We start from the raw sequence: 230,686 nt of genomic DNA, 5'->3' as shown, positions 1-230,686 counted from the left end.
TGACTCACTTCGTGCGCCATCTGACACCCGGCATGATCTACGCCACCGACGGCGGCGCCTGCGCTGCGGCGCTGGCGGCGGCGGTGCCGGACGACGTCGAGATCGTGGTCGACCACGGCGATGCCGGCCGCGCCAGCACGCCGCTGGCGCAGTTGCTGGCGGCCGCGCCGCGCACGGTGGATGCGGCCAACGCCGCCACCGGTCCGCACACCATCGCCAAATTCCTGTTCACGTCAGGATCGACCAAGCTGCCGAAGGCGGTGATCACCACCCAGCGCATGTTGTGCGCCAACCAGCAGATGCTGCTGCAAAGCTTCCCGGCCTTCGGCGACAAGCCGCCGGTACTGCTGGACTGGCTGCCGTGGAGCCACACCTTCGGCGGCAGCCATAACGTCGGCATCGCGCTGTACAACGGCGGCAGCTACTACATCGACGACGGCAAGCCCACCGCACGCGACTTCGCGATCACAGTGCGCAACCTGAAGGAGATCGCGCCGACGGTGTTCTTCAATGTGCCCAAGGGCTGGGAGCTGCTCACCGCCGCGCTGGACGAGGACCCGGAACTGTGCCGTCACTTCTTTTCGCAGATGGAGCTGTTCTTCTTTGCCGGCGCGGGCCTGTCGCAGGCAGCGTGGGATGCGCTGGAGCGCGTCAGCGAGAACCGCTGCGGCCAGCGGATCCGCATCATGGCCGGCCTGGGCATGACCGAGACGGCGCCCTCCTGCACCTTCACCACCGGCCCGGTGATGATGGCCGGCTATGTCGGCCTGCCGGCGCCGGCCTGCGAGGTCAAGCTGGTGCAGGTGGACGGCAAGTACGAGGCGCGCTTCCGCGGCCCGCATGTCATGCCGGGCTACTGGCGCGCGCCGCAGGCCACCGCCGAGGCCTTCGACGAGGAAGGCTACTACTGCAGCGGCGACGCGGTACGCTTCGTCGATCCTGCGCGTCCGGAGCTGGGTTTGATGTTCGACGGCCGCATCGCCGAGGACTTTAAACTCAGCAGCGGTACCTTCGTCAGCGTCGGGCCGTTGCGGGCGCGTGTCATCAGCGCCGGCGCGCCCTACATCCAGGACGTGGTGGTGGCCGGCATCGATCGCGACAGCATCGGCCTGCTGGTGTTCCCGCGCCTGGACCAGTGTCAGTTGCTGTCCGGGCTGGGCGCCGATGCGGATACCGCCGCCATCCTGTCCAGCGCTCCGGTGCGCAGCCACTTCCAGCAGCTGCTGGGGCAGTTGAACGCGGTGGCCACCGGATCGGCGTCGCGCGTCGAACGCATGCTGCTGCTGGAGGAAGCGCCTTCGGTGACGGCCGGCGAGCAGACCGACAAGGGCTCGATCAACCAGCGCCTGGTGCTGCAGCGGCGCGCTGCGCTGGTCGAGGCGATGTATGCGGGCGCGGATCCGGCGGTGTTGGTCGCCACGTAGTTTCCCCCATCGCGGGACGTCTCAACCTGCCGCTTTTCGGTAAGTGGTGATGTCCCGCAGCGGCGGCGCGCCGAACAGGCGGTTGTATTCGCGGTTGAACTGGGACGGGCTTTCATAGCCAACTTCAAACGCGGCGGTGGCCGCCTCCATCCGCTCCTCCAGCATCAGGCGGCGCGCCTCCTGCAGCCGCAGCTGCTTCTGGAACTGCAGCGGGCTGACCGCCGTCATCGAACGGAAATGGTGGTAGAACGTCGAGGAGCTCATACACACGCGCGCCGCCAGTTCGTCGATGGAGACGGCCGACCTGAAATGCTCCGACAGCCATGCGATCGCCTGCGCGATCTGATGGGTCCTGGTTCCGGCGGAGACCATTTGCCGCAGGCGGTCGCCCTGCTCTCCGATCAGCAGGCGGTAGAGGATCTCGCGCTGGATCAGCGGCGCCACGATGGGGATATCGCGCTCCTCGCCGGCCAGGTCGATCAGCCGCTGGAACGCCGCCAGCAGCGGCACATTGGTCTGGCCGGTGGCCATCCCCCGCCGTGGCGCCTGCGCGGGCGCCGGCGGCAGTCGGCTATCGAGCACCAGTTGCGCGATCTCGCGCTGGTCCAGTTTCAGCGCCAGCCCGAGATATGGTTCCTGCGGACTGGCTTCGAGGATGTGCACGACGCCCGGCATGTGCAGCGAAGAGACCAGGTAGTTGTTGGCGTCATAGACGTACGAATCCTCGCCGAGGAAGACGCGCTTGCGTCCCTGCGCCACCAGGCAAATACTGGGCTCGTACATGTAGCTCTGCGGCTCGGTCGGGGCATCTTGCCGAAACAGCATCAAGCCGGGAACGGCACCGGCTGCCTGCTCGCCCCTGGCCAGAACGCGGGAAATGCTGCGCGCCAGCGCCTTGAGCGCCTGCCGGCCTTCTCCAGTCTCCTCCATCCCCACCACTTGCTCCCCGCTGTATGTTCACAGCGGCCAGCATAGCGCGAAATGGCGGGGCCGTGCGGCCGGCCGGAGGATCAGGCAAGAATTGGCGACAGTCGGGCTATCGGCTGTCGCGCGGGAGGGGCTAAGCTGTGCCCACCCTGCATTCATCATTCAAGGACCAACCATGCCAGTCAACGTACTTTCCTACGCAGCCGTTTCCGCGACCGAACCACTGCGCCCATATCGCCTCGACCGCCGCGATCCACGCCGCGACGACGTCGTCATCGACATCCTGTATTGCGGCGTGTGCCACTCCGACCTGCACGCCGCCCGCAACGACTGGGGCTGGACCAGCTACCCCATCGTGCCGGGCCACGAGATCATCGGCCGCGTCACCGCCGTCGGCGCCCAGGTGAGCCGCTTCAAGGTGGGCGACGTGGTCGGCGTCGGCTGCATGGTCGATTCCTGCGGCGTGTGTGCCGCTTGCGGCCAGGGCCACCAGCAGCATTGCCTGGAAGGCCCGACCTTCACCTACGGCGGCGCCGACCGCATCGACGGCAGTCCCACCCAGGGCGGCTACTCGGAAAAGATCACCGTCAAGCAGGGGTATGTGCTGCGCATTCCCGACGGCCTCGATCTGAAGGGCGCGGCACCGCTGCTGTGCGCCGGCATCACCACCTGGTCGCCACTGAAGAACTATCACGCCGGTCCCGGCGCCAGGGTTGCCGTGATGGGTCTCGGCGGGCTGGGACATATGGCGATCAAGCTGGCCAAGGCGCTGGGCGCCGAAGTCACCTTGCTGACGCGTTCACCGGGCAAGGAAGCCGACGCGCGCCGCCTCGGCGCCGACCATGTGGTGCTGTCGTCCGACCCGGCGCAGCTGGCGGAGGTGGCCGGCCGGTTCAACCTGATCATCGACACCGTGCCGTATGTGCATGACCTGAATCCCTACATCCCTACGCTGGCGTTCAAGGGCACGCTGGTGCTGGTCGGGTATCTCGGACCGCTGGAGCCGGCGCTCAATTCGGCGGCGATGGTCATGGGCAGCAAGGTGGTGGCCGGATCGCTGATCGGCGGCATTCCGGCAACCCAGGAAATGCTGGATTTCTGCGGCCGGCACGGGATCGCCTCGGACGTCGAAGTCATCTCCATGCGGGACATCAACGACGCCTATGAGCGCCTGCTCAAAAGCGACGTCAAATACCGTTTCGTGATCGACATGGCCTCGCTACGGGCGCCGGCAGTTCCTGCCTAACGACTCCCCAGTTCATGCATCGGCACGCGGAAGGTCTCGCGTGCTGTCGCCACAGAGATCGCCGAAATCAAACTGGTCACCGTCACGAACGCCGCCACCGGTATCCAGCCGCCCGGCCCCGGCTGCAGCACCGCCGCGCTGATGGTCGGTGCGAAGCCGCCCAGCGCAAAGCCGATCTGGGTGCCGATCGCCATCCCGGACAGGCGCACGCGTGTGCTGAACATCTCTCCGTACAGCGAAGGCCAGACACCGTTGGCGGCGCTGTACACCACGCCCGACAGCAGCAGGCCGAAGGTGAACACCAGCGGCAGGTTGACGACGCTGATGCTCCACATGTAAGGCCAGATCAGCGCCGCCGATCCCAACGCGCCGAAGATGAACACCGGCTTGCGGCCAACGCGGTCCGACAGCGCCGCGAACAGCGGGATCGCAGCCAGCGCCACCACGTTGGCCAGCACCAGCACCGTCAACATGGTGGTGCGTGGAATGTGCATGGTGTTGACGGCGTAGGACAGCGTGAACACGCTGAAGATCGTGCTCACCACCGAGACCAGCGCGGCGAAGATCACCCGCAGCAGATTGGCCTTGTGGTCCTGGAACAGCAGCGCCACCGGCATGCGGCTAGGCTTGTGGTCGGACTCCTCGGCGAAGGCCGGCGTCTCGGGCAAGGTGCGGCGCACCCATATGCCCACCGCCACCACGATCGCGCTCAGGAAGAAGGGAATGCGCCAGCCCCACGACAGCAGCTGCTCTTCCGGCAGCGCCGACAGCGGCAGGAACACCAGCGTCGCCAGGATCAGCCCTGCCTGCGTGCCGCTCAGCGTGAAGCTGGTGAAGAAGGCGCGCCGGTGCGCCGGCGCATGCTCCAGTGTCATGGAGTTGGCGCCGGCCTGTTCGCCGGCGGCCGATATCCCCTGCAGCATGCGCAGCACCACCAGCATGATGGGCGCGGCGATGCCGACCTGGCCGTAAGTCGGCAGCAGGCCGACCATGAAAGTGGAAATCCCCATCAGCAGCAGGGTGAAGGTCAGCACCCGCTTGCGGCCGTAGCGGTCGCCCACGTGGCCCAGCAGCACCGCGCCTATCGGCCGCGTGACGTAGCCGACGCCGAAAGTGGCGAAAGCCGCCACCGTGGCCGCCGCCGGATCAAAGGCGGGGAAGAAGATTTTTCCGAACACCAGTGCTGCCGCCGTGCCGTAGATGAAGAAGTCGTAGTATTCGACCGCGCTGCCGATCCAGCTGGCAAAGGCTGCCTTGCGCGGCGAGCGTGGCGGCGGCGCTGCCGCGGGCTCCTTGCCCGCCTTGTCTCTCATCGCTGCTATTGTCATGTCGTCCTCCAGTTAGCTATTGTAGTTGGGTTAAAACTTGTGCAGGATGCCGGCCTGCAGGCCGGTCAAATGTTTGCCGTTGATGTCGGCGCCTGCCAGGTTGGCCGAAGGTCCGGCCGAGCCGCTGAAGCGGAAGCCGGCGTTGGCCTGGTTCTGCATCACGCTGGCGAAGCCGTACAGCGTGGTGCGTTTGGACAGCTCGTAATAGGCGCCTGCATTGGCGCCGCGCGCACCGCCCTCGCCGCCGGAGGTGTCCTTGATCACGCCATACAGCGCGCCCACGCGCAGCCGGCTGCTGATGCCGTAGTCGGCCGACACCTGGTAGAAATTGTAGTAGCGGGCCGCATTGCGGTCGGTGCCGGCGAAGAAGTTGTTCGGGTTGCTGACGTTATTGAGTATCACGCCGGCATTCAGGCCATTGGCGTTGGCCGTGGAGTTGTTGCTGCGCGCCGCCGCCAGATATATCGTGCCGCTGCCGTACTGATAGTCGGCGTAGACGTTGTGGTACACCACCTTGTCCCGCACCGTCGCGGTGACCGTGTTGGGGCTGGCCTGCAATCCCGCATAACCGACGCGATAAGGCCCGTTGCGATAGTCCAGCGCCAGCTGGTAGATCGGGCTGTTGCCACGCGTGGCGGCGCCGTTTTCCGGCAACGCGTAGTGCAGCACCAGCTGCGCCCCGGCCAGACGCGGCGTGCGGTAGGACAGGTCGTTGTCGTAGCGCGAAGGGATCCCGAAGGTGTTGAACAGCGAGCCGAAGGTGGTACGGTCGGTATAGTCGATGGCGCCGCCGATCAGGAAGATCTCCGTGTTCTGGCGGCCGATGCGGTATTCGCCGCTGGGTGCCTCGATGCCGACCCATGCCTGGCGGTCGAACAGGCGGGTGGTATCGGCGCCGGTGCCGGTATCGGCGTTGATGCCCTGCTCCAGCGTGAACTTCACCTTGTAGCCGCCGCCGATGTCCTCCGTGCCGCGAAAACCGAGGCGGCTGCGCAGGATGGCGCCGTCGTTCAGGCCCGTGATATGGGCGCCGCTGCTGCTGCGGATGTAGCCCACGTATTCGTCGAAATTGCCGTAGATTTCCACGTTGGACTGCGCCTGGGCGGCGGCCTGCCATGCTGCCATGCAGGCCAGCGCGATTGCTTGCTTCTTCATTGTGTCTCCGTTTTATTCACATCGTATGGTTGCTGCGGATTCCCCTCGGTACTGCTGCGAAGCGAGGGAGCTTCGTTCTTTAAACCTGTGCCAGCGCGGCGATCGCCAGCGCATAGCCCTGCACGCCGAAGCCGGCCATCACGCCATGCGCCACCGGCGACAGCCACGAGTGATGACGGAACGGCTCGCGCGCATGGACGTTGGAGATGTGCAGCTCGATCACCCGCACCGACGCGCCCTTGATGGCGTCATGCAGCGCCACCGAGGTGTGGGTGTAGGCGCCGGCGTTGAACACCACACCGGCCAGCGTGCCCTGCGCCTGCGCCGCGCCGGCGGCGTGGATGGCGTCGATCAGCACACCCTCGTGGTTGGACTGGCGGAAATCGAGCGAGTAGCCGTGCCGCTCGCAGGCTGCGGCGCACAGGCGCTCGACGTCGGCCAGCGTGGCGGCGCCGTACACGGCCGGCTCGCGCTGGCCGAGCAAATTCAGATTGGGACCGTTCAATACCATCACGGTCTGGCTTGCGTTCTGCATGGTCTGGTCTCCGTTTCAGGCCATCGTCGGGTGGGCCGCGGTGGGCCGCCGCACCTCAAGGCTGCGCCGCAGCACCTGGTCGGTGACCCACTTGGCGGCGCGGTGAGCGCGCTGGCCGACGATCTCCGGCGCCAGTTGCAGGTAGTCGTCGTTGAAGACCTCGAAGCTGTAGTCGCCGCGATAGCCGCCGCGATCCAGCCGGCGCAGCAAATCCGTGAGCTCCGCCGAGTGCGCGCCCTCGCCGGGGAACACGCGCAGATGGCGTGCCGTCTCCAGCCGCTCCTCGGCGCTTCGGATGTCGCGCCACATGTAGTCGGACAGCTGCACCATCGCGATCTTGTGGCTGGGGATGTCCTCCAGCCCTTCCAGGCCGGCCTGGTTGGCCAGCATGTGGAAGGAATCGATCACCACGCCCAGATTGGCATGGTCGGCCAGTTCCACCGCTTCCCACGATTGCTCGTACTGGTTGACGTGGCGGCCCCAGGACAGCGCCTCGTACCCCACCCGCACGCCCAGCGGCACCGCCAGCGTCGCCAGCTTGGCCAGGTGGCGCGCGATCAGCCGCATGTCGCCGCTGGCGTGGCTGGAAGTGCTGGAGCAGACCATCAGCAGCGGCGAGCCAACCGCCTGGCACACCCGCAGCATCTGGCGGGCGATATCGAGCTTGTATTCATGCAGTGCGCCATCCAGGCCCTCGTAGTCGCGCATCACCTGGATGCCGGTCACGCGCACGCCGCTGGCGCGCACCAGCCGCACCGCTTCATCAAGGCCGCCGGGGTGGCCGGCCAAGTCGCGCGCCCACAGCATGATCTGGCTGAAACCTGCCGCGCGCGTGGCGCGCAGCTTCGCTTCCAATGGACCGGCCAGGGTGATGCTGTCCATGCCGAAGTTGGAGAGGTTCACAGGGCCTCCAATGCGCGGAAGGCATCCGACGACACGCCGGGCCAGCCAAACAGCTCCAGATACAGGGGCGCCTGCTCGATCAGCATCTCCTTGCCCTTCTGAATGCGGCAGCCCAGTTCCTGCGCCTGGCGCAGCAGACGGCTCATCTCGATCTTCATGCCGCAATCGGCCACGATGCAGCGCGGCGACACGCCACGCAGGTCGATCGGCAGCGCATCGTCGGGATGCATGCCGAGCGGAGTCGAATTGATCACCAGGTCGAAGCCGGCGGCAAGCGGCGGTGCGATCTCGATCCGCGTGGCGGGGAACGCCAGCCGCAGGCGCTGCTGCAAGGCCTGCGCCTGGTCGGCACGGGTATCGTAGATGGCCACCTCGCCGATGCCGCGTTCGGCCAGCGCATAGGCCACCGCGCAACCGACGCCGCCGCTGCCAACCACTAGCGCGCGCGACGCCGGCCAGTCCAGCGGTGCGTCGCCGCAGGTGCGGTCGAAGGCGCGGATGAAGCCTTCGCCGTCGATCAGGTCACCCAGTATGCGGCCCTGCCCGTCCTTGTAGATGGCGTTGCAGGCGCCGGCCAGCCTGGCGCGTGGGCTGGGCACGTCCACCGCGTCCACGCTCATCGGCTTGTGCGGAATGGAGACGAAGATGCCGCCCACGTTGGGGAAGGACATCAGCAGCCGCACGGCGGCCGTGTAGGACTCGGGCGGCACCTTCAGCGGCACCACGCGCGCATCGATGCCGTGGCGTTGGAAATAGGCGTTGAACAGCGCCGGCGCCTTGACCTGTTCGACCGGCCAGCCGATCACGGGGAAAATGCGGGTAGTGCCGGAAATCTCAATCATGGTTCTTCTCCAGGTGGCTGACGACCAGCTCGAAACTGACGCCACCCTTGTACAGTTGTGTCAATGCGCCGCGTTCGTTGGACTGCGCCGGTGCGCGGTCGATGAATACGATGCCCCTTTGCTGCAGCGCGCGCACCGCCTCCAGCACGTCCGGCGCGCCGAAGCCGACCCGTATCAGCTGCTCGCCCCATTGCAGGCCGCCCGCACCTTCGGGCGGTTCGACCAGTTGCAGGTAGAAGCTGTGGCACGGGCTTTCGAGCAGTGTCCCTTTCGGCACCACTCCGAAGTAGCGGCCTTCGGGCAGGACGCGGAAGTCCATCAGCTGCTGGTAGAAATCGATCCACTCCGGCGCGCGGCTGGCGCCGATGGCCTGCACCACGCCGAAGAAATGCATGCCCGCCAGCGCCGGCGGATTGACCGGCGCGTTGGGGATGGGCTTGAAGTCGACGTCGTAGATCGAGAAGTCGCGGAAGCGGTCGACGAAGTACAGGATCGAATCGCCGGCGCCGTGCACGCCGGGGATGTTCAGCTCCATCACGCCGGCGCGGGTCTGGATCGCCCAGGCGCCCATGTCGAGCGCGTGGCGGTAGGCGGCGTCGGCGTCGCGCACCCGCAGCGCGATGGCGCTGATGACGGTCGACTGCGGATCGGCGCCCGATTGCGGCAGTGCGCGCGGGTCGGCGTTGACGATCACGTTCATGCCGCCCTGGCGGTACAGCGTGACCTCACGCGAGCGGTGGCGGGCGGTGGCCACGAAGCCCAGCTGCTCCAGCAGCGCGCCGAACGCCAGCGGCTGCGCGCTCGCATATTCGACGAACTCGATGCCGTCGATGCCCAGCGGATTGTGCGGTTCCGGGTTGTGTTCCTGTGCCGTCATGGTGGTCCTCGTTTGCTTGAATGAGGCCAGTGTAGAAAAGCCGGGGACCGAAAAACAGCCCGAAAAACGGTTGAAATTGCACTAATCGCGCGAAGTGCGCGATAATCGCGCAAAACAAGGAGCTGGCGATGAAGAAAAGCGCGTTGCAGGATGTGGTGGTCGACAAGCGCGACCAGATCGAGGGCCTGATCAAGGGACTGGAGGTGATACGCGCCTTCGACCATGAGTCGGTGCGGCTGACGCCAACGGAGCTGGGGGAGAAAGTGGGCCTGAGCCGCACGGCCGCGCGGCGTTATCTGCTGACGCTGGTCCATGTCGGCATGGCGGCCACCGACGGCCGCACCTTCTGGCTGCGCCCCAGCGTGCTCAGCATCGGCCATGCGTATGTGGATTCGGCGCGCCTGCCGCGCGCGGTGGTGCCGTATCTGCAAAGGCTGACCAACCAGCTGCAGGAATCGACCAATTATTCGGTGCTCGACGGCGACGACGTGGTCTATGTCAGCCGCGTCAACGCGCCGCGCATCCTGCTTGCGGGCTTTGATCCCGGCATGCGGCTGCCGGCCTACACCTCGACCGCTGGCCGGGTGCTGTTGTCCTCACTCAGCGATGATGCCCTAAGGGCCTATCTGGAGCGCATCACGCCGATCGCCTACACCCACCTGACGGTGACCGACAAGGAGCAGCTGTTCGGCGAGATCGTCGCCATACGGGAAGATGGTTTCGGCTCGACCGAAAACCAGTATGAAATGGGCTTGCGCGGCATCTCGGTGCCGGTCAAGAATCGCGTGGGCCAGATGGTGGGCGCGCTGTCGACCTCGATGCCGGCCACCCACGGCAGCCGCAAGGAGGCGATCGCGCGCTGCGTGCCGGCCATGCAGGCGGTGGCCAACACGCTGATGCTGTGGGTCTGACGACGCCAGGCCCCGCTTACTTGCCTTTGTAGATGCCGGCTTCGAGGATGATGTCGCCCTGCTTGACGAAGTAGGTCGACTTCTTCTCGATCTCGCCGGTGGCCGGATTGTTGTAGCGGTAGTCGACCCAGCCCTTGCCCTTGCTCTTGGCCGTGTCGATGATCTCCTTGCGGAACAGCTTGCCATCCGCATCGGGCAGCACCACCATGTTCTTGCCGACCAGCTTGGGGTTGGTCGGGTGCGCCAGCTGGGTGCCATCCAGCGCCCGCACGGTCAGGTAGGTGTGCTCATTGACGAACTCGGGATTCTTGCTGTTGACTTCCTTGATCAGGGCGTCCTTGCCATTTTTTTGCAGGTAGCTCGCGCCCTTGTCCACCATCTCAACGGCGGCGGCGGCCGCGTCCGCAGCCAGCGCAGGCACGGACGATAACGCGCTCGTAGCCAACAACACGGATAGGATAGTATTTTTCATGGTGTCTCCGAAATTAGTCTGTCGTCGCTGCAATGGCGACAAGCCACTATATCAGTTCTACACAGGAGGCCGGCCCCTCCTCCGCTACGTAATTTCCCTTATAGGCAAAGGATCAACGTAGTCGTTCCAGCATCAGGAAGTACCACATGCCCAGTGCCAGCATCTGCCGTCCCAGCCAGTCGCCGACCGGCGCCCGCACATGGCTGAAGCGCTGGAACACGTCGAACCGGTCCATCGTTCCCGCGATGGCACTGGCCATGACCTCGCCGACGATGTGCGAGGTGGCCAGCCCGTGCCCCGAATAGCCCTGCGCATACCAGACATTGTGCGCCAACTTGCCCAACTGCGGAATCCGGTTGAAAACGATGCCCATGTCGCAACTCCACTGGTAGTCGATCTCCACCCCGCGCAACTGCGGAAAGGTACGCTCTATGCATGGCCGCAGTTCGGCCGCGATGTCGCGCGAGGCCTTGCCGGAATAGTTGGCGCCGCCGCCGAACAACAGCCGTCCGTCGGCCGTGGTGCGATAGTAGTCCAACACGAAGCGGCTGTCGTACACCGCCACGTCCTGCGGATTGAGCTGGCGCGCCAGCTCCCCCAGCGGCGCGGTGGCGACGATGCCGCCAGCGGCCGGAAAGATCATGCCGCCCAGCCGGCGCCGCTCCAGCTTGTGGCTGACGTCACCCGCCAGCAGGATCTGGTCGGCGACGATGCGTCCACGCTCCAGGCGCAGCGCCGGCGTGGCGCCGTGGATGATCTCCAGCACCGGCGACTGCTCGAAGATCAAGCCGCCCAGGCTGGCCAGCGCCCGCGCCTCGCCCAGGCACAGGTTCAGCGGATGCAGGTGCAGGTTGTTGCGGTTGTAGATGCCGCCGTGGTACAGCGGCGTGGCGAGGAAGCGCTCCAGCTCGTGCGCCTCGACCAGCTCCACCATGTCGCCCTTGCCGCGCCGGACTATCGCCTCATAAGTAGCGCGCATGGCGTGCATATCACCCGGCTTGTAGGCGGCGTGCAGGTGGCCGGACTTGAGGTCGCAATCGATGCCGTAGCGGGCGATGCGCTCGCGGATGATGTCCTGTCCGCGCCAGCGCAGGTGCCAGATAAATTCCTCAGCCACCCCGCGCCCGGCCTGGCGCGTCAGTTGCCGCAGGATGGCGCCGTCGCCCGACAGGCTGCCCGTCACCTGCCCGCCGTTGCGGCCGGACTGGCCCCAGCCGATGCGATGGGCCTCGACCAGCGCCACCCGCTTGCCCTGCTCGGCCAGCTCCAGCGCCGTGGCCAGGCCAGTGAAGCCGCCGCCGATGACGGCGACATCGACCCGCAGCTCGCCCTCCAGCCTGGGGTAGCGCGCCGTGCTGTTGGCGGTGGCGTTGTAGTACGAATGGATGCGTTCGCTACTCATGCCAGCTCCAGGTAACGTTGCAGTTCCCAGTCCGTCACGCTCTGGTTGAACTGGGCCACTTCCCACTGCCGGGTCTGGACGAAATGGCGCACGAATTCCTCGCCCATCAGCTCACGCGCCAGCGGCGAGCGTTCCATCGCGGCGGTGGCCTCGGCCAGCGTGCGCGGCAATCGCTCGACCTGCTCGGCGCCGCGATTGGCGCCGGCCACCGGCGGCAGCTCCAGCGCCAGCTTGTGCTCGATGCCGTACAGGCCGGACGCCAGCGCGGCGGCAATCGCCAGGTAGGGATTGGCGTCAGCGCCGGCGGTGCGGGTCTCCAGCCGCATGCTGTGGCTGCCGCCGGGGATCACGCGCAGCGCGGCGTTGCGGTTGTCCACCGCCCAGGTCGGCTTGACCGGCGCCAGGTTGTGATCCACCAGCCGTTTGTAGCTGTTGATGAACGGCGCCAGCATCGGCAGCAGATGCGGCAGGCAATGCAGCTGGCCGGCGATGAAATGGCGCATGGTGTCGCTCATGCGGTGCTCGCCGCGCTCGTCGTGGAAGCAGTTGCGGCCGTCCCGCCACAAGCTCTGGTGCAGGTGCTGGCCGCAGCCCGCGTAGTCGGTCGAGTACTTGGCCATGAAGGTGTTCAGGAGGCCGTGGCGGCGGCCGATCTCGCGCACCGATTCCTTGAACAGCACCGCGCGGTCGGCGGTCTTGAGGGCGTCGCCGTAGCGGATCGCCGCTTCGAAGTTGCCGGGGCCGGCCTCGGTGTGCAGGGCTTCCAGCGGCACGTCGATGGCGTTCAGACCTGTGAACAGTTCGCGCACAAACGCTTGCCGGGCGCCGAGGCGGAACGGCGAGTAGTTGGTCAGGCCGTGGGTGGCGGTCTGCAGGTCGCGGTAGCCTTTGGCGCGTACCGACACCTCGGTCTCGTCCAGGACGAACCATTCGAACTCGGCGCCCACCTGGGCGGAATAGCCGAGCGCGTCTGCCTTGGCCAGCACCCGCTTCAGCACCTGGCGCGGGCAGATCGGCAATGGCGTGCCGTCGGCGCGGGTGTGCTCGCCGAGGATCAGCCAGCAGTTGTCGTCCCACGGCAGCTGGCGCGCGGTGGCGGGATCCAGCACCAGGCCGATGTCGGGAAAGCCGGTGTGGAAACCGGTGAAGCTGACCTGCTGGTACAGCTGGTCCTGGATATCCCAGCCGAACACGGCGCTGGCGATGGTGCCGCCGCCGTCCAGCATGCTGGCGATCTTTTCGCCGGACAGGTGCTTGCCACGGCTGACGCCGTCGATATCGGTGACGAGGAAGCGGGCATAGGGCTGGCCTGCCAGCAGGTCTTTGGAAAATGTAGTGTTCATGATGTACTCTCGATGCGGTTGGTCCTGCGGACGCGCAGGCGCACGCCACCGGCGCGAACGCCGGTGGACGGATGGGACTGGAGTGGGAGCCGGTAGAACTTAGGGAAACCTCGAAATACCGTCGTTCCCGCGCAGGCGGGAACCCATAGGCCGCGTACTCAGAGGCTCAGTATGGATTCCCGCATGCGCGGGAATGACGAATTGGAAGTTTTTCGAGGTGCCCTTAGGTGACGTCGGGCGGCGCTTCAGGGCGCGGCTTGGCCAGGCGCCCCTGTTCGTTCAGCAGCATCATGTGGCTGGCCAGCGCGTGATGGCAGATCAGGCGGTGGCTCTCGAACAGCGCTGCATGCGCCGGATCGCGCATGATCGACTCGATCAGCAGATGGTGGTCCAGGATGGTCATGGTGCGCGCCATGACGCCGCAGTGCTCCTTGTCGACATACGGCACCAGGAACTGGATGGCGTCGGTCAGCAAGACTTTCACTTGCAGGTCGATCTCATGCTCCAGCGCCTTCAGCGCCGGCACCGAGGACAGCAGCGTGATCAGCTCGCTCACTCCCGGCACCTGCTGGTACAGCGGCTTGACGGCCGCGTACACCATGCCGAGGTAACGGATCAGATCGTTGCAACCGGTCTTGGACGGATGAATGGCGGCCACCGCCTCCTTGACCTGTTGCAGCCACTGGCTGGCCAGCGCGTGGACCACCGCCTCCTTGTTGGGGAAGTATTCGTACAGGCCGCCCACCGACAGGCCCGCCGCCTCGGCGATGCGCTTGGTGGTGAGTTTGCCGAGGCCGCCGCGCGCGATTTCCTGTCCGGCCGCCTTGAGGATGACCTCGATCGTCTTATGGCCGCGCTCCTGCTGCGGCACGCGCCGCTTGGCGGCCGGCTTGACGGCGGCCTTGGCGCTGGCCGGCGCCACCTGGGCGAGGGATTCTTTTTTTTGCATACGTTTCAGTGACTATTCGAAGGGCGGCGCACAGCGCCGATTATGCCACAGCAGTTCAAGCTGCCGGGCCCACGGTGGGAAAGCGTTCGCTGAACAGCGGCGACGTGCCGGCCCGCGCATGGTTGGCACCGATCCGGAACACGGTCTCGTCGTCGTAGGCATTGGCGACGATCTGCATGCCGGTCGGCACGCCGAGATCGGACAGGCCGGTCGGCGCCGCCAGCACCGGATAGCGGTTGAGCAGGTTGAACGGTGGCGTCAGACACCAGCCCAGGTAGGCGTCGACCTGGTGGCCGTTGATGTCGAGCAGCGGCTCGGCCACCGGGTCCTGGTCGGCGGCCAGGTCGGTGGTCAGCATCGAGGCGCAGATGAAGGCCGTGTAGCCCTGGCCCCAGACCTTGTCCTGCATCTCGCGCTGCAGACGCTGGCCCAGCGCGGCGCTCGGCATGACCGAGGCGCGCGGACCGCCGGCCTTTTCGTGCAGCTCGGCGGTGTAGCTGTTCAGCTTGTGCAGGTCGGCGTGCGGAATCTCTCGCATGAACTCGTCCACGAACAGCGCGCGCAAGCCTTCCAGCAGCACCCGGTTGATCTCCTCCAGGTCCCAGTTCAGCGCCACCTCCTCGACCACGGCGCCGCGCTTGCGCAAGCCGTCCAGCGCCGTCATCAAGTTGCGGCGGATGTCGTCCTCCAGCGCCGGATGGCCGAACGCCGGGCTGTAGGCGATGCGCATGCCGTGCAGGTCGCCGTATTCGGTCGGCAGCGGCGTGTACGGCAGCGTGGTGTAGGAGCTGGGATGCGGACCGGCCAGCACGTTCTGCATCAGCACCAGGTCGTCGAAGGTGCGCGTCATCGGCCCCTCCACCGCCTGCGTCATGTATTCGTCGCCTGGCGCGCAGGCCAGGCGGCCGAAGGGCGGCTTGTAGCCGTACACGCCGCACAGCGAGGCCGGCAGGCGGATCGAGCCGGCCATGTCGCTGCCGGTGGCCAATGGCGCCACGCCGGCCGCCAGCGCCGCGCCGGAGCCGCCGCTGGAACCGCCGCAGGAATACGCCGGCGCCCAGGGATTGCCGGTCACGCCATACAACTTGCTCCACGTGTGGCCCAGCACGCAGAACTCGGGATTGGTGGCCTGGAAGTACGGGATCGCGCCCGCCTCCAGCAGCTTGTCGACGATGGGATGGTTCTCGGTGGCGATCTTGTCGCGGTAGACCAGCGAGGCCAGCGGCCGCGGCCAACCCTTGACGCTGGTCTCTTCCTTGATGATCACCGGCACGCCCTCCAGCGGGCGGGCGGTGCCGTCCGCATAGCGGCGGCGCGCCTCCAGCGCCATCGCGCGCGCGGCGTCCAGGTGCAGGCTGGCGGCGCAGTTCACCGTGGCTTGCTGGCGATGGGCCGCTTCGATCAACGTTTCCAGGTAATCGGCCGGGTCCAGCGTTCCGGTGCGGAATTGCGCCAGCAGTTCGGTGGCGGGCAGGTAGTTTGCGTGTTGCATGAAATATCCAGTCATTATGCTTCGGTTACGGCCGCTTGGGCCGGGTAAAACGCCGCGTCCGGGCGCGGCAGCCACCAGTCGTGGATGCGCGGCTGGTGATCGAGGATGACCATCTTGCTGCGGCGGAAGGCGTCCAGTCCCTGCCGGCCCAGCTCGCAGCCCAGGCCGGACATCTTGCTGCCGCTGAAAGGCAGTGCATCGTTGTCGATCAGCGGGTTGTTGATCCAGACCATGCCGGACTCCAGCTTGTCGGCCGCCTCCATGGCCTCGGCCAGGTCGGTGGTGAAGACCGAGGCGCCGAGGCCGAATTCGGAATCGTTGGCCAGCCGCAGCGCCTCGTCGAAATCGGCCACGCGGCAAATCGCCGCCACCGGGCCGAAGCATTCCTCGCGCATGATGGCCATCTGCGGCGTGACGCCGGTAAGGATGGTCGGCTCGTAGAACCAGCCGGGCGGACAGTCCGGCGGTATGCGACCGCCGCAGACGATGCGTGCGCCCTGCTCCACCGCCTGCTGCACCAGCCGCGCCACCTTGTCGCGCGCGGCCTGGCTGACCAGCGGGCCGATCTCGGCCATGCCCATGCCGTCGCCGACGCGCAGCTGCGTCGTGCGGCGCGCGAACTCGGCCACGAATTCATCATGGATCTGGTCGACCACGAAGAAGCGTTCGGACGAGGTGCACACCTGCCCGCTCAGCAGGAAGGCCGAGTTGACGCAGCCGGCCGCCGCCACTTCCAGCGGAGCGTGGCGCGAGATGATCATCGGATCGCTGCCGCCGGCCTCCAGCACGCACGGTTTCATGCGCTCGGCGCAGGCCACACCGACCGCGCGCGCCGCCGCCACGCTGCCGGTGAAGGCCACCGCGTGGGTGCCCGGCGATTGGATCAGCAGCTGCGCCGTGTGGGCGTCGCCCGGCAGGCAGGCCACCAGGCCGGCCGGCAAGGCGGCGAAGTATTCCATGAAGCGCAGCGTGCACAGCGCGGTCGCCTCGGCCGGCTTGATGATGCAGGCGTTGCCGGCGGCCAGCGAGGCGGCCACGGTCCAGCACAGCAGCAGGATGGGATAGTTGAACGGCAGGATGTGCACGCTGACGCCGTAGGGTTCGTAGCGCATGTGCTGGAAGGAGCCGGCCTGGTTGGTGCCGGCCACCTTGCCGCCGTCGTCGCGCGCCATTTCGGCGTAGTAGCGGAACACCGAGGCACAGATCGACAGTTCGCCATACGCGTCCGGATAGGGCTTGCCCATCTCGCCGCAGATCAGCTTGGCGACCTCGCCGCGGATGGGCGCCTGCTCCAGCGCGTGGGCGATGGCGTGCAGCAGCGCGGCGCGGCTGGCGGTGTCGGTCTGCTTCCACAACTTTTGCGCGCGGTTGGCCGAGGCCACCGCCCGCTCGACATCGGCTTCCGCGCACACGGCGTAGCGCCCCACCGTGGTCAGCGTAGCCGGATTGATGGCTTGCTTGGCCTGCCCGGTCAGCGGTTCGACATAGCCACCGTCCAGGTAGACTTGTGCGCGCAGCGGGGTGAAACAGGAAAAATTCACATGCATCTTAATTCCAATTATTTAAGTTAAGTCGCCCCGTCGTTCCCGCGAAGGCGGGAACCCATGGAACCGCTCTGGAGCAAGCTCAGCATGGATTCCCGCTTTCGCGGGAATGACGCGATATCAATGCAGCGCGCGGGCGATGGCCTTGGCGCAGCGCTGGCCGGTTTCCACCGCGCCGTTCAGGAAGCCCGAATGCTGCACCGATGCGTGTTCGCCGGCGAAATGGCAGTTTCCCTGCCGCACGCCGGCGTAGCCGTACCATGTGGTGTAGCTGCCCTTCGGATGCGCCGTGTACGCGCCCTTGGTCCATTGGTAGCCGGGCCAGTAGTTCAGCACCACGCGGCCATTCCACAACGGCTTGATGCCGGGGAAGGTCAGGTTCAGGCCATCGAGCATATCAACCGCCTTGAGGTTGGCCGGCTTGTCGTTCATCGCCAGCGCCACCGCATCGCCCGTGAAACAGGTCAGGATGCCGGCCGTGCCGGGCTGGGCGCGTGTGACTTCCCAGCTGATCTGGTAGCCGGTGTCGCTATCGCTCAAGCCGGTATAGCCCTGTTCGCGCCAGATGCGGCGTTCAAACTGCATCTGGAATTTCGCATGCATGCCCATGCGGAAGGTGCGGATGGTGTCGACCTTGCGCGCATCGAAGCCGGCGCCGCTGTAATCCACGGCGCTTTGCAGGATGGAGAACGGCAAGGCCAGCACCACGTGATCGGCCTGCACCAGGACCGTGTTGGCGCCGTTCTTGAAGGTCAGGCTGTAGCTGTCGTCGGCGTTCTTGACGATGCGGGTCAGCGCATGGTTCTTGACGATTTGACCGCTATCCAGCGTGGCCGCCATGCGGCTGACCAGTTGGTCGTTGCCGCCACGGATGTGGAAGCGCTCGTCCGACGCCTTGGGCGCGAAGAAGCCCACCAGGTCCAGCGCGCTGGTCTCGGTGGCGGCGATGCCGGCCGAGGCGTCCATCAGCAGCTTCAACAGCTTGCCCAGACGCGAATCGAGGCCACCCGGCACGTAGGCGCTGATGTAGTCGGTGCACGACATATTGTCCAGCTCCGCGCCGCGCGCGGTGTGGTTGTCGTAGGTCTGCGGCCACGGCGCTGCCTTGTTGTCGGCGTCGAACTGCGCGACGACGGCATCGAAGTCGGCAACTTGCTCGTCCCAGGTGTAGCGCGCACCGTCGATCCAGAAGGTGAGCTCGCCGCCCTGCTGTTGATCGTAGGCGTTCAGGTCATCCAGCGTCAGGCCCAGTTCGGCGGCCAGCAAGCGCAACTCAAGGTGATCGGTATCGATCAGCTCGCCACCGTTTTCCGCCACCTGGCCGGGGAAGCTGGTGGTGTTGGAGGAGCAACGTCCGCCCAGGTGGTCCGACGCCTCGTACACGGTGGCGCAGATGCCTGCCTTCTTCAACTCGTAGGCGCAGGCCAGGCCGCCCAGACCGGCGCCGACGACCACCACGCGCGCGTCGACGCCGGCACGATGGATGCGGCTTGCCGCCATCAGCGGGCCGCTGGCCAGCATAGTGGCCGAACCGACGGCCGACAGCTTGAGCAGCGCGCGCCGCTCGCGCAGCAACGCCAGCGCCGCTTCGCTCGTCAAGCCGCGCCGCTTGCGCAGGCGGGCCACCTCCATGACGGAGGCCAGGATACGCTTCAAAGGAGAATGTGCCATGTTGTCTCTTTCTAATGGTTATGAGTTGGTCTGCTGGAAAACGTCGCGGGGGATGCCCTGGCTGCGTCGCGAAAACAGCCAATAACCCAAACCGGCCACGAACCAGCAGCCGCCCACGGTCAGCGCCGTGGCGTTCAGGTGGATGAGGATGGTCAGCACGGCGAACATGCCACACAGCGGCACGATCACATGCGCCCACCAGCGCCGCCCTGCGTGCCGGCCAAAGTGCGCCAGCACCGACAGGTGCACGAACAGGAAGCCGACCAGCGCGCCGACGCTGATGAAGATCGCCAGGTCGCTGATGTTGTTGCGCATCAGCAGGGCGATGCCCAGCGAGATGGCGGTCGACACCATCATGGCGACGTAGGGATTGCCGTGCCGGCGATGCACCTTGGCCAGCACCGACGGCAGGCTGCGGTCGCGGCCCATCGCGAACAGCACCCGCGCCACGCCGACCTGCATCGGCAGCACGTTCGGCACGCCCACCACCAGGATCAGGAACCACGCCAGCGCGAGCGAGGCTTTGTGGCCGGCGATGGCGGCCAGCAGTTCGTAGATCACGGTGGCCGGGTCCTGCACCGGGAAGCCCGGCAGCAGGTTGCCCACCACCCACGAGCACAACACGAAGATGCCGCTGGTGATCGCCAGGTTGGTCAGGATGGCCTTGCCGACCACGCGGGTGTTGCCGTCCTTGACTTCCTCGGCCAGGGTCGAGACGGCGTCGAAGCCCAGATACGACATCACGCAGATCGAAGTGGCGGCCAGCACGCTGGTGCCATGGAACTTGCCGGCGTCGAACAACGGCGCCAGCGTCAGCGCCCCGCTGCCGTGGCCGCCGAAGAGCGCAACCAGGAGCAGCCCCACGATGACCAGCACTGCCAGCAGCTGCAGCACCACCGACAGGAAGCTGACGCGCGAGGTGACGCTGATGCCGAACCAGTTCACCGCGAACGTGGCCGCCACCGTCGCCACGATCCAGGTGGCGCGGTCGCCGTGCGGCATCAGTTCCTCCAGGCTCACCGCGCACAGGGCGTAGGTGAAGGCCGGCACCAGCAGGTAGTCCAGCAGTATCATCCAGCCGGCGATGAAGCCGGCGAAGCGGCCCATGGTCTGGCTGGCGAAGCCGTACACCGAGCCGGCGCTGGGCATGGCCGAGGTCATCACCGCGTAGCTGCTGGCCGTGAAGTACACGCACAGCGCGCCCAGCAGGTAGGCCAGCATCGGCAGGCCGCCGGACACGGTCCAGACGAAACCGGCCATCGTCAGCGGCGCTACCGGCGCGGTGTAGGCCAGGCCGTAGAACACCAGGTCGCCGTAGCTGAGCGCGCGCTGGAGCTTGCCGTTTGCATCATCGGCGGCCATCTCAGCGCGCTCCCTGCGGATGACGGGCCAACATGGCCGGATCGGGACGCTTGCCCTGCCACACGCCCGCCTCCACCGCCGCGCCAATGCGGAACACAGTGGTCTCGTCGAAGGTGCGGCCGACCACCTGCACGCCGGTGGGGATGCCGTTGCTGGCGATACCCGACGGCACGCTCAGCACCGGGTGCCGGCTCAGCAGGTTGAACGGGAAGGTCAGCGCGTCGTTGCGCAGCACCGCCATGCTGTCCCGCTCGCCCTCGGCCGCTGCGCCGATGGCGCCCATGGTCGGGCAGATCAGGGCGTCGTAGCGGGTCATCACCTCGGCCAGCGAGTCGTACATGCGGCCGGTGGTGACGTCGGCCGCCAGGTACTGCTCGCCTGTCATGCACAGGCCGGCAGCGGCGAAGTGGCGGATGTAGTCGCTGGTCTCCTGCTCCTGCTCCAGGATGCGGACGGCAAACACGCGGCCGGTCTCGTAGCCCAGCCGGTGTTCCAGCGCATCGGCGGCGCTGCTGTCCCAGCCCAGCGTCACCTGCTCGACGATGGCGCCCTGCGCGCGCAGCGTCTGCACCACCTGGTCCATCGAGCGGCGCACGTCGGCGTGCACCTTGCAGAAGTCCAGGTCGTAGGACAGCGCAATGCGCAAGCCCTTCACCGGCAGAAAGTCCAGCGGCACTTCCAGCTTGGGGCTGATGGTGGCCGGGTCGCGCACGTGCGGGCCGTTCATGATGTTGAACATCAGCGCGCAATCGGCGACGGTGCGCGCCATCGGCCCGATGTGGTTCATCGGATGCAGCGCGTAGCCGATCGGCGTGACCGGCACCCGGCCGTAGCTGGGCTTGAGGCCGACCACGCCGCAATAGCTGGCCGGGATGCGGATCGAACCGCCGATGTCCGAGCCGGACGCCAGCGCTGTCAGGCCGGCCGCCAGTGCGGCGCCGCTGCCGCCGCTGGAGCCGCCGGGTGTCATGGCAGGATGCCACGGATTGCGCGTCACGCCGTGGCGTACCGAGCGGGTGAAGCCGGCCATGTAGAACTCCGGCACATTGGTCTGGGCGTGGATCACCGCGCCGGCGTCGAGCAGGCGCTGGCTGACCGGGGCGTTGACCGTGTCCGGCGTGTTCCCTTGCAGCCAGGAGCCTTTGGTGGTGACCCAGCCGACCAGCGTGTGTTCGTTCTTCAGCGACACCGGGATGCCTTCCAGCGGACGCGGCACAGCGCCACGGCCGGCGTAGGTTTGTTCGGCCTCGCGGGCGGCAGCCCTGGCTTCCTCGCGGCGCTGGGCGCTGAAGGTGTTCAGCACCGGTTCGAGCCGGTCGGCGCGGTCCAGGCAGGCGTCGAGCAGCTCCACCGGCGACAGGTCGCGCGCGCGGAACAGCTGCAAGGCCTCTGTCGCGGGCAGGTAGCAAAGTTCATCGGATTTGTGCAGCATGGTCATGTTCGTGTGTCCTTGTGAATACGGTCTAATAAGTTCCATCCAACCCCGTCATTTCCCCCATTGGGGAAAATGACTTCCCGCGCAGGCGGGAATCCATGCCGAGCGTCCTGCCCGGCGAAGTATGGATTCCCGCCTGCGCGGGAATGACGAGTTAACGGTTATTCCAGATGCCATGATCAGTACCAGCTAACGGCGGTCCGCCGGGGCCGGGCCGCGGGAGGACATCATGGGTGGGGTGTCGCCGGCCAGCGGCAAGGCGGCTGACAGCGGCAGGCGATCGGCGCGGTAGCTGGCCTGCACGCTGACACCGTTGTCGGCGCTGCGCAGCATCAGCCCGTTCTGGCCCACCGCCAGCATCTGGCGTGCATTGCCGGTGCGTACCACGCTGGTGATCGAGGCGGTGCTGCCGGTGGCGACGCGGGTCCAACTCTGGCCGGCGTCGCCGCTGCGGTACAGTGCGCCGCGCAGGCCGCCCACCAGCAGCGCGCCGTCCTGCAGCGCAGTGCCGGCCCAGAACGAGCCCTTGTAGCCGGTGGCCAGGTAGTTCCAGCTGAGGCCCTGGTCAGCCGAGTGCAGCACATAGCCTTTTTCTGCGGCGGCGTACAGCGCCCCGCCCTGGCCCGCAAACAGGCCCAGCAGGTTCAGGTCGGCGCGGCGGGCGCCGGGTGGCGCTTCAAGTTCGCGGGTGCTCCAGTGGCGGCCGCCATCCACGGTGGTCAACACCAGCGACCACAGGCCGACCGCCACGCCGTGCTGCGCATCGAAGAAATGCACGGCGAACAAGGGACGGTCCTGCTCCGGCTGGCTGCGCTGCACGGCCCACTCCTCGCCACCGTCGCTGGTATGCAAAACCACACCGGCGTGGCCGACAGCCCAGCCTTCCTTGGCGTTGGCGAAGGACACTGACGTCAGCGTGACATCCAGCGGCACCTTGCCGGCCTGGCGCCAATGCTTGCCCTGGTCGTCCGACAGCAGCACCACGCCGTGCGCGCCGACCGCGATGATGCGCGTGCCGGCCCAGGCGGTGGCCAGCATGTTGGCCTGGCCGGCGTGAGCCACCTTGGCGGCCGCATGCAAGCCCACCGGCCAGGCCGACGGTTCGGCGCCGCACGCCAACGGCAGCAGCGCGGCCGCGCCCAGCAATCCGGCCAATATGTGTTTCAAGTTACGGTTCATGGTTTCCCCGTCGGTTCAATGCTGGAGCAGACCCGGCGCGCGGGCCGGCGTCTTGCGTGGGAAAAGTCGTTCCAGCCACACGGCGAAGGCCGGCAGTGCCGTCATGGCCATGATCATGTTGACCATGAACATAAAGGCCAGCAGCTTGCCCATGTCGGCCTGGAACTTCAGGGCCGAGAACGACCAGGTCGCCACACCCACCGCCAGCGTGACGGCGGTAAAGATGGTTGCCGTGCCCACCTCCAGGATGGCCTGCTCTACCGCCTTGACGATGGGCAGCCCGTTCGCCAGGTGCATCTGCAAGCGGTTGTAGATGTAGAACGCGTAGTCAACGCCGATGCCGACCGCCAGCACCATCACCGGCAGCGTGGCCACCGTCAGGCCGATGTTGAGCTCTTTCATGAACCAGTAGCCGATGAAAGTGCCCACCGTCAGCGGCAGGCAGCAGGCCAGCACGGCCCGCAGGTCGCGGTACGTGACCAGCACCAGCAACACGATGGCGGCGTACACCCACAACATCATCGGCAGCTCGCTGCGCTCCAGCGTCTGGTTCACGGCCGCCAGCACGCCGGCGTTGCCGGAAGCGAGACGGATCGCGATGCCTGGCGCCGACTGGCTGGCGGCAAACGCCTCGACAGTGTCGATCACGCGGTTGATGGTGACGGCCTTGTGGTCGGTCAGGTACAGATGCACCGCCGTCATGCTGCAATCCTTGCGCATGGTGCCGCGAGTGCGGGCGATTTCGGTGGCCAGCGCCGCGAAGTTGGCCGAGTCCAGTGGGATCGCCTCCATCTTCGGGTTGCCTTCGTTATAGCCACGGTTGTATTGCTTCATCTGCTCGGAGAACGAGGCGATCGACAGCACGCCCGGCACCGGCTGCATGGCCCAGGTAAAGCGGTCCTGGAACAGGCCGATATTGGAATTGCCGCAGAAGCCGACGCCCTGCCCGTCCGTCGGCGCCGAGGCCGAGGCACCGCCCGCACCGGCAATGGCCTTCGCTTCAAAGATCACGGTCAGCCAATCAAGCCCCGTGTCGTAGTTGCTGGCGATAGAGACGGCGTCGCGGTTAAACCGTGCATCCGGCCGCAGTTCCGGCGCACCCGGTTCGACCGTGCCCACCACCCGGCCCTGGCTCTGCCACACCGCCAGGCTGAAGATGGCACCCACCACGGCCAGGCAGATCGCTGCGTCGCGCGGCCGGGCCACGCGGGCCAGCACGCGCAGCCAGCCGGCCCGCTTTTCGCGCAGCACCATCGCGGCGTCGGCATAGGACTGGTCGATGCGGCAGTACGAGGCCGCCACCGGCAGCATCACGAGATTGGTGACAATCTTGAAGCCCACGCCCAGTGAAGCGGCAATCGCCAGTTCGCGCACCATCGGAATCGGGATCATCAACAGCGTGACGAAGGAGACGAAGGCCGTGGCCAGCGCCAGCGTGCCCGGTATCAGCAAGCCGGAGAAGCTGGCGCGGCAAGCGTCCATGCAGCTCTTGCCGAGCGAGACTTCGCGCACGATGTAGTTGATCTGCTGAACGCCGTGCGAGACGCCGATGGCAAACACCAGGAACGGCACCAGCACCGCCAGCGGATCGAGCCCGAAGCCCAGCAGATGCAGGGCGCCGAACTGCCACACCAGCGAACTGAGCGAGCAAACGATGGGCAGCAGCGTGAACCGCACCGAGCGGCAATACCAGTACACCGCGCCGGCCGTCAGCAGCAGGGCCAGCCCGAAGAAGCGCAGCACCGACTTGGCCGAATCGGCGATCTCGCCCACCTGCTTGGCGAAGCCGATGATCTCGATGCTGAAGTTCTGGTCTTCGTAGCGCTGGCGCAGCTGCTCCAGGATGGCGTTGTAGGCGACGTAGTCCAGCTTGTGGCCGTCCTTGTCGGTCTCCAGCAGCTCGGCGCTGATCATGGCGCTGTCCTGGCCGCGCGACACCAGCGTGCCGACGAAGCCGCCCTGCACCGCCGCCGCCTGGATGCCGGCGATGGCGGCCGCGTCCAGCCGGTCCGGGGTGATGCTGCCGTCGATCAGCGGATCGGCGCGAAAGCCCTCCTCCGTGATTTCGTTGACGAAGGTGTTCGGCGTCCACAGCGACTGCACGCCGAGCCGCTCCACGTTCGGCAGGAAGGTGACAGCCTGGGTGACCTCGTACAGCCGCTTGAGGCCGGCCGCGCTCCAGATGGTGCCGGTGCGCGCCCGCACCACGATGTTGAGGCGGTTGGCGCCCATCACATCGTCACGGTAGGTATGGAAGGTCTCGACATACGGATGGTTGGTCGGCATCTGTTTCTCGAAGCCGGCCTCCATCCGCAGGCGCCAACCCAGGCAGCCCATGAGCACGGTCAGTCCCAGCAACGCAAGCATCAGCCAGTTGCGCCGCGTGAAGCAGACCGTTTCAAAGCGCGCCAATAAACGGGCGGGGGAAGAAGTCATTGTTACGGTCCGGTCAGAAGTTGCGGGAAAGGTTAAGGCCGACGAAGCTGCGGTCGCGGTAAGGCTGGTCGAACACCGAGTTGCCGCCCATGAAGCGCCCGTAGTTGATGGCCGCCTGCCAGTTGGCCGGGTTCTGGATGAAGCTGACCGTGAAGTTGACCGACTGCGCCCCCTTCATGAATGTCGCCGCGCTGTTGGGCGTGCGGCCGCTGAGTGCGCGGAAGTAGAACACCTCCGGCACCACTTGCCAGCCGGGGATCAGCGTGCCGTCATAGACCCAGCTGAAATCGAAGTTCACGCCCGACGAATTGCGCGTGCCGACCGCGCGCGGCATACCTGCGGGCGAATACTCCTGGCCCCAGCCCCAGCCGCCGGCCGACACCAGGTCGTCGCCATATTGGCTCTGCATGTCCGGGAAACGGATCGCCACCGCCTCGGCCATCAGGTTGCCGGAATCCGCGTGCAGCAAGCGCAGCAGGGTTGGCGCGGTGTCCGGCGTCAGGCTGAACATGCCGGTGACGGCCGTCTGCATGCGGGTGGTGTCGACCCAGCACTTGCCGCCCTGCGAGGCGCAGCCGGTGGTGGCGGCGTTGATCGTCACGGCGTCTTTCGGACGGTAGGAGAACTCGGCGCCGACCGCCCAGTCGCCGACCGGGAAGTTGGCCGATACGCCGTACAGCTTGCGGTCCTCGCCGTACACCCAGCCCATCGCGCCGTTCGGGTTGTTGAAGGTGAACGACGGCGACTTGTCGTGGTAGTTGAGGGCGTAGACGCCCAGGTTCAGCTGCGTGCCGGGCGGCTGGTAGCGCAGCGACAAGCCCCACTGGCCGCCGTTCCTGGCCTTGGTCTCTTGCAGGAAGTAGTCGTCGTGGCCGGCGCCGATGCCGTTGTAGGTCGACCAGAAGCTGCCGGTCGGCGGCATGTAGTTGGCGTTCCAGCCCAGTTGCACATAGGCTTCGGCGTTGAAGCCGTTGCCCAGCCCTGCGGCCGCGCTGACGATGGGCGCCGGCAGGATGGCTTCCTTGAGCTGCGTGCCCGGCTGCGACAGGCGCATCAGGTCGACCGCGTTGGTGACGTTGATGCCGCCGGGGATGAACAGGCTCTCGCCCCAGCTGATCACCTGGTTGCCGGCGCGGATGCGCAGCATGTGGCCGTCGATGTCGAAGCGCTTGCTGATCCACAGGTCCAGTACGCGGGCCTTGAAGCGCAGGTCCTTGCGGGCATCGTCGGACAGGTTGTCGCTCAGGCCGGGCGGCGTGCCGGCGCTGGTCCAGCCGGTGGTGTGGGTGGCCGAGAAGTCGCGCAGCCAGCTGACCCGGCCCATCGCCGTCACGCCCTCCGGAAAGCTGAGCAGCAGCTCATGCGAGCCCTTCAGGTAGGTGGTGAAGGCATCGCCCTTGCCGTAGTTCAGGTCGCCCTGGTCGCCAAGGCCGCTGGTGGGCGACAGCTGGCCTTCCGGCCCGCCGCTGTTGCCGGCGCTGATCAGGGTCGTATTCGGGCCGCGTGTGCGGATGCCGGTGCCGATGCTGATGGTCGAATCGAAACTGCCCTTGACGTATTCATTGCTAAAGGTTTCGGCGCGCGCGCCCAGGCTGGCGACGGACGTGCCGATCGCGCAGGCCATGATAAATGGCTTGTTCATTGAAGACTCCGGTATGTGGTCGACGGATCAGCGGTCGCTGATGGCGCGCAGGTTTTCTGACGTGTAGAAGGACGCCTTGGTCCGCTCTCCCCTGCTTTCCGTCAACCACTTGACGTCGACGCCAGCACCGACGGTGGTGAAGTCGAACACATAGCGACCTTCGGGCAGGTTGTACTGGCTGAATGCCAGCACATCGCAGGTTCCCGTCTCGTAGACCGGTACCAGGTAGCCTTCACGGACCTTCCACAGCGCGCCCTGGACGTCGTAGTCCTCGGCCAATACCGCGTTCCAGCTGTCTTCATCGAGGTAGTAGGTGCGCTTGGGCGAGACGTGGCGGGCGCCCTGCTTCACCGTCGCCTCGACCACCCACACGCGGTGCAGCTCGTAGCGGCGGGCACTGGCAGCCAGCGCGTTGCGGCCCACCACATCGGCGATCTTGGCCTTGAAGTCGTACGCGCCGAACACGTTGTACGGCACCAGCACCTCTTTTTTGCCGACGATCTTCCAGTCGAAGCGGTCCAGCGTGCCGGTGAACATGGCGGTCTCGTCGAGCAGGTACTGGTTCTCGAAGCCGATCTGCGGCGCATCGTAGGCATAAGCCGGCAGGCGGCGCACGCGGCGCTGGCCGGGGAAATAGTAGAAGGTTTCGCTGCTCGGATTGTCGAGGTAGATGTTGGCGGCCAGCGCCTGGCCGGCCAGCGCCGCCGGCGACTTGTAGGTGAAGTAGGTGTAGTACTCGATGTTGCTGCCGTCGCTCAGATTAAACGAGCCCTTCTTCCCGTTCGGGAAAAAGTAGTTCTGCTCGTAGCCGGCCATGATCCAGTCCTCGCTGCCGCGCCGTGGCGATACCATGGTGTAGCCGTTCTGGTATTCGACGCCGACGCCGCGATAGCGCATCTTCATGTTCATCATCGCCTGCGCGCCGGTGGTCGGCAGCGGGAATGGCGTGCCCGGTACGACGGCGGCCTTCAGGCTCCAGCCGTCGGCCCCCATCTTGGCGGTGGCCACGTTCTTGCGGGTGTTGTCGGCGACGAAATCCGGTACGCCGCAGCTGCGGCGGGTCGGGTAGACGTCCATCTGGAATCCGGGGTTCTGTTTCAGCAGCGCCATCTGGCCCGGCGTCAGTACGTCGGCGTGCTGGGCCATGTTGGCGGCGTTGATGGTGTATTGGGCGGCGTCGTTCTTGTATTTCCAGAACTCCTTGCGCGGCTTGCCCCAGGCCCAGCCGTCGATGGACTGGACTTCGTTTTTCCACGCCGGGATGCGGCCGTCTTTGCTGCCCGCCATTTCCGCGCCCAGCGGGGTCAGCGTGGTGCCGAGCTGGGTCGCGTCGGCTGCCATTGCGGCGCCGCTGGCGCCTGCCAGCCACAGGCCGCTGAGTATCAAGCGGCGCATGACGCCGTAAGGTGTTTGCTTAACCATCTTCTTGTCTCCGATTTGATTATTTTTATGTGCAGACTATATCCGAATAAATATTCAGTTTTCCACACGTTTTTTATACAGCGTTGTTAATTGGACTATTTGCCTTCCACCGCCGCCGGCTGGTACCAGTTCCAGTCGGCGCCGGAGTCGAAGCGGGTGATCTGCTTCACCTCCAGGTAGGCCTCGTAGCCGTGCCGCCCCAGTTCGCGGCCGATACCGGAGGCCTTGTAGCCGCCCCATGGCAATTGGGTAAAGGTCGGCTGCGAACAGTTGATCCACACCACGCCTGCACGCAGTGCCTTCGCCACCCGCTCGCAGCGTTCCAGGTCGGCCGACATCACCGCCCCGGCCAGGCCGAAGCGGCTGTCGTTGGCGACGGCAATCGCTTCGGCCTCGGTGTCGAACGGCCGCACGCACAGCACCGGCCCGAACACTTCTTCGCGCCAGATCCAGCTGTCGAGCGGGACGTCGGCGAAGATGGTCGGCTGCACGAAATAGCCGCGTACCAGATGCGGCGGACAGCAACCGCCGCTGACCAGCCGCCCGCCCTCGTCCAGGCCGCGCCCGATGCCTTCCAGCACCCGGTGCAGCTGCCCTTTCGAAACGATGGGCCCCATCTGCACGCCATCCCGGTCGCCCGGACCGATCTGGATGCGCTCGGCCGCCGCGACCAAGCGCGCCAGCAGTGCCTCGTAGATCGGCCGTTCGACCAGCAGGCGCGAGGTGGCGGAACAAATCTGCCCCTGGTTCCAGAACACGCCGAACTGTATCCACTCGACTGCCTTGTCCAGATCGCAGTCGGCGAACACGATGAAGGGCGACTTGCCGCCCAGCTCCAGGCTGACGTTGCGGATGCCGGGCGCGGCCGCCTGCATCACCCGCGTGCCGGTCGCCTGCGAGCCGGTGAAGGCCAGCTTGTCGACTCCGGCATGCATGCTCAACGGGACGCCGGCATCCGGCCCGGTCCCCGTCAGCAGGTTGAAAGCGCCAGCGGGCAAGCCGGCTTCATGCAGGTAGTGCGCCAACGCGCCGCAAGTCAGCGGGCACAGCTCGGACGGTTTGAGCACCACGCAGCAACCGGCCGCCAGTGCCGGCGCCACCTTCCACGCCGCCATCAGCAGCGGGAAATTCCACGGCGTGATGGCGCCCACCACGCCCAGCGGCTCCTTGCGCACCCGGCAGTGGAAGCGGTCGTCGCCGACATCGTGTCTTGCTTCGCCTTCGGCCTCGGCCTGTTCGGCCATGTCGGCGTAGTAGTCGAAGCAGTAGGCGGCGTCGGCGATGTCGCCGCGCGCTTCCTTCAGCGGCTTGCCGTTGTCGCGCATTTCCAGCGCCGCCAGTTCCTCCAGGTCGTTGCGGATGGCGCCGGCGACACGGCGCAGCACGACGGCGCGCTCGCTTGCCGGCATGCGCGGCCACGGGCCATGGTCGAAGGCGCGGCGGGCGGCGGCCACGGCGGCATCGACATCGGCTTCGGTCGCGGCGGCGGCCAGCGCGAAGCAGTCGCCGGTGGCCGGGTCGATCACCTCCAGGAAGCCGCCACGGGCCGGTTCGACCAGGGCGCCGTCGATATAGAGCAGGTTGCGCATGGTTTCTGTCCTTCCGCTCAGCCGATGTCGCGCGTCATGGTGATGTCGAACTCGCGCTTCTCGGCTTCGCGGAAATAGCTGACCGCGTTGAAGTACGCTTCCGGCGCATACACACCGGGACGGCGCGGCTCGCTCAGCATCAGCTGCACCGCGATCGACGCGTTCATCGACGTGGCCGCATCCACATAGCCTTCGTACATGGCGTTGGGACGGACGATGACCTGGCAGCGCGCCGTCGCGCTCTTGCCGCCGACGCGGCCACGGCCGACGGCGAAATGGATCTCGTGGCTTTTTTGCTGAGGGATGCGTTCCTGGTTCTCGGCGATGTTGCGCTGGATGACGGCGTTGAGCACGTCGAGCGGACGCACCGCGACGCCGTTGATATCCACCGTGCGATCGAAGTCGCCGAAGCCGGCCTTGACCAGCCCAACCCACGCCTCATGCTCGCGATTTGGCAGGTGCAGCTTCCAGGTGAATTCCTTGATGCCTTTTTCGCGGATGCCATCGGCCAGCGGCACGGTCAACTGCTCGGAATGGATCGAGTACATGAACTCGCAACGGCCCCACGGCGCCGGCAGGTCGATGGTTTCGATGCCGGTCTGCGGCGCGCATTCGACGTGACGGCCACCAAGGAATTGCAGGCACGGATGAGCGTACTCGGCCAGCACTGTCGACACGCTGTACGGCGGCACCAGCACCGGATTCTCGTCGCCGGTCAGGGTCGCGGCCCAGTACAGGTTGATGCTATCGATCTCGTCCAGCTCGTCCGCCACGGCGCGGCAGATCACATTCGACATGCCGGGATCGGCGCCCACGCCCAGCACCGCCACCACGCCGACGTCACGGAAACGCTGCTGCCATTGCAGCTGCTTGACGGTGTAGGTGCCCAGGCCGCCCAGGTCCACGTAATCGACGCGGGCGCCCAGCGCGGCTTCGAAGATCGCCATCTGGTGTCCGGCCAGCGTCGGCACGGAGTTGACGCAAATGTCGGAACCGGCCAACGCGCGGGCCAGTGCCGTCGGATCGGCCACGTCCAGGTCGTGCAGTGTGAGGCGGGCGTCGCCCAGTTGATCGCGCAGTGCCGTCATGCGGCTGCGGTCGCTGTCGAATACCCGTACTTCGCCGATCTCGATGATGCTGCGGTCAGACAGCAGATCGCGGATGATGCCCTGCCCCATCATGCCGCCGCCGCCCAGGACGGAGATGATTGCCTTCTTTGCCATTGGTAGTGCTCCTTATCGTTTGCGTCATAAACCGAACAATTCGTCGGCTTTTGAAAAATAGTACCCGAAAAGCGGATCAAGTCCGCAAATACTTTTGTAAAAACTGATCTTTTATTCGCTTTTTTACGACAGCTGCGGCTGCCCTGCGAACAGGCGTGCGGAAGCACGACCATCGCTGGCCGTGCTTCCTTTTGGAGGGGCTAACTTACTGGTTCGACGGGAAGCTGAACACCGTGGCTTCGCGCACGCCGGCGGACGGCCAGCGCTGGGTGATCGTCTTGCGGCGGGTGTAGAAGCGCACGCCGTCCGGACCATACGCGCCGAGGTCGCCGAACAGCGATCGCTTCCAGCCGCCGAAGGAGTGATAGGCCACCGGCACCGGCAGCGGCACGTTCACACCGACCATGCCGACCTGGATGCCGTCGCTGAAGTAGCGCGCCGCCTCGCCGTCGCGGGTGAAGATGCAGGTGCCGTTGCCGTACTCGTGCGCGTCGATCATGTCCATCGCCGCTTGCAGCGAGGCCACCCGCACCACGCCCAGCACCGGCCCGAAGATCTCTTCCTGGTAGATGCGCATGCGCGGCGTGACGTGGTCGAACAGACACGGGCCGAGGTAGTAGCCATCCTCGTAACCCTTGGGCAATTCGATCTCGCGGCCGTCGACCAGCAGCGTCGCGCCTTCGGCCACGCCTTGCGCCACGTAGCCGCGCACCTTGTCGTAGTGCTGGCGCGTGACCAGCGGGCCCATGTCGCTGCGCGCGTCGTTGCCCGGGCCGACGCGCATCTTGCCGATCTCGGTGCGCAGGCCGGCGATCAGGGCGTCAGCTGTCGCATCGCCGACCGCCACCAGCAGCGGGATCGCCATGCAGCGCTCGCCGCACGAACCGTAGGCCGCGCCCATCAGCGCGCTGACTGCCTGCGGGATGTCGGCGTCCGGCATGACGACGGCGTGATTCTTGGCGCCGCCGAGCGCCTGGATGCGCTTGCCCTGCTCGGTGCCGGTGGCGTAGATGTACTCGGCGATCGGCGTCGAGCCGACAAAGCTGACCGCCTGCACGCGTGCATCCATCAGCAGCGTGTCGACCGCTTCCTTGTCGCCGTTGACGACGTTGAGCACGCCCGGCGGCAGGCCCGCCTCCAGCGCCAGCCGGGCGATCAGCAGTGTGGACGAGGGATCGCGCTCGGACGGCTTGAGCACAAAGGTATTGCCGCAGGCGATGGCCAGCGGCCACATCCACAACGGCACCATCGCCGGGAAGTTGAACGGCGTGATACCGGCCACCACACCCAGCGGCTGCATCTCGCTCCAGGAGTCGATGGACGGGCCGGCGTTCTTGCTGTGCTCGCCCTTCAGCAGCTCCGGCGCGTAGCTGGCGTATTCGATGTTCTCGATGCCGCGCTGCAGCTCTCCCATGGCGTCGCTGAGCACCTTGCCGTGCTCGGCGGTGATCAGCTGGCAGATTTCTTCGGCGTGTTGTTCCAGCAGCTGCTTCAGGTTGCTCATGATACGCGCGCGCTTCAGCGGCGGCGTGTTGCGCCAGGCCGGAAACGCGGCCTGGGCCGAGGCGATTGCGGCTTCGACGGTGAGACGGTCCGCCAGCAGCACGCGCTTTTCCGCCGCGCCGGTGGCCGGGTTGTAGACGTATTGCGAACGGCCAGTGCCGTAGACGTCCTGGCCGTCGATCAGATGGCCGATGAGGGTGTTCGATTCCATATGCGGTGTCCTGTGTTGTGTGCGTCAAGCGGTTTCGTGGATGGCGTCGCCCAGTGCGGAGACCAGGCTGTCGATCTCGGCGGGGGTGGAAATGAATGGCGGCGCCAGTTGGATGGTGTCGCCGCCGTAGCGTACGTAGAAGCCTTTGCGCCAGCACTTCATGGCAATCTCGTAGGGCCGGCGCGCCGGTTCGCCCGGCAGCGCCGCGATGGTCAGGCCGGCGGCCAGGCCGATGTTGCGGATGTCGGTGACGTGCTTGCTTCCCTTGAGGCCGTGCACGGCGTCTTCGAAATGCGGCGCCAGTCCCTGCACCCGCTCGATCATCTGCTCGCTGACCAGCACATCCAGCGCCGCCAGGCCCGCCGCGCAGGCGACCGGATGCGCCGAGTAGGTGTAGCCATGCGCGAACTCGACCATGTAGTCGGGGCCGCCGTTGGCCATGAAGGTGTCGTAGATGTCCTTCGACGCCAGCACGGCGCCGAGCGGCTGGGCGCCGTTGGTCACCTGCTTGGCAAGGTTCATGATGTCGGGCGTGACGCCGAAAGCCTGCGCGGCGGTGTAAGCGCCAACCCGGCCGAAACCGGTGATGACTTCATCGAAGATCAGCAGGATGTTGTGGGCAGTGCAGATCTCACGCAGGCGCTGCAGATAGCCTTTGGGCGGGATCACCACACCGGCCGAACCGGAGAACGGCTCGACGATGACGGCGGCGATATTCGACGCGTCGTGCAGCGCGATCAGGTCCAGCAGGTCGTCGGCCAGTTCGATGCCATGCTCCGGCGTGCCGCGCGAGAAAGCGTTCTGCTTCAGCTGCGTATGCGGCAGGTGGTCGGCTTGTATGCCCTGGCCGAACATCTTGCGGTTGCCGGCAATGCCGCCGACGGAAATGCCGCCGAAATTGACGCCGTGATAGCCCTTCTCGCGGCCGATCAGCAGGGTCTTGCTGGCCTGGCCTTTGGCGCGCCAGTAGGCGCGCGCCATCTTCAGCGAGGTGTCCGCCGCTTCCGAGCCGGAGCCGGTGAAGAACACGTAATCGAGTCCGTCCGGCGTCAGTTCCTTCAGGCGGTTGGCCAGCGCGAACGACTGTGGATGGCCGAACTGGAAGGCCGGCGCGTAATCCAGCGTCGCCATCTGCTGGCTGACGGCTTCGGTGATCTTCGGGTGGCCATGACCGAGGCCGCTGCACCACAAGCCCGACAGGCCGTCGAAGATGCGCCGGCCGTCGACATCGGTGTAATAGCTGCCCTGTGCACCGACGATGATGCGCGGATCGGCCTTGAAATTCCGGTTGCCGGAAAACGGCATCCAGTGCGCCTCCAGCCAAGCGGCGTCGGTGCGGGTGTCGCCTTGCTTCATATTCGTCTCCTGTTAAAAAGCGTTGATGGCATCGATTTTAGGGTAAGATTTAACTTCCATATTTATCAAGCTATCAATGCTTAGTTAGCGTTTTATGCAAGTAAAGACCAAGGCGGTACTGGGACAGTTGAGCGACATGGATTTTCGCTTGCTGCAGGTGTTTAAAAGCGTGGCCGATTGCGGCGGCATGGCGGCTGCCGGGTTGGAACTCAACATCGGCATCTCCACGGTCAGCCGGCATGTGAAGGATCTGGAAGAGCGGCTGAAACTGCGCCTGTGCAGCCGTGGGCGGGCCGGCTTTGCGTTGACCGCCGAGGGTGAACGCATCTACGAGGAGACCCAGCGCCTGCTGGCCTCCGCCGACATCTTCCGCGCCAGCGTGGACGATATCCACCGCCGCATGGGCGGCCAGCTGCATGTGGCGGTGTTCGACAAGACGGCCAGCAACCCGGCCTGCAAAATCAGCGAGGCGATTGCTTTGTTTGCCGAGTTGGCGCCGGATGTGGCGTTGAACTTCCACGTCGCGACGATCAACATGATCGAGCGTGGCGTCATCGACGGCCAGTTCCAGGTGGGGATTATCCCAGCCCACCGCAGTTCGGAAAGCCTGAGCTACGACACGCTGTTTGGCGAGACGATGCTGCTGCACTGCGGCGCGCAGCACCCGCTGTTTGCGCGGGATGACAAGGGATTGGATTGGCACGGCATCCGCAACTATCAATTTGCGGGATTGGGCTATCACTCGCCCAATATGGAAATCAGCCAGCAGGTGCGGCTGCCGCGCAAGGCGACTGGCTTCGACCAGGAATCCATCGCTACGTTGATCTTGTCCGGCAAGTACCTTGGGTTCTTGCCGGACCATTATGCGCGGGGCTTTGTTGCGGATGGCAAGATGCGCGCCGTGCATCCGGAGCTGTTCCGCTACGAGTGCGATTTCGTCTCGATACTGCGCGGCTCGCCCCGTCCGTCACGGGTGGCGCTCGCATTCCAGCAATGCCTGCTGGATGCGCATGCCCGTTAGATGCCGCCCAGGCAGACGTATTTCATCACGAGATAGTCGTCGATGCCATGGCGCGATCCCTCGCGTCCCAGCCCCGATTGTTTGACGCCGCCGAAGGGTGCGATTTCATTCGAGATCAGGCCGGTGTTGACGCCGACCATACCGCTCTCCAGTCCCTCGGCCACGCGCCAGATGCGGCCGATGTCGCGCGAATAGAAGTAGCTGGCCAGGCCAAACTCGGTGTCGTTGGCCAGCGCGACGACTTCGTCGTCGGTGTGGAAGCGGAACAGCGGCGCCAGCGGGCCGAAGGTCTCCTCGGTGGCGACAATCATGTCGCTGGTGATGTCGGCGATCACGGTCGGCTGGAAGAAGCTGTGACCCAGTGCGTGGCGCTTGCCGCCGGCCAGCAGTCGGCCGCCCTTGTCCAGCGCGTCGGCCACGTGCTGCTCGACCTTCTGCACTGCCTTTTCGTCGATCAGCGGGCCTTGCGTCACGCCTTCTTCCGCGCCGTTGCCGACTTTGAGTTTGGCCACGGCGGCCACCAGTTTTTCAGCAAACTGCTCGTACACGCCGTCCTGCACGTAGATGCGGTTGGCGCAGACGCAGGTCTGGCCGGCGTTGCGGTACTTGGAGGCCAGCGCGCCCTCCACCGCCGCATCGAGGTCGGCGTCATCGAATACGATGAACGGCGCGTTGCCGCCCAGTTCCAGCGACAGCTTCTTGATGGTCTTGGCGCTCTGCTCCATCAGCAGGCGGCCGATCGCCGTCGAGCCGGTGAAGGTCAACTTGCGTACCGTGGGGTTGGAGGTCATTTCGCCGCCGATGTCTTTCGGCGCGCCAGTCACCACGCTGAACACGCCGGCCGGTACGCCTGCGCGTTCGGCCAGCAGGGCCAGTGCCAGCGCGGAGAATGGCGTCGCTTCGGCCGGCTTGAGCACCATCGTGCAGCCGGCAGCCAGCGCCGGGCCGACTTTGCGGGTGATCATCGCGATCGGGAAATTCCACGGCGTGATGGCGGCGCAGACGCCGATTGGTTCCTTGGTCACCAGCAGGCGGCGGTCGGTCCATGGCGAGGCCAGGGTCTCGCCGGCCACGCGCTTGGCCTCTTCGCCGAACCATTCGATGAAGGAGGCGCCATATGCCACCTCGCCGCGCGACTCGGCCAGCGGCTTGCCCTGCTCGGCCGTCATCAGCTGCGCCAGGTCTTCGCTGTTTTCCAGGATCAGGTCATTCCACTTGCGCAGGATGGCGGCGCGTTCCTTGGCGGTTTTTTTGCGCCAGGCCGGCCAGGCCGCGTTGGCGGCCGCGATTGCGCGGCGTGTTTCAGTGGCGCCCATCAGCGGCACGGTGCCGAGCTGCTCGCCGGTGGCGGGATTGGTGACGGCCAGCGTTGCGCCGCCGTCGGCATCGCTCCACTCCCCGTTGACGTAGGCACGCTGGCGCAGCAGGGTTGGATCTTTTAGCTTCAGTGTCATTAGTCTCTCCTTAGGATACGCTGATCCGTCATTCCCTCGAAGGCGGGAATGACGGGTTCTTATGCGCGCAGGGCTGCGTCGAGGATATCGAGCGCTTCATCCAGCACCGCGTCGCCTATCGTCAATGGGCACAGGAAGCGTATCACCTGGCCGTAGCCGCCGCAGGTCAACAGCAGCAAGCCGTTGCTCATCGCGTGTGCCTGAACCTTCTTGGTGAAAGTCGGATTCGGCGCGCCGCTCTGCGGGTCGCGGAACTCCACCGCCAGCATGGCGCCGATGCCGCGCACCTCGGCGATCTCCGGAACATCGGCACGTGCCGCCTCCAGCCTGTCGCGCAAGCGCTGCGCCACCGTCACCGCGCGTTCGCACAGCCGCTCCTCTTCGATCACATCCAGCACCGCGTGCGCCGCCGCCACCGCCAGCGGATTGCCGCCGTAGGTGCCGCCCAAGCCGCCCGGTCCCGGCGCGTCCATGATCTCGGCGCGGCCGCACACCGCCGACAGCGGCAAGCCGCCGGCCAGGCTCTTGGCCATCGTCATCAGGTCCGGCACCACGTCGTAATGGTCCATCGCGAACATCTTGCCGGTACGGGCGAAGCCAGTCTGGATCTCGTCGGCGATCAGCAGGATGCCGTGGCTGTCGCACAGCGCGCGCAAGGCCAGCATGAATTCGGGCGGCGCGACGTAGAAACCGCCCTCGCCCTGCACCGGCTCGATGATGATGGCGGCCACCCGCTTCGGTTCGATATCGGCCTTGAACAGCGTGTTCAGCGCGGCCAGCGACTGCTCCACCGTGACGCCATGCAGCGCATTGGGGAACGGCGCATGGAACACCTCGGCCGGGAACGGACCGAAGCCGGTTTTATAGGGTTCGACCTTGCCGGTCAGCGCCATGCCCATCATGGTGCGGCCGTGGAAGCCGCCGCTGAAGGCGATCACGCCCGCGCGGCCAGTGGCGGAACGGGCGATCTTGATCGCATTCTCCACCGCCTCGGCGCCGGTGCTGAAGAAGGCCGTCTTCTTGGCGTGCGTGCCCGGCGTGATCTGATTGATCTTCTCGGCCAACGCAACATAGGAGGCGTAAGGCACGATCTGATAGGCGGTGTGGCTGAAGCGCTGCAGCTGCTCGCTGACGGCGGCCAGTATGCGCGGGTGGCTATGGCCGGTGTTGAGCACTGCGATGCCGGCGCCGAAGTCGATATAGCGGCGGCCTTCGATGTCCCACAACTCCGCATTCAACGCGCGCTCCGCGTAGAAATCGCACATCACACCCACGCCGCGCGGGGTGCTCTGGTTTTTGCGCTGCTGCCAATCGCGATTGGTATCCATTCTGCTTCCTGCCATGACGAGTTAAGAGGCCTCCATGGTCGCGTTCTTTGGCACCAGTTGATAGTGCCAATTTCGATTTTTAGATGGTACCAAGATTCGCGCTATACTGAACCATGCGCACCTTCACCGTATCCGACTACCTGCTGCTGCATCTCGACCGATCTCCCGGCCAGCCCCGCAATCAGCGCATCTACCAGCTGCTGCGCCAGCTCATCCTCGACCGCGTGCTGCCGGCCGACACGCGCCTGCCGTCGAGCCGCGACCTGGCGCTCCAGCTGGGACTCTCGCGCAACACCGTCCTGTATGGCTACGAGCAGCTGCTGGCCGAAGGCTATCTGGAGACGCGCGGCAGCGGCGGCACCTACGTGACCGACACCGTGCCTTTACTCGACGGCGCGCCGCCGGCCAGCGCACGCCGCAAGCCGGCGACGGCCACTGCACACAACGCGCTGTCGCGGCGCGGCCGCAAGCTGGTGGCCCACGCCGGCGCCTCGCAGCAGCAATGGGGCGCTTTCGTCCCCGGCGTGCCGGATGTGACGCAGTTCCCGCACAAGACCTGGAACGCGCTGCAATCGCGCATCTGGCGCAATCCGCCGGTCGCCAGCCTGACCTACGGCGCCGGCGGCGGCCACCAGCCGCTGCGCGAGGCGCTGGCCAACTATCTGAAGGTATCGCGCTCGGTGGACTGCACGCCGGAGCAGATCGTCATCACCGGCGGCATCCACCAGTCGATCGACCTGTGCATGCGCCTGCTCAGCGATCCGGGCGACGCGGCATGGGTGGAAGATCCCTGCTACTGGGGCGCGCGCAATATGCTGGCGGCGGCGGACGTGGAGATCCGGCCGGTCGGCCTGGATCAGGAAGGTCTCTGTCCCAAGCCGGGCCAGCTGGCGCGGCCGCCGCGCTTCATTTTCGTGACGCCGTCGCACCAGTATCCGCTGGGGACGGTGATGAGCCTGTCGCGCCGCCGCATGCTGCTGGAGTATGCGCAGCGCCACGGCTGCTGGATCATCGAGGACGACTACGACAGCGAGTTCCGCTACGGCGGCCGGCCGCTCGCTTCACTGCAAGGCATGGACCGCGGGGAACGTGTGCTGTACATGGGTACCTTCAGCAAGACCATGTTCCCCGGCCTGCGGCTGGGATACCTGGTACTGCCGGAAGCGCTGGCGCCGGCCTTCGTCACCGGCATGGAAGAGGTGTACCGGTCCGGCCACGCGCCGTTGCAGGCGACCATGGCGGCGTTCATCGAGCGTGGACATTTCAACGCCCACATCCGCCGCATGCGGCTGTTGTATGGCAGCCGGCTGGAGATTCTGCAGCGCGCCATCGCCGCCGAGTTCACGCCGGATCAGGTGCATGCGGCCGGCGCCGATGCGGGCCTGCACCTGACGCTGTACCTGCCGCCGGGCTGCGATGACCGCGCGGTCGCGCAAACGGCGCAGGAGTTGGGCATCGCCGTGCGGCCGTTATCGGGCTACTACCATCAGCAGGCGCGCAGCCAGTCCGGGCTGGTGCTGGGCTATGCCTGCGTGGAATCGGCCCATATCGCGCCGGCGTTCGCGCAACTGGCGCGGGCGATACGCGCCCACCTTTGAGAGACTTCAATAGGGTTCAAACGGGATACCCGCTTTTCGTAGCTGGGACACCAGCAAGCGCTTCCAAGGCCCCTCCGGCGACCACACCCGCGCGACCGATTCATAGGCGAGCTCTGGCTTCTCGTGAAGGACGATGGTGCGATACAGGAAGGTCATGCTGGAGGCGCGCATATTGATCTGGCAATGGACCAGGACTTTGCGATCACGTAGCCGCTCCATGGCCGCCACGAACGACTGGAAGTCGGCCTCGGTCGGATTTCCGAACTGGATGGGAATATTAACGAACTCAAGGCCCTGCCGGCGAACGATCTCCGCTTCGCCAGCAACGGCGTCCGACACGGTAGGCGGCGCCAGGTAGATAACGGCGCCAAAGCCCTGCGCAGCCAAGCCAGCCAGAGCCTCAGCGCCGGGCTGGCCCGATGTGACGAGCCGTGGCGAGATCGCGACCACATTAGGTGCTTCGATCACCGAATCCGCCGCCGATGCCGTGCCACACGCCAGCAGCCCGCCAAGCAGCGTGACCACCGCCAGGGCCCTGAACTGGAAGTGCCGTAAGGTTTCAGCCACGATATGGCCCCTTGACTTCGCCCCAGCCCCACTTGGGCCGCCCAGTACCTCGGCAAGAAAGGCCGCAACGTGCGCTGGATGATCGTCGCCCATGTGGGCAAACACTGGGGCCAGCAAGTTGTCGTGCTTGACGTGCTCGTAGAAGCGCGCGGTCAGACGACGCAGGGCATCGATACCGCCCAGCCATTCGTACAGCGTAGGAATGTTTTCGGACATGCTTAACCTTTCAAATGCGGTCTAAAGTACGATGGGGTTCCCTCTGTTTTTCGTCTTCCATCTGGCGACTCTTACGCGGCCTATTGTTTTACGTAACTGTAAAAAGTGGCACCCGCCACAAACAGAATCCGATCACCGATCACGAAGAAGTCGCCCATTGGATCTTCGCAGTCCGTCGGCGTGGATTTCAGCCTATAGACATCATTGGTTCCCGACAGCGACAGCTTAAAGTGTTTCAGGAGGAAGTTGTCGACCTGCTTCGCCGAAATGCCTTGTTTGGTGAGCGGCTGAAATAGTCGGGGGAAGGCATAGTCTTTGAGGCTAAGCTTGGCCACGCAGGCTTCGGACAATCTGACTTCATCGCCACGAAAAGTGATGGTGGTGAACGGCGGCGCCTCGTTAGCCGGCATCCGTCCAAAATAGTCAGCCGACCGATCGAATTTCCAAGCTCCCTCAGGAACCGCCGCCCACGCGTTTGTGGCTGCAAAAGACGTGCAGATCGACAGCCACATACTAAACATCCATCGCCATTGCATCAATTAGCTTTCCTAAACTTGCCGTCATCGGTCAGTTTGGCCACGGGGCGGCCCTCTTCCATGCAGACATAGTCGCTGCTCATATCGCAGCCCTGAATCTGATCGACCACCCTGCCGTCCACGATGGAAAGATAGACGCCCGACATGATCTCGCGCTGCTCGTTGCGGACCAGTTCAAAATCGTCGACGCGAACCAGGATCACCTGCTTCATCGGCGCAAACACCAGGAACATCGCCGGAACCTTCTGCTTGAATGGCGGCGAAAATCCTTGGGCATATTCCTGTCCACCTTTTACATAGTCGTGATTGCCGACCAGCTTCATGATCGGATCCGCGCTTTTCGGATCGGCGACATAAGGGAAGTAATCCGGCGCGCATTTGTCGGTGGCCTGCGGCTTGCCTTTGGCGTTCAGGATTTTCGGCGTGCAGAAAGAGTTGTAGCGCTCGAAATTCATCGGCAGCTTGCTCAGTTTATATCCGGCTACCATGGCAGCCGCAGGACCGCCAGCGGCCGCTGGCGCAGCCTCAGCCGGGACCTTGACGTAAGTGTAGAAGGTGACGCCGACGGGAACCAGAATCCGGTCACCGACTACGAAGAACTCCGTCACCGGTCGCGAGCAATTGCCTGGCGTATCTGCCAAGTTAAAGACTTCCTTGGTTTTGGACAGCGACAGGTTCAAGTTCTTCAAGAGGAATGCATCGACTTGCTTTTCCGTGACGCCCTGTTTGATCAGCGGCTGGAAGACATCGGAGAACAGGTACTCTTCCGGCGCGAACTTGGCCACGCAGGCGTCGGACAAGCGGACCTCGTTGTTATGAATAACGAGGGTCGGGAAACGCGGCGCCTGGTTGACCGGCGTCCGGCCTAAATAGTCGACCGAACGCTCAAACTTCCAAGTACCTTCAAGAGTCACCGCGCTGACATATGTACTCATCAGTGCGGCGCAGATAGACAGCCCCGTCCTTAAAAATTGGATAACCATTTCGTTAACACAGAGCGCCATGAGATTAATCCAGTTTCAGAAACTTCCCGCTCTCGGTCAGCTTGCCCACTGCTTGATCTTTCGCCATACAGACATAGTCGCGGTTAAACCGACAGCCCGAAATCTGATCAACGATCTTGCCGTCTACGATGGAAAGGTAGGCAGGACTCATCACATCGCGTTCTTCATTACGGACTCTAACGAGGTCGTCGACGCGAACCAGAGTTATCCCTTTGATCGGAGCAAACACCAGGAACGTCGCGGGAATCTTTTGTTTGAATGGTGGCGAGAAATCAAAAGTGTAGCGCTGCCCCCACTTCCCGTAGTTATGATTACCGATCAACTTCATAAGCGGATCGGCACTCTTGGGATCTGCAACGTAAGGGAAGAAATCAGGAGCACATTTGTCGGTTGTATGTGGCTGACCATTGGCATCGAGGATTTTCGGCCTGCATGAAGAAGTGTATAGGTCCGTATCCATTGGGAAGCGAGTCAACTTATACCCGGCGACCAAGTCCGCCTTCGGTGACACGACTCCCGTGGGCACCGCGTCCGGCGGGTTTTCAGACTGGACTTTAACGTACGTGTAAAAGGTCACGCCAGCGGCAAATAGAATCCTATCGCCCACCAAGAAAAACTTCCTCATTGGCCCTGCACAGCGCTCTGGCGCAGATTTCAACACATAGATTTCTTTGACTGCAGAAAGCGACAAGTGAAAGTGCTTCAAGAGAAAATAGTCGACCTGCTTAGCTGAAATACCTTGCTTTGTAAGCGGTTGAAAGGTTTGCGGAAAATAATACGGAATTGGACTGAGCTGAGCAACACAAGCTTCGGACAATCTGACTTCGTTGTCATGAAAAACAATAGTGGTAAACTCTGGTGCCTCGTCGTCCGGCGTACTGCCAAAATAATCTGCCGAAGCCGCAAATTTCCAACTACCTTCAGGAACTGCCGCCCAAGCGGACGCACTTAAAAAAAAGCCACATGTCAACAACCACATCTTAAAAAAACGCATAATCATTCCTTAGTGCCTAGCATCATAAACATTGTTTCTAAACAACTTTATCTCGGACTTTCGCCGGTTGGCTAAACTCTGATCCCCGCCGTTGGTGATGTCCGCAAACTCATCGCAACACCCGCTGTAATTTCCCGTATTTAGCTTGGCTAAGAGCTTTTTAAACTTGGTCAGCCCGCCGGTATTAAAGGCCAAGCACATCAATGCATCAAATTCATGTTGATGCAACGGTACATGGATAACTGATATCGTACTGTCGATCACCTGTTGCACGTCTTCCGCGAATAGCGCGCGCTCCGCAGCCTCGTCTGCAAGGCCTTTCTCATATATTTTATACTGCACGCTTCCCGCTTTCTTAAGCTCTGCACATGATCTTTTCCCATCAACGAGATGTCCGACACCAATAGTACAGAAACCCTTATTATCCTCGTAGAGTTTAAGGTGCTGCTTATTCAAATCACCGCTCTCCCATGTGCGGATGAAATCCAAACCCAATGCTGAGACTTGGAGCGTCCTTGCGTTTTTTCGTTCAGCGGAGGCTGGACCTGCTGTAGCGCCGCTCGAATTTCCGGAAGGCGCAGGCGGCGTAGGATTGGCCTTCGACGCAGGTGGCTTGGTTTTAGCCGGCGCAGCACTAGGCGCTGGTCCCGTCACAGGCATATCGACAGGCTGGAGAGATTTGGCCGCGATGCCACCACAGTTAATCAGACCAAACCTCCCTTCACGCTTGGCCATGGTAACCAAGGAGTCGCCATCGGCCGCTTCCCTAGTCTTTGCATAAAATCGGTCTAGCGTATAGCGTTCGCCAAACTGGCGAACATCCATGTGCACCCACTTGTCGGTATCCGATTGCGGTTCGAGCGAAATTCTGTTAACTACGCTCCAATCAGGGTTAGCCCCCATTCTACCCACGAATACCTTGTTCTTCAGAGATTCCAGCGCATTACCTTCCACATGAGAGCCGTTGCTGGCGCGCTTGAAATGAACGTCCATGGCATTGCCAAGATGATTGATCGTGAAAATTTCCATCTGCTTAGCCCGCTTCCAGCAGCGGTAGCCAGATGAGACATTTGAGAACCTAAATCCTAGCTGGCTTTCTTTTTCGTGCAGATAGAAGATCGCCGCACGCAAACTCCAAAACAAACCACGGTGAATGCCGGGTCTCTCAATGCCGGGCTTGCTATGGCCATTTTTCAGATGACCAACGGAGCCCGACTCTGTCCGTCCCAAACCAAAACCGGGGCATCCCTGATTGCCTGGGTTGTTGGCGTTACATTGGCACGCCAGATTGGTGTAAGGCAGCGGATACTTCACCAGGAAATCATCGATCGCCGCAAGCACCTTTCCACACGCCTTTCCAGTCTCCGCCACACCCATATAGTCGCGCTGAAACTGCTTGACCGCGTTTTGCGTCGCGGCTGTGAACTCGTCGAGCGGCGCCGGGGAGTGCACTGTGTTACCGAAGCCCATCAAGCGCAGATTGACCTCCTCGACCAGCTGACCTTTATCACCGAGCTTGATGCAGCCACTCTGGTCGCACACCGGGCTGAGGCTGGTTTTCGGCGTACCGTTCTCGCCGCGATCTTCTTCCTTTACGATCGGCACTGGCGTGGTGACAGGCTGCTCCTTGGCAGGGCCAGGCTCGGCATCGGTGCCGGCATCGCTCGGCGCGGCTTCTTGCTGCTGCTTGAGATCGGCCGGTGGTGCGGCTGGCGCCTCCGGAGCCGGCTCAGGTTCAGTCGTCGGCGCTGCGGCCGGTGCTGCCGGAGCAGCCGCTGGTTCAGCTGGTTCAGCCGGTTCAGCAGGCGCGGCAATCGGCGCCGCAGGCTTGCCGTCCGGCCCGTTCGGCACCTTGAGTACCTGGTCGATATGCAGGATGCTGGTCAGCGACAGGCCGTTCAACCTGGCCAGTTCAGCTGCCGTGGTACCGAACCGTGGCGCGATCTTGCCCAGCGTATCGCCGTCCTTGACCAGGTAGGTCTTGCGCTTGTAGTTGCCCGGATCGCCCTCGTCCTTCTGCGGCACCAGCTTGTCCTTGCGCTTGCCGCTGGCGAGCTTCATGGTGAAGTCCTCGGACCATGGAATAACCTTCCTCACCAACTTCATCTCTTTGGTGTCGAACTTCTCGACGAACACCCCCAGGATTGTGCCGATGGCGGACACAAACGGCGCCAATTTTCCTTCGGCGTCGGTGACGCCCTTGGCGATGATCTTCTCCAGCTCCCGGACCTGGTACTTGAGGCCGACGATATTCTTGCCGGTAGCGTCCACCAGGCGTAAGCCCACCTTGCTTTGGATAGTGTCTGCTGCTGTTTTTGGAGCGGTCATGATGTACTCTGAAGCTAATTAGGACTGTTAAGGTTTTCGGGTTCAGCCGACGATGTCATCGCTTTCGTTCGGATCGATCTCGGCGATCAGATCCCATTCTTCCAGCGACTGGCCGTAGAGGATTTCAATCTCCTCGCCTTCCGGCGCGTAGATCTGCGGCGAGCGGCCGTGCTGATCGAGCGATCCGGTCAAAAGGCGCTTATCCGGCATCAGCGCCTTGTAGACGATGCCGGAGAATTCATGCTGGACAAACAGGTCGTGCACATCGAGCCGGTTGCTGAACGGGCCGACCATATTGGCCGCCGGCAGCAACGGCATCTCGCGCTCCAGACGCTGCGCTCCGCCGAAGCTCTTGGTGCCGGCGTGGATCGTCACCTTGCCCGGGCATTGCACCGTGATGTTGCCGCCCTCGATGGTGATGTTGGCGCCCCCGGCGGTCGACAGCGAAATGCGCTTGGCGGCAGCCCACTCCACGTGCGCGTTGGCGCTGACCACGTTCACTTCATCGCGCGCCTGCACGTTGAGCACGTCCGACAGCGCCTGCACGTCGACCGCATCCTTGGCCGCGATCATCTGCAGCCCGACGCCGCCATCGCCCGCCTTGACCGCACCGGCCAGCACGCCGATGGCCTGGCCGCTGTGCATGCGCATCTGGCCGCCAGCGGCGAACTGCGTGTCCTGCCCGCTCATCAGCGTCACGGTTTCGCCGTTCGCCAGCTGCACGCTCTGTCCGGCAATCACGCCAAGCCCGCTCTTGGCGGCGATCGCGATGATGGGGCTGGCGACATGGGGCAGCTCGCCGTCCGCGCTCTGCACCGTGCCGGAGACCGCCGCCAGCATCGCCTTGAGCGGCGCCGACTGTGCAGCAAGCACGCTGTGATTGGCCTTGGCCGCGCCCTGATGTGCCGCCAGCGCCACGGTCTGATGGGTCGTCGCGGCCTGGCTGAAGGTCTCGCCCAGGGTCACGGTTTGCTTCAACATGGCGATCACGGCCGAATTGTCGCCCATGGGTTCGCGACTGCCCGCCTGGTGCGAGATGCCATAGCTGGAAACCAGCAGGCCCGCGCCGGCCCGTACCGTGCCATAGGCGTCGGTGCGCAGCTCGGCGCCAAGCCCGCGGAAGCTGCCGCGATAATTGTCCGCGCCGTGGATCAGATGGCCCAGACTGAGCTCGCTCGCCGCATGGCTGCTTTTCAGCTGCACGCGCCCCTGCGCGTCGGTGTCGTCGAACAGCAGCTGGCTGTAGCCGGCACCGCCGAATTCCTTGCTGCGCAAGCCCCACTGGGCCGCGCCATTGCCGTGGCCGGCCGTATCGGACGATGCGCCATGCCACAGCGGACTGTTGCCGCCGGCGAGGTTGCCCTGCGCTGAAGGGACATGGTCACGCGCCGGTTCAAACAACGACGCCGCGCTGTCCGCATCCGCCTGCCCGCCCGGCGTCGGCGCGACACCACCCTCGCCCCGGCCGTTGTACAGGGCGCCGACGATGATGGGCCGGTCGATATCGTTTTCCAGGAACTGCACCAGCACCTCCTGCCCGATGCGCGGCAGGAACTGGCTGCCCATGCCGCCGCCGGCCGAACGCTGGGCCACCCGCACCCAGCAGGTTGCCCGACCATCGTCCTGCCAGTGAAAGCGGATGCGCACGCGGCCGAGCCGGTCGCAATGCAGCTCATCGGCGCCGCCGGCCTGGTCGTTGCCGTCGACACCGACCACGATGGCGGTCTGCGCGCCCGGCGCGGTCGGACGCGGATGGCTGCGGCCATCGCTGCCCGGCAGTTGCGGACGCCAGGGAACATCGGCGGCGACCGCTTCAAAGCAATTCGCGTAGCCGCTCTTGCTGGCCTGCGCCAGCGCCAGCGCGAAGTCTTCGGGCTCGTGGTCGTGCACGATTTCCTGCAGCAGTTCCGGGATCGGGCCGAACAGCTCGGCCAAGGCCTGCTGCGCCGGCGACGGCAAGTTGTTGACGCCCACGCTGGTCACGCGCGTCAGCGTGAAACCGGCGCTCTCGCCGAGCTGTTGCAAGGGGGCGTCGAGGATCGTGAAGCGGGTGCCGGCGCGCAGCGTGCGCACCGTGGAGCGGCCGCGCCACAGCTGGCTGCGCGCTTCGCGCCCTTCCATTTGCAGTTCCGCGTAACGCCGCGCCTGTTCGGCGTTGGCGTAGGCGTATTGCCCGGGCGCGTCGAACGACTCCAGCGGCGGCAGCTTGCTGCTGCTCTGTTGACGCGACGGGGCGTTGGCCGCCACCGCCTGTCTGGCTTTGTAGTCGTAGCTCAGCACAGTCGACATCGACGCGGTGATCATGCGTTGCGGCTTCAGCGATTGCACCGTATCCTGGCGCTCGCCGGCGCGCGCGTTGTGGTAGCGGATGCCGCCGTCGGCTTCGCTGCTGGGGTCCTCCGGCGTGGCAGTCTGCTGCGTGCTGTCGGCGTAGATCACCGCCGCAGGGCCGTCCGCGCCCTGTTCGAAGCGCCACGTCAAGCCTTCCTCAGTCAGCAGCCGTTGCACGAAATCCAGGTCGGACTCGCGGTACTGGCAGCAATAACTGCGCGGCAAGGCGCCGTCCATGAACGGCGCGGTCTCGTCGCTCCAGCGCCACTGCGCCAGCGGCAAATACCCCTCGAACACGGATTCGACGATCTCCATCACCGTTTTATCCTGCCACACGCGGCTGTTGCGCACCTGCCCCAGCCGCCACATCCATGGCGACAGCCGCAGGCGGTAGCGCGCCAGGCCGCCTTCGCTGCCCAGCATGGCCAACTGGCTGATGTCGCCGGCAAAGGTGGTGCGGGTGCCATCGGCCAGGCTGATTTCCAGGCTGGCCGGCTGCCCCAGCAGCGGAGCGAGTTCGATATGGGCGTCGGTCGATACCGCGATGATGTCGCGCGCGCCTATGCCCTGCACCATATCGTCGGCGGCAAAGGCCTCGACCATCAAGCCGCTCGGGTTCGACTCGCCGCCGCCATCGCCAACGGTCAGGGCGTAGAGCCGGGACTCGGCGGAAAACTGGGCCAAGGTCGCGTATAGCTGTTCAATCAGGGGAATGCTCATTCGATTTCGCTGGGACGGGTTACCGGCTGGACAAGCTTCCAGCTCAACAATATTTATTGTATAACAATATCCAAAAATGCAACTTCCCCGATTTCAATCGGAACAGCCCCAGCCAAACCTATACGAACAGGAACTCAGTCAATGCGCGGTTGAAGTCCTCCTCGGCTTCGATGTTCGATATGTGGGACGCACTCAGCGTCACCAAAGTGGCACACGGGATCTGCTCCTGCATGGCAGCGGCATCGGCGACCGTGGTCACGGGATCGTGGGTGCCGGCGATCAGCAGCGTCGGCGCCGCAATCGCGGCTAGCCGTTCGCGCAGGTCGGCGGCGGCCAGTGCGTCGCAGCATGCCGCATAGCCTTCGACGCTGGCGCCGCGCAAGGCGGCAACCAGCGCCGCCACCCGTTGCGGCTCGCGCTGGATAAAGCCTGGCGTGAACCAGCGTCCCGCCGCGCCGTCGGCGACGCCGTCCAATCCCGCCGCCCTGACCTGCGCCGCGCGGTCCTGCCAGCCCTGCGGTGTGCCGATGCGCGGAGCGGAATTGGCGATCACCAGTTTGTGCAGACGCTCCGGCGCATGGACGCCCAGCCACTGCGCGATCACGCCGCCCATCGACAGTCCGCAAAAATGGGCGCGCTGAATATCGAGCGCATCCAGCAATGCCAGCACATCCCGGCCCAGCTGCTCCAGGCCGGCCGGCCCCGGCACCGTGCCGGAACCTCCATGACCGCGCGTGTCATAGCGGAGGATGCGGAAATCCCGCCGCAGGAATTCCACCTGCGCGTCCCACATGCGCAGGTCGGTGCCCAGCGAATTGGAGAACATCAGCCAGGGCCTGCCCGGCTCACCGTCCACCCGATAAGAAATGTCGTTACCGTTAAGCCGCATCACGGACATCATGATCTATCCCTGATCGCCGCCGCCCACCGGCAGCACAGTGCCGGTGATATACGACGATTCGCTGGAAGCCAAAAACAGAATCGCGTTGACCTGCTCGTCGATGCTGCCGTAGCGGTGCATCAGGCTACTGGCGACGGTCTGGTCGATGATGCCCTGATACCACTGCTGCTCCTGCGCGTTGAGCGGCTGCGCGTTGCGCGGAATGCGGCGGGGCGGCGCCTCGGTGCCGCCGGTGGCAACCGCGTTGACCCGTATGCCGTCCTGTGCATGCTCCATCGCCAGGCTTGCGGTCATGGCGTTGACGCCGCCCTTGGCCGCCGAATACGGAATGCGGTAGATCCCGCGCGTGGCGACCGACGACACGTTGACGATCACCCCCTGCTTACGGGCCACCATCTGCGGCAGCACCGCGCGGCAGCACCACAGGGTCGGGAACAGCGAACGGCGGATTTCGGCTTCCACCTGCTCCGGCGTGTACTCCTGGTAGGGCTGCACCCAGATTGTGCCGCCGACGTTATTGACCAGCACATCGACCCGGCCATAAGCCGCCATCGCGATCTCGTTCAACTGCGCGGCGCCGGCCCAGGTCTCCAAATCGCTGCGCGCTATCACCGCCATGGCGCCCAGGGCCTGCACTTCGGCCGCCACCTCCTCCACCAGCGCGGCGCGGTCGGCCAGCACCAGCTGCGCGCCTTCACGCGCCAGCGCCAGGGCCACACCGCGTCCTATACCTTGCGCGGCACCGGTGACGATCACCGCCTGGCCTTCAAAACGACGCGCGCTCATGCTGCCTCCTGTGCGGTCGCATCGGTGCTGGCCGAGAATTTCTCGAAGTAGAAGTTGGCCGGCGTGATCGCGCAATCGACCAGCCAGCGCCGCACCGCATCGACCATCGGCACCGGTCCGCACAGATAGACGTCGACATCGCCGCCGTTGAGCCATTCCTGCTCCACATGCTGCGTCACATAGCCCTTGCGCGGATGCGCGCTGTCGGCCGAGACCACGCAGGTGCGGAAGCTGAACTCCGGATGCGCGGCCGCGATGCGCTGCAGTTGGTCGATGGCGACCAGGTCGACGTCATTCGTCACGCCGAACACCATGCGCACCGGCTGGTGGAATCCTGCCGCCGCCATCACCTGCAGCATCGACAGGAACGGTGCGATGCCGGTGCCGCCGGCCAGCAGCAGCAAGGGCCGTTGCACGTCGCGCAGGTAGAAGCTGCCGTAGGGGCCGGAGAACGAAATCGGCTGCCCCACCTTGGCATCGCGCGCCAGGAAGGTGCTCATGCGCCCCTGCGGCACGTTGCGCACCACGAAATCGTAGCGCAACGCGCCAGGCGCGGAGCTGAAGGAATACGAGCGCGTCAGGCCAGTGCCGGGAATCTCCACGTTGACGTACTGGCCCGACAGGAAGCCAACATCGGCGCCCGCCGCCAGCTCGATCGAGAAGCCCAGCGTGGTGTCGGACAGCTGCTGCACCTGCGCCAGGCGGCCGTCATAGCGCGCCACGCCGGTCTTGCAGGCAGCCGAGGTGGCCGGGATGCGCACCACACAATCCGAGGTCGGCTTCATCTGGCAGGCCAGCACCTGGCGCTGCGCCGCTTCTTCCCGCGTCAGCGCATCGTCGATGTAGCTCGATGCGGGCATGTCGTAACTGCCCGATTCGCACAGGCCACGGCAGGTGCCGCATGCGCCGTCGCGGCAATCGAGCGGTATGTTGACCTTCTGCCGGTAGGCGGCGTCGGCCAGCTTTTCGTCCTGGTTGCATGAAATGAAGCGGGTCACCCCGTCCTCGAACTGCAATGCGATGTGGTAGCTCATCGTCGGTCTCCTTGTTGCGTGCTACAGGTGATAGATATCGATCACCTGATGGATGTAATCGTTCTTCAGCACGATGTACTTGTTGGTGATCAGCGGCTGCGCGCCGGAGAAGTCGATCTCGTAACGCATCATCCCGAAGTGGCTGAAATCGGTCTTGTAGCGGTGGCTCAGCGTGTGCCAGTTGAAGCGCACCGTCACCCGCGCGCCTTCCTGCTTCTCGATCTCCACGTTGGAGATATTGTGGCTGGTGCGCGTATCCGGCATGGTGGCGCTGGAGCGCTCGGTCTTGATGCGGAACACGCGGTCCTCCAGGCCCTGGCGGGTCGGGTAGAAGATCAGCGAAATTTCGCGCTGCGGATCACCGATCAACTGGTCGTCATCGTCCCACGACGGCATCCAGTACTGGGCCTCCGGGTGATAGCATTCCAGCCATTCGTCCCATTGCTGGTCATCCAGCAGGCGGCTTTCGCGGTACAGGAAGGCGCGGATATCGTCCAAGGCCGGGGCGTTCATGCGGCACCGCCTTCCTGCTTGACCGCGCGCTGCATCACTTCCAGCCAGTAGCGGTGCTGGATGGTGTACAGTCCCTCGTCCTCGGTCTTCACGCCGCTCATCACCGGCTGCAGGCCGATCTCGCGCGCAGCCGCGTCGGGGCCGGCGATCCAGTGGCTGGCGCCGCGGCACATGTCGTTCCATTCCAGCGCGCTGCCCATGTAGCCCTGCTGGCAGGCGCGGAACTCTTCCAGATCGTCCGGCGTGGCCATGCCGCTGACGTTGAAGAAGTCTTCGTACTGGCGGATGCGGCGCGCGCGCGCCTCGTCCGGCTCACCCTTGGGCGCGATGCAGTAGATCGTCACTTCGGTCTTGTCGACCGAGATCGGGCGCAGCAGACGGATCTGCGATCCGAATTGGTCCATCAGGTAGACGTTCGGATACAGGCACAGGTTGCGCGAGCGGCCTATCATCCAGTCCGCCGTGGCGCCGCCGAACTGCTGCGCATATTCCTCGCGGCGCGGGAAGTTGGGGCGGTCCTGCGGATTGGCCCACTGGGTCCACAGCAGCAGGTGGCCATGCTCGAAGGCGTAGAAGCCGCCACCCTGCTTGCCCCACTTGCCGGCGTCCATGGCGCGGATCTTGTCCTCGCGGACCTCGCCCTGCTCCTTGCGGCGGTTGGTGGTGGCCGCATAGTTCCAGTGCACCGCCGAGACGTGATAACCGTCAGCGCCATTCTCGGCCTGCAGCTTCCAGTTGCCGTCGAAGGTATAGGTCGACGTACCGCGCAGCACTTCCAATCCATCCGGCGACTGGTTGACGATCATGTCGATGATCTTGCCCGCCTCGCCGAGGAATTCGGCCAGCGGCGCCACGTCCGGATTCAGGCTGCCGAACAGGAAGCCCTTGTAGCTTTCGAAGCGAGCCACCTTCTTCAGGTCGTGCGAGCCTTCCTTGTTGAAGCAGTCGGGATAACCTGCGTCTTCGGGGTCCTTCACCTTCAGCAGCTTGCCGCTGTTGTTGAAGGTCCAGCCGTGGAACGGACAGGTGTAGGTGGCCTTGTTGCCGCGCTTGTGGCGGCACAGCTGCGCGCCACGGTGGGTGCAGGCGTTGATGAAGGCGTTCAATTCCCCCTGCCGGTTGCGGGCGATGAACACCGGCTGACGGCCGATGTGGGTGCTGTAGTAGTCGTTGTTGTTGGGGACCTGGCTTTCGTGCGCCAGGTAGATCCAGTTGCCTTCGAAGATGTGCTTCATCTCCAGCTCGAACAGGGCCGGGTCGGTGAAGGCGCTGCGATGCAAGCGGTAGTCGCCGCGCTCGTGATCCTCCACCAGGAAGCCATCCAGGCTGGCCAGCTTGGGGGCCGGTGCGGGAATAATCGGAATCATGATGCGATCCCTCCTCAGGCTGCGGCACGCACGCGGTCAACCACTGCGGCCGGCGCCACCGGCGTCTCGGCATGCAGCTGGAAGTCGAAGTCGATTTCGGCGTACGGCGCCTGCAGGCCCTTGGCGGCGATCTGCTGCGGCGACGTCACGTGGCGCACCGGTGGCACCAGGCCCTCGCGGCTGGCGAAGGCGAAATCGTCCCACAGGTACTTGTCGCCGTCGATGTTGATCTGCGTGGTCAGCTTGCGCTGGCCGGCGGCGCTGACGAAGAAATGGATGTGCGCCGGACGGTGGCCGTGACGGCCCAACTGGTCCAGCAGGCGCTGGGTGGTGCCGTCCGGCGGGCAGGAATAGCCGACCGGCAGGATGCTGCGCAACTGGTAGCGGCCCTCGCCGTCGGCGATGATGGTGCGGCGCAGGTTGAAGTGCGACTGCGATTTGTCGAAGAACGAGTAGTTCCCCAGCAGGTTGCAGTGCCAGACTTCGACCTTGGCGCCGGCCAGCGGCTTGCCGTGCTGGTCGCGTACGGTGCCCTGCATGAACAGCACTTCGGCGTTGTCGCTTTCGGTGCCGTCGTCCAGCCGCGCATAGCCCTGGCTTTCCGGCGCGCCGGCCACGTACAGCGGTCCCTCGATGGTGCGCGGCGTGCCGCCGGTCAGGCCGGCCTGGGCTTCCGCCTCGTCGGCGCGGATGTCGAGGAAGCGTTCCAGACCCAGGCCAGGTGCCAGCAGGCCCAGTTCATTGCGGGCGCCCGCCTCGCTCATGTACTCCAGGCCTTTCCAGAATTCGCTGGGCTGGATGTCGAGGTCTTCGATCGCCTTGCACAAGTCGCCGACCAGGCGTGCCACTACTTGCTGCACTCGTGCGTTGACCGGGCCTTCGGCCTTGTCGATGATCCAGCCTTTTACCAGGGTGTCGATTTCGTTGTGTGTCATGTCAGTCTCCTTCGTTTTGGGTTTGGTGGAATGAAGCGGATCACGGATCAAGCATCGCCGTCGCGCACCGATGATGGGTGGCGGCACAGCGGCATTACCTGGATTTGCATATACGGGAACAGCGGCAGGGACGTCAGCAGCGCGTGCAGCTCCTCGACGTCGGCGACGTCGAACACGCTGACGTTGGCGTACTGGCCGGCGATGCGCCACAGGTGGCGCCATTTGCCGCTGCGTTGCAGACCTTGCGCCAGTTCGCGCTCGGTTTTTTTCAGTTCATCGGCTTGTGCGACCGGCATTTGCGGCGGCAGCTGCACATCCATACGTACGTGAAACAACATGAGGATCTCCTTTGAAATTAACGGCGGCGCAGGTCGCGCAGTTTGTCCATGTCCGGTTCGACGCCCAGGCCCGGGCCATCGGGCACCTGCAGCATGAAGTCGCGGTAGACCAGCGGCTCGCGCAGCACTTCGCGCGTCAGCAGCAAGGGGCCGAACAACTCGGTGCCGAATTCCAGCTCGCCGAAGGTCGAGAACAGCTGGGCCGACGCCGCGGTGCCGATGCCGCCTTCGAGCATGGTGCCGCCATACAGGGCGATGCCCGACAGCTGCGCCACCGCCACCACCTGTGCCGCCGGCAGCAAGCCGCCCGATTGCGCGATCTTCACCGCGAACACGTCGGCGCCGTCGGCCTGGGCGACGGCCAGCGCGTCCTGCGGCCCTTGCAGGGCTTCGTCGGCCATCAGCGCCACGGCGAAGCGTTGCGCCAGCCGCGCCATGCCGCCGTGCCGCGTGGCCCTGGTGGGCTGTTCGATCAGGTCGATGCCGCCCGCCTCCAGCGCCGCGATGCCGCGCATCGCTTCGAGCTCGCTCCAGGCCTGGTTGACGTCGACCCGCACACTGACCGCATCGCCCAGCGCCTTCTTAATCGCCAGCACGTGGGCCACGTCTTCAGCCACCGGACGGGCGCCGATCTTCAGCTTGAAGATACGGTGGCGGCGCAGTTCCAGCATCTGCTCCGCTTCGGCGATGTCGCGCGCGGTGTCGCCGCTGGCCAGGGTCCACGCCACCGGCAGCGCGTCGCGCACCCGGCCGCCCAGCAGTTCGCTCAACGGCACGCCCAGGCGGCGCGCCTGCGCATCCAGCAAGGCGGTCTCGATGGCGCACTTGGCGAAGCGGTTGCCCTGGATGACCTTGCGCACCTTGGCCATCGCCTTGGCCACCTGGCGCGCTTCCATGCCGACCAGCAGCGGCACGATGTGGGTATCGATATTGACCTTGATGCTCTCCGGGCTCTCCTCACCGTAATTCAGGCCGCCGATGGTGGTGGCTTCGCCCCAGCCAACCACGCCGTCCGCGCAAACGACGCGCACCAGCACCAGGGTCTGCGACTGCATGGTGGCCACCGAGAGCTTGTGCGGCCGGATGGTCGGCACGTCGGCCAGGATGACTTCTATATTCTGGATCATATTTAATTTGCATAATGGGTTCGATAGATACACAATATTCCACGCGGATCGTCAGGTCCAACACCGAGTTAGTATGTTTTTCATACCCGAAAGGTATGCAATGGAATTGCGCCACTTGCGTTACTTCGTCGCCGTAGCCGACGAGAAGAACTTCACCAGGGCCGCCGAGCGGCTGCACATCGCACAGCCGCCGCTGAGCCGCCAGATCCAGCAGCTGGAGGAAGAATTAGGCGTGGAGCTGATCGAGAAAGGCACGCGGCCGGTCAAGCTGACCGAGGCCGGCGCGTTCTTTCACGCGCATGCGCAGGAGCTGCTGGCCAAGGCGGCCGAACTGAAAACCATGACCCAGCGCGTGGGCAAGATCGAACGCACGCTGTCGATCGGCTTCGTGGCGTCGACGCTGTATGGCCTGCTGCCGCGCATCGTGCGGCGCTACCGCGCGCAGCATCCCAATGTGGACGTCACCTTCCACGAGCTGACCACGATGCAGCAGATCCAGGCGTTGAAGGATGGCGTGATCGACGTCGGCTTCGGCCGCGTCAAGAGCGAAGACCCGAACATCCGCCGCATCGTGCTGCGCGAGGAGCGGTTGATCGTCGCCCTGCCCGCCGGCCATCCGCGCGCGGCGTCAACCGACCCGATACAACTGGTCGACCTGCAAACGGAGTGCCTGCTGGTCTATCCCAAGACGCCGCGTCCCAGCTTTGCCGACCAGGTGCTGTCGGTGCTGTCGGAGCGCGCCATCACGCCACAGAAGATCGTCGAAGTCAGGGAGCTGCAGATCGCTATCGGCCTGGTGGCGGCCGGCCAGGGCGTGGCCATCGTGCCGGACAGCGTGCAAGGCATGCGGCGCGATGACGTGGTGTTCCGCGCCATCGTCGACCGCCATGCGGTGTCGCCGGTGATGTTCAGCGTGCGCAAGCTGGATCGCTCGGAAGAGCTGCAGCAGATGCTGGCCGTGATCTATGACGTCTACGATGCGGCCGGCATCAGCTACGTGCGCGAGGCGCTGTAACCTCAGGCGGTTGCCGGCAGGCGGCCCGTGACGGCGGCCGCCGATGCCGAGCGGCCGTGACGGATCAGCGACACCGCCACCATCGCGATCACCGCTGGAATCGAGATGGCCATGAAGTTCTGCTGCAGCGGCAGCGCCATGCCCACCAAGGTGCCGATCACGATGGGCGCCAGGATGGCGCCGCTGCGGCCCACGCCGGAGGCCCAGCCGATGCCGGTCGAGCGCACGGCGGTCGGATAGAACTGGCCGGCGTAGGCATAGGTGACGATCTGGGTGCCGATGGTGGAGGCGCCCGCCAGGCCAACCAGCAGGTACAGCACTTCTGTCGGCACCTTGTAGCCCAGCAGCGTGATCGACACGGCCGCCAGCGCGTACATCCCGACCAGCACATGCTTGATGTGGAAGCGGTCCGCCAGCCAGCCGCCACCCACCGCGCCGATCACCGCGCCGAAGTTCAGCACCAGCACGAAGGTCAGCGCGGAACCGAGGCTATAGCCGGCGCCGGCCATCAGCTTGGCCAGCCAGGAGCTGAGCGCGTAGACCATGAACAAGCACATGAAGAAAGCGATCCAGAACATGACGGTGCTGAAGCCGCGGCCTTCCACGAACAGCTTGCGGATCGGCGCGCCCTCGGCCCGCTCGGTGGCCGGCACGGCGAAGTGATCGTCGGCGCCGGCGCGGTAGCCCGGCTCCATGCGCGCCAGGGTGGACTTCAGCTCGGCCAGGCGGCCTTGCCGTATCAGGAACGGCATCGATTCAGGCAGCGACTTCAGGATGAACGGAATCAGCACCACCGGCGCCCCGGCGGCCAGGAACACCGACTGCCAGCCATGGGCTTCGATCATGCCCTTGCCCAGCAAGGCTGCCAGCATGCCGCCCACCGCATAGCCGCTGAACATCAGTGTCACCATGGTCGAACGGATTTTGCGGGGCGAGTATTCGGTCATCTGCGCCACCACGTTCGGCATCACGCCGCCGATGCCAAGGCCGGCCAAGAAGCGCATCGCGCTGAACGCGTATGGGTCGCTGGTCAACCCGGCAGCCGCGGTGAATACGCTGAACAGCGCCAGGCAGATGGCGATGGCGCGGCGGCGGCCGATGCGGTCCGCCACGGTGCCGAGGAAGATCGCGCCGAACATCATGCCGAACAGCGCCGAGCTGACCATGAAGCCGGCATTCTGCGCCGTCACGCCCATGCCCTTCATGATCGACGGCAGCGCGATGCCCGCCACGGCAAGGTCGTAGCCGTCGCAGATGATGATGATCGCGCACCAGGCCAGGACGCCGGCGTGGAAGCGGTTGAAACGGGCGTTGTCCGCCAGTTGGTGGATGTCGATGTGCTGCATGGTGCTGGTCTCCCTGTTGTAGTTGTGTGGGTGCTGCGGGGTGGTGTTATTCAAACGGCGGCCGGGCGCAGCGTGCGGTGTGCCAGCATGCCGATCAAGATGCCCCAGAACGCCGAGCCGAGACCGAGGAAGGTCATGCCGGAGGCGGTGGCGAGAAAGGTCAGCACGGCGGCCTCGCGGTCCGGCGCGGTGGCGACGTGCGCCAGATTGACGGTGATGGGACCGAGCAGCGCCAAGCCGGCCAGCGTGACGATCAACTCCTTGGGCAAGGCCGCAAACAGCATCACGACCGAGCCGCCGCACAAGCCGGCCAGCAGATAGAAGGCGCCGTTGGCGATGCCGGCGACATAGCGCTTGCGCGGATCCTCGTGGGCGTCGCGGCCGGTGCACAAGGCTGCCGTGATGGCGGCGATCGCGATGGTGATGCCGCCGGCGAAGGCGGTCACCAGCGAGGCCAGGCTGTTGACCACGACGATCCTGCGCACCGGGACGTCGTAGCCGGCGCTCTTGAGTATCGCCATGCCGGGCAGGTACTGGCCGCTCAGCGTGGTGAGCACCAGCGGCAGCGCCAGGCTGAAGGTGCTGGACCAGCTCCAGGCGGGCGTGATGAACTGCGGCGTGACCAGTTGCAGGTGGACTCCGCTGAGATGGGTCTGTCCGGTCAGCACGGCGATGATGATGCCGGCCGCCAGCAGCAGCACCACGCTGTAGCGCGGACACAGGCGCTTGAACAGCAGGTAGGCGCCCAACATGCCGCACACCAGCAGCGGCAGCGTGCCCATGCCCTTGAACGCGTTCAGGCCGAACGGCAGTAAAATGCCCGCCATCATGCCGCTGGCAACGCCCTTGGGCACGTAGGACATCAAGCGGTCAAAACCGCCGGACAGGCCGATCGCCAGCAACAGCAACGCGGCCGTCAGATAGGCGCCGACCGCCTCGTGGATGGACAGCGCGGGAAACAAGGGGATCAGCAGCGCCGTACCCGGCGCCGACCAGGCGGTGATGACGGGGGCTTTCAGGGTCCAGCTGAGGAAGATGCCGGCCACCGCCGCGCCCAGCGAGATGCCCCAGACCCAGGACGCGAACATCTCGTTGGACATCTGCCCCGCCTGCGCGGCCTGGTAGAAAATCGCCAGCGGCCCGGCCAGCGACACCAGCACCGCCAAGAAGCCGGCGGCGATGGCCGACAGCGAACTATCGCCCCAGCGCGACGCGACGGCGCCGATGGACGGAGGCCGGACGCGCTGTCCGGACGAAGGTGATTGCATGGGTGTCTCCCGCTGTCATGGTCTTGTTTCGTGTGCCCTGATGCTGCATGGGCAGAGTAGACAAGATCGGACAGCGGGTCCAACACCGATTGAGTATGCTTTTGATACCCGGCGAGTATGCGCGCGGTGCCGGCAAGGCAGAAGGATCGACCTTACTCTTTTGCCTTAGCCGCTTTCGGTTTAGCCGGCGTGTCCTCAGGCGTCACAAACCCAATGGGCCGTTTGACTGCAGGCACCGGCGGCGCCATTAGTTCGCGGATGGCGTCGAAGATCTGCTTCAACTGCTCACGGGTGTTACGCTCGAAGGTATCGGTTTTCAGCGACATCAATTCCGCCTTATTCTCCAGATCGTCCAGTCGCAGCGCCAATTCCTTGTTCGATACAACCAGCTCACGCAACTGCACGAAGGCGCGCACCGCGTACACCGACACATCGACCGCGCGCGCCGACTTCAGCACGGACGCGGCCATAATGGCGCCATGCTCGGTGAAGGCCAACGGCAGATTGCGGCGACCGCCCCAACTTGATGTCGCAAAATGCGACTTCAAGTTGGCGAACTCGTCGTCGGTGAGCTCGAAGATGAAATCTTCCGGAGAACGTTACGGGTTGCGCCGCACCTGCTCGACGAGGTCATTTAACGGCAGTTCGACACCAATGTGTTCGGCGTCTGCAATGTCACGCGCGCCGCGCTGCCGACGCTGCGCCAACACGGCGGCGTCATCGTCAATGTGGCCTCCGTCGGCGGCCTGACCACGCTCCCGTTCAACTCGCTCTATCATGCGGCCAAGTATGCGGTGGTCGGCTTTACCGAGGCACTCAAGCTGGTACAACAAACCTTCGGCCTGGCTAACCCGCCGGCGAATTAAAGACCTGTACCGGCCGCCACGTGCTTGTTCAGGAACTGCGCATGGTCCGGCATGCCGTCCACCGCGCGCGCCATCGCATCGCGCAGATTCCAGAAGTGCACCTGCACCTGGCGCAGGTCCAGCAGCTCCGTCATCGGGTCATGGAGCCGGGGGCGCACACCAAGCCCCGTCAGGATCGCCAGGTGGGACGCCTCGCGGAAGCCCTGCAGATCGTAGATCATGACGTGGCCCGTCTCACGGAACAATTCAATCTGATGCTGCAGCGTGTCGGGAATCGGCATGTCGGCGCAGTAGCGCCAGAACTCCGAATCGTTGCGGTCGGTGATCTTGTAGTGCAGGATGATGAAGTCGCGCACATACTCGTAGCGCTCCGATACCAGGCGGTTGAATTCGTTCGCCAGTTCCGGGCGGCACTCGCGGCCAGGGAAGTACTGCAACAGCCAGCCCACCGCGTTTTCGATTATATTGATGCTGGTCGATTCGAGCGGCTCCAGGAAGCCGCTGGACAAACCGATGGCGACGCAGTTCTTGATCCACGACTTGCGGCGGCGGCCGGCGGTAAAACGCAACTGGCGCGGTTCACCCAGCGCCTCGCCGTCCAGGTTGTCGAGCAACAGGCGCCCCGCTTCCGCATCGGACATAAAACCGTCGCAGTACACATGGCCGTTGCCGGTGCGGTGCTGGAGCGGGATACGCCAGGTCCAGCCGGCCGGGCGCGCGGTCGAGATGGTGTACGGGGTGATCTGCTCGCCCTTGGCGCAAGGCACGGCCTGCGCGCTGTTACAGGGCAGCATAGCACTCCAGTCGTCATAGCCGGCCTGGTACACGCCCTCGATCAGCAGGCCGCGGAAGCCCGAACAGTCGATGAACAAATCGCCTTCGATACGTTGACCGTGGCGCAGTTTGATGGCAGTGATGAAGCCCGTTTCGGGATGCTGCTCCACGTTGGTGACCATGCCCTCCACGCGATGCACGCCAAGCTTCACCGCATAGTCACGCAGATAGGCCGCGTACAGCCCGGCGTCGAAGTGGTAGCCGTAGGAATAGGCAGGCCCCGCTCCCGGCACCAGCTCGAACGGCGGCGCGAAGCGCTGCTTGCGCGCCATCATGGCCGTCATCGACCATTCCTCAAATGGCGGCATGTCCTTGAATTCGCGCGCCAGCCGCATCCAGTGCAGATACGGCGAACGGCCCTGGACCAGCGGACCGTAGTCGCTGAAGCCGTGGAAGAAGCGCTTGCCGACCTGGCCCCAGTCCTTGAACTCGATGCCGAGCTTGAACGTCGCCTGCGTCTTGCGGATGAAGTCCGTTTCGTCGATGCCGAGCGAACGGTTGAAATAAGGCAGCGTGGGCAAGGTCGCCTCCCCCACCCCGACCGTACCGATTTCCGGCGACTCCACCAGCACGATCTGGCACGCTTTACCCAGCAACTTCACCAGGCCCGCGGCACTCATCCAGCCGGCAGTGCCACCGCCGACGATAACAATTTTTCGGATAGATTGGTCCGTCATCTCTGCTACTCCTTATGCGTGGCAACATTATGCCATCGCCGCCGCACAACCACGCCGTGGCTGCGCGGCCGCCACCTCCTGCGGGGGCCGCAGGAGGCGGGTGCTACATCAACTTAGAACGAGTAATGTGCCTTCAGGTAGAAGCTGCGGCCAGTGAAGTTGGCAAAGTGCTCCTTCAGGCCGATCTGCTGCTGCATGTACTGCTTGTACATGGAGTTGGTCAGGTTGCCGACGTCGAACGAGACGGTGAAGTTCTCGCTCACCTTGTACTGCACGCCAACGTCCACCTGGCCATAAGCCCCGCCCCACAGCGGCAGCGCGTAGTTCGCCGAGCTGGCCTGGCCCTTGTTCGGGCTGTTCGGGTTCAGGTCGACGCCGTCGCTGCCGTTGGTGCCGAACAGATTGATCCCCTGCAGGTAGTCCGAACGCCAGCTGTACGCCATACGCGCCGACCACGGCCCTTGGTCGTACAGCAGGGCAAAGTTGGCGGCGTTCTTCGACATGCCCAGCATCGGTTCGCTGCCCAGCACGTGGCCGTCGGTGTCGCAGCCGGCCAGGTTAAGCAGCGTGGCCGAGTCCAGCGTACCCTTCGGCGTGCACCACAGCGAAGTCGGCGCGTGCATATCCTGCTTGCTGCGGATATAGGTGTAGTTGCCCTGCACCCCGATGCCCTTCAGCCAGTTCGGCACATTGTCGAAATAATGCTGGAAGCCCAGTTCGGTACCGTAAGCGCGGCCATCGGCGCCGTTGGCCGGCCCGTTGGTCAGGAAGTCATGCTTCCCGCCGGCGGAGTCGGTCAGCGTATTGATCACCGTGCGCTGGATGATGATGTCCTTGATGTGCTTGTTGAACACCGACATCGTCACCGAACTGCCTTTGCTGGAGTACCACTCCGCCGTCAGATCCAGGTTGTTCGACGTGACCGGCTTGAGCATTGGATTGCCGGCGTTCTCGCCCTTGAAGTCGATCCCGTCGAGCACGGACAGATTGGTCACCGGATCGGTGTGCGTGGTCGTCTTGACCTCCAACGAGGTGTACTGCTGCATCTGATAGAAGTCCGGCCGCGTCATGCCTTTCGAGGCGGCCAAGCGGAACTGCAGCTCTTCGCTGGCCTTCATGCGCAGGTTCAGGCTCGGCAAGACGTTGTTGTAGGTATGCTCGATGTTGCGCATCTCGTTCACGGGCGCAAGCGTAGGCACGCCCGGCGGCTGGACGCCGGTCGGCGGGCTGAAGACAAACATGCCGACCGCCTTCTCGTTGGTCTGCACGACACGGACGCCGACATTGCCGTCGATCGGATAACGCAGGTTATCGAAGCCGAAGCGCAACTGGGTGTAGGCGGCCTTGGTGCGTTCTTTCTGCTGGTTGGTGTCGGTCGGACCGCCAAATACCGAAGGCTTCCAGTTGGTGCAGTCGCCGTTGGCGGGTGGGTTGGCGCAGTAATAGTTGGCGTAGTTGTGCAAGTCCTGGTACGCCGTCGGCACCATGTTAAACGAGCTGGTCACCGTCGACTGGGCCGGAACGATGATGGTCGGCGCCGCCGGCAGCGTGCCGTTGAAGAAGTTGCCGAAGCTGTGCGCGGTGTAGTTCGTCTGGCTCAGGCGCGGATCGGTCAGGACCGCGAAGTGGTTGTACGGCTGCCAGCTATTGCCAACCGACCAGGACTGGGTGATGTTCTGCCACTCGTTACCGCCGTTGCCGCCGTGGGTACGGTTGGTGATCGAATCGCGGTCGGTCATGCGCACGCCGAAGCGCAGGTCGCGCAGCACCGGATCATCGAACACGAACTTGGCGTCGATCCGCGCCGCATCCAGGGTGGCCACCGCCGCGTCGCGGTGCTCCTGGGCGAAGCTCCAGTAGTAGTTATGGGGATCGGCCAGCCAGGCGCGGTCGGCGGCATCGAAGGTGTAGGTCGGCACCGAGGTGCGCAGGTCCACCGTCTCCTTGGGCATGAAACCGCCCAGGCCAACCGTGTTGTCATAGGCCTGGGTGGTGGCGCGCGTATGCTGCAAGTCCACCTTGAACGTCCACTGGTCGTTGGCGCGCCACTCGGCGTTCCAGGACAGATCGGAGGTATCGGCCTTGCGGCTGGACTGGCGCGCGTCGGTACCGAAGCCGATGCCATTGCTCAGGCCGTAACCGCCATCGGTAGGGTTGTGCAGGACACCCGTCAGCAGCGCCCCTTTGGCATCGTAGGTCGCGCCCGGATCGACGGTCAGGGTGGACGGCGTGGTGGCCATGAAGAAGCCGCTCTCCTCGGTGTACATCTTGTACTTCGATTTGAAGTAGGTCATGGAGGAAGACAAGTTGTCTTTCTTCCATTGCAGGGCGCCATACAGGCCGTCACGGGTACGGTCGAAAACGTTCGAGCTCCAGCTCGCGCCCGGGCTGATCCAGCGCGTCTGGCCAGGCGTGATGTCGGTGCGCGGAATGTAGGGGCTGACGCCCATGCTGTCGCTGGCGGTGGAAATCTCCGAATGCGCCAGGTCGAGCAGCGCGCCGAACTGGCCCAGCGGGGTGGTCCAGCGGTTCGAGATCAGTCCGGACAGGCCAGGCTTGGTTTTCGCGCTGCGGGTGGCACGCGACTCTTCCACCGACAGCGCCGCCTTGAAACCTTTGTAGTCGAACGGCAACGCAGTGCGCAGGTTGACCAGGCCGCCGATCGAGCCCTCGGTCTGCTCGGCGGACGGATTCTTGTAGACGTCCACGCCGGACATCAGCTCGGGCGGCACGTCTTCAAAGCTCAGCGCGCGGCCGCCGTTGGCGGAGAACGAGTCACGCCCGTTCAGTTCCGAGCGCACATAGTTCATGCCGCGCACCGACACGCCGGTACCCTCGGCGGCGAAGCGCTGCTGACCGTCGCCCGTGCTCTGCAGCGGATCGGCGCGCATCTGGGTGCGGTCGATGGAGACGCCAGGAATGCGCTGCAGCACTTCGGTCACCGAGCGGTCCGGCAGTTTACCGATGTCGGCGGCCACGATCGAATCGACGATCTCGTCCGAATTCTTTTTGATGTTGGCGGCCGATTGCAGTGCGGCGCGCTGGCCAACCACGACCACTGTGCCGGGTTGGGTTTCCTTGTCCGTGGGGGCGCTGCCGGTCTGCGCATACACGACACCGCTGGTCAAAAGCATCACCTGTGCAACCGCTGCAGCGATCGCTGTTTTTTTAAATTCGCTCAATTTTGTCTCCGTCTTTTTCCTGGCCAATCGGCACATTTGTATCGCCTGATGCCACGCTACTACTATGTGGCAAGCAAATTTTGCTTGCAGCGCCCAGCACACTCCATCATAAAAACCCTCAACCCAAAGAATGAAATTCCGCATCGAGGGCGCGGTACCCGTATAGGCCGTCTTCGAGCTCGTGGCACCGAAGCGCTATTTGTGGTGTGCCAGCAACACCCGGTCGCGCGCCAGGCAACGCCGGGGGCTCGGGCAGCGTCATGCCGGGGGTGCCGAATTTAACGGCCCCGGCGCATCAGGAAGGTACCACCAGTTAGAAAAGACTGTCCAGGACGGACGGCTGCTTGCCAGCGCACTTGATGCCGCCGTGTTCGAGATCGAGATCGAGCATCCTCTGGAACCGCGCGTCATCCAGTGGCCGCGCCATCTCGTCGATCCAGTCGGCAATACGCGTCAGGATGGCGAGGGCATGGCATTCCCCAGATGCAAATGTGTGTCGCCGTCGGAAAATGCGCATACGAGGCGCTCGGCGGCCGCCCCCATCATCGGGGCGGCGCCCAAGAAGTGCCGCAAAGTGCGGCCGGGGCAAAGATCCGGCGCCTCCCCGCCGCCATACACGGGCGCCTTGGGCGCCAGGCCGACATCAGGGCCTATTTGGTCGACAGCACCAATACTGTCACAGAATACGGCGCGAAGCTATAGCTGAACTCCTTGCCGAGCCCGCTCGCCTTGCTCGTCACCGGCACCACCTTGGTCGGTTCGGCGATGGTGTTGCTGTCCTCTTTCTTCGCCGAGGCCAGCACGATGGCCTTGCCATCCGACGCCACCTTGCCGGCGCCGGCGAGCTCGACCTGCACCGCCTGCGCCGTGCCGATGGCGTTGACGACCTTCAGGTAGATCTCGCCGCGCTGCTCCGACCTGGTCGCCGAGAAGAACATGGTCGGCACTTCTCTCGCCGGCGGCAGCTGCTGCGGCGTCTCCTGCGAGGCTGCCTCCTGCCAGGTCTGCGTGCTGACTTTTTGCGCGGTCACCGGCAGCGACACGTTGCCCAGATAATTGCTGAACACTTTCTGCACGTGGTAGGACGGCGAGCCGTAGCTGGCCTGCGCGTCGTAGCCGATCATGTTGAATCGCCACTGCACGCCGCCCGGGTTCACGTTCACCAGCAGCGGCGCGTAGCAGGACATCTCGACGACGTCGGCATTGCGCTCCATGCCGGTCATGAAGGCGGCGTCGGCCAGCGCGGAGTGCAGGTTGGTGGTCGGATCGCCCTCCTGCGCGGCCCACTCGCCGATGAACACCTTCGGTCCCTTGCGCTCGTAGCTGTCGTAGCGCGCGGCGTCGTTCATCATCTGCATCGGGTTGTAGTAGTAATGCTCGTCGACCAGGTCGGGCTCCCGGCTGGTCACCTTCTGTTGCTGGCCCAGCCAATCCTTGCCATTGACGGTGGAGATCAGCTTGAGCTGCGGATACTTCGCCCTGATGGCGTCGTGGAACTGGGTGTAGCGGCCATCGTAGTTCTTCTGCTTGTCGAAGCCGTCCTCGTTGCCGATCTCGACGTAGCGCAGCTTGAAAGGCGCCGGATGGCCGTCCTTGGCGCGCTGCGCACCCCACTTGGTACCGACGTCGCCGGTGACGTATTCGATCTCGTCGAGCGCTTCCTGCACAAAGGGTTGCAGCCCCGGGCCGGCGGGAACGTTCTCGCCGTTGAGCGCGTAACCGGCGAACACCGCCAGCACCGGCTCGGCCTTCATGTCCTCGCACCACTCCAGGAATTCAAGCAGGCCCATGCCATCGGACGAGCGGTATCCCCAGGTGCCGGGATGGCCGGGCCGCTGCTCGATCGGGCCCAGGGTTTCCTTCCACTTGTAGCGGGTATCCACGCTACCGCCCTCGACGTAGTTCCCGCCCGGGAAGCGCAGGAAGCGCGGCTTCATGTCGACCAGCTTTTGCATCAGGTCGATCCGGTTGCCGTTCGGCCGGTCCTTGTAGGTCGGCGGGAACAGCGAGACCTGGTTGAACCAGACGGTGCCCGGGCTTTCGGTGGAGATCACCAGGCGCGCGTCGGCGGTCGGCTTGACCTTGGCGCCGGTTCTCAGGGTGACGGTGTAGCGTTTCCACTCGCCGTCGACGCGGCCGCCCACGGCCTGCGCGTAAACGGTCTTGCCGTCCGTGCCTTCGATGCTGACGGTCAGCGGCACGCCGCCGGTGCCGGAGGTCCTGGCGTAGAAGCTGGCGCGGTAGCGGGTGTCCGGCTTGACCGGAATGCCCCAGTAGCCGTCGTTGGCGACACCGACCCGGTGGCCCGGCGCGGCGCGCGCGGCGTCCAGGCGCAGGCTGGTGGTCAGCGCGGTGGCGGGGACCGGGTAGCGCTCGTCGAGCTCAATCGCGGCGCCGCCGTCGGCGTCCTGCACCACCGACCAGTGCACGGCCGTCTTGCTGTCGTCCTTGAAGGCGCGGTTGCGCACCAGCTCGGCGTACAAGCCACCATCGTAGGAGTAGTTGATTTCCTCGGTCATCAGGCCATACAAGGTCGGGCTGACCGGAATGCCGGGCTTGGCGAGGTCGATCTTGAGTGTGGTCTGCGCCATCGCCAGCGGCGCGACGAGGGCGGCGAGCGACAGCAGGCGGGAGGCGCGCATGCGCGGTAAGGCGTTCGAATTCATGTTCAGGATCTGTCGTGGAATGAAGCTGCGCTTACGGGGCGCATTCGAAGTTCGTTGTAAAAAGAGTAGCGCGCAAATTATTGTGGCCGCCGCCCTGCCATCGCCAATCATATTTTGACGGCGACCGATACCCGAATCGACATCATTCGCACGATCGCCACGGCGCAGGCCAATCACTAAAAAAATGCTGCCCTCGCCTACAAAAAAAGACTACGCGTTTTGGCGGTTTTGAAAACTGCGGCGCACACGATGACGGATCTGCCGGTCGCCACGGCTAGTGTTCGCTTAGCGCCCAGATTCTTGAACGGTCGCCAACTCGATCTTCAGGGCGGACGAGTGCGCCGTGGGCAGGCTTGCCGGCAGCACGACCACCAGTGCGTCGTCGCGCTGCGTCCATGCCAACTCCGCGCTGTTGCCCAGCAAACGCACGCTGCGGATGGCACCACCGGCGTAGCTTGCCTGTTTGCCCAGCGACGCGATGTTCACCTGTTTCGCCGGCACGCCGAGCGTGATGGCGTAGACCAGATTGCCCTTGGCGGTGAAGCGGATATCCTGCGGCGTGTAGGCCGCGCCTTCCGAGAAGTGGCCGCCGGCCGGCTGTGTCGGGCCCTCGCCAAATACTTTCCATGGCCGGGTGCCATAGATCGCCTCGCCATTCACGCCCATCCAGACTGCCATCTCCTCCAGAAACTTGCGCGGCTCGGGCGGCAGGCTGCCGTCGGCGTACTGCACCACATTGAGCAGCAGGTTGCCGTTCTTGCTGACGACGTCGGCCAGCGTATGGATGATGTCCGTGGTCGACTTGTAGCCGGAGTTTTCGTTGTAGAACCAGTCGCCGATGGAGGTGTCGGTTTGCCATGGCAGAGGACTGATGCCTTGCAAGGCGCCGCGCTCCACATCCTGCACGCCCGCCTCGGCGATGAATTCGCCGGATTTGTCCAGGTTCTTGTGGGTATAGACCGCTGTCAGCTTGCCCCCGTGCGCGGCCATGTTGCCGTTGTAGAAGTTGGCCACCAGCGTGCGCCCCACCACGCCGAACGGTATGCCGCCATCGGAATACAGCAAGTCGGGATGATAGTTGTCGATCAAGTCGCTGATGCGCTTGAACCATCGCTCATGCCAGCCGGGATTGGTCGCGTACAAGTTCGGCGTCGTGTACATGGCCTCGTTGTGTTTGGGATGGTAGAGCTCCTCGTACGCGGGATCGTTGCCGTCGTAGGGCACGCCAGCCATCGGCCCGGTCTTGTCGGCGCCGTGGCTCAAAGCAAACCAGCCGTAGCTGTAGCCAAGATGCTCGGAGACGCCGAACGGCAAGCCGGCCTTTTTCGCCGCCTGCTGCCACGCCCCGACGATGTCGCGCCGAGGGCCCATGTTGACCGCGTTCCAGCTGTGGTAGCGGGAATTCCATAAATCGAAATTATCGTGGTGGACGCCCATGCTGACGAAATACTTTGCGCCGGCTTTTACGTACAGCGCCATCAGCGCATCGGGATCGAAGCGTTCGGCCTTCCACAACGGAATAATGTCCTTGTAACCGGATTTGGATGGATGGCCGTATTGACTCAGGTGATGCCGATATTGCGACGTCTGTTCGTCATACATGTTGCGCGCATACCAGTCGCCCTGGCGCGGCACGGCTTGCGGCCCCCAGTGGGACCAGATGCCGAATTTGGCGTCACGGAACCAGTCCGGTGTACGGAAACGTTGCAGCGACGCGCCATCGGCGTTGAACGGGCCTGGCTGCTGCGGGGGCACATATGCCTCGCTGCCGATGGCCGGCAGACAGCATGTCAAGAGGAAGGAGAAAATTCCGCCTTGAGTGATTTTGATCGTCATAGTAATGTCTTCAGGATGCTGTCGGGGGGGGGGGGGCGCGGCCCGGGGGGCCGCCCCCTCCCCCGTGTCGATCAGTTGGAATACAGCAGGCCGCGGCCCGTGCCGTTGACGTAGATCCGGCCATAGGTGTTCCAGTCGGCCGCCATCGCGCCGATGCCGCCGAACTGGTGGGCATCGTCGTTAAAGCGGGTCCAGCTGCTGCCTGCGTTGTCGGACACCCACACGCCCCACTGGCCGTTGATCACGCCCACCACGTAGATCGCGGCCGAGTACGACGCGCCAGCGGCTGCCTTGCCCAGCGCCACAACGCTGGCACCCTGCACGTCGGGCCAGCCATTGCCGTTGCTGAAGATCGACGCGAAGTTGTTGAGCTTGGTCCAGCTGGCACCCGAGTCGACCGAGTGGTACACGGTATCGCCGTCGGTCAGCCAGACGTCGCCCTCGACGTTCGGATTGACGGCGAGCGAGGTGGCGTGCCACGGATTGGCGCGCAGCCCCGCCGACACCGAGCCCTGGCTCAGCGTGAAGGTATGGCCGCCATCGGTCGAGACATAGACCCTGCCTGGCGTTCCCGACCACCAGACACCGCCCGAATCGTAGGCATAGACCTTGTTCGGATTCTTGCGGTCCGCCGCGAGCCGGTAGGCGCGCGTCCAGCCGCCGAACGCCGTCAGCGCGGGCAGATTCGTCGCCGTCCAGCTGGCGCCGTTGTCGGTGGTGTAGGACGGCACCGCATTGGACGGGGCCCAGATCGCCTTGTTGCGGGCCGTGACAACGATGTTGGACGCTTCACGCCCGTCGGCCGCGGCGCCGGCTGGCAAGGTGGCGAAATTCGCCCAGGTGACGCCGCCGTCGCCCGACCAGTACCCGTATCCCGCGCCGCCGGCCCCGTTCTTGGCGGCGACAGCGGCGATGTATTGCGGATCGGACCAGCTCATGTCGGCCGAATTGCCATTGATCCAGTCCGTGGTGGGGCCTCGGGTCGGCATCGTCGCGAGGTCCGTCTGGACCCAGGTGCCGATGTCGCCGCCGCTGTTGATGAGCTTGTACGTCGCGCCGGCTGGCGGAGTGACGACGGCCAGGGTGGCAGTCTCCTCGATGTTGTTCACCTTCACGGTCCAGCTCGGTGTCGCCGACGAGGCGTTATACGTCTCCCAGATGCCGGGGCCGTCAAGGTGCATGATGTGGTCGCGGTTGTTCGGATCGATCTCGACGTCATCATTCCAGCCCCAGTACCCGGAGGCGGTCTGCGTGTGCGGCATCTGGGACTCGATCTCGCGCCAGGTGCTGCCGGCGTTGTCGGACAGCTGGGTGATCTTCTGGCCGGCGAAATCGCCCCAGGTATTGGTTACCGCCAGCGCGATGCGGGTGGTCGCGCCGCTGCCATGGACGGACACGCCGCCGTAGCCGCCCGCGGTGGTGGAGCTCAACAAGGTCCAGACGCCGCCATTGATGCCGGTGTACCTGTAGAGATAGCCGGGGCCGTCGCCGCCCGGGCCCGCGTTCTTGTTGAAGACCACGTAGTAATTGCCGTCCGCGGCGCGCGCGTAGTGCGGAATGTGATACCCGACGACTGCGGCCGGCACCGCGACCGGCGTCCAGGAATAGCCGCCGTTGCTGGAGCGGTAGAAGGTCGAGGTCAGGCCCGCCGCGTTGGCATAGTCGGGCGCGACCGCGACCCACATATTCCAGGTCGTCTGGCCGCCGCCCACGTTCCCGTTGTCGAAGATGATCTGCTCGACGCCAATCGCGCTGGAGCTCAGCGTGGTGGAAGACAGGCCGGTGACCTGCGCCCAGGTGTGGCCCGAGTCCGAGCTCTTCCACAAGCCGGCCGTGCGCGAACCGTAGAACATCGTCGACGGATTGGTCGGATCGAGCCGCAGGCGCTCGCCGATCGCCCGGCCGGCCTCGTTGCCGTGCACCATGAATGGCAGGCCGATCCACGTCCAGCTGGCGCCCTGATTGCTGGAAGTATACAACCGACCGTTGCCGCCCAGGCCCGCGACCAGATAGACGAGCTGGTCGTTCGTTGGATCGAGCGCGATGCTTTCGACGCCGTGGTAGTTAGCCTCGGCCTGGCCAAAACCCAGGCCGTCGGTGATCGGCACCCATGCCGACGTCGCCTGGTTCCAGCGGTAGGCGCCGCCGATGTCCGTCCGCGCGTACAACAGGTTCGGCGAGGTAGGATGATAGATCAGGCCGCTGACATAGCCGCCGCCGCCCCACTTGACGCTGCCCCAGGTCGATGCCGGAGCCGCCAGCGCAACGCCGGCGTTGCTCCTGGCACCCATGAGGACCGTGCCAGGTTTGCTGTCAGACCCGCCGCTGCCACCGCAAGCTGCCAGGAACGCCGTGGCGCCCATGGCTAGCAAGGCAATTCTGTTACCGAATGCGCTCATGCTAGTTTCCTCCAAGAAGAACATCTGATTAGAGTCATTGTGACAATCCGCCTTGCGGTCGTCGTCGGCGGCATCCTTTGACCCCGCTGCGTTGGCATCTGCGTGCCGTCGGTCATTGTGGGCATTTCGCCGCGCTTTTTTCAATTGCCCATTCCGCCAAAACGCCGAACCATTTTTCAGCGAGAACCTCGCCTACCGAAAAAGGTTCCATGCATTGGTGAATTTTGGAATTGCGACGCACACCAGGACTGCGCAGAATGGCCGCTTCGATCATCAATAGCGATATGTAGATGCGTACACTGACACAACCTCCGGCGATCAGGACCCGAGCATTTCGTTCGGTCGGGCTTCTGGCCGCGGTTCTGGTGGCCAGTTGCGGTGGCGGTGGAAACAGCAGCGGCTCGTCTGGCAATCCGGGCGGGTCGGGTCCAGTTGTGCCGGCTCCCATGCCGACGCCTACCCCGACGCCGACGCCTCCGGTGATCGCCACCTGGAGCAGCGCGAAGTTCGGCGGCGGCGGCTACGTCAGTGGTCTCGTCTTCCATCCGGCTTCCGCCAACGTCCTGTACGCCAGAACCGATGTCGGCGGCGCCTATCGCTGGAGCCAGGCCACGTCGTCGTGGACGCCCATCGCCGACGGGGTGGGTTTCGGCGCGGCCGACAGCAGGTATCACGGTGTGGAGAGCATCGCCCTCGATCCGAACAACGACCAGCTCGTCTACATGGCCGCCGGCATGTACACCTCCGAAGGCAACGGCCGCCTGTACATCTCCAGCGACCGGGGCGACCACTGGAGCTACGTCGCCCTGCCCTTCCCGCTGGGAGGCAACAACCCCGGCCGGGCCATCGGCGAACGCCTGACGGTCGACCCCAACCAGCCTTCGACGCTGTTCTATGCCACACGCACGGCCGGCCTGTGGAAGAGTACCGACTCGGGCCTCAGCTGGACCCAGGTGACGTCGCTGTCGAGCGCCAGGTTGCCCCAGGATCAGGTCAACGCCCTGGGCATGGGCAGCGCGATGGGCGTCGAGACGGTAATCTACGATACCGGCACCAAGGGCAGCGGCACGGCCACCCAGACGATCTACGCGGCCATCGCCCCGGACTACGTCCAGACAGCGGGGCTGGGTTCGAACCTGTACAAGTCGACCAACGGCGGCACGTCGTGGGCCGCGGTGCCGACCCCGATCTCCGGCTATCACATCCCGCACATGGTGCGCGCCGCGGACGGCATGTTCTATGTTGCCTTCACCAAGGAGACCGGCCCCGGCGCCGCCGGGCCCGCTCGTTTCTACAAGTTCGACGGCACGACGTGGACCCTACTCAGCAGCAACGACTCCGCCGGCTACGGCGGCGTCTCCGTCTCCGGCACCGGCCCGACCACGCGGATTGCGCTGGGAGTGACCAACACCTGGGGCAACTCCAGCGGCCAGCAAATCATCCGCCTGTCAGACGACGCCGGCCGGAACTGGCGCGAGATCGCCGCCACCATGCCGCATACGCCGGCCGACGCGCCTTTCTGGGGATGGCCCGACGACGTCGAGATCGATCCTGCCAACCGGGATCACATCCTGTACGGCCATGGCGGCGGAGTCTGGGAAACCCGTAACGCTTCCTCATCCACGCCGAGCTGGAACGAGCTGAACGACGGCATCGAGGAGACTGCCGTCCTGAGCCTCGCCACGCCGCCGGCCGGCGCCACGTACACCGTGATCAACAGTTCGGGCGACGTCGGCACCTGGGTGCACACCAACCTCGCGACCAAGCCCACCTTGACGCCGGGCACCAGCTGGAGCAACGGCTTCGCGGCCGACATGGCGTGGTCCGACCCGCAATACATCGCCACCATCGGCGTCGTCCTGGGCACCAGTACCGGCTACGGCGTCTGGTCCGGCGACGGCGGCAAGAGCTGGGCGAAGTTCGCCACCTACCCGCCCGGCGTCGCGACCAACACGGGCCAGGAAGCGAGCATCGCGGTCACCGCGCGCAACAAGGCGGTCTGGGCGCCTGGCTACTCGGTGCCGTCCTACACCACGGACAACGGCGCAAGCTGGGTGCCGACCAATCTGCCGGCGATCAACAGCATCTTCCCGCGCGCCTACCACCTGGCCGCGGATCGCAAGAACCCGAACAAGGTCTATGCCTACGATTCCGGTGCCCATTGGTGGGGCACGCCGGGCAAGGTCTACGTCTCGACGGATGGCGGCCACACATTCACGTTGAGCCAGGGCTCGGTAAGCGCGGGGCTGACCCCCAACTACTTCTCGAACACCTCGCTGGCGGTCAACCCCAACGTCGAAGGCGAGCTCTGGCTGGCAGACGGCAACACCGTGTACCGCTCGAGCGATTCGGGTGCGACCTGGACCAAGCTCAGCAACTTCGCCTCTATCTTCAGCGGCAACCCATGGGCCCAGGTGCAGGGAGCCAGCGCCATCGCGCTGGGCAAAGCGAAAGCCGGCGCCCCGTATTCGGCCGCGGTCTACGTCGTGGGCGTGATCAACGGCGTGTGGGGTGTGTACCGTTCCGACGATGGCGGCGCCACCTGGGACCGCTACAACGACGATGCGCACCAGTTCGGCGGCATCGGCGCGATAGCGGCCGACTGGAACACCTACGGACGCATCTACATCAGCGGCACCGGCCGCGGGCTGTTGTTCCACAACTAAAAAACTTTAATCAATTGACTTTGTATTTGGAAGCATATGCGTTCAACACCGGAATCCAGTTCTCCCCCGCCTGCAACTGAAGGGCAGCCGTCGTTCCAGCGCGAAAGCCGGCGCTACGCGCTGGGCATCGTGCTGCTCCTCCATCTGGTCTTGCTGGCCGCCATACTGCTATCGCACGCGCGCCGTTCCCCGCCGCCACCACCGCGCGTCGTAGAATTGGCCATGTACCAGGAGAAGGTACCGGAAAAAAGATACCCGAACCTCCGCCCCCGACCATCGATGCGCCGCCCCCGCTCGCCCCACCTCCTCTCGCCCCGCCGCCGCTGCCCGTGCTCGACTTCGTGCCCGACGCCGTCCGGGCGCCAGCGCAGGCACCGGCCGCGGCGCCGGCCCCCGCCGCAGCCCCGGGCGCGGCCCCGGCCTCGCCCCCGGCCGCGCCCGCGCGCGCGAAGGAAGCCGTGGTCAGTACGCCTCCCAAGCTGTTCGAAGAATGTGCCGAATCGTCGGATCGGAATATGATCGTCGACGTATATCGCCTCAGCAGGGACACCCAATCGGTGTCAGAAATGCGCCGGCGCAAGCCGATCAAGCGCGTTTGCCTCGCCCAACTCGATATCACGCCACGCTCCTTCCGCGAAGGCTTTCCCGGCTTGGGCTCGATGGTCGAATGGTTCGGGCTGGATATTCGCTTCACCGTCAATATTCAGGAGACCGCCACGTGGGAACTGATGCTGTTGGCGGACGACGGCGCCATTCTCACCATCGACGATGAAAACGTGATCGACAACGACGGCATCCACCCGCCGACACCCGTGGCGACCAGGCAAAAGCTGGAAAAAGGCTTGCACAATTTCCGCGTGCGCTACTTCCAGGGTCCAGGACCCGATCTCGCATTGATGCTTGCGTGGAAAAAGCCCGGCGCGGCCGATTACAGCTACGTGCCGCGCAGCCTGCTCGGCCGGCCGCCGGCCGCCATGCTGGCGCCGATCCAGTCCAAGGAATGAACGCCAGCTCGGGCTCCTGCGCTTAAATTTCAACTGGGACATTTTGTCTCAATGTATGGAAATTGTTTTTAAGTACTATGCTTCACAACGTCCAGCAGCACCGTCCTTGCATGGCAGTCGCTGACGTTTTCTCCTGGATAGTGTCAAGTAATAGACTGGAAATACTCAAAATGGAATGGATCCCTGTAGTGTTCGTTGCGTTCAAGGCTCTCGTGCTCGGCACGGGCATGTTCTTCGCCATCAAGTGGCATTACGATCAAGGCAAGAAGGGCAATGTGAAGGAGAGGCGCGCGGTGTTACGGGCAAGCGGCCAGGTGGCCGCAGTCTTCGTGCTATCGCTCCTTGGCGTGGGGGGCTGCGCCTTCTTCCTTAGCAGAATGCTCGGTTTGGACATGACCTTGCCATGATGGCGAAGAATAGCCGGCCTCCTGAATTTTTGGGGTGATTCAATTTCCAAACCACCTGGATAAGCAAGAGGCGGCGTCGCTTTCGGCGCCAGCGGAGCCACAAGCCCAGGCAACGATCCCGTCAGGCCGTATCAGCAAGGCACGCAAGCCCAGGCAATCAGCCGCTTCGCTCGCGAGATAATCCACCCGGTCATCCCAACGGCAAGCGAGCGACTTCAAGGCATGGCATTCCGCGAAGTCGAGCAATAAACCGCGTCCAGTGCGGAGCCGCAGATGCAGGCGCATCCCGTCAGCCAGCTCGAAGTCGGGCACGCTACGGCCGACCAGCGGATGTGCCTCCCCCAGATCATAACGAAGTTCGAGCCCCCAAACGCGCCTGGCGAAATAGGTCGCGCCGTCGCAAGTCTGGATCAGGTCGCGCACGATTGCTTCCAGGGCGCGCGAACTCTCGCTTGGACGCATTAATGCGACCTGCGCACGGGACCAGTCAAGGACGCGCAAACCTTCCGGCCGCCGCTCGCATGCGTAGGTATCCAGCAAATCGGCAGGGGCGCGTCCCCGTATCGTTGCGGCCAGCTTCCAGCCCAGGTTCATCGCGTCGCCAATGCCAAGGTTCAGCCCCTGGCCGCCCAGCGGCGAATGGATGTGGGCAGCATCCCCAGCCAGCAGAACGCGGCCTTTCCTGTATTCCGTTGCCTGGTAAGCGCGGTCCGTCCAGGTGGTGGCGAGTTCAAGGTCCGTTACCCGCACGTCAGCGCCGGACAACTTGCGTAACACGGCCTCGATATGCTCGCGCGTGATCGGATCGCCGCGGTGAAAAGCGCCGCCGTCAAAATCGACCATCCCGATCGTGCCTGGCGCTGCGAAGGTGTACATGCCTGTCGCGGTATAGTGACGACCGGCTTTGAGCACGCCCGGGCCGGCCAGCTTGACCTGGGCTGAATATCCGGTGAACTCCGGATCTGTCCCCGTGAAGCCGATGCCAGCGGCCTTGCGTACGGTGCTTCGCCCGCCGTCGCAGCCCACAAGCCATTGTCCCCGGAATGCTCTTGCGCCTGAAAAGACTGTCACCCCATTCTCTGAACGCTCGACATTCTCAACACCGCAACCACGGAGAATCTCGACACCCATGCTTGCTGCACGGGCGGACAAGACGGCCTCGATACTCGCCATGTCCGCAGCGAAGTTGCTGACCGGGCCAGGCAGCTGGTACTGCCACTGCTCGGTGTCGATCTGATCGTGGAAAAACTGAATACCGGCGAAATGACCAGCCGGACGACGGCTTTGCTGCATCCAGTGAGCGGAACCGGGCACATCACGGCTGGCCACGAGCGCCTCGAGCGGACGAAGCAAGTCGCGGCGTCGAAGGCTTTCAATCGTCGGCACGGAAAGGCCGCGAAGCCCGAACGGCAGCTCCTTCAGCGGGCTGTTCGGTGTTTGCGCCTGCTCCAGCACAAGCACAGTGCAGCCTGCAAGCCGCAACTCGCAGGCGAGAAACAGGCCTACAGGGCCGGCGCCTGCGATCAGGACATCATGGGGATGGGTGGGGTACATGTCTGGCTCCTTCAGTCGATGTTCGACCGGAGCGTTCCCCAATTCAGGATGCACACGGACGAACTATTGGCCGCGATGCGGCATCAAGAATTCGTCGTGGGGATCTGATGCAAGGGCCAAAGACCAGAGCTTTCGTTACCGAAAGGACTTGGGCTTACCAAACCAAGTCTGCCTTTTCCGACAGCGGGACTATATCACCATTGACAATATTCAACCACTCAGTTTGCCGCGCACCAGCACTCCATTTCATCGATTCATGCAATTGTAATTTTCAATAGCGGCAGTTTATCTCCTCAATTGATGGGAATAAAGTACGCCTTGCTTTGCAACCATCTCAATTCAGGAGATCGCCATGTTTTCGCTCAAGAAGATTGCTCGTTTCGCCATTCCCCAAACACTCGCCCTGTCCCTGTCCCTGGCGCTCGGCGGCACGACGCTGCCCGCCGCCCAGGCCGCCGAGGCGCAACCAGCCGCGCCTGCCAAGTCCCACGTGCACAACCCAGCTGCCGCCAACAAGGCACTGGTGCTCAAGGCCTACCAGGCGCTGTTCGGCGACCACGACCTCGGCGCCGTCGACCGCTACTGGGCGAAAGACTACATTCAGCACAACCCGTACATGGCCGATGGTACCGAGGCGGTCAAGCAGTTCGTCGAGAAAATCGGACTGCTCAAGGGACCGAAGTTCAAGGTCGAGTTCCTGCGCGTTGCGGCCGAGGGAGACCTGGTCTTCGTGCAGACCCGCCAGCCGAAGATGGGCGACAATCCCGAGATGGTCATCGTGGACATTTTCCGCGTCGCCAACGGCAAGATCGCTGAACACTGGGACGTGATGCAGGCGGTGCCGGCCGACGCGGTAAACCAGCGCCCGATGTTCTAAGGAGAGCCCCAATGAGCACCACTACGCTGCACTACATTTACGATCCGCTTTGCGGCTGGTGCTACGGCGCCGCGCCGCTAGTGAAGGCTGCCCGCGAGGTCTTGCCCGTGCAGGCTCACGGCGGCGGCATGATGGCGGGCGACCGCCGCCAGCCGGTCACGCCGCAGTTGCGTGACTACGTGATGCCGCACGACCGGCGTATCGCGGCTCTCACCGGCCAGCCTTTTGGCGATGCTTATTTCGAAGGCCTGTTGCGCGATACCTCGGCGGTATTCGATTCCGCCCCGCCGACCGCTGCGGTGTTGGCGGCGGAAAGACTCGCCAGCCGCGGCCTGGACATGCTGTCCCGCCTGCAATCCGCGCACTATGTCGAAGGCCGGCGCATCGCCGACCGCGAGGTGCTCGTCGAAATGGCGGGCATGCTCGGGCTGGACGCAACTGCCTTCGCGCTGGCTTTGGACCAAGCTCAACGCGAGGAGCTTCCCTCGCACATCGCCGGGACGCGCCGGTTGATGGACCGTGTGGGCGCACGGGGCTTCCCCAGCTTCGCGCTCGAACGTGACGGCAGGTTCACCATGCTCGACGCAGGCGCTTTCCTCGGCCGTCCGCAGGAGCTGCAGGAGTGGCTGAAGGCTCAACTGCCTGATGAGGTGGCCTCGCCTGGAAGCACGGCGGCGGAGTTCGGCTGCGGACCGGACAGCTGTTCAATCTGAAGACAGGAAGCATAACCATGCGAAGCAACTTGCAGATCGTTTCCGAGCACTACGCCGCATCCGACCGGGGCGACATCGCCGGCATGATGGCCGATGTCGCGCCGGACGCGCGCTGGACGGAGATGGCGGGTTTCCCTTGTGCGGGCACGTGGATCGGCCCCGCGCAAATTGTCGAACACGTGTTCAAGGTCCTGGGCGGCGAGTGGAATGGCTACCGCATGACGCTGGAGTCCCTGGTCGACGGAGGCGACTGCATCGTCGGTATTGGCAGCTATTCCGGCACGTACAAGCGCACCGGACGAGCCATGCAAGCGCGTGTGACCCATGTGTGGCGGCTGGCCGGCGGCAAGATCGTGGGCTTCGAGCAGTTCACCGATACCCTGCTGGTGGCCAGGGCCATGGCGATGTAACGCCATGACACGCCGCCAGTACTACTTGAACCGATCAAAAAACGCCTTGGACTCCTGCGCCGAAAAGTTGGGGTACCAGTGACCGCCCGCCTCAGTGCCGCACCAGATTACGGGCTTGCCGCTGTCGCAGCCTTGGTACTCTACGCAGCCGTTGCTACCCAGGGGCACTGTGGCGGCACTACAGCTGTTGCGCTTAAGGAAAAGGTCGCGTGCCTCCATCCCTGCTGTGTAAGGCACGACATTATCGTCTTTGGCGTGAATGAACAGGGCCGCCACCTTGTTGGGGGAACTGGCACAACCGCTCCAGAGCGAACCGGCCATGGGCACGATTGCTCGCACCACGTCACCCATCTGGCATCCGATGGTGTTGGACATCATGCCACCAAAGCTGAAGCCGGTAGCAAAGACACGCTGCGTGTCGGTGCACGCGCCCTGCTGTACCTCGCTGATCATGGCGCGCAAGAAGCGAACATCGCGGTCGCCAGTGTTGGCCCAACCCTTATCCAGGCCCTGCGGGGCAACGAAGATGGCATTGTCGCCGTACAAATTCTTCAGCCCGAAAAAGCCGCTCCAACCGTAGACATCGGCGGCGCTGCCATCACGCCAGTGCAGCCCGATAATCACCGGATAGGCCTTGTTGCGGTCATAGGTGGCCGGCATCTCGATCCAGTAGTCGCGCTGGGTAGCGTCGCTAGTGAGCGAATGTAAGCCAGTAGTCAACCTGGAACCGCCGCCGCAGCCCGCCGTGCTCGTAGACGGCGGAGTGACGGGAGTTGATGATGTTGGTCCCGGTACGGGTGCCGGTGTTGTAGCGCCGGTGGCGCCTGTTCCCCCTCCGCAAGCGACGAGCGCGATGAAAAGTAACGCGGCCAATACATGTCTCATATCTTCCCCTTGTTTGCATCGGGCCTTCTATGCGAGGTAAGTTTAATGGTCTCGATCGTGTCCGTCTTTTACGATTTTCGCCATTGGACGACATGTTTTTTGAATTTCAGCCGGGGCCGAGATCGGACGACAAACCACCGCCGCCGAAATCGACCCTGATGCTATGAGCGGAAATGGGCGCAAGCCCAAGGATCGCTAGAAGTAGTAGCCAGCCTGCAGATTGACCCGATGGGTGACACCGTCATACTTGGTCGAGGTCGAACCGAGGCCGCCAAAATCCGGTCCCATATACGGCTGGTGCTTGCCCGCCATGAAGTCGGCGTAGAAGTACCATTTTCCGGACGCGAAGCTCAACCCGGTCACATTCTGCTGCGAGTCCTTGTAGTTGCCGACACGCTTGGTGAGCATGCTGTAGTCGTTGTAAATCTTAAACCCGGTGAACGGACCGATGGACCCTGGGATGTCATAGCTGATGTTGGCAACAAAGATGTCACCCTTGGCCGCCACCGGGTATGGATAACCAAATGCGCCCAGCATCACGAAACTGTTCGGGTCCAGGCCGCCGTAGGTCTGGGTCGCCGTATGCCGGGTATGGTAGTCGTAACGCAGCGCTTCCAACATCACGCCGACCGGGCCAAAAGCGCCTTTATAGTGGACCGCGAACGCATTGCGGCGGGACGTCTGGCCTGCGCCGTTGTGGATTTCGCCGGTCAGTCCGGACAGGCCGACTTCCTGCTTTTCGCCAGGACCGACGTGCCAGGCGACGCGTCCGACCAGGGTATTGTGCTCGCTGTCCTTTTGGCCGGTGGCGTAGCCCTGCGCATTATCGTCCGACACAATATTGAACGAATAGCGGTTCGAGGCCCCGGCCGTGTTGGAACTGCCGCCATACGATCCGCCATCGCGCGGATAGAAACCGACCTGCCATTCCAGCGCGCCGGGCTTGCTGGCGTAGGTCACGCCCAGGTCGTACATGTCCTCGAAGCCGGTATAGAACGCAATCGATTCGTAGAAGTTATTGGAGGCAAACGGCTGCAGGCCAAACGGGATCTTGTCCAGTCCCACATGCACGGTGCTCTTGTCGTCAAAACGCATGCCGACCCAGCCGTGATGCAGGAAGTGCTCGGTGTAGTCGCCCTGCCCCAGCGGAAAATCATTGTACCGATATTGACCGGAACCAATCCACCGGCCATCGTCGTAGTTGACGTCAAGGCGCGCCGTGTCCAGGCCAAAGAAGCCATGCGGATGGTCTTTCTGCCAATTCTTGTAGACGTAATTAAAACGGATCGCCCCGCCGATGCTTAATGGCGACTGGGCCGCATCTTCGGCATATACCGTGCCGCTCACCAGCGCGGCCGCCGCGCACAGCGCGCCACCACAAAAACCTTTGATCAAATTTACGTGCATGATTTTCCCTCGCATGGGCGCATTGCGCCTTGTGTTATTTGGACGTTTTATATTTTTTACCCGGCACTACCGACCACTACCTGGCCCCCTCTTCCAGGCGTTTCAGGTAGCCCGCCTCCAGTTTGGCGACGTCGACTTTTTTCAGCTCGGCGTCAAACGCCTCTTGCAGTGCCTTGCCTGCCGGAGAACGGCGGAAGCAGACGTGCAGCGTATTTTGAGTCAGCAACTGGTGGCCGAACATCACGCTGTCCTTGGCCGCGCTGTGCATCGTCAGGTAACGCAGCACCAATTTGTCGACGACAATCCCGGGGATCTTTTTGCTCACCAGCTTACGTACGTTGTTCGTATCGCTGCTGACCACCTCCACCGGCTGCTTGCCCTGCTTCACGGCGGCGTCGAACTCGGCGCTGTTGGCATAACCTTCCACCACGCCGATCTTGAACGCAGCCAGATCGCTGGTGGTTTTCCATGGCACAGGAGAGTCCTTCAGGTAACCGATCCCCGTTTCACTCTTTCCTATCGGCTGCGACAGGTAGCATTTGCTCTCCGCCCTTTCAACCGTGTAATACACCGGGAAATATCCGGCATATTCGGAATCGGTCTCGCCTTTGGCAACCGCTTCCTTCCATTCGAAATACCTGACCTTGACACTGTTGCCCAGCCGCTTTTCCACTTCCGCGACAACCGTACCGGACAGGCCATCGCCAGGCAGGGTCGCGCCGGTAAATGGCATCCACTCAAGGCTGGCCAGCTGCAGGTTTTTTGCGGGCTCCGCCGCGACCGCGTGCAGTGAGGCCGTGATAGCTGTCAACGCAATGATTTTTTTCATTATTCCTCCGACTACGTTAATGGACATCTGCCAGGGAACGCCCGGCAGGCGGCCTTATTTTTTTTCCGCAGCGCGCGCCGCCGTCAGCCAGCCGTCATAAGTGCGCTGCTTGGCCTTGATCCATGCGGCTACGTGACGGTCGATGTCCGCCGAACTGTTCTCGCCTTCATGCATGCGGAAATTCTGCGCGTTGATATCGTTCACATCGATATTGACCAGCTCAAAGAACTTCGCGGCGGCAGGATTGGCCTGCACAAATGCCTTATTGGCCAGCACGTGCTGCGTGTTTGCCACAAAGCCGTAGTCTTTTCCATTCGGCAGTTTCGTGCTGGCCGCCGTATTGCCGGGCTGTGCGGAGAACGGTACTTCCAGCCATACCACGTCCTTGCCCGGCACCAGCACCGAGCTCACGTAGTACGGGGTCCAGGTGTAATACAGGATGGGTTTGCCTTCCTTGTAGCGGGTGAAGACATCGGCCATCAACGCGGCATAGGAGCCCTGCTTGTGAGTCACCGTGGCACGCAATTTGTAGGCGTCGAGTTGATGTTCGATGACTTTTTCGCAGCCCCATCCCGGTGTGCAGCCAGCCAGGTCGGCCTTGCCGTCACCGTCCGCGTCAAACAGCTTGGCAATCGCCGGGTCCCGCAGCTGTGCGATATTGGTGATCTTGTATTTGTCGGCGGTCTTCTTGTCGATCAGGTAGCCCTGCAATGCATTCGACGAGATGACGCCTTTGCGCACCAGCTTTTCATCCCCGCCGGCGCTCTGGAAGAACGATTCGTGCAACGGTTGCCAGTGCGCCGCCATGAAGGTGCCGTCACCGTTCGCCACTGCCACGTGGGCGGTGGCGTACTCGACTTCCGAGGTGCGCTTGACGTCGTAGCCCAGGTCTCTCAGTCCCTGCATGACGATCCGCGTTTGAAACGCTTCCTCCTGCTGCGCCGACTGCACGGGCACCACCACCACCCCTTTGCCGGGCGTGAGAGACTGGGCGCCGGCGCCCGCCGTGATCAGCGCCAGCGCTGCCGATGCGAAGCCCAGTTGCATGAAGCTGCGCGCAATGATTCCTTGTTTCATTAATTCACCCCCCTTGGTTAAAATTGGCTTGTATTGAATGATGGTTCAGGTGCCTTTGCGTGCCTGGCCCATCGATTGCGTCATGCGGTCGAGTACAATCGCCATCAGCACGATGCCGACGCCCCCCACCGTCGCCAGCCCCATGTCGAGCCGGCCGATTCCTCTCAGTACCATCTGCCCCAGGCCGCCCACCGCGATCATCGATGCGATCACCACCATCGACAGCGACAGCATCAGCGCCTGGTTCACCCCCGCCATGATGGTGGGCATCGCCAGCGGCAGCTGCACCTTGACCAGCAATTGCCATGGCGAGGCGCCAAACGAGCGCGATGCCTCGATCAGGTCCGGGCGCACCTGGCGTATGCCCAGATTGGTCAGGCGTATCAGGGGCGCCAGGGCAAAGATGATCGTGACCACGACGCCGGGCACGTTACCGATACCGAACAACATCACCACCGGCACCAGGTAGACAAAGGCCGGCGTGGTCTGCATCGCATCCAGTCCGGGCCGCATCACTTCCTGCAGCCGGTCGCTGCGCGCCACCGCGATCCCCAGCGGCAGCCCGATCAGGATGCAGAAGATGAGCGATGTCAGCACCAGCGACAGCGTCACCATGGCTTCCGACCAGGCGCCGATCAGGCCGATGAGGACAAACGCCAGCACGCTGCCGATGGCCAGCTTGCGCCCGTTCACCCGCCACGCGATCACGAAGATAATCAACAACATCAACAGCTGCGGCACCGATTGCAGGCCGAGCTCCACGCTGCTCAGGATGTAGTCGATCGGCACGCGTATCGCCTGGAACGCCGGGCGGAAGTGCGCCACCACCCAGGCCAGCGCCGAACCCACCCAATCGCTCAAGGGGATCACTGCATCATTGAAGGGATGCCACCAGTCGATGCCGGTCGTCGCCGCGCTGTGGGCTCCGCCCAGAAAATCGCTGCCGCCGCTGGCCGCCGCTGCCGGCGCCGCGCCCCACTGGTCGACCGGGATGGACGCCGCCGCGCTGGCGGCATCGGAGGCGGCATCGGAGGCCGCCGCGCTGGCGGCCTGTGCAACGGGCTGCGCTATGGAAGTGCTCATGAATAGTTTCTCCTTATTGTTGAACTTAGGCCGTGACCAGAACCACATTCGACGGCTCGCGAACCGGCGCCGCCGATCGACGCCCCAGGAACTCCAGCACGCGCGACTTGCTGACCGCGCCCATGTAACGACCGCCGGCATCGCAGATCGGCACATCGTGCGGGCAGTTGGCCAACGGTTCGTACAGATCCGAGATCGGCGTATCCGCCGCCAGGCTGGCCGTGTTGGGCATGAACGCGTTGCGCAGCCGCGGCTGGCTGTTGCCGCGCAACTCCAGTTCGAGCGCGTCGACCGACACCACACCCTGGAACTTGCGGTCGCGGTCCACCACATAACCGTACTGGCAACCATTGGACGACAACTGCGCCAGCACATCGCGCAAATCCTGCGTGTCCAGTTCGACGATGGCTTCGGCCCGCATGTCGGAGACGTCCACCGCCGTGAACAGATTGGTGACATTGACGTTCTTGAAGAAGGAGCGCACATAATCGTTGGCGGGATTCTTGATGATCTCCTCCGCCGTCCCGACCTGCACCACGACCCCGCCTTCCATGATGGCGATGCGGTCGCCGATCCGGAACGCTTCTTCAATGTCGTGCGAAATGAAGATGATGGTGCGTTTGTCGTTGCGCTGCAGCTTGATCAGTTCGCCTTGCATCTCGTAGCGGATCAGCGGATCCAGGGCCGAGAACGCCTCGTCCATCAACAGCACCGAGGGATCGTTGGCCAGCGCGCGGGCCAGGCCCACGCGCTGCTGCATCCCGCCCGACAGTTCATGCGGGTAGCTGTTGGCGCGCGTGCCCAGGCCAACCTGGTCAAGCGCCCGCTGCGCTTTTTCATCCCGCTCCGCGCGCGGCACGCCGGCCAGTTCAAGCCCGAAGCCGGCGTTCTGCAACACCGTCAGGTGGGGCATCAGCGCGAACGACTGGAATACCATGCTGATGTGCCGCCGGCGCAGTTCGCGCAGCTGCTTTTCCGACATGCTGGCGATATCGACACCGTCGAATATGACCTGGCCCGCCGTCGGATCGGTCAGCCGGTTAAGCAGCCGCACCAGGGTGGACTTTCCCGAACCGGACAGCCCCATGACGACGAAGATCTCCCCCTCATAGACCGTAAACGACGCATCATTCACACCCAGGGTCTGCCCGGTCCGGGCAAAGATCTCTGCCTTGTCCACGCCGCTCCGCACCAGGCTCATGGCCTCGTCCGGTCGATCGCCGAAGACTTTGTACAGGTTCTTAACGATAAGTCGCTCTTTCATTTCTGCCATCTCCATTGATTGCCGGCTGCACGAACTTGCGCTGCGCGCCACGGCGTCTGATTGCTCTACAACTTTCATGTCTGAACCATAAGATACACTGCCCCGCCGCCACAAATTGCCCGATTCCGACATCCTGTTGACCGCGCACGTCAGGTTTGTTCCGGGCCGTGCGCGCCCCCTTCCAGAAGGTCCAGTGGGCATAACACTTGCTAACAACAACGGTGCGGACCCCGGCCACGCACCACGAAGTGGCGTCGGTTGCGCTGGCGTGCGCGGGTTACGCGCGCCATCATCCGCACAAGCGAAGGAGACTGACTTTGTTGAACACGCGACACGCCGGCAAAAGCAAGCTGTCCGTCGGCTTTATCCTGGCCCCCAACTTCACGCTGCTGGCGTTTTCCGCCTTCATTGACACGCTGCGCCTGGCGGCCGACGACGGCGACCGCAGCCGGCCCATTCATTGCGAATGGGCGCTGCTCAGCCACGACATGCGGCCCATCAGATCGAGTTGCGGGGTGGAGATCACGCCCACGGTGCAACTGGGCGCGCCAGCCCAGTTCGACTACATCGTGGTGGTGGGCGGCCTGCTGCACGCGCTCAAATTGCCGGCGCCGGTGAACGACTACCTGCGCGCGGCCGCCGCCGCTAACGTGGCCCTGGTGGGCATCTGCACCGGCAGTTTCGCGTTGGCGCGCCTGGGGCTGATGCAGGGACGACGCAGCTGCGTGAGCTGGTATGTGCACGACAATTTCCAGAACGAGTTCCCCGACCTGGAAGTCAGCTCGGAAGAATTGTTTATCGACGACGTCGACCGCCTAACCTGCGCCGGCGGCACCAGCGTGGTGCACCTGGCCGCCTTCCTGATCGAACGCCACTGCGACAAGGCGCGTGCCGCCAAAGCGCTGCGCATCATGATCGAGCACGCGCCGCTGCCGGCCGGGACGCCGCAGCCGCAGCCGCTGTTCACCAGGAACACCAGCGACTTCCGCGTGCGCAAAGCGATGCTGCTGATCGAACGCCATCTGGCCGATCCCTTGCCCACCGAGTTCATTGCGCAGCACGTCAACGTCAGCGTGCGCCACCTGGAGCGACTGTTCCAGAGCGAACTAGGGATGAGCCCGCTGGCCTTCGCCTTCGAACTGCGCCTCAACAACGCCTACCATCTGCTGCTCAACACCAGAAATCCTATCCTTGATATCGCGCTGCAGTGCGGCTTCCAGTCCAACTCCCACTTCTCGCGCAGCTTCCGCAACGCGCACGGCAAGACGCCATCACAGGTGCGGGAATCGGTGCGCCAGGCGGTGCCGGCGCTGTTGTGAAGCTGGGCAGGCCCGCTTATGCAGCGTGGCCATGCGCGCCGGCCGGCGCAAACGACACGGCGTGCTCGGCACGCGTCAATGCCATCCGCAAGCCCACGCCAAGCGCCTGCGGGCAAGCCTGGGGTTTGGACAGCGCCACGTCCAGCCACACGATACGGGGATCGCAAGCGAAGACGAAATCCATCAGCTCACGCAGCCGCGTTTCAAGCAGCGGCGTGTGCGGCGCGTCCGCCCACTCCCCCTTAATCCAGCGCACGATGGGCTGGTGATCGATGCAGCCGCCGCCAGCCGACATGATCAGGTTGACCCGGACCGGCTGGAACTCGCGCTCATGCTGCCAGATGCCGACCCGCGAGCGGGTCTCCAGGTTGGTGATGGCGATGACCGCACCCTTCGGCCAGTCGGTAAATTCCATCATGGCACCCGCATGACGCGCGGCACATGGCCTGTATGCTCGAGGAACGACGCCAGCGCGGCATGGGTGACCGCCATCGTGGCGGTATTGCGCAGCGGGTGGCCCTGTACTTTTTCCGCGGCCCATATGGCTTCGTCCACCACCAGCTCGACCGCATGCTGCTTGTCGTTGACAAGGGCAAAGATGCTGACGCCGCCCGGCGTCACGCCGAGGCAGCGCTGCAAGCGGTCGGGCGAGGCCATGCTCAGCCGGCTGGCCGGCAATTGCCGTCCCAGTTCAGCCGTGTCGACGCGCCGGTCGTGCGGCACGATCACCAGGATGTGACGCTGCCCCTTGCCATCGCGGATGAAGACATTCTTGGTCTTGATCCCCTCCAGGCGCGGCACCGCGGCCAGCGCTTCTTCGATGGTAAACACCGGCGCGTGTTCCACCGCTTCGAACGGCCATCCCTGCTGCGAAAACAATTCGTACAAGCCATCGTTTGCCACGCTCAGCGCCACATTGTCTTCCAATATTTCCACGTTCCCTCCGATTCATTTTCAGGTTGCACCCGCATCCAATTGTAGTGGTGCGGGTTGCGCGGCCATGACTGGAAACGACATCCGCTGGCACGCTTGCGCCAAGCGCACCGGCCTGCCACCGTGTCGCGATCGTGCCGCGATCGTGTCGCAATCGTGCCGCTGTCTGGCGTTCCGGTGACGTTGCCGGCGCCGCGGTTGCGGTGTAATGCACGCAGAACATCACACCCAACCACCGTCACCGGAAACATCATGACCTTGCCTCAAACAGAATCGACCTACATCCTGACCGTGTCCTGCACCAGCTCGGCGGGCCAGGTGGCTGCCGTCACCGCTTTTCTCGAACAGCACCAGTGCTACGTCGACGACATCGCCGCCTACGACGACAAGCGCGAACAGCGCTTCTTCGCGCGCTTCGTGTTCCACCGGGCTAGCGGCGCCCCGCTCACGCTGGAGGAAATGCGCGCCGGCTTTACCCCGATCGGCGCGCGCTTCGACATGGACTGGTCCATCAGTGACGCGGCGCGACGTCCACGCGTGCTGATCATGGTGTCGAAACTGGACCATTGCCTGCACGACTTGCTCTACCGCTGGCGGCTCAATGAACTCCGGATCGACATCGTCGCGGTGGTGTCCAACCATCCGGACCTGCTGCCGCTGGCGCAAGCGCACGACCTGCCCTTCCACCACTTGCCGCTCACCCCCGACACCCGCGGCGCGCAGGAGGAAGCGCTGCTGGACCTGATCGACAGCAGCGGCGCCGAACTGGTGGTGCTGGCGCGCTACATGCAGATCCTGTCGACGGCGCTGAGCGCGCGCCTGGCCGGCCGCGCCATCAACATCCACCATTCCTTCCTGCCCGGTTTCAAAGGCGCGCGGCCCTATCACCAGGCGCACAGCCGGGGCGTCAAGCTGATCGGCGCCACCGCGCATTACGTCACGTCGGACCTGGATGAAGGGCCGATCATCGAGCAGGTGGTGGAGCGGGTCGACCACAGCTACGATCCGGACCAGTTGCTCGCCATGGGCCGCGACATGGAATGCCTGGCGCTGTCGCGCGCGATCAAGCTGCAGGTCGAAAAGCGGGTCTTCCTGAACGGCCACCGCACCGTCGTGTTGCGCTAGCGGCCGCACCAGCGGCGGGGCAACGCAAGGGTTGCGGCCCCGCCGGTGGATGGAGCAAGGTCAGGCGGCTTTCGCCAGCAGGCGGTGCGGATCGATCACATATTTCTTCGGCGCGCCCGCGTCGAAGGCCGCATAGCCGGCCGGCGCCTCGTCGAGCGTGATCAGCTGCACGCCGACGATTTCCGCGATATTGATGCGGTCCCACAGGATCGCCTGCATCAGCTGGCGGTTGTACTTCATCACCGGCGTCTGGCCGGTGTGGAAGCTGTGCGACTTGGCCCAGCCCAGGCCGAGGCGGATCGACAGGCTGCCCTGCTTGGCCGCCGCATCGACGGCGCCCGGATCGTCGGTCACGTACAGGCCCGGAATACCGATCTTGCCGGCCGCGCGCGTGATTTCCATCAGCGAGTTCAGGACCGTGGCCGGCGCTTCATGCTGGGCGCCCGCGTGGCCATGGCCGCGCGCTTCGAAGCCCACGCAATCGACCGCGCAATCGACTTCCGGCGTGCCGAGGATTTGCTCGATCTGTTCGCCCAGGGTGGCGTCCTGCGACAAATCGACCGTTTCAAAGCCGACCTTGCGCGCATGCTCCAGGCGCGCCGGGTTGATGTCGCCAACGATCACCACGGCCGCGCCCAGCAGGCGCGCCGACGCCGCCGCGGCCAGCCCGACCGGACCGGCGCCGGCCACGTACACCGTCGTGCCGGGGCCGACACCGGCCGTCACCGCGCCATGGAAGCCGGTCGGCAGGATATCGGACAGGCAAGTCAGGTCGCGGATCTTGCCCATGGCCTGGGCCTTGTCCGGGAAGCGCAGCAGGTTGAAGTCGGCGTACGGCACCATCACGTATTCGGCCTGGCCGCCGATCCAGCCGCCCATGTCGACGTAGCCGTAGGCGCCGCCGGCGCGCGCCGGGTTGACCGTCAGGCACACGCCGGTGTGCTGTTCCTTGCAGGTCTGGCAGCGGCCGCACGCCACGTTGAACGGCACCGACACCAGGTCGCCGACGCTGAGGGTTTCCACGTCGGCACCCACTTCGATGACTTCGCCGGTGATCTCATGGCCCAGTACCAGGCCGGCGGGCGCGGTGGTGCGGCCGCGCACCATGTGCTGGTCCGAGCCGCAGATATTGGTCGACACCACGCGCAGGATCACGCCATGGCCGATCTTGCGTCCTTTCGGCGTCTGCAATTTCGGGAAGGGAATCGACTGCACTTCGACCTTGCCCTGCTCAATGTATACGACACCACGGTTTTCTGACATTGCTGTTATCTCCTCGTTTTTAATTTTGCTGGATTAACGGTCCAGCACCACGTCGGCCAGCGGCTTGCTACAGCACGGCAAAATCCAGCCCTGGTCGATTTCGCGCTGGCGGATGCCGCCGGCGTGCTTCATGTCGACCTGTCCGGCCGTCATTCTGGTCTTGCAGGTGCCGCACATGCCCTGGGTGCACGAAATCGGCAGCCGCAGGCCGGCCGCGCGCGCCGCCGCCAGGATGGTCTGGCCGGGCGAGCACGTGAGCTCGTCGCCGCTGCGGCTGAAGCTGACCTTGAAGCCGGCCCCGCCATCCTCCCCGGCCGGGGCCGGCGGCGCTTCCGGCTCGCTGTCCGCCAGCGCCAGGGCTTCGAATGAAAAACTCTCTTCGTGGTAGCCCGCCATATCGAAGCCGGCGCCCTCGAGCATGGCGCGCACCGCCGCCATGTAGGGCGCGGGGCCGCAGGTGTAGACCTTGCGTTCGCGGAAATCCGGCGCCACGTTTTGCAGCACCGCCAGGCTCAGGAAGCCGTTGAAGCCGGCCCATGCCGCCTGCGCGCCGCGCCGTTCGCACACGGCGCCCAGCCGGAACAGGCCGTCCCGGTTATGCGCCATCAATTCCAGTTCCCGCGCGAAGATGATGTCGTTCGGCGTGCGGGCGCTGTGCACGAAGGCGATGTCGGCGTCGAGCACCAGGTCGTGCATGGCGCGCGCCATCGACATCAGCGGCGTAATCCCGCTGCCGGCCGACAGGAACAGGTATTTTTCGCCCGCCGGCATCGCTTGCAGGAAGCAGGAAAAGCCGCCCGACGGACCGCGCACCTTGATGTGCGCGCCGGGCGCCAGGTTGTCGTGCAGCCAGTTCGAAACCTGGCCGCCCGGCACCCGCTTGACCGTGATCGAGACCGTATCGGGCCGCGACGGCGTGGACGACAGCGTGTAGCAGCGCTGGACCGGCTGGCCGCCGATCTCGAGCTCCAGCGTGATGAACTGGCCGGGCGCGTAACGGAACAGGCGCGGCGCCGGGGCGGAAAACACAAACGTCTTGACGTCATGCGTTTCCTGCCGCACGGCGCGGCACACCAGCGTATCGTCGCGGTCGCCGTCCCAGGAAGTGGCCATATTGGTGAGCGTTGCGTTCGACATGGCTTATCCGAGCTCCGCCGACAGGCGGGCGGTGTACCAGTTGCAGAATTTGTCGACCAGGCCTTCGGTGAAGGGTGAATACGGCCCCGGTTCATAGGCCGGGCTGGCGATGCCGCGCTGCGACTGTTCGCACAGTTGGCGGTCCTGGGCATTGGTGGCGTTCCACACGGCGGTCAGGTTGTCGACGTTGTAGTCCACGCCCTCGACCGCGTCCTTGTGCACCAGCCAGGTGGTGCGCACCAGGGTCTTGTCCACCGCGATCGGCAACACCGTAAACGTCACGATGTGGTCGGCCATGAAATGGTGCCAGGAATTGGGCTGGGTCCAGAACGACAGCGCGCCCAGGTCGGATTGCTGGAATTGCCCCAGCCGCTTGCTGCTGGCGGCCTTGCCGTTCATGGTCTGGGCTTCGCCCCCGCGGTCCAGCGGCAGGCGCTCGGTGCGGAAGCCGGTGACCCGGTCGTCCAGGTGGTCGATCTCACGGCATGGCAAGCCCAGCGCCTCCCACTGCGCATGGCGCTCGGCCAGGAGGCGGTTGTATTCGTTGATGCCCTCACAGGTCTCCGGCGTGGGCGCGTAGCCGAAACCGTACTCGAACAGGGAGCGGGTCAGTTCCGGATGGCTGCCGCGGCAGTGGTAGCACTCGCGGTTGTTTTCCATCGTCAGCTTCCAGTTGCAGTTTTCCACCATGTCGATCTGCACCGCCACCTTGCAGTCGGCCACGCGGTGCTGCTCGATGTAGGGCGTCATCTCCGCCGCCAGCTGTTCGATATCTTCCGGCGGATGGTCGGCCAGGCAGATGAACAACAGGCCGGCGACGTTGCGCAGGTGGACCGGCTTGAGGTTGTGGGTATCGCGCTCGAAGCCCTCGCCCATGTGTTCCGCGAACATCAGTTTGCCCGTCAGGTCGTACGTCCACTGGTGGTACGGACACACCAGGTTGCCGACCGCGCCCTTGTGCTCGTTGCACAGCCGCGAACCGCGGTGGCGGCACACGTTGTGGAAGGCGTTCACGTTGCCGTCGCCGTCGCGCACCAGCAGCACCGAGGTGGACCCGATGTCGACGGTGAAGAAGTCGCCGTCTTCCGGCACGCAGGCTTCCGGCCCGGCATAGATCCAGTGCTGGCCGAAGATCAGCTTCAAGTCCTGTTCGAACAGCACGGGGTCGAGGTAAAACGGCGCTTCCAGGCTGTAGCCGGGCTTGCGGCGTTCCAGCAGGGTGCGAAGATTCGGGGTAATGTTCATTGCTGTCACTTTCTTGCTAGAGATGTCACACGGAATAACGTTATGTTCAGCCAAGGCCGCCAGCGCGGCTTGTCTTTTTACGACGACTTTGGCGCTCTTTACGACCTCGCCTCCGCCGCCACGGCCTTCATGAAGCCGGCCATCAGCACCAGGATCAGCGCCAGGAACGGCGGCCCCATGGCAATGGCGCCCGCCTCTATCCCTTTCAGCGCGGATTCATCGCCGACCACGAACAGGATCACCGTCACCAGCGCGATCATGACCAGCCAGATCACTTGCTGGATGGCCGGCGTGTCGGGATTGCCGCCGGCCGCCAGGTTGCCGACCACGATGGCGGCCGAATTGACCGACGTGACCATGAAGATCACCAGCAGCATGACCACGGCCACCGCGGTGAAGCCGAACATGGGCAGGGTTTCCAGGAAGCGGAAGATGGCGGTATCGACACTGCCCAGGCCATGGCCGAAGGCGGACGAGCCGGAGGCGATGGAGTCGATCGCGCTGCGGCCAAACGCGGTGAACCACAGCAGCGAGACGACAGTGGGCGCCACCAGCACCACCCCCACCATCTGGCGCAGGGTGCGGCCCTTGGAGATGCGCGCGACGAACACCCCGACCAGCGGCCCCCAGGTGCACCACCAGGCCCAGTAAAACACGGTCCAGCCCTGCATCCACGCCTGGTCCGGGCGGTTCATCCAGTTGCTCAGGGGTACGAAGTAGCGGGCATAGTCGATGGCGCTGCCGGCCGCGTTGGCAAAGAAGGTCCAGCCGCCCACGGCCGCCACGACAGTCAGGAACAGCGACAGCGCAATCAGCATGTTGATGTTGCTGAGCACCCTGATGCCGTTATTCAAGCCGCGCAACAGGGTGAAGGCGGCGACAACGACGACCAGCGCGATGAACAGCATTTGATAGGCGAAGCTGTTCGGCACGCCAAGCACGTAGGTAATGCCGGCGGTCGCTTGCATGGCGGCCAGGCCGACCGACGTCGCATGGCCGAACACCGTCAGGATCACGGTGAACACATCCACGATGTGCCCGAGGGTGCCCTGGTGCGCCTTGCCGACGAAGGGCTGCAGGCCGGAGCTGAGGGAAAACGGCAAGCCCTTGTTGTAGCCGAAGTAGCCCACCACGACCGCCGTGGACAAGTACACCGCCCACGGATGCAGGCTCCAGTGGAATATCGTCGCCCCCATGGCGGCGTGCGCGGCCTCGGGCGTGTCTTTGGCGATATTGAGCGGCGTCTTGAACCAGGCGGTGTAATGCGCGACGGGCTCGGCCACGCCCCAGTACAGCAGGCCGACGCCCATGCCGGCCGCAAACATCATGCAAAACCACGACAGCGTGCTGAATTCCGGCTTGGCATGCTTGCCGCCCAGCCGGATGCTGCCATAGGGCGTGACGGCCAGCGCCACGCAAAACACCACCATGATGTTACCGGCGAACATGGTGAACGAGCCGAAGTACTTCAGGCTGGCCTGCTTGACTTGTTCCAGGAAGTGGGCGGCGGCTGGCGGATCGACCAGTGCGGCCGCCACCAGGACCAGCATGAAGAGGAGGGATACCGGAAAAATAAACCGGTGGAAATTCAATCCGAGGACACTGATATTGGCTTCGGGCCGAAACCCGCTCCCACCTGCTGCGTGATTCATTATTGCTCCTATCTTCGGAATGCAGCTTCTGCGCTGACTCCGGCCGCCTCTCTGCGGCCAGGATCAAACATACACGGCGCGCGGCGCGGCAATTGTCGGAATTACGACAATTTGTTGACTGTCTCCGCCAGCGCTCGACTGGGGCGGCTCAATAGCGCCGCCCGGCTCCCGGGATGGTGGTCCGGCAGCGCGGGGCGGGAAAAACGATGGGCAAGGCTGGGGGCAAGCGGGCGGCACCATGCGGCCTCCTGGGTTGGCACCGCGCGCGGACGCGTGCATAGCGCGATGCTAGCCGCGCACAGCCGTGGTGTCAAACCGCGCCGCGCCCGCCGTCAGGCGCGGGCGGCCAGCCTGAGCTCCGCCCGTTCCTGGGCCTGCGACAGCCGCCAGGTGGTATCGGCTATCGTCAGCGCCACGTCGACATCGCCGATCCGCCCATCCTGGCCGAGGATGAAGCCGGCCAGCGCGCGCACGGCCTGCTCGGGGCGGGCGCCGGACGCCGCGTCCGACCAGCTGCCCAGGATGTGTTCGCAGATCGGCTGGTAATCGATGCAATCTTCGATGGTTTGCGGGAATGCCGGCGCCAGCGCCCGCACGGTGACATCGACACTGGCGGCCAGCCGAGGGCCGGCGCGCAATTCGGTGGCCAGGGCGCGGACTTCGACCGTCCATGGGATAGCGTAGTTGGCCATGGCTCAGAAGTCGATCAGCCGGTGTTCACGCAGGTAGTCCAGCAGGATCTGCGCTTTTTGTTCGGCGCTGCCCTGTTTGACCACCTGTCCTCCGCGCGCGCCGGCGTCGCCGCCGATCGCGCCCATCATCCGGCTGTGGCCACTTTGCACCACCTTGGCCTTGAGCGGGCGCGGGCGCCGCGTGACCGGCTCCAGCAGCCATGCCGGCGCGGCCGCCGGACTGACGCCCACCACGCCCGCCACCCCCGCCACATAATTGACGCGCCCCGCCATGGCGCGCGCATAGGCGTACTGGCGGGTTTGCGCAGCGCGCGCATGCACGGCCAGCACGGCCGGCAGGCTGACTTCGAGCCGCCGGCGCATGCCCTTGGGCAGGAACTGGCGCACGGTCAGGGTCCGGCCGCCGGCGCTCGCTTCCAGCACGTCGCCCACCAGCGGCACCCGCAAGCCCTCTGCCAGCAGGTAAGGCAGCATGCCGGAAGCCGACTGGCCGTCCGAACGCATGCCGCACAACACCAGGTCGAAATTCTTCAGGCGCGCCAGCAGCGCCGGCAGCACGTCGGCGCTGTCCGCCACGGTCAGCACTTCGATGGTTTGAGCGCCCAGCCCGAGGTAATCGTCCAGGCTTTCCTTGCTGGCCATGCCGGCCGACAGCACCGTGAGGCGTTCGGGTGGCGCCAGGCGGTAGCCGAGTTCCAGCGCGGCCGCGTCGCTGACGCTGCGCACCGGCCGGCCGCTGACCGGGTGGCGGGCCGGCGATACCAGCACCGCGATCCTGAGCGTAGTTGTCATATTGTGCCTCTCATAGTCGTTATGCCCCGGCGGCGGCGCGTGCCGCCTGCACTTTCGGCAACAGCGCGCGCATCAGCGCCTGCGCATCTTCCACCAGGGTCAGGTTGGCGCGCTTGGCGATCGGCGCACTGTCGTCGAGGTTGACCGCGATCACATGGCGGCAATCCTTGATCCCCTGTAAATGCTGGACCGCGCCTGAAATACCGAACGCGATGTAGGCGCTGGCCTGCACGGTCTTGCCGGTGGCGCCGATCTGCTTGGCGCGCGGGAAGCGGCCGTCGTCCACCGCCACCCGCGACGCCCCGGTGGCCGCGCCCAGCGCCGTGGCCAGCGCGCCGAAGGTCTCCATGTCGCGCATGCCGTTGCCGCCCGAGAGGATGAAATCCGCCTCTTCCAGCCCGATCTGGTCGGGCGCGCTGGTTTCCAGGCCCAGGTCGCGCACGCCCTGCTGCGCAGCCTGCTCCGGCGCCAGGCCCTGCTCCACCACGCCGTGCCCCAGAAACGGCAGGCTGGCGTCGGCGGCATTGCGCGCCAGCAGGACGATGCGCGGCAAGGCGCAACGGGCGTAGCGTCCGCCCGGCACCACGCGGCAGGCCCCGGCGGCGTTGAGCTCGACCACGTCGGTGGCGATGCCGCAACCGATGCGCGCGGCCAGGCGCCGTCCCAGGTCGCCGTCGGCGCCGCGGTCGGGCAGGAAAATGTGGAGCGGCTGGTAGCGCGCGATCAATTGCTGCGCCATGGCCAGCACGCGCTCGGGACCGAAGACCGCCGCGTCCAGCTGCGGCAAGTCGATCACGGCGTCGGCGCCACTGGCGCCCAGGTCGCCCGACGCGCCGCCCAGCACCGCCACCGCGACCCCGGTGGCGCTATCGGCCAGCAGCGCGGCCGCGGCGATTGCCTGGTTCGCGTGTTCGTCCAGCATGCCGCGGTCGGCATGCACCAGCACCAGCATGTGGCGCTCGAACGGCAGCGTGCCGCGCAACTGCTTGCGCGCCGCGGCGTGCTGCGACTGCAGCACATCGCGCAGGCCGTCCTGGGCGCCCAGGACGATGCGCTTGCGCCCTTCCGGCGTGACCACGTAAGGGCGGCGCGGGTTGACCCGGCGCACCACGGTTTGATGACGTTCCATTTATTCCCCCAATCGCTGGGCAACCAGCTCGGCAAGTTCCATCACTTCGGGACGCGGCCCCACCACGCCTTCCAGCATGGCGGTGCAGTTCGGGCACGCCACGGCCACCACTTCGGCGCCGATGGTGCGCGCGTCGACGATGCGGATGTCCGGGATACGCGTGGTGCCCGGGATGTCGGTGAACGGCGCCCCGCCGCCACCGCCGCAGCAGCGCCCGCGCTCGCGCGAGCGCTCCATTTCGCGCACCGCGATGCCGAGCGCGGCCAGCACATCGCGCGGCGCGTCGAGTTCGCCGTTGTAGCGGCCCAGGTAGCACGGGTCGTGGTAGGTCAGCGGCGCTTGCAGCGCTTCGCCTTTCAGGCGGATGCGCTTCTCCCGGAACAGCGCGGCGATCAGGCCGCTGTGGTGCAGCACGTCGTAGCGCCCGCCCATGGCCGGGTATTCATTCTTCATGCAATGGAACACGTGCGGATCCGGCGTGACGATGTGCTTGAACTGGCGCTTGGCCAGCATGGCGATGTTGGCGCGCGCCAGTTGCTGGAAGCCCGCTTCGTCGCCCAGGCGGCGCGCCAGGTCGCCGCTGTCGATTTCCGCCTCGCCCAGCACCGCGAATTCGACGCCGGCGTGTTTCAGCACTTTCACCAGCGCCCGCAAGGCGCGCTGATAGCGCATGTCGAACGCGCCTTCGCCGGCGATCAGCAGGTAATCGGTGCGCCCGCCCTCTTCCAGCACCGGCACGTCCATGTCGACCGCCCAGTGGTAGCGCACGGCGCGCGGGAAACCGCCCACGGTTTGCGTGTGGCGCAGGTTTTCCAGCGCCTGGGCGCCCTTGCCGGGCACCGCGCCTTCCACCATGGTCAAGGCGCGGCGCATGTCGACCACGGCGTCCACGTGCTCGATCAGCATCGGGCACTCCTGCACGCAGGCGCGGCAAGTGGTGCACGACCAGATCGTGTCGGCGTCGACCAGGCCCGGAAAGATCGGCAATTGCGGCGCGCCGCCATGCTCGCCCACCGGCTTGCCGGGATAGGGCGTGCCGGCATAGGCCGCGTCGGTCTTGCCGGACAGGCCAACCACCATGTCCTGGATCAGCTTTTTCGGGTTGAGCGGCTGCCCGGCGGCCAGCGCCGGGCAAGCCGCCTCGCACTTGCCGCACTGGACGCAGGCATCGAACTGCAGCAGGCGGTTCCATTCGAAATCGGCCGGCTTGGCCACGCCGAAGTCGCCGTCCCCCAGCTTCAGCGGACGCAGATCGGTGGAGCGCTTGCCTTCAAAACGCTGCTGGCGCGGATGGAAAGCCAGGTTCAGCAGACCGGCCACCGCATGCTTCATGGGCCCGCCCATGCCGATACCCAGCGCCAGTTCGGCGGCGCCGGCGGTCAGCAGGGCGATCGCCAGCAGCGCGGGCGCCTGCGCGCCCTGCGGCGCATACCAGGCGGCCAGGCCGGAGCCCAGCGCGAAGGCGGCCAGCGTGAACGGCAGGCGCATCCACGGTCCGCGCGACAGCCGGGCTGGCGGCGCGCGGCGGCGCCAGGCCACCATGGCGGTGCCGGCCAGCATCAGGCACGAGGCCGCCAGCAAGACCCGGTCCAGCACCGGCGAATACAGCGCCAGCCCATAATTGACGCCAATCACCAGCAGCGCCAGCACGGCGCCGCCGGCCACCGCCACGTGGGTGCGTGCGATGAACGGTTCGCGCGCCACCACGTGGTGCAGGTCGACGAAATAGCGTTTCGGGATCGCCAACAGCGCGCCCAGCGCCACCGCCTGGCTGCGGCCCTTGCTCCACAGGCGGGCCCGCTGGCCCAGGCCCACCAGCATCAGCGCCATGCTGGCCCAGAATGAAATGGTCAGGAAATTTGCCAGCATGTCAGAAGTCCTTGCACAGGCGCAGAGAATCGTAAATGGCCGCGTGGATGTTGTGCATCGAGACGCAGTCGCCTACCCGGAACAGCAGGAAGTCGCCGGGACCGATGTCCTGCTCCAGCCGCGGCTGCGGCTCGGCGGCAAACAGCCGGTGCACGTCGGTCTCGCCGCGGTTCAGCGAGCGCTCCTTCAACTCCCAGTACAGGCCATCGTTGGGCGTGATGCCGTTTTCAATCACCACCTGGTCGACTTCGCGCTCTTCCTGCTCTTCGGTGTATTCGTTGCGGATGGTCGCGACCAGCCGGTCGCCGTCGCGCGCCACCGCGTCGAGCCAATAGTTCGGCGTCATCACCACACCCTGCGCATACATCCGACGGTAAAAGATCGGGAACGTGGTGCCGCCGACGTCGTCGCTGACCTTGACGTCCGGCGTCACGATTTCCACCAGGCTGCCGCGGCTGGCGATGAAGTCGGCCACGCCGGCGCCGGCGTGGGCGCTGATGCCGTCATACACCAGCACGTTCTTGCCCGGCGCAACCTTGCCGGACAGGATATCCCAGCTGCTCACGGCCAGGCCCTCGGCCACGTTCCAGTTCGGATTCTCGGCGGTATGGCTGCGCCCGCCCGTGGCCAGCACCACGATGTCCGGCTTTTCCGCCATGATGGCGCTGACGGTGGCCTCGGCGCCCATGCGGCGGTCCACGCCCAGGCGTTTGGTTTCCATGTCGAACCAGCGCACGATGCCGGCCATCTGTTCGCGCTGCGGCGCCTTGGCCGCCAGCATCACCTGCCCGCCGACGTAATCGTTCTTTTCAAACAGCACCACATCGTGGCCGCGCTCGCGCGATACCCGCGCCGCTTCCAGGCCGGCCGGACCGGCGCCCACCACTACCACCTTGCGCTTCTTGCCGCGCGTTTTTTCTATCACGTGCGGCATGGTTTCTTCGCGGCTGGTGGCCGCGTTCTGGATGCACAGCACGTCCAGGCCGTTGTACTGGCGGTCGATGCAATAGTTGGCGCCGACGCATTGCTTGATCTGGTCTTCCTTGCCGTCGCGGATCTTGATGACCAAGTAGGGATCGGCCATGTGGGCGCGCGTCATGCCGACCAGGTCGCACATGCCGTTGGCCAGGATGCGCTCGGCCTGGACCGGGTCGCGGATGCTTTGCGCATGCATCACCGGCAGGGTCAGGACCGACTTGATGCCGGCCGCCAGGTGCACGAACGGCTCGGGCGGCAGCGCCATCGGCGGCATGCAATTGACCAGCGTGTTGTGGGTGTCGGCGCCGGAACCGACGATGCTGATGTAGTCGATCAGGCCGGTCTTTTCCATGGCCAGCGCGATTTCCTTGAGCACTTCATGGCTCAGGCCATCCTCGTGGAATTCGTCGCCGCACATGCGCAGGCCGACGCAAAAGTCCGGGCCCACCGCCTCGCGCACGGCGGCCAGCACTTCGACGCCGAAGCGCATGCGGTTGACCAGCGAACCGCCATATTCATCGGTGCGCTTGTTGGTGCGCTGGCTCCAGAACTGGTCGATCAAATGCTGGTGTGCGGCCGAGATCTCGATGCCATCCATGCCGGCCGCCTTGACCCGCTTCGCCGCCGCGGCGAAATCCTGCACGATGCGCTGGATTTCATGCAGCTCGATGGTCTTGGCGTTGCCGCGGTGGACCGGCTCCCGCACGCCCGAAGGCGTCAGCAGGTGCGGCCAGTGTTCGCCGTGGTAATTCGAGCGGCGGCCCATGTGGGTGGCCTGGATCATGATCTTGGCGCCGTGCTTGTGCATGGTGGCGGCCAGGCGCGCCAGCGGCTCGATCACACGGTCGTTGGACAGGTCGACCGACTTCCACCAGCCTTGCGGGCTGTCGATCGACACCGGGCTCGATCCGCCGCAGATGCACAGGCCGACGCCGCCCTTGGCCTTTTCCTCGTAATAGCGGATGTAGCGCTCGCCGGGCACCCCGTTTTCGGCGTACACCTCGGCGTGGGCGGTGCTAATGATGCGGTTGCGGATCGTGAGCTTGTTGAGGGTGATCGGCGCGAACAGGTTAGGGTAACGCATAGCTGCCTCTTATTTCGGTTCGACAGTGAAGACGCAATAATCGAAGCCCTCCGCCGCGCACTGCGCTTCGCGGCTGGTCGTGAGGTAATCGCGGCCGGTATCCTTGCCCACCCAGTCCATGGCGCCAGAGAACCAGCCGGCGAACATGTAGCACAGCTTGTCGTGCGCTTCGGGCTGGGCCAGCACGAACGAGGAATTGAGCAGGCGGATGCGGGCATGGCCGGTCTCGGCGTCGGCCGATTCGAAGGCGAACAAACCCCAGCCGCGCTGCGACAGGCGGCGCAGGTAGTGCTCATACACCGCCAGGCCGGACAGTCCATGCGTCACGGCCTCCTTGGCGCACCAGAAATAAGCCGACTTGTAGCCTGCGTCGTACAACTGTTGCGCGTAGCGCTCGCGGCCCAGGGCCGCCTCGATGGCGATGTGGTTGTTGGTGAAGAAGTGGCGCGGCACGTACAGCATCGGCAAGCCGTCGGTGGTCCAGACGCCGGTTGCTTCGTCGACTTCAATCGGGAGTTGAGGCTTCATCAGTAATACCTTTCAATAGATTTCAGTGGCATCCAGGGACAGGGACGGACGGCGCGTCAGGCGCCCCACACTTCCCTGAACGTGTTGACCCAGTTGGCACCCATCACCTTGCGGATGCGGCTTTCCGTCCAGCCGGCCTTTTCCATTGCGGCGGTCAGGTTGGGGAACTCGCCGATGGTGCGGATGCCCAGCGGATTGACGATGGGGCCGAATTTGGTCAGCTGGCGGTGGCGGCCCTTGTCGTGGGTGATCCAGTCGAAGAAGCCCTTGTCGTAGCCCTGCGTGAAGTCGGTGCCGACGCCGACACAATCCTCGCCGGCCAGGTTGATCACGTATTCCAGCGCCTCGATGTAATCGTCGACGGTGGCTTCGATGCCGCGCTTGAGGAACGGCGGGAACATGGTCACGCCGATGAAGCCGCCGCGGTCGGCGATGAAGCGCAATTGCTCGTCGCTCTTGTTGCGCGGGTGTTCCTTCAGGCCGGACGGCAGGCAGTGCGAGTAGCACACCGGTTTGCTGGACGCCAGGATCGCTTCTTCCGAAGTGGAGCCGCCCACGTGCGACAGGTCGACCATGATGCCGACCCGGTTCATCTCGGCGATGACTTCGCGGCCGAAGCCGGACAGGCCGCCGTCGCGCTCATAGCAGCCGGTGCCGACCAGGTTCTGGGTGTTGTAGCACAGCTGGACCACGCGCACGCCCATGTCGGCGAACGCTTCGATGTAACCCAGGTTGTCCTCGAACGCGTGGGCATTCTGGAAGCCCAGGATGATGCCGGTCTTGTTGTTTTTCTTGGCGTCGAGGATGTCTTCGGTGCTGCGTACCAGCGACACCATCTCGCTGTTTTCGCGGATCAGCTTTTTCATGTCCGCGATATTGGCCACCGTGTCGCCGAAGCCCTCCCACACCGAGACGGTGCAGTTGGCCGCCGTCAGGCCGCCGCGCCGCATGTCTTCAAAAATCTCCTTGTCCCACTTGGCGATGATCAGGCCATCGATGACGATCGATTGTTCGTGCAATGTACTCATGGTTCTCCTCCGCTCGATGGGGTCAGTAAATCGGGAATTCCTTGCACAGCGCCGACACTTCGGCGCGCACGCGCTGTTCGACGGCGGCGTCGCCTTGCGGGTGGTCGCGCAGGCCCTGCAGCACTTCCAGGATCAGGGCGCCGATGCGGCGGAACTCGGTCTCGCCAAAGCCGCGCGTGGTGCCGGCCGAGGTGCCCAGGCGTACGCCCGAGGTGACGGTGGGTTTTTCATCGTCGAACGGAATGCCGTTCTTGTTGCATGTGAAGCCGGCGCGTTCGAGCGCCTGTTCGGTGGTGTTGCCCTTCAGGCCCATGGGGCGCAGGTCGACCAGCAGCAGGTGGTTATCGGTGCCGCCGGTGACCAGGTCCACGCCGCCCGCCGCCAGCACTTCGCCCAGCGCCTTGGCGTTGCCGACCACGCGCTCGATATAGGTCTTGAACGATGGCTGCAGCGCCTCGCCGAAGGCTACCGCCTTGGCCGCGATCACGTGCATCAACGGGCCGCCCTGCAAGCCGGGGAACACCGCCGAATTGATCTTTTTCGCGATCTCTTCGTCGTTGGTCATGATGATGCCGCCGCGCGGACCGCGCAGGGTCTTGTGGGTGGTCGAGGTGGTGACGTGGGCGTGCGGCACCGGGCTGGCATGCACGCCGGCCGCCACCAGGCCGGCAATGTGCGCCATGTCGACCATCAGGTAAGCGCCCACCGCGTCGGCGATGGCGCGGAAGCGCGCCCAGTCCAGCGCGCGCGGGTAGGCGGAAAAGCCGGCGATGATCAGCTTGGGCTTGTGCTCCTGCGCCAGCCGTTCCACCTCGTCATAATCGACGCGGCTGTCTTCGCGGCGCACGCCGTACTGGACGGCGTTGAACCATTTGCCCGACAGCGCGGGTTTGGCGCCGTGGGTCAGGTGGCCGCCGGCCGACAGCGCCATGCCCAGCACGGTATCGCCCGGCTGCAGCAGCGCCAGCATCACGGCGCCATTGGCCTGCGCACCCGAGTGCGGCTGCACGTTGACGTGGGCCGCGCCGAACAGCGCCTTGGCGCGGTCGATCGCCAGGGTTTCGATGACGTCGACTTCTTCGCAGCCGCCGTAGTAGCGCTTGCCTGGATAGCCTTCGGCGTATTTATTGGTCAGCACCGAACCCTGGGCTTCCAGCACGGCTTTCGAGACGATGTTTTCCGACGCGATCATTTCGATCTGGTCGCGCTGGCGGTGCAGCTCGCCGGCGATGCCCGCCGAGACGGCCGAATCCGATTCAGCCAGGGTGTTGCGGAAAAATGCGGTATGCGACATGGGATCTCCAGTGTGATGCTCAGCAGCTGACGACGTTGACCGCCAGCCCGCCAAGCGAGGTTTCTTTGTAATTGCTTTGCATATCGACGCCGGTCTGGCGCATGGTTTCGATCACCTGGTCGAGCGAGACGATGTGGCTGCCGTCGCTCATCAGGGCCATACGGGCGGCATTGACGGCCTTGATCGCCCCCATGCTATTGCGCTCGATGCAGGGCACCTGCACCAGGCCGTTGAGGGGATCGCAGGTCATGCCGAGGAAATGCTCCATCGCGATCTCCGCCGCGTTTTCAACCTGTTCCGGGGTGCCGCCCAGGACCGCCGCCAGCCCGGCCGCGGCCATCGAGGCCGACACGCCGATCTCGCCCTGGCATCCCATTTCCGCCGCAGAAATCGACGCGTTGCGCTTGTACAGCATGCCGATGCCGGCCGCCGTCAGCAGGAAGGTCAGGACGGCGTCGTCGCCGGCCTGCGGGTGGGCGCCGGTGTAATAAGTCAGCACGGCCGGGATCACGCCGGCCGAGCCGTTGGTGGGCGCCGTCACCACCCTGCCCCCGGCCGCGTTTTCTTCGTTGACCGCGATCGCGTAGGCGGAAAGGATGTCCATCATCGCGAAGTCGGCCGACAACCTGCCGGCGGCGCCATCGCGCGCCTGCCGGTACAGGCTGGAGGCGCGCCGCTTCAGCTTCAAGCCGCCCGGCAGCACGCCCTCGGCATGCAGGCCGCGCTCGACGCAGTCGCGCATCACGTGCCAGATTTCCAGCACCCGGGCGCGGGCCTCGGCCGCGCCGTGGTAGCTCGCTTCATTGCACAGTACCGCCTCGGCGATGCCGCAGCCCTGGCGCTTGCACCACGCCAGCAGCTCGGCGGCGCTGGCGAACGGGCACGGCCCCTCGTGCGCGCCGGGCCCATCCTGGCCGCCCCGGCCCGTCCGCGGCGCGATTTCATCTTCATCCTTGACCGCCCCGCCGCCGATGGAAAAATACTCGCGCGCCAGCAGCAGCGCGCCGTCCGCATCGAAAGCGCTAAGGCGCATGCCGTTCGGATGCTGCGGCAGACTCTCGCGCTTGTGAAACAGCAGGTCGGCCGCTTCGTTGAACGGCACCTCGTGCACGCCGGCCAGCGGCAGGCGGCCCTCGGCGCGCACGCGCGCGACCCGCTGCTGCGCCAGCGCCGGGTCGACCAGGTGCGGTTCCTCGCCCAGCAGGCCAAGCAGCACCGCGCTGTCGGTGCAATGCCCGACGCCGGTCAGCGCCAGCGAACCGTACAGGTCGACCTGGACCCGCGCCACCTGCGCCAGTTGCGGGCGCAGCACCTGCAGGTAGCGGTTCACCGCCAGCATCGGCCCGACGGTGTGCGAGCTCGATGGCCCGATGCCGATGCGGAACACGTCAAAAATACTGAATGGCATGCCGTCCTCCTTACACCAGGCGCAAGACCGGGTGCGATGCGTTGGCCTGGATGGTGGCGATGCCCAGGCCATACGGCCGCGCCGACTTGGACAGCAGGCGCCACACGTAATCGGCAAAGCTGCGGCGGAAGATCACGAAGATGCCCTGCTGGTCGTGGCGGAACACCGTCAGCGTGGCCTTGCCGCACACCGTGCTGGCCAGGCGGCCGGGGGCCAGCGCCTCGAAGTCATACACGCCGATGTGGCGCAGCAGGGTGACCTGGTGGGCGCCGCTCAGGTAGACCATGGTCAGGCCGCCCGAGTTATCCACCACCTGGGCATGCACGCCTTGCAGCGCCGCCTCCAGGCCGTCGATGCAGGACTGGCAGGCGCTGCGGGCGCATACCAGCAGCCATTCGTCCGGCGCCTGCCACAGCGCGACGCCGTGCGCAAACGGCACCACCGTACCGGGTTCGCGCGGCAAGGCGATGCCCAGCACTTGTTGGCAGGCGCCCGCGAAGGCCGCGTCCCGGGCGTCGCCGCGCACGATCACGTAGCCGAGCAAGGCCAATTCATTCATCCACACGCCGCAGCGGTCGTCCTGGCGGCGCGCCTTCGCGCCCAGGCCGAAGCCATGCAGCGGGCTTTGCGCATACGGTGCGAAGGCGACCTCCGCGCGCGCTTTCGGCTGGACGACTTCGGCAAGTTTGAGGTTAGTCTTAGGCATGTTGACGCTTCCCTTCCGGATCAATGAACACTGGCGATACGATCTTTGCGGCCGTGGTGGCGCCGCCATCCCAGGCGTGGAACACTTCGCCATCCTTGGCCAGGCCGCCTTCGATCAGCGCCAGCGCGATCGAACGTCCCAGGAAGGCGCTGTGGTAACTCGAGGTGACGCGGCCCACGCTGCGCTGTCCCGCCCCCGGCTTGACGACGATTTGCGCGCCTTCGGCCAGCACCACCTTGGGGTCTTCCGTCATCAGGCCGACCAGTTGCTTGCGGTCGCCGCGGGCCGTGTCGGCGCGCGCCAGCGAGCGCTTGCCGAGGAAGCTGAACGGCTTTTTCATGCTGACCGCCCATCCCATGCCGAGGTCGATCGGCGAGACCGAACCGTCCGTATCCTGGCCGACGATGATGAAACCCTTTTCCGCGCGCAGCACGTGCATGGTCTCGGTGCCGTAGGGCGTGATGTTGAATTCCGCGCCGGCCGCCATCAGCGATTCCCACATGTAGTGGCCGTAGCCGGCGTCGACGTTGACTTCATACGCCACCTCGCCCGAGAAGCTGATGCGGAACACGCGGGCCGGCACGCCGGCCACCGTGCCGACGCGGCAATCCATGTACTTGAAGGCGTCCGGCGACAGGTCGATGTCGGTACACAGCTTGGCCAGCACGGCGCGGCTGTTGGGGCCGACCACCGCGCTGGTGGACCAGTGGTCGGTGACCGAGGTCAGGTACACCTTCAATTCCGGCCATTCGGTCTGCAGCCATTTTTCCAGCCAGGTCAGCACCCGCGCCGCGCCGCCGGTGGTGGTGGTCATCATAAAATGCTGGTCGCTCAGGCAGGCGGTCACGCCGTCGTCCATCACCATGCCGTTTTCGTCCAGCATCAGGCCATAGCGGCACTTGCCCGGCGCCAGCTGGCTCCATGCGTTCGAATACACGCGGTTGAGGAATTCGCGCGCGTCCGGGCCGCGGATATCGATCTTGCCCAGGGTGGACGCGTCCATCATGGCCACGCTCTGGCGCGCAGCCAGCGCTTCGCGGTTCACGGCGGCGTGCATGTCTTCGCCTGGTTTCGGGAAATACCACGGGCGCATCCACTGCCCCACCGTCTCGAACAGCGCGCCCCGCTGCACGTGCGACTGCTGCGCCGGCGCATAGCGGCGCGGCTCGAACGTGTCGCCCACCATGGCGCCGGCCAGCGCGCCGAAGGCGACCGGCGTATAGGCCGGACGGTAGGTGGTGGTGCCGACTTCGCCGATCGGCTTGCCGAGCGCGTTGGCGGCGATCGCGAAGCCGTTCACGTTCGACAGCTTGCCCTGGTCGGTGCCGAAGCCCAGGCCGGTGTAGCGCTTGACGTGCTCGATCGAACGGTAATTCTCGCGCACCGCCAGCTCGATGTCGGATGCCGCGACGTCGTTCTGGAAGTCGACAAAGGCCTTGGCGCCGTGGCCTTCGCGCTTGCCGTCCGGCACGCGGAAGATGCGCCGCGCCGGCGCGCCCTCGACCGGCATCCTGCCGCCGCCCACCTTGGGCGTGGCGGCCGACGATGTGCGCCCCAGCTCGGCGCACATGGCGTTCACGGCGCCGGTGGTCTGCGACATCGCGCCCTGCAGGTCGAATTCGCCGACCACCGAGCCGACGCAGGCGATGCCCGGACGGCCCTGCGACGGGGCGACGAAGGCCAGCTTGCCTTCATCCCACGCGGGGCGGCTGCCGTTGTGGCAAAACAGGTGCACGTTCGGCGACAAGCCGCCCGACGACAGCAGCAGGTCGCAATCGACGCGCGGTCCGGCACCGGTCACGGCGTCCTTGCGCGGATCGAGCTTGACCAGGCGCGCGCCGCTGACGCTGCGTCCGCCGGTGGCCTGGGCGATGCCGTAACCGTTGAGGATTTCCACGCCGGCCTTGCCGGCCACCACGCTGCGCGCCGCCAGGGCGCCGATGGCGCGGGTGTCGCACAGGGTCACCTTGGCGCCGGCCGACGCCAGGTCGGTGGCCGCGCCATAGGCCCAGTCGTTGCTGGTCAAGACCAACACGCGCTGGCCGGCGCGCACCGCGTAGCGGTTCAGGTAAGTCTGCCCGGCGGCGGCGGTCATCACACCCGGCAAGTCGTTATTGCCGAACACCAGCGGACGCTCGATGGCGCCGGTGGCCAGCACCACGTGGCGCGCCCGGATCTTGTGCAGGCGCTGGCGCGGCTGGTCCGGATCGCGCACGGCCGGCGGCAGATGGTCCTGCAGCAGTTCCACCGCCTGCACCAGGTTGGCGTCATGCATGGCGAACGCCGTGGTGCGCGCCAGGCGGGTCACGTTGGACAAGGTGTCCAGTTCGGCGAGGCAGCGGCGCAGCCAGGTGGTGGCGGGATATTGGTCCAGTACCGCGTCCGGGTCGGACAGCAGCCAGCCGCCCATCTCGGCCTGTTCGTCGACCAGCAGCACGCGCAGCCCGGCGCGGCCGGCCAGCAGCGCCGCCCAGATGCCGCAGGCGCCGCCGCCGATCACCAGCACGTCCGGATGGTGGTGCAGGTGGTCGTAGTGTTCCGGGTCCGGGTCGACTGGCGCGCGGCCATAGCCGGCCGCGCGCCGGATCACGTCCTCGTACAGCGGCCACATCTTCGCCGGCGCCATGAAGGTCTTGTAGTAAAAGCCGGCCGGCATGAAGCGCGCGGCGCGGCCCATGATGCTTTTCACGTCGAAATCAAGCGAGGGCCAGCCGGTGGTGGAAAAAGCCTGCATGCCGTTGTACAGCTCGACCTGGGTCGACTTCAGGTTGGGCACCGTGACGGGGCCGCGCTCCAGCTGGATCAGCGCATTGGGCTCCTCGGCGCCATGGCCGACGATGCCGCGCGGACGGCCATACTTGAAGCTGCGGCCGATCATGCGCACGCCATTGGCCAGCAGCGCCGAGGCCAGCGTGTCACCGGCGCAGCCGCTGTAAGACTTGCCGTCGAACGAGAAATTGACGGGCTTGTCGCGGTCGATGCGCGCGTCGGGACGATTGATGCGGTGGGAGTTCACGCTTGCTCCTTGAGGTAGATCTGTTTGCCTTCGGCCAGCGTCCAGCAGCCGCCGATCTCGTGGGTAAAGGTATGGCGCTTGACCGCGACGACTTTGCGGCAGGCCGCCGAATGCAGCCATTGCTCCCAGTGCCAGCCCTTGCTGTTCTTGCGCATGAACACGTAGTCGCCCCAGTCGGCGTCGCTGCTGGTGTCCGGCGCCGGCGGGCGCACGATGTAGGCTTCGCCGGCGTAGCTGAATTCTTCTTCTTCGCGCACTTCGTTGCAGTGCGGGCAGTGAAACTTCAACATGATCAATTCCTCTGTCAGTGGGCGACGCCGGCGGCGCCGTGTTCGTCGATCAGGTGGCCGCTGTGGAAGCGGTCCAGCGCGAACGCCTCGTTGAGCGGGTGCGGCTGGTCGCGCGCAATGGTGTGGGCAAACACGTTGCCCGAACCGGGCGTGGCCTTGAAGCCGCCGGTCCCCCAGCCGCAATTGAAATACAGGCCTTTGATGGGGGTCTTGCCGATGATCGGGCAGGCGTCCGGCGACACGTCGACGATGCCGCCCCACTGGCGGTTCAGGCGCACGCGGGAAAACATCGGGAACAGTTCGATGATGGCGGCGGCCGTGTGTTCGATCACGTGCGGGCTGCCGCGCTGCGCATAGCTGAGGTAACTGTCGATGCCGGCGCCGATCACCAGTTCGCCCTTGTCGGACTGGCTCAGGTAGCCGTGCACGGCGTTCGACATCACCACGGTATCGAGCACCGGCTTGAGCGACTCGGACACGAATGCCTGCAGCGGATGGCTCTCGAGCGGCAGGCGGATGCCGGCCATCTTGGCCAGCGTGCTGGAGTGGCCCGCCGCCACGCAGCCGATGCGCTCGGCTCGGATGACGCCGCGCGACGTTTGCAGCCCGCGGATGCGGCCGCCCTCAATGTCCATGCCGGTCACTTCGCACTGCTCGATGATGTCAACGCCAAGATTGCTGGCGGCGCGGGCAAAGCCCCAGGCCACCGCATCGTGGCGCGCCACGCCGCCGCGCGGCTGGAAGCTGGCGCCCATGATCGGATAGCGCGCGCTGCTGCTGGCGTCGATCAGCGGGATGCGCTGCTTGACTTCGGCAGCCGTCAGGACCTGGGCATCGATATCGTTGAGCAGATTGGCGTTGACCCGGCGCTCGATATCGCGCATGTCCTGCAGGGTGTGTCCGAGGTTGAACACGCCGCGCTGGCTGAACATGACGTTGAAATTGATCTCCTGCGACAAGCCCTCCCACAGCTTGAGCGAATGCTCGTACAGCATCGCCGCTTCATCCCACAGATAATTCGAGCGCACAATGGTCGTGTTGCGCGCGGTGTTGCCGCCACCCAGGTATCCTTTTTCCAATACAGCAATATTCTTGATGCCGTGTTCCTTGGCCAGGTAATAGGCGGTGGCCAGGCCGTGCCCGCCGGCACCGACAATGATCACGTCGTAGGACGGTTTCGGTTCCGGGCTGCGCCAAGCCTGGTCCCAGCCTTCCTGGCGCTTGAAGCCCTGCTGAAGCAGGCTCCAAAATGAGTAGTTCTTCTGTGCCATATCGTGCTTTCCACGTTGAGGATCGTGGGGTCCATTATTGGGATCGTTGCGAATTGCAAATTGATCGAATCAGACGGCGGCTTGCCTGATTCCGACAAACTGCGCTTTGCGCGTGCCGTTGGGGCCTCAATGCAACAAGGCTTGATTGGGGTGGACAAGGATTGTCCTGATTCCGACATGCCGGCGTCCCATCCATTGTTCGACGCGGCATCGGAGCGTATATTTTGAGCACGATAAGGCGCGCCGGTCCGAGTGCGCCAAGGGAGACAGCCAAATGAACGCCATCCACTTGAAAAAACCCCGGCTCACGGTCGGATTCGTGCTCGCGCCCAGCTTCACCCTGCTGGCGTTTGCCGCCTTCATCGACACCTTGCGGCTGGCCGCCGACGACGGCGACCGCAGCCGCCCCATCCACTGCGCATGGGACGTGCTGAGCCACGATATGCGCTCGGTGAAAGCCAGTTGTGGGGTTGAAATCACGCCGACCGCCGGGCTGGAGGATCCCGCCAGATACGACTACATCGTCGTGGTCGGCGGCCTGCTCGGCGCGCTCAAGCTGGCGCCGGCCGTGAACGATTACCTGAAGCGGGCGGCCGCCGCGGTGCCGCTGGTGGGCATTTGCACCGGCAGTTTCGCCCTCGCCCGGCTCGGCCTGATGCAGGGACGGCGCAGCTGCGTCAGCTGGTATGTGTATGGCGACTTCACCAGTGAATTCCCCGACCTCGATGTCAGCTCGGACGAGCTGTTCATCGACGATGGCGACCGCCTTACCTGCGCCGGCGGTACCAGCGTGGTGCATCTGGCGGCCTACCTGGTGGAGCGCCACTGCGACAAGGCGCGCGCCAACAAGGCCACCCGCATCATGATCGAGCACGCGCCGCTGCCGGCCAAGACGCCGCAGCCGCAGCCGCTGTGCACGCGCAGCTCCGACGACATCCGGGTGCGCAAGGCCATGCTGCTGATCGAGCGCCACCTGGCCGACCCGTTGCCGGCCGAATTCATCGCGCAGCATGTGAATGTCAGCATGCGCCACCTGGAGCGCCTGTTCCAGGCTGAACTGGGCATGAGTCCGTTGGCGTTCGCGTTTGAATTACGCCTGAACAATGCGCTGCAATTGCTGGTGTCGACCAACAATTCCATCATCGATATCGCGCTGCAGTGCGGCTTCCTCAGCAATTCGCACTTTTCCCGCTGTTTCCGCATCCAGTTCGGCAAGACGCCGTCGAAAGTGCGCGAAGAAGCCGGCGGCAGGGCTGCCGCCGCAAGCATGGCGGCGGCGACGGCGGCGCCGGTGCTGTGGTAGCGGGACCCGGCAGACTTAGCGCAACGCCTCCGCCAGGGTGGCGATGCGGCCCGCCTCGGCGCCATCGTAGCCCGGATGTTCCAGCAAGCTGGTGCGGAACGCCGGCCCCTGCAAATACGCCGGGATGGCGGCGAAGCGCGGGTCGGCCAGGATGGCCTCGTTGCATACGAGGAAATATCGCTCAACCAATACCGGCACGAAATCAAGGTCGAACTGGCGCGCGGCGGCTTCCACGCCCAGTCCGGCATCGGCCTTGCCGGACGCGATGTAGGCCGCGATGGCCGCATGGGTCAGCTCCACCGTTTCCATGCCATCGATGTCGGCGCCCAGCAAGCCGGCCCGCTCCAGGAGCAACTCCAGGATCATGCGGGTGCCCGAGCCAGGTTGCCGGTTCACGAAACGCACGCCCGGACGGGCCAGGTCGTGGATGGTCCACACCTGGCTTGGGTTGCCTTTTCTTACCATGAGGCCGAGGCGCCGGGCCGTCACCGTGATGCAGCGGTAACCGTCTTTCAACAGCGCCTGCATGCGCGCCACCACCACCGGCTGCAACTCGCCGACAGGAATCGGGAAGCCGGCCACGTCGCAACCGCCCCGCGCCAGGGCGTGCAGTGCTTCGACGCTGCCGCGATAGCTGAGCTCGACAGGCGCCTGCACCCGCTGCAAATGCGCGTTGAGCGCGGCAATCGCATAGCCGTGGCTGGCGTAAATGCGCAGGTAACTCTGCCCGCGCGCCAACGCCAGCTGGACCTGGCCGTCGATTTCCGCCGCCATGGAATCGAGCAGCGGATCGAAGCGCGCGTGCACCAGCTTCAAGGCCCACACCAGGCGCTGGCCCAGTTCCGTCAGCGACGAGCCGCGGCCGCGCTGCATGTCCAGCACCGGCCCGCCGACCCGCTGCTCCAGCGCGCGCACCATATCCCAGGCGCTGCGGTAGGACATGCCGAGGCGCTCACACGCCATGCGCAGGTTGCCATGCCGCTCGACCTCGGCCAGCAGGCGCAACGGCCGGTCGATCGGATCATCGCCGTCGGCGCCGGTGATGGAAAAGCTGGGTTGCAGGCGAATACGCATGATGGAGGGCGAATTTAGTTGGTAAGAACATGCATATTAATGCATATTTAAATCAACAAGCAATGCCGGTGTTTCGCACATTTTCCAACATATTGCGCTATCTGCCGTTCTACGTCTACCATCGCACTTGCCTTGCCGGTCCCGCGAAATAGGCAAGCCCCTGCATCTTCACCCTTGACGGCTAGGAACAATATGCAAACGTCACTTGCTGCAACCGAGGCTGTCGAGGCAGCCATCCAGGCCCACCAGGGCATGCCTGGCGCCCTGCTGCCCATCCTGCACGCCATCCAGGACCGGCTCGGCCACGTGCCGGCCGATGCCGTGCCGGCCATCGCCGACGCGCTGAACCTGTCGCGCGCCGAGGTCCACGGCGTACTCACGTATTACCACCACTTCCGCCAGCAGCCGGCCGCGCGCCATGTGGTTGAACTGTGCCGCGCCGAAGCCTGCCAGGCGCGCGGCGCCGAAGCGCTGGCCAGCCACGTGCAGCAGGTGCTGGGCTGCGGCTTCCATGGCGCCAGCGCGGACGGCCAGGTCACCCTGGAACCCGTGTATTGCCTGGGCCACTGCGCGGTGGGCCCGAACATCGCCATCGACGGGCGGCCGTACGCGCGCGTCGGCGCGGCGCGTTTCGACGCGCTGCTGCGCTCCTGCGGAGATGGGCAATGAGCTGCACCATTTACGTTCCGCGCGATTCCACCGCCCTCGCGCTGGGTGCCGACGAAGTCGCCGAGGCCATCCGCGCGGAAGCGCAACGCCGCGCCATCGACGTGCGCATCGTGCGCAACGGGTCGCGCGGCATGTTCTGGCTGGAACCGCTGGTGGAAGTGGCGACGCCGCGCGGCCGCGTCGCTTACGGCCCGGTGGCGCCGGAGGACGTGGCCGGCCTGTTCGACGCCGGCCTGGTCGATGGCGGCGCCCACCCGCTCGCGCTGGGGCTGACCGACGAGCTGGCGTTCCTGAAACGGCAGGAGCGGATCACGTTCGCGCGCGTCGGCATCACGGACCCCGTCTCGCTGGACGATTACCTGGCGCACGGCGGCTACGCCGGCCTGCGCCGCGCGCTGGCGCTGGAGCCGGCCGCCATCGTGCAGGAGGTGCTGGATTCCGGCCTGCGCGGACGCGGCGGCGCGGCCTTCCCCACCGGCGTCAAATGGAAGACCGTGCTGGACGCGCAAGCGGCGCAAAAATACATCGTCTGCAACGCCGACGAAGGCGATTCCGGCACGTTCTCGGACCGCATGGTGATGGAAGACGACCCCTTCATGCTGATCGAGGGCATGACGATCGCCGGCCTGGCCGTGGGTGCCACGCAAGGCTACATCTACGTGCGCTCCGAATACCCGCATGCGATCGCGGCACTCGAGGAAGCCATCGCCCGTGCCTTGGCGGCCGGCTATGTCGGCCACGGCCTGCTCGGCAGCGCCAGGACCTTCCATCTGGAAGTGCGCAAGGGCGCCGGTTCCTATGTGTGCGGCGAAGAGACCGCGCTGCTGGAAAGCCTGGAGGGCAAGCGCGGCATTGTGCGCGCCAAGCCGCCGCTGCCGGCCCTGTCCGGCCTGTTCGGCCGGCCGACCGTCATCAACAACGTCATCTCGCTGGCGGCGGTGCCGCTCATCCTCGACAAGGGCGCCGCGTTTTACCGCGACCTCGGCCAGGGGCGCTCGCGCGGCACGCTGCCGTTCCAGCTGGCGGGCAACCTCCAATACGGCGGCCTGGTGGAAAAAGCCTTTGGCGTGACCTTGCGCGAATTGCTGTACGACTTCGGTGGCGGCAGCGCCAGCGGCCGGCCGCTGCGCGCGGTCCAGGTGGGCGGCCCGCTCGGCGCCTACCTGCCCGACTCGCGCTTCGACGTCCCGCTCGATTATGAAGCCTACGCCGCCATCGGCGCCGCCGTGGGCCACGGCGGTATCGTCGCCTTCGACGACAGCGTCGACATGGCGCGGCAGGCGCGCTACGCGATGGAGTTCTGCGCCGCCGAATCGTGCGGCAAGTGCACGCCCTGCCGCATCGGCTCGACGCGCGGCGTCGAAGTCATGGACAAGATCATCGCCGGACAGCAGCGTCCCCAGCAGATCCACCTGCTGCGCGACCTGTGCGACCTGATGCTGGCCGGCTCCCTGTGCGCGATGGGCGGCATGACGCCTTATCCTGTGCTGTCGGCATTGAATCACTTTCCGGAAGACTTCGGCGCCAGCGCCGGCGATGCGTCCCAATAAGGAAAACCTAGATGAATATTACCGAGTTCAAGCGGCCCGACATGGGTACGCCGCCGAAGGAATCCGAGGTCCTTGTGACACTGGAAATCGATGGCGTGGAAGTCACCGTCCCGGCAGGAACGTCCGTCATGCGCGCGGCCGCCATGGCCGGCACCAGCATACCGAAACTGTGCGCCACCGAGAGCCTGGAGGCCTTCGGTTCCTGCCGGGTATGTCTGGTCGAAATCGAAGGCAGGCGCGGCTATCCGGCCTCCTGCACCACGCCGTGCGAGCCTGGCATGAAGGTGCGCACCCAGACGCCGAAGCTGCAGGACTTGCGCAAGGGTATGCTGGAGCTCTACATCTCCGACCACCCGCTGGACTGCCTGACTTGCGCCGCCAACGGCGACTGCGAGCTGCAGGACATGGCGGGCGTGACCGGATTGCGCGAGGTGCGCTATGGCTACGAAGGCAGCAACCACCTGCGCATGGAGAAGGATGAGTCCAACCCCTATTTCAGCTACGACCCGTCGAAATGCATCGTGTGCAACCGCTGCGTGCGCGCCTGCGAGGAAACCCAGGGGACGTTTGCGTTGACCATCGATGGGCGCGGATTCGACTCGCGCGTCGCGGCCGGCCAGAATGACAGCTTCCTGGCGTCGGACTGCGTGTCCTGCGGTGCCTGTGTCAGTGCCTGTCCAACGGCGACCCTGACCGAGAAGACCGTCATCATGCTGGGCCAGGGGGAACACAGCAAAGTGACCACCTGCGCCTATTGCGGCGTAGGCTGCTCGTTCCGGGCCGAGATGAAGGGCAATGAAGTGGTGCGCATGGTCCCCAACCCGGACGGCAAGGCCAACCACGGCCACGCCTGCGTCAAGGGCCGTTTCGCGTGGGGCTATGCGAGCCACAAGGACCGCATGCTCAAGCCGATGATACGTCAGCGCATCACCGATCCCTGGCGCGAAGTGTCCTGGCAGGAAGCGGTCGACTACGCCGCATCCGAGTTCCGCCGCATCCAGGCCAAGCACGGACGCGCGTCGATCGGCGGCATCACATCGTCGCGCTGCACCAACGAAGAGACCTATCTGGTGCAGAAACTGGTCAGGGCTGCGTTCGGCAATAACAATGTCGATACCTGCGCACGGGTATGCCACTCCCCCACCGGGTATGGCTTGAAGCAAACCCTGGGCGAGTCCGCCGGCACCCAGACCTTCGATTCCGTCATGAAGGCCGATGTGGTGATGATCATCGGCGCCAACCCCGCTTCCGCCCATCCCGTATTTGCCTCCCAGATGAAGCGCCGCTTGCGCCAGGGCGCAAAACTGATTGTCATCGATCCGCGCACCACGGAAATGGTCAAGTCGCCGCATATCCAGGCCGACTATCACCTGAAACTGCGGCCGGGCACCAATGTCGCCATCGTCAACGCGCTGGCCCATGTGATCGTCACGGAGAACTTGTGCCAGGACGCGTACGTGGCCGAGCGCTGCGACATGGCATCCTTCACCGAGTGGAAAGAATTCGTTTCACTGCCGGAGAACGCGCCGGAAAACGTCGAGGCCGCCACCGGCGTGCCGGCCGAACACATCCGTGGCGCGGCGCGCCTGTATGCCACTGGCGGCAATGCGGCAATCTACTACGGCCTCGGAGTCACCGAACACGCCCAGGGTTCGACCATGGTGATCGGCATCGCCAACCTGGCGATGGCCACCGGGAACGTCGGTCGCGATGGCGTCGGCGTCAATCCCTTGCGGGGCCAGAACAATGTGCAGGGTTCGTGCGACATGGGATCGTTCCCCCACGAACTGCCAGGGTACCGCCATGTATCGGACAGCACGGTCCGCGCCGAGTTCGAAGCGGCGTGGAACTGCACGCTCGATCCCGAACCCGGCCTGCGCATCCCCAATATGTTTGACGCGGCGCTCGATGGCAGCTTCATGGGGCTGTACTGCGAAGGCGAGGACATCGTCCAGTCCGATCCCAACACCCAGCACGTCACCGCCGCCTTGTCGGCCATGGAATGCATCGTGGTGCAGGATCTGTTCTTGAATGAAACGGCAAAATACGCCCACGTATTCCTGCCCGGCTCGTCGTTCCTCGAAAAGGACGGCACTTTCACCAACGCGGAGCGCCGCATCTCCCGCGTGCGCAAGGTCATGCCACCGAAAGCCGGCAAATCGGATTGGGAAGTGACCATGCTGCTGGCGAACGCCCTGGGCTACCCGATGCACTATCGCCATCCGCGCGAGATCATGGAAGAGATTGCCAGCCTGACGCCCACCTTCCGCGGCGTGAGCTACCGCCGCATCGATGAATTGGGCGGCAGCATCCAGTGGCCGTGCAACGAGGCCGCGCCGGAAGGCACGCCGATCATGCATATCGGCGCCTTTGTACGCGGCAAGGGCCGCTTCATACCGACCAAGTTCTTCGGCAGCAGCGAAAAAGTCACACGTCGCTACCCGCTGATCCTGACGACCGGACGCATACTGTCGCAATACAACGTCGGTGCGCAGACCCGGCGCACCGCCAACAATGCCTGGCACAGCGAAGACCGGCTGGAGATTCATCCACACGATGCGCAGGAGCGCGGCATTGCGCAGGATGACTGGGTTGGCATCGAATCGCGCGCCGGACAAACGGCGCTGCGTGCCACCGTCACTGAACGCATCCAGCCCGGGGTGGTCTACACGACCTTCCATTTCCCGGAGTCCGGTGCCAATGTCATCACGACCGACGCATCCGACTGGGCAACGAACTGTCCGGAATACAAGGTCACCGCGGTGCAGGTCATGCCCGTTACCCAACCATCTTCATGGCAAAAGGAATACGCGCGCTTCAACGCGACGCAGATTGCATTGGCGGATGGGGAGCGCATTCCGCTGCAGACAGAGACCGCGACGGGTCCAAAGCGGGGATAAGCCATGGAACAGCCCCTACAACAATGCGTCGAAAAGGAAACGGGATGAATGCGAACGTGGATGTACTGATTACGATGGCTAATCAGATAGGCGATTTTTTCGGCACCTTAAAGAACCGCGCGCAATCGTTGGAAGAAATTGCCAACCACCTGCGCCGCTTTTGGGAGCCACGCATGCGTCTCGCCCTGCTCGCGCATGTCGACCAGAAAGCCGGGGCGGGATTGAGCGACATCGTGCTCGAGAGCCTGCACACCTACCGGAACATCGTTGCCTTGCCAGCCATCCGATAACGGAATACACCAACCGCCTTTCTCACTTTATCGGGGTAACACTATATGAAAACCAAAGCCGCCATCGCATGGCAAGCCGGCGCACCGTTGACGATAGCAACCGTTGACCTGCAAGGGCCCAGAGCCGGCGAAGTCCTGGTGGAACTGAAAGCTAGCGGCATCTGCCATACGGACTACTACACCTTGTCCGGCGCCGACCCGGAAGGTATTTTCCCGGCCATCCTGGGCCATGAAGGGGCGGGCGTGGTGGTCGATGTCGGCCCCGGTGTCACCACGCTGAAAAAAGACGACCATGTGATCCCGCTGTACACGCCGGAATGCCGCCAGTGCAAATTCTGCCTGTCGCGCAAGACCAACCTGTGCCAGGCGATCCGCTCCACGCAAGGCCGCGGCCTGATGCCGGACGAGACCAGCCGCTTTTCCCTGGACGGCCAGCCGCTGTTCCATTACATGGGTACCTCGACCTTCTCGAATTACATCGTGGTGCCGGAAATCGCCCTGGCGAAAATCCGCGAAGATGCGCCATTCGACAAAGTGTGCTACATCGGCTGCGGCGTCACCACGGGCGTGGGCGCGGTGCTGTTCTCCGCCAAGGTGGAGGCCGGCGCCAACGTGGTGGTATTCGGACTGGGCGGTATCGGCCTGAATGTGATCCAGGCGGCACGCATGGTGGGCGCCGACAAGGTCATTGGCGTCGACATCAACCCGGCCCGCCAGGAGATGGCGCGCAAGTTCGGCATGACCCACTTCGTCAACCCGAAGGAAGTGGAGAACGTGGTGGACGCCATCGTACAAATCACCGATGGCGGCGCCGACTATTCGTTTGAGTGCGTCGGCAACACCACCACCATGCGCCAGGCACTGGAGTGCACGCACAAGGGCTGGGGCAAGTCCTTCATTATCGGCGTGGCCGCGGCCGGCCAGGAAATCTCCACCCGACCGTTTCAGCTGGTCACCGGGCGCGAGTGGCGCGGTTCCGCGTTTGGCGGCGCGCGCGGCCGTACCGATGTGCCGAAGATTGTCGACTGGTACATGGAAGGCAAGCTGAACATCGACGACCTCATCACGCACCGTCTGCCACTGGAGCGCGTCAACGAAGGCTTCGACCTGATGAAGGCCGGCGAGTCGATCCGCTCGGTCATCCTGTACTAAAGGAACGCGCATCCCCGCCTACGTTCAAATTCCGCGTAGCCGCTCGCCACTTCCGGACCAAGCAGGAACCCTATGGCTTCGCAGGGCCGCTCAGGAGTAGCATCAGCACGCTGTGCGGCGCCAGTCGCGCGTCCAGTTTGGTGCTGGTGTCGCCTGTCTTCTTGCTCCACAGGTCGGACCACCGGTAGACGGTCTGCTTGAAGTCGACCGACCGCTTGCTCAGGTCATCGATCAGAATTTGCTTCTTCCAGTCATGGTGAACGTCGGCAGGCTGGTTGGAGCGATTCAGGAACATCAGTGCCCATTGGCCGCCGTCAAGCGGCTTGGCATAGACCTCCAGCGGACCATCGGCCAGGACGCGCAGCGCCTGCACACCCAGCTTGTCCTGGTTCACCGCGATCACGCCGGGGTTGGTCAGGATCCGGCGGGTCGACTCGGACATGGAACGCAGGTCGTTGCCCAGGATGAGGGGCGAGGCCATCATGGCCCAGATCGACAGATGGGCGCGGTCTTCATCCTCGCTCATGCCATTGCCCACTTCGAGCATGTCCATATCGTTCCAGTGGCCGGGCCCCGCGAACTTGCGCAGGTTTGCCTGCTTGTCGAGGACGCGCAGCACGCCCAGGCCAGTCGAGAGGCCGGGACTGAATTCGCAGTCGAAGCAATTATAGATATCGGGCGTGGTGCGCCACGAATGGGCGACCTTGCCGGCCCACTCCCACGGCTTGCTCATGCCCCACTCGCACACGCTGAACACCATCGGGCGGCCCGACTTGGCGATCGCGTCGCTCATTGTGGTGTAGGCCGGTTCGGCGTTCATGCCCGGGGTGTCGCACCAGTCGTACTTGACGTAATCGATGCCCCAGCGCGCATAGGTGCGCGCATCCTGATACTCGTGGCCGCGGCTGCCGGGACGGCCGTCGCAGGTGGTCGCGCCGGCGTCCGAGTAAATGCCCAGCTTGAGTCCCTTGCCATGCACATAGTCCGCCAGCGCTTTTATGCCGGATGGGAAGTGCTTGGCGTCGGGCTGGATGTTGCCGTCGGCGTCGCGCTGGCCTTGCCAGCAATCGTCAATGTTCACGTACTGGAAGCCGGCGTCCTTCAAGCCGGACTTGACCATGGCATCAGCGGTCTCGCGGATCATGCGCTCGTCGATTTCGCAGGCAAATTTGTTCCAGCTGTTCCAGCCCATTTGCGGGGTGCTGGCCACGCCTTCAGCCTTTTGAGCCCAGCAATTGCCTGCCGCGCCTACGAATAGGGTCAATGCCGCAGCAGCCGCTCTCATTGTCGTGCTCGTCAACAGCGGCTTGTGTGTTATGTGCTTTGTTTTCATATCTAAATCATTCGCAAAAAAAGGGGATATCGTACAAATCCATGATTCAAAAAAAATCACTATACTGTTCAGGGCGCAGGCGGCACGATAGTGACAACGACGCGCCCGTAGCGCGTCAGCGCCGGACGGCCCATATCGGTCACCTGAACGATGAAGTGCGCGGTCTCCGGCTTGCTCACCACTGGCGCCAGCCCCGAAACGGTATGATAATTTTCCGCATACCCCAGCTTGATCGTCTCCTTGTAGCTGCCGGCTTCGGGATACTGAAACCACAGGTAGCTCAAGTGATCCCCATCGGGGTCTGAGCTGCCGGCGGCGCTCAGCGTGAAGACTTCGCCAGATTTGATGGTCAGCCGATCGCCAGGGCTGAGCTTGACGACTGGCGGATGATTGGCCCCCTTGTACGGCTTGGTGCTCCAGTCCATGCGCGCGGCGAAATCGTTCTGGAACTCTTTACGCCAGCGCCAGATCGTCGTCCTGTACCCAGTGGAGACCTTATCGTGGGCGCGCACGGTGCGGCCGTAGTCGTTGTGAACAGTCGGCCTGTAACTGTCCACGGCGTTCGTCCAGATGGCATGCGGCTCTTGCAATACAGGTACGTTGCCGGTGAAGCCTTCCGGGTTGGTCGTCTCCAACGCTGGCGTGTAAAACTCGTAGCGCCCACCCCAGCCGCCCCAGTCCGGATGCTCGGGTGCGTTCAGGCCGTTAGGTATCAAGGACATGAAGGATGGCGAATCGCCCTCCATGCCAAAGGAGACATCCGGATACATCGCCCCCAGCGGTCCATGCCCCTGCTGAATATTCGCTGCGATCCAGTTGTTGCTCACCTCCGTGCTGTCGAAGCCCGGCTCGGCCGTGTGGATGCCAGTCCAGGTGCCGTTGCCATACCCGCCGGGGCTGACGATATAAAACAGATCGGGAAACTTGGTGCGTATCCAGATACCGGAATCGTCCTGATCGGAGATCGTGTAGACGCGCAACTTGCTGATCAGGCGAGCGGCCTGCTCCGGCGTCCGGTCGTGGCCAATCCGATACAGCGCTTGAGCAAGGGTATTGACACCTCCCCAGACTGAAACCCAAAGCGGTCGCGCATCGTTTTTCTCCAGGGCCTGGATGATGGCGTCCGATCCCGGCGAGTCCTTGTCGTCGCCGACACCTTGCATGCCGTAGAGTTTCGAGCCGGAGCGCACCACCGCCTTCAGTGCCTGCGCTTTCGGAAAACCCGGTTCGTGCTTCAGCAGATTGGGTTGTACTTGGCCGTAGGCGTCGATGATCGCGTGCATGGATTCCGGTGCGATACGCCACTTCTGATGCGTGGAGGTGGTGGCGACGATGCCTTCGATATCGATCTGGTTCGCGTACAGAAGCAAGCGCACGAGCGACTGGCTGTCATCGGGATCGGCCTCGATATCACTGAGAACAATCAGGCGTTGTTTGGGTTCGGCAAAGCCAGGGGTCGGCACGCAAGCCAGTAACGCCGCCAACATCACCGTGATTGGAAGTAGTTGCATTATCTCTGTGTTGAATTGAGCTGCAAGGAAACGGATACCCATGTTCTTCCTGTCTGCATATTATGTGGTTATGGGGCCGGCCGCTTACGGGGTTGCGCCCTTGACCAGCGCATTGAGGAGGTCCGGGTCGAGGACTGTATTATTGCTCCGGTCGATCAGGCCGCCCACGTCCCAATAGAACGGTAATAAACCATGAGTCACTGCCGACTTGGTGGCGTAGTTTATATAATAGACGCGTGACTTCTTATGCAGGGCCAGTGCGTCGCCCGTCAGATTGGTACGCAGCATCGCGGCGTACTCGCCGAGTACGACCGGAATGCCCTTGTCGATAAACTTCTGCTTCATCAACAAAAACTGCTGGTCGACATAAGCCTCCTCCATCTGGGTGGGGTTGTGGGCGGTGTCCGTGGCCGAATGGTTATCCTTGCCCCAATAGTAGAATGCATTGCCATATGATTCATCTTTTTCCATCAAGGTAAATTGCCAGGGGTAAAAGTGCACCTCCGCCATCAACTTATTGCTGACGGTGTCGGTCGGCATGCCCGTCCACATCGCCATTGTTTTATCGATGTCCGTTTGCGGTCCCTGGATCACCAGGACGCGGTAGGCGTTCTTGCCACCGGTGGCGCGCACCGCGCTGACGAAGGTCTGGTGGTAGGAATTGAGCACCGGAATTTGGGTGGCCGTGTCGATACTTGGCTCGTTGGCGCTGGCAAACAACAAATGCTCGTCAAAGTCGCGTAATTGCGTGGCGATCTGAGTCCAGAACGCCCTTTGCTTCTCATTGACTGCCACTTGCTTGTCGGGCACAACGTTTCTTTCGAGCCAGCCGCCGTCCCAATGGATGTTCACGATCACATACATCTGGTTGTCGACGCAGTATTTGACAACGAGCTTGACGCGGTCCAGCCAGGCTTGGTCGATCTTGGCGGTCTGCTGGTTGGCGTACTGGTCCCAGGCCAGCGGCAACCGGATGGCGTTAAATCCGTCCGCCTTGGCCGCTTTGATCAGCGCCTCGGTGATCAGGGGATTGCCCCAGCCAGTTTCTCCGCCGATCGCCTCCATTGTGTTGCCAATATTCAAACCCAGACGAATCTTGCTGGCGAGCTGGACAGCGGTGCTGCCCATGCCGGTGGTATCGGGCGCGACCGGGTTCTTGTTGTAGTCTGGATAGAGATCCGCAGCCGGCGCCGGCGTCGACGGCGCTGGCGTTGTGGGGGCTGGCGTTGTGGGGGCTGGCGTTGTGGGGGCTGGCGTTGTGGGGGCTGGCGTTGTGGGGGCTGGCGTTGTGGGGGCTGGCGTTGTTGGGGCTGGCGTCGTTGGGGCTGGCGTGGTGGCCGCTGGCATCGGTGCCGCGATGCTGTCCGAGCCGCCGCCACAGCCGACGCTTAATAACAGAATTACAATTGATATAAATGTACTGGCGAGCTTCATCATAACCTCGAAATATTCATGCTGACAAATTGTCATGCGGCCTAGAAAGTTTTCTAAGGCCAAGTGTCAGCATAGGGAGGATGGCGCAGTCGTCGGTAGCGATATTCCTGAAAATGCTTGCAGTGTGCGGATAGTTGATAAACTTGGGGATTTACATCTACTGATTGCCGAGTTCTGAAGGCCTGGGGTTTCAGCCGTGCCCTTCCTGGAATAACTTGTTGAAATACGAAACGTTGTCCTTTTCCGCGATCACGGCAGGCCGCTCACCTTTGAGACGCAAAAATCCTTCTCTTTCCTTTACCGACCAGAGCGTTTTATCCGGATTATCGTTCCATTGCCAGACTACGGGCAATGCAACCCCGCAGTGACAGGCGGCACCGCATGCTGTACATTGCGAGACCTGACGACTGCTGCCGCGCACGCGCCAGCGGCCTCGCCTCGGTCCAACCATCCAACTTTTATCTGTATGCACGCGTTATATTCAAAGGCACTGCTTCGGCTGGTCCTACTGCTCGGTTTGAGTATCTTGATCGGGTATCTGTGCGTCAACCGCAGCTATCACCGTGTCCCCTTGTTCGAGCAAGAAGATTTTTCTTGGCAGTTGCGCAAGGCGCACAACGGCGCCCCCGCGACCACCAGTCTGAACGTGAAAGTCGACGCCGAGCGCTTGATCATGGAATACGTTCTGTCAGGCAACGACCCCGATCCCTATGCATCGAGCGCCCTGCTCTTTACGGACCGCAAGGGCAACCCGGCATTATTCGATTGGTCAAGGTTCAGCAAGATCAGTTTCGAGGCACGCTGCTTCCCTGCCGGTACCATCCTGGTCGGCCTCACCACCTTCGACGAGAAGCGGTCCAAACTGGAAGACCTGACGACCTACCGCTCCCCATCGGCATACGTCAACTGCAATCCGAACGGGGGCCGCGTCGAACTCGACCTGACCCATTTGACCATTCCGCAATGGTGGGTCGACATGCACAAAATCGACCCATCCGATCTGGGCTACTCGCTGGCCAAGGTCGCGCAAATCGAAGTCGACACCAGCCAGGTCAGCCGCGTCGACACCCCGTCGCGTATCGAAATCGCTGGCATCGAAATGCACGAGCGGAAATACGGCTACCTGTATTTTTTCGCCGCGTACCTGATACTGACCTGTGCCGGGTTCGCATTCTGGTTCGTCAAGCAGTACGCGGTGGCCCTGGCCAACGACCTGCACGCGCGCATGCAGAAAGACCTGCCGCTGGTGGCGTACCAGCAGCTGGCGCTGGAGCCGCACCGGGAAAGGGAAAAATCCGCCATTTTGAGGTTGCTGGCGACGCGTTATGCGGATTCGGAACTGGATCTGGAAACCGTGGTCTCGGAAACCGGCGTCAACCGCAATAAGGTCAACGACATATTAAAAGCGGAGATGGGGTACACCTTTATCGGGTACTTGAACAAGCTCAGGTTGACCGAAGCATCGCGCCTCCTGGTGGAAAACACCAGCGCCAGTATTGCGGAAATCGCCTATTCGGTCGGATATAAGAATTCCTCGTATTTCAATAAGCTCTTCAAGGAAGAATACGAATGCACGCCCAAGGCATTCCGCGAAATATGCAAAAAGGAAGCCCGCGAGCCGGCGCCATAAAGACCATATTTCGCCGGCGGCGCTGAGCGCAGCCGCTGGCAACCAGCGATTCCATGAGTAATCGCTTCCGCTACACCACCCGTCCTATTTCAAAATAGCGCCGCCGTTCCTCCACGTTCACCCGTCTGCCGTGCCGGCATGACAGCCCCGCACGGTATCGCGCTACTTCAGCAATCCAGTACGGCCGTATGAGCCCTCACTGCGCGTCGCCGTCGCCGGCCAGGCGAGCAACAAAAGAACACCGGCGGCGTGCACCTCAATAGCGCGAATGCTGAAGATATTACAAGGGTGCAAATAATCGCATTGATACTGCACTTTCGTGCATTCCACCTGCGGCCACGGCGTCGCGGCCACTGGCGCAGAGGTGGCAGCCGGATCGCACAGCAGGTCCGAAAAGCGATCAATAGCAAAATCTGCACGAACAGCAATCGACGCCGTGCAGAATTTTTGCGCGAGGCTGCCATGGCAGGCGGCGGCCCGTTTTCGCATATATTTTTGTCGCACTCTTTGGGATAGACTCCGCCGAATTGCCGGGCAGATGGACCCGCGCCCCGCAAGCGAAAGCAAAGCTGTCAACGGACAGCACGTCTATAAAAATGGAGAAGACATGAGTGTAGTGAAGAGCGGCGTACTGGCGCTTGCAATGCTGGCGACCACGCCCGTGTTCGCGGCCGTGACCATCAACATCGATCCGGCCAAGCCCGGTCCGGTCATCAACAAGTACGTGTATGGCCAGTTCGCCGAGCACCTCGGCACCGGCGTCTACGAAGGCATGTACGTCGGCGCGAAGTCGACGATCCCGAACACCAGGGGCTGGCGAAATGACGTCGTCGGCGCGCTCAAGCAGTTGCATGTGCCGCTGGTGCGCTGGCCGGGCGGCTGCTTCGCCGACACCTACCATTGGCGCGACGGCGTCGGTCCGCAGGACCAGCGCCCGAGCAACGTCAACGGCGGCAACGTCGACGCGATCAACGCCGTCGGCACCCACGAATTCTTCGACCTGATCGACATGCTGGGCGCGGACGCCTACGTCAACGGCAACGTCGGTACCGGCAGCGTACAGGAGATGTCCGATTGGGTCGAGTACATGACTGCGGACGGCGGCTCGCCGCTGGCCAGGCTGCGCGCTCAGAACGGACGCGAAAAGCCGTTCAAAGTCGCTTTCTTCGGTATCGGCAATGAGCTGTGGGGCTGCGGCGGCAACGTCAAGCCCGAGTACTACGCGAACCTGTACAGGAACTACGAAAATTTCCTGAGGGCGCCCGACCAGTACAAGCCGAAAATGATCGCCAGCGGCGGCAGTGGCTTCGACACGACGTGGACCGACGTCCTGAGCAAGGAACTGAAGGGCCATACGGTCGGCATCAGCGTCCACCAGTACACCGTCCCGACCGGCAACTGGGAGGTCAAGGGCGAGGCCCTCGGCTTCAAGGAAGCCGAGTGGATCTCGACCCTGGCCAATACCATGAGAATGGATCAGCTGATCAACGATCACGGGGCCGTACTGGACAAGCACGATCCCGAGAAGAAGATCGGGCTGATGGTCGACGAATGGGGCACCTGGTACGAAGAGAAAGGCGCCAGAAGCGCCCTGTTCCAGCAGAACTCCCTGCGCGACGCGCTCGTGGCTGCGCTCAACTTCAACATCTTCCACCAACACGCGGAGCGGGTCACGCTGACCACCATCGCCCAGATGGTCAACGTCCTGCAGGCGATGATCCTGACCGAGAAAGAAAAGATGGTCCTGACTCCGACCTACTATACCTTCCAGATGTATGTGCCGTTCCAGGATGCCAAGTCGCTGCCGCTGACCATCAAGGACAACACCAGCTACACACTGGGCGTAACGACCATTGCGGGCGTGAGCGCTTCGGCGGCACGCGCCAAGGACGGCAAGCTGTACCTGGCGCTGGTCAACACCGATCCGTCCAAGGCGGTCGATGTCGCCGTCGACGTCGCCGGCACGAAGGTAAAAGGCGCGGCCGGCAATGTGCTGACCGCGGCCGCGATGGACGCGCACAACTCGTTCCAGCATCCGCAGGCCATCAAGCCGGCGGCGTTCAGCGCGCGCGCGGCAGGCGGCAAGCTGTCGATCAAGCTGCCTGCCAAGGCCGTGATGGTAGTCGCATTGGAGGAATAAACACATGAAAAAAACAACCCGCTCCGCTGCCCTGCTCTTGTCCGTGTTGGCTTCGCTGCCCGCAACATCATTCGCGGTCAACCCGGTGATTCAAACCATGTACACCGCCGATCCGGCCCCGATGGTCCATAAAGGCACGCTCTACCTGTTTTCCAGCCACGACCAGGATGTCGGGGAGAAAAACAACTTCAACATGAAGGACTGGGTGCTCGCCACGACGACGGACATGGTGAACTGGACCCAGCACGGCGCGGTCGCCTCGCTCCGGGATTTCCCCTGGGCCTCCAAGGAGGATTCCGGTTGGGACGGCTTTGACAACGGCGCCTGGGCTCCCCAGGTGATTGAGCGCGATGGCAAATGGTATCTCTATGGCCCGGTACAAGGCCGGGGCATCGGCGTGCTGGTGGCCGACAATCCCCTGGGCCCCTACGTCGATCCCATCAAAAAACCGCTGATCGCCGGCCACGCCGGCGGCCTCTACGACAGCATCGACCCGACCGTCTTCATTGACGACAAGGGCCAGGCCTACCTCGCCTGGGGCAATCCCAATCTGTGGTCGGTCAAGCTGAACAAGGACATGATTTCCTACGACACCAGCGTCGGCGACAAGGGAATCATCGGCCATCCGATGACCGCCAAGGCCCTGGGCGAGCGTACCCCTCCAGACACACAGGGCACGACGCTGCCCAAGCCCGCCCTGCGCGGCACGTCCTACGAAGAGGGCCCATGGCTCTACAAGCGCAACAATCTCAATTACCTGTTCTTCGCCGCCGGTCCCATCCCCGAGCATCTCGGCTACTCCACCGGCCCGACAGCCGAAGGCCCGTGGACCTACGGCGGCGTCGTCATGCCCCCGCAAAGCGCCTTCACCAACCACCCCGGCGTGGTCGATTTCAAGAACAAGACCTACCTCTTCTACCACAACGCCAACCTTCCGGGAGGCGACGGCTTCAAGCGTTCCGTGTCCGTCGACGAATTGAAGTTCAACCCGGACGGCTCGGTCCAGCCGGTGCAGCCGACCAAGGAAGGGCCTGCGCCGGTGGCCACCCTCGATCCCTACCAGCGCGTCGAAGCCGAGACCATCGCCTGGTCTTCCGGCGTCAAGATCGAGCCCAACAAGGCCGGCGGCCAAAATGTGCGCAACATCCACGACGGCGCCTTCATCGAGGTGCGCAATGTCGATTTCGGCGCGATCGGCGCGCGTGCCTTCATGGCCAGCCTCTCCAGCACGGCCAAGCTGAAGGAGGCCACCGGGGCGAAGATCGAGATTCGCTTGGGCAAGGTCGACGGACAGTTGATCGGCACGCTGCCGGTCTCGGGAACCGGCGGCGAATGGAAGCCGCAATCGACCCGGATCTCCGGCGCCGCCGGCGTCCAGGATGTCTTCTTCGTGTTCCGCGGAGCGGGCGGCGAAGAACTGTTCAAGTTCGATTACTGGCAGTTTTCCCAGAATGCCGACGCGTCCCAGCCCGCGCCAGCGGCACTGGCGCATCCTGCCCATAATCCCCTTATCTGGGCCGACGTCCCGGACATTGCCGTCATCCGCGTAGGAAAAACCTACTATATGAGCAGCACGACGATGCACATGACCCCGGGCCTGCCGATCATGAAGTCGACCGACCTGGTCAACTGGAGCATGGCCGCCTACGCCCATGACACGCTGGCCGACAACGAAGCCTTCCGTCTCGAGAACGGCAAGAATGCCTACGGGGCCGGCTCATGGGCCAGCAGTATTCGTTACCACGACGGCATGTTCTATGCCTCGACGTTCGCCGCCACTACCGGCGGACGCACCCATGTCTTCAGCACGCGCGACCTGGAACGCGGCCCGTGGAAAGAGACGAGTTTCGAGCCCTTGATGAATGACCACAGCCTGTTTTTCGACGATGACCATCGCGTCTACATGGTGTGGGGCTGCAATCGCATCATGCTCACCGAGCTCAAATCCGATCTCTCCGGCATCAAGCCCGGCGGCGTGAACAAGCCCATCATCGAACAGGTCAACGCCCTCTTCGGCCCCGACCAGGGCGGGCTCTGCGGCGAGGGCTCGCAACTTTCCAAGATCAACGGCCGCTACTACCTGTTCAACATCGCCTCGCCGAAGACCCGCTGGGCGCGCACCGTCATTGTCCACCGCGCCGACACCATCGACGGTCCCTACGAGGGCCGCATCGTGCTCGATGACCGCGGCATCGCGCAAGGCGGCCTCGTCGACACCCCGGAAGGCAAATGGTATGCCTATCTGTTCAAGGACAACGGCGCTGTCGGCCGCGTTCCCTACCTCGTGCCCGTGACCTGGAAGGAAGGCTGGCCCGTGCTCGGCAAGGACGGCGAGGTGCCCATGACGCTCGACATTCCCGCCGGCGCACAGGGTACCTCCGGCGCCTCCGGCATCGTCGCCTCCGACGAATTCGACCGCCTGCCCGGCGCCCGGCCCCTGCCCCTCGCCTGGCAATGGAATCACAATCCCGACCCGCGCAACTGGTCGCTCAGCAAGCGCCCGGGCTACCTGAGCTTGGTCACCGGCCGGGTCGATGCCGGCCTGCTTGATGCCAGGAATACCCTCACCCAGCGCACTTTTGGCCCCGACAGTTTCGCCAGCACCAGCATCGACGTGAGCGGCATGAAGGACGGCGACTGGACCGGCATCGCCGCATTTCAGGCAAAGTATGGTTTTGTTGGCGTCAAGATGAACAACGGCGCCAAGTCGCTCGTCATGGTGAGCGCCGATGCCGACAAGCCCGAGGAGATCGCCGCCATTCCCCTCTCCGGCAACACCGTTCACCTCAAGGTCGAATGCGAATTCCAGTCTGCGCCCGACGACGCCCGCTTCGGCCTCGACGAGAGTGGGTCCAAGATCTACGGCATACCAGGCAAGCCTGAAGTAGCCCGCTTCTCCTACAGCCTGGACGGCAAATCGTGGACCCCGATCGGCCGTCCCTCGCGCCTTGTCTACACCTTCCCGCACTTCATGGGTTACCGCTACGCGCTCTTCTATTATTCGACCAAGACCGCCGGCGGCCGCGTCGACTTTGACTATTACCGCATCGGGCAAAACAGCGCCCCGCGCTGACCTGCGCCCGGCAGGCGCCAGGTTCGCTATATGAGCTTCGTCACCAGCCGGGTCAATTCGAGCGGGACCGAGGCCAGGAATAAGCACCGAAATAGCGCGAATGGTGAAGATGCTTCAAGGGTGCAAATAATCACATTAATTCTGCAATTCGGTGCACTTATGGTGCGGTAACGACGTCGCCGCCGCTGTCGTACAGTAAATGGCCAGACCGGACGGCGGACTTTCAAGCGATTATTTAAGCGATCAATATTAAAATCTGCACGACCATCGATGCCAGCTGTGCATAATTTTCGCCCGAGGCCATTTTGGCAGGCGCAGGCGCATTTCAGCGTGTTTTTTTGCCGGAATATATGGGATAGACTCGGTTGGTTTGCTGGGCAGGAGGGTGCGCTCTCCGTCCTGCAGGCACAATTCGCGGAAATGGCGCTCTCGCGGGCTTGTTTTCACCATTATTCAAATAATGACGGAGATTATTGACATGAACAAAAAGCGTTTGATCATTACATCCCTTCTTACGGCTTTATTGGGAAGCGTTGCGAGCGTGCAGGCTCAGACTTGCGCGCCGACCGCGGTAACACCCTATATTTACGAGTCTCTCCAATGGAGAATAATACAAGATGCAATATTTAATGGAGCTCAAATCCCACTTGGACCATGGGCGGAAACGCCGTCGCAAAACGGCTCTTGGTCATGGAGCGGCTGTGGAACATCAGGTTCTTCGCGTGAACAATACTTAACGCCAAGTGCTAGCTGTACTGCAACAGTTGTTTATACAAACGATTGCGGTGCAAAAACCACGAGAGCTTTTAACCTCACGGTTCCTAGTTATCCTAGCTACAACACCAGTCCAATTGCTGCGGATTCATCCGGCATGAGCAGTAACGCTACCCAGCTGGCTGCCAAAATAAAACTGGGAATAAACATTGGTAACACAATGGAATCGTGGTGCCGGATTAACCCGTCAGAGACTTGCTGGGGCAATCCGGCGGTGACTGCCGCTTATATCAAATTGATGAAGGACAGCGGTTTCGACGCGATTCGGATCCCTCTGGCATGGGAGCAATATGCCAATGCGGCAAATGGAAAAATCAGTGACGCCTGGCTCGACCGCGTGAAGGCAGTAGTCCAGATGGCGGTGGATAACGGGCTCTACGTGATCGTTAACATCCATTGGGACGGCGGTTGGTTGGAGAGAAATATTTCCGAGGCAAGTAAAGTTCGTACCAACGCCAAACAGAAGGCCTACTGGGAGCAAATTGCCACGAAGCTGCGCGACTTTGACGAGCATGTCATGTTTGCCAGCGCCAACGAGCCCAGTCTTAACACTGCAGTTCTAGAACCGATTCTTGCGAGCTATCACAAAACATTTGTCGATGCGGTTCGTTCGACGGGTGGTAGAAACGCTTATCGCGTGCTGGTGCTCCAGGGCCTTGCTACCGACATCGATTTGACGATGAACTACTGGTCTGGCATGCCTGCCGACACGGTACCGGATCGCCAAATGATGGAAGTTCATTATTACCCAGGGTTCTTTTCAAACAAGGGCGAGGATGATGCTAATGGGCTGATGGAATGTTACTGGGGTAATGGCTACCATTCGACGACTGATACTACGCGCAACGCCGATAACTTCTGGCGCGATGAGGAAGAAGCTTTTACCGATTCGCAATTTGCGAGAATGAAAACACAATTTGTGGACCAAGGGATTCCAGTTCTGTTGGGCGAGTTCGCCGCCATGTTGCGTTCGCCGCAAACTTGCGCTGAATACGACCTGCATCTCGCTTCGCGGGAATATTTCTGGAAATATGTCACCAAGTCGGCAGTTGCACATGGCCTCATGCCAATTGCATGGGAGGTCGGCAAGGCTGAAGGTTATTTGATCGACCGTTACACGCCGGCCGTGCATGATACCCAAGTCGTTGATGCTATGTTGGTAGGCGCAGGAAAAGCTATCGGAACGAGTAATCGCCCACATAGTTGGAACCTGAATGGCAACGCTACGGATAGCAGTTCAACCGCGTATATGGGATTGACAATCAACCAGTCCAACGCTGCCGCTTCTTTTAATTTTGACAGCCCAGTTAATTGGAGTGGCAAAACCTTGAAAGTGGTCCTTAATTTTGATCAAGCATTTGTTTCAAATCGAAATGGCGGGATGGCTGACTTGCTCCAGTTTTATACATACTCCGCCGGTTGGGCTTCTGCCGAGTGGAATTGCCTGACTTCCAATAAAGCGTTGGTTGCAGGTCAAGATACGGAATTTACGTGTTCCAGTTTTGGCGTCCAGAACGCGGTGGGGATGGGTATTCTGTTCTCTGGAACAGCAGGGTCCGTTACCATTAAGCGAGCAATTATTAAATAGGATACATAAAACCTCTGTTTTACCGCCGGCTTCGTTCAAGAAGCCGGCTTTTTGTATTCGAAATCCAATCTGCTTGCCTTGTTCTGCTGGCGTGCATTGTTTTTTATTGTCTGTTGAAACGTATGAGCCCTTTACCGCCGGACACCAGTGTTCCCCCAACCGCAACCGAGGGCCAGCCGTCGTTGCCGCGCTCAAACCGGCGCCTCGCACTGGTCGTCGTGTTCTTGCTCCATCTGGCCTTGCTGGCCTGGATTCTGCTCTCGCGCACGCATCGCCCCCCGCCGCCTGCGCCGCGCACCGTCGACGTCGCCATGCTCGAGGAGAAGGTACCGGAAAAAAAGACCGAACCTCCGCCACCCGCCGTCGAACCGCCGCCCCCGCTCGCCCCGCCTCCGCTCGCCCTGCCCCCGCTGCCGGTGCTCGACGTCGTGCCCGACGCCGTCCGCGCACCGGCGCAGGCGGCGGCTGCTGCCGCGCCCCCCTCCCCGGTCGCGGGCGCGGGCGCGGCCCCGGCCACAGCGCCGCCTCCGCCCGCGAAGGAGGCCGTGGCCAGCGCGCCCCCCAAGCTGTTCGAGGAATGCTCCGAATCGTCGGATCGGCATATGGTCGCCGACGTCTACCGCCTCAGTCCGGACATCCGATCGGTGACTGAAATGCGCCGGCGCAAGCCGGTCAAGCGCGTTTGCCTGGCCCAACTCGATATCAGCCCGCGCTCCTTCCGCGAAGGCTTCCCCGGCTTGGGCTCCGTGAACGAATGGTTCGGCTTGGATATTCGCTTTACCGTCAATATTCAGGAAACCACGACGTATGAATTGATGCTGCTGGCCGACGATGGTGCCATCCTCAGCGTCGACGATGAAAACGTGATCGAGAACGACGGCATCCACGCCCCAACGCCCGTGGCAACCAGGATGAAACTGGAGAAGGGCTTGCACAATTTCCGCGTGCGCTACTTCCAGGGGCCCGGCCCGGATCTCGCATTGATGCTTGCGTGGAAAAAACCCGGCGCGGCCGATTACGGCTATATTCCGCGCAGCCTGATAGGGCGGCCGCCGGCCACGTAGCTGGCGCCGATCCAGACCCAAGAATCAGCGACGACCGCAGCACACGGCCCGCAGCCGTGTGCTAGCAGGGAGACATACGTGAATATTGCATGCAAACGTAGCGTCATCGTGGGCGGCGGCACCGCCGGCTCGATGGCGGCCTGCGCAGAAAAAGCGAAATAAGCAATCTGCCCCGGCGTCCGCCGCGCTGAACTGGATGCCCAGCTTGTAGCTGCCATTGGTGGCGCGCAGGAACTCGGCCTCGTCGATGCCGAGCAGGCGCTGGAGGGGCGTCACGGCGCGGCGCAGTGCCGGGCAATGTACTCGCCGTGCTCGGGCGTCGCCTTGACCACCTTATGGGCACAGTAGCGCCAGAATTCCGAATCGGTCCGGTCGGTGAGTGTGTAGTGCAGGATGATGAAGTCGCGTACGTATTCGTAGCGTTGCGCGATCAGGCGGTTGAACTCGTCGGCTAGTTCGGGACGGTATTCGCGATTGGGGAAATACTGGATCAGCCAGCCGACCGCATTTTCAATGAAGTTGATGCTGGTCGATTCGAGCGGTTCAAGGAAGCCGCCCGAGAGCCCGATGGCGACGCAGTTCTTGACCCAGGACTTGCGCCGCCGGCCCGTGGTAAAGCGCAACCGGCGCGGCTCGCCGAACGCCTCGCCGTCGAGACCTTCGAGCAGCACGCGCGCGGCCTCGTCGTCGCTGGTGAAGCCATCGCAGTAGACATGGCCGTTGCCGGTGCGGTGCTGCAGCGGGATGCGCCAGGTCCAGCCGGCGCCCTTGGCCGTCGAGGTGGTGTAGGGCGTGAACGGCAGGGTCTTGGCGCACGACACGGCCAGCGCGCTGTTACACGGCAGCATGGCGCTCCAGTCGTCGTAGCCGGCCTGGTACACGCCTTCGATCAACAGAGCGCGAAAACCCGAGCAATCGACAAACAGGTCGCCTTCCACCCGGCGTCCATCACTCAGCTTGAGGGCGGTGATGAAGCCGGTCTCGGGGTGCTGTTCGACGTGCTCGATCATGCCCTTGATATTTTTGACGCCGCGTTGCATGGCGTAGTGGCGCAAATAGCCGGCATACTGTCCGGCGTCGAAATGGTAGGCGTAGTTAAACGAGTCGGTGATGGTTGGCAGCTCGTCTTGCGGCAGCAAGAAGCGGTTGCTGCGCGCCAGCATGGTCGCCATCGACCAGTCCTCGTAGGACGGCATGTCCTTGAACACGCGCGACAGGCGCAGCCAGTACATGAACGCCGGGCGGTGGTCGATGGCCGGGCCGAAATCGCCGAAGCCGTGGAAAAACCGGTTGCCGACATGGCCCCAATCCTTGAATTCGATGCCGAGCTTGAAGGTCGCCTGCGTCTTCCTGACGAAATCGGCTTCGTCCAGGCCCAGGGCGACATTGAAATGGCGCAGGGTCGGAAGCGTTGCTTCGCCGACGCCGACGGTGCAGATCTCGGGCGACTCGACCAGCACCACCTCGCACGTCTTGGGCAGCTTGAGCGCCAACGGCGCGGCGGTCATCCAGCCGGCGGTGCCGCCGCCGACAATGACGATTGTTCGAATGGCGTTGTCTGCCATAGTCACCCCACATAAAAAAAGGGACGGCCGGAGCCGCCCCTAAAACCACCGGCAACGCGGCGGGAGACAACTGAAGGTCCATTGCGCCCGGCGGGCAATGGACCCGATGTCGGAACAACGCGGGCGGCTTGGTCCGGGTTCGCCGCCAGCGTCGTCTTAGTACGTGTAACGCAACGCCATGCGATAACTGCGGCCAGGCTCGAACCAGGAACGGGTCATGTTGCCGATACCCTGCTGTTGAGTCTGCTTAACGACGGTGTCCAGGAGATTGCTTGCGTTCAGACTGAGCTGGACATGCTCGCCGAACCGGTAGTCGAACCCGAAGTCCAGCTGTCCGGTCGCTTCCTGCCAGGTCGGCAAGCCCCAGCCCACGTCCTGCGGATAGACCGTCTTGCCATCGACAATCGTGGCCCGCGTCGGATCGGAACTGGTGGCTTTGTCGCCCTGGGTGCCGTTGACGGACACGCCCTGCAGGAAACGACTGCGCCAGCTGTAGGCCAGACGCATCGACATCGGCCCCTTGTCGTAAAAGGCCATCAGGTTGTAGGCGTTCTTCGACAAATACTGCAAGGGCATATCGGTGAACGGCATGCCATTGGTGTCGCAGCCCAGCAAGTTCAAGGAACTGTTGTTGAACGATCCGTTGGCCGGGCAGTACTTCAGATTGAACGGATGGTGCAGCGTCTGCGAGCTGTTGATGTAGGTGTAGTTCGCCGACACGCCGAAGCCCTTGGTCCATTCCGGCATCACCTTCGCCAACGCAGGCACATTGTTGAAGTAGGTCTGGCCAGCGAGCTCCAGACCAGCCACCTTACCGTCCGCCGCATTGTCCGGTGCGGTGATCAAAAAGGTTTGCGGGTTGCCGGCCAGGTCGTTGTAGTCGCGGGTATAGGCCGAGCGCATGATGATGTCACGCACTTGCTTATAGAACATCGCGCCCGTCAGCGAGGTGCCATTGCCCGGATACCATTCGAGCGTCACGTCAAAGCTGTTGGCCTTGGTGGGCTTCAGATGGACGTTGCCCTGGTCGTCACCATGATAGGTGACGTTCGTCACGGTGCCGCTGGCTTGGTCAACAGTGGTATCCTGGTAGATCTTGATGTACTCCCTGAGGTCTTGGAAGTTCGGCCGATACATCGACTTCGCGAACGCGAAGCGCGCTTGCAGCTCGGGCGTAATTTCCATCTTCAGGTTAAGACTCGGCAGCACGTCGACGGCGCTGCGGCCCTCGACGATCGGCTCGTTGATCTGTCCAAAGCGCGGCACCTCCGGCAAATAGCCGTTGCCATAAGTCGGCAGGAACACGGTGTAGCCTTGCGCCTTGGTGTCGGTGTGGACCACGCGCACGCCGGCGCTGCCCTCGACCGGGAAACGCAGATTGTCGAAGCCGAAGCGCGCCATCACGTAGGCGGCCTGCGTGTTCTCCGACTGGCGGGAGGTTTTGGACGGGTCGCCGTCGTAGACGAGCGGCACAAAGGGGTCGACGATCTTCGAGCAGTCGTTGTTGGTGTTCGACTGGTCGTTACCCTGCTGACATTGAATCTTCATGATCGGATTCGCCGCCGCCACGTAGGCGTTGGGATAATCCTTGACCGCCGCGAGGCTCGGCACGACCAAAGCGCCCGGCGTGGGGATCTTGCCGTTGAAGAAGTTCTTGAAGGTGTACAGGCTGGTCGGCACCAGGGCTGCGACCCGCGGATCGCTCAGGTAAGTGAAATTGGCGCGAGCCGCCCAGGTCGGTTGGTCCGTGGTGGCGGCAGGCTGCCCGGGCGTGGACGTATTCCTCACTTCCCATGGGCGGGCGACGTTGTACCACATCGAGCCGGTGCCGTCGATGTGGCTCGCCGTGCGCCGGGTCGCGCGCAGGCCGAAGCGCAGGTCGCGCATGATCGGATCGTCGAACTTGAAGCGGACGTCGCCTTTCCAGGCATACAGGTCGGCATCCGCCTTGGTCCGCTCAGGCCCCAACATCTGCAGGTAGAAGTTAGCCGGATTGCGCAGGAAGGCTTGGGCCTTGTCGTCGAAGGTGATCTCGCCAATATTTTTGCTCAAGTCGATATTCATGCTCGGCACGAACGTGGCCAGCGTCATGTTTTCGTTCTCAGTCTTGTTGGTCGCATGGACCCATTGCAAGTCGTTCTGGACCGACCAGCGCTCGTTGACGGTCCACTTGGTGTTCCAGGCGATCTCGCGAGTCTGCGAGCGGCGGTCGAAATAGGTTTGGTTGGTATTGAAACCCAGTCCGCCGTCCACGAAATTGTTCGCGCCCGCGCCGCCGATCGGATAGGTGAACCGGGCCGACTGCAGGATGCCCCTGCTGTCGAATACGGGGTTGATGAGCTTGGACTTGTAGGGGTTTTCCACGCCCGTGTACAGGGCGTTCTCGGTGCCGGTTTCCTTGTAGCCGGAGTGGAAATAGGTCAGCGCGGACGTGGCGCCCCCCTTCTTCCACTGCAGCGCGGCATAGACGCCGGCGCGCTCGTTCTTGCCGAGGTTGGTGCGCCACGACGCCGACTGGGGCACCCACACGGTTTGTCCGGGCACGATGTCGGTGCGCGGGAAGTAGGCGTCCACTTGTACCGTGTCGTTGTGGGAATTGGTCACGTTGCCGGACAAGTTCAGCAGCGCGCCCCATTGGCCGAAGTCGTTTTCCCAGCGATGCGAGGCTAGGCCGGAGAGCGCGGGCGAGGTTTGGCCGCCGAGCTGGTTGTAGTTCACATAGGTCGAGGCCGCGAATTTATCGCCCTTGTAGTCGAACGGCAGCGCGGTGCGCAAGTCGACCTGGCCGCTGACGCCGCCTTCGATCAACTCGGCGGGCGGATTCTTGTGCACGACCACCGCGGACATCAGTTCCGCCGGAATGTCGCCCCAGCTCAATTCGCGTCCCGGCCAGCCGGCCGAGAACGATTCGCGGCCGTTCAAGGTCGACGAGCCCCAGGTCAGGCCGCGCACCGAAATGCCGGAACCCTCGACCGAGAAGTGCTCCGGGTCGCCGCGCGAGCGGTTGCGGTCCATCGTCACGCCGACGACGCGCTGCAGCACCTCGGTGATCGACTTGTCGGGCAGCTTGCCGGCATCTTCGGCAACGACGCCGTCGATGACTTCCTCGGCATTCTGTTTGAGCTTGGCGGCTGACTGCAGCGCCGCGCGCTGGCCGCTCACGACCACGGTCACGGTCTCCTCTCCCTTCGCAGCCGGCGCCGTTTGCGCCTGCGCGGCGCCGCTGTAGAACGCCGCGAGCTCCGCCGCCGCGATCGCCAGCGCGGTCAAGCGCAAGGGTTTCCGTTTGATCACTGATCCGATTGTCCTCATTGTCTCTTCCTCTTCAAATCCTATAGTTGCTTTGGCTGCCCGCCGCGCCGCGCAGGGCAGTAAATGGTCGTGCGCCATCACTTAAAGGTGATTTTCCCCATCGTCACGCTGGTCGTGTAGACGTCGGTCCCCGCGGTTGGCATCTTGTTGTTGATGTCAGGTACGTTGAACTCAAGCTTGGCGATCGGGTAGTTCTGCAGCTCGTTCCAGACGTCGAGGTCGGCCAGGCCGCAACTACTTTGAACGGTGAACGACTTGAGATCGATACTTTGTTCCTGCAAGCCTTGCACGGGCGCCGCAAACACGGGTGTCATGAACTTCTCCAGCACCACGTTGCAATTGTTGGCGTAGTGGCCGAGGTACAGCCAGACTCTGAGCTGGGTCTTTTGCGCCGCGACCATTTCGGGGTTCATCATGAGATCGAACTTGATCGCCTTCTGGGAATCGATCCGCACACCGGTAATCGTGTCGGCGCCCGGGGTGAGCGCTTCCATGCCCGCGGCGTAAAACCGGAGACCGTAGTAGCCGCCGAAATCAGGCGTGCCCGAACGGACGTCCATGTTGAAGTTGAAGGTGCTGCCGTCGGCGGCCACGACGTTTGTGGCACTTGAAGAGGAGTACGCTTCGATTTTGCCAGCCTCCGCGGTACGCCAGGAATCGGTTGGCTTGTAGCCGCTTGCGAAATTGAGCGCAGGCCCTTCCGCGGTGCCGACCGGGATGGTCTTGGTCAGCGAAACCGCGTTAAAGAAATCGCTGCCCGCCTGAGTGGCGGTGACGAGGCATAAGCCATCGGCGAGCATTTTCACCGTGGTGCCGCTCACCGAGCACACTGTGGGCGAACTGGTGGTAATGCTGACGGGGAAGTCGGTCAAGGAACCCGCGGTGGAAGCGGGCGCCACCTGCACCGACGCCCCCACGGGCTGCGTGCCCGGGTTGGAGAAGCCCCAAATACCCTGCTCGTTCTTGGGAACGACGAACAGCTGGCGCGCCGTGGCCGCAGCGTAGCCATCCCCACCGGCCTGGTTGGCATTCACCGAGCACTCGCCCGCTTTCACCAGCGTCAGCGTGGCGCCGCTGACGGTGCAGGTGCCCGGCGTGTTCGACACATAGGTGATCGGCCCGCCGGAACTGGCCGTGGCCTTCAGCGTGACGGTCGCGATTTCCGGCGGACGCGCTATCTTCATCCCGCCCGGGAACGGGAAGGAAACCGATTGCGCCGCCCCGGTGCCGCCGGTATTACCACCACCACCGCCTCCACAGCCAGCGAGCAGCGTGGCGCAGGCCAGCCCAACAGCCGTATGCTGGAATCTCATTGTTTGTTGTCCCCTCATGATTTATGCTTCCTCTCTGTTGCGTCTACTACAAGGTGCTTGTCACCGGCAGCGCCGCTGACAAGGTGAAATTCGCCTCCGCCTGAACACTGGGTGCGCAGGACGACGGTGAGATGGACTTTCAACGGCGACCACCACCACTGCCCAGGCCGGGATTTTTGGGCGCAATTTGCCATCGACCGCCTGCGCCGCGAACGGCGCGGGGCGATCACAACTTTTTGCGTGAAGGTGTTATGCGCGTGCGTCGCCGCTGCTGTCAGCGCCTGGCCGCTTGGGCCGGAAACGTTCTGTCCGGTGACATTGACCGCCCCGTGCAACGCCGAGTTCGGGATGGTGTTGACGATCGCCGGCCATAAACGTTCTTGTTGATAAGGCCAACAGGCCTGGCCGGATCGACGTCGATGGTCGCGGCTGCGAACACGGGCGCGGTCGCCAGCGCTGCAGGCGTCTGTACGTTGCTCTTCATTACACTCATGTCTTCTCCATTTTCATGTTCGGGCGTCCTGTTCATCGACAGTTTGGTCTTCGCTTGCAGGACGGGGAGCAGGTCCGCCTGTCCAGCAGTTCGGCGGAGTGTATCCCGAAAATTGCGGCAAAAATACTGGCCAAAATGCGCCTCCACCGGCCTTGACAGCCTCGCGCAAAAATTCTGCACGGCTGGAATCCGCACTCGTGCAGATTTTGTTATTGATGGCTTAAAAGCCCCACTATTCGATCCAGCTGCCACCTCTGCGCCAGCGACCGTGCCGCCAGCGCTGCGGGACCAATGCACGGAAGTGCAGTATCAATACGATTATTTGCACCCTTGTAATATCTTCACCATTCGCGTTATTTCGGTGACGGTGCGCCGGTGTCCTTTTGCTACCCGCCTGGCCCGTGCCGGCGACGCGGAATGCCGCGCTATTTGGCGCGGTATCGCATTGCTAAAGCAGCACGCAGACCGATCAGTTGCACACGTTTCATTGGATAATCAGGAGCCGAGCGTATTGAATTGGACTCATCAAGAGCCATGGCGCTCATGGTCGCCGTGGGGGACGGGGCGACGAATGTTGAATTGGGAATTGCGCTACGCTAGGCGGTACGCACGCAGATTGGGTACACCCATGAATGCGGCCGCGCTCAGCGCAGCCGGCGAAATATGCACCTTATGGCGCCGGCTTCCGCACCTCTTTTTTGCATACTTCCCGGAATGCCTTGGGCGTGCATTCGTATTCTTCCTTGAAGAGCTTATTGAAATACGAGGAATTCTTATATCCGACCGAATAGGCGATTTCCGCAATACTGGCGCTGGTGTTTTCCACCAGGAGGCGCGATGCTTCGGTCAACCTGAGCTTGTTCAAGTACCCGATAAAAGTGTACCCCATCTCCGCTTTTAATATGTCGTTGACCTTATTGCGGTTGACGCCGGTTTCCGAGACCACGGTTTCCAGATCCAGTTCCGAATCCGCATAACGCGTCGCCAGCAACCTCAAAATGGCGGATTTTTCCCTTTCCCGGTGCGGCTCCAGCGCCAGCTGCTGGTACGCCACCAGCGGCAGGTCTTTCTGCATGCGCGCGTGCAGGTCGTTGGCCAGGGCCACTGCGTACTGCTTGACGCACCAGAATGCGAACCCGGCCCAGGCCAGTATCAGGAACGCGGCGAAAAAATACAGATAACCGTATTTCCGCTCGTGCATTTCGATGCCAGCGATTTCGATACGCGACGGGGTGCCGACGCGGCTCGCATGGCTGGTGGTGACTTCAATCAGCCCGACCTTGGCCAGCGAGTAGCCCAAGTCGGAGGGGTCGAGTTTGTTCAAGGTGAGCCACCATTGCTGAATGGTCAAATGGGTCAGGTCGAGTTCGACGCGGCCACCGTCCGGATTGCAGCTGACGTATGCCGTTGGCATGCGGTAGGTCATCAGCTCATCCAGTTTGGACAGCTTGTCATCGAAGGTGGCCAGGCCGACCCGGATGGTACCTGCGGGGAAGCAGCGCGCCTCGAAACTGATCTTGCCGAACCTGGACCAGTCGAACAATGCCGGCTTGCCGCTGCGGTCTCTGAAAAGCAGCCCAGTTGTCACGTAGGAATTGGGATCGCTCCCTGACAGAACATACTCCACGATCAGGCGCTCGGCATCGACTCGCGCGTTCAGGTCCGTCGCGTCTTTGGAGCTATGCGTGCGCAACTTCCAGGAAAAATCTTCTTGCTCGAGCAAGGGGACGCGGTGATAGCTGCGGCTGACGCACAGAAACCCGACCAGGATACTCACACCGAGCAGCAGGACCAGCCGCAGCAATGCCTTTGAATATAACGCGTGCATATAAATAAAAGTTGGATGGCCGGACAGCGGCAAGCCCGCCGGGCAACGGTACGGCGGCAGTCGTCAGGACTCGCAATGTACAGCATGGCATGCCGTCTGTCACTATGCCGCTGATGCACGCGACAGTGGCGCGCGCAGCGCTGTCACAGAGTGTGCCGCCCCCCCTGCACGTTCATGTGGTATTGCCGCCATGCCCAAACCCGTCGTCGCCAGGCGCTCTTGTCGACCGGAGCGCAAAACGACGTCACGAGCTAAGTGAGCAAGCGCGCGACGCGTGCATGCGAGCTTCGCCAATACGCGCCTGTTCGGAGGAGAAGGCCTCCGCCCTACTTTGCTACTGGTTCTCGTCTGGCGAAGAAATTAGCCGCGCGCTTACCCACCAGCGCGCCTTCGCCTAGATCGTTCGAAGTGCTGCAGCCTCAAAAAAATATTCGGTACAGCGGTGAAGGCCGCCTTCAGGCGCGTTTGCCGCCGGTTGCTGAACACGTAGGCCGTGCCATCGCCGGGTGCTTTGCCCAGCGCCTGCTGCACATGCAGCGACAGCCGGTCGATGCCGGCGCGAATGTCGACCGGCTGGGTGGCCAGCCAGACCGCATCTGCCCGCAGCTCCATCACAGGCTGCGCAGGAGCTCGGCCAGCCAGCTCACTGGTATTGCTGCGGGTAATTCGAGCGACCAGTCTCGTGCCGCAAGCTTGATCGTCCCATTCGCCTGAACCGGCTTGACCAGTACCGGAATCAAAGCCGGCGTCTTCCCCGACATGCCCAGAAAGCGCTTTTTCCAATACGCGATCTGGCGCGGCGGCCAGCCCTGCTGCAGCGCGAAGCCATGCATCGATTGCCCGCTGGCCTTCCACATCGCCATGCGCTCTTAGCACAATGCTTCCTTGTCTTTCTCCGTCATTCGGGTCTCCGATAAAAAGCTCGGAGTATCCACGTGCTCAGCACGAAATCACAGATGGGACGGTTGAACGCTTACACCCGTCAAAATTGGTTGGCAAACATCCTTCTACTACCCAGACGTCTCCGACCAATTTGGCTTTAAGGGGTTCTTCAGACTGAATTTGAGCCTTCCCGTATATCTGAGAAAGAATGCATAAAAATCAATTGCAAGCCGTTCCACGCAGTTGGCTGTCTGGGGCCGAGGTCAGAAAACCAGTGTTTCAGCAGCCTACTAAGTTGAACATTTCCGACCTATGCTATTTACAATCGAGCTGAGCACTGGCGCAATAGCGTTACGATAACTATCTGGCTCAATCGTTCCTTTCCCAACAAAAATTATTTTTACGTTTTTCGCATCAGAATGTTTTACATGCACACTCAACGAAGGTATTGTTTTTTTCAAGCCTCACATTTAAAACAATATCTCCAGGTATAGAATTCACGTGATCAATTCCAATGTTGGGAACGTTCACCAATGCAGATAACAGACACTGTTCGATATTCGCATTACTTACTATTATGGAGCGCTCCTGTGTCCAGACAGCGTCAGAAATTAATTCATCGCATCCCGACGAAATTGTCGCCACTAGAAAAAGACATATCCAAAACTTCAGCCACTCAAGCCGCCCTCGATAAATTAACGTCATCATAATTTAATGGGTGATTAATCAGTATTACCTGGGCTTCCCAAACAAGGCCGCCCCTATTGGTTATGATGAAAATGTTTTCTGCAGCGAATTTATCACGTCGACTGGGACACCTAACAACTCTAACAGCTCGTGGCGGATGGCGCCGATATCCAACAGAGTGGTATCCGGCGTTGGATCGATGAATAAATCCAAGTCGCTATCCTCTGTATCACATCCCTGGAGCACCGAGCCAAAAACTCGAGGATTACAGGCACGATGCTCCTCCACGATCCGGCGAATCGCGTCACGGTGTGTCTGGAACGCGGTGGAAGGCTTCATTTCGCCTGATGTTGGGTGTATCTCAGGCGATTCTAACATCATGCCGCACAGCCCCCCCTGGATCTGACGACATGTTTTTGAATTTCAGAAATCAACTATAAATTCAACTCACCTGAAAACGCAGTGCAAATACCCATGGCTACGGCCTGCATATGGTGACCCATGGTATCGACGGGCAATTTGAAATCCGAGCGCACCCACTCTTTCGCCATCTGGTAAAGCGCGCCCAGTATTCCCTGCGCTAATACATAAGCCGTCAAAGTGCTGGGGCTACTTTGCACCACTCTGGACAAGAACCAGTCGACAAATAGCTGCGTGGACTTCGCCATTTCCTGTGCATAGTGGGCATCGACTGCAGCACTGACACCCTCCATCTCAAACAGAACGATCCGCCCGGCAGCGGGACACTCCACCAAGTCGGAGAAATAGGTATGCGCCGCAACCCGTATACGCTCCGAAACAGAGTCGCCAACTTGCTCCATTGCCTCAACTGCCCGTTGGCGCATGCCATCCATAATGACCGTGCAGGTTGCGCAGAGCAACGCCTCACCGTTGGCGAAAGACTCATAAAAATAGCGCTCCGTTAGCCCCGCCGCCAGACACACCATCTTGACTGATGTGGCACGGAAACCATGCGCTCCATATAGCTCAATACCGACTTCAATGATGCGCTTCCGGCGCTCGCCGACCCGCTCGCCGGCACTCCGCCCCCGATAAACCTTAGAGCTCGAAGGGATGACCTCAACGTCCACATCCTTCATGCGCCACCTCCCGTGAAATTTCATATTGACATGATAGCGTGTCAGAAATAAGATATCAACAGACATGAGCTCATGTCACTTGAGGACGCACGCCGCACCCGGCACCACAAGGCATAGACGCTAAGGAGACCTGCCATGCAACGGCAAGATATTGATTTCACTTCCGAAGGATTGCGCTGCTCAGCGTGGTTCTACCCCGCAAACAGCAAGGGCCAGCGACCGTGTGTCGTGCTGGCCCACGGACTTGCCGGCATCAAGGAGATGCGCCTTGATGCCTATGCCGCAAAGTTCGCCGAAGCCGGCTACCACGCCCTCGTGTTCGATTACCGGCACTTCGGTGACAGTGCCGGCGAGCCCCGGCAATTGCTCGACATTGCGAAACAACATCAGGACTGGAGGGCCGCGATCGCCTACGCCCGCAACCGTCCGGATGTCGACGCGACCAAGATCGTTCTTTGGGGCTCCTCGCTCAGCGGCGGTCACGTTGTCGCCATCGCCGCGCAGGACAGGAATATCGCAGCAATCATCTCGCAAGTACCCCATATGCTCGGTCCGACTTCAGGCTTGGCTGGCGGATTGTTGGCTGGAACCCGCCTGACCATCCACGCGCTCATCGACCGACTGGGAAGTTTGATCGGATTGCAGCCCCATTATGTCAACGCTGCAGCTAAGCCAGGTCGGCTTGGATTAATGACGGCACCTGGGGCGGCCCACGGGTATTTGAAACTCGTCCCAAAGAGAAAGGCGTTCGACCAACGTGTGGCTGCCCGCTTCGTTTTTGCCGCCATGCGCTACTCTCCAGGCAAGTATTTACGGCACTTGACCATGCCGTCGCTTCTCCAGGTGGCCGCTAACGACCTGACAACACCTGCATCCGCCGCCTTGCGATCTGCCCGCGGCGCCACGATTGTCACCGTCAAGAAACATAGTGCTGACCACTTCGATCCTTATGTCGAACCACTGTTCAGCGCCTTCATTGCTGAGCAATTGGATTTCCTGACGCAGCACCTGGATTCCATACCGCAGCCTACCGTTAAGAGCAATAAACCGGCCGTTTTCATCACTGGTGCGGCTAAAGGGATAGGCGCGGAAACTGCCTTGCTGTTTGCACGGCAAGGGTACCGTGTAGGTGTTACCGATATTAACCACGGCGACCTGGACGCCTTGAGGCAAGCTCTTGGCAATGGTCATTTCTATCGCCAACTGGACGTGACAAAGCCAGATGAGTTTGCCTCTGCGTTAAGTGATTTTGCGGCAGAGAATGGCGGCGCCATCGATGTGCTGATTAACAATGCCGGCATCGCTTTTATTGATGACTATGAGGCGCTTCCGCTGATGAAACACCTTGCCGTCACCGAAGTGAATGTAAAGGGCGTTCAAATCGGTACCTATCACGCCCTGCCTTATCTCAGGAAGAGCGAGCGCCCCACCGTGATCAACATGTGCTCTCTGAGCTCGGAATATGGCGTACCTAGTGAGGCCTCATATTCGGCGAGCAAGTTTTGGGTCAAGGGTTTCACAGAGGCTCTGAATATCGAGTGGGAACGCTATGGAATCTACGTCTGTGACGTGATGCCCAATTTCGTCGCTACCCCCATGATGGAGGCGGCACACGGAAAAATCGTTGAATCAATCGGCGTATTTCTTCAAGCACACGACGTCTCTGCTGTCATCTTGAAGGCGGTAAAAACCCGCAGCAACGTCCACTGGGAAGTCGATACCTGGCGGCCCCGCCTGCTCCGGGCAGTCAGCAGGTTGCTACCCAAAACAGTGCGCAGAGCTGCCATACAACATTTATCAGGCTATTAACTTCGATAAATCAACAGATCATAACCAATCATATACACGAGACAACATACAAGCAAAAAGGTCGTTGATGATAGAAACCGCATCACCAACGACCTTTTATCTATCGCATTAAATCAATGACTCAAAGCGAGCTCGTCACTCCCACTCGATGGTCGCGGGCGGCTTGCCCGAGATATCGTAGACCACGCGGTTGATGCCGCGCACTTCGTTGATGATGCGGTTGGACACCTTGCCCAGCAGCGCGTGCGGCAGGTGCGCCCAGTGCGCGGTCATGAAGTCCTGCGTCTGCACGGCGCGCAGCGCCACCACGTATTCGTAGGTGCGGCCGTCGCCCATCACGCCCACCGACTTCACCGGCAGGAATACGGCAAACGCCTGCGACGTCGCCTCGTACCAGTTGGTCGGCACGCTGTCCTGGTCGAAGCCGGGCACCACCACCGGCTCGTACGGCGTGTTGCGCAGCTCTTCGATGAAGATCGCATCGGCACGGCGCAGCAAGTCGGCGTAGTCCTTCTTCACTTCGCCGAGGATGCGCACGCCCAGGCCTGGGCCCGGGAATGGATGACGGTAGACCATGTCATGCGGCAGGCCCAGCGCCACGCCCAGCTTGCGCACCTCGTCCTTGAACAGTTCGCGCAGCGGCTCCAGCAGCTTGAGCTTCATCGTCTCCGGCAGGCCGCCGACGTTGTGGTGGCTCTTGATGGTCTGGCCCTTCTTGCCCTTGCCGGCCGACTCGATCACGTCCGGGTAGATGGTGCCCTGCGCCAGCCACTTGGCGTTGACCAGCTTGCCCGACTCGACCTGGAACACCTCGACGAATTCGCGGCCGATGATCTTGCGCTTCTGCTCCGGATCGGCAACGCCGGCCAGGTGGCCCATGAACTGATCTTCGGCGTCGATGCGGATCACCTTGACGCCCAGGTTCTTGGCGAACATGTCCATCACCATCTTGCCTTCGTCCAGGCGCAGCAGGCCGTGATCGACGAACACGCAGGTCAGCTGGTCGCCGATGGCGCGGTGGATCAGCGCGGCGGCCACCGACGAATCGACGCCGCCGGACAGGCCCAGGATCACTTCATCGGTGCCCACTTGCGCGCGGATTTTCTCGACCGCTTCCGAGATGTAGTCCGGCATGTTCCAGTCCGATTTGCAGCCGCAGATCTCGTGCACGAAGCGGCCCAGCATGGCCTTGCCCTGCACCGTGTGCGTCACTTCCGGGTGCCACTGCACGCCGTAGAAGCGCTTCTCTTCGTTGGCCATGGCGGCGATCGGGCAGCTCGGGGTGTTACCCATCAGGACGAAGCCGGGCGGCATGTCCAGCACCTTGTCGCCGTGGCTCATCCATACCTTCAGCATGCCGTGGCCTTCTTCGGTGACGAAGTCGTTGATGCCGTCGAGCAGTTTGGTGTGGCTGCGGGCGCGCACTTCGGCGTAGCCGAATTCGCGCACCAGGCCGTTCTCGACCTTGCCGCCCAGCTGGGCCGCCATGGTTTGCATGCCGTAGCAAATCCCCAGCACCGGCACGCCCAGTTCGAACACGGCATCCGGCGCGCGCGGGGCGTCGCCTTCCAGGGTCGAGCTGTGGCTGCCCGACAGGATCACGCCGGCGGCGCCGTAGTTGCGCACGAACTCGTCGCTGACGTCATACGGGTACACTTCCGAGAACACGCCGGAGTCGCGCACGCGGCGCGCGATCAGCTGGGTGACTTGGGAGCCGAAATCGAGAATGAGGATTTTTGAGTGCATGAGTAATGTACTGGAGAGGTAAAGAATAGAAAAACGCCGGCTTAGCTAAGCCGGCGTTGCAAGGACTGGTTAGTCGCCGGAACGGTAGTTCGGCGCTTCCTTGGTGATTTGCACGTCGTGCACATGCGATTCGCGCATGCCGGCCGAGGTGATCTCGACGAACTCGGCTTTGTTACGCAGCTCGTCGATGGTGGCGCAGCCGCAGTAACCCATCGATTGACGCACGCCGCCGACCAGCTGGAAGATGATCGCCAGCACGCTGCCCTTGTAGGCGACGCGGCCTTCGATCCCCTCGGGCACGAACTTGTCGGCCTTCATGGTGGCGTCCTGGAAGTAGCGGTCGGCCGAACCGTCAGACATGGCGCCCAGCGAGCCCATGCCGCGATACGACTTGTACGAACGGCCCTGGTACAGGATCACTTCGCCTGGCGCCTCTTCGGTGCCGGCAAACATGGAGCCCATCATCACGGTCGACGCGCCGGCCGCCAGGGCCTTGGAGATGTCGCCCGAGAAGCGGATGCCGCCGTCGGCGATGCACGGCACGCCGGTGCCTTCGAGCGCCTCGGCCACGTTGGAGATCGCGGTGATCTGTGGCACGCCGACGCCTGCCACGATGCGGGTGGTGCAGATCGAGCCCGGACCGATGCCGACCTTGACCGCGTCGGCGCCGTATTCGACCAGCGCCTTGGCGGCGGCCGCGGTGGCGATGTTGCCGCCGATGACGTCGACCTGCGGGAACTTGGTCTTGATCCATTTCACGCGGTCCAGGATGCCTTGCGAGTGGCCGTGGGCGGTGTCGACCACCAGCACGTCCACACCGGCAGCGACCAGCAGTTCGATCCGCTCTTCATCCTTGGCGCCAACGCCGACTGCGGCGCCGACCAGCAGCTTGCCCTGCGAGTCTTTCGACGCCAGCGGGTGCTCGGTGGATTTCTGGATATCCTTAACGGTGATCAGGCCGCGCAGTTCGAAGGCGTCGTTGACGACCAGCACGCGCTCGAGGCGGTGCTTGTTCATCAGGCGCTTGGCTTCGTCGCGGTCGGCGCCTTCCGCGCCCTCTTTGACGAACACCAGCTTTTGACGCGGCGTCATCTTGGCGCGGGCTTCGGCTTCGAGTTCCTGTTCGAAGCGCAGGTCGCGGTTGGTGATGATGCCGACCACTTCCTTGCCTTCGACGACAGGGAAGCCGGAAATGCCATATTGCTCGGTCAGCTTGATGACGTCGCGGATCTTCATGGTCGGTGGGATCGTGATCGGATCACGCAGCACGCCGGCCTCGAAACGCTTGACGCGTGCCACTTCGCGCGCCTGATCTTTCGGATTCAGGTTCTTGTGGATGATACCTATGCCGCCCTCTTGTGCCATGGCGATCGCCAGGCGGGCTTCGGTGACCGTGTCCATCGCTGCGGACAGCAGCGGGATGTTCAGACTGATGTTGCGGGTCAGGCGAGTTTTGAGGGACGTATCGGCAGGCAGAACATTCGAGTACGCGGGGACGAGAAGCACGTCATCAAACGTGAGTGCTTTTTGGAGAAGACGCATAGCATTTCCTATAGGCGCAAAAGCAGATTATACAGAATCAGCCGTGGTTTGTCCGAAACTTCTGCAAACCGCCGGAGACGGCCGCCGCCTGCCTCGTCGAAAATTTACTTGCCTCACGTAATGTCTTCCCGACCATGTTGCAAAAAAGCCTCGACTCTGGACTCTAATTGCGGGGGCCATCAACTACTGCTGTGCTAGCCAATATCGGGCATGGGAGCGCTTTCAGGCCCGGATTCGTGGATATTTTATAAATAATATATATAGATAGCCAAGAAAAATTGCTGTACTTTATTAAACGTAGTCATTTGGGCCAGAGGCACACAACCGTTGCCGTCTGACATGTTCAACGCGCTCGCTTGCCGTAGCGAATTGTATGCAAGCAAACAATACCATTGGGGCATCATGAACTTGAATAAATACCTGATCGGACTCGTAGCCACCGTTGCTACCAGCTCCGTCTTCGCCAGTCCTTTGCTAAACGAAGGATTCAATGACATCAGCACCCTCGGCGCCAGCGGCTGGGTGATGACCAACAACAGCACCGGCTCGGTTGGTGGCGTCAATAACGAGGTTGGTTCGACCAACTGGTTCCAGGGCAACCCCGCCTATTTCCCCGCTGCTTCCAACCCCGCCAGTTCCTACATCGCAGCCGACTATACCAACGCCACCTACGGCGGCGCCATCAGCAATTGGCTGATCACGCCGGAAGTCGCCATGACGAACGGCGAAAAGCTGAACTTCTCGATGCGCCTGCTCGGCGAGAGCAGCCTCGGCGCGGTCGATAAGGTTGAAGTCTATTACAGCACGCATGGCGCAAGCGCGAATGTGGGCTCATCGACCACGTCGACCGGTGACTTCGTCCTGCTGCACCCAGCGTTCTCCAGCACCGACGGCAGCGACTGGAAAGAAGATTATTCCCTGTCATTGTCGGGCCTGTCCGGCGCGACCACCGGCCGCTTTGCATTCCGCTACGTCGTGGACGACAACTCGCTTAATGGCAACTACATCGGCATCGACTCGGTCAACATCAGCGCCGTGCCGGAACCAAGCGCCGCGCTGATGCTGCTGCTGGGCCTGGGCGTGGTAGCGTTCAGCCGCAAGAAACTGCGCCTGCTGGCTCTGGCCGGCCTGTCGGCCAGCGCCCTGGTGGCGCAAGCGGCCGAGCCGCAAACTGGCGCCAACGGCCTGATGAGTTTTCCGAACGCGCGCGTCGTCGTCGCGCCTGAGCTAAGCGCGAACGCCGCGCCTGCCGGCGCCGGCATGGTGGCCTACAAAGATGCGAGCACCGGCCAGCTGGTCGGACCTTCGGCCGAGCAAGCCGCCGAACTGGCCGCAGCAGCCGTACCTGCCACCAGCGCCAAGGCCGGTGGCCGTCTGGCGTTGGGCGGCCGCATTGCCCCGCTGACCACCGCAAAGGGCGGCATCGGCCGCAAGCTGGACGACTCCAGCGTCAGCTTTGCCGTGATCCACAAGGATGCCGACGGCAAGCTGGTCGAGTCCTGCGTCCCCGGCGAAGATGTCGCCCACCACCTGGCGCACGGCCCTAGCCTGCCTGCCGTGAAAGGAGAACAACAATGAAGCGCCTTACCCTGAACGCCCTGGCCGCCGCTGCCGCCTGCCTGTTCGCCTCCTCCAGCTGGGCTGCCGCGACGATCGTCATCGTCAACGGCGATCCTGCCAACGTCGGCTTCAATGACCCGACCGTGGTCGCACCGGTCGGCGGTAACGCCGGCACCACGCTGGGTGTGCAGCGCCTGAACGCGTTCCAGGCCGCCGCCAACAAATGGGGCGCCACGCTAACCAGCTCGACCACCATCCGCGTGCTGGCCACCTGGGAACCGCTGACCTGCACCGCCACCTCGGCTGTGCTGGGCAGCGCCGGCGCCACCGAGGTGTTCCGCGATTTCGCCGGCGCCCCGCAAGCCGGCGCATGGTATGGCAAGGCCCAGACCGGCAAGCTGACCGGCAGCGATCCTGACACAGACGTCGCCGACATCCGCGCCCGCTTCAACATCAACCTGGGCAAGTCGACCTGCCTGTCCGGTTCGCCGTTCTACCTGGGCCTGGACGCCAACCACGGTACCGCGGTCGACCTGGTCACGGTGCTGACCCATGAATTCGGCCACGGCCTGGGCTTCCAGACCTACACCAACGGATCGACCGGCGCGCAGCTGAGCGGCACGCCCAGCATCTGGGACTTCTACCTGAAGGACACCACCACCGACAAGCTGTGGAAAGACATGACCGACGCCGAGCGCGCCGCCTCGTCGCTGAAGTCCGGCAAGCTGGTCTGGAACGGTCCGATCGCCAACAGCTATGTCAGCACCGTGCTGCAACAAGGCGCTCCGGCCTTGACCTTGCTGAGCCCGGCCAACATCGCCGGCACCCTGCAGGTCGGCACCGCCAGCTTCGGCCCGGCGCTCAGCAGCCCTGGCATGACCGGCGAAATCATGCCGGTGGTCGATACCGCGCCTAACCTCGGTCTGGCTTGCGGCCCGCTGTCGGCGCTCAACGCCGCCGCCGTCAACGGCAAGATCGCCCTGGTGGACCGCGGCGTCTGCGCCTTCACGATCAAGGCCAAGGCCGTGCAGGACGCCGGCGCGATCGGCATGATCGTCGCCGACAACGCCGCCGGTTCGCCTCCGCCCGGCCTGGGTGGTTCGGATCCCAGCGTCACCATTCCAGCGGTGCGCATCTCGCAGAGCGACGGCGTTGCGCTGAAAACGGCCCTGGCCAAGCGCACCCGCCTGCACTCGAACGTGTTTGCCAACCTCGGCGTGAACCTGGCCCTGCGCGCAGGCGCCGATACCGCGGGACGTTTGCTGATGTTCGCGCCTAACCCGTACCAGGGCGGTTCGTCGGTGTCGCACTACGACGTCAGCGCCTTCCCCAACCTGCTGATGGAACCGGCGATCAACAACGACCTGACCCACGAGGTAACGCCGCCGTTCGACCTGTCCTTCCCGCTGCTGCGTGATGTAGGCTGGTAAGCACCGCCGCGGCGCGTGGCTGGCCCGTCCGGCAGCCACCTCCGACCAGCCCGTCGCCCCCGGGACGACGGGCTTTCTCGTTTACTGTTGACAGTTGCCGCAAATCATGGCGAAATCGGTGCCTGCCTTACTGGTTTCTGGAGCGTCACCATGACTGACCGTACTTTGCATTGCCTGGCCGGCGCCCTGCTGCTGGCGGCCTCCTCGCTGGCGATGGCCCAGTACATCTGGATCGACGACAAGGGCGTCAAGCAGTTGTCGGACCGCCCGCCGCCGCCCTCGGTGCCGGAGCAGCGCATCCTGAAGGCGCCCGGCAAGGCGCCGTTCAACCCCAATGCCGAAGCCGAAGCGCCAGCGACCGAAGCTGCGCCGGAAGCGCCCGTCAAGCGGCCGCCGACGCTGGCCGAGCGCAATGCCGACTTCAACAAGCGCAAGGCCGACGCCGCCGCGGCGGACAAAAAGGCCGCCGAGGAAGCCCAGCAAAAAGCCGATATCGCCGCCAATTGCGACGCCGCCCGCAAGAACCAGCAGGCGCTGGCCGACGGCGTGCGGCTGACGAATTACGACAGCAACGGCGAACGCGGCATCATGGGCGACGCCGAACGTGCCGAAATGGCAAAAAAGAACCAGAAAGTGTTGGCTGGATGCAAATAGCCCCTGTCGGCGGACCGCCAAGCTGCCGTATGATATCGCTATCAACAAGCGCCAGCGATTACCTCCTATGAAGACAGCAACGAACAAGAGCCGCGCAAGCGGCCGCATCACTTTGGCGATGGTGGCCGAGCACGCCGGCGTGGCGACCATGACCGCCTCGCGCGCCATCACCCAGCCGGACATGGTGTCGCAGGCGCTGCGCGACCGCGTGGACAAGGCGGTCGCCGAACTGGGCTACGTGCCCAACCGCGCCGCCCGCGCGCTGGCCTCGTCGCAATCGAAGGTGATCGCGGTGCTGGTGCCGTCGCTGTCGAACGCGGTGTTCACCGAAGTGCTGGCCGGCATCCAGGATGCGCTGGATGCCGACGACTACCAGATCCTGATCGGCAATACCCGCTACTCCGACAAGGAAGAGGAAAAGCTGATCGGCACTTATCTGCAGTCCAATCCCGACGGCATGCTGCTCTCCGGCCTGAGCCACAGCCCGCGCGTGCAGCAGATCCTGACCCATTCGCGCGTGCCGGTGGTGTCGATGATGGACATCTCGGCCGATCCGTCGCAGCTGACGGTGGGCTTCTCGCAGGTGCAGGCCGGCTACGCGATGACGCGCTACCTGATCGACAAGGGCCACAAGCGCGTCGGTTTCCTCGCCGCTCAACTGGACGAGCGCACCCTGCGCCGCGCCGAAGGCTATCGCCAGGCCATGCAGGAAGCCGGCCTGCTCGACAGCAAGCTGGAGGTGATGGTGGGCGAGCCGTCCACCATCGCGCTGGGCGCCGAGCTGCTGGGCCGCATGCTGGCGCAGGCGCCCGACTGCGACGCCATCTTCTGCTGCAACGACGACCTGGCCCACGGCGCCGTCTACCAATCCCAGCGGCGCGGCATCGCCGTGCCGGGGCAGCTGGCCATCTGCGGCTTCAACGACCTGCCCGCCTCGGCCTGGATGAATCCCTCGCTGACCACGGTCGCCACGCCGCGCTACCGCATCGGCTACGAGGCGGCCAAGCTGCTGCGCGCCGTCATCAAGGGCGAACAGCCGGCCAGCCGGCAGATCGACCTCGGCTTCACGCTGATGGCGCGCGAGAGCGCGTGAAAACGGCGCGCCGCCGCTGCGCCGCAGCATCAAATCTTGTTTACAAATTTTGCCAAACGCCTACACTGCGATCAGCATTGTTAGCGCTACCAATTGAATGAGACGACTCAACCGGTGAACACTCCCCTGACCTGGCGCGAAAAAATCAGCTACGGCGTTGCCGATATGGGCTTCAATTTTTATTGGACCAATATCGCCACCTTCCTGCTGATTTTCTACACCGACGTTTTCGGCATCTCGGCCGCAGCAGCGGCGGCGATGGTCTTCGCCATCAAGCTCGTCAACGCCTTCACCGATCCGCTGATCGGCGCCCTGGCCGACCGCACCCGCACCCGCCACGGCAAGTTCCGCCCTTACCTGATCTGGCTTCCCGTGCCGCTGGCCTGCGCCGCCGTCCTCACCTACACCACGCCCGACCTGCCGGAGGGCGGCAGGATCGCCTGGGCCTACGGCAGCTATCTGCTGATGATGGTCTGCTACACCTGCATCAACATCCCGTACAACGCCCTGTCCGGCGTGCTTTCGGCCGATCCGCAGGAGCGCTCCACCGTCAACGGCCTGCGCTTCGTCTTCGCCTTCGCCGGCGGCACGCTGGTCACGGCGGCCACGCCGGCGCTGGTGCGCTGGCTGGGTCACGGCGACGATCGACTCGGCTGGCAGCTGACCATGCTGGCGTGGGGCGTGCTGGCCTCGGCGCTGTTCGCGCTCACCTTCCTCAATACGCGCGAGCGCATCGCACCGCCGGCCGCGCAGGACAGCAAGGTCTGGCAGGACGTGCGCGACCTGTCGCGCAACCGGCCGTGGATGGTGCTGTTCTTCCTGGCGCTGATCATCATGATCACCATCACGCTGCGCACCACCAGCGCGGCCTACTACTTCAAGTACGTGGTCGGCAGGCCGGAGCTGATGCAGGGCTTCGTGCCGGCCTATATGCTCTCGGCCGCCGCCGGCGCCGCCCTGACGCCGCTCCTGACGCGCTTCATCGACAAGAAGGCGCTGATGATGATCCTGATGAGCATCACCGCCCTGCTGTCGCTGGCCTTCTTCTTCGTCGGCAAAGAGCAGGTCACGCTGATGTTCGCGCTGCAGATCGCCACCGGCCTGGCGCTGGGCCCGAAATCGCCGCTGGCCTTCTCGATGTACGCCGACACCGCCGACTACAACGAATGGCGCACCGGCCGCCGCGCCACCGCAATGACCTTCGCCGCCGCCACCTTCTCGCAAAAGCTGGGCACCGCCGTCGCCGTGGCCGTCATCGGCTGGCTGTTCACGCGGCTGGGCTATGTGGCCAATGTGGCGCAGACGTCCGGCTCGCAGGCCGGCATCGTCTGGCTGATGTCCCTGATACCGGCGGCGTTCGCGCTGTGCGCCGTCGCCGTGATGTTCTTCTATAACCTCGACAATGCCACGCTGGCCGGGATCCAGACGGACCTGGCGGCGCGCAAAACAACCATGGAGACCGCTTGATGTTGCGCCCTACCCACGACGGCGACCGCTACGAACTGACCAGCCCCACGGCCATGCCGCGCGCGGCAGGCTTCCTGTGGAACCGTAAAATGATGATACAGGCGACCTGCCGCGGCTACGCCACCGCCCAGTTCATGCAGCCGGAGCCGGCCAAGTATGCCTACGCGCCCAACCTGGAGGCCAAGACCTTCATGCAGCCGGAGCAGAACTACTACGCGCATCATCCGGGCCGCTTCTTCTACATCAAGGACGAGGAAACGGGCGAGCTGTTCTCGGCGCCGTACGAGCCGGTGCGCGCGCCGGTGGACGCGTTCACCTTCTCGGTCGGCAAAAGCGATATCGGTTGGGCCGTCGAGCACCTGGGCGTGCGCGTCGAGCTGACACTGAGCCTGCCGGTGGAGGACGTGGTGGAACTGTGGTCGCTGCGCGTGACCGACCTGTCCGGCCGCGCGCGCAAGCTGAGCGTGTACCCCTACTTCCCGATCGGCTATATGTCGTGGATGAACCAGTCCGGCGAATACCGCGCCGACCTGGGCGGCGTGGTGGCCAGCTGCGTCACGCCGTATCAAAAGGTGGACGACTACTTCAAGCAGAAGGATTTCAAGGACAAGACCTACTTCCTGTGCGAGGAAGCGCCGCAGGCGTGGGAGGTGCAGCAGACAGCCTTCGAAGGCGAAGGCGGCCTGCATCATCCGTCCGCCATCCAGGCGGAGCAGCTGTCCAACGGCGACGCGCGCTATGAAACGCCAGCCGCCGTGGTGCAGTACCGGCTGGCGCTGGCGGCGGGCGCATCGCACGACTACCGCTTCATCTTCGGCCCAGCCTTCGACGACGCCGAGATCCGCGCGGTGCGCGGCAAATACCTGAGCGCCGCCGCCTTCGACGCGGCGCGCGCCGATTACGCCGCCTACATCGCCGGCGGGCGCGGCTGCCTGCGGATCGAGACGCCGGACCCGGACCTGGACAACTTCGTCAACCACTGGCTGCCGCGCCAGGTGTTCTATCACGGCGACGTCAACCGCCTCAGCACCGATCCGCAGACCCGCAACTACCTGCAGGACAATATGGGCATGAGCTACATCCGCCCCGGCGTGATGCGCGCCGCCCTCCTGCACGCCTTGTCGCAGCAGGAGGCCAGCGGCGCCATGCCGGACGGGATACTGCTGGCCGAGGGCGCGGAACTCAAATACATCAACCAGGTGCCGCACACCGACCATTGCGTGTGGCTGCCGGTCGCGCTCAAGGTCTATCTCGACGAGACCGGTGACTACGGCATCCTCGACGCCGACGTGGCCGGCCATGACGGCGGCACCGCCCTCACCGTCGCCCAGCGCATGCACCGCGCCATGGACTGGCTGCTGCAGGCGCGCGACCAGCGCGGCCTGAGCTACATCGCGCAAGGCGACTGGTGCGATCCGATGAACATGGTCGGCTACAAGGGGCGCGGCGTGTCCGGCTGGCTGACGGTGGCCACCGCCTACGCGCTGAACCTGTGGGCGGAGATCTGCGAACAGCACGGGGAAGCATCGCTGGCGGAAAGCGCCGGCCGTTACCGCGCCGGCGCCGTGGCGGTCAACCGCGCCGCCAACGAACACCTGTGGGACGGCCAGTGGTACGCGCGCGGCATCACCGACGACAACGTCACCTTCGGCATCGGCAAGGATGCGGAGGGCCGCATCTGGCTCAATCCGCAGGCGTGGGCGATCCTGGCCGGCAGCGCCGACGCCGGCCAGCGCTCCTCCATGCTGGAACAGGTGGAGCAGCAGCTGGCGACGCCCTACGGCGTGGCGATGTTCGCGCCGCCGTACAGCGCCATGCGCGACGATGTGGGACGCGTCACGCAGAAGCATCCCGGCTCGGCGGAGAACGGGGCGGTCTACAACCACGCCGCCGTGTTCTACATCTACAGCCTGTACACCATCGGCGAAGGCGAACGCGCTTACCGGCTGCTGCGCCAGATGATCCCCGGCCCCGACCAAGCCGACTATCTGCAGCGCGGCCAGCTGCCGGTGTTCATCCCCAACTACTATCGCGGCGCCTGGCGCGAGTATCCGCGCACGGCCGGCCGCTCCAGCCAGTTGTTCAACACCGGCACCGTGTCATGGGCCTACCGCTGCTTCATCGAAGGCCTGTGCGGCCTGCAGGGCGACGGCGACGGCCTGCGCATCGCGCCGCAACTGCCCAAGGCATGGGATGCCATCAAGGTCACACGCGAGTTCCGTGGCGCGACGTTCGAGGTATCGATACGACGGGCGGATGTCGCGGACATCCAGGTCTGGCGCGACGGCGAGCGTCTGGCCGATGCGCGCGTGGCCGGCATCGTGGCCGGCGAAGTCCAGGCGCTGGAGGTGTTGATTCCGCGCTGAACGATAGCTGCGGCGCGCTTGCGCAAACCGGCGCGGCGATCGGCCGCCGCGTCGTACACTGGCGCGAAAAGCAACCAGGAGATCGCCATGCAATTCACCAAGCATGCGGAACTACAACGGGCTCTGGCCGACGCCGCACCGGACATCGTTGCGCCGCCCTTGACGCTGCTGCCGGCAGCCCCGCTAGCACCGGCCGAAATCGCCGACGAGCACCTCAATATCGTGCGTCACAAGGACAGCGGCTGCATCCAGTTCGTGTTCCCGGCCGGGACCGCGCCCATGCTGCTGGTGCCCATGCACCCGGCCGCAGGCCGCATGGACTGGATCAAGCAGGCCGCCCTGCGCGTCAGCGAGCGCATGACGCAGCAGATGGCCGAGACCATCGAAGCCCACAACAAGCAGGAAGCCTTGCTGAGCCTGCGCCACGGCTGGCGTCAGCCGGCGACGGCGGCGGAACTGGCGGCCTCGCGCGGACGCAAGGTGCTGCTGTTCGTGCACGGCGTGTTCAGTTCCGTCGAAGGCGCGTTCGCCGACCTCGCGTCGGACGGCACCATGCAGCAGCTGCTGGCGCGCTACGACAACCAGGTGTTCGGCTACGACCACTGGACCATCGCCAGGACACCGCAGCAGAACGCGCTGGACCTGCTGGCACTGTTGCCGGCCGATGCAGGCTGGGAGGTCGATATTATCTGCCACAGCCGGGGCGCACTGGTGGTGCGTTCGCTGCTGGCGTCCGCGCCGAACGCCGGCGACGCCGTGCTGGCCGCGATCGGCAAGCAGCGCGCGGGCCGGATCGCCAGCGTGGGCAAGGTGTTCTTTGTGGCGGCGGCCAATCAGGGATCGCCGCTGGCGTCGAAGGAAGATATCCGGCACTTCCTCAACGTGGCGGCCATGTTGGCCTCGTTCAGCGGCGGCATGGCGCTGGACCTGGTGATCGGGCTGGCGCGGATGGCGGTGTCGCTGGGCTTCGAGCTGCTCAGCGTGAAGGCGCTGGCGAGCGGCTCGGCGCTGATCGGGCAGCTGAACCGCGGCGATACGCTGCTCGCCAGCGCCAGCACCTACTACGCGCGCGCCGACTTCGATTTCGGCCATTCGAAGCTGGCGCAAGCCGGCACGCTGATCGACCGCATGCTAATGCAAACCGACAACGACGTGGTGGTGCCGTACGACGGCGTGCTGCTGCCCGAGGCCCAGGTGGCCGAGGCCAACATGCTGACCTTCGGCACGCCGCAGCAAAAACAGTCCGAGGTCTGGCACACGGAATTCTTCAAGCAGCCGAAGCTGCGCCAGTTCCTGATCGAGCGCGCAGCCTGAGCGTCAGGCGGCAGCCTTGCGCCGCCGACGGGCGTGCTTGGGATCGGCGATCAGCGGACGGTAGATTTCAACGCGGTCGTGCTCGCGCAGCACGGTGTCCAGCGTCTTCTTCCTGGCGTAGATGCCGACCTGCATGGTGACCAGGTCGACCTCCGGCGCCTCCTGCAGCACGCCGCTGATGGCGATAGCTTGCTCGATGGTGGTGCCCACCGGCACCCGCAGCGCGCGCAGGAACTGCACCGCGTCGCTGGCGTAGCACACTTCGATGTTGAAGGTTTCAGCCGCCATACACCGTCTCCGCCCGCTTGCAGAAGGAATCGACCATGCTGTTGGCGATCATGCCGAACACCGGCCCCACCAGCTGCGCCAGCAGGGCGCTGGAGAACTCGTAGTGCAGGTCCAGCTCGATCTTGCAGGCGTCCTCGCGCAGCGCCTTGAAGGTCCACACGCCGTCCAGGCACTTGAAAGGACCGTCCACCAGCTTCATCTTGATCTCGGTCGACGGCGTGTTCTGGTTGGAGGTCGTGAAGCTCTGCTTCACCCCGTGGTAGTTGATGCCGACGCTGGCCGTCACCGTATTGCCGTCGCGTTCGCGGATTTCCACACCACCGCACCAGGGCAGAAATTTGGGATAGTCCTCGATCGCGGCGACCAGATCGAACATCTGCTGCGCGCTGTAACCGAGGAAAACTGATTTGTGTACTACTGCCATAGTCTAACCATTTGCTATGATGTTGAATTATTCGCGTTTCTGTGCGCGAAGCAGTAGTTTAACCGATACCATCCCATGACCATAGCCGATAACAAAAAAGCCTTTTTTGACTACTTCATCGAAGACCGCTACGAAGCCGGCATCGTCCTTGAAGGTTGGGAAGTCAAGGCCATCCGCGACGCCCGCGTGCAGATCAAGGAAGCCTACGTCACCATCAAGGGCGACGAGCTGTTCCTGTTCGGCGCCCACATCAGCGCGCTGCCGACCGCCTCCACCCACATCAGCCCGGAGGCGGTGCGCACCCGCAAGCTGCTGCTGCACCGCCAGCAGATGGACAAGCTGATCAGCAAGGTCGAGCGCTCCGGCTACACCCTGGTGCCGCTGAACCTGCATTACAAGGGCGGCCGCGTCAAATGTGAAATCGGCCTGGCCAAGGGTAAAAAGATGCACGACAAACGTGCCACCGAGAAAGACCGCGACGGCAAGCGCGAAGTGGCAGCCGCCATGAAGACCAACCGCCGCTAAAAAACCCCGCCGCACTGTTGCGCGCCCTGTACAAAACCCGGTCCCGCACCGGGTTTTTTATCGCCCGACGAGTTTCTAATTAGAAACACCCATGCTAAACTGGCAGAAGAATGATTTTACATTCGCGGCTGTTGCCTGCCCATGGCGCGGCGGCCGCGAACCGGACTGGACTCTTGACGACGAGGCAAAGATGGCGCTGAAAACTGCAATGGCTCTGGCAGCCGGAATCTTGCTCGCAGGCTGTGCCTCGCGCTACACGCCGACCCCGGTGGCGAGCAACTTCCCCACCACCAAGCAGGCCAAGCTGCAGGCGGCCTACCACTGGGGCGTCATATCCGACAATATCGAGAAAAGCATCGTGGCCGAGCTCAAGAAGAGCCCGCCGCGCCCGGTGTTCCTGAACGAGCCGCGCGAGCCCAGCCCGTTCCAGCGCGCGCTGACCACCCAGCTGACCACCTCGCTGGTCAACGACGGCTACATGGTCACGCGCACCCCGGCCGGCTCGCTGAAGATCGACATGGACGTGCAGGCCGTGACCTTCACCGCCAACCGTCCGCAATACCGCTACCACGGCGAGCGCGCGGCGCTGGCCACCGGCGTATGGGTGCTGAGCGAGATCGAGGCGCCGCTGATCGCCAGCGTGGCCGCCGGCGCCGGCGCCTGGGATTCCTACGACTGGTTCAACGCCCAGTTCGCCCCCGGCGCCACGCCCCGCACCGAAATCATCGTCACCGTCTCGGTCTCCGACCAGTTCCGCTACGTGGCGCGCAGCACCTCGGCCTATTACGTGGCCGACAGCGACCGCATCCTGTACGGCATCATCGATCCCGAACCGGAAGAACCCAAATTGACCCGTATCTTCAAAGTCCGCGGAGACATGTAATGCCGACCCACGTTTTGACCCTGGCCCGCGCCTCCGTGCTGGCGCTGCCGCTGCTGCTGGGCGCCTGCTCGTCCGCCCCCGTCAAGGACGAAGGCAATTATTCGACCATCTCCTCCAACCAGTTCATCGACGCCAACTACAAGGCCGCCGATTCGCTGATGCACCAGCTGAACGGCAAGCTGATGGCCGACAAGCCGCTGATCATGGCCACCGTGGTCAACATCGACGCGCTGGAACAGACCACGACGCTGGGCCGGCTGGTGTCCGAGCAGCTGTCGACGCGCCTGGCGCAAGGCGGCCTGAGCATGCTGGAGATGAAGCTGCGCAACAGCGTCTACCTGAAGCGCAACCAGGGCGAGCTGATGCTCACCCGCGAGATCGGCGAAGTGGCCACCGCCCACAACGCGCAGGCCATCGTGGTCGGCTCGTATGCGGAGACCTCGGACATGGTGTTCATCAACATCAAGGTGATCCAGCCGAACACCAACTTCGTGCTGGCCGGCCAGGATTATGTGCTGGCCAAGGAAGCCATCGTCCGCTCGATGCTGCAGCGGAACTAGGCTACAACAGGCGCGGCAGCACTTCGCTGGCCGTCGCCTCCACCTTCAGGCCGATCAGGTCGTCCGCCCGGGTCTTGCCCAGGTTGATGGCAGCGATCGGCTTGCCGGTCGCCGCCGCCAGCTTGCAGAAGCGGTAGCCGGAAAACACCATCAGCGACGAGCCCACCACCAGCAAGGCATCGGCCTGCTCCATCAGGTCCAGCGCGGCCGCCGTGCGCGCGGGCGGAATGTTATCGCCGAAGAAGATCACGTCCGGCTGCAGGGTGCCGCCGCAGGCGCCGCAGCTGGGCATGTGGAAGTCCTGCAAGGCATCGAGCTCGATCTCGGCGTCGCCGTCGGGGCGCGCTTCCGGCACGATCTCGCCGCCGGCCGCGTCGGCCGCCGCCAGCGCCGGATTGGCCGCGGTCAGCCAGGCCTGGATGTCGGCGCGCCGGTGCAGCGTGCGGCAGTCCAGGCAGATCACGCCGTGGATATTCCCGTGCAGCTCGATCAGCCTGCTGGTGCCGGCGCGCTGGTGCAGGCCGTCGACGTTCTGGGTGATCAGCGCGTCGATGCGGCCGGCCGCCTCCAGCTGGGCCAGTGCCTGGTGGCCGGCGTTGGGCGCGGCCTGCGCCAGGGTCGGCCAGCCGGCCATGCTGCGCGCCCAGTAGCGGCGCCGCACCACCTCGGACTTGCGGAAATCCGGCCCCTGGATGGGCGTGCGGCCGCGCCGGACGCCGTCCTTGTCGCGGTAATCGGGAATGCCGGAAGCGGTGCTCAGGCCGGCGCCGGTCAGCACCAGCACGCGCCGGTGGCGGTGCAGGAAAGTGTTCAGATGGTCAACTTGTTGGCTCAGGTTCATGTGCGCCATGTTAGCCGAGATTGATGGTGGTAGCATGGGACGATTAAATTTCCCGGCTTGTAGAACCGTTTTCGCTCGGCAAGGTATTAACAGGAAAATGGAGGATGGCGGATGCAACAAGAACGGGGCCGGACGAGCGGCCCGAACCCGGAATCGGAAGAGGTGCGCCTGCTGGCCAGGATAGCGGCCGGGGACCGTGTCGCCTTCGAGGCGCTGTACCGGGCGTATTTTCCGCGCCTGTCGCGCTTTATCGGCCGCATGGCGCGCAACGCGGCGCTGATCGAGGAAGTGGTCAACGATACCATGTTGGTGGTCTGGCAAAAGGCCGCCAGCTTCGACGGAACGTGCAAGGTGTCCACCTGGATCTTTGCGATTGCCTATCGCAAGACCCTGAAGGGCTTGAAGGCCAGCGACGAGCCGGTGGAATCGGACCCATCGCTGTACGAGGACGAGAGCGGCAACCAGCCGGAGCAGACCATGAAGCGCCAGCAATTGCAGCAGACCGTGGCCGAGGCGCTGGAACAACTGCCGGCGGCACAGCGCGCCGTAATGGTGCTAACCTACTATCACGACATGGCCTACAACGACATCGCCGAGGTGGTGGAGTGTCCGCTGAACACGGTAAAGACCCGCATGTTTCATGCGCGGCACAGATTGAAGGATTTGTTGTGGAACGAAAGAGAGAGCAGCCAATGAACGGGCGCATCTTCAGAATGGATATCCCGGCCCACCAGGCGGTGCAGGAACTGCTGCCCTGGTATGCGAGCGCGCAGCTGGCGCCGGACGAGGCACAACGGGTGCAGGAGCACTTGCAGGCTTGCGCCCAGTGCCGCAAGGACCTGGAATGGGAACGCGAACTGCGCGCCGAGGCCGCAGCATCGGACGCCCTGCCGGAAGGCGTGGACATGGAGCGCGCGCTGGCGCGGCTGATGCCGGCGCTCGGCCCGCAGGAACACACCGCATCCGTGCCGGCACCGGCCGTCGATGTCCGTGTGTCGTGGTGGCGCGCGGCGGCGGCCAACCAGCCGTCGTGGCTGCGCTGGACCGTGGCGGCGCAATGGGTGGCGATCATCGGCCTGGGCGCCCTGCTGCTGCGCCCGGACAGCGATCCGGCCCCCTACCGCGTGCTGGGCTCGGCCGTCAGCAGCGGCGGCAACCTGGTGGTGATCTTCCAGCCCGACACCACCGAACGCGAACTGCGCCGCATCCTGCAGGCCCAGGGCGCGCGCGTGGTCGACGGCCCGACCGTCACCGACGCCTACCTGCTCAACGTGCCGGCCGCCGGCCGCGAACGCGCCCTGCAGGGCTTGCGCGCCGACCCGGCCGTCAAACTGGCCGAGGCACTCGATGGGAGCACCGCACCTTGAACACCTACTGGCTCCGGGTCGGCGTGATGATGGCCAGCCTGGCCGGGCTGGCCGGCAATCCGCTTGCCGCGCGCGCCGCTGAAACGGCGCAGGCGGCGCCGCCGGCCGGCGATGAAATATTGCAGCCGGTGCTGGCGCCACCGAGCCACGTCCCCGGCGAGCACCAGCTGCTGGTGATGCTGCGCCTGCCGGCCACGCACTTCCGTCCGGACGCCAGCTACGGCGGCCGCTACATCGACGACAGCAGCCGCGCCGCGCGCCGCCGCCGCGCCGAGGAACTGGCCCGCCAGCACGGCCTGACGCTGGTAGACGACTGGCCAATGCCGGTGCTGGGCCTGGATTGCTACGTGATGCGCTACCCGGACCAGGACAACCCCGACCGCATCATCGCCCGGCTGGCGCACGACCCGCAGGTGGAATGGGCGCAGCCGGTATCGAGCTTCGAAGGCATGGCGACCATCCCCTCCCGCAATGCCGCCGACACGCCGCAGGCGCTGTCCGCCCCCGACGCGCTGTACCCGGTCCAGCCCGCCGCCCGCTACTGGCATGTGGCCGAACTGCACCGCCAGACCACCGGCCGCGACGTCCGCGTGGCCGTGGTCGACAGCGGCATCGACGACAGCCATCCCGACCTGCTGGGCCAGCTGGCGGTCAACGCCAACTTCGTCGACAACGGCGCCACCCCGGCCGAGAACCATGGCACCGCCGTGGCCGGCATCATCGCCGCGCGCGCCGGCCACGGCGGCATCCTCGGCGTGGCGCCGCAGGCCCGGCTGATGGGCTTGCGCGCCTGCTGGCAGCAGGCCGACCTGGCCACGCGCTGCAACAGCTTCACGCTCAGCAAGGCGCTCAACTACGCCATCCTGAACGGCGCCCAGGTTATCAACCTCAGCCTGGCCGGCCCGCCGGACCGGTTGCTGGACCGGCTGCTGGACGTGGCGCTGGAACGCGGCATCGGCGTGGTCGGCGCGATCGACGCCAAGGCCGGCGGGCCGGCCTTCCCGGCCAGCCATCGCGGCGTGCTGGCGGTGGCCTCGCAGGCCGAGGCCGGCAAGCAGAACCCTGTATCCAACGCCGTCGGCGATCCGCCGCTGCTGGCGCCCGGCAACGACGTACCGACCACGGCGCCCGGCGGGCGCTGGTCCTTTGTCAGCGGCAGCTCGTATGCGGCGGCCCACGTCAGCGGCATGCTGGCGCTGATGACGCAGCTGCAGCCGGGCGCCACGCCGGCACAGCTGCGTAACATGCTGCAACCCGGCGTAGCGTTAAACACTGTTAATATTGACGCATGCGCCACCATTTCCCGCCTGCTCCATCACTGCAGTTGTTCCTGTACCGCCGTCGGCCTCACGCAACGTGGCGTCGGTCCGTGACACTGCGTGCCACTCTTGTCCTCCTTACGATCCTGCCCGTGCTGCCCTGGCGGCCGGCCCTGGCCCAAGCCGATATCAGCGGCAGCGTCGCGCTGCAATCTGACTACCGCTACCGCGGCCAGTCGCTCGGCGACGACCGGCCGGCGCCGCAATTCACGCTCAACCTGGACCACGCCAGCGGCTGGTACGCCGGCCTGTTCGGCAGCGGCTTTTCGATAGCCGACACGCACGGCGCCAAGCTGCAAACCTACGGCGGCTATGCGCTGCGGCTGCGGTCGGGCTGGAGCGTGGAGGCCGGCTGCAGCCGCTCGTCGTACACCCAGCTGCACAATGCCGACTACAACGAATGCTACGCCGGCGCGTCCGGCGAGCGCTTCACCACGCGGCTGTACTACGCACCGCGCTACCTGGGGCGCATGGCGCGCGCCTGGTACGGCGAGGCCAATCTGTTCTATCCGGTCCACCCGCGCTTCAACCTGATCGCCCACGCCGGCCTGCTGCGCACCCAGCGCGGCCTGGGCTGGACGGGCACGCCGGCCAGCACGCGCTACGACCTCCGGCTGGGCGCTGGCATCCCGTTCGGCAACTGGACGGTGCAACTGGCGCGCGAGCAAACCCAGGACGACGGACCGCAATACAGCAACTACCCGGTGCACACGCCGCGCGCCTGGGTGCTCGGCGCCACCTACGCTTTCTGACAGTTTATTCAAGCGCCGGCAGAACCCCGCGACGGTGCGCAGGAATCCACGGGACATCAACCCTGATCCCGAAAGGAGTTGCCATGCGCACCCAATCTATCACCGCCCTGACCGTCCTCGCCCTGTCCGCCTGCGGCGGTGGCGGCTACTCCACGCCGATGGCGCCGGCACCGGTGGTCACGCCGCCGATGGCCGCCAGCCAGTTCAAAGTGAGCAAGCTGGTCGCCGACACCGCCGGCGGCGCGGCCCAGACCGACGCCAAACTGGTCAACGCCTGGGGCATCGCCTTCAACCCGACCGGCTTCGTCTGGGTCGCCAACAACGGCAGCTCCACCTCCACGCTGTATGACGGCAACGGCGTACTGCAATCGCTGGTGGTGGCCACGCCGCCCGCGCCGACCGGCATCGTCTACAACGGCAGCAGCGATTTCCGCGCCAGCCCCTTCCTGTTCGCCACCGAGAGCGGCAAGATCGCTGCCTGGTCGCCCAGCGTCGACCGCAACAACGCCCTCACCGTGTTCGATGGCGCCGGCGCGCAGGCAGTCTACAAGGGCCTGGCCATCGCCACCTGGAACAACGCCAACTATCTGTACGCGGCCGACTTCCACAACAACCGCGTCGACGTGTTCGACGCCGGCTTCAACAAGGTGACCCTGAGCGGCGCCTTCCGCGACGCCGCGCTGCCGGCCAACTACGCGCCGTTCGGCATCCAGGCCGTCGGCGACCGCATCTACGTTGCTTTTGCCCAGCGCGAGAGCTCCGGCGATGACGAGGTGGCCGGCGCGGGACTGGGCGCCATCGACGTGTTCGACACCGCCGGCAACCTGGTCAAGCAACTGGTCAAGGGCGGCGCGCTGAACGCGCCGTGGGGCATGGCGATGGCGCCGTCCAACTTCGGCAGTTTCAGCGGCAAGCTATTGGTGGGGAATTTCGGCGACGGCAAGATCAACGCCTACGATGCGACCAGCGGCGCCATGGCCGGCACGCTGTCCACGGCCGACGGCAGCGCCATCGTCATCGACGGTTTGTGGGGCATCGCGTTCGGCCCGGGCGTCAACAACCAGCCCACCAACACGCTGTTCTTCGCGGCCGGTCCGGGCGATGAAACACACGGGCTGTACGGCCGTATCGATATGCGCTAACGCCGCAGCCATGCGGCTTTCAAACCGTCCATGGCAAATAATGCTGGCCAAAAAGAGATTCATGAATTACAATTCACTTGTCTTTGGGGAAATACAAGTTACCAATAATCAACACCACGGGGAATCTCAAGAATGCATATCATGAATCTGATCAAATCCGCCGCGCTCGTCGCCCTGCTGTCCAGCGGCAGCGCCTTTGCTGCGCCAGTCGAACTGCTGATCAACGGCAGCTTCGAAGCCAACCATCAAACGGCCGGCACCTGGGCCAATTACGCCAACCTGACCGGCTGGACCGGCGGTGAGCACGGCATCGAGCTGCGCAACAACGTCGCCGGCGTTGCCGCCCAAGGCGTCAACTTCGTCGAGCTGGACACCAACAAAAACAGCAGCATGACCCAGTCCGTGCAGACCGTGCTCGGCCAGAAGTACACGCTGACGTTCCAGTTCGAGAACCGTCCGGGTGTGGCGATCTCGTCGCAAGGCCTGTCGGTGGACTGGGGTAATGCCGAGATCGCCCACGTCAACAACTCGCTGAACGGCGCCTGGGAAACCCGCACCTACTCGCTGATCGGCAACGGCAGCGCGATGAAGCTGAAGTTCATCGCCACCGGCACTTCGGACAGCTACGGCAGCTCGCTGGACAACGTCTCGCTGACCACCGCCGTGCCTGAGCCGGAAACCTATGCCATGATGCTGGCGGGCCTGGGCCTGGTCGGTGTGGTGGCGCGCCGCCGCAAGGCCGCCAAGTAATCTGGACTCATGTCCATAAAAAAAACGCCCTTCGGGGCGTTTTTTTGTTTCAGGCGCTGATCCGTCCGCGCAGCGCTTCGACCGAGGCGCGCCAGTCGGCGTAATGTTCGCTGTCGGCCCACAGTTCGCGCAACTCCGATTGATCCGACAGGATGCGCTCGATGGCACGGCCAGCCTTGTCGGCCAGGTCGGTGCGCGCGCGGGCCTTGGCCTTGCGCACATCCACCCACTCGTCGACGGCCGCGCTGTCCTCGCTGCGCTCGCCGCCCTTGCCCTGCAGCCGCGCCAGCACTTCCACCGCCACCAGCGCCTCGGCAGCGAACGGCGCTTCAAGCATCTCGCCCGGATGTTCCAGCGCCACGTCCAGCGTGTTTTCCACCGCCTCCAGGTTGCTGGTCTGCGCCAGGTCTTCCGCCCAATCCTGCGCGTAGTCGTTGCCGAACGCGTCCACCGCCCATGTTGCCATCGCTGCTCCTGTATTGTTTCGTGCGGCATTCTATCAGCGCACGTGCCGCCGGTCAGCCCTTGACGATGGCCTTGGCCGCCGGTCCGTCCTTCTGCGATTTGACCACCTGCATGGCGGTGGCGATCAAGCCGCTCATCTCGCCCAGGTTGGCCGGAATGATGATGGAGTTGTTGGTCTTGGCCAGCTGCGAGAAGGCGCCCACGTACTGCTCGGCCACCTTCAGGTTGACCGCGTCCTCGCCGCCCGGTTCGCGGATCGCCGCGCCCACCTGGCGCAGCGCCGACGCGTTCGCCTCGGCCAGCGCGACGATGGCGGCGGCCTGGCCCTGGGCGCGGTTGATGGCGGCCAGCTTGTCGCCCTCCGAGCGGGCGATCTGCGCCTCGCGTTCGCCGTTGGCGATGTTGATCTGTTCCTGCTTGCGGCCCTCCGAGGCCGAGATCAGCGCGCGCTTCTCGCGTTCGGCGGTGATCTGCGCCTGCATCGCGTGCAGGATTTCCTTCGGCGGCGTCAAGTCCTTGATCTCGTAGCGCAGCACCTTCACGCCCCAGTTGGCGGCCGATTCGTCGATGGCGTTGACGATGGCGGTGTTGATATGGTCGCGCTCCTCGAACGTCTTATCCAGTTCCATGCGGCCGATCACCGAGCGCAGGGTGGTCTGCGCCAGCTGCGTGATGGCGGTGATGTAGTTGGACGAGCCGTACGAGGCGCGCATGGCGTCGGTGATCTGGAAGTACAGGATGCCGTCCACCTGCAGCTGCGTGTTGTCGCGCGTGATGCAGACCTGCGGCGGCACGTCGAGTGGGATCTCCTTCAGGATATGCTTGTAGGCGATGCGGTCGACAAAGGGAATCACGATGTTCAGGCCGGGACCCAGCGTGGCGTGGTATTTGCCGAGCCGCTCGACCACCCACGCGTGCTGCTGCGGGACGACGTTGATGGTCTTGAAGACGAACACCAAGGCCAGGATGAAGATGATGAAGGTGACATTGCCGAAACTGATATCCATAAAACTCTCCGGTGGGTAAATCTTAAGCCGCCACGATCAGGCGGCTGCCGCGTACTTCGCGTATCGTGAACTGGCCTGGCGCCGGCGGCGTGCCCGGCGCCAGTTCCACATCCCACAGCGCGCCGCGATACATCACGCGCGCCGCGCCGTCCTGCCAGGCCGGCACGTGCACGGTCTGGCCGATGTCCATATTGACGTTGGGGTCGTGCTCGGCCTTCGCGCGGTTGATTAACTTGCCGAAGCGGCTGCGCCTCAGCAGCACGGTGGCGGCGATGCCGACCACGGCGGCGAACAAGGTCTGCGCGGCCATGCCAAAGCCCAGCAGCGCGGCCAGCGCGCCGGACACCAGGCCGATGGCGATCATCAGCAGGTAGAACGTTCCGCTGAACAGTTCCAGTATCACGGTGGCGCCGGCGGCGACCAACCAAAAACTCCAGTCAGCCATGATGCACTCCTCTCAGGTTTAAAAATGCAAAAACCCCCGCTTCCCGGTGCGGGCTGCGAGGGTTTTTGCGGCAAGGTGCGTTGGTATTGATAGAGTGATTGACTACTAAATTCGATAACTCCAGTCTAAACCAATTCGCGCTGACGTCAACTTATTTCAACTTCACTATTACTTTTGCAGCGCTGCCAGCTTCTGCCAGGTGTCGATCACCGAGTCCGGGTTCAGCGACATCGACTCGATGCCCTGCTCCATCAGCCAGACCGCGAAGTCCGGATGGTCGGAAGGACCCTGGCCGCAGATGCCGATGTACTTGCCCCGTGCGCGGCAGGCCTTGATCGCCATCGACAGCATGGCCTTGACCGCAGGATCGCGCTCGTCGAAGTCGGCCGCCAGCAGCGCCATGCCGGAATCGCGGTCCAGGCCCAGGGTCAGCTGGGTCAGGTCGTTGGAACCGATGGAGAAGCCGTCGAAGTGTTCGAGGAACTGGTCGGCCAGGATGGCGTTCGAAGGAACTTCGCACATCATGATCAGGCGCAGCTCGTTCTCGCCGCGTACCAGGCCGTTCTTGGCCAGCAGGTTGACGACCTTCTCGGCCTGGCCCAGCGTGCGCACGAACGGCACCATGATCTCGACGTTGGTCAGGCCCATGTCGTTACGCACGCGCTTCATGGCCTGGCATTCCATTTCGAATGCGCCGGCAAAGTCGGCCGCCAGGTAGCGCGCCGCGCCGCGGAAGCCCAGCATCGGGTTCTCTTCGTCCGGCTCGTAGCGCGAACCGCCGATCAGCTTTTTGTACTCGTTGGACTTGAAGTCCGACAGGCGCACGATGACCGGTTTCGGCCAGAAGGCGGCGGCGATGGTGGCGATCCCCTCGGCCAGCTTGTCGACGTAGAAGGCTTTCGGCGAGGCGTGGCCGCGCGCGACCGACTCCACCGCTTTCTTCAGGTCGGCGTCGATGTTCGGGTATTCCAGGATCGCCTTCGGGTGCACGCCGATGTTGTTGTTGATGATGAACTCAAGGCGCGCCAGGCCGACGCCGGCGTTCGGCACCGACTGGAAGTCGAAGGCCAGCTGCGGATTGCCGACGTTGAGCATGATCTTGGTCGGTAGCTTGGGCAGCTCGCCGCGCGACACTTCCGAGATTTCCGTTTCCAGCAGGCCGTCGTAGATCTTGCCCTCGTCGCCTTCGGCGCAGGACACGGTGACGAAGGTGCCGTCCTTGAGGATGTCGGTGGCGTCGCCGCAGCCGACTACCGCAGGCACGCCCAGTTCACGGGCGATGATCGCCGCGTGGCAGGTGCGGCCGCCGCGGTTGGTGACGATGGCCGAGGCGCGCTTCATGACCGGTTCCCAGTTCGGGTCGGTCATGTCGGCCACCAGCACGTCGCCAGGCTGCACGCGTTCCATGTCGGCCGGGTCGTGGATCACGCGTACCGGGCCGGCGCCGATCTTCTGGCCGATGGCGCGGCCGGAGGCCAGCACGGTGCCGGAGGATTTCAGCTTGAAGCGCTGCTGCACGTCGGTCGCCTTCTGCTGCGACTTGACGGTTTCAGGACGCGCCTGCAGGATGTACAGTTTGCCGTCGCGGCCATCCTTGCCCCACTCGATGTCCATCGGACGACCGTAGTGGTTCTCGATGATGACGGCGTACTTGGCCAGTTCCACCACTTCGGCGTCGTTCAGCGAGTAGCGGTTGCGCAGCTCGACCGGCACGTCCACGGTCTTGACCGAACGGCCAGCCTTGGCTTCGTTGGTGAACTCCATCTTCAGCAGCTTGGAGCCGATGTTGCGGCGGATGACGGGCGATTTGCCTTTTTCCAGCATCGGCTTGTGGACGTAGAATTCGTCCGGATTGACCGCGCCCTGCACCACCGTCTCGCCCAGGCCGTAGCTGGAGGTGACGAAGACCACGTCCTTGAAGCCGGACTCGGTGTCGATGGTGAACATCACGCCGGCCGCGCCCAGGTCGGAACGGACCATGCGCTGCACGCCGGCCGACAGCGCCACTTCGGCGTGGGTGAAGCCTTTGTGCACGCGGTAGGAGATGGCGCGGTCGTTGTACAGCGAGGCGAAGACGTGCTTCATCGCGTCGAGCACGTTTTCGATGCCGACCACGTTGAGGAAGGTCTCCTGCTGGCCGGCGAACGAGGCGTCCGGCAAATCTTCGGCGGTGGCCGAGGAGCGCACCGCGAACGACATCTCGGTGCTGGAATCGGCCACCAGCTGCTTATAGAAGCTCTCGATTTCCTGCTGCAGGCGTGGCTGGAACGGGGTTTCGACGATCCATTGACGGATCTCCGCGCCCGCTTGCGCCAGGGCGCGCACGTCGTCGATATTCAGGTCGGCCAGGCGATCGGCGATGCGCTCGGCCAGCGGCTTGCCGCCGTCGACGCTGTGCGACAGGAAGTCGCGGAAGGCCTGGGCCGTGGTGGCGAAGCCGCCCGGAACCCGGACGCCGGCGCCAGCCAGCTGGCTGATCATTTCGCCTAATGAGGCGTTTTTGCCGCCGACGGATTCAACATCCGTCATGCGCAAATGTTCGAACGATGCGACATATACCGCTCCGTTGCTCTGCTCCTTCAATGCTGCGTTGGACATAATGACACCCTTTTGATGATAGAAATCTTCCAGCGAGGCGCAGACTTTGTTTCTTGTTATTCTGGTCGTCGTGCAGCACAATCTTACCTATGGCGCCCATTCTACAGCCTGCGGCCCAAATTGACGATTCACAATATTGACAGGCCCTTTTTACATGACACAAGAACAACGTTCTTCCCTGCCCACAGTGGCCCGCACGGTCTTCTTTGTTTCCGACGGTACCGGCATCACGGCGGAAACCTTTGGTCACTCCGTATTGACCCAATTCGAGCTGCGCTTCCGCCAGTTCCGTCTGCCGTTCATCGATACGCTGGACAAGGCGCACGACGCGGTACGCAAGATTAACGAAGCCTTTGCAACCGACGGTCAACGCCCCATTATCTTTTCGACACTGGTCAAGACCGAGCTGTCGGATGTGATCCGCCAGTGCAAGGGCATGTATATGGACATGTTCCAAACATTTGTTGCGCCGTTGGAACAAGAGCTGGGCGTCAAGTCGACCCACACCATCGGCCGCTCGCACAACATCGTCGACAGCGAGGAATACAAAAACCGCATCGAGGCGATCAACTTCTCGCTGGCGCACGACGACGGCCAGTCGCACAAGAACCTGTCGTCGGCGGACGTGATCCTGGTCGGCGTGTCGCGCTCGGGCAAGACGCCGACCAGCCTGTACCTGGCGATGCAGTACGGGATCAAGGCGGCCAACTACCCGCTGATCCCGGACGACTTCGAGCGCGGCAAGCTGCCGTCCTCGCTGTACGAGTTCAAGTCCAAGATCTTCGGCCTGACCATTACGCCCGAGCGCCTGTCGGAGATCCGCAACGAGCGGCGCGCCGGCAGCAAATACGCGGCGCTGGAAAACTGCCGCTACGAAGTCAACGAGGCCGAGATGATGATGAAGCGCGAAGGCATACGCTGGCTGTCGTCGACCACCAAATCGATCGAGGAAATCTCCACCACCATCCTGCAGGAGATCAAGCCCAACCGGCGCGAGTACTGAGATGCGCCTGATTGCGCTGTTGTTCGCCGCCTTGGTACCGGTCGCGGCATGGGCGCAATCGACCGCCTTCGTGCACGTCAACGTGGTGCCGATGGACAGCGAGCATGTGCTGCGCGACCAGACGGTGCTGGTCAGGGACGGCCGCATCGAGGCGGTCGGCGCGGGGTTGCCGGCGCCGGGCGGCTACCGGATCGTTGACGGCCACGGTGCGGCATGGCTGTCGCCCGGCCTGGCCGACATGCACAGCCACTCCGAAACCCGCGACGACCTGGCGCTGTACCTGGCCAACGGCGTCACCACGCTGCTCAACATGGGTGGCGCCCGCCCCAACCTGGTCGACAGCATCGTGCCGGCCGTGGCGCGCGGCGCCCTGCCCGGCCCCCATGTCTACGCCAGCCTGATGGTGGACGGCACGCCGGACTACAACGGCCTGCAGGTGAAGACGCCGGCGCAGGCGCGCGCGGTAGTCGAACTGGCCGCCGCCAACGGCTACGACTTCATCAAGGTCTACACAGGGCTGGCGCCGGAGGTGTTCGGCGCGCTGGCCGAAGCGGGCCGCGCCCAGCGCATGCCGCTGGTGGGCCACGGCGTGACGGCCGTGCGGCTGGAGCGCCAGCTGGCGCAGGGCCAGGTGATGGTCGCCCATCTGGAGGAATTCTTTTATACGTTTTTCACGCCGCCCGGCGCGCAGGAAACCGACACGCCGCCCGATGACGCGCGCATCCCGGAGGCGGTGGCGCTGGCCAGGCGCTACGGCGCGGCGGTGGTCGCCGACGTGGTAACCTACCGCGCCATCGCCAGCCAGATCGGCCATCCCGAGGTGGTGCGGGCTTTGCTGGCCGCGCCCGAGACGGCATACCTGGCGCCGTCCGATATGCAGGCATGGCGCCGCAGCGGCTACGCCGGAAAATCGGCACGGCTGGAGGCCAAGCTGGCCTTCCTGCGCAAGCTGGCCAGAGCGCTGGCCGACGGCGGCGTCGAACTGCTGTCCGGCACCGACGCGCCATCTATCCCCGGCCTGGTGCCGGGCTACTCGCTGCACGATAACCTGGCCGAACTGGAAGGCGCGCACCTGAGCCGCTATCAGGCGCTGGCGACGGCCACCCGCGCACCGGGCGCCTTCATCGCCCGCACCAAGGGCGGCGTGCCGTTCGGCCAGGTGGTGGCCGGCTATCGCGCCGACCTGGTGCTGAGCGAGCACAATCCGCTCGATGGGCTGGCGACCTTGCGCGCGCCCCTGGGCGTCATGGCCGCGGGGCGCTGGTACGACCAGGCGGCGCTGGCCGCGCTGCTGGCCGGCGTGCGCGCCAGCTATCGGCCCGACTAGACCAGCGGCGGGTCGGTTTCGCGGGCGTAGGTGCGGCGACGCGCCAGCGCCGCCTCGAACTGCGCCAGCGCCGCGGCGTCCGCGCCGCGTTCGGCGATGATGACGCCGGGGTCGGGCTCGCCGTCCGGCAGTGCCTGCGGAATGCCTGCCGTGTACAGCAGCTGTGCGCCGTTACCGATCGCCAGCAGCGGCTTGTCGTGCCGGTACTGCAGCCGCACAAACTCCAGCGCCGCCACGTCGCGGTTGAGCGGCGTGCCGCCCGGCGTGTCGCTGTGCGGCACGTCGGCCGGCGCCAGGCCGGCGTAGGCGTCGGCGCGGTCCGGCACGATGGCGCCGTCCCACAGCACCGACGGCCCGGTCTCGAAGCTGATCTCCACATCCAGATCCGTGCCCGGCAGCTTGCCGATACGCTCGCCGATCAGGCGCGGCACGGCGCCGCCGTCCAGCAGGGCCGCGTACAGTTGGCGCACCTGCTCCGCCTCCACGCCGGGCGCCACCAGCAGCGCCACCTTCAGCGTCTTGATGCCGGTGGTGCCGGGCCGGCTGAACAGCGACAACGCCGGCGAGGCCGGATAGTCGTGTATCGGCAGGTCGGTCGACAATGGCAGCGCCGGCGGCACGGCCATGCCCAGGCCATCGGCCACGCCCTCCGCCAGCCGTTGGTCGACGTTGACCAGCCCCGCCAGCATGCGGCGCCGGATCGCCGGCGTCTGCACCCGCGTCAGTTCGAAGCGGAAGCCGGCGATGATGTGGTTCTGCTCCACCGCCGTCTGGCTCTTCCAGAACAGGCGCGCCTGCGAGTAGTGGTCGGCGAACAGCTCCGGCTTGCCGCGCACCTTGCTGGCCTGCTGCGGCTCGGGGAAGCTGACAAAGCCCTTGGCGCCGGCCTGGAACGGACAGCCGCCCGCCAGGGAATTGGGCTCGTAGTTCACGCGCCCGCGGTTGAGCGACTGCCGGTGCATGCCGTCGCGCTGGTTGTTGTGGATCTGCGCGAGCGGGGTGTTGATCGGGATCTCGTGGAAGTTGGCGCCGCCCAGGCGCGAGATCTGCGTGTCGATATAGGAGTGGATACGCCCTTGCAGCAGCGGATCGTCGCTGAAGTCGACTCCCGGCACCACGTGCGCGGCGCAGAATGCCACCTGCTCGGTCTCGGCGAAGAAGTTGTCGGGATTGCGGTCCAATACCATGCGGCCGATGGCCTGCACCTGCACCATCTCCTCCGGCACGATCTTGGTCGGGTCGAGGATATCGAAGGGGAACTGCGCCGCCTGCTCGGCGCTGAACAGCTGCACGCCCAGCTCCCACTCCGGGAACTGCCCGGCCTCGATGGCCTCCCACAGGTCGCGCCGGTGGAAGTCGGGATCGGCGCCCGTCAGCCGGGCCGCCTCGTCCCAGACCAGCGAGTGCGTGCCGGCCGTCGGCGTCCAGTGGAATTTGCAGAACAGCGAGGCGCCCTGCGCGTTCACCAGCCGGAAGGTGTGCACGCCGAAGCCCTGCATCATGCGGTAGCTGCGCGGGATCGCGCGGTCCGACAGGTGCCACATCAGCATGTGGGTGATCTCAGGGCTGAGCGAGGCGAAGTCCCAGAAGGTGTCGTGCGCGCTGGCCGCCTGCGGCATGCCGTTGTGCGGCTCGGGCTTGACCGAATGGATCAGGTCCGGGAACTTCATCGCGTCCTGGATGAAGAACACCGGGATGTTGTTGCCGACCAGGTCCCAGTTGCCTTCATCGGTATAGAACTTGACGGCGAAACCGCGCACGTCGCGCACCGTATCGGCCGAGCCGCGCTCGCCGGCCACCGTCGAGAAGCGCACGAACACCGGCGTACGCTTGCCGGCCGCGCCCAGCAGCGAGGCGCGCGTGATGGCGCTGTGGTCGGCGTAGCTTTCGAAGTAGCCGTGCGCCGCCGAGCCGCGCGCGTGCACCACGCGCTCGGGAATGCGCTCGTGGTCGAAATGGGTGATCTTCTCGCGCAGGATGAAGTCTTCCATCGCGGTCGGGCCGCGCAGGCCTATCTTCAGGCTGTCCTGGTTGTCCGCCACTTGCACGCCCTGGTTGGTGGTCAGTTCGCGGCCGCTGTCGTCGACCCGCACGCGGTCCAGCGGACCGTCCAGCGCGTTGGCGCCGAGGTCGGGCTGGCCGTCGCCGGCCTTGGGTGAGGCTACCGTCTCGGTGCTGGTGCTGGCGGTGGCGAAGGCGCCGGGCGGCTGGCGCGTCTCGCCGGCGTGCGGTGTGAAGGCGGCCTCGCCGTACTCCAGCGGCTTGGTCTCGTTGAACGGCATCGCGGCCGCAAGCTGCTCGTCGCCGGTGACTTTCTCCAGCAGCTGGCCGGCGATCGGATTCGGGGGGCCGAGCCGCGAGGGATGCGGCGGCTCGGCGGGGCCGGCCACCGTGCTGAGTATGGAACCGGCGCCATCTACCGCGCCGTCGTTGTCTTGGGGATTAGCCATGTCGCACCTCGTCTGAATGTCGCGCCGGCCCGGATGGACGGCGGCGATCCAGTGTGCGTTTCTTGGGCGTGCAGGAGTTTGACGGCGCTCAACCGGGCCCGGCATGCAGCGTTCAGGAAAAAAACCGAGGGTCGTAGATCCAGCGTCTGATAGTTGTCGCGGTAATGGAAGCCACATCCGGATGGCGCGGATTAATCAGCACGTTGTATGCACCGGTGAGATCATGGGCCGGATAGGCAGGCGCCTCGACGGCAATACGCCACAAGGGCGTGGTCATGCATAGGCTCCGCTCTGGCTCATGGACAGTAATTCAGCCACCAGCTTTTGCCCTTCGAACGTGTCCATGTAGCTTGCCGGCGTTGCGCCACCAAGCGCCGGCAGCGGCTTGGCCAGCCAGTCCGCAACCCAGCGCGCGGCGTCGAAACCGGCCGGCTCGCCGGACTCCTCCACCATCGCCTGCACTTTGCCGATCAAGGACACCACGCCCAGCACACGCTCGGACTCATCTTTCGACAACGCTGTCTCGTCCTTCTCCTTGCGGCTGATGGTCGCGCGGGACAGGCCGAGGCTGCCGAGCAGCAGTTCTTTACTCATCCCCATCGCTGAGGAAAGCTCACCGACCATCGAGGCCGGAATCCCCTTACGTATCGCGGCAATGCGGGTTTGCGGATCAACTCGATAGAGCTTCGTCACGTCGGCTGGCGCGGGCTCTGCCAATGCCTTACGAAAGAGGCGTTTCTCAAGCGCTTTGGAAGCTGGCATGACCTTCTCCTTTGAGACTGTAGCATAGCTCAAATGAGGCAAGCAGCCCTGTTTCAGAAGAAGTGCTGCCAGTCCGCCAGCCAGGCCGGGAACTCCTCCACCGGCATAGGCTTGGCGATGTAATAGCCCTGGGCGTAGGTGCAGCCCAGCCCTTGCAGGAAGTCCCAATCCTGCTTGGTCTCGACGCCGACCGCCACCGAGCGCCGATCCAGGCTGCGCGCCAGCCCGAGGCAGGAGCGCAGCACCGTGCCGATGGCCTGCTTCTTGGAAGCGCCGTCGACAAAGCTGCGGTCTATCTTCAGTTCGGAGAACGGGATGCGCGCCAGCAGTTGCAGGTTGCTGCGGCCGGTGCCATAGTCGTCGATGGCCAGGCCGAAGCCCTTCATGCGCAGGCGCAGCAGCCGTTCGAGGAAATGCGGATCGGTGGTCAGCACCGCCGATTCGGTCATCTCGAAGGTGATGTAGTCGGCCATGATGCGATGGCGGTCCAGACAGGCCGCGATCTGCTCCATGAACTGCGGATGCGCCAGGGTGCCCTGGTCGACATTGATGGAAAACGAAATCGGAATGCCCTGGTCGTGCAAGGTGCGGCAGGCCGCCACCGACTTCTCGATCATGCTCCAGTCGAGAAAGTCGATGCGCCGGTTATCCTCCAGCACCTGCATGAACGACGCCGGCCCCAGCACGCCGTACAGCGGATGGCGCCAGCGCGCGAACATCTCCAGCCCCTTGACCTGCCCGGTCTCCAGCTCGATCTTGGGCTGGAAGAAGGGATCGAACTCGCGCATCTGCAAGCCCTGCCCCACTTCGGCGAAGGAGATCGGCGGCGTGTTGGCATGACCCCCGCCGGCGCGCGCCTCCCCTGGTTGCAGATGGTTGGCGATGAGCGCCTCGAGCCGGCTGCCGATCACCGGCTTGCCGATCGCGCCCAGCATATTGATGCCGTAGGCCGCCGCCATCGTCTCCACGGAGAACAGCACCGCGTTCGACTGCGCGCCCACCACCACCACGCCCACGCGCGATTTGGCGTCGGCCAGGCGGCGTATCAGCTCCAGCGCGTCCATGCCCGGCAGCGCCAGGTCGATGATGGCGATGTCCACCGGCGGCGTGATGCCGGCGCTGAAATGGCGCAGCGCCGTGTGGCCGTCGGGCGCCTGCGTGATCCGGCCCACGCCCAGGTGCACCAGGATATCGGCCAGCGCATGGCGTTGTACCTGATCCCCCTCGGCCACCAGAAAGTGCAACTGCGCGATATCCATCGACGGCTCCAAAAAGTCGTTTATGTCTGATTCTGCCTGACTTGCTCGAAAAAGCATACTGCCGCGCATGCGGCGACGTTCAGCGACTCGACCTGGCCCAGGTGCGGTATCACCACCTGATGGGTCGCCATCGACAGCAGGTCATCCGCGACGCCCTGCCCTTCGTGGCCGAACAGCCACGCCACCGGCTGGCGCAGGTCGACGTCGTACAGGCGCTGGGTGGCGTAGCCGCTGGTGGCCAGCGAGGTCACTTTTGACGCCGCCACCAGCTGCGCCAGGTCGACGTTTTCAAAGATGTCGAGCACAAAATGCGCCCCCATGGCCGCGCGCAGCACCTTGGGCGACCAGCAGAACGCCGAACCGGCGCTGCAATACACCTGGGTGATGCCGGCCGCCGCCGCGCTGCGCAGGATGGAGCCGACGTTGCCGGGGTCCTGCACGTTATCGAGCAGCACCGCCGACACGGCCAGCGGCTCGGTCACGGCGCGCTCCGGCGTCTCGATCAGGAACATCACGCCGACACCATGTTCGACCTGGCTGACGGCGTTGTACAGCGCGTCGGGCAATCCCAGTACGTGCGCATGCCGCGCCTCCAGCTGGCCGACAATCTCCATCACCTCCGGGTTGTGCAGCGCCGATTCGCTGACCACGCACTGCTCCGGCAGGCCGCGCAGCTGCAGGTAGGCCTGGCACAGGTGCACGCCGTCCAGCAAGGTGCGGCCGGACTTGCGGCGCGCCTGCGAACTGCCGGCCAGCTTGACCAGTTCCTTGTATTGCGCGTTGTCGCGCGAGGTGATGGTCTTCATGCGGTTCCCCCTGCGCGCAGCGCGAATTCCTCCAGCACCGCCCGCACCGGCGCGAACGAGCGGCGATGCACCGGCGAGGCGCCGTGCTCGCGCAGGCGCTCGAGGTGCAGCGCCGTGCCGTAGCCCTTGTGCTGGTCGAAGCAGTACTGCGGATAGCGCGCGTGCAGCGTCACCAGCGCGGCGTCGCGCGCGGTCTTGGCCAGGATGGACGCGGCCGAAATCGCGTCGACCTTGTCGTCGCCGCCGATCACCGCGATGCTCTGGATCTTCATCACCGGGCAGCGGTTGCCGTCGATCAGGGCCAGCGTCGGCACGGTGCTCAGCGCCTCCACCGCGCGCCGCATCGCCAGCATCGACGCCTGCAGGATATTGAGCTTGTCGATTTCCTCTTCCGACGCCTCGGCGATCGCCCACGCCAGTGCGTTGGCCTTGATTAGCGGCGCCAGCATGTCGCGCTTGGCTTCGGTCAGCTTCTTCGAATCGCGCAGGCCTTCGATCGGACGCGAGACGTCCAGGATCACGGCCGCCGCGTACACCGGGCCGGCCAGCGGACCGCGGCCCGCCTCGTCGACGCCGCAAATGATTTCATCGGGCGAGTCGGGCAGGAAGTCGAACAGGCCGGGGGTTGGGTTTTTCACGTCAGATACTCAAATCACATAAATCATCGTCATTCCCGCGCAGGCGGGAATCCATGGAACATTGGCCTGGACGCTCAGCATGGATTCCCGCGTGCGCGGGAATGACAGGCTGGCTATCCGGCTTTAATCACTTTCAATACAGCGGCCGCGCTCTCCACCGCGCTGTTGCGCAGCAGGCTGTGATGCATCTCGGTGAAGCGCTCGGTCAGCCGCAGGCGATGCGGCGCATCGCTCAGCTGCTTCCACATGGCTTCCGCCAGCGCCGCCGGATTGGCGGCGTTCTGCAGCAGCTCAGGCACCAGGAACTCGCGCGCCAGGATGTTCGGCATGCCGATCCACGGCTGGTAGTTGAAGTGGCGCAGGATCTGCCATTCCAGCTCCGCCATCCGATAGGCTATCACCATCGGCTTCTTGAACAGCGCCACCTCCAGCGACGCCGTGCCCGACGCCACCAGCACCGCGTCGGCCGCGGCGATCGCCGTGTGCGATTGCCCGTCCAGCAGCTGCACGTCGACGTCCTGCAGGCCGGCCTGCGCCACCAGTTCGAGGAAATACTGGCGCTGGCGCTCGCCCGCCATCGGCGCCACGAAACGCAGCGAACGGTCGCGCTGCTTGAGCAGCCGCGCCGCCGTGATGAAGGCCACCGTGTTGTACTTGATCTCGGACATGCGGCTGCCCGGCATGATGGTCACCACATTGGCGTCCTCCGGCAGACCCAGCGCGCGCCGCGCGGCCGCCACGTCCGGCGTCAGCGGGATCAGCTCCGCCAGCGGATGGCCGACATAGCTGACCGGCACGCCGGCCTGGCGGTAGATCTCCTCCTCGAAAGGAAACACCACCAGCATGTGCGACACCGCCCGGATGATCTTCTTGATGCGGCCACCGCGCCAGGCCCAGATCTGCGGCCCGATGTAGTGGATGGTCGGTATCCCGGCCGCCTTGAGCTGCTCTTCCAGCCCCAGGTTAAAGCCCGGATAGTCGGCGCCGATGAAGGCCGCCGGCCGCTCGGCCAGCAGCTGGTCGCGCAGCTGGTTCTGGATGCCCTTGATTTCGCGGTAGCGCGGGATCACGGCCAGCAGGCCGCGCACGGTCAGCTTGTCCATCGGCCAATGCGACTCGAAGCCTTGCGCCATCATGTGTTCGCCGCCGATGCCGTGGAAGCGCGCTTCCGGCAAGTGCGGGCGCAGGCCGGACAACAGCCGCGCCGCCAGCAGGTCGCCCGACGGCTCGCCCGCCACCAGCGCCACCGACAGCGGCGGCGTGGCCGACGGCGTCAGGTCAGCGGACGATGCCACGGCTGGCGACATTGAGGAATTCGCGCATCGAGCGGATCTGCTCCGCCGCTGCCGGCATCGCATCTTCTTCCGCCTGCAAGGCGACCTTGGCCTCTTCCAGCGTCAGGCCGGAACGGTAGATCAGCTTATACGCGGTGCGGATGCCGTTGATCTGCTCGCGCGTGAAGCCGCGCCGCTTCAGGCCTTCGATGTTGACGCCGTGGGCCTGCGCCGGATTCCCGTTCAACAGCACGAACGGCGGCACATCCTGGGTCAGCGAAGTGCTCATGCCGACAAAAGCGTGCGCGCCGATCTTGCAGAACTGGTGCACATTGGCGAAGCCGCTCATGATCACCCAGTCGCCGATTTCGACGTGGCCGGCGATCTGCGCGTTGTTCGAGAAGATGGTGTTGCTGCCGACCTGGCAGTCGTGCGCCAGGTGGACGTAGGCCGAGATCCAGTTGTCGTTGCCCAGCGAGGTCACGCCCTTGTCCTGCACCGTGCCGGTGTTGAAGGTGCAGAACTCGCGGATGGTGTTGCGGTCGCCGATGGTCAGGCGGGTCGGCTCGCCGTTCCACTTCTTGTCCTGCGGCGCGGCACCGATCGACGAGAACTGGAAGAACTTGTTGTCGCTGCCGATGGTGGTGTTGCCCTCGATGACCACGTGCGGACCGACCACGGTGCGCGCGCCGATCACCACGTTCGGGCCGATCACCGAATACGGGCCCACCTCGACGGATTCATCGAGCTGCGCCTTCGAATCGACGATGGCGGTGGCGTGAATCTTGGCCATGATTACTTCCCGGCTGGCTGGCTGGCGTCGGCCGCGCTGCGGATGGTGCACATCAGTTCCGCCTCGACCGCGGTCTGGCCGTCGACCGTGCCGACCGCCTTGTATTTCCAGATGCCGCGCGCAACGCGCAGGATCTCGACGTTCATCACCAGCTGGTCGCCCGGCTCCACCGGACGCTTGAAGCGTGCGTTGTCGATGCCGACGAAGTACACCACCGAATTCTCATCCGGCTTGATGTCCATGGTCAGGAACGACAGGATGGCCGCGGTCTGCGCCATCGCCTCGATCATCAGCACGCCCGGCATCACCGGCTTGTGCGGGAAGTGGCCGTTGAAGAATTCCTCGTTGACGGTGACGTTCTTGATCGCCGTGATGGTCTTGCCCGACTCCCAGTCCAGCACACGGTCCACCAGCAGCATCGGGTAGCGGTGCGGCAGGTACTGTTTGATGGCGTGGATATCCAGGCACTTCTTGGTGCAGGTGGATTCGGAGGTAACAGGGGGCGTGGTAGTGGTCATAGTTATTTCTCGTCTTGATTCGTCAATGTTTTAATTGTTTTTTCCAGCGCGCGGATTTTATCCCGCATCGTCGACAGATTGCGGACGATGGCTGCGGATTTTTCCCACTCGCTGTTCTTCGCCAGCGGATAAAAGCCCGTGTACTGTCCCGGCTCCAAAATGGAGCGCGAGACCATGCTGCCCGAGCCCACGTGCACCTTGTCGGCGATGGTCAGGTGGCCCAGCACCATGGCGGCGCCGCCGAAGGTGCAGTACTTGCCGATCTTCGCGCTGCCGGCCACGCCGACGCAGCCGGCCATCGCCGTGTGCGCGCCGATATGGCAGTTGTGGCCGATCTGGATCTGGTTGTCCAGCTTGACGCCGTCCTCCAGGATCGTGTCGGCCAGGGCGCCGCGGTCGATGGTGGTGTTGGCGCCGATGTCCACATCGTCGCCGATCACCACCCGCCCGGTTTGCGGAATCTTGATGTAGACCCCGCCCTCGTTGGCGAAACCGAAACCGTCGGTGCCGATCACGGCGCCCGAATGGATGATGCCGCGCTTGCCGATCACGCAACGCGCCTGGAAGGTCACGTTGGCGAACAAATGCGTGTCCTCGCCGATGACGGCGTCGCGGCCGATGTAGCAGCCGGCGTCGATCACCGCGCGCTCGCCGATCACGGCGCCGCTCTCGATCACCACACGCGCGCCCACGTGGGCGCTGGCGGCGACCACCGCATCGGCGGCCACCACGGCGCTGGCGTGCACGCCCGGCGCCGGCACGATGGCCGTCAGCGATTCGAAATACTGCGCCGCGCGGGCGAAATACACGTACGGATTGTTGGTGACGATACGCGCGCCTTCATAGCCGGCGGCGATAAAAGCGTCGTCGGCGACAGACACGATCAGTGCCGCCGCCCGGCTTTGCAGCGCTTGCGCGCGCAGTTTGCTATTGCTGAGAAAGCTGATGTGCGAAACGCCGGCGTCCGTCAGTGGCGCGATCCCGGTCACTTCCAGGTTCGCGTCCCCCACCAACTGCCCGCCGAGGCGTTCGACCAATTCCCCTAGTCGAGTGCCCATCGGGTGATCCAATCTTGATGTGTTTTACTTGTCTTTATCCAGCGCGGCCAGCACCTTGTCGGTGATGTCGATGCGCGGGCTGGCCCAGACCGCATCCTGCAGCACGATGTCGAAGCCTTCCACCGCCGCCATCTGCTTGATGATCTTGGTGGCCTTTTCCGAGATCGCCTGGCGTTCCTCGTTGGTGCGCTGGTTCAGGTCTTCGCGGAACTCGCGCTGGCGGCGCTGGTATTCCTTATCCAGCTCGAACACGTCGCGCTGGCGCTTGACGCGGTCGGCCTCGGCCAGCGTCGGCACGTCCTTCTCCAGCTTTTCCGACGCCGCCTTCAGGCGGCCGGCCATATCCTGCATGGCTTTCTCGCGGCTCTTGAACTCTTCCTGCAGCTTCTCGCCGGCCAGCTTGGCCAGCTTGGATTCGTTGTAGATGCGCTCAGGGCTCAGCCAGGCGATGCGCGAGGCCGAGGTCTGGGCCTGCACCGGCGCCAATGCACACCAGCCCAGTGCAAGCACGGCGAGAGATTTGGTCAGGGTAGCGGACGCAGTCTTCAACTTGTTTCTCCGAAGTAAATATCAATACTCAATGCCATCAACCTTCCGCCTTAGAAGCCGGTACCCATCTGGAACTGGAAGCGTTCCAGACGATCGCCCGGCTTGGCGTTCAAAGGCTTAGCATAACTCAACTTGAGCGGGCCGACCGGCGAAATCCAGCTGATGCCCAGGCCGGACGAGTAGCGCAGCTCGGAAGCGCGCATCTTCTGGCCTTCCTGGTAGACCTGGCCGGTGTCGAGGAAGCCGAACCAGCGCAGGCTGCGGTCCTGGCCCGAACCGGGGAACGGCAGCTGCAGTTCGGCGGTGCCGATCACGCGCGAGGCGCCGCCCAGCGCATCGCCGTACACCTGGTCGACCGCGCCCAGCGAGGAGCTCAGGTAGCCGCGCACCGAACCGATGCCGCCGCCGTAGAAGTTCTTGAACACCGGGTAGCTGCTGTTGCCCAGGCCATGGCCGTAATCGAGTTCGCCCTTCAGCGCCAGCGTGACCTTCGAGAACAGCGGCTTGTACCACTGCTGCTCGTAGACCGCGCGGTAGTACTTCTGCTGGCCGATCAGGTCCAGCTCCAGGTTGGCGCGCTGGTAGCGGCCGACAGTCGGCGTCAGCGCCGAATCGCGGCTGTCGCGCGCCCATGCCGCCGTCAGCGGCACGGCGTTGGTCGAAGCGGTGCCGATACCGTCCGGCGAGCCGGTGATGGTGGTCACGTATTCCTTGAAGCGCACCGGCGAGGTGGCGTCGGTGGAGATGCGCGAGCGTTCCAGGCCGATACCGAAGAACACCGTATCGACTTCCGAGAACGGCACGCCGTAGCTGATGCGGCCACCCTGCTGGCGGATGGTGTAGCTGCCGATGTTGAGCGCCGGGGGCTGCTGCGTGCGCAGGTAGACCTCGTACGACCGCGATACGCCTTCGTCGGTGTAGTACGGGTCGGTCTGCGAGAACGACAGCGTGCGGCTGTATTTCGAGGTGTTGAACTCGATGCCGACGGTGGTGCCCGAACCGGCGAAGTTGGCCTGCTGGATCGCCGCCTGGAAGGTGAACTTCTCGGACTGCGAGAACGCGCCGCCGATCTGGAAGTTACCGGTCGGCTTTTCGACCACGGTCAGGTTGACGTCGACCTGGTCGGAGGTGCCCTGGGCTTCCGGCGTGTCGATGGTCACGTCCTTGAAGTAGCCGAGGCGGTCGACGCGGTCGCGCGAGAGCTTGATCTTGTTGGCGTCGTACCACGACGATTCGAACTGGCGGAACTCGCGGCGTATCACTTCGTCGCGGGTGGTGGTGTTGCCGGCGATGTTCATGTGGCGCACGTAGGCGCGCTTGCCTGGATCGATGAAGAAGGTGAACGCGACTTCGCGTTTCGCCTGGTCGATCTCCGGATTGGCGTTGACGTTGGCGAAGGCGTAGCCGAAGGTGCCCAGGCGATCGGAGATCAGCTTGTTGGTGGCGGTCAGGCGCTCGCCCGAATAGGTTTCGCCAGGACGCAGCAGCACCAGCGAACGCAGTTCCTCCTCGCGGCCGAAGGTCTCGCCTTCGAACTTGATGCCGGAGACCTTGTACTTCTCGCCTTCGGTGATGTTGATGGTGATGTAGATGTCCTTCTTGTCCGGCGTGATCGACACCTGGGTCGATTCGATCTGCATCTCGATGTAGCCGCGGTTCAGATAGTAGGACTTGAGCGACTCGATGTCACCGGTCAGCTTGGTCTTGGAGTACTGGTCGGCCTTGGTGTACCAGCTGAACCAGCCGCCGGTGTTCAGGGCCAGCTGGTCCTTCAGCTCCTTGTCCGAGAAGATCTTGTTGCCGACGATGTTGATCTGCTTGATCTTGGCGACCTCGCCCTCGTCCACCGCGAAGGTGATGTTGACGCGGTTACGCTCGATCGGCGTGACGGTGGTGACGATCTTGACGCCATACAGGCCGTGCGACAGGTACTGGCGCTTGAGTTCCTGCTCGGCGCGGTCGACCGAGGCCTTGTCGAAAATCTTGGTCTCGCCGACGCCGATATCCTTCAGCGCCTTGACCAGGGTGTCTTTTTCAAATTCCTTGGTGCCGGTGAACTCCACCTTGGAGATGGCCGGACGTTCCTCGACCAGCACCACCAGCACGCCGCCGTCGGCTTCGAGCTTGACGTCCTTGAAGAAACCGGTGGCATACAGCGCCTTGATGGCGGTGATGGACTTGTCGTCGTTGAAGGTCTCGCCGACACGCACCGGCAGGTAGCTGAAGACCGTACCGGCTTCCGTACGCTGGATCCCTTCGACGCGGATGTCTTTGATGACGAAGGGCTCGATGGCCATGGCGCTGCCGGCGCACAGCGCCAGGACAGCGGCGCCGATCAGGCTGCGGCGAAAGGAAGATGAAGTAATACGGTCAGAATATAATTTCATTGGGGTTATTCAATGGCTAAATCAACGAACTACTTTTATATACAAAGCGAGCCTGCTACAGCAGCCGCGCGACGTCGTTAAACACCGCCAGCAGCATCAAAGTCAGTAACAAGCCCATGCCCAGGCGCTGCGCAATCTCACCAAAACGCTCCGGCACAGAACGCCCAGTTAAAACTTCCAGCGAATAATACAGCAAATGCCCCCCATCTAGAACGGGAATTGGTAGCAAATTCATTACGCCCAAACTGATGCTGATGAAGGCGATGAAGCTCAAATAGCTGGCCACGCCCATACGCGCGGTCTGCCCGGCATAATCGGCGATGGTGATCGGGCCGGTGACGTTCTTCAGCGAGACTTCGCCGGTGATCATCTTGCCGATCATTTTGAGCGTCATGGTGCAGGTATCCCATACCCGCGCCATCGCCTTGCCGACCGCCGCAACCGGGGACGATGGCACGGTGATCATATCCGGCTGCTGTTCGACCAGCGCGCTGATCTTACCGACTGTTACAGTTCCCTTAGCGGTTTTTGCCTGCTCGGCCTGGGGCACCATGGGCAGCACCAGCTGCTGGCCGGCGCGGCGCACCGCCACCTGCACCGTCTTGCCGGCGGCGGCGCGGATGATATCGATGAAGGCGATGCCGTCGGCCACCGGCGTGCCGTCCACCGACAGCAGCAGGTCGCCCTTGAGCAGGCCGGCGCGCGCGGCGGGTCCGCCGGCGATCACCTCCCGCACCACCGGCGCCGGACGCGCCACGCCCACACCGAGCTTGCCCGGCACGTCGCCCTCCAGGTCCAGCGTCGCCAGCGCGGCGGCCGGCAGCACGAAGCTGAAGCGGCCCCGCCCCGCGCGCTCGACGGCGATGCGGGCTTCCTGTTTGTCGATGGCCGCTTGTATCAGGTTCCAGCGCAGCTCGGACCACACGGCCACCGGCTGCCCGTTGACGGCGGTGACCACGTCGCCGCTGCGCAGGCCAGCGCTCCACGCGGCGGTGGGCGCGGCGCCCGCAGCTGCGGCCTCGGTGGCGCGCACGCTAATCTTGCTGGTCGGTTCCTCCACGCCGTGCATGTACAGGCCGGAGAACAGCACGATCGCGATCAGGAAATTGGCCAGCGGGCCGGCGGCCACGATGGCGATGCGCTTCCACACGTTCTGGCGCGTGAACTCGCGCTTGAGCTCTTCCGGCGGCAGGTCGCCCAGGTCGCCCTCGCGGGCGTCGAGCATCTTGACGTAGCCGCCCAGCGGCAGCGCCGACACCGCCCATTCGGTCCGGTCCGGGCCGAGACGGCGCGACCACACCACCTTGCCCATGCCGACCGAGAAGCGCAGCACCTTCACCCCGCACCAGCGCGCCACCAGATAGTGCCCCAGTTCGTGGAAGATGATCAGGGAGCCCAGGCAGACGACAAATGCCAGCACGGTTTGAAGGAAGTTCATTTTGCCAGTCCGGCGATATAGGTTTCAGCGGCGGCGCGCGCCAGCGCATCCTGCGCCATCACGGCGGCGATGCTGTCGGCGGCGCCGTGCGGCAGCGCCTCCATCACGTGCGCGCTGACGCGGTCGATCTGGCGGAAGCCTATCCTCAGGTCGAGGAAGGCCTGGACCGCGATCTCGTTGGCCGCGTTCAGCAGCGCCGGCGCGGTGCCGCCGGCCTTGAGCGCCTCGAAGGCCAGCGCCAGGCAGGGGAAGCGGTTGAAATCGGGACGTTCGAATTGCAGGGTGGCGATCTGCGTCAGGTCCAGCTGGGCCACGCCCGATTCGATGCGCTCCGGGTAGGCCAGCGCGTGGGCGATCGGCGTGCGCATGTCCGGGTTGCCCAGCTGCGCCAGCACGGAGCCGTCGACATACGACACCATCGAATGGATCACCGACTGCGGATGGATCACCACCTCGATCTGCCCGGCCGGCGCGCCGAACAGCCAGTGCGCCTCGATCACTTCCAGGCCCTTGTTCATCATGGTGGCGGAATCGACCGAGATCTTGCGGCCCATCGACCAGTTGGGGTGCTTGCAGGCCTGCTCCGGCGTGACCGCGTCCAGCGTGGCGACGTCGCGCGTCAGGAACGGGCCGCCGGAGGCGGTCAGCAGGATCTTGGCGATGCCGGCCTTGGCGTCGCGCACCGCCGGCACGCGGCCGCCGAACTGCGGCATGCCCTGGAAGATCGCATTGTGTTCGCTGTCGATCGGCAGCAGCACCGCGCCCGCCTGGCGGGCGGCGTCGATGAACAGCTGGCCGGACATCACCAGCGCTTCCTTGTTGGCCAGCAGGACCTTCTTGCCGGCGCGCGCCGCGGCAAGCGTGGGCGCCAGGCCGGCGGCGCCGACGATGGCGGCCATCACGCTGTCGACTTCGGGCGCGCTGGCGATGCTGCACAGCGCCGCCTCGCCGTGTTCCACTTCGGTGTTGACGCCGGCCGCGCGCAGCAGCGTGGTCAGCGCGCTGGCGCCGGCCGCCGTGCCGACCACCGCGCGCGCGGGACGGAACTGGATGCACTGGGCCGCCAGCTCGTCGACGCGGCTATGCGCGGACAGCGCGTAGACGGTGTAGCGCTCGGGGTGACGGGCGAGCACGTCCAGCGTGGACACGCCGATCGAACCGGTGGCGCCAAGGATGGTGATGCGTTGCATAGTTATTCTTTCAGAACCAGGAGCCGATCAGCGCGGCCAGCGGCAGGACCGGGATCAAGGCGTCGATACGATCAAGCACGCCGCCGTGGCCCGGCAGCAGGTTGCTGCTGTCCTTGATAGCGGCGCGGCGCTTGAGTTGGGATTCGAACAAGTCGCCGATCACCGACGCGGCCACGATCAGCAGCAGCGCCAGCAGGGCCGGCGCCCAGCCGAAGCGCGCCTGCAGCTGGAAGGCGAAGGTATCCTGCAGCCATGGCTGGCCGGCGGCCAGCAGCACGCTGCCGGAGGCGATGGCCAGCACGGCGACGCCGCCGCCGATGGCGCCTTCCCAGGATTTGCCCGGCGAGATCGACGGCGCAAGCTTGCGCTTGCCGAAGGCCTTGCCGGAGAAGTAGGCGCCAATGTCGGCGATCCACACCAGCACCATCACCGACAGCAGGTACAGCGCCGAGTGCTGGTACAGGCCGACGATGGCGAAGAAGCAGGCGAAGATGGCGAAGCTGAAGGTGATCGCCAGCGACCAGTTGGCGGCGCCGGCCAGCGGCGGCAGGCCCAAGCCCAGCGACGGCGCATAGCGGATCAGCCACAGCAGGCAGGCCGCGCCGTACAGCGCGTTGAGCGCGCCCGGTTTGCCCGAGTGCTGCAGCAAAAACACGAACAGCACGGCGCCGGCGATGCCGACCACGCGGGCCTGCATGGCGGCCAGGCCGAACAGGCGGGCGGCCTCCCACATCGCGGCGCCCAGGAACAGGGTGACGACGACGGCAAACGCTGGGAAATAGTTGAAGAACAGGACCGGCAGCAGCACCGCCAGCAAGACCACAGCGGTAATAATCCTCGTTTTCAGCATCAGCTTTTCTTTTCCGCCAGTTGCGCGCCGGTGCGGCCGAAGCGGCGTTCCCGATGCTGGTAGGAGGCGATCGCCTCGTCGAGGCTTTCGATCGAAAAATCGGGCCAGTAGGTGTCGGTGAAGAACAGCTCGGTGTAAGCGAGCTGCCACAACAGGAAATTGGAGATGCGCTGCTCGCCGCCGGTGCGGATGAACAGGTCGGGCTCGGGCGCGTAGGCCATCGCCAGGTGGGGCGCCAGCTGCTCCTCGCTGAAGTTGGCGGCGCCGGGATGGGCGGCCACCATCTGGCCGACCGCCTGCATGATGTCCCAGCGGCCGCCGTAGTTGGCGCACACGGTCACGGTCATGCGGGTGTTGTTGGCGGTCTTGCGTTCGGCGCTGGCGATCATGCCCTGCAGCTTGTCGTCGAAGCGGCTCAGGTCGCCCACCACCTTGAGGCGGATGTTATTGGCGTGCAGCTTGGACACTTCGCGGTCCAGCGCCGTCACGAACAGGCGCATCAGCAGGGACACTTCCTCTTCCGGGCGGCGCCAGTTTTCGGAGCTGAAGGCGAACAGGGTCAGGTACTCGACGCCGCGGCGGGCGCAGGCCTCGACCACGGTGCGCACGGCGTCCACGCCCTTGACGTGGCCGGCCACGCGCGGCAGGTAGCGCTTGGTGGCCCAACGGCCATTGCCATCCATGATGATCGCGACATGGCGCGGCACGGACGGCGCATCTGGAACCTCAGTAGTCGAACTCGTATATTTCATGAAAACTTTGGTGCCAAAGTATAAAGTATTGCAGGTGTGACGTAAAAACACAAGACGCCAGCGCCAACCCGCACCCCGGCGCTTCGGCGGGGTCGGACCCCGCATGGGGTCCGACCCCTCGGCCGCGGAGGGAGATCAGCTGCTGGCGCCTGCGGGTTTTAAACCGTCAGAACTTCTTTTTCTTTTTCAGCAACCATCTTGTCGATGTCGACGATGAACTTGTCGGTCAGCTTCTGCACTTCGTCGGTGCCGCGGCGTTCGTCGTCTTCCGAGATCGCCTTGTCCTTGACCAGCTTTTTCATGCCTTCGTTGGCATCGCGGCGGATGTTGCGGACGGCGATTTTCGCGTCTTCCGCTTCGCTCTTGACCAGCTTGACCATTTCCTTGCGGCGTTCCTCGGTCAGCGGCGGGGTCGGCACGCGGATCATGTCGCCCTGAGCCGACGGGTTCAGGCCCAGGTCGGCGTCGCGGATGGCTTTCTCGATGGTGTTGGCCATCTTCTTCTCGAACGGCTGCACGCCGATGGTGCGGGCGTCGATCAGGGTCACGTTGGCGACCTGGCTCAGCGCGGTCGGCGAACCGTAGTACTCGACCTGCACGTGGTCCAGGATGCCGGTGTGGGCGCGGCCGGTGCGAACCTTGGCCAGATCGGCGCGCAAGGTTTCCAGCGATTTGGTCATGCGTTCTTGCGCATTCTTTTTAACGTCAGCTACGGACATTGCTGCTCTCCTGTAATCGGATATGAATTAATACGTGAAGCGTTAAACGTGAACCAGTGTACCCTCATCCTCGCCCATGACGACGCGCATCAGCGCGCCCGGCTTGGTGATGGAGAACACCTTGATCGGCAGTTTCTGGTCGCGGCACAGCGCGAAGGCGGTGGCGTCCATGACCTGCAGATGCTTGGCGATGGCTTCGTCGAAAGTGATGGAGCTGTACAGCGTGGCGTTCGGATCCTTCTTCGGATCGGCGGTGTAGACACCGTCGACCTTGGTGGCCTTGAGCACGATCTCCGCGCTCATCTCCGAACCGCGCAGCGCCGCTGCGGTGTCGGTGGTGAAGAACGGGTTGCCGGTGCCGGCCGCGAACACCACGACCTTGCCTTCTTCCAGGTACTGCAGCGCTTTCGGGCGCACATACGGCTCGACCACCTGCTCGATGCCGATCGCCGACATCACGCGGGCGGTGATGCCGACATGGCGCATCGCGTCGGCCAGGGCCAGCGCGTTCATGACGGTGGCCAGCATGCCCATGTAGTCGGCGGTGGCGCGGTCCATGCCTTGCGCGCCGGGGGCGACGCCGCGGAAGATATTGCCGCCGCCGATGACGATCGCCAGTTCCACGCCCAGTTTCGCGACCTCTGCCACGTCGGCGACCATCCGTTCGATCGTGCCGCGGTTGATGCCGTAAGGATCATCGCCCATCAGGGCTTCGCCGGACAATTTGAGGAGGACGCGCTTGTAGGCTGGTTTTGACATGAGACGAGGCTCCTAAGTTGGGTTTATTCGGGTAAGGCTGCCGGCGCCTATGATACCTTGGTCGGCGCCGGGAACGACTGAATGACTTGCACTGCTGCGGGTAAAACTTTGGTCAGGCTAAAAAAACGGGCCTCTCGGCCCGTTTTCTTTGGTATTACGCTCCTTTGGAAGCAGCCATCTGTGCGGCTACCTCTGCTGCGAAGTCGTCGACCTTCTTCTCGATGCCCTCGCCTACCACGTACATGGTGAAGGCTTTCACGGTGGTGGCTTTTTCTTTCAGCATCTGCTCGATCGATTGCTTGTCGTTCTTCACGAAAGCCTGGTTCAGCAGCGACACTTCTTTCAGGAACTTCTGTACCGAGCCTTCCAGGCGCTTGGCCAGGATTTCCGGCGATTGCGCTGGCTTGCCTTCGGCGGCGGCCTTGGCTGCGTCTTCTTCAGCTTTCAGTTTCGCAACCGAACGCTCTTTTTCGATCAGCTCGGCAGGAACCTGCTCGGACGACAGCGACACTGGCTTCATTGCAGCGATGTGCATGGCCACGTCTTTACCAACTTGCTCGTCGGCGCCGTCGAAGTCGACGATCACGCCGATGCGCGAGCCGTGCAGGTAGGAAGCCAGCTTGCCGGTGGTTTCGAAACGCTGGAAGCGGCGGATCGACATGTTTTCGCCGATTTTACCGATCAGTGCTGCGCGCACTTCGTCCAGGGTCTTGCCGTCCAGCGGCAGTGCCAGCAGGGCGGCGACGTCGGCCGGGTTGTGCTCGACAACCAGGCGTGCGGCGTTGTTGGCCAGGGCCAGGAAGTCGTCGTTTTTCGCGACGAAGTCGGTTTCGGAGTTGACTTCAACCAGCGCGCCTACGCCGCCGGCGATGAAGGTTGCCACCACGCCTTCGGCGGTGATGCGTGCCGAGGCTTTCGATGCCTTGCCGCCCAGCTTGACGCGCAGGATCTCTTCCGCACGACCCATGTCGCCTTCGGCTTCGGTCAGTGCTTTTTTGCATTCCATCATAGGCGCGTCAGTCTTCGCGCGCAGTTCGCCTACCATTGCTGCAGTAATAGCTGCCATGTGATTCTCCTGTATTCGGTGTTCGGGTGGGATGGTGAGCGCTGCTCTAACCATTTACGTTAAAAAAAAGGGGGAGCTGTTGGCCACCCCTTTTTTCTTACAGCTTGTTACGAACGATTAAGCCTGTTCGGAAACTTCGACGAATTCGTCGCCAGCTGCAGCTTTAACCATTTCAACTACTTCGTTACCGGCAGCAGCACGGCCTTCCAGGATGGCATCTGCCACGCCGCGGGCGTACAGCGTGATGGCTTTCGACGAGTCATCGTTACCTGGAATGACGAACTGAACGCCTTCTGGCGAGTGGTTGGTATCGACCACGCCGATAACTGGGATGCCCAGTTTTGCGGCTTCGGTGATGGCGCCTTTATGGTAGCCAACGTCAACGACGAAGATTGCGTCAGGAACGCCGCCCATGTCCTTGATGCCGCCGATCGATTTTTGCAGCTTGATCATTTCGCGTTGGAACATCAGCGCTTCTTTTTTCGACAGCTTCTCAACCGAACCGTCTTCGATGGTAGCTTCCATGTCTTTCAGGCGCTTGATCGAGGTCTTGATGGTTTTGAAGTTGGTCAGCATGCCGCCCAGCCAACGCTGGTCGACGAAAGGAACGCCAGCGCGTGCCGCTTCAGCAGCGATGATTTCGCGAGCTTGACGCTTGGTGCCGACCATCAGGATGGTGCCGCGGTTCGAAGCGACCTGTTTCACGTGCTTCATCGCTTCTTGATACATACCCATCGTCTTTTCCAAGTTGATGATATGGATCTTGTTGCGGTGACCGAAGATGAACGGAGCCATCTTTGGGTTCCAGAAACGGGTTTGGTGACCGAAGTGGACACCGGCTTCCAGCATTTCGCGCATAGTTACGGACATATTAAACTCCAGGGTTGGGTCTGGAATCCGATCAGTCACCATATAGGCACCCTTGTCGACCGGATTCGCGTTTATTAATGTGGATTTCCACGGGATTTTTGCAACATTGCTCAAAACCGAATTCAAGCAACCCGAGATTCTACCCTGAAAACAGCCACTTAGGCAAGCACTGCACACCCGCGACAACACCTCGCACCAACCTGGTGCGCCGACGCACCAACCTCGCCCCGCCGGCCTTCCCTGCACTGAATTGTTCTGCAACATATAAAAAACAATTATTTTGAGCACAAGTAACTATTTTGTAATATCATGGCGAAAACTTTAATTTCGTTCTATTAACAGTAGTTCATGCAATTTACGCAGTTCATTCGTAAAGGTCTGTCCCATGTCCATCCTCTTTGCCGTGACGCTAGCCGCAGTCTCCACTGTTCAGCCAAGTTGTTCCTGGGATCGTCCTGGAGCCAACCCTTACAGCGGCAGCACCGCCGCTGCCATTGACCGCTACAACGACATCCCGGCCGCCGTGCGCAGCACGCTCAAGCGCCGCATGGAGGAAGGCCAGTCCGACGACAAGGTCACCATCACCCGCGACGGCATCAGCGGCAAGAACCAGTACGATCCGGCCATCCGCGACATGCACTTTGGCGCCGCCTCGGTGTGCGCCACCGTCACCCGCAGCAAATGGAGCGCGCAGCGCCAGGAGCCGGGCGCCGTCTACTGCGTCGACCAGCACTGCATCCTGGTGCCCAAGATTTGCGGCAACGTCAGCCGCATCACCCGCTTGCCGGCCGCCGTCGCCGTCGCCGCCGTCGCCGCCGCCGCCAAGGCCCCTGTCACGCCACCGCCCGCCAGCACCAGGCTGGGCGGCCAACTGGGCGACAAGAACCTGGGCCTGGCCGACGCCGAGCCCCATGAACCGGAACAGCCGACCGACCAAGACCTGGCCGAGCGCGACCGCCTGCATCGCGAGGTCGCCCACGACGCCGCCAAGCTGAGCGAACTGCCGGGCAGGGTTGAACAGTTCGAACTGACCCAGGAAGTCGAATTTGAGAGGGATGCCGATGGCCGCCTGATCGCCAAAGGCGGGCACGGACTGCTGCCCGGCCACCTCGACGGCGACGACGACGGCCTCTCGAGCATCCCGACCCCGGTACCGGAAGCCGACACCTGGGCCATGCTGCTGGCCGGGCTCGGCATCGTGGGCGTGGCCGCGCGCCGCCGCCAGCGCCCTCAGCCGGGCTAGCCCGGCATCACCACACGGTCCCGACTGTGGCGCCCACGCGCGCCTCCGGCACCATCCTTGCATTCCCGAGCGGGGCCGCCCCGCGTCGTTTATAATTTCGACATATTTGCACGCCGCGAGCCGATCCCGTCCGCTCGCCGCCTGCGTTTTTACCGTTTACTTTGCTGATTGCGATCCATTATGTCTATTTCCATTAAATCCGCCGAAGATATCGCCGGCATGCGCGTGGCCGGCCGCCTGGGCTCCGAAGTGCTGGACTACATCACGCCCTTCGTCAAGCCGGGCGTGACCACGGGCGAACTGGATCGCCTCTGCCACGAATACATGGTCAACGTGCAGGGCACCATCCCGGCGCCGCTGAACTACTGCCCGCCGGGCTACACGCCCTACCCCAAGGCCATCTGCACCTCGGTCAACGACGTCATCTGCCACGGCATCCCCGGCGACAAGGTGCTCAAGAACGGCGACGTGGTCAACCTCGACATTACCGTCATCAAGGATGGCTACCACGGCGACAACAGCCGCATGTTCTTCATCGGCGAACCGTCGATCCTGGCCAAGCGCCTGTCCGACATCACCTATGAATGCATGTGGCTGGGCATCGCCAAGGTCAAGCCGGGCGCGCACCTGGGCGACATCGGCCACGTGATCCAGCAGCACGCGGAAAAAGCCGGCTACAGCGTGGTGCGCGAGTTCTGCGGCCACGGCATCGGCAAGATCTTCCACGAAGAGCCGCAGGTGCTGCACTACGGCCGCCCCGGCACGCTGGACGAACTGCAGCCGGGCATGATCTTCACCATCGAGCCGATGATCAACGCCGGCAAGCGCGAGATCCGCGAAATGGGCGACGGCTGGACCATCAAAACCAAGGACCGCAGCCTGTCGGCCCAGTGGGAACACACCATCCTGGTCACCGAGACCGGCTACGAGGTGCTGACGCTGTCGGCCGGCAGCCCGCCGCCGCCGGCTTTTATCACCAATGCCAGCGCCGTAGCAGCGTAAGCCCCGCATGACGACGGCGGCGATGAAGAAGGAACTGCGCGAACAACTCAAACGCCAGCTGAAGGCCGACCGCCAGGTCGTCATCGCCGGCTTCCAGGCCGACGGCAAGCCGGAAAAGCTGCTGCGCAGCCTGCGCCAGAGCGTCGACGCGGTGCTGACCACGGCCTGGCACGAAGCCCGGCTGCCGGCCAACACGGCGCTGGTCGGCGTCGGCGGCTACGGCCGCGGCGAGCTGTTCCCCTACTCCGACGTCGACCTGCTGATCCTGCTGGAGCAGGCGCCGGACGCCGCCACCACCGGCAAGCTGGAGGAGCTGGTGCAGCTGCTGTGGGACCTGGGCCTGGAGATCGGCCACAGCATCCGCACGGTGGACGAGTGCCTGAGCGAATCGGCGGCCGACATCACGGTGCAAACCAGCCTGCTGGAGGCGCGCCTGATCGTCGGCGACGAGCCGCTGTTCCAGCAGCTGCAGCAGCGCTACCAGGCCGCGATGGACCCGCGCGCCTTCTTCCACGCCAAGGTGCTGGAGATGCGCCAGCGCCACGCCAAGTACGAGGACACCGCCTTCAGCCTGGAGCCCAACTGCAAGGAAAGCCCGGGCGGCCTGCGCGACCTGCAGGTGATCCTGTGGATGGTCAAGGCCGCCGGCCTGGCCAACTCCTGGCGCACGCTGGCCACCAGCGGCCTGATCACGCAGACCGAAGCCAAGCAGCTGATGGAGAAGGAACGCGCCTTCAAGGACATCCGCGTGCGCCTGCACCTGCACGCGGGCCGGCGCGAGGACCGGCTGGTGTTCGACGTCCAGACCGCGATCGCCGAATCGCTGGGCCTGCAGGCCACCGGCAGCGGCGTCCACATGCGCCGCGCCAGCGAGTACCTGATGCAGCGCTACTACTGGGCCGCCAAGACCGTCACGCAACTGAACACCATCCTGCTGCAGAACATCGAGGAACGGCTGTTCCCCAAGTCGGGCGTGGCGGTGCGCATCAACGAGCGCTTCAACGACGTCGACGGCCTGATCGACATCAGCGAGGACGACACCTTCGCCACCACGCCGTCGGCGATGCTGGAGATCTTCGTGCTGATGACCGAACGCCCTTCGCTGCAAGGGATGACCTCGCGCACCATGCGCGCGCTGTGGCACGAGCGCTTCAAGATCGACGCCGCCTTCCGCGCCGACCCGGTCAACCGCGCGCTGTTCCTGCGCATCATGCAGGCGCCGGTGGGCATCATCCACGCGCTGCGCCGCATGAACGACCTGTCCATCCTGGGCCGCTACCTGCCCAACTTCCGCAAGATCGTTGGCCAGATGCAGCACGACCTGTTCCACGTCTACACGGTGGACCAGCACATCCTCATGGTGGTGCGCAATATGCGCCGCTTCTCGATGGCCGAGCACGCGCATGAATACCCGTTCTGCAGCCAGCTGATGGCCAACTTCCCGCAGCCGTGGCTGCTGTACCTGGGCGCGCTGTTCCACGACATCGCCAAGGGCCGCGGCGGCGACCACTCCAAGCTGGGCACGGTCGACGCCGAGCAGTTCTGCGTCGAGCACGGCATGAGCGCCGAGGACACCGAGCTGGTGGTGTTCCTGGTCGAGAACCACCTGACCATGTCGCAGGTGGCGCAGAAGCAGGACCTGTCGGACCCCGACGTCATTGCCGCCTTCTCGAAGGTGGTCAAGGACGAGCGCCACCTGACCGCGCTCTACCTGCTGACGGTGGCCGACATCCGCGGCACCAGCCCCAAGGTATGGAACGCCTGGAAGGCCAAGCTGCTCGAAGACCTGTACCGCATCACCCTGCGCGTGCTGGGCGGCGAGCCGCACAGCGCCGACCACGAACTGAAGAACCGCCAGCAGGAGGCGCTGGCCACGCTGCGCCTGTACGGCCTGCCGCCGGACGCGCACGAGGCGTTCTGGAAGCAGCTCGACGTCGCCTACTTCCTGCGCCACGACGCCTCCGACATCGCCTGGCAGACGCGCGCGCTGTACGACCGCTTCACCAGCGACAGGCCGGTGGTCAAGTGCCGCCTGGCGCCGATCGGCGAAGGCTTGCAGATCGCCGTCTACATCCAGGACCAGCCGGACCTGTTCGCGCGCATCTGCAGCTACTTCGACCGCAAGAACTTCAGCATCCTCGATGCCAAGATCCACACCACCCGCCACGGCTACGCGCTCGACACCTTCCTGGTCACCGAGCAGAGCTTCGCCAAGAGCTACCGCGACATCATCAGCCTGATCGAGCACGAGCTGTGTGCGCTGCTGACCAACCCGGAGCCGCTGCCGGCGCCCGGCAAGGGCCGGCTGTCGCGGCTGTCGCGCACCTTCCCGATCCAGCCGACGGTGGACCTGCGTCCGGACGAGCGCGGCCAGTACTACCTGCTGTCGGTGGCCGCCAACGACCGCACCGGCCTGCTGTACTCGATCGCCAACGTGCTCACCAAGTACAAGATCAACCTGCACACCGCCAAAGTGATGACACTGGGCGAGCGCGTCGAGGACGTGTTCCTGATCGACGGCGCCACACTCAACAACGCCCGCAGCCAGATCCAGCTTGAAACCGACCTGCTGGACGCGATCAAGGTATAAACTTAACCCCGCGTCATTCCCGCGCAGGCGGGAATCCATGCACTGCATGAATTCCCTCCATAGAACGCCGACCAAGACGCTCAGCATGGATTCCCGCCTGCGCGGGAATGACGGGCTCCGCATTTACCTCTTAATACAGAAAACGCATCATGTCCGAAGAATTATTACGCCTGTCCAAACGCATGTCCGAACTGGGCCTGTGCTCGCGCCGTGAGGCCGACGAGTGGATAGCGCGCGGCTGGGTACGGGTGGACGGCCAGGTCGTCTCCGAACTCGGCACCAAGATCTATCCCAGCCAGCGCGTCACCGTCGAGCGCCAGGCCGCCGCCGAGCAGTCCAAGCGCGTGACCGTGCTGATCAACAAGCCGATGGGCTACGTAAGCGGCCAGGCCGAGGACGGCTACCAGCCGGCCGTGGTGCTGGTCAAGCCGGAAAACCGCTGGCCCGACGATCCGTCGCCGGAAATCTTCCACCCGACCCAGCTGCGCTCGCTGGTGCCGGCCGGCCGCCTGGACATCGATTCGGTCGGCCTGCTGGTGCTGACCCAGGACGGCCGCGTGGCCAAGCACCTGATCGGCGAAACCACCGACGTCGACAAGGAATACCTGGTGCGCGTCGAGTACACCAAGCCGGGCAAGCTGCCGGACAGCGACCTGAAAAAGCTCAACCACGGCCTGTGGATGGACGGCAAGCCGCTGCTGCCGGCCAAGGTGCGCTGGCAAAACGACGACCAGCTCAGCTTCACGCTGCGCGAAGGCAAGAAGCGCCAGATCCGCCGCATGTGCGATATGGTGGGCTTGAAAGTTGTTGGGCTGAAACGGGTTCGCATCGGCAAGGTCAAACTGGGCGACCTGCCGGTGGGCCAATGGCGCTATCTGCGGCCTGAAGAACAGTTCTGATCGGCCTGGCGTGGACCAGAACGCACAGTGACTGAAATATTCTTGCTATTTTGCAAGCCAAGAGCGCGAATAAACTGTAAACTGTACAGATCGACCTCGCATCGTCGAGTCATTATCAAAGAGATATGCCGTCGTGAACGATCCCATACCGAATGAATTCCGCCGCGGTCCGCCCAGCCTAAAAGATGCTGTGGAACCAATTCCGGCGGGTTCCAAGCCCCACGAGATGACCGATGAACATGACATCGGCGATTCTCTCACCCTGCTCGCCGACAACGGCGATCCGATCTCCGTTTATCCGTCCAGCACCACCAACGTGGTGATGGCGCGCATCAAATCGGTCGACCCGGAAAATCCGCATTTTGTGCTGGAACTGAACGAGGGCGAGTTCCTTCCGCCCGGCGACGCCGTGTTCGTGGCCTGGCTGCGCGCGGCCAAGATCCAGTTCAAGCTCAGCTCGCCCGACTGGGAGTCCGTGCCCGGCGAGCCGACCCTGATCCCGCTGGACTTCCCGACCAAGTGCCAGGTGCTGAACCGGCGCGCCTCGACCCGGCTGGAAACCCCGCTGGGTATTTACTACATGGCCTCGTTTGTCCTGAACGGCAAGCCCTACGAGTTGCAGCTGTACGACTTCTCGGCCGGCGGCGTCGGCATGCGGGCGCCGCCACGCGACTGCGTCGGCCTGTACGTCGGCCGCAGGCTGCAGCGCGTGCGGCTGGAGCTGGGCCCGGACTCGGTGATGATCGCCGACCTCGACATCCGGCTGTCGCGTACCTTCCGCTCCTTCCTGCTGGGCGAGCAGGTGCAGATCGGCTGCCAGTTCGTCAACCTGTCGCCGTCGATGCAGGAAGAGCTGGCGCGCCTGCTGGACAAGCTCAACCTCAGCAAACAGCGCTAAAACTCTCGCGGCAACCTTGCCGGGCATGCAACTTGCTTAGAAAAGCAGCTTACACAGCTGCTTTTTTTTATGGGCCCGGCATGACCAGCACAACCGAGACCGAACCGGCGCAACGCATCGTCAAGATCCGTCGCGACTACAACACCTGGGTGGCCAACGAAACCATCGAGGACTACGCGCTGCGCTACACGCCGCGCGCGTTCCGCAAATGGTCGGTGTTCCGCGTCTCGAACACCGCCTTCGGCGCGATCTCCTTCCTGGTGCTGGAGGCGATCGGCGGCACCATCACCGTCAACTACGGCTTCATCAACGCGCTGTGGGCCATCATGGCGGTCGGCCTGATCATCTTCATGACCGGCCTGCCGATCAGCTACTACGCCGCCAAGTACGGCGTCGACATGGACCTGCTGACGCGCGGCGCCGGCTTCGGCTACATCGGCTCGACGATATCGTCCTTCGTCTACGCCTCGTTCACCTTCATCCTGTTCGCGCTGGAGGCGGCCATCATGGCCTACGCGCTGGAGCTGTACTTCCATCTGCCGCTCTACCTCGGCTACATGGTCAGCGCGCTGATCGTGATCCCGCTGGTGACGCACGGCGTCACGCTGATCAGCCGCATCCAGATGCTGACGCAGCCCGTGTGGCTGGTGCTGATGGCCCTGCCCTTCATCGCCATCCTGCAAAAGAAACCGGAGCTGCTGCCGCAGCTGCTGCACTACGCCGGCCGCACCGGCGAGAACGGCCACTTCAACATGCTGATGTTCGGCGCCGCCACCGCGGTCGGCGTGGCCTTGATCACGCAGATCGGCGAGCAGGTCGACTTCCTGCGCTTCATGCCGCAGAAGACTGCCGCCAACCGCTTGCGCTGGCATCTGGGCGTGTTGATCGCGGGGCCGGGCTGGATCCTGCTCGGCATCGCCAAGATGCTGGGTGGCGCGCTGCTGGCCTTCCTGGCGATCAGCAGCGCGGTGCCGCTGGCGCAGGCGGTCAACCCGACGCAGATGTACCTGGCCGGCTTCGGCCTGGTGTTCGACCATCCGTCGGTGGCGCTGCTGGCGACGGCGCTGCTGGTGGTGATCTCGCAGGTCAAGATCAACATGACCAATGCCTATGCGGGTTCGCTGGCCTGGTCCAACTTCTTCGCGCGGCTCACGCACAGCCATCCTGGACGCGTGGTGTGGGCCGTGTTCAACGCGCTGATCGCCGTGCTGCTGATGGAGCTCGACGTGTTCCAGGCGCTGGACCAGGTGCTCGGCCTGTACTCCAACATCGCCATCTCGTGGATCACGGCGGTGGTGGCGGACCTGGTGGTCAACAAGCCGCTGGGCCTGAGCCCGAAGTGCATCGAGTTCCGCCGCGCCTATTTGTACGACATCAATCCGGTCGGCGTGGGCGCCATGCTGCTGGCGTCGGCGCTGTCGGTGGCGGCCTTCATGGGATTGTTCGGCCACCAGGCGCAGGCCTTCTCCGCCTTCATCGCGCTGCTGACGGCGTTGGTGGCGTCGCCGCTGATCGCCGTCGCCACCAAGGGCAAGTACTACATCGCCCGCAAACCCGCCCATGTGCACAGCAAGACCTGCGTGATCTGCGAAAAGGAATACGAGTCCGAGGACATGGCGCACTGCCCGGCCTATCAGGGCTCGATCTGCTCGCTGTGCTGCTGCCTGGACGCGCGCTGCAACGACGTCTGCAAGCCGCATGCGAAAGTGTCGTCGCAATGGCAGGCCGCGATGCAGGCGCTGCTGCCCAAATCGCTGTGGCGTTACCTGAGCAGCGGACTGGGACACTACCTGCTGCTGATGATCGTCACCGTGCTGTTCCTGGGTGCGCTGCTCGGCCTGATCTACTACCACGAGCAATCGGTGCTGGCGGCCGGCGACGCCGCGCTGCTGCCGCAGCTGCAGCTGGTATTCTTCAAGATCTTCGCGGCGCTGCTGCTCACCAGCGGCATCGTCGCCTGGTGGCTGGTGCTGACCAGCGAGAGCCGCCGCGTGGCGCAGGAGGAATCGAACCGCCAGACCGGCCTGCTGACGCGCGAGATCGAACTGCACAGCCAGACCGACGCCCAGCTCCAGCAGGCCAAGAAGACCGCCGACCTGGCCAACCAGGCCAAGAGCCGCTACATCGCCGGCATCAGCCACGAGATCCGCACGCCCTTGAATTCCATCCTCGGCTACGCGCAGCTGCTGGACAACGACCCGTCGATACCGGAGCACCGCCAGCAAGCCATCCGCGTGATCCGCAGCAGCGGCGAGCATCTGCTGTCGCTGATCGAGGGCACGCTGGACATCGCCCGCATCGAGGGCGGCAAATTCAACTTCGACATGAAGGAGCTGAACTTCCCCGACTTCATCGGCCAGATCGTGCGCATGTTCGAACTGCAGGCGGCCAACAAGGGACTGGCCTTCCGCTACGAGCTGACCGGCGTGCTGCCGCGCATCGTGCGCGCCGACCGCAAGCGGCTGGGGCAGATCCTCATCAACATCCTCGGCAACGCGGTCAAGTTCACCAGCACCGGCGGCATCGTGCTGCGGCTGCAGTACGCGCGCGAAATGGCCTCGTTCGAGATCGAGGACAGCGGGCCAGGCATCCTGCAGGAAGAGATCGACCACATCTTCGAACCGTTCTCGCGCGGCAGCGCCAGCGCGCACGCCAACGCCAGCGGCACGGGCCTGGGCCTGCCGATCTCCAAGATGCTGACGCAGCTGATGGGCGGTGAGCTGAATATCCGCAGCATGCCGCGACAAGGCAGCGTATTCCACATCCGTCTGTTCCTGCCCAGCGTGCACGCGTCGGCCAGGGAGCTGAAGGAACTGGAACGGCCGGCGGCGCAGCGCACCGGCTATCGCGGCCCGCGCCGCCGCATCCTGGTGGTCGACAACGAACGGGTCGACCGCGAGATGCTGCTGAATATCCTGGCGCCGCTGGGCTTCGACGTGGCGCTGGCCGAATCCGGCCTGGAGTGCCTGGACCTGCACGCCTCCTTCAAGCCGGACCTGATCCTGATGGACCTGGCCATGCCGGCCATGGACGGCTGGGAGGCCAGCTACATCCTGCGTCGCCGCCAGCTGTCGCAAGTGCCGATCGCCATCGTCTCCGCCAACGCCTTCGACAAGGGCATGGAAAACGCCGCCGGCATCACGGCGGCGGACTTCATCGTCAAGCCGGTCAACGTGGCCGAGCTGCTGGACTGGATAGGCCGGCGCCTGGCGCTGGAATGGATCACGCAGCCGGCCATCAGCATCGAGGTGGCTGCCGCCGCGCCGGAACTGGCGCAACTGGTGCTGCCGCCGGCAGCCCAGCTGGAAGCGCTGAATGAGCTGGTCCGCATCGGCTATGTGCGCGGCATCCAGAACAAGCTCGATGAAATCAGCGCGCTCGATGCGCGCTACCTGCACTTCACGCAAACCATGCGCAATTTCGCCGCCCGCTTCCAGCTGGACGCGATGGCCGACTTCCTCCGAAAGAATCAAAACAATGAACTTCAACATTGACCGCGCCGTGGTCCTGGTGGTGGACGACGTGCCGGAAAACCTGGCCGTGCTGCACGACGCGCTGGACGAATCGGGCTACACCGTGCTGGTGGCGAACAACGGCGCAACGGCCCTGCAGCGCGCCGCCGAGGCGCAGCCGGACATCATCCTGCTGGACGCCGTCATGCCCGGCATGGACGGCTTCGAAACCTGCCGTCACCTGAAGGCCAGCCTGGCCACGCGCCACATCCCGGTGGTGTTCATGACCGGCTTGACGGAAGCGGAGCACGTGGTGGCGGCCTTCTCCGCCGGCGGCAACGACTACGTCACCAAGCCGCTGCGCACCAGCGAGGTGCTGGCGCGGATCGCTGCCCACATGCAGACGGCGCGGCTGGTGGACCAGGCCCGCAGCGCGCTGGACGCCTTCGGCAACGCGGTGATCGCGATGACGCCAAGCGACGGCAAGATCGTCTGGCAAACGCCGCTGGCCCGCACGCTGATGCAGGGCTACTCGGTCGATACGGAGTTGACGGCATGGCTGGCGGCGACGCAGCTGGCGCACAGCCAGGGCCAGTCGCATCCGCCGCTGACGCTGCAGCGCGCCAGCCGCCGGCTGATCTTCTCGGCGGCGGAGTTCAGCGAGAACGAACAGTGGATGATCGTGCTGCGCGAGGAATCGGACAATGCGCAGATCGAGAAGCTGATGGCGTCCTTCAAGCTGACGCAGCGCGAATCGGAGGTGCTGAACTGGGTCATCAAGGGCAAGACCAACCGCGACATCGGCGACATCCTCGGCACCAGCCCGCGCACCGTGAACAAGCACCTGGAACACGTGTTCGTCAAGCTGGGCGTGGAAACGCGCACCTCCGCCGCGGCGGTCGCGATGGGCAAGCTGCGGCTCAGAGCGACGGAAGCCGCAAGCCCGGCTGAATCGCCGGCAGGCGCGCCGCCACGGTAGGACTTCAGCACGATACTGGAATACTCAGCGCCGCTTTGCCATGGCGCGCGCCAGCAGCAGCTTGCCTTCGGCGGTCGCGAGCTTAACCTGATCGGGCGACAACCCCTGCGACAACTTCCGCATGAATTCATCCGTCAGCGGATTGGGAGCGCTAACAGAGGCACCGCCAAGTAGTAAATCATAGTGGTCGTGCACTGCGGTCGCGTAGCGCAGCGCCGATGCGGCATGCTGCTTCAATAGGTCGTCATCCTCGTTGTACTCGCCCACCAACGCGATCATGCTGGGGATGCGGCCCTGTTGCGCCTGCGCCTCCAGATAAGCGGCCGCCTCCTCCTTCCAGGCCCGCACCAGCGGATCATCGGGCCGGGTCTCCAACGCGGACGGATCGCCAAACGGGCCGGTTTGCAGGAACGCCAGGTCCGCGCCGTCGATGCCCGCCTTGGCCGCCAGGACCAGGTGCTCCAATCGCGTGGTCTTCATCCGCTCGGTCATGTCGGCGCACAGCTGTTTTTCCACTGCCTTCTCGACGGCGTTTGCTGGCCGCATCAAGTCTCCGACCGCCACCGCCAGATTGCCGGTGCGCTGGAAGTCCATGCAGCTTTGCACCAGCCAGAACGCATCGAAGGCATCCGCCGGCCTGCCCGTCCCGGCCAGCCGGTTCACCTGTTGCGCAAGCGTGGTGCGCGGGTCGGGTTTGGACCGCAGCGCGGGAGGCGTGGCCGGAGGGGTGTCCTCGAGGGCCGCACGAGCGGCGGCCCGCTGCCTGGCCGCCTCAGGTTCGCCGGTGGGACGGCTCGACGACCAGTACAAGCCCACCAACACGAGGGGCATCAGCAGCACGAAATAAAGTGATAGTTGCGGTCTCATGATGGCTACAAAGTGGCAATAATGGCAATGTAGCATAGAACTCAAGCACGAGATACGCACTTTGTAACGCTACACGCCCAATGCCAGCTTAGACAGCCAGGTGGCGCTTGACGTCCGGATCGTTCATCGCTGCCTGCGCGCCGGAAGCCACCACCTCGCCGCGCGACAGCACGATGAACTGGTCGGCCAGTTCATGGGCGAAGTCGAAGTACTGCTCGCACAGCAGGATCGCCATGTCGCCGCGCTGGCGCAGCAGCCGTATCACATTGCCGATGTCCTTGATGATGGATGGTTGGATGCCCTCGGTCGGCTCGTCAAGGATGATCAGCTTGGGCTCGGCCAGCAGCGCGCGCGCGATCGCCAGTTGCTGCTGCTGGCCGCCGGACAGGTCGCCGCCGCGCCGGTGCAGCATGTCCTTCAGCACAGGGAACAGCTCATAGACTTCGCCCTTGATGGTGGACGCCTTCTTGCCGCTGTGGGTGGCAAGGCCCATCAGCAGGTTTTCCTCCACCGTCAGCCGCGCGAAGATCTCCCGGCCCTGCGGCACGTAGGCGATGCCGGCCCGCGCGCGCTGGTGCGGCGCCATGCGCGTGATGTCGCGCCCTTCCAGCCGCACCGCGCCGGCCGATACCGGCAGCACGCCCATCAGGCATTTGAGCAGCGTGGTCTTGCCGACGCCGTTGCGGCCCAACAGCGCCATGCACTTACCACGCTCCAGCTCCAGCGATACGCCGCGCAGGGTATGCGAGGAACCGTAGTACTGGTTGATTTTTTCCACTTGCAGCATATTCGTCAGCGCCCCAGATAAACTTCAATCACCCGCTCGTCGGACTGCACTTGCGCCATCGTCCCCTGCGCCAGCACCGACCCTTCGTGCAGCACCGTTACCACGCCCTGCTGCGCGATCTCCGTCACGAACGCCATGTCGTGTTCCACCACCATGATCGAATGCTTGCCGCGCAATTCGTTGAGCAGCTCCGCCGTGCGCGCCGTCTCGGCGTCGGACATGCCGGCCACCGGTTCGTCCAGCAGGATCAGCTGCGGCTCCTGCATCAACAGCATGCCGATCTCCAGCCACTGCTTCTGCCCGTGCGACAGCAACCCCGCCAGGCGCTGCTCGCTGCCGTTCAGGCGTATCAGCTTGAGGATCTCGTCGATCTTGCCGCGCTGCTCGGACGACAGCCGCGCGAACAAGGTGGGCCGCACGCGCTTGTCGGTCTTCATCGCCAGCTCGAGGTTTTCAAATACCGAGTGCTGCTCGAAGATGGTCGGCCGCTGGAACTTGCGGCCTATGCCCGCGTGGGCGATCTGGTATTCCGTCATGCGGCTCAGGTCCATGGTCTGGCCGAAGAAGGCGGTGCCGGAGGTCGGCCGCGTCTTGCCGGTGATGACGTCCATCATCGTGGTCTTGCCTGCGCCGTTAGGGCCGATGATGCACCGCAGCTCGCCAACCGAAATATCCAGGCTCAGTTTATTCAGTGCGCGGAAGCCGTCGAACGACACCGTGATCTCTTCCAGGTACAGGATGGCGCCGTGGGTGGTGTCCAAGCCTTCGCCGGCCACGCGGCCGTAGGACGGGCCCTGTGCGCCGATCGGGTCGGGGCTGCTCTCGGTAGTCAAACGCTCCTCCAGATGTTCGTTGACGCTCATGGCTGCTCCTTGCGCAAGCGCGCGGCCAGTCCGGCTATGCCCTGCGGCAGATAGCGGGTCACCAGGATGAAGATCAAGCCCAGCGCGAACAGCCACAGGTTCGGGAAGGCGCCGGTGAACCAGCTTTTCAAGCCGTTGACCGAGAACGCGCCGATGATAGGCCCCAGCAGCGTGCCGCGGCCACCCACCGCCGCCCAGATCACCATCTCGATCGAGTTCGCCGGCGACATCTCGGACGGGTTGATGATGCCGACCTGCGGCACATACAGCGCGCCCGCGATCCCGCACAACACCGCCGACAAGGTCCACACGAACAGCTTGAACCACAGCGGGTTATAGCCGATGAACATCAGCCGCGATTCCGAATCGCGCACCGCCTGCAGCACGCGACCCAGCTTGGACTTGACGATCCAGCGGCACAGCAGCAGCGAACCGGCCAGCGTCGCCAGCGTGACCAGGTACAGCGCGGCCTTGGTGGCCGGCGCGCTGATCGAATAGCCCAGTATCCGCTTGAAGTCCGTGAAGCCGTTGTTACCGCCAAAGCCGGTGTTATTACGGAAGAACAGCAGCATGAAGGCGTAGGTCATGGCCTGCGTGATGATCGAAAAGTACACGCCCTTGATGCGCGAACGGAAAGCGAAGAAGCCGAACACGAACGCCAGCACGCCCGGCACCAGCACCACCAGCGCCACGCAGTACCAGAAGCTGTCGGTGGCGGTCCAGTACCACGGATAGGTTTTCCAGTCGAGGAAGACCATGAAGTCCGGCAGGTCGCTCTGGTACACGCCCTCGCGGCCGATGGCGCGCATCAGGTACATGCCGTGCGCATAGGCGCCCAGCGCGAAGAACACGCCGTGGCCCAGCGACAGGATGCCGGCATAGCCCCATACCATGTCGAGCGCCAATGCCGCCAGCGCGTAGCACATGAATTTTCCGACCAGGCTGACCATGTAGCTCGGCACATGCAGCGGATGGCCGTCCGCAAAGGCCAGGTTCAGCAGCGGCAGCGCCGCCAGCACCACGCAGCAGGCGGCGATGCCGCTCCACGCCTGGCGCGAAAAGAGAGATGGATGATTCATTCGGCGCTCCTGCCTTTCATGGCGAACAGGCCCTGCGGCCGCTTCTGGATGAACATGATGATGAAGACCAGGATGGCGATCTTGGCCAGCACCGCGCCCGCCACCGGTTCCAGGAATTTGTTCGCCTCGCCCAAGCCGAGCGCGGCGATGATGGTGCCCGCCAGCTGACCGACGCCGCCCAGCACCACCACCATGAAGGAATCGACGATGTAGCTCTGCCCCAGGTCCGGCCCCACGTTACCCAGCTGCGACAAGGCCACGCCGCCCAGCCCCGCGATGCCGGAGCCGAGGCCAAAGGTCATCATGTCGATCTTGGCGGTGGACACGCCGACGCAGCCGGCCATGCGGCGGTTCTGCATCACGGCGCGGACGAACAGGCCAAGCCGGGTCTTGTTCAGTATCAGCCAGACGCCGGCCACCACGAACAGCGCGAAAGCGATGATGACGATGCGGTTATAGGCCAGCACCAGCGAGCCAAGCACCGTCACGCCGCCGGACATCCACGACGGATTGGCCACCTCGACGTTTTGCGCGCCGAAGATGGTGCGCACCGCCTGCATCAGTATCAGGCTGATGCCCCAGGTGGCCAGCAGCGTTTCCAGCGGACGGCCGTAGAGCCAGCGGATCACCGTGCGCTCGAGCGCGATGCCGACGGCGGCCGTCACCAGGAAGGCGGCCGGCAGCGCGGCGATCAGGTAGCAGTCCACCGCCGATGGGAAGTAGTTGCGGAAGCCGAGCTGGCACAGGTAGGTGGTGTAGGCGCCTATCATCAGCAGCTCGCCGTGGGCCATGTTGATGATGCCCATCAGGCCGAAGGTGATGGCCAGGCCCAGCGCCGTCAGCAGCAGCACGCTGGCCAGCGAGATGCCGTAGAAGACGTTGCCGATAAATTCGGTGCGGGCCAGGCGGCTGTCCAGCGCCTGCAAGGTGCGGGCGGCGGCCACGCGCACTGCCTGGTCGGGCTCTTTATCGCTCAGCATCGCTTGCAGCAGCGGGCGCAGGTTGGCGTTGCTGCTGTCGGCCAGCGCTTCGACGGCGGCCTTGCGCTTGGCGGCGTCCGGCGATTGCAGGTTGGCGGTGGCGGCGACCAGTTGCAGCATGGGGCGGATGTCGGTGTCCTGTTCTTTCGCCAGTGCTTTCTCGATCAGCGGGGCTTGCGCGAGGGTGACGCTTTTTTGCAGCTCGATGGCTGCGGCCAGCCGCTGCGCGCGGTCCGGGGAGAATAGCTTGAGGGCGGACAGCGCGTCGTCGACGGCGCCGCGCAGGCGGTTGTTGACCATCACGCCGTCCAGTCCTTCGGGCAGCGGGCCGGTTTCGCCGGTGGCCGGGTTGTAGGCTTTGTCGTCGGTGACGATGAAGATATGGCCGTCCGGCGTGGCGTACAGGGCGTCGCTCTTGAGCGCTGTCAGCAGGCGGGTGGCGTCGTCGTTGGCCAGCGCACCGATTTTGACGATGGCGTCGACGCGGGCGTCGGGATCGCCGCCGGCCAGGGGCGCCAGCAATGCGCTGTCGATGGCGGCTTGCGCCGCGCAGGACAGCAGCAGGCAAGCCAGGAGCAGGAGTTTTTTCAAGATACATTCCTTGTGTGATGTTCTATGGATCCCCGCCTGCGCGGGGATGACGGATCCGCCGCCCCGTCATTCCCGCGAACGCGGGAATCCATACTGAGGCGGCCCGCTACGCGGCTGCGGTTACAGCTTCTGCTTACCCTCGTTACCCGGAATGTACGGGCTCCACGGATTCGCACGCACCGGGCCAGGCGTCTTCCACACCACGCTGAACTGACCGTCAGGACGGATCTCGCCGATGAACACCGGCTTATGCAGGTGGTGATTGGTCGGATCCATCGTCAGCGTAAAGCCCGACGGCGCCTTGAAGCTCTGCCCCGCCATCGCCGCGATCACCTTGTCGGTGTCGGTCGACTTGGCCTTCTCCACCGCCTGCGCCCACATATGGATGCCGACGTAGGTCGCCTCCATCGGATCGTTGGTCACGACGGTGTTCGCATTCGGCAGCTTCTTCGCGACCGCATAAGCCTTCCACTTCTTGATGAACTCCGTATTCACCGGGTTCTTCACCGACTCGAAGTAGTTCCATGCAGCCAGGTGGCCCAGCAGCGGCTTGGTGTCCACGCCGCGCAATTCCTCCTCACCCACCGAGAACGCCACCACCGGCACATCGGTCGCCTTCAGGCCCGCGTTGCCCAGCTCTTTGTAGAACGGCACGTTGGAATCGCCGTTGATGGTGGAGATCACCGCCGTCTTGCCGCCGGCCGAGAACTTCTTGATGTTGGCGACGATGGTCTGGTAGTCCGAGTGACCGAACGGGGTGTATACCTCGTCGATGTCGCTGTCCTTCACGCCCTTGCTCTTCAGGTAGGCGCGCAAGATCTTGTTGGTGGTACGCGGATAAACGTAGTCGGTCCCCAGCAGCACGAAGCGCTTGGCGCCGCCGCCCTCCTTGCTCATCAGGTACTCCACTGCGGGTATCGCCTGCTGGTTGGGCGCGGCGCCGGTGTAGAACACGTTCTTCTCCAGCTCCTCGCCCTCGTACTGCACAGGGTAGAACAGCAGGCTATTGAGCTCCTTGAACACCGGCAGCACCGACTTGCGCGACACCGAGGTCCAGCAGCCGAACACCACGGACACCTTGTCCTGCGCGATCAGGCCGCGCGCCTTCTCGGCGAACAGCGGCCAGTTGGAGGCCGGATCGACCACCACCGCCTCCAGCTTCTTGCCCAACACGCCGCCCTTGGCGTTGATTTCGTCGATGGTCATCAACGCCACATCTTTCAGCGAGGTTTCGGAAATCGCCATCGTGCCCGACAGCGAGTGCAGGATGCCGACCTTGATGGTGTCGGCGGCGTAGGCTTGTGCGCCGGCGGCCAGCATGGCGGTGGCGGCGGCGATGCGGCTCAGGGATGCGATGAAATTGCGACGATTTTGCATGAGATAGCTCCGAGTAGTGGAATTAGAATTGCAGCTGCAAAGTGACAGAGAACTTGTCCGTATCGGCGGCCTTGGTCATCTTGGTCTTCGAGTACACGGCGCTGACCTGCGCGTTGTAGCCGTCGATGATGTAGTTCACGCCCGCGTCGTACTGTTTGGTGTCGATGTCGGTGTCGGCGGCGAACTTCTGCCAGCGCACGAAGGGCTGGAACTTGCCCCAGCCGGCCTTCTCCTCGAAGATCCAGGAAGCACCGGCCGAATAAGCCTTGCCCTGTTCGGACTTGATGATGTCGTCGGTGTTGTAGTCATACCAGGCTGCTTCCAGCGCGAAGGCGCCGGAACCCTTGACCCGCTTCTCCATCAGGAAGTCGACGTTGTAGGAGCTGTACTTGCCGCTCTTCGCGACGGTGAGGATGCCGTCCTTCTGGTAGCGCCCCGCCACGCCGATGGACAGGATGTCGGCGCCGCCGATGTAGTTGCCGGTGCCGTAGTAGCCCGGTTCCGCGTCCCAGAAATCGTATTGCAGGCGGCCGGCGTACATCAGCGAATCGTCGGCCTTGACGCCTGCCGCCTTGGCCTGCGATTGCGTCATCGAGCCGATGCCGAAGGTGTGGCCTTCGAACACGCCGAACGAGTAACCCAGCTTGCCCTCGGCGACGTCACCCCATACCACCACGCCGTCATCGCGGCCGCGGAAGATGCCGCCGTTGTAGCCGTAGCGCGAAGCCACGCCGGCCCAGTAGCCGCCGCCCAGCGAGTAGTAAGGCCCGGCCATGTTGGCACGGTCGCTCGGCGACAGCAGGCGGCCGGCCCAGATGTTGAGCTCAGGAGAAATGGCGAACTGGCCGGCGGCGTCCAGGATGCGAATCTTGTCGCCGTCCCACTCGGTGTTCAGCATGCCCTTGATGTTCTTGTTCAGCGAGGCGCCGAAGAACAGCCGTGCCGAATCCAGATTGAAGTCGCTGGAACGGTCGGTGCCGTCAGGCGCGCCATTCTTGGCGCTGGTGTAGCTCTCGCGCATGCCGAAGCCAACGCTGACCGACTTATCCTCGCCAAAATTGATCGTGGCGCCCGCATAAGCGTTACTCACTGTCGCCAACGTGGCAGCCACTAAAAGCGTCACTCTTCTCAGTTCTAAGCCCATCTTTCCCCCTTGTTGTGGATAGTCGCAATCAAGCTTCAGGCACTTGATATGTTGCGAGATTAGCCAGTATGGGATGGGGAAGAAATACGTCGAATAACGTACAGCCGTTACGTACAGCCGTTACCATTAATAAAAAATAATTTCTTTTTTTAAATTAATTGCCATATATACTATATCGATCCCAACGTTAATCGGCTGCGCCAGAAATCCTGTGAAAATCGTCATCTTGTCGCCATTCCCCTACCATAGCCGCGTTGCCCATGGTGGCGGCCACCTCTGCTACGAACAGCTCCTACGTCTTGCGCAATCGCATGAAGTACATTTCCTGAGCTTCGATGGCACAGAGAGCGAATCAGGGATGCGCCGCGCCGACCAGGAACTGGGGGCGCTATGTCGCTCAGTGGAAATGCTTCCCTTGAAACTGACACGGGCCCGCGTCTGGAAAGCGAAGCTGGAATTCCTGTTAAGGGGCGAACCGATAGACGCAGTTTTGTATCGCAGTTCCCAAATGAAGCAAGCGCTGAGTCGCAAGATCGAGGAAGTACACCCTGATGTTGTTATGGTGCAGTTCCCTCAAATGGCCCAATACGTGGATAGCTGCCGTGGCAGAGCAACGCTTTTAGACGTTCACGATGCTTTCAGCATCACTTTTTTCAGAAAGTTCAGCGCCGCGCCGCTGTCGCTACGCAAACTGCTGCTCTTCGCGCGGTGGCTGTCGTGGTTAAACTACGAGATCCGGAATTATCGGCGTTTCGACTCCGTCGCCACGCTCACCGAGCAGGACCGGATCGGTTTAGAAATTTTTTCCCCGGGACTGGGCGCCAGCTGCACTCCTGCGGCAGTTACGCTGCCGGCGGTGAACTGGACGGCAACGGAGATGGAAACGGATAGCATCGGCTATCTGTGCTCCTTCGGCCACGAACAAAATATCGAAGCACTGCTGTTCTTTATCCATAGCATATTGCCGGCAGTCATACGACGCCGCCCCAATGCCCGCTTGCTGATCGCTGGCGACCGCCCTCCCGCCAACATGCTCGCCCTGGCCAGCAACCACGTCCAGTTCGTGGGATTTGTCGACGACGCAGACGCTTTCCTGAGCGCCAGGAATTTGGTGGTGGTGCCATTACTGAGCGGCGGCGGCATCAAAATCAAAACGCTCAAGGCAATGGCCTGCGGCTGTCCCGTCGTAGCGACCAGCATCGGCGTTGAAGAGATTGGCGTAAAGGACGGCGTCCACGCCGCCATCGCCGACGATCCCGAACAATTTGCGACCAAAGTGGCCGACCTGCTGGAAGACGTAGAACTGGCCGCTCAGCTCGGAGCCAACGGCAAAACGCTGATCGCGCAAGGCTTTTCCTGGCCGGCCAAGATGGCCGCGCTGAACGAGATGTTCAAAGACGCATACCGCAAAAGCAGCAAAAGAGAGACTGAGGCACCGAACACGCTCCCTGATGCATTAACCGCACGGAGCGGCGCATGAATCCTACCCTTGGGGCTGTGATTGTCGGTGCAGGACCGGCAGGGATGGGGCCGCTGCTAGCTGCGCGCGGCGCGGGACAGTTGGCGGACCTGATGGCAGCGGGCCTGGCGGTGCTCGACAGCGGCGAGCAGATCGGCCCCGGAGAACTAGGACGCTACGCGATTCGCTCGGACAGTTTCGCCGATAGCTTTCTGGCCCCGGTTGCCATTGACGCGGAGCCTCCATTGGCCCCGCTGCTGCGCCAGGGCGCTGGAGAAAAACTGGACAGCCAACGTGGGGGGCCAGTTCCGCTAAGTACGGTCGCCGAATTCATGACCGACATTGGCAACCACTTCCGTCACTGGCTATCTGCCCACCACTATGACCCATTCATCACTGGTGCCAGCGCCATAAAAGCAACCCGCCAAGCGGACGGCGCGTGGGTCACCGAATACCGGGATAGTGACTTGCAGCGCCGTTCTATCCGCAGCAAGACCCTGATCCTCGCGACGGGCGCCGCTCAGTCACGCACCCGCCTCGAGCAAACGCTGGTGGCGGGTAAACCGCTGCTGCCGCGTTTCGACAGCAAGACCATATTATCGGGAGATTTGCTCAGCCGCTCAGGCAAGGACCTGCTATCAGGCCGGCTCGCAAAAGTAGCTCCCAAAGTCGCTATAGTTGGCGGCTCGCACAGCGCCATGTCAAGCGCACTAGTATGCCTGCAGCAGATGACCGCGCTGGGCAACGACGACGGCACCGTATGCGTGTTGCACCGCAAGCCTTTTCGGATCACCTACCAAACTCCGGAAATCGCCGCCGCCGAGGGCTACCGGGATTTCGGCCCACAGGACATCTGCCCACGCAGCGGAAGGGTATTTCCTCTGGCCGGCATGCGCAGCGACTCGCGCAACCTGCTGCGCAGCTACTGGAAATTGGGCAATACACAACCGGATGCCCGATTGCAGCTGCTGCAGTTAAGCGCAGCAACCGAGTCGCGCGCAACGATGCACCTGGAGCAGGCCGATTTGATCGTAGCAGCCTTCGGCTATCGGCCAAGGGGGCTGCCGCTGTTTGACGTCAATGGCAGCCAGTACCAACTGCAATCGGACACGGTAGGGGCAGCCATGGTTGATGCCCGCAGTCGTGTGCTGGATGCAAGCGCACAGCCGCTCGAAAACGTCTTTGCGCTGGGCTTGTCGGCGGGCTATCCAATGGCAGGCGTCTACGGCGAACCGAGTTTTCAAGGCGAGGCCAACGGCCTATCGCTTTGGCACGGCGACATCGGCACACACATCGTTACCCAGGTTCTTGAACAGTCGGCTCCGCCACGTAAAACAACATTCCGATGAAAACAGTCCAATCTCCTTCTTCTACGCCCTCGCTGACGCCGTGGTTTCACACGACACCCAATAGCCTGACTATCGACACGCCGGAAAGCGTGGCGCAGCAAGCGGCGGCTTGTCTGGTCGCCGAGCTTGCAAAAGTATTGCACCACAAACCCTATGCCGTGCTGACGCCATCGGTCGGCCGCACAATGGTGCGCATCTTCGAAGTGCTCAACCAGAAGCATCGACTGAGCATCGACTGGCAGCGGGTTGTTTGCCTGCAAATGGATGAATATGCAGGTATGCCAGCCAGCGATCCCCGCAGCTTCGCCTTTGTACTGCGGCGTGACTTTATCTCCCCACTGAACATCGGGCGCTTCGTGCATTTTTACGATGACGGTGGTGCCTCCATCGCCACGCCCAAAGACTACGAGCACAGCCTGCGGCAACTGGGCGGCATAGACTGCGCACTGCACGGGGTGGGCCGCAACGGCCATATAGGTTTCAACGAACCGCGTCAAAGCCTTCGGCTGCAGAGCGGAATCGTGCGCCTGAGTCAAGCCACTCGTAGCGCGAACGGAGTCGCCTTTCAGCGCGGTGTCAGCCTTGGACTCGGCGTGCTGCGCGAGGCAAAATCATCGATTGTAGTGCTGCTGGGCGAAGAGAAGCGCGACGCCTGCGATCAACTGCTATTTGGCAACCGTGCCCCCCAGGCACCCGTCGCTGAATTGCGCAGCTGCCCGAAAGTGAACATCTACATCGACCACGCGGCCGTGCCAGACAGCCTGTCCAACCACCCGCCCCATTCGCAGGCGGCAGCGACCGCGTGGCCGGCGGCCCTGGCCGCATGCTGAGTTAGCCAGCGTCCTTGATCGTTTGTAAAATTTGCTATCATGCTGTTTTAACCGAAGCGCCACACATACCATCATGACCATCTTTGCCGCGCCCATATTTGATGCCACCGTGATCTACGAAGGCAATGAGCTGTTCAAGGGCCAGGGCGCCGCGCGAGGCTGGGCCGAGAAGCTGGCGAAGGAGCTGGAGTGCGAGATCGGCGTCGAGAAGCTCGGCACCGGCTGGGTATTGACCGGCATCGTCGACGGCGAAGCCTGCAAGTGGAGCATCGTCGGCCAGCGCCTCAAACGCATGGACTAAAGCGTGCGCTAGCGCACAACATCGCCAGTTCTTGCCGGGTACGATTTTCGATAATCTGCCCACCGAGGATAGCGATGAAACGCGACACACCCGCAGCAACCGGCGAAGCCGCCTCGTTCCCCGCCGCCGACGCCGCCCGGTCGGCCGGCCTGCGCTACGTGCACGACTACCAGCCCGGCATCGCCCGCCGCAAGCGCGGCAGGCACTTCCACTATGTCGACGCCGACGGCCACGCCGTCAGGGACGCCGATACGCTGGCCCGCATCAAATCGCTGGCGATCCCTCCCGCCTGGACCGATGTCTGGATATGCAGCCACCCGCTCGGCCATCTGCAAGCCACAGGGCGCGATGCACGCGGCCGCAAGCAGTACCGCTATCACCCGCGCTGGCGCAGCCAACGCGACGAATCGAAGTACGACCGCATCCTCGGCTTCGGCAAGGCGCTGCCGGCGATCCGCCGCGCGGTGGGCGCCGCGCTCCAGCTGCCAGGGCTGCCGCGCGAGAAAATGCTGGCCACCATCGTCTACCTGCTGGAGGCGACCATGATGCGGATCGGGAACGAGGAATACGCGCGCGAGAACAAATCCTTCGGCCTGACCACGCTGCGCGACCGCCATGTGCGGCTGGACGGCGGCAAGGTCGAATTCCATTTTCGCGGCAAGAGCGGCGTGCGGCACGCCGTCGCGGTGGAGGACCGGCGCCTGGCCAACATCATCCGCCGCACGCGCGAGCTGCCCGGCCAGGATCTGTTCCAGTACGTCGACGACGATGGCAATCCGCACAACATCGGGTCGGCCGACGTGAACGACTATCTGCACTCGATAGCCGGCGAGGACTACACCGCCAAGGACTTCCGCACCTGGGCCGGGACGGTGCTGGCGGCGGTGGCGCTGCGCGAATACGAAAAGTTCGACTCCGAAGCCCAGGCCAAAAAGAACGTGGTGCGCGCCATCGAATCGGTGGCTAAGAAGCTGGGGAACACACCCACCATCTGCCGCAAATGCTATGTGCATCCGAGCGTGATCGTATCCTACCTGGATGGCAGCATGCTGAAGGCGCTGCGGCATCGCGCCAGCGGGGAATTACAGCAGGATGTCCATGCGCTGCGACCAGAAGAGGCGGCGGTGCTGGCGTTGTTGCAGCACCGCCTGCAGGCCTCAGCGGCCAGCGACCGGCGGTGACGCCTCGGCGCGCAGGATAATCACGGCGGTGGCGATATCCTCATGGCGATTGCGCGCCGGCGAATTGACCGTCATGTAAACCTTCACCGCCGCCAGCGAAGCGTGGTCGCCGAAAAACGCACCCTCCGCATCGTAGCGCTCCGGGAAGTTCTCGTTATTCAGCGGACAGGCCAGCGATTCATTCTTCCCGCGGTTCGGGCGCTTTTCGCACCGGGTGTAGCTGTCGCCGTTGACGGCGGCGGCGATCAGATGGTCGGTGGCCTGATCCAGCATCACAGGAAAACTGAAGCGGCGCGCAACCCCGTCCACCTTCATCTCGAAACTGAGTACGCCCTTGTAGGCAGGCAGGTTCTCCAGTTTGAGTTTTGCATCCGATATTTTTCCGGGCGGGATAAAGCCGTCGCCACCCAAGCCGCCACGGAACGTCGCGTCGGTACCGCCGATCTGGCGGTACTCCATGCTGCGGTGTATGAATAGCAGATTGTCATAGGCCGATTGCGGAACCGGCTTGTTGGCCGCCATCGCCTGGGCCTGAGCCACGATCGCCAGCATGCGCGCCTGCCGTTCCGCCGGGCCAGGCATAGGCCCACGGCTGGCCTCCACAGTCAGGCGCACCTTCGACTCCTGGCCGACAAACAAATGCATATTGTCGCGCCGGCCCCACCACAATTCGCCAACCGCGCCACTGCTGCCGGACTGCTCCCATGCGGCGGGGTCGTAAGTGTCTTTGGGCGCCGGATCTTCGCGGCCCAGATCGGGATTGCGAAGACCGGCCAGCTTACCGTCCTTGCTGAACGCCGCCATCTTGTACGAGCCGCCGTAATTGATGGCGCCGACGCCGGCATTGGACGCGTATTGTGAACAGGCGTTCTGGCTGGCGCCAGCGGGCAGCCATGGCTTGACCGTCGGCGGGCAGCGCTCCAGCGTTTCCGGGCCGGCGACGGCGGGCAGCGTCACCCACAGCGCGGCGAACAGCGGCAGCACCGAGTACATATTTTTCATGAGGCGTCCGTTTGAATTTAAAAAAATATTATATATACAATAATAATTTGGTGCCGCACGACGTGGGGGTTCAGAGTAGAATTTAGCTTCGTCCATGCCGCCGAGCCGCTCCATCATGCCTCAAGCATTGCCCTTCCCGATTCGAACAGAATGTCCGCCCGGTGCCTGCGAGTGCCGGCGCGACGAGCTGCTGGAGCAATGGGACAGCGCACCGGACGACACCGACATCCGCATCCTGCGCCTCACCCGCGAGCAGGAGAAGACGCTGATCGAACGGATCGAGAATATCGCCAGCTTCGAGGAGCTGGGTCACATCGAGCAGCGCATGCTGGAACAGTTGGGCATCCGCCTGACCATCACGCCCAGCGCGAACGGCGTGCGTACGGTGATGGGCCTCCAGATACGGCTGATGGAGCAGCCGGGCCTGTGCCGCAGAACCCGCGAGAACGTGCCGGCCGCCGTGCGCCGCTGCTTCAACAAGCATCCCGACATCGTCTACGCGCTGCTGAACGCGCGCGACCTGCTGGGCGCCAGTTAGCGCCCGCTTGGCTCAACCGGGGTGCGCCAGCGCCGCGCCGGGCATGTTGCCGCCTTCCGAGCCGTCCGGGTAGATGTCGTGGAATTTGCTGTAGTCCAGTATCCGCACATTGCCATCGAGCTTATCCGACATGATGTCGGCAAAGTGGTGGTTGAAGAAGATGTGCTCCGCCGCGTAGGTCTGGCGCGCATGGACGAAATCGTTGAGCGTGTCGTCGGTGCCGGAAACGGCCACCGACAGCGTGGCGCCTTCGTTGCGCAAGTCTTCCTGTGACTTGCCCCAGAACGGACTGGATTCGTCGATCTTGTGCAGTATCGTCCACGTCAGCGCGAACACGCCGGAACGTTCGCGCTCCAGCTGCAAATCGTAGAAGCGCGTGAATATCTGCCCTTCCAGCGTCGTTTCGCGGCGTATCAGCGTGGCCCGCACCGAGGCCTCCAGTATCAGGTTGCCGCGTTCGTTCCCGGTCCTCAGCATCAGCGTCGGCACGCCGTTGAACGGCGTGATGACGGCGACATCGGAAAACATGATGCGCGAGGTGGGCCGCGAGAAGCGTGCGAACAGCAGGCCTGTCACCGTCGCCACTTCCACCATGCCGAGCAGGATCTCGGTCGAGGCGACGATGTGGCCGTAGGTCGAGCCGGGATTCATATAGCCGTAGCCGACGGTGGCCAGCGTTTCGATCGAGAAGAAGAAGGTGTCGAGGAAGGAGTCGGGCCGCGCATTGGCGACCGAGCCGGGCACCAGGAAGAACGCCAGCGCGAATGCCACGTTGGTGAAGATGTACAGCACACCAACCAGCAGGAAGAAGCGCGGCCAGCTCAGGGTCAGCATCCAGTGGTAGATGTCGCCCCAGTAGCGGCGCCCAAGGCCGACCCGCTTGATCTTCGAGGTCCCCATCTGGAATACGCCGCGCTCATTACCCACCCTTGGACGGATAACCTTTTGCGCGGGCTTGCGCACCGGGCCTTCACTCATGGTCGGAGCGCCTCAATCGTCGTCGTTGGGATCGAGGTCGGGAAACATCACCTCGGTGTAGCCAAATTTGGAAAAGTCCGTGATGCGCATCGGGTACAACACGCCAAGCAGATGGTCCACTTCATGCTGCACCACGCGCGCGTGGAAGCCGTCGACGTCGCGCAGGATCGGCTGCCGGAACTGGTCCACGCCTTCGTAGCGCAGGCTGGTGAAGCGCGGCACGCTGCCACGCAGGCCAGGCACCGACAGGCAGCCTTCAAAGCCCTCTTCCTTTTCATCCGACAACGGCGTCAGCACGGGATTGATTAATACCGTTTCCGGCACCTGCGGCGCGTCGGGATAGCGCGCGTTCTGCTTGAAGCCGAAGATCACCAGCTGCAGGTTGACGCCGATCTGCGGCGCCGCCAGGCCAGCGCCATTGGCGGCGTGCATGGTGTCGAACATGTCGGCGATCAGCTCGCGCATGGCCGCGGTATCAAACTCGGTCACCGGCTCGGCCACGCGCAGCAGGCGCGGATCGCCCATCTTCAGGATTTCGCGCACCGTCACTGGCTGCCTCCGTTGATTTCGCACTGCATATCGCGCAGGAACTGGCAGTACTCGGCGCCGGTCTCCGGGTGCTTGAGGCCCATCGCCGTCATCGCCTTCAGGTAGCCCAGCTTGGAGCCGCAATCGTAGCGCTGACCATCGTAGCGATAGGCCAGCACACGCTCATCCTTCATCAGCGCGGCGATGCCGTCGGTCAGCTGGATCTCGCCGCCGGTGCCGGCGCCGATGTTTTCCAGGTACGAGAAAATCCGGCCCGACAGCACATAGCGTCCCACCACCGCCAGCGTGGACGGCGCCACATCCGGCGACGGCTTCTCGACGATGGCGTGCACCAGTTCCAGCTTCGGCTGGTAGGCCGAGGCACTGACGATGCCATACTGACGCGTGGCCTCGCGTGCCACTTCCTGCACCGCCAGGATGCTGCTACGCTCATAGGCATACAGCTCGGTCATCTGGGCCAGCACCGGCTTGATGCCGTCCGCGGTGTCCATGAAGTCGTCCGCCAGCAGCACGGCGAACGGTTCGTCGCCGATCACGGGGCGCGCGCACAAGACCGCGTGGCCCAGGCCCAGCGGCTCGGACTGGCGGATGTAGATGCAGTTGACGTGCTTCGGAATGACGTTCTGCACCAGCTCCAGCAAGGCCTTCTTGTTGGCAGCTTCCAGTTCCGCTTCCAGCTCGTAGGCCTTGTCGAAGTGGTCTTCGATGGCGCGCTTGTTGCGGCCGGTGATGAACACCATTTCCGTGATGCCGGCGGCGACCGCCTCTTCCACCGCGTACTGGATCAGCGGCTTGTCGACGATGGGCAGCATCTCCTTCGGCTGCGCCTTGGTCGCGGGAAGGAAGCGGCTGCCAAGGCCGGCTACCGGGAATACTGCCTTTCGAATTTTGGACATGATCTTTATCTTTTTTAACTGGCTTCCAGCAGTGCCAGCAGGCCTGCCTCGTCCAGTATGGTGATTTCAAGTTCCTGGGCCTTGACCAGCTTGCTGCCGGCATCGGCCCCCGCGACCAGATAATGCGTTTTCTTCGATACCGAACCGGAGACCTTGCCGCCCTGCGCTTCGATCATGGCGCCCGCCTGGTCGCGACTCAGGTTGGGCAAGGTGCCCGTCAATACAAAGGTCTTGCCGGTCAGCGGGCCTTCGGCCGCCTGCTCCGGCAATTGCGCCAGCAGGTCGTCGCGCAGCCGGTGCAGCGCGAGCAGCTGTTCGCGATGCCCCGGCTCCGCCATCCACGCTTCCAAGGCTTCGGCCACGCCTGCCGGCAGGCCGAACACCGTGAACACCGGCAGGTGCGCCAGCACTTCCAGCGTCACCTCCTGTTCGACCAGTTGTTTGCTGCGCGGCTCCGTCAATTTCGGGATGCCCAGCGCGGCCATCAGCTTGACGGTATCGAGCTTCTCGCGCAGCTTGGCGCTCGGCGGGTGCTCGCCGGTCGGTGCGACGCCGGCGGCCAGCAAGGCGTCGATCGCTTCCTGGTTCTTCGGCTCGGCGAAGAAGTCGGCGATCGAATCGGCGACGATGCCGCCGATATCGGGCAGCACGCGCAGCAGCGCGGCCGGCACGCGGCGGATCAGATCGAAACGGCCCAGCCATTCGGCCAGCGTCTTGGCGGTGGATTCGCCGACGTGGCGGATGCCGAGCGCGAACAGCAGGCGCTCCAGCGGCGGGTGTTTGCTGGCGGCGATGGCTTCCAGCAGGTTGTCCGCCCACTTGGTGGCGATCTTGCCCTGGGCGACGGTCTCCGGCGTCGTGCCTTCGCGTTCGTCGGCCAGGCGCTTCATTTCCAGCAGGTCTTCCAGCTTCAACGCGTACAGGTCGGCCACGCGCTGCACCTGGCCGTGTTCGACCAGGTTGTCGATGTAGCGGTCGCCCAGGCCTTCGATGTCCATCATGCGGCGGCCGGCGAAGTGGCGGATCGCCTCCTTGCGCTGGGCCGAGCAGAACAAGCCGCCGGAGCAGCGGGCGATCGCCTCGCCCTCCTCGCGCACCACGTGCGAGCCGCAGACCGGGCAGGTCTTCGGCAGCACATAGGCTTCCGGTTCCGGCGACGGGCGGCGCTCCAGCACCACGGACAGCACTTCGGGGATGACGTCGCCGGCGCGGCGCACGATCACCGTGTCGCCCACGCGCACGTCCTTGCGGCGCACTTCGTCTTCGTTGTGCAGCGTAGCGTTGGTGACGTTGACGCCACCGACGAACACGGACGCCAGCCGCGCCACCGGCGTGATGGCGCCGGTGCGGCCGACCTGCACTTCAATCGCCTGCACGGTGGTCAGCGCTTCTTCCGCGGGGAACTTGTGCGCCAGCGCGAAACGCGGCGCGCGCGAGACGAAGCCCAGCGTGCGCTGGTCCTGCAGCAGGTTGGCTTTGTAGACCACGCCGTCGATTTCGTATGGCATGGTCGGACGCGCTTCACCGATCTGTTTGTAGTAGGCCATCAGGCCTTCGTAGCCGCGCACCACGGCGGCCTCTTTCGCCACCGGCAGGCCGATGCTGCGATACCAGTCCAGCAGCGCCGAGTGCGACAGCGGCATCTCGGCGCCTTCCAGCGCGCCGACGCCGTAGGCGAAAAAGCTCAGCTTGCGCGATGCGGTGATGCGCGAATCGAGCTGGCGCAGGCTGCCCGCCGCCGCGTTGCGCGGATTGACGAATTCCTTCAGGCCGGCCTCGCGCTGGCGCGCATTCATCGCTTCGAAATCGGTCTTGAACATCAATACCTCGCCGCGCACATCGAGGATGGCAGGCGGCGTCGAGGTGTTCAGGCGCAGCGGAATCGAGCGAATGGTGCGGATATTGGCGGTGACGTCCTCGCCGGTATAGCCGTCGCCGCGCGTGGCGGCTTGCACCAGCAAGCCATCGACATAGCGCAGGTTGATGGCCAGGCCGTCGTATTTGACTTCGGCCGCGTATTCGACGGCGGCCGCCGCATCGAGGCCTTCGCGCACGCGGCGGTCGAAGTTCTCGATGTCTTCATCGGTGAAGCCGTTATTCAGCGACAGCATCGGCACCGTATGGGTGACCTGGTCGAACTGCGGCAGCGGCGCCGCGCCCACGCGCTTGGTCGGCGAATCGGGCAGCGCGAATTGCGGGTGCGCCTCTTCCAGCTTTTGCAGCTCGATGAACAGCTTGTCGTACTCCGCGTCCGGGATGGTGGGCGCGTCTTCCACGTGATAGGCGTGCAGGTGCTTGTTGAGCTCAGCGCTCAAGGACTCGATGCGCGCCTTGAAATCTACTTCGGTCATTACTGCTTCCTGCTAGCTAAACAAACGCAACGCGCGGGTCGAACCGGCCGGAATGTCGGCGTCGTTCATCTCGGCGTAGAAGTCCTGGACCTGGCCGGCGATCTCCGCCAGCGCGGCGTCCGACAACGGCTGGTTGTAGTCGTCGACAATGGTCGCATCCAGGCGGCCCACCAGCGATTTGGCACAGGCCACCATGGCGCCGAAGCCGTCGCGCGAAGGCGCCACGCATGGCACGTCCAGCAGCAGCGTCAGGCGCGGCGTGGTTTCCTCGGCCAGCGTGACGTTGGTCGACAGCGAGAACAGGTGACCGCCTTCGCCGTCAGGCATCACGTAGCGGCCGTCGGGGCGCACGTCGAAGCCCTGCTTTTCCAATGCGCCCAGCAGCGTGGAAATGGCCCACGGCGCGCCGTTGGTTTGCAGGTTGACGCCCAGCTGCGCGTCGTGACCGGCGACGAAGCGATGCAGATTGCGCGCCTCGGCCATCACTTCGATCATGTCCGGGATTTCCGGCTCGGCGCCGATTTCGTCGGCCATCGCGCGCAGGCGCGTGACCAGTTCCGAGTATTCCAGTTCGTTCAGCGCGGTGCTGCGGCTGGCCAGCTGCACGCCGCCCTGCAGCTTGGTGTAGACGCCGCCGTGAACGATAGGCTCCCAATCGCCGCTGACGGCCAGGCCGATGTAGTGCACCGGCTTGTTGCCGACCATGCGCAGCGTTTGCAGCACCGGCAGCAGCTTGTCGCCGCGCGCCGCGCCTTCCAGCGCCAGCGGCAGCAGGCAATCGATCAGCGGATCGACCAGCGCGGTGGCCTGTTCGGCAGCCGGCGTCACGGCGTTGACGCGTGGCGCGGCCGGCGGTGCCGTTGGATCGGTTTCGAATTCGGCGGCCACCGCACCCAGCGCGGCGGCAGCGGCGGAGGCTTCGCCACCGGCCAGGCCGGGAGCGCCGCTGTCGAGCGAAAAACTCGGCTCGTGACGGACACCGGACGATGACGGCGCATCGCCGGTGCGCATCAGCACGTCGTCATGATCGGTCGAGAAGGCGCGTTCGACGCTCTTCTTGGCCTTGTATTCCTGGATCTTGTTGTACGTGAAAACGCCGGCGACGAATACGCCCGCGATTCCGATCAAACTCATTTGTAGGTCTGTCATGCTGCTTGTGCCTCGGAAGCGAAGTTTGCGGCGGATTCCATATCCACCGCCACGATGCGCGATACGCCCTGCTCTTGCATCGTCACACCGATCAGTTGATTGGCCATCTCCATCGCAATCTTGTTGTGCGAGATGAAGAGGAATTGGGTGTGGTCAGACATGCGTTTGACCATCCGGCAGAATCGTTCGGTATTGGCGTCGTCCAGCGGTGCATCGACCTCGTCGAGCAGGCAGAACGGCGCCGGGTTAAGTCGGAACATCGAGAACACCAGCGCCGTTGCGGTCAGCGCTTTTTCACCGCCGGACAACAGGTGGATGGTGGCGTTCTTTTTACCCGGCGGCTGGGCCATGACCTGCACGCCGGAGTCGAGGATTTCATCGCCGGTCATGATCAGCTTGGCCTGGCCGCCGCCGAACAGGATCGGGAACAGTTCGGAGAAGTGGCCGTTGACGCGGTCGAAGGTGTCTTGCAGCAGATCGCGGGTCTCCTTGTCGATGCGCGCGATCGCGTCTTCCAGCGTGTTGATCGCCTCATTCAAGTCGGCGTTCTGCGCGTCGAGGAAGTTCTTGCGTTCGGAGGCCGTCGCCAGCTCGTCCAGCGCCGCCAGGTTGACCGCGCCCAGCATCGAGATCGCATTGGTCAGGCGCGTCACTTCGCCCTGCAGGTACGAAGCCTTCATATCGGGATGCAGCTTCTCGGCCAGCGCCGCCTCGTCGGCCTGCACCTCGGCCAGCTGCGCGGCGAACTGCTCCTGGTTCAGGCGCGCTGCCTGTTCCTTCAGCTGCATTTCCATGATCTTGTCGCGCTGCGGTTGCAGGGCGCGCTCGGTCGACATGCGGCCTTCCTCGAACATGCGCAGCTGCTGCGTGATCTGATCGAGTTCGTGGCGGGCGTCGGACAGCGCTTTTTCCTGGCCGGTGCGGCGGTCCAGCAGTTCCTGCAAGCCCTCGTTGGCCTGGCCGGATTCGAGGTTGGCCAGTTCGGTCTGTCCCGCTTCCAGGCTTTGCGTGACCTGCGCCACCTGCGCGGTCGCGGTGGCGATCGCGCGGCGGAATTCTTCGATCTTGCTGCGCTGGGATTTTTCCGCGAACTGCGCTTCCTGCGCGGCGCGTTCCAGGTCGCGCAGGGCTTCGCGGGCGTCAGCGAGGCGCTGCTCTTTTTCGAGGAACAGCGTCTGGCCTTCCTCATGGTCGCCCTGGAGATTGCCGAGCTCCATGTCGAGCTGCTCGAACTTCTCCTCGGACTCCATCTTGACCTGGGTTTGTTCCTCTTCCTGCGCGGCGATTTCGGCCAGGTCGGTTTCGATCTGGTTGCTGCGCTGGTTGAAGCGCGCCTCGATCTCCGACAGCTTGACCACGTCCAGCTGCAAGGTGTGCACCGACTGCTGCAGGCTTTGCAGCTTGGCGCGGTACTCGGTCAGGCGGCGCGTCAGCTCGGAGACGGCGGCATCGGCGCGCACCGAACGGGCGCGCGCTTCGTCGGCCAGCATCTGCTGCGCGCGCAGCTGCTTGGTGATGTTGTCGATTTCCTGCTGGCGGCCCAGCATGCCATCCTGCTCGGAGTCGGCGGCGTAGAAACGCACGCTGCCCTGCGTGATGGCGTGGCCCTGGCGCGTGACGAAGCAGGCGCCGGCCGGCAACCTGGCGCGGTCGGCGAAGGCTTCGGCCGTGTCCTCGGCGATGTAGACGTTGTGCAGCCAGTCCTGCAGCAGGCCGCGCAGACCTGGGTCGTTCAGCTTGAGCAGGTTCAGGAACGGCTTCAGGCCAGCCACTTCCACCGGCGCCGGCGGCACCGCGTGCGACGGCGCAAACAGCGCCAGCTTGGCCGGCGGCGCATCGCTGAAGAAGGCCTTGGCCCATTCGATGTTCGACATCTGCAGCGCCGAGGTACGCTCGCGCAGCACGGATTCCAGCGCGGTCTCCCAGCCGGATTCGATGTTCAGTTTTTGCCACAGGCGCGGCAGCGAATCCAGCTCGTGCTTCTGCAGCCACGGCGTGACTTTGCCCTGCGTCTGCACGCGCTCCTGCAACTGGCGCAGCGCGTTCAGGCGCGCTTCCAGCTGGGCGTTGGCGGCGGTTTCGGTGTTGACCTGGTGCTGCGCGGCCTGGCGCTCCTCTTCCAGCTTGGGCTGCTGTTCCAGCGCCTCCTCCAGCAGGAAGCCCTGTTCTTCCAGCGCCTGCTGCTTTTCTTCCAACTGCATGCGCAGGTTGTTCAGATGCGCGCTGTCCGGCAGATTGAGGCCGCTCTTTTCCTGCTGAAGGCGCTCGCGCCGCACGGCCAGACCGTTGAGGATGTTGTTGGCGTTGCGCTGGTGCGCCGATTCCAGCTCCAGCTGCTGCTGCGCCTGCATGATGCGGGCACGCGATTCGGTGCTCTTGGTCTGCGCCTCGCGCCATACCTGCTCCAGCATCGGCAGGGACTCGGCCTTTTGCTCGGCCATCATCTGCGACTGCTCGACCTTGGCCGACAGTTCTTCCAGCGTGAACTCGCCTTCCTCGATCTGGCCGCCGTATTCGCTGACCTGCTGCTGCCATTGGTCGCGCTGCGCGGTCAGCGCGGCCAGTTGCGTCTGCAGGCGGCTGCGCGATTCGATGACGAACTTGATCTGCGCTTCCAGGCTGCCGATTTCGGCGTTGGTCTGGTACAGGCTGCCCTGCGCCGTGTGCAGGCGGTCGCCGGCGGCGAAGTGGCCCTGGCGCATCTGCTCCAGCGACAGCTCGACGTTGCGCAACTTGGCGGTCTGTTCCTCCAGGTCGTTCTGCGCCTGCTCCATCTCGCGGAAGTACTTCTTCTGCTCGTTCTCGGCTTCGATCTTGCGCAGCAACCACAGCAGCTTCTGCTTTTCTTCCTGGTCCGATTGCAGCTGGTGGAACTTGGTGGCGACGGCGGCCTGGCCTTCCAGCTTTTCCAAATTCGAATTCAGTTCGCGCAGGATGTCCTCCACCCGCAGCAGGTTCTCGCGGGTGTCGTGCAGGCGGTTTTCCGTCTCGCGGCGGCGCTCCTTGTACTTCGATACGCCGGCCGCCTCTTCCAGGAACACGCGCAGCTCTTCCGGGCGCGATTCGATGATGCGGCTGATCATGCCCTGGCCGATGATGGCGTAGGCGCGCGGGCCGAGGCCGGTGCCAAGGAAGATGTCCTGGATGTCGCGCCGGCGCACCGGCTGGCCGTTGATGTAGTAGGTCGAAGTGCCGTCGCGCGTCAGCGTGCGCTTGACGGCGATCTCGGCGTACTGGCCCCACTGGCCGGAGGCCTTGCCGTCGTTATTGTCGAACACCAGCTCGACCGAGGCGCGCCCGGCCGGCTTGCGGTGGGTCGAGCCGTTGAAGATGACGTCCTGCATGGATTCGCCGCGCAGCTCGGAAGCCTT

193 protein-coding genes (2 of these 193 cut by a window edge) are annotated in these 230,686 nt (G+C 63.9%); 58 read left to right on the top strand and 135 right to left on the bottom strand.

The genetic code is table 11. The features are described 5' to 3' along the window. A protein-coding gene (locus ACEN9O_RS22465; RefSeq protein ID WP_495614023.1) for a feruloyl-CoA synthase crosses the window boundary here: on the top strand, positions 1-1,424 show its 3' portion. 448 nt of this gene lie to the left of the window's left edge; only the last 1,424 of its 1,872 coding nucleotides appear in the window; the start codon falls outside the window, past its left edge; the stop codon is at positions 1,422-1,424. Positions 1,425-1,445: 21 nt separating this feature from the next. Here ACEN9O_RS22465 and ACEN9O_RS22460 read toward each other — a convergent pair whose 3' ends face one another. Then, entirely contained in the window at positions 1,446-2,354 is a 909-nt protein-coding gene (locus tag ACEN9O_RS22460; protein WP_495614022.1) for an AraC family transcriptional regulator, read from the bottom strand. A gap of 172 nt (positions 2,355-2,526) precedes the next feature. Here ACEN9O_RS22460 and ACEN9O_RS22455 point away from each other — a divergent pair, with 172 nt between their 5' ends. Continuing rightward, positions 2,527-3,597, top strand: coding sequence for an NAD(P)-dependent alcohol dehydrogenase (locus ACEN9O_RS22455; protein WP_495614021.1), 1,071 nt, complete (start codon positions 2,527-2,529; stop codon positions 3,595-3,597). On the opposite strand, the gene ACEN9O_RS22450 is transcribed toward ACEN9O_RS22455, so the two are convergent. From ACEN9O_RS22450 to ACEN9O_RS22425, 6 genes are all read right to left on the bottom strand, one after another. Further along, a complete protein-coding gene (locus ACEN9O_RS22450; protein WP_495614020.1) occupies positions 3,594-4,925 on the bottom strand; it encodes an MFS transporter in 1,332 nt (443 codons plus the stop codon). The two genes, ACEN9O_RS22455 and ACEN9O_RS22450, sit on opposite strands and share 4 nt — an antisense overlap. A gap of 30 nt (positions 4,926-4,955) precedes the next feature. Continuing rightward, a complete protein-coding gene (locus ACEN9O_RS22445; RefSeq protein WP_495614019.1) occupies positions 4,956-6,080 on the bottom strand; it encodes a porin in 1,125 nt (374 codons plus the stop codon). A gap of 79 nt (positions 6,081-6,159) precedes the next feature. Then, a complete protein-coding gene (aroQ, locus tag ACEN9O_RS22440; RefSeq protein WP_495614018.1) occupies positions 6,160-6,615 on the bottom strand; it encodes a type II 3-dehydroquinate dehydratase in 456 nt (151 codons plus the stop codon). A gap of 15 nt (positions 6,616-6,630) precedes the next feature. After that, positions 6,631-7,518: a sugar phosphate isomerase/epimerase family protein gene (locus tag ACEN9O_RS22435; RefSeq protein ID WP_495614017.1), complete on the bottom strand. Its 888-nt coding sequence runs from the start codon at positions 7,516-7,518 to the stop codon at positions 6,631-6,633. Next, on the bottom strand, positions 7,515-8,360 hold the full coding sequence (locus ACEN9O_RS22430; protein ID WP_495614016.1) for a shikimate dehydrogenase family protein: 846 nt from the start codon (positions 8,358-8,360) through the stop codon (positions 7,515-7,517). Before ACEN9O_RS22430 ends, ACEN9O_RS22435 begins: the two co-directional genes overlap by 4 nt. Beyond that, positions 8,353-9,237 (bottom strand): 4-hydroxyphenylpyruvate dioxygenase, encoded by an 885-nt coding sequence (locus tag ACEN9O_RS22425; protein ID WP_495614015.1) that lies wholly within the window; start codon positions 9,235-9,237, stop codon positions 8,353-8,355. Before ACEN9O_RS22425 ends, ACEN9O_RS22430 begins: the two co-directional genes overlap by 8 nt. A gap of 128 nt (positions 9,238-9,365) precedes the next feature. On the opposite strand from ACEN9O_RS22425, the gene ACEN9O_RS22420 reads away from it, so the two are divergent. After that, on the top strand, positions 9,366-10,148 hold the full coding sequence (locus ACEN9O_RS22420) for an IclR family transcriptional regulator domain-containing protein (protein ID WP_495614014.1): 783 nt from the start codon (positions 9,366-9,368) through the stop codon (positions 10,146-10,148). Between the two features lie 16 nt (positions 10,149-10,164). Here the strand turns inward: ACEN9O_RS22420 and ACEN9O_RS22415 are convergent, their stop codons facing one another. The 17 genes from ACEN9O_RS22415 to aptA all read right to left on the bottom strand — a co-directional run bounded on the left by ACEN9O_RS22415 (position 10,165) and on the right by aptA (position 34,379). Next, entirely contained in the window at positions 10,165-10,620 is a 456-nt protein-coding gene (locus ACEN9O_RS22415) for a cache domain-containing protein (protein WP_495614013.1), read from the bottom strand. Between the two features lie 112 nt (positions 10,621-10,732). Then, positions 10,733-12,022, bottom strand: a complete 1,290-nt coding sequence (locus ACEN9O_RS22410; protein ID WP_495614012.1) for an NAD(P)/FAD-dependent oxidoreductase — start codon at positions 12,020-12,022, stop codon at positions 10,733-10,735. After that, complete coding sequence (locus tag ACEN9O_RS22405; protein WP_495614011.1) at positions 12,019-13,365, bottom strand: glutamine synthetase family protein; 1,347 nt, start codon at positions 13,363-13,365, stop codon at positions 12,019-12,021. Before ACEN9O_RS22405 ends, ACEN9O_RS22410 begins: the two co-directional genes overlap by 4 nt. A gap of 223 nt (positions 13,366-13,588) precedes the next feature. After that, a complete protein-coding gene (locus ACEN9O_RS22400; protein ID WP_495614010.1) occupies positions 13,589-14,314 on the bottom strand; it encodes a TetR/AcrR family transcriptional regulator in 726 nt (241 codons plus the stop codon). A 55-nt stretch (positions 14,315-14,369) separates the two neighbouring features. After that, positions 14,370-15,806: an amidase gene (locus tag ACEN9O_RS22395; protein ID WP_495614009.1), complete on the bottom strand. Its 1,437-nt coding sequence runs from the start codon at positions 15,804-15,806 to the stop codon at positions 14,370-14,372. A gap of 14 nt (positions 15,807-15,820) precedes the next feature. Next, positions 15,821-17,353, bottom strand: a complete 1,533-nt coding sequence (locus tag ACEN9O_RS22390; protein WP_495614008.1) for an aldehyde dehydrogenase family protein — start codon at positions 17,351-17,353, stop codon at positions 15,821-15,823. A 117-nt stretch (positions 17,354-17,470) separates the two neighbouring features. Beyond that, the gene (locus ACEN9O_RS22385) at positions 17,471-19,021 is read right to left on the bottom strand and encodes a flavin monoamine oxidase family protein (RefSeq protein ID WP_495614007.1); all 1,551 of its coding nucleotides are present in this window, start codon (positions 19,019-19,021) and stop codon (positions 17,471-17,473) included. An 18-nt stretch (positions 19,022-19,039) separates the two neighbouring features. Further along, the gene (locus ACEN9O_RS22380) at positions 19,040-20,383 is read right to left on the bottom strand and encodes an APC family permease (protein WP_495614006.1); all 1,344 of its coding nucleotides are present in this window, start codon (positions 20,381-20,383) and stop codon (positions 19,040-19,042) included. A gap of 1 nt (position 20,384) precedes the next feature. Beyond that, positions 20,385-21,821, bottom strand: coding sequence for an amidase (locus ACEN9O_RS22375; RefSeq protein ID WP_495614005.1), 1,437 nt, complete (start codon positions 21,819-21,821; stop codon positions 20,385-20,387). A 186-nt stretch (positions 21,822-22,007) separates the two neighbouring features. Continuing rightward, complete coding sequence (locus ACEN9O_RS22370; protein WP_495614004.1) at positions 22,008-22,997, bottom strand: WD40/YVTN/BNR-like repeat-containing protein; 990 nt, start codon at positions 22,995-22,997, stop codon at positions 22,008-22,010. Between the two features lie 15 nt (positions 22,998-23,012). Next, complete coding sequence (locus ACEN9O_RS22365; RefSeq protein ID WP_495614003.1) at positions 23,013-25,433, bottom strand: efflux RND transporter permease subunit; 2,421 nt, start codon at positions 25,431-25,433, stop codon at positions 23,013-23,015. Between the two features lie 13 nt (positions 25,434-25,446). Then, positions 25,447-27,075, bottom strand: a complete 1,629-nt coding sequence (locus tag ACEN9O_RS22360) for a DUF1302 domain-containing protein (RefSeq protein WP_495614002.1) — start codon at positions 27,073-27,075, stop codon at positions 25,447-25,449. Between the two features lie 27 nt (positions 27,076-27,102). After that, positions 27,103-28,470: a DUF1329 domain-containing protein gene (locus tag ACEN9O_RS22355; protein ID WP_495618520.1), complete on the bottom strand. Its 1,368-nt coding sequence runs from the start codon at positions 28,468-28,470 to the stop codon at positions 27,103-27,105. Between the two features lie 122 nt (positions 28,471-28,592). Continuing rightward, positions 28,593-30,086 (bottom strand): aldehyde dehydrogenase family protein, encoded by a 1,494-nt coding sequence (locus ACEN9O_RS22350; protein ID WP_495614001.1) that lies wholly within the window; start codon positions 30,084-30,086, stop codon positions 28,593-28,595. Positions 30,087-30,103: 17 nt separating this feature from the next. After that, positions 30,104-31,309, bottom strand: a complete 1,206-nt coding sequence (locus tag ACEN9O_RS22345; protein ID WP_495614000.1) for a saccharopine dehydrogenase family protein — start codon at positions 31,307-31,309, stop codon at positions 30,104-30,106. Between the two features lie 205 nt (positions 31,310-31,514). After that, positions 31,515-33,023 carry a CoA-acylating methylmalonate-semialdehyde dehydrogenase gene (locus tag ACEN9O_RS22340; protein ID WP_495613999.1) on the bottom strand — a complete coding sequence of 503 codons (1,509 nt, stop codon included), beginning with the start codon at positions 33,021-33,023 and terminating at the stop codon, positions 31,515-31,517. A 24-nt stretch (positions 33,024-33,047) separates the two neighbouring features. Next, on the bottom strand, positions 33,048-34,379 hold the full coding sequence (gene aptA / locus ACEN9O_RS22335) for an omega-aminotransferase AptA (RefSeq protein WP_495613998.1): 1,332 nt from the start codon (positions 34,377-34,379) through the stop codon (positions 33,048-33,050). A gap of 94 nt (positions 34,380-34,473) precedes the next feature. Between aptA and ACEN9O_RS22330 the strand changes: the two genes are divergently transcribed. Beyond that, entirely contained in the window at positions 34,474-35,400 is a 927-nt protein-coding gene (locus ACEN9O_RS22330; RefSeq protein ID WP_495613997.1) for a LysR family transcriptional regulator, read from the top strand. Here the strand turns inward: ACEN9O_RS22330 and gabD are convergent. Together gabD and gabT are read right to left on the bottom strand one after the other, a co-directional pair. Then, positions 35,397-36,854: an NADP-dependent succinate-semialdehyde dehydrogenase gene (gene gabD / locus ACEN9O_RS22325; RefSeq protein WP_495613996.1), complete on the bottom strand. Its 1,458-nt coding sequence runs from the start codon at positions 36,852-36,854 to the stop codon at positions 35,397-35,399. The genes ACEN9O_RS22330 and gabD overlap by 4 nt on opposite strands. 59 nt (positions 36,855-36,913) lie before the next feature. After that, positions 36,914-38,182, bottom strand: a complete 1,269-nt coding sequence (gene gabT, locus ACEN9O_RS22320) for a 4-aminobutyrate--2-oxoglutarate transaminase (RefSeq protein WP_495613995.1) — start codon at positions 38,180-38,182, stop codon at positions 36,914-36,916. Between the two features lie 113 nt (positions 38,183-38,295). On the opposite strand from gabT, the gene pdxR reads away from it, so the two are divergent. Next, the gene (gene pdxR / locus ACEN9O_RS22315; RefSeq protein WP_495613994.1) at positions 38,296-39,780 is read left to right on the top strand and encodes a MocR-like pyridoxine biosynthesis transcription factor PdxR; all 1,485 of its coding nucleotides are present in this window, start codon (positions 38,296-38,298) and stop codon (positions 39,778-39,780) included. 6 nt (positions 39,781-39,786) lie between these two features. On the opposite strand, the gene ACEN9O_RS22310 is transcribed toward pdxR, so the two are convergent. From ACEN9O_RS22310 to ACEN9O_RS22245, 14 genes are all read right to left on the bottom strand, one after another. Continuing rightward, positions 39,787-40,563, bottom strand: a complete 777-nt coding sequence (locus tag ACEN9O_RS22310) for a fused DSP-PTPase phosphatase/NAD kinase-like protein (protein ID WP_495613993.1) — start codon at positions 40,561-40,563, stop codon at positions 39,787-39,789. A gap of 80 nt (positions 40,564-40,643) precedes the next feature. Continuing rightward, positions 40,644-41,075, bottom strand: coding sequence for a hypothetical protein (locus ACEN9O_RS22305; protein WP_495613992.1), 432 nt, complete (start codon positions 41,073-41,075; stop codon positions 40,644-40,646). Between the two features lie 23 nt (positions 41,076-41,098). Then, on the bottom strand, positions 41,099-42,034 hold the full coding sequence (locus ACEN9O_RS22300) for a hypothetical protein (RefSeq protein WP_495613991.1): 936 nt from the start codon (positions 42,032-42,034) through the stop codon (positions 41,099-41,101). Positions 42,035-42,107: 73 nt separating this feature from the next. Next, the gene (locus ACEN9O_RS22295; protein ID WP_495613990.1) at positions 42,108-43,097 is read right to left on the bottom strand and encodes a hypothetical protein; all 990 of its coding nucleotides are present in this window, start codon (positions 43,095-43,097) and stop codon (positions 42,108-42,110) included. Between the two features lie 9 nt (positions 43,098-43,106). Continuing rightward, positions 43,107-45,425 (bottom strand): glycoside hydrolase family protein, encoded by a 2,319-nt coding sequence (locus ACEN9O_RS22290; protein WP_495613989.1) that lies wholly within the window; start codon positions 45,423-45,425, stop codon positions 43,107-43,109. A 42-nt stretch (positions 45,426-45,467) separates the two neighbouring features. Then, positions 45,468-48,476: a type VI secretion system Vgr family protein gene (locus ACEN9O_RS22285; RefSeq protein WP_495613988.1), complete on the bottom strand. Its 3,009-nt coding sequence runs from the start codon at positions 48,474-48,476 to the stop codon at positions 45,468-45,470. A 118-nt stretch (positions 48,477-48,594) separates the two neighbouring features. Beyond that, entirely contained in the window at positions 48,595-49,374 is a 780-nt protein-coding gene (gene pcaD / locus ACEN9O_RS22280) for a 3-oxoadipate enol-lactonase (protein WP_495618519.1), read from the bottom strand. A gap of 6 nt (positions 49,375-49,380) precedes the next feature. Further along, the gene (gene benD, locus ACEN9O_RS22275; protein WP_495613987.1) at positions 49,381-50,163 is read right to left on the bottom strand and encodes a benzoate diol dehydrogenase BenD; all 783 of its coding nucleotides are present in this window, start codon (positions 50,161-50,163) and stop codon (positions 49,381-49,383) included. Further along, positions 50,160-51,197: a benzoate 1,2-dioxygenase electron transfer component BenC gene (gene benC / locus ACEN9O_RS22270; RefSeq protein ID WP_495613986.1), complete on the bottom strand. Its 1,038-nt coding sequence runs from the start codon at positions 51,195-51,197 to the stop codon at positions 50,160-50,162. Before benC ends, benD begins: the two co-directional genes overlap by 4 nt. 21 nt (positions 51,198-51,218) lie before the next feature. Beyond that, on the bottom strand, positions 51,219-51,710 hold the full coding sequence (benB, locus tag ACEN9O_RS22265; RefSeq protein WP_495613985.1) for a benzoate 1,2-dioxygenase small subunit: 492 nt from the start codon (positions 51,708-51,710) through the stop codon (positions 51,219-51,221). Beyond that, positions 51,707-53,077 (bottom strand): benzoate 1,2-dioxygenase large subunit, encoded by a 1,371-nt coding sequence (gene benA, locus ACEN9O_RS22260; RefSeq protein ID WP_495613984.1) that lies wholly within the window; start codon positions 53,075-53,077, stop codon positions 51,707-51,709. The genes benB and benA overlap by 4 nt, the downstream gene beginning before the upstream one ends. Positions 53,078-53,091: 14 nt before the next feature. Continuing rightward, positions 53,092-54,012: a catechol 1,2-dioxygenase gene (catA, locus tag ACEN9O_RS22255; RefSeq protein ID WP_495613983.1), complete on the bottom strand. Its 921-nt coding sequence runs from the start codon at positions 54,010-54,012 to the stop codon at positions 53,092-53,094. A 47-nt stretch (positions 54,013-54,059) separates the two neighbouring features. Continuing rightward, the gene (catC, locus tag ACEN9O_RS22250; RefSeq protein ID WP_495613982.1) at positions 54,060-54,350 is read right to left on the bottom strand and encodes a muconolactone Delta-isomerase; all 291 of its coding nucleotides are present in this window, start codon (positions 54,348-54,350) and stop codon (positions 54,060-54,062) included. A gap of 17 nt (positions 54,351-54,367) precedes the next feature. After that, entirely contained in the window at positions 54,368-55,477 is a 1,110-nt protein-coding gene (locus tag ACEN9O_RS22245) for a muconate/chloromuconate family cycloisomerase (protein ID WP_495613981.1), read from the bottom strand. A 100-nt stretch (positions 55,478-55,577) separates the two neighbouring features. On the opposite strand from ACEN9O_RS22245, the gene ACEN9O_RS22240 reads away from it, so the two are divergent. Beyond that, positions 55,578-56,492, top strand: a complete 915-nt coding sequence (locus tag ACEN9O_RS22240) for a LysR family transcriptional regulator (protein ID WP_495613980.1) — start codon at positions 55,578-55,580, stop codon at positions 56,490-56,492. A gap of 2 nt (positions 56,493-56,494) precedes the next feature. Here ACEN9O_RS22240 and ACEN9O_RS22235 read toward each other — a convergent pair whose 3' ends face one another. From ACEN9O_RS22235 to ACEN9O_RS22225, 3 genes are all read right to left on the bottom strand, one after another. Beyond that, a complete protein-coding gene (locus ACEN9O_RS22235) occupies positions 56,495-57,838 on the bottom strand; it encodes an MFS transporter (RefSeq protein ID WP_495618518.1) in 1,344 nt (447 codons plus the stop codon). A gap of 50 nt (positions 57,839-57,888) precedes the next feature. Then, on the bottom strand, positions 57,889-59,106 hold the full coding sequence (locus tag ACEN9O_RS22230; protein ID WP_495613979.1) for a benzoate/H(+) symporter BenE family transporter: 1,218 nt from the start codon (positions 59,104-59,106) through the stop codon (positions 57,889-57,891). Between the two features lie 152 nt (positions 59,107-59,258). Further along, entirely contained in the window at positions 59,259-59,687 is a 429-nt protein-coding gene (locus ACEN9O_RS22225; RefSeq protein ID WP_495618517.1) for an ORF6N domain-containing protein, read from the bottom strand. A 75-nt stretch (positions 59,688-59,762) separates the two neighbouring features. On the opposite strand from ACEN9O_RS22225, the gene ACEN9O_RS22220 reads away from it, so the two are divergent. Then, positions 59,763-59,972, top strand: a complete 210-nt coding sequence (locus ACEN9O_RS22220; RefSeq protein WP_495613978.1) for an SDR family NAD(P)-dependent oxidoreductase — start codon at positions 59,763-59,765, stop codon at positions 59,970-59,972. Here ACEN9O_RS22220 and ACEN9O_RS22215 read toward each other — a convergent pair. The 7 genes from ACEN9O_RS22215 to ACEN9O_RS22185 form a co-directional block, all read right to left on the bottom strand. After that, entirely contained in the window at positions 59,969-61,483 is a 1,515-nt protein-coding gene (locus ACEN9O_RS22215) for a tryptophan halogenase family protein (protein WP_495613977.1), read from the bottom strand. The genes ACEN9O_RS22220 and ACEN9O_RS22215 overlap by 4 nt on opposite strands. Before the next feature lie 113 nt (positions 61,484-61,596). Next, positions 61,597-64,617 carry a TonB-dependent receptor gene (locus tag ACEN9O_RS22210; RefSeq protein ID WP_495613976.1) on the bottom strand — a complete coding sequence of 1,007 codons (3,021 nt, stop codon included), beginning with the start codon at positions 64,615-64,617 and terminating at the stop codon, positions 61,597-61,599. 361 nt (positions 64,618-64,978) lie between these two features. Next, positions 64,979-65,182 (bottom strand): hypothetical protein, encoded by a 204-nt coding sequence (locus tag ACEN9O_RS22205; RefSeq protein ID WP_495613975.1) that lies wholly within the window; start codon positions 65,180-65,182, stop codon positions 64,979-64,981. 133 nt (positions 65,183-65,315) lie between these two features. Further along, positions 65,316-67,331, bottom strand: coding sequence for an alpha-L-arabinofuranosidase family protein (locus tag ACEN9O_RS22200; protein WP_495613974.1), 2,016 nt, complete (start codon positions 67,329-67,331; stop codon positions 65,316-65,318). Positions 67,332-67,616: 285 nt separating this feature from the next. Next, a complete protein-coding gene (locus ACEN9O_RS22195; RefSeq protein WP_495613973.1) occupies positions 67,617-69,167 on the bottom strand; it encodes an alpha-L-fucosidase in 1,551 nt (516 codons plus the stop codon). 71 nt (positions 69,168-69,238) lie between these two features. Further along, positions 69,239-71,566, bottom strand: a complete 2,328-nt coding sequence (locus ACEN9O_RS22190; RefSeq protein WP_495613972.1) for a WD40/YVTN/BNR-like repeat-containing protein — start codon at positions 71,564-71,566, stop codon at positions 69,239-69,241. Between the two features lie 112 nt (positions 71,567-71,678). After that, a complete protein-coding gene (locus tag ACEN9O_RS22185; RefSeq protein ID WP_495613971.1) occupies positions 71,679-72,014 on the bottom strand; it encodes a hypothetical protein in 336 nt (111 codons plus the stop codon). On the opposite strand from ACEN9O_RS22185, the gene ACEN9O_RS22180 reads away from it, so the two are divergent. The 3 genes from ACEN9O_RS22180 (at position 72,013) to ACEN9O_RS22170 (ending at position 75,643) form a co-directional block, all read left to right on the top strand. Next, the gene (locus ACEN9O_RS22180) at positions 72,013-74,232 is read left to right on the top strand and encodes a dockerin (protein ID WP_495613970.1); all 2,220 of its coding nucleotides are present in this window, start codon (positions 72,013-72,015) and stop codon (positions 74,230-74,232) included. The two genes, ACEN9O_RS22185 and ACEN9O_RS22180, sit on opposite strands and share 2 nt — an antisense overlap. 329 nt (positions 74,233-74,561) lie before the next feature. Beyond that, positions 74,562-75,236, top strand: a complete 675-nt coding sequence (locus ACEN9O_RS22175) for a PA14 domain-containing protein (RefSeq protein ID WP_495613969.1) — start codon at positions 74,562-74,564, stop codon at positions 75,234-75,236. 170 nt (positions 75,237-75,406) lie between these two features. Next, entirely contained in the window at positions 75,407-75,643 is a 237-nt protein-coding gene (locus ACEN9O_RS22170) for a hypothetical protein (RefSeq protein ID WP_495613968.1), read from the top strand. 39 nt (positions 75,644-75,682) lie between these two features. On the opposite strand, the gene ACEN9O_RS22165 is transcribed toward ACEN9O_RS22170, so the two are convergent. Beyond that, positions 75,683-77,197, bottom strand: a complete 1,515-nt coding sequence (locus ACEN9O_RS22165) for an FAD-dependent monooxygenase (RefSeq protein ID WP_495613967.1) — start codon at positions 77,195-77,197, stop codon at positions 75,683-75,685. A 352-nt stretch (positions 77,198-77,549) separates the two neighbouring features. On the opposite strand from ACEN9O_RS22165, the gene ACEN9O_RS22160 reads away from it, so the two are divergent. Genes ACEN9O_RS22160 through ACEN9O_RS22150 form a run of 3 tightly spaced genes read left to right on the top strand, consistent with a single transcriptional unit; the run spans position 77,550 to position 79,197 of the window. Further along, entirely contained in the window at positions 77,550-78,074 is a 525-nt protein-coding gene (locus ACEN9O_RS22160) for a nuclear transport factor 2 family protein (protein ID WP_495613966.1), read from the top strand. An 11-nt stretch (positions 78,075-78,085) separates the two neighbouring features. Continuing rightward, positions 78,086-78,787: a DsbA family protein gene (locus ACEN9O_RS22155; RefSeq protein WP_495613965.1), complete on the top strand. Its 702-nt coding sequence runs from the start codon at positions 78,086-78,088 to the stop codon at positions 78,785-78,787. Positions 78,788-78,804: 17 nt separating this feature from the next. Then, positions 78,805-79,197, top strand: a complete 393-nt coding sequence (locus tag ACEN9O_RS22150; RefSeq protein WP_495613964.1) for a nuclear transport factor 2 family protein — start codon at positions 78,805-78,807, stop codon at positions 79,195-79,197. Positions 79,198-79,218: 21 nt separating this feature from the next. On the opposite strand, the gene ACEN9O_RS22145 is transcribed toward ACEN9O_RS22150, so the two are convergent. The 6 genes from ACEN9O_RS22145 to proV form a co-directional block, all read right to left on the bottom strand. Then, entirely contained in the window at positions 79,219-79,857 is a 639-nt protein-coding gene (locus ACEN9O_RS22145) for a CE1 family esterase (protein ID WP_495613963.1), read from the bottom strand. 420 nt (positions 79,858-80,277) lie between these two features. Further along, positions 80,278-81,504: a hypothetical protein gene (locus ACEN9O_RS22140; RefSeq protein WP_495613962.1), complete on the bottom strand. Its 1,227-nt coding sequence runs from the start codon at positions 81,502-81,504 to the stop codon at positions 80,278-80,280. 61 nt (positions 81,505-81,565) lie between these two features. Further along, positions 81,566-82,318, bottom strand: coding sequence for a substrate-binding periplasmic protein (locus tag ACEN9O_RS22135; RefSeq protein WP_495613961.1), 753 nt, complete (start codon positions 82,316-82,318; stop codon positions 81,566-81,568). A gap of 54 nt (positions 82,319-82,372) precedes the next feature. Then, positions 82,373-83,395, bottom strand: coding sequence for a glycine betaine/L-proline ABC transporter substrate-binding protein ProX (proX, locus tag ACEN9O_RS22130; protein ID WP_495613960.1), 1,023 nt, complete (start codon positions 83,393-83,395; stop codon positions 82,373-82,375). Between the two features lie 45 nt (positions 83,396-83,440). Then, the gene (proW, locus tag ACEN9O_RS22125; protein ID WP_495613959.1) at positions 83,441-84,478 is read right to left on the bottom strand and encodes a glycine betaine/L-proline ABC transporter permease ProW; all 1,038 of its coding nucleotides are present in this window, start codon (positions 84,476-84,478) and stop codon (positions 83,441-83,443) included. 25 nt (positions 84,479-84,503) lie between these two features. After that, entirely contained in the window at positions 84,504-85,742 is a 1,239-nt protein-coding gene (proV, locus tag ACEN9O_RS22120) for a glycine betaine/L-proline ABC transporter ATP-binding protein ProV (RefSeq protein ID WP_495613958.1), read from the bottom strand. A 320-nt stretch (positions 85,743-86,062) separates the two neighbouring features. Between proV and ACEN9O_RS22115 the strand changes: the two genes are divergently transcribed. Beyond that, positions 86,063-87,061 carry a GlxA family transcriptional regulator gene (locus ACEN9O_RS22115; protein ID WP_495613957.1) on the top strand — a complete coding sequence of 333 codons (999 nt, stop codon included), beginning with the start codon at positions 86,063-86,065 and terminating at the stop codon, positions 87,059-87,061. Between the two features lie 16 nt (positions 87,062-87,077). On the opposite strand, the gene ACEN9O_RS22110 is transcribed toward ACEN9O_RS22115, so the two are convergent. Next, positions 87,078-87,479: a dihydroneopterin aldolase gene (locus tag ACEN9O_RS22110; protein ID WP_495613956.1), complete on the bottom strand. Its 402-nt coding sequence runs from the start codon at positions 87,477-87,479 to the stop codon at positions 87,078-87,080. Next, a complete protein-coding gene (locus ACEN9O_RS22105; RefSeq protein ID WP_495613955.1) occupies positions 87,476-87,997 on the bottom strand; it encodes a prolyl-tRNA synthetase associated domain-containing protein in 522 nt (173 codons plus the stop codon). The genes ACEN9O_RS22110 and ACEN9O_RS22105 overlap by 4 nt, the downstream gene beginning before the upstream one ends. 249 nt (positions 87,998-88,246) lie before the next feature. On the opposite strand from ACEN9O_RS22105, the gene purU reads away from it, so the two are divergent. Further along, a complete protein-coding gene (gene purU, locus ACEN9O_RS22100; protein WP_495613954.1) occupies positions 88,247-89,119 on the top strand; it encodes a formyltetrahydrofolate deformylase in 873 nt (290 codons plus the stop codon). Positions 89,120-89,179: 60 nt separating this feature from the next. Here purU and fdhA read toward each other — a convergent pair whose 3' ends face one another. The 17 genes from fdhA to ACEN9O_RS22015 all read right to left on the bottom strand — a co-directional run bounded on the left by fdhA (position 89,180) and on the right by ACEN9O_RS22015 (position 110,501). Further along, entirely contained in the window at positions 89,180-90,382 is a 1,203-nt protein-coding gene (fdhA, locus tag ACEN9O_RS22095; RefSeq protein WP_495613953.1) for a formaldehyde dehydrogenase, glutathione-independent, read from the bottom strand. 33 nt (positions 90,383-90,415) lie between these two features. Then, positions 90,416-91,519, bottom strand: coding sequence for an FAD-binding oxidoreductase (locus ACEN9O_RS22090; protein ID WP_495613952.1), 1,104 nt, complete (start codon positions 91,517-91,519; stop codon positions 90,416-90,418). A 3-nt stretch (positions 91,520-91,522) separates the two neighbouring features. After that, entirely contained in the window at positions 91,523-92,764 is a 1,242-nt protein-coding gene (locus ACEN9O_RS22085) for an aromatic ring-hydroxylating oxygenase subunit alpha (RefSeq protein ID WP_495613951.1), read from the bottom strand. A 98-nt stretch (positions 92,765-92,862) separates the two neighbouring features. Beyond that, positions 92,863-94,416, bottom strand: coding sequence for a BCCT family transporter (locus ACEN9O_RS22080; RefSeq protein WP_495613950.1), 1,554 nt, complete (start codon positions 94,414-94,416; stop codon positions 92,863-92,865). Positions 94,417-94,748: 332 nt separating this feature from the next. Beyond that, positions 94,749-95,108: a hypothetical protein gene (locus ACEN9O_RS22075; RefSeq protein WP_495613949.1), complete on the bottom strand. Its 360-nt coding sequence runs from the start codon at positions 95,106-95,108 to the stop codon at positions 94,749-94,751. A 3-nt stretch (positions 95,109-95,111) separates the two neighbouring features. Further along, positions 95,112-95,900, bottom strand: a complete 789-nt coding sequence (locus tag ACEN9O_RS22070) for an adenine nucleotide alpha hydrolase family protein (protein WP_495613948.1) — start codon at positions 95,898-95,900, stop codon at positions 95,112-95,114. A gap of 19 nt (positions 95,901-95,919) precedes the next feature. Then, positions 95,920-97,029 (bottom strand): electron transfer flavoprotein subunit alpha/FixB family protein, encoded by a 1,110-nt coding sequence (locus ACEN9O_RS22065; RefSeq protein ID WP_495613947.1) that lies wholly within the window; start codon positions 97,027-97,029, stop codon positions 95,920-95,922. After that, positions 97,030-98,898, bottom strand: a complete 1,869-nt coding sequence (locus ACEN9O_RS22060) for a (Fe-S)-binding protein (RefSeq protein ID WP_495613946.1) — start codon at positions 98,896-98,898, stop codon at positions 97,030-97,032. It lies immediately after the preceding gene. 1 nt (position 98,899) lies between these two features. Further along, a complete protein-coding gene (locus ACEN9O_RS22055) occupies positions 98,900-100,960 on the bottom strand; it encodes an oxidoreductase (RefSeq protein WP_495613945.1) in 2,061 nt (686 codons plus the stop codon). Positions 100,961-100,969: 9 nt separating this feature from the next. Then, a complete protein-coding gene (locus tag ACEN9O_RS22050) occupies positions 100,970-101,488 on the bottom strand; it encodes a DUF5943 domain-containing protein (protein WP_495613944.1) in 519 nt (172 codons plus the stop codon). A 56-nt stretch (positions 101,489-101,544) separates the two neighbouring features. Further along, positions 101,545-102,516, bottom strand: coding sequence for a dipeptidase (locus tag ACEN9O_RS22045; RefSeq protein WP_495613943.1), 972 nt, complete (start codon positions 102,514-102,516; stop codon positions 101,545-101,547). 22 nt (positions 102,517-102,538) lie between these two features. After that, a complete protein-coding gene (gene glyA, locus ACEN9O_RS22040; RefSeq protein ID WP_495613942.1) occupies positions 102,539-103,810 on the bottom strand; it encodes a serine hydroxymethyltransferase in 1,272 nt (423 codons plus the stop codon). 19 nt (positions 103,811-103,829) lie between these two features. Further along, a complete protein-coding gene (locus ACEN9O_RS22035) occupies positions 103,830-105,218 on the bottom strand; it encodes an L-serine ammonia-lyase (protein ID WP_495613941.1) in 1,389 nt (462 codons plus the stop codon). Positions 105,219-105,228: 10 nt separating this feature from the next. Next, positions 105,229-105,924 (bottom strand): sarcosine oxidase subunit gamma, encoded by a 696-nt coding sequence (locus ACEN9O_RS22030; RefSeq protein WP_495613940.1) that lies wholly within the window; start codon positions 105,922-105,924, stop codon positions 105,229-105,231. Then, positions 105,917-108,940 carry a sarcosine oxidase subunit alpha family protein gene (locus ACEN9O_RS22025; protein WP_495613939.1) on the bottom strand — a complete coding sequence of 1,008 codons (3,024 nt, stop codon included), beginning with the start codon at positions 108,938-108,940 and terminating at the stop codon, positions 105,917-105,919. The genes ACEN9O_RS22030 and ACEN9O_RS22025 overlap by 8 nt, the downstream gene beginning before the upstream one ends. After that, a complete protein-coding gene (locus ACEN9O_RS22020) occupies positions 108,937-109,230 on the bottom strand; it encodes a sarcosine oxidase subunit delta (RefSeq protein ID WP_495613938.1) in 294 nt (97 codons plus the stop codon). The genes ACEN9O_RS22025 and ACEN9O_RS22020 overlap by 4 nt, the downstream gene beginning before the upstream one ends. Positions 109,231-109,244: 14 nt before the next feature. Next, entirely contained in the window at positions 109,245-110,501 is a 1,257-nt protein-coding gene (locus ACEN9O_RS22015) for a sarcosine oxidase subunit beta family protein (protein WP_495613937.1), read from the bottom strand. Between the two features lie 274 nt (positions 110,502-110,775). On the opposite strand from ACEN9O_RS22015, the gene ACEN9O_RS22010 reads away from it, so the two are divergent. After that, positions 110,776-111,804 carry a GlxA family transcriptional regulator gene (locus ACEN9O_RS22010; RefSeq protein ID WP_495613936.1) on the top strand — a complete coding sequence of 343 codons (1,029 nt, stop codon included), beginning with the start codon at positions 110,776-110,778 and terminating at the stop codon, positions 111,802-111,804. Between the two features lie 15 nt (positions 111,805-111,819). On the opposite strand, the gene ACEN9O_RS22005 is transcribed toward ACEN9O_RS22010, so the two are convergent. Further along, positions 111,820-112,878, bottom strand: a complete 1,059-nt coding sequence (locus ACEN9O_RS22005; RefSeq protein WP_495613935.1) for a substrate-binding domain-containing protein — start codon at positions 112,876-112,878, stop codon at positions 111,820-111,822. Positions 112,879-113,070: 192 nt separating this feature from the next. On the opposite strand from ACEN9O_RS22005, the gene ACEN9O_RS22000 reads away from it, so the two are divergent. Genes ACEN9O_RS22000 through ACEN9O_RS21980 form a run of 5 tightly spaced genes read left to right on the top strand, consistent with a single transcriptional unit; the run spans position 113,071 to position 119,439 of the window. Continuing rightward, on the top strand, positions 113,071-113,547 hold the full coding sequence (locus tag ACEN9O_RS22000) for a formate dehydrogenase subunit gamma (protein WP_495613934.1): 477 nt from the start codon (positions 113,071-113,073) through the stop codon (positions 113,545-113,547). Beyond that, positions 113,544-115,097 (top strand): formate dehydrogenase beta subunit, encoded by a 1,554-nt coding sequence (locus ACEN9O_RS21995; protein ID WP_495613933.1) that lies wholly within the window; start codon positions 113,544-113,546, stop codon positions 115,095-115,097. The genes ACEN9O_RS22000 and ACEN9O_RS21995 overlap by 4 nt, the downstream gene beginning before the upstream one ends. Positions 115,098-115,108: 11 nt before the next feature. After that, positions 115,109-117,997 (top strand): formate dehydrogenase subunit alpha, encoded by a 2,889-nt coding sequence (gene fdhF / locus ACEN9O_RS21990; RefSeq protein ID WP_495613932.1) that lies wholly within the window; start codon positions 115,109-115,111, stop codon positions 117,995-117,997. A 44-nt stretch (positions 117,998-118,041) separates the two neighbouring features. Continuing rightward, positions 118,042-118,287: a formate dehydrogenase subunit delta gene (locus tag ACEN9O_RS21985; RefSeq protein ID WP_495613931.1), complete on the top strand. Its 246-nt coding sequence runs from the start codon at positions 118,042-118,044 to the stop codon at positions 118,285-118,287. 45 nt (positions 118,288-118,332) lie between these two features. Next, on the top strand, positions 118,333-119,439 hold the full coding sequence (locus ACEN9O_RS21980) for an S-(hydroxymethyl)glutathione dehydrogenase/class III alcohol dehydrogenase (protein WP_495613930.1): 1,107 nt from the start codon (positions 118,333-118,335) through the stop codon (positions 119,437-119,439). Between the two features lie 70 nt (positions 119,440-119,509). On the opposite strand, the gene ACEN9O_RS21975 is transcribed toward ACEN9O_RS21980, so the two are convergent. The 4 genes from ACEN9O_RS21975 to ACEN9O_RS21960 all read right to left on the bottom strand — a co-directional run bounded on the left by ACEN9O_RS21975 (position 119,510) and on the right by ACEN9O_RS21960 (position 124,189). Then, a complete protein-coding gene (locus ACEN9O_RS21975; protein WP_495613929.1) occupies positions 119,510-120,649 on the bottom strand; it encodes a glycoside hydrolase family 27 protein in 1,140 nt (379 codons plus the stop codon). A 191-nt stretch (positions 120,650-120,840) separates the two neighbouring features. Next, on the bottom strand, positions 120,841-122,325 hold the full coding sequence (locus tag ACEN9O_RS21970) for a DUF1593 domain-containing protein (RefSeq protein WP_495613928.1): 1,485 nt from the start codon (positions 122,323-122,325) through the stop codon (positions 120,841-120,843). 42 nt (positions 122,326-122,367) lie between these two features. Next, entirely contained in the window at positions 122,368-123,720 is a 1,353-nt protein-coding gene (locus ACEN9O_RS21965) for a glycoside hydrolase family 5 protein (RefSeq protein WP_495613927.1), read from the bottom strand. 187 nt (positions 123,721-123,907) lie between these two features. After that, positions 123,908-124,189, bottom strand: a complete 282-nt coding sequence (locus tag ACEN9O_RS21960) for a beta-xylosidase family glycoside hydrolase (protein WP_495613926.1) — start codon at positions 124,187-124,189, stop codon at positions 123,908-123,910. Between the two features lie 54 nt (positions 124,190-124,243). Here ACEN9O_RS21960 and ACEN9O_RS21955 point away from each other — a divergent pair, with 54 nt between their 5' ends. Continuing rightward, positions 124,244-125,347, top strand: coding sequence for a helix-turn-helix domain-containing protein (locus ACEN9O_RS21955; RefSeq protein ID WP_495613925.1), 1,104 nt, complete (start codon positions 124,244-124,246; stop codon positions 125,345-125,347). Positions 125,348-125,509: 162 nt separating this feature from the next. Here ACEN9O_RS21955 and ACEN9O_RS21950 read toward each other — a convergent pair whose 3' ends face one another. Beyond that, complete coding sequence (locus ACEN9O_RS21950; RefSeq protein WP_495613924.1) at positions 125,510-125,836, bottom strand: hypothetical protein; 327 nt, start codon at positions 125,834-125,836, stop codon at positions 125,510-125,512. Positions 125,837-125,954: 118 nt separating this feature from the next. On the opposite strand from ACEN9O_RS21950, the gene ACEN9O_RS21945 reads away from it, so the two are divergent. From ACEN9O_RS21945 to ACEN9O_RS21930, 4 genes are all read left to right on the top strand, one after another. Beyond that, positions 125,955-127,487 (top strand): alpha-N-arabinofuranosidase, encoded by a 1,533-nt coding sequence (locus ACEN9O_RS21945; RefSeq protein WP_495613923.1) that lies wholly within the window; start codon positions 125,955-125,957, stop codon positions 127,485-127,487. A 4-nt stretch (positions 127,488-127,491) separates the two neighbouring features. After that, complete coding sequence (locus tag ACEN9O_RS21940; RefSeq protein ID WP_495613922.1) at positions 127,492-130,560, top strand: family 43 glycosylhydrolase; 3,069 nt, start codon at positions 127,492-127,494, stop codon at positions 130,558-130,560. Positions 130,561-131,038: 478 nt separating this feature from the next. Then, positions 131,039-132,922 (top strand): cellulase family glycosylhydrolase, encoded by a 1,884-nt coding sequence (locus tag ACEN9O_RS21935; protein ID WP_495613921.1) that lies wholly within the window; start codon positions 131,039-131,041, stop codon positions 132,920-132,922. Positions 132,923-133,044: 122 nt separating this feature from the next. Further along, positions 133,045-133,986, top strand: coding sequence for a PA14 domain-containing protein (locus ACEN9O_RS21930; RefSeq protein WP_495613920.1), 942 nt, complete (start codon positions 133,045-133,047; stop codon positions 133,984-133,986). A gap of 24 nt (positions 133,987-134,010) precedes the next feature. Here ACEN9O_RS21930 and ACEN9O_RS21925 read toward each other — a convergent pair whose 3' ends face one another. From ACEN9O_RS21925 to ACEN9O_RS21880, 10 genes are all read right to left on the bottom strand, one after another. Continuing rightward, positions 134,011-134,262 (bottom strand): tryptophan 7-halogenase, encoded by a 252-nt coding sequence (locus ACEN9O_RS21925; protein WP_495613919.1) that lies wholly within the window; start codon positions 134,260-134,262, stop codon positions 134,011-134,013. Further along, positions 134,259-135,551 carry a tryptophan halogenase family protein gene (locus ACEN9O_RS21920; RefSeq protein ID WP_495613918.1) on the bottom strand — a complete coding sequence of 431 codons (1,293 nt, stop codon included), beginning with the start codon at positions 135,549-135,551 and terminating at the stop codon, positions 134,259-134,261. The genes ACEN9O_RS21925 and ACEN9O_RS21920 overlap by 4 nt, the downstream gene beginning before the upstream one ends. A gap of 156 nt (positions 135,552-135,707) precedes the next feature. After that, entirely contained in the window at positions 135,708-138,845 is a 3,138-nt protein-coding gene (locus ACEN9O_RS21915; RefSeq protein WP_495613917.1) for a TonB-dependent receptor, read from the bottom strand. Positions 138,846-138,940: 95 nt separating this feature from the next. Next, positions 138,941-140,194, bottom strand: coding sequence for a hypothetical protein (locus ACEN9O_RS21910; protein ID WP_495613916.1), 1,254 nt, complete (start codon positions 140,192-140,194; stop codon positions 138,941-138,943). Positions 140,195-141,339: 1,145 nt separating this feature from the next. Then, positions 141,340-142,530, bottom strand: coding sequence for a helix-turn-helix domain-containing protein (locus ACEN9O_RS21905; protein WP_495613915.1), 1,191 nt, complete (start codon positions 142,528-142,530; stop codon positions 141,340-141,342). Between the two features lie 339 nt (positions 142,531-142,869). After that, a complete protein-coding gene (gene tnpB / locus ACEN9O_RS21900) occupies positions 142,870-143,109 on the bottom strand; it encodes an IS66 family insertion sequence element accessory protein TnpB (protein ID WP_495613914.1) in 240 nt (79 codons plus the stop codon). Continuing rightward, entirely contained in the window at positions 143,109-143,360 is a 252-nt protein-coding gene (gene tnpA, locus ACEN9O_RS21895; protein WP_495613913.1) for an IS66 family insertion sequence element accessory protein TnpA, read from the bottom strand. The genes tnpB and tnpA overlap by 1 nt, the downstream gene beginning before the upstream one ends. Positions 143,361-143,436: 76 nt before the next feature. Then, a complete protein-coding gene (locus tag ACEN9O_RS21890) occupies positions 143,437-143,589 on the bottom strand; it encodes an NTF2 fold immunity protein (RefSeq protein WP_495618516.1) in 153 nt (50 codons plus the stop codon). Between the two features lie 558 nt (positions 143,590-144,147). Next, on the bottom strand, positions 144,148-144,405 hold the full coding sequence (locus ACEN9O_RS21885; protein ID WP_495613912.1) for a nucleotidyltransferase family protein: 258 nt from the start codon (positions 144,403-144,405) through the stop codon (positions 144,148-144,150). Positions 144,406-144,500: 95 nt separating this feature from the next. Continuing rightward, positions 144,501-145,232, bottom strand: a complete 732-nt coding sequence (locus ACEN9O_RS21880; RefSeq protein WP_495613911.1) for a TetR/AcrR family transcriptional regulator — start codon at positions 145,230-145,232, stop codon at positions 144,501-144,503. Between the two features lie 69 nt (positions 145,233-145,301). On the opposite strand from ACEN9O_RS21880, the gene ACEN9O_RS21875 reads away from it, so the two are divergent. Next, positions 145,302-146,975: an SDR family oxidoreductase gene (locus ACEN9O_RS21875; protein ID WP_495613910.1), complete on the top strand. Its 1,674-nt coding sequence runs from the start codon at positions 145,302-145,304 to the stop codon at positions 146,973-146,975. A 135-nt stretch (positions 146,976-147,110) separates the two neighbouring features. On the opposite strand, the gene guaA is transcribed toward ACEN9O_RS21875, so the two are convergent. Further along, positions 147,111-148,721: a glutamine-hydrolyzing GMP synthase gene (gene guaA, locus ACEN9O_RS21870; protein WP_495613909.1), complete on the bottom strand. Its 1,611-nt coding sequence runs from the start codon at positions 148,719-148,721 to the stop codon at positions 147,111-147,113. Positions 148,722-148,790: 69 nt separating this feature from the next. Then, a complete protein-coding gene (gene guaB / locus ACEN9O_RS21865) occupies positions 148,791-150,263 on the bottom strand; it encodes an IMP dehydrogenase (protein WP_495613908.1) in 1,473 nt (490 codons plus the stop codon). Between the two features lie 402 nt (positions 150,264-150,665). On the opposite strand from guaB, the gene ACEN9O_RS21860 reads away from it, so the two are divergent. The 7 genes from ACEN9O_RS21860 to ACEN9O_RS21830 all read left to right on the top strand — a co-directional run bounded on the left by ACEN9O_RS21860 (position 150,666) and on the right by ACEN9O_RS21830 (position 160,147). Next, positions 150,666-151,841 carry a choice-of-anchor J domain-containing protein gene (locus ACEN9O_RS21860; protein ID WP_495613907.1) on the top strand — a complete coding sequence of 392 codons (1,176 nt, stop codon included), beginning with the start codon at positions 150,666-150,668 and terminating at the stop codon, positions 151,839-151,841. Beyond that, positions 151,838-153,253 (top strand): PA domain-containing protein, encoded by a 1,416-nt coding sequence (locus ACEN9O_RS21855; RefSeq protein WP_495613906.1) that lies wholly within the window; start codon positions 151,838-151,840, stop codon positions 153,251-153,253. Before ACEN9O_RS21860 ends, ACEN9O_RS21855 begins: the two co-directional genes overlap by 4 nt. Positions 153,254-153,403: 150 nt before the next feature. Continuing rightward, a complete protein-coding gene (locus ACEN9O_RS21850; protein WP_495613905.1) occupies positions 153,404-153,907 on the top strand; it encodes a DUF4124 domain-containing protein in 504 nt (167 codons plus the stop codon). A gap of 67 nt (positions 153,908-153,974) precedes the next feature. After that, positions 153,975-155,000, top strand: coding sequence for an HTH-type transcriptional regulator GntR (gene gntR / locus ACEN9O_RS21845; protein ID WP_495613904.1), 1,026 nt, complete (start codon positions 153,975-153,977; stop codon positions 154,998-155,000). A gap of 114 nt (positions 155,001-155,114) precedes the next feature. Then, the gene (locus ACEN9O_RS21840) at positions 155,115-156,467 is read left to right on the top strand and encodes an MFS transporter (protein ID WP_495613903.1); all 1,353 of its coding nucleotides are present in this window, start codon (positions 155,115-155,117) and stop codon (positions 156,465-156,467) included. Next, positions 156,467-158,833, top strand: a complete 2,367-nt coding sequence (locus ACEN9O_RS21835) for a GH36-type glycosyl hydrolase domain-containing protein (protein WP_495613902.1) — start codon at positions 156,467-156,469, stop codon at positions 158,831-158,833. Before ACEN9O_RS21840 ends, ACEN9O_RS21835 begins: the two co-directional genes overlap by 1 nt. Before the next feature lie 87 nt (positions 158,834-158,920). After that, entirely contained in the window at positions 158,921-160,147 is a 1,227-nt protein-coding gene (locus ACEN9O_RS21830; protein ID WP_495613901.1) for a DUF7379 domain-containing protein, read from the top strand. A gap of 3 nt (positions 160,148-160,150) precedes the next feature. On the opposite strand, the gene ACEN9O_RS21825 is transcribed toward ACEN9O_RS21830, so the two are convergent. Together ACEN9O_RS21825 and ACEN9O_RS21820 are read right to left on the bottom strand one after the other, a co-directional pair. Beyond that, the gene (locus tag ACEN9O_RS21825) at positions 160,151-160,435 is read right to left on the bottom strand and encodes an RnfH family protein (protein ID WP_495613900.1); all 285 of its coding nucleotides are present in this window, start codon (positions 160,433-160,435) and stop codon (positions 160,151-160,153) included. Further along, the gene (locus ACEN9O_RS21820) at positions 160,425-160,859 is read right to left on the bottom strand and encodes a type II toxin-antitoxin system RatA family toxin (protein ID WP_495613899.1); all 435 of its coding nucleotides are present in this window, start codon (positions 160,857-160,859) and stop codon (positions 160,425-160,427) included. The genes ACEN9O_RS21825 and ACEN9O_RS21820 overlap by 11 nt, the downstream gene beginning before the upstream one ends. 75 nt (positions 160,860-160,934) lie before the next feature. Between ACEN9O_RS21820 and smpB the strand changes: the two genes are divergently transcribed. From smpB to ACEN9O_RS21805, 3 genes are all read left to right on the top strand, one after another. After that, positions 160,935-161,384, top strand: a complete 450-nt coding sequence (gene smpB / locus ACEN9O_RS21815; RefSeq protein ID WP_117011295.1) for an SsrA-binding protein SmpB — start codon at positions 160,935-160,937, stop codon at positions 161,382-161,384. A 229-nt stretch (positions 161,385-161,613) separates the two neighbouring features. After that, positions 161,614-162,267: a hypothetical protein gene (locus ACEN9O_RS21810; RefSeq protein WP_495613898.1), complete on the top strand. Its 654-nt coding sequence runs from the start codon at positions 161,614-161,616 to the stop codon at positions 162,265-162,267. Beyond that, the gene (locus ACEN9O_RS21805; protein ID WP_495613897.1) at positions 162,267-162,827 is read left to right on the top strand and encodes a FlgO family outer membrane protein; all 561 of its coding nucleotides are present in this window, start codon (positions 162,267-162,269) and stop codon (positions 162,825-162,827) included. The genes ACEN9O_RS21810 and ACEN9O_RS21805 overlap by 1 nt, the downstream gene beginning before the upstream one ends. A gap of 1 nt (position 162,828) precedes the next feature. Here the strand turns inward: ACEN9O_RS21805 and ACEN9O_RS21800 are convergent, their stop codons facing one another. After that, entirely contained in the window at positions 162,829-163,677 is an 849-nt protein-coding gene (locus ACEN9O_RS21800; protein WP_495618515.1) for an NAD-dependent protein deacetylase, read from the bottom strand. Positions 163,678-163,779: 102 nt separating this feature from the next. Between ACEN9O_RS21800 and ACEN9O_RS21795 the strand changes: the two genes are divergently transcribed. From ACEN9O_RS21795 to ACEN9O_RS21770, 6 genes are all read left to right on the top strand, one after another. Further along, positions 163,780-164,364 carry an RNA polymerase sigma factor gene (locus ACEN9O_RS21795; RefSeq protein ID WP_495613896.1) on the top strand — a complete coding sequence of 195 codons (585 nt, stop codon included), beginning with the start codon at positions 163,780-163,782 and terminating at the stop codon, positions 164,362-164,364. After that, entirely contained in the window at positions 164,361-165,035 is a 675-nt protein-coding gene (locus ACEN9O_RS21790) for an anti-sigma factor family protein (protein WP_495613895.1), read from the top strand. The genes ACEN9O_RS21795 and ACEN9O_RS21790 overlap by 4 nt, the downstream gene beginning before the upstream one ends. Next, a complete protein-coding gene (locus tag ACEN9O_RS21785; RefSeq protein WP_495613894.1) occupies positions 165,032-166,408 on the top strand; it encodes a S8 family peptidase in 1,377 nt (458 codons plus the stop codon). Before ACEN9O_RS21790 ends, ACEN9O_RS21785 begins: the two co-directional genes overlap by 4 nt. A gap of 38 nt (positions 166,409-166,446) precedes the next feature. After that, complete coding sequence (locus tag ACEN9O_RS21780) at positions 166,447-167,106, top strand: TorF family putative porin (protein ID WP_495613893.1); 660 nt, start codon at positions 166,447-166,449, stop codon at positions 167,104-167,106. A gap of 83 nt (positions 167,107-167,189) precedes the next feature. Beyond that, on the top strand, positions 167,190-168,248 hold the full coding sequence (locus ACEN9O_RS21775) for a TIGR03118 family protein (protein ID WP_495613892.1): 1,059 nt from the start codon (positions 167,190-167,192) through the stop codon (positions 168,246-168,248). 141 nt (positions 168,249-168,389) lie between these two features. Next, positions 168,390-168,998 (top strand): FxDxF family PEP-CTERM protein, encoded by a 609-nt coding sequence (locus ACEN9O_RS21770; RefSeq protein WP_495613891.1) that lies wholly within the window; start codon positions 168,390-168,392, stop codon positions 168,996-168,998. Between the two features lie 49 nt (positions 168,999-169,047). On the opposite strand, the gene ACEN9O_RS21765 is transcribed toward ACEN9O_RS21770, so the two are convergent. The 4 genes from ACEN9O_RS21765 to ppsA all read right to left on the bottom strand — a co-directional run bounded on the left by ACEN9O_RS21765 (position 169,048) and on the right by ppsA (position 173,513). Then, entirely contained in the window at positions 169,048-169,464 is a 417-nt protein-coding gene (locus ACEN9O_RS21765; protein ID WP_495613890.1) for a DUF4259 domain-containing protein, read from the bottom strand. A 52-nt stretch (positions 169,465-169,516) separates the two neighbouring features. Then, entirely contained in the window at positions 169,517-170,470 is a 954-nt protein-coding gene (locus ACEN9O_RS21760; protein WP_495613889.1) for an SPFH domain-containing protein, read from the bottom strand. Between the two features lie 22 nt (positions 170,471-170,492). Continuing rightward, on the bottom strand, positions 170,493-170,915 hold the full coding sequence (locus tag ACEN9O_RS21755; RefSeq protein ID WP_495613888.1) for an NfeD family protein: 423 nt from the start codon (positions 170,913-170,915) through the stop codon (positions 170,493-170,495). Between the two features lie 168 nt (positions 170,916-171,083). Next, on the bottom strand, positions 171,084-173,513 hold the full coding sequence (ppsA, locus tag ACEN9O_RS21750; RefSeq protein ID WP_495613887.1) for a phosphoenolpyruvate synthase: 2,430 nt from the start codon (positions 173,511-173,513) through the stop codon (positions 171,084-171,086). Positions 173,514-173,667: 154 nt separating this feature from the next. Here ppsA and ppsR point away from each other — a divergent pair, with 154 nt between their 5' ends. Together ppsR and ACEN9O_RS21740 are read left to right on the top strand one after the other, a co-directional pair. Continuing rightward, on the top strand, positions 173,668-174,516 hold the full coding sequence (gene ppsR / locus ACEN9O_RS21745; protein WP_495613886.1) for a posphoenolpyruvate synthetase regulatory kinase/phosphorylase PpsR: 849 nt from the start codon (positions 173,668-173,670) through the stop codon (positions 174,514-174,516). A 1-nt stretch (position 174,517) separates the two neighbouring features. Beyond that, positions 174,518-175,843, top strand: a complete 1,326-nt coding sequence (locus ACEN9O_RS21740; RefSeq protein ID WP_495613885.1) for an amidohydrolase family protein — start codon at positions 174,518-174,520, stop codon at positions 175,841-175,843. Here the strand turns inward: ACEN9O_RS21740 and ACEN9O_RS21735 are convergent. The 20 genes from ACEN9O_RS21735 to rpsB all read right to left on the bottom strand — a co-directional run bounded on the left by ACEN9O_RS21735 (position 175,840) and on the right by rpsB (position 195,981). Then, positions 175,840-178,293 carry a catalase gene (locus tag ACEN9O_RS21735; protein ID WP_495613884.1) on the bottom strand — a complete coding sequence of 818 codons (2,454 nt, stop codon included), beginning with the start codon at positions 178,291-178,293 and terminating at the stop codon, positions 175,840-175,842. The two genes, ACEN9O_RS21740 and ACEN9O_RS21735, sit on opposite strands and share 4 nt — an antisense overlap. 112 nt (positions 178,294-178,405) lie before the next feature. Further along, complete coding sequence (locus ACEN9O_RS21730; protein WP_495613883.1) at positions 178,406-178,570, bottom strand: hypothetical protein; 165 nt, start codon at positions 178,568-178,570, stop codon at positions 178,406-178,408. Continuing rightward, positions 178,567-179,055 (bottom strand): Xre family toxin-antitoxin system antitoxin, encoded by a 489-nt coding sequence (locus ACEN9O_RS21725; RefSeq protein WP_495613882.1) that lies wholly within the window; start codon positions 179,053-179,055, stop codon positions 178,567-178,569. The genes ACEN9O_RS21730 and ACEN9O_RS21725 overlap by 4 nt, the downstream gene beginning before the upstream one ends. Positions 179,056-179,108: 53 nt before the next feature. Continuing rightward, positions 179,109-180,314, bottom strand: coding sequence for an EAL domain-containing response regulator (locus tag ACEN9O_RS21720; protein WP_495613881.1), 1,206 nt, complete (start codon positions 180,312-180,314; stop codon positions 179,109-179,111). A 20-nt stretch (positions 180,315-180,334) separates the two neighbouring features. Next, positions 180,335-181,120 carry a TrmH family RNA methyltransferase gene (locus ACEN9O_RS21715; protein ID WP_495613880.1) on the bottom strand — a complete coding sequence of 262 codons (786 nt, stop codon included), beginning with the start codon at positions 181,118-181,120 and terminating at the stop codon, positions 180,335-180,337. Further along, a complete protein-coding gene (gene rnhB / locus ACEN9O_RS21710; protein ID WP_495613879.1) occupies positions 181,117-181,758 on the bottom strand; it encodes a ribonuclease HII in 642 nt (213 codons plus the stop codon). Before rnhB ends, ACEN9O_RS21715 begins: the two co-directional genes overlap by 4 nt. 113 nt (positions 181,759-181,871) lie before the next feature. After that, positions 181,872-183,065: a lipid-A-disaccharide synthase gene (lpxB, locus tag ACEN9O_RS21705; RefSeq protein WP_495613878.1), complete on the bottom strand. Its 1,194-nt coding sequence runs from the start codon at positions 183,063-183,065 to the stop codon at positions 181,872-181,874. Continuing rightward, the gene (gene lpxA, locus ACEN9O_RS21700) at positions 183,037-183,825 is read right to left on the bottom strand and encodes an acyl-ACP--UDP-N-acetylglucosamine O-acyltransferase (RefSeq protein WP_495613877.1); all 789 of its coding nucleotides are present in this window, start codon (positions 183,823-183,825) and stop codon (positions 183,037-183,039) included. Before lpxA ends, lpxB begins: the two co-directional genes overlap by 29 nt. 2 nt (positions 183,826-183,827) lie before the next feature. Beyond that, positions 183,828-184,343 (bottom strand): 3-hydroxyacyl-ACP dehydratase FabZ, encoded by a 516-nt coding sequence (fabZ, locus tag ACEN9O_RS21695; protein WP_495613876.1) that lies wholly within the window; start codon positions 184,341-184,343, stop codon positions 183,828-183,830. Positions 184,344-184,345: 2 nt separating this feature from the next. Next, positions 184,346-185,401 carry a UDP-3-O-(3-hydroxymyristoyl)glucosamine N-acyltransferase gene (gene lpxD, locus ACEN9O_RS21690; protein WP_495613875.1) on the bottom strand — a complete coding sequence of 352 codons (1,056 nt, stop codon included), beginning with the start codon at positions 185,399-185,401 and terminating at the stop codon, positions 184,346-184,348. A gap of 24 nt (positions 185,402-185,425) precedes the next feature. Further along, positions 185,426-185,950 carry an OmpH/Skp family outer membrane protein gene (locus tag ACEN9O_RS21685; RefSeq protein WP_116988654.1) on the bottom strand — a complete coding sequence of 175 codons (525 nt, stop codon included), beginning with the start codon at positions 185,948-185,950 and terminating at the stop codon, positions 185,426-185,428. A 50-nt stretch (positions 185,951-186,000) separates the two neighbouring features. Then, positions 186,001-188,337 (bottom strand): outer membrane protein assembly factor BamA, encoded by a 2,337-nt coding sequence (bamA, locus tag ACEN9O_RS21680; protein ID WP_495613874.1) that lies wholly within the window; start codon positions 188,335-188,337, stop codon positions 186,001-186,003. A gap of 55 nt (positions 188,338-188,392) precedes the next feature. Further along, positions 188,393-189,775, bottom strand: a complete 1,383-nt coding sequence (rseP, locus tag ACEN9O_RS21675; protein ID WP_495613873.1) for an RIP metalloprotease RseP — start codon at positions 189,773-189,775, stop codon at positions 188,393-188,395. Beyond that, positions 189,772-190,965 (bottom strand): 1-deoxy-D-xylulose-5-phosphate reductoisomerase, encoded by a 1,194-nt coding sequence (ispC, locus tag ACEN9O_RS21670; protein ID WP_495613872.1) that lies wholly within the window; start codon positions 190,963-190,965, stop codon positions 189,772-189,774. Before ispC ends, rseP begins: the two co-directional genes overlap by 4 nt. A 10-nt stretch (positions 190,966-190,975) precedes the next feature. Then, the gene (locus ACEN9O_RS21665; RefSeq protein ID WP_495613871.1) at positions 190,976-191,815 is read right to left on the bottom strand and encodes a phosphatidate cytidylyltransferase; all 840 of its coding nucleotides are present in this window, start codon (positions 191,813-191,815) and stop codon (positions 190,976-190,978) included. Then, a complete protein-coding gene (gene uppS / locus ACEN9O_RS21660; RefSeq protein ID WP_495613870.1) occupies positions 191,815-192,567 on the bottom strand; it encodes a polyprenyl diphosphate synthase in 753 nt (250 codons plus the stop codon). The genes ACEN9O_RS21665 and uppS overlap by 1 nt, the downstream gene beginning before the upstream one ends. A 158-nt stretch (positions 192,568-192,725) precedes the next feature. Further along, on the bottom strand, positions 192,726-193,286 hold the full coding sequence (gene frr / locus ACEN9O_RS21655; protein WP_495613869.1) for a ribosome recycling factor: 561 nt from the start codon (positions 193,284-193,286) through the stop codon (positions 192,726-192,728). 42 nt (positions 193,287-193,328) lie between these two features. After that, complete coding sequence (gene pyrH, locus ACEN9O_RS21650) at positions 193,329-194,045, bottom strand: UMP kinase (RefSeq protein ID WP_161091779.1); 717 nt, start codon at positions 194,043-194,045, stop codon at positions 193,329-193,331. A gap of 154 nt (positions 194,046-194,199) precedes the next feature. Continuing rightward, the gene (tsf, locus tag ACEN9O_RS21645; protein WP_494730377.1) at positions 194,200-195,111 is read right to left on the bottom strand and encodes a translation elongation factor Ts; all 912 of its coding nucleotides are present in this window, start codon (positions 195,109-195,111) and stop codon (positions 194,200-194,202) included. Between the two features lie 117 nt (positions 195,112-195,228). Then, complete coding sequence (gene rpsB, locus ACEN9O_RS21640) at positions 195,229-195,981, bottom strand: 30S ribosomal protein S2 (RefSeq protein ID WP_217940509.1); 753 nt, start codon at positions 195,979-195,981, stop codon at positions 195,229-195,231. 385 nt (positions 195,982-196,366) lie between these two features. On the opposite strand from rpsB, the gene ACEN9O_RS21635 reads away from it, so the two are divergent. The 7 genes from ACEN9O_RS21635 (at position 196,367) to ACEN9O_RS21605 (ending at position 207,044) form a co-directional block, all read left to right on the top strand. After that, on the top strand, positions 196,367-197,224 hold the full coding sequence (locus ACEN9O_RS21635; RefSeq protein ID WP_495613868.1) for an MHFG family PEP-CTERM protein: 858 nt from the start codon (positions 196,367-196,369) through the stop codon (positions 197,222-197,224). Between the two features lie 177 nt (positions 197,225-197,401). Further along, a complete protein-coding gene (gene map / locus ACEN9O_RS21630; protein ID WP_495618514.1) occupies positions 197,402-198,226 on the top strand; it encodes a type I methionyl aminopeptidase in 825 nt (274 codons plus the stop codon). A gap of 7 nt (positions 198,227-198,233) precedes the next feature. Then, positions 198,234-200,816 (top strand): [protein-PII] uridylyltransferase, encoded by a 2,583-nt coding sequence (locus tag ACEN9O_RS21625; protein ID WP_495613867.1) that lies wholly within the window; start codon positions 198,234-198,236, stop codon positions 200,814-200,816. Between the two features lie 149 nt (positions 200,817-200,965). Next, the gene (locus ACEN9O_RS21620; protein WP_008449305.1) at positions 200,966-201,715 is read left to right on the top strand and encodes a pseudouridine synthase; all 750 of its coding nucleotides are present in this window, start codon (positions 200,966-200,968) and stop codon (positions 201,713-201,715) included. Positions 201,716-201,941: 226 nt separating this feature from the next. Beyond that, the gene (locus ACEN9O_RS21615; RefSeq protein WP_495613866.1) at positions 201,942-202,613 is read left to right on the top strand and encodes a flagellar brake protein; all 672 of its coding nucleotides are present in this window, start codon (positions 201,942-201,944) and stop codon (positions 202,611-202,613) included. Positions 202,614-202,693: 80 nt separating this feature from the next. Further along, positions 202,694-206,107, top strand: a complete 3,414-nt coding sequence (locus tag ACEN9O_RS21610) for a hybrid sensor histidine kinase/response regulator (protein ID WP_495613865.1) — start codon at positions 202,694-202,696, stop codon at positions 206,105-206,107. Then, a complete protein-coding gene (locus ACEN9O_RS21605) occupies positions 206,091-207,044 on the top strand; it encodes a response regulator (RefSeq protein ID WP_495613864.1) in 954 nt (317 codons plus the stop codon). The genes ACEN9O_RS21610 and ACEN9O_RS21605 overlap by 17 nt, the downstream gene beginning before the upstream one ends. Positions 207,045-207,068: 24 nt before the next feature. Here the strand turns inward: ACEN9O_RS21605 and ACEN9O_RS21600 are convergent, their stop codons facing one another. The 7 genes from ACEN9O_RS21600 to ACEN9O_RS21570 form a co-directional block, all read right to left on the bottom strand. Continuing rightward, positions 207,069-207,911, bottom strand: a complete 843-nt coding sequence (locus ACEN9O_RS21600) for a hypothetical protein (RefSeq protein ID WP_495613863.1) — start codon at positions 207,909-207,911, stop codon at positions 207,069-207,071. An 88-nt stretch (positions 207,912-207,999) separates the two neighbouring features. Beyond that, on the bottom strand, positions 208,000-208,698 hold the full coding sequence (gene urtE / locus ACEN9O_RS21595) for an urea ABC transporter ATP-binding subunit UrtE (protein ID WP_495613862.1): 699 nt from the start codon (positions 208,696-208,698) through the stop codon (positions 208,000-208,002). A 5-nt stretch (positions 208,699-208,703) separates the two neighbouring features. After that, positions 208,704-209,561 (bottom strand): urea ABC transporter ATP-binding protein UrtD, encoded by an 858-nt coding sequence (gene urtD / locus ACEN9O_RS21590; RefSeq protein WP_495613861.1) that lies wholly within the window; start codon positions 209,559-209,561, stop codon positions 208,704-208,706. Further along, complete coding sequence (gene urtC / locus ACEN9O_RS21585) at positions 209,558-210,640, bottom strand: urea ABC transporter permease subunit UrtC (RefSeq protein ID WP_495613860.1); 1,083 nt, start codon at positions 210,638-210,640, stop codon at positions 209,558-209,560. The genes urtD and urtC overlap by 4 nt, the downstream gene beginning before the upstream one ends. After that, complete coding sequence (gene urtB, locus ACEN9O_RS21580) at positions 210,637-212,211, bottom strand: urea ABC transporter permease subunit UrtB (protein WP_495613859.1); 1,575 nt, start codon at positions 212,209-212,211, stop codon at positions 210,637-210,639. The genes urtC and urtB overlap by 4 nt, the downstream gene beginning before the upstream one ends. 120 nt (positions 212,212-212,331) lie before the next feature. Beyond that, the gene (gene urtA / locus ACEN9O_RS21575) at positions 212,332-213,531 is read right to left on the bottom strand and encodes an urea ABC transporter substrate-binding protein (protein ID WP_495618513.1); all 1,200 of its coding nucleotides are present in this window, start codon (positions 213,529-213,531) and stop codon (positions 212,332-212,334) included. A gap of 79 nt (positions 213,532-213,610) precedes the next feature. Beyond that, entirely contained in the window at positions 213,611-214,678 is a 1,068-nt protein-coding gene (locus tag ACEN9O_RS21570; protein WP_495613858.1) for a porin, read from the bottom strand. Between the two features lie 265 nt (positions 214,679-214,943). Between ACEN9O_RS21570 and ACEN9O_RS21565 the strand changes: the two genes are divergently transcribed. From ACEN9O_RS21565 to ACEN9O_RS21545, 5 genes are all read left to right on the top strand, one after another. Next, complete coding sequence (locus ACEN9O_RS21565; protein WP_495613857.1) at positions 214,944-216,212, top strand: glycosyltransferase; 1,269 nt, start codon at positions 214,944-214,946, stop codon at positions 216,210-216,212. Continuing rightward, complete coding sequence (locus ACEN9O_RS21560) at positions 216,209-217,540, top strand: hypothetical protein (RefSeq protein WP_495613856.1); 1,332 nt, start codon at positions 216,209-216,211, stop codon at positions 217,538-217,540. The genes ACEN9O_RS21565 and ACEN9O_RS21560 overlap by 4 nt, the downstream gene beginning before the upstream one ends. Next, positions 217,537-218,370, top strand: a complete 834-nt coding sequence (locus tag ACEN9O_RS21555; RefSeq protein WP_495613855.1) for a 6-phosphogluconolactonase — start codon at positions 217,537-217,539, stop codon at positions 218,368-218,370. Before ACEN9O_RS21560 ends, ACEN9O_RS21555 begins: the two co-directional genes overlap by 4 nt. A 73-nt stretch (positions 218,371-218,443) precedes the next feature. Beyond that, positions 218,444-218,671 (top strand): hypothetical protein, encoded by a 228-nt coding sequence (locus ACEN9O_RS21550; RefSeq protein WP_495613854.1) that lies wholly within the window; start codon positions 218,444-218,446, stop codon positions 218,669-218,671. A 74-nt stretch (positions 218,672-218,745) separates the two neighbouring features. Then, positions 218,746-219,852, top strand: a complete 1,107-nt coding sequence (locus tag ACEN9O_RS21545) for a DNA topoisomerase IB (RefSeq protein ID WP_495613853.1) — start codon at positions 218,746-218,748, stop codon at positions 219,850-219,852. Here ACEN9O_RS21545 and ACEN9O_RS21540 read toward each other — a convergent pair. Next, positions 219,829-220,854, bottom strand: a complete 1,026-nt coding sequence (locus ACEN9O_RS21540; protein ID WP_495613852.1) for a hypothetical protein — start codon at positions 220,852-220,854, stop codon at positions 219,829-219,831. The genes ACEN9O_RS21545 and ACEN9O_RS21540 overlap by 24 nt on opposite strands. A 115-nt stretch (positions 220,855-220,969) precedes the next feature. On the opposite strand from ACEN9O_RS21540, the gene ACEN9O_RS21535 reads away from it, so the two are divergent. Further along, positions 220,970-221,392 (top strand): hypothetical protein, encoded by a 423-nt coding sequence (locus ACEN9O_RS21535; protein ID WP_495613851.1) that lies wholly within the window; start codon positions 220,970-220,972, stop codon positions 221,390-221,392. A gap of 12 nt (positions 221,393-221,404) precedes the next feature. On the opposite strand, the gene ACEN9O_RS21530 is transcribed toward ACEN9O_RS21535, so the two are convergent. The 6 genes in view from ACEN9O_RS21530 to smc are tightly spaced (at most 14 nt apart) and all read right to left on the bottom strand, a layout consistent with a single transcriptional unit that may run on beyond the window. Next, entirely contained in the window at positions 221,405-222,370 is a 966-nt protein-coding gene (locus tag ACEN9O_RS21530; protein WP_495613850.1) for an ion channel, read from the bottom strand. Positions 222,371-222,382: 12 nt separating this feature from the next. After that, positions 222,383-222,919 (bottom strand): peptide deformylase, encoded by a 537-nt coding sequence (def, locus tag ACEN9O_RS21525; RefSeq protein WP_495613849.1) that lies wholly within the window; start codon positions 222,917-222,919, stop codon positions 222,383-222,385. Beyond that, on the bottom strand, positions 222,916-223,815 hold the full coding sequence (gene galU / locus ACEN9O_RS21520) for a UTP--glucose-1-phosphate uridylyltransferase GalU (RefSeq protein ID WP_495613848.1): 900 nt from the start codon (positions 223,813-223,815) through the stop codon (positions 222,916-222,918). The genes def and galU overlap by 4 nt, the downstream gene beginning before the upstream one ends. Positions 223,816-223,829: 14 nt before the next feature. Continuing rightward, positions 223,830-226,166: an NAD-dependent DNA ligase LigA gene (gene ligA / locus ACEN9O_RS21515; RefSeq protein WP_495613847.1), complete on the bottom strand. Its 2,337-nt coding sequence runs from the start codon at positions 226,164-226,166 to the stop codon at positions 223,830-223,832. 12 nt (positions 226,167-226,178) lie between these two features. Next, positions 226,179-227,315, bottom strand: coding sequence for a cell division protein ZipA C-terminal FtsZ-binding domain-containing protein (locus tag ACEN9O_RS21510; RefSeq protein WP_495613846.1), 1,137 nt, complete (start codon positions 227,313-227,315; stop codon positions 226,179-226,181). Next, positions 227,312-230,686, bottom strand: the 3' portion of a protein-coding gene (smc, locus tag ACEN9O_RS21505) for a chromosome segregation protein SMC (RefSeq protein ID WP_495613845.1). Its footprint extends 153 nt past the window's final position; 3,375 of the gene's 3,528 nt are visible here — the last part of the coding sequence; the start codon falls outside the window, past its right edge; it ends in the stop codon at positions 227,312-227,314. Before smc ends, ACEN9O_RS21510 begins: the two co-directional genes overlap by 4 nt.

It is taken from the genome of Duganella sp. Dugasp78, assembly GCF_059491455.1.
Note: the sequence above shows the minus strand (reverse complement) of the source record. Positions and strands in the feature narration are given on the sequence as shown.

What these genes read in the sequence shown, in the direction of transcription:
- ACEN9O_RS22230 (WP_495613979.1), bottom strand. Translation starts at nt 59,106, where the DNA reads ATGCAATCACCTTCGTCCGGACAGCGCGTCCGGCCTCCGTCCATCGGC.
- ACEN9O_RS21755 (WP_495613888.1), bottom strand. Translation starts at nt 170,915, where the DNA reads ATGGCTGACTGGAGTTTTTGGTTGGTCGCCGCCGGCGCCACCGTGATA.
- ACEN9O_RS22430 (WP_495614016.1), bottom strand. Translation starts at nt 8,360, where the DNA reads ATGATTGAGATTTCCGGCACTACCCGCATTTTCCCCGTGATCGGCTGG.
- urtC (WP_495613860.1), bottom strand. Translation starts at nt 210,640, where the DNA reads ATGAATCATCCATCTCTCTTTTCGCGCCAGGCGTGGAGCGGCATCGCC.
- ACEN9O_RS21930 (WP_495613920.1), top strand. Translation starts at nt 133,045, where the DNA reads ATGAGCCCTTTACCGCCGGACACCAGTGTTCCCCCAACCGCAACCGAG.
- ACEN9O_RS22060 (WP_495613946.1), bottom strand. Translation starts at nt 98,898, where the DNA reads ATGCTGGCAAATTTCCTGACCATTTCATTCTGGGCCAGCATGGCGCTG.
- ACEN9O_RS22015 (WP_495613937.1), bottom strand. Translation starts at nt 110,501, where the DNA reads ATGGCACAGAAGAACTACTCATTTTGGAGCCTGCTTCAGCAGGGCTTC.
- ACEN9O_RS22240 (WP_495613980.1), top strand. Translation starts at nt 55,578, where the DNA reads ATGGAATTGCGCCACTTGCGTTACTTCGTCGCCGTAGCCGACGAGAAG.
- ACEN9O_RS22340 (WP_495613999.1), bottom strand. Translation starts at nt 33,023, where the DNA reads ATGGAATCGAACACCCTCATCGGCCATCTGATCGACGGCCAGGACGTC.
- uppS (WP_495613870.1), bottom strand. Translation starts at nt 192,567, where the DNA reads ATGAAATATACGAGTTCGACTACTGAGGTTCCAGATGCGCCGTCCGTG.
- ACEN9O_RS22150 (WP_495613964.1), top strand. Translation starts at nt 78,805, where the DNA reads ATGCGAAGCAACTTGCAGATCGTTTCCGAGCACTACGCCGCATCCGAC.
- ACEN9O_RS22160 (WP_495613966.1), top strand. Translation starts at nt 77,550, where the DNA reads ATGTTTTCGCTCAAGAAGATTGCTCGTTTCGCCATTCCCCAAACACTC.
- ACEN9O_RS22135 (WP_495613961.1), bottom strand. Translation starts at nt 82,318, where the DNA reads ATGAAAAAAATCATTGCGTTGACAGCTATCACGGCCTCACTGCACGCG.
- ACEN9O_RS22300 (WP_495613991.1), bottom strand. Translation starts at nt 42,034, where the DNA reads ATGAGTACATATGTCAGCGCGGTGACTCTTGAAGGTACTTGGAAGTTT.
- ACEN9O_RS22140 (WP_495613962.1), bottom strand. Translation starts at nt 81,504, where the DNA reads ATGCGAGGGAAAATCATGCACGTAAATTTGATCAAAGGTTTTTGTGGT.
- ACEN9O_RS22380 (WP_495614006.1), bottom strand. Translation starts at nt 20,383, where the DNA reads ATGGCCGCCGATGATGCAAACGGCAAGCTCCAGCGCGCGCTCAGCTAC.
- gabT (WP_495613995.1), bottom strand. Translation starts at nt 38,182, where the DNA reads ATGGATACCAATCGCGATTGGCAGCAGCGCAAAAACCAGAGCACCCCG.
- rseP (WP_495613873.1), bottom strand. Translation starts at nt 189,775, where the DNA reads ATGAACTTCCTTCAAACCGTGCTGGCATTTGTCGTCTGCCTGGGCTCC.
- ACEN9O_RS21600 (WP_495613863.1), bottom strand. Translation starts at nt 207,911, where the DNA reads ATGAGACCGCAACTATCACTTTATTTCGTGCTGCTGATGCCCCTCGTG.
- ACEN9O_RS21800 (WP_495618515.1), bottom strand. Translation starts at nt 163,677, where the DNA reads ATGGCGCACATGAACCTGAGCCAACAAGTTGACCATCTGAACACTTTC.
- ACEN9O_RS21740 (WP_495613885.1), top strand. Translation starts at nt 174,518, where the DNA reads ATGCGCCTGATTGCGCTGTTGTTCGCCGCCTTGGTACCGGTCGCGGCA.
- ACEN9O_RS22450 (WP_495614020.1), bottom strand. Translation starts at nt 4,925, where the DNA reads ATGACAATAGCAGCGATGAGAGACAAGGCGGGCAAGGAGCCCGCGGCA.
- ACEN9O_RS21765 (WP_495613890.1), bottom strand. Translation starts at nt 169,464, where the DNA reads ATGGCAACATGGGCGGTGGACGCGTTCGGCAACGACTACGCGCAGGAT.
- ACEN9O_RS21720 (WP_495613881.1), bottom strand. Translation starts at nt 180,314, where the DNA reads ATGGATATCGCGCAGTTGCACTTTCTGGTGGCCGAGGGGGATCAGGTA.
- ACEN9O_RS22085 (WP_495613951.1), bottom strand. Translation starts at nt 92,764, where the DNA reads ATGAACATTACCCCGAATCTTCGCACCCTGCTGGAACGCCGCAAGCCC.
- catA (WP_495613983.1), bottom strand. Translation starts at nt 54,012, where the DNA reads ATGACACACAACGAAATCGACACCCTGGTAAAAGGCTGGATCATCGAC.
- ACEN9O_RS21615 (WP_495613866.1), top strand. Translation starts at nt 201,942, where the DNA reads ATGACCGATGAACATGACATCGGCGATTCTCTCACCCTGCTCGCCGAC.
- ACEN9O_RS22215 (WP_495613977.1), bottom strand. Translation starts at nt 61,483, where the DNA reads ATGACGGACCAATCTATCCGAAAAATTGTTATCGTCGGCGGTGGCACT.
- ACEN9O_RS22390 (WP_495614008.1), bottom strand. Translation starts at nt 17,353, where the DNA reads ATGCATGTGAATTTTTCCTGTTTCACCCCGCTGCGCGCACAAGTCTAC.
- ACEN9O_RS21920 (WP_495613918.1), bottom strand. Translation starts at nt 135,551, where the DNA reads ATGGCAGACAACGCCATTCGAACAATCGTCATTGTCGGCGGCGGCACC.
- ACEN9O_RS22460 (WP_495614022.1), bottom strand. Translation starts at nt 2,354, where the DNA reads ATGGAGGAGACTGGAGAAGGCCGGCAGGCGCTCAAGGCGCTGGCGCGC.
- ACEN9O_RS22005 (WP_495613935.1), bottom strand. Translation starts at nt 112,878, where the DNA reads ATGCGTATTCGCCTGCAACCCAGCTTTTCCATCACCGGCGCCGACGGC.
- proW (WP_495613959.1), bottom strand. Translation starts at nt 84,478, where the DNA reads ATGAGCACTTCCATAGCGCAGCCCGTTGCACAGGCCGCCAGCGCGGCG.
- ACEN9O_RS21760 (WP_495613889.1), bottom strand. Translation starts at nt 170,470, where the DNA reads ATGGATATCAGTTTCGGCAATGTCACCTTCATCATCTTCATCCTGGCC.
- frr (WP_495613869.1), bottom strand. Translation starts at nt 193,286, where the DNA reads ATGTCCGTAGCTGACGTTAAAAAGAATGCGCAAGAACGCATGACCAAA.
- benC (WP_495613986.1), bottom strand. Translation starts at nt 51,197, where the DNA reads ATGAGCTACCACATCGCATTGCAGTTCGAGGACGGGGTGACCCGCTTC.
- ACEN9O_RS21770 (WP_495613891.1), top strand. Translation starts at nt 168,390, where the DNA reads ATGAATCTGATCAAATCCGCCGCGCTCGTCGCCCTGCTGTCCAGCGGC.
- ACEN9O_RS21715 (WP_495613880.1), bottom strand. Translation starts at nt 181,120, where the DNA reads ATGAAGACCATCACCTCGCGCGACAACGCGCAATACAAGGAACTGGTC.
- ACEN9O_RS21835 (WP_495613902.1), top strand. Translation starts at nt 156,467, where the DNA reads ATGTTGCGCCCTACCCACGACGGCGACCGCTACGAACTGACCAGCCCC.
- ACEN9O_RS22195 (WP_495613973.1), bottom strand. Translation starts at nt 69,167, where the DNA reads ATGACGATCAAAATCACTCAAGGCGGAATTTTCTCCTTCCTCTTGACA.
- ACEN9O_RS21795 (WP_495613896.1), top strand. Translation starts at nt 163,780, where the DNA reads ATGCAACAAGAACGGGGCCGGACGAGCGGCCCGAACCCGGAATCGGAA.
- tnpA (WP_495613913.1), bottom strand. Translation starts at nt 143,360, where the DNA reads ATGGCGATGTGGAAGGCCAGCGGGCAATCGATGCATGGCTTCGCGCTG.
- guaA (WP_495613909.1), bottom strand. Translation starts at nt 148,721, where the DNA reads ATGCACTCAAAAATCCTCATTCTCGATTTCGGCTCCCAAGTCACCCAG.
- ACEN9O_RS22425 (WP_495614015.1), bottom strand. Translation starts at nt 9,237, where the DNA reads ATGACGGCACAGGAACACAACCCGGAACCGCACAATCCGCTGGGCATC.
- ACEN9O_RS21620 (WP_008449305.1), top strand. Translation starts at nt 200,966, where the DNA reads ATGTCCGAAGAATTATTACGCCTGTCCAAACGCATGTCCGAACTGGGC.
- ligA (WP_495613847.1), bottom strand. Translation starts at nt 226,166, where the DNA reads ATGACCGAAGTAGATTTCAAGGCGCGCATCGAGTCCTTGAGCGCTGAG.
- tsf (WP_494730377.1), bottom strand. Translation starts at nt 195,111, where the DNA reads ATGGCAGCTATTACTGCAGCAATGGTAGGCGAACTGCGCGCGAAGACT.
- ACEN9O_RS22345 (WP_495614000.1), bottom strand. Translation starts at nt 31,309, where the DNA reads ATGGCAAAGAAGGCAATCATCTCCGTCCTGGGCGGCGGCGGCATGATG.
- ACEN9O_RS22235 (WP_495618518.1), bottom strand. Translation starts at nt 57,838, where the DNA reads ATGCAGCACATCGACATCCACCAACTGGCGGACAACGCCCGTTTCAAC.
- ACEN9O_RS21535 (WP_495613851.1), top strand. Translation starts at nt 220,970, where the DNA reads ATGCCTCAAGCATTGCCCTTCCCGATTCGAACAGAATGTCCGCCCGGT.
- ACEN9O_RS22305 (WP_495613992.1), bottom strand. Translation starts at nt 41,075, where the DNA reads ATGTGGCTGTCGATCTGCACGTCTTTTGCAGCCACAAACGCGTGGGCG.
- benA (WP_495613984.1), bottom strand. Translation starts at nt 53,077, where the DNA reads ATGATTCCGATTATTCCCGCACCGGCCCCCAAGCTGGCCAGCCTGGAT.
- urtA (WP_495618513.1), bottom strand. Translation starts at nt 213,531, where the DNA reads ATGCTGGCCGCCGGCGCACAAGCCTACGCCGCCGACACCATCAAGGTC.
- ACEN9O_RS22070 (WP_495613948.1), bottom strand. Translation starts at nt 95,900, where the DNA reads ATGACAACTACGCTCAGGATCGCGGTGCTGGTATCGCCGGCCCGCCAC.
- glyA (WP_495613942.1), bottom strand. Translation starts at nt 103,810, where the DNA reads ATGTCGCATACCGCATTTTTCCGCAACACCCTGGCTGAATCGGATTCG.
- ACEN9O_RS22075 (WP_495613949.1), bottom strand. Translation starts at nt 95,108, where the DNA reads ATGGCCAACTACGCTATCCCATGGACGGTCGAAGTCCGCGCCCTGGCC.
- ACEN9O_RS21665 (WP_495613871.1), bottom strand. Translation starts at nt 191,815, where the DNA reads ATGCTGAAAACGAGGATTATTACCGCTGTGGTCTTGCTGGCGGTGCTG.
- ACEN9O_RS22370 (WP_495614004.1), bottom strand. Translation starts at nt 22,997, where the DNA reads ATGAACCGTAACTTGAAACACATATTGGCCGGATTGCTGGGCGCGGCC.
- ACEN9O_RS22415 (WP_495614013.1), bottom strand. Translation starts at nt 10,620, where the DNA reads ATGAAAAATACTATCCTATCCGTGTTGTTGGCTACGAGCGCGTTATCG.
- ACEN9O_RS21635 (WP_495613868.1), top strand. Translation starts at nt 196,367, where the DNA reads ATGTCCATCCTCTTTGCCGTGACGCTAGCCGCAGTCTCCACTGTTCAG.
- pyrH (WP_161091779.1), bottom strand. Translation starts at nt 194,045, where the DNA reads ATGTCAAAACCAGCCTACAAGCGCGTCCTCCTCAAATTGTCCGGCGAA.
- ACEN9O_RS22035 (WP_495613941.1), bottom strand. Translation starts at nt 105,218, where the DNA reads ATGCCATTCAGTATTTTTGACGTGTTCCGCATCGGCATCGGGCCATCG.
- ACEN9O_RS22145 (WP_495613963.1), bottom strand. Translation starts at nt 79,857, where the DNA reads ATGCCGGCCACCTATGACCGCAACAAGGCCTATCCGGTGATTATCGGG.
- ACEN9O_RS21805 (WP_495613897.1), top strand. Translation starts at nt 162,267, where the DNA reads ATGCCGACCCACGTTTTGACCCTGGCCCGCGCCTCCGTGCTGGCGCTG.
- fdhA (WP_495613953.1), bottom strand. Translation starts at nt 90,382, where the DNA reads ATGTCAGAAAACCGTGGTGTCGTATACATTGAGCAGGGCAAGGTCGAA.
- ACEN9O_RS21980 (WP_495613930.1), top strand. Translation starts at nt 118,333, where the DNA reads ATGAAAACCAAAGCCGCCATCGCATGGCAAGCCGGCGCACCGTTGACG.
- ACEN9O_RS22045 (WP_495613943.1), bottom strand. Translation starts at nt 102,516, where the DNA reads ATGAGTACATTGCACGAACAATCGATCGTCATCGATGGCCTGATCATC.
- fdhF (WP_495613932.1), top strand. Translation starts at nt 115,109, where the DNA reads ATGAATATTACCGAGTTCAAGCGGCCCGACATGGGTACGCCGCCGAAG.
- ACEN9O_RS21790 (WP_495613895.1), top strand. Translation starts at nt 164,361, where the DNA reads ATGAACGGGCGCATCTTCAGAATGGATATCCCGGCCCACCAGGCGGTG.
- ACEN9O_RS22375 (WP_495614005.1), bottom strand. Translation starts at nt 21,821, where the DNA reads ATGACCATGCTGCACAAATCCGATGAACTTTGCTACCTGCCCGCGACA.
- ACEN9O_RS22350 (WP_495614001.1), bottom strand. Translation starts at nt 30,086, where the DNA reads ATGCGCAACCTGCTCTATATCGACGGCGCCCTGGTCGAACCGGCCCGT.
- ACEN9O_RS21965 (WP_495613927.1), bottom strand. Translation starts at nt 123,720, where the DNA reads ATGATGAAGCTCGCCAGTACATTTATATCAATTGTAATTCTGTTATTA.
- benD (WP_495613987.1), bottom strand. Translation starts at nt 50,163, where the DNA reads ATGAGCGCGCGTCGTTTTGAAGGCCAGGCGGTGATCGTCACCGGTGCC.
- ACEN9O_RS22355 (WP_495618520.1), bottom strand. Translation starts at nt 28,470, where the DNA reads ATGCGCCGCTTGATACTCAGCGGCCTGTGGCTGGCAGGCGCCAGCGGC.
- ACEN9O_RS21910 (WP_495613916.1), bottom strand. Translation starts at nt 140,194, where the DNA reads ATGAGGGGACAACAAACAATGAGATTCCAGCATACGGCTGTTGGGCTG.
- ppsR (WP_495613886.1), top strand. Translation starts at nt 173,668, where the DNA reads ATGACACAAGAACAACGTTCTTCCCTGCCCACAGTGGCCCGCACGGTC.
- ACEN9O_RS22020 (WP_495613938.1), bottom strand. Translation starts at nt 109,230, where the DNA reads ATGTTGAAGTTTCACTGCCCGCACTGCAACGAAGTGCGCGAAGAAGAA.
- ACEN9O_RS22010 (WP_495613936.1), top strand. Translation starts at nt 110,776, where the DNA reads ATGAACGCCATCCACTTGAAAAAACCCCGGCTCACGGTCGGATTCGTG.
- guaB (WP_495613908.1), bottom strand. Translation starts at nt 150,263, where the DNA reads ATGCGTCTTCTCCAAAAAGCACTCACGTTTGATGACGTGCTTCTCGTC.
- ACEN9O_RS21935 (WP_495613921.1), top strand. Translation starts at nt 131,039, where the DNA reads ATGAACAAAAAGCGTTTGATCATTACATCCCTTCTTACGGCTTTATTG.
- gabD (WP_495613996.1), bottom strand. Translation starts at nt 36,854, where the DNA reads ATGACACTGAAGCTAAAAGATCCAACCCTGCTGCGCCAGCGTGCCTAC.
- ACEN9O_RS22405 (WP_495614011.1), bottom strand. Translation starts at nt 13,365, where the DNA reads ATGAACACTACATTTTCCAAAGACCTGCTGGCAGGCCAGCCCTATGCC.
- ACEN9O_RS21550 (WP_495613854.1), top strand. Translation starts at nt 218,444, where the DNA reads ATGACCATCTTTGCCGCGCCCATATTTGATGCCACCGTGATCTACGAA.
- ACEN9O_RS21530 (WP_495613850.1), bottom strand. Translation starts at nt 222,370, where the DNA reads ATGAGTGAAGGCCCGGTGCGCAAGCCCGCGCAAAAGGTTATCCGTCCA.
- ACEN9O_RS22200 (WP_495613974.1), bottom strand. Translation starts at nt 67,331, where the DNA reads ATGAATTCGAACGCCTTACCGCGCATGCGCGCCTCCCGCCTGCTGTCG.
- tnpB (WP_495613914.1), bottom strand. Translation starts at nt 143,109, where the DNA reads ATGGAGCTGCGGGCAGATGCGGTCTGGCTGGCCACCCAGCCGGTCGAC.
- galU (WP_495613848.1), bottom strand. Translation starts at nt 223,815, where the DNA reads ATGTCCAAAATTCGAAAGGCAGTATTCCCGGTAGCCGGCCTTGGCAGC.
- ACEN9O_RS22310 (WP_495613993.1), bottom strand. Translation starts at nt 40,563, where the DNA reads ATGTCCGAAAACATTCCTACGCTGTACGAATGGCTGGGCGGTATCGAT.
- ACEN9O_RS22285 (WP_495613988.1), bottom strand. Translation starts at nt 48,476, where the DNA reads ATGAGCATTCCCCTGATTGAACAGCTATACGCGACCTTGGCCCAGTTT.
- fabZ (WP_495613876.1), bottom strand. Translation starts at nt 184,343, where the DNA reads ATGACCACTACCACGCCCCCTGTTACCTCCGAATCCACCTGCACCAAG.
- ACEN9O_RS21995 (WP_495613933.1), top strand. Translation starts at nt 113,544, where the DNA reads ATGAGCTGCACCATTTACGTTCCGCGCGATTCCACCGCCCTCGCGCTG.
- ACEN9O_RS21855 (WP_495613906.1), top strand. Translation starts at nt 151,838, where the DNA reads ATGAAGCGCCTTACCCTGAACGCCCTGGCCGCCGCTGCCGCCTGCCTG.
- ACEN9O_RS22400 (WP_495614010.1), bottom strand. Translation starts at nt 14,314, where the DNA reads ATGCAAAAAAAAGAATCCCTCGCCCAGGTGGCGCCGGCCAGCGCCAAG.
- ACEN9O_RS22290 (WP_495613989.1), bottom strand. Translation starts at nt 45,425, where the DNA reads ATGACCGCTCCAAAAACAGCAGCAGACACTATCCAAAGCAAGGTGGGC.
- ACEN9O_RS21850 (WP_495613905.1), top strand. Translation starts at nt 153,404, where the DNA reads ATGACTGACCGTACTTTGCATTGCCTGGCCGGCGCCCTGCTGCTGGCG.
- ACEN9O_RS22365 (WP_495614003.1), bottom strand. Translation starts at nt 25,433, where the DNA reads ATGACTTCTTCCCCCGCCCGTTTATTGGCGCGCTTTGAAACGGTCTGC.
- ACEN9O_RS21725 (WP_495613882.1), bottom strand. Translation starts at nt 179,055, where the DNA reads ATGCCAGCTTCCAAAGCGCTTGAGAAACGCCTCTTTCGTAAGGCATTG.
- ACEN9O_RS21875 (WP_495613910.1), top strand. Translation starts at nt 145,302, where the DNA reads ATGCAACGGCAAGATATTGATTTCACTTCCGAAGGATTGCGCTGCTCA.
- ACEN9O_RS21545 (WP_495613853.1), top strand. Translation starts at nt 218,746, where the DNA reads ATGAAACGCGACACACCCGCAGCAACCGGCGAAGCCGCCTCGTTCCCC.
- ACEN9O_RS22065 (WP_495613947.1), bottom strand. Translation starts at nt 97,029, where the DNA reads ATGGAACGTCATCAAACCGTGGTGCGCCGGGTCAACCCGCGCCGCCCT.
- ACEN9O_RS22360 (WP_495614002.1), bottom strand. Translation starts at nt 27,075, where the DNA reads ATGAACAAGCCATTTATCATGGCCTGCGCGATCGGCACGTCCGTCGCC.
- ACEN9O_RS22030 (WP_495613940.1), bottom strand. Translation starts at nt 105,924, where the DNA reads ATGCCTAAGACTAACCTCAAACTTGCCGAAGTCGTCCAGCCGAAAGCG.
- ACEN9O_RS22395 (WP_495614009.1), bottom strand. Translation starts at nt 15,806, where the DNA reads ATGCAACACGCAAACTACCTGCCCGCCACCGAACTGCTGGCGCAATTC.
- gntR (WP_495613904.1), top strand. Translation starts at nt 153,975, where the DNA reads ATGAAGACAGCAACGAACAAGAGCCGCGCAAGCGGCCGCATCACTTTG.
- ACEN9O_RS21860 (WP_495613907.1), top strand. Translation starts at nt 150,666, where the DNA reads ATGAACTTGAATAAATACCTGATCGGACTCGTAGCCACCGTTGCTACC.
- ACEN9O_RS21825 (WP_495613900.1), bottom strand. Translation starts at nt 160,435, where the DNA reads ATGGCGGCTGAAACCTTCAACATCGAAGTGTGCTACGCCAGCGACGCG.
- ACEN9O_RS21540 (WP_495613852.1), bottom strand. Translation starts at nt 220,854, where the DNA reads ATGAAAAATATGTACTCGGTGCTGCCGCTGTTCGCCGCGCTGTGGGTG.
- ACEN9O_RS22205 (WP_495613975.1), bottom strand. Translation starts at nt 65,182, where the DNA reads ATGCGCATTTTCCGACGGCGACACACATTTGCATCTGGGGAATGCCAT.
- ACEN9O_RS21820 (WP_495613899.1), bottom strand. Translation starts at nt 160,859, where the DNA reads ATGGCAGTAGTACACAAATCAGTTTTCCTCGGTTACAGCGCGCAGCAG.
- ACEN9O_RS22180 (WP_495613970.1), top strand. Translation starts at nt 72,013, where the DNA reads ATGCCGACGCCTACCCCGACGCCGACGCCTCCGGTGATCGCCACCTGG.
- ACEN9O_RS22210 (WP_495613976.1), bottom strand. Translation starts at nt 64,617, where the DNA reads ATGCTTTTGACCAGCGGTGTCGTGTATGCGCAGACCGGCAGCGCCCCC.
- rpsB (WP_217940509.1), bottom strand. Translation starts at nt 195,981, where the DNA reads ATGTCCGTAACTATGCGCGAAATGCTGGAAGCCGGTGTCCACTTCGGT.
- pdxR (WP_495613994.1), top strand. Translation starts at nt 38,296, where the DNA reads ATGCGCACCTTCACCGTATCCGACTACCTGCTGCTGCATCTCGACCGA.
- ACEN9O_RS22165 (WP_495613967.1), bottom strand. Translation starts at nt 77,197, where the DNA reads ATGTACCCCACCCATCCCCATGATGTCCTGATCGCAGGCGCCGGCCCT.
- ACEN9O_RS21510 (WP_495613846.1), bottom strand. Translation starts at nt 227,315, where the DNA reads ATGACAGACCTACAAATGAGTTTGATCGGAATCGCGGGCGTATTCGTC.
- benB (WP_495613985.1), bottom strand. Translation starts at nt 51,710, where the DNA reads ATGAACGCCCCGGCCTTGGACGATATCCGCGCCTTCCTGTACCGCGAA.
- ACEN9O_RS22185 (WP_495613971.1), bottom strand. Translation starts at nt 72,014, where the DNA reads ATGGGAGCCGGCACAACTGGACCCGACCCGCCCGGATTGCCAGACGAG.
- lpxA (WP_495613877.1), bottom strand. Translation starts at nt 183,825, where the DNA reads ATGGCCAAGATTCACGCCACCGCCATCGTCGATTCGAAGGCGCAGCTC.
- ACEN9O_RS22330 (WP_495613997.1), top strand. Translation starts at nt 34,474, where the DNA reads ATGCAAGTAAAGACCAAGGCGGTACTGGGACAGTTGAGCGACATGGAT.
- ACEN9O_RS21735 (WP_495613884.1), bottom strand. Translation starts at nt 178,293, where the DNA reads ATGGCTAATCCCCAAGACAACGACGGCGCGGTAGATGGCGCCGGTTCC.
- ACEN9O_RS21880 (WP_495613911.1), bottom strand. Translation starts at nt 145,232, where the DNA reads ATGTCTGTTGATATCTTATTTCTGACACGCTATCATGTCAATATGAAA.
- ACEN9O_RS22090 (WP_495613952.1), bottom strand. Translation starts at nt 91,519, where the DNA reads ATGTCGAACGCAACGCTCACCAATATGGCCACTTCCTGGGACGGCGAC.
- ACEN9O_RS22080 (WP_495613950.1), bottom strand. Translation starts at nt 94,416, where the DNA reads ATGAATCACGCAGCAGGTGGGAGCGGGTTTCGGCCCGAAGCCAATATC.
- smpB (WP_117011295.1), top strand. Translation starts at nt 160,935, where the DNA reads ATGACCATAGCCGATAACAAAAAAGCCTTTTTTGACTACTTCATCGAA.
- ACEN9O_RS22190 (WP_495613972.1), bottom strand. Translation starts at nt 71,566, where the DNA reads ATGAGCGCATTCGGTAACAGAATTGCCTTGCTAGCCATGGGCGCCACG.
- aptA (WP_495613998.1), bottom strand. Translation starts at nt 34,379, where the DNA reads ATGAAGCAAGGCGACACCCGCACCGACGCCGCTTGGCTGGAGGCGCAC.
- urtE (WP_495613862.1), bottom strand. Translation starts at nt 208,698, where the DNA reads ATGCTGCAAGTGGAAAAAATCAACCAGTACTACGGTTCCTCGCATACC.
- ACEN9O_RS21885 (WP_495613912.1), bottom strand. Translation starts at nt 144,405, where the DNA reads ATGAAGCCTTCCACCGCGTTCCAGACACACCGTGACGCGATTCGCCGG.
- ACEN9O_RS22000 (WP_495613934.1), top strand. Translation starts at nt 113,071, where the DNA reads ATGCAAACGTCACTTGCTGCAACCGAGGCTGTCGAGGCAGCCATCCAG.
- ACEN9O_RS21605 (WP_495613864.1), top strand. Translation starts at nt 206,091, where the DNA reads ATGAACTTCAACATTGACCGCGCCGTGGTCCTGGTGGTGGACGACGTG.
- ACEN9O_RS22110 (WP_495613956.1), bottom strand. Translation starts at nt 87,479, where the DNA reads ATGATGGAATTTACCGACTGGCCGAAGGGTGCGGTCATCGCCATCACC.
- proX (WP_495613960.1), bottom strand. Translation starts at nt 83,395, where the DNA reads ATGAAACAAGGAATCATTGCGCGCAGCTTCATGCAACTGGGCTTCGCA.
- ACEN9O_RS22055 (WP_495613945.1), bottom strand. Translation starts at nt 100,960, where the DNA reads ATGCGTTACCCTAACCTGTTCGCGCCGATCACCCTCAACAAGCTCACG.
- ACEN9O_RS22445 (WP_495614019.1), bottom strand. Translation starts at nt 6,080, where the DNA reads ATGAAGAAGCAAGCAATCGCGCTGGCCTGCATGGCAGCATGGCAGGCC.
- ispC (WP_495613872.1), bottom strand. Translation starts at nt 190,965, where the DNA reads ATGCAACGCATCACCATCCTTGGCGCCACCGGTTCGATCGGCGTGTCC.
- ACEN9O_RS22295 (WP_495613990.1), bottom strand. Translation starts at nt 43,097, where the DNA reads ATGCGTTTTTTTAAGATGTGGTTGTTGACATGTGGCTTTTTTTTAAGT.
- ppsA (WP_495613887.1), bottom strand. Translation starts at nt 173,513, where the DNA reads ATGTCCAACGCAGCATTGAAGGAGCAGAGCAACGGAGCGGTATATGTC.
- ACEN9O_RS22385 (WP_495614007.1), bottom strand. Translation starts at nt 19,021, where the DNA reads ATGGCACATTCTCCTTTGAAGCGTATCCTGGCCTCCGTCATGGAGGTG.
- ACEN9O_RS21625 (WP_495613867.1), top strand. Translation starts at nt 198,234, where the DNA reads ATGACGACGGCGGCGATGAAGAAGGAACTGCGCGAACAACTCAAACGC.
- ACEN9O_RS22420 (WP_495614014.1), top strand. Translation starts at nt 9,366, where the DNA reads ATGAAGAAAAGCGCGTTGCAGGATGTGGTGGTCGACAAGCGCGACCAG.
- ACEN9O_RS22410 (WP_495614012.1), bottom strand. Translation starts at nt 12,022, where the DNA reads ATGAGTAGCGAACGCATCCATTCGTACTACAACGCCACCGCCAACAGC.
- ACEN9O_RS21945 (WP_495613923.1), top strand. Translation starts at nt 125,955, where the DNA reads ATGAGTGTAGTGAAGAGCGGCGTACTGGCGCTTGCAATGCTGGCGACC.
- ACEN9O_RS22245 (WP_495613981.1), bottom strand. Translation starts at nt 55,477, where the DNA reads ATGATCCAGAATATAGAAGTCATCCTGGCCGACGTGCCGACCATCCGG.
- proV (WP_495613958.1), bottom strand. Translation starts at nt 85,742, where the DNA reads ATGAAAGAGCGACTTATCGTTAAGAACCTGTACAAAGTCTTCGGCGAT.
- ACEN9O_RS21730 (WP_495613883.1), bottom strand. Translation starts at nt 178,570, where the DNA reads ATGACCACGCCCTTGTGGCGTATTGCCGTCGAGGCGCCTGCCTATCCG.
- ACEN9O_RS21555 (WP_495613855.1), top strand. Translation starts at nt 217,537, where the DNA reads ATGAAAACAGTCCAATCTCCTTCTTCTACGCCCTCGCTGACGCCGTGG.
- ACEN9O_RS21970 (WP_495613928.1), bottom strand. Translation starts at nt 122,325, where the DNA reads ATGGGTATCCGTTTCCTTGCAGCTCAATTCAACACAGAGATAATGCAA.
- pcaD (WP_495618519.1), bottom strand. Translation starts at nt 49,374, where the DNA reads ATGTCCGTGATGCGGCTTAACGGTAACGACATTTCTTATCGGGTGGAC.
- ACEN9O_RS21950 (WP_495613924.1), bottom strand. Translation starts at nt 125,836, where the DNA reads ATGCGAAAACGGGCCGCCGCCTGCCATGGCAGCCTCGCGCAAAAATTC.
- ACEN9O_RS21940 (WP_495613922.1), top strand. Translation starts at nt 127,492, where the DNA reads ATGAAAAAAACAACCCGCTCCGCTGCCCTGCTCTTGTCCGTGTTGGCT.
- urtD (WP_495613861.1), bottom strand. Translation starts at nt 209,561, where the DNA reads ATGAGCGTCAACGAACATCTGGAGGAGCGTTTGACTACCGAGAGCAGC.
- ACEN9O_RS21775 (WP_495613892.1), top strand. Translation starts at nt 167,190, where the DNA reads ATGCGCACCCAATCTATCACCGCCCTGACCGTCCTCGCCCTGTCCGCC.
- ACEN9O_RS21985 (WP_495613931.1), top strand. Translation starts at nt 118,042, where the DNA reads ATGAATGCGAACGTGGATGTACTGATTACGATGGCTAATCAGATAGGC.
- lpxD (WP_495613875.1), bottom strand. Translation starts at nt 185,401, where the DNA reads ATGGGCACTCGACTAGGGGAATTGGTCGAACGCCTCGGCGGGCAGTTG.
- bamA (WP_495613874.1), bottom strand. Translation starts at nt 188,337, where the DNA reads ATGAAATTATATTCTGACCGTATTACTTCATCTTCCTTTCGCCGCAGC.
- ACEN9O_RS22455 (WP_495614021.1), top strand. Translation starts at nt 2,527, where the DNA reads ATGCCAGTCAACGTACTTTCCTACGCAGCCGTTTCCGCGACCGAACCA.
- lpxB (WP_495613878.1), bottom strand. Translation starts at nt 183,065, where the DNA reads ATGTCGCCAGCCGTGGCATCGTCCGCTGACCTGACGCCGTCGGCCACG.
- ACEN9O_RS22050 (WP_495613944.1), bottom strand. Translation starts at nt 101,488, where the DNA reads ATGAAGCCTCAACTCCCGATTGAAGTCGACGAAGCAACCGGCGTCTGG.
- purU (WP_495613954.1), top strand. Translation starts at nt 88,247, where the DNA reads ATGACCTTGCCTCAAACAGAATCGACCTACATCCTGACCGTGTCCTGC.
- ACEN9O_RS21830 (WP_495613901.1), top strand. Translation starts at nt 158,921, where the DNA reads ATGCAATTCACCAAGCATGCGGAACTACAACGGGCTCTGGCCGACGCC.
- ACEN9O_RS22170 (WP_495613968.1), top strand. Translation starts at nt 75,407, where the DNA reads ATGGAATGGATCCCTGTAGTGTTCGTTGCGTTCAAGGCTCTCGTGCTC.
- ACEN9O_RS21610 (WP_495613865.1), top strand. Translation starts at nt 202,694, where the DNA reads ATGACCAGCACAACCGAGACCGAACCGGCGCAACGCATCGTCAAGATC.
- ACEN9O_RS22155 (WP_495613965.1), top strand. Translation starts at nt 78,086, where the DNA reads ATGAGCACCACTACGCTGCACTACATTTACGATCCGCTTTGCGGCTGG.
- ACEN9O_RS21560 (WP_495613856.1), top strand. Translation starts at nt 216,209, where the DNA reads ATGAATCCTACCCTTGGGGCTGTGATTGTCGGTGCAGGACCGGCAGGG.
- catC (WP_495613982.1), bottom strand. Translation starts at nt 54,350, where the DNA reads ATGTTGTTTCACGTACGTATGGATGTGCAGCTGCCGCCGCAAATGCCG.
- aroQ (WP_495614018.1), bottom strand. Translation starts at nt 6,615, where the DNA reads ATGCAGAACGCAAGCCAGACCGTGATGGTATTGAACGGTCCCAATCTG.